This window comes from Metasolibacillus sp. FSL H7-0170 (assembly GCF_038593115.1).
GTDB classification, from domain to species: domain Bacteria; phylum Bacillota; class Bacilli; order Bacillales_A; family Planococcaceae; genus Metasolibacillus; species Metasolibacillus fluoroglycofenilyticus.
Map to the genome: position 1 here is coordinate 2,608,186 of NZ_CP151964.1, position 230,686 is coordinate 2,838,871.

Genomic DNA, 230,686 nt, shown 5'->3' on the forward strand with positions numbered 1-230,686 from the left:
CGTATCTGATATTGTTGTGTTACCAGACAAAGGTACTATTTTAGATGAGGCACAATCGAAGGTAGATAAAGTAATGATTCAATTCCGTCGTGGTTTAATTACGGAAGAAGAACGTTATGATCGCGTTATTTCTAGCTGGTCAGCTGCAAAAGATGAAATTCAATCGAAGCTGATGAAATCATTAGAGAAGACGAACCCAATCTTTATGATGTCTGACTCAGGGGCGCGTGGTAACGCATCGAACTTTACGCAGTTAGCAGGTATGCGTGGTCTAATGGCCAACCCGGCTGGTCGAATTATCGAATTACCTATCAAATCTTCATTCCGTGAAGGTTTAACGGTATTAGAATACTTCATTTCTACACATGGTGCACGTAAAGGTCTAGCCGATACAGCACTAAAAACAGCCGATTCAGGTTATTTAACTCGTCGTTTAGTAGACGTTGCACAAGATGTTATTGTACGTGAAGATGACTGTGGTACTGACCGTGGTTTATTAATCGGTGCATTAATGGAAGGCAACGAGCTAATTGAAGCGTTAGATGAGCGTGTAATTGGGCGTTATACGAAGAAAACGATTTTCCACCCAGAAACTGGGGAGGTTATTTTAGAGCGTGATGGTTTAATTACGCAAGATGTAGCGCGTGTAATTGATGATGCAGGCATCGAGCAAGTAACAATCCGTTCAGCATTTACATGTAATACGAAGCACGGTGTATGTAAAAAATGTTACGGTATGAACTTAGCTACAGGTGAAGAGGTTGAAGTAGGTGAGGCGGTAGGTATTATCGCAGCTCAATCAATCGGGGAGCCTGGTACACAGTTAACGATGCGTACATTCCATACAGGTGGGGTAGCTGGAAACGATATTACGATGGGTCTTCCTCGTATTCAAGAAATTTTCGAATCGCGTAACCCTAAAGGTCAAGCGGTTATTTCTGAAATTGCTGGGGTAGTATCAGACATCGATGAAATTCGCGAAGGCTTAAAAGAAATTACTGTACAAGGTGAAGTGGAGACGCGTAAGTATCAAGCGCCTTACAATGCTCGCCTAAAAGTACAATTAAACGATACGGTTGAGCCGGGACAATTATTAACAGACGGTTCAATTGATCCAAAGCAGTTATTAAAAGTTAAAGATGTATCTACAGTACAAGAATATTTATTAAAAGAAGTACAAAAAGTATACCGCATGCAAGGGGTAGAAATTGGAGATAAGCATATTGAAGTAATGGTTCGCCAAATGCTACGTAAAGTGCGTGTAATTGAAGCGGGTGACACAGATTTATTACCGGGCTCATTATTAGACGTACATCAATTTGCTGAAGCGAATGCAGACATTATTTTAAATGGTAAAAATCCAGCAACATGCCGTCCTGTCATTCTTGGTATTACAAAGGCTTCTCTGGAAACAGAATCATTCTTATCAGCAGCATCATTCCAAGAAACAACTCGTGTGTTAACAGATGCAGCAATTAAAGGTAAGCGTGACGAGCTTCTTGGTCTGAAGGAAAACGTAATTATCGGTAAACTTGTGCCAGCAGGTACTGGTATGCAGCGTTACCGTCAAATCCGTATTGAGCAGGATGCTGAAACGGAAGAAGAACTAACTTCAGCTGAGTAACGAGAATTCCGGTAGAGAGCTATTCTCTGCCGGAATTTTATCGATTACAACATGTTTTTAACGGGTGTTCCTCGACCTGTTGAAAGATGTTAAATAAATAGTTGACAGGTGCAAGTAGAGGATGATAATATATTTAAGGTTGATAGTTAACTGTCTAAGCTTTGGAGGATATGCAAATGTCTTATAGTAAAGTAAAGACCAGTCAAACAATCATAGGTACAAAGCAAGCAGTGAAAGCAATGCATGCTGGTCAAGTTACAGAGCTTTTTGTCGCACTCGATGCAGACAGTTGGGTAACCGATCCGGCCATTCTTCTCGCGAAAGAAATCGGTATACCAATTACTTTGGTCGAGTCAAAAAAAGAACTTGGAAAAGCTTGCGGCATTCATGTTGGAGCTGCGGTTATTGCGATTACTGCGATGTAGTTTTTGTGTAGTGTACACAAAGACTTTGTTTTTACCCTAAAAATGAACCACCTGGATGTGTGGTATTAACAAGGAATCAATGAAGGGAGGAAATATCGATGCCTACAATTAACCAATTGGTACGTAAGCCTCGTAAATCAAAAAGCACGAATTCAGACTCACCAGCGTTAAATAAAGGATACAACTCGTTCAAAAAAACTTGGACTGATGTTAAATCTCCACAAAAACGTGGTGTTTGTACTCGTGTAGGTACTATGACACCTAAAAAACCTAACTCAGCGTTACGTAAATACGCTCGTGTACGTTTAAGCAACCTTATCGAGGTTACTGCGTATATCCCGGGTGAAGGTCACAACTTACAAGAGCACAGCGTTGTTCTTATCCGTGGCGGTCGTGTAAAAGACTTACCGGGTGTTCGTTACCATATCGTACGTGGTGCTCTTGATACTGCTGGTGTAAACGGTCGTATGCAATCACGTTCTCTATACGGTGCAAAACGCCCTAAAGAAAAGAAATAATCAAAGATTTGAAAATAACTACTTATTACTTGAAAGGAGGAAAACACATGCCTCGTAAAGGTCCTGTTTCCAAACGTGACGTGTTACCAGATCCACTTTATAATTCAAAGCTAGTAACTCGTTTAATCAATAAAATGATGATTGATGGTAAAAGAGGTACTTCTCAAAAGATTTTATACGGTGCGTTTGAATTAGTAAAAGAACGTTCTGGTAATGATCCGATTGAAGTATTCGAAGCTGCATTAAACAACGTAATGCCAGTTTTAGAAGTACGCGCTCGTCGTGTAGGTGGTTCTAACTACCAAGTACCAGTAGAAGTACGCCCAGAACGTCGTACAACTTTAGGTCTTCGTTATTTAGTAAACTACGCTCGTCTTCGTGGTGAAAAAACAATGGAAGAGCGTTTAGCAAACGAAATCTTAGATGCATCAAACAATACTGGTGCTTCAGTTAAGAAACGTGAAGATATGCACAAAATGGCAGAAGCAAACAAAGCATTTGCTCACTACCGTTGGTAATCTTCTTTATGCTAGCTAATTAAACTTAAACAGTCTTAACCGAAAACGGAAGGAGAAATTTCCTATGAAACGCGAATTCTCTTTAGAGAATACACGTAATATCGGTATTATGGCTCATATTGATGCTGGTAAAACAACAACTACTGAGCGTATCCTTTATTACACTGGTAAAATCCATAAAATCGGTGAAACTCACGATGGCGGAGCTCAAATGGACTGGATGGCACAAGAGCAAGAGCGTGGTATTACAATCACATCTGCTGCTACAACAGCTCAATGGGCAGGTCACCGTATTAACATTATCGATACACCAGGACACGTAGACTTCACTGTAGAAGTAGAACGTTCTTTACGTGTACTTGACGGTGCGGTAACAGTACTAGATGCTCAATCTGGTGTTGAACCACAAACTGAAACTGTATGGCGTCAAGCGACTACTTACGGTGTACCACGTATTGTATTCATTAACAAGATGGACAAAATGGGTGCAAACTTCCTATATTCTGTAGGAACTTTACACGAGCGCTTACAAGCGAACGCACACCCAATCCAATTACCAATTGGTGCTGAAGATGATTTCAAAGGTATCATTGATTTAATTGAAATGAATGCTACTTTCTATGGTAATGACCAAGGTACTGATCTTACTGTAGGTGAAATTCCAGCTGACATGATGGCTCAAGCTGAGGAGTACCGTGAGAAATTAATCGATGCTGTTGCAAGTGTTGATGAAGATCTTATGGAAAAATACTTAGAAGGCGAAGAAATCACTGTTGCTGAATTAAAACGAGCAATCCGTAAAGCGACAATCGCGGTAGAATTCTACCCTGTACTTTGTGGTACAGCATTCAAGCATAAAGGTGTTCGTAAAATGCTTGATGCAGCTGTTGATTTCCTTCCAGCTCCAACAGATGTACCGGCTATTAATGGTACTTCAGTGGATGGTGACGAAGAAATCGTTCGTCATTCTTCAGACGACGAGCCATTCTCGGCTTTAGCGTTTAAAGTAATGACAGACCCATTCGTTGGTAAATTAACATTCTTCCGTGTGTACTCAGGTACTTTAGAATCTGGTTCATACGTACAAAACTCTACAAAAGGTAAACGTGAGCGTGTAGGTCGTATCCTTCAAATGCATGCGAATAGCCGTGAAGAAATTTCAAAAGTATTCGCTGGTGACATCGCTGCTGCTGTAGGTCTTAAAGATACAACTACTGGTGATACTCTATGTGACGAGAAAAACCTTGTTATTTTAGAATCTATGGAATTCCCAGAACCAGTTATCTCTTTATCTGTAGAGCCTAAATCAAAAGCTGACCAAGACAAAATGGGTCAAGCTCTTGCGAAATTACAAGAAGAGGATCCAACATTCCGTGCCCACACTGACCAAGAAACTGGTCAAACAATCATCTCTGGTATGGGTGAGTTGCACTTAGACATCCTTGTTGACCGTATGAAACGTGAATTCAAAGTTGAATGTAACGTTGGTGCGCCAATGGTATCTTACCGTGAAACATTCCGTGCTCAAGCACAAGTTCAAGGTAAATTCCAACGTCAATCAGGTGGTCGTGGTCAATACGGTGACGTTTGGATTGAATTCTCTCCAAACGAAGAAGGTAAAGGCTTCGAGTTCGAAAACGCTATCGTTGGTGGTGTAGTACCACGTGAATATATTCCAGCAGTAGAAGCAGGTCTTCGTGACTCGCTTGACCGTGGGGTTATTGCAGGTTACCCATTAATCGATATTAAAGCGAAATTATTCGATGGTTCTTACCATGATGTTGACTCAAGTGAGATGGCGTTTAAAATCGCTGCATCTTTAGCTCTTAAAGAAGCTGCAAAAAAATGTAGCCCAGTTCTTTTAGAGCCAATGATGAAAGTTGAAGTTGTAATTCCAGAAGAGTATCTTGGTGATATCATGGGTAACGTAACTGCTCGTCGTGGACGTGTAGAAGGTATGGACGCTCGTGGTAACTCTCAAGTAGTACGTGCAATGGTTCCGCTATCTGAAATGTTCGGATATGCAACAACTTTACGTTCTGCAACACAAGGTCGCGGTGTATTCTCAATGGTGTTCGATCACTATGAAGAAGTACCGAAATCAATTGCAGAAGAAATCATCAAAAAAAATAAAGGTGAATAATTGAAATTTCATCTTGCATAAAGTATAACTAATTTGTAAGCTATGATTGACTGGCTTAAGCTGGGCCCGGTTTAAGCCAGCACTCATAACATAAAAAAACTAAAACATAGATTATAGGAGGCTTTCTCTAATGGCTAAAGAAAAATTTGACCGTTCGAAAACGCATGCTAACATTGGTACAATCGGACACGTTGACCATGGTAAAACAACTTTAACTGCTGCTATCGCAACAGTATTATCAAAACGCTTAGGCGGAGAAGCAAAATCATACGCTGAAGTTGATAACGCTCCAGAAGAAAAAGAGCGTGGTATTACAATCAATACTTCACATATCGAGTATGAAACTGAAACACGCCACTATGCACACGTTGACTGCCCAGGACACGCTGACTACGTTAAAAACATGATCACTGGTGCTGCTCAAATGGACGGCGGTATCTTAGTAGTATCTGCTGCTGATGGTCCAATGCCACAAACTCGTGAGCACATCCTTTTATCACGTCAAGTAGGTGTTCCTTACTTAGTAGTATTCATGAACAAATGTGACATGGTAGACGACGAAGAATTATTAGAGTTAGTAGAAATGGAAATCCGTGACCTACTTTCTGAATATGACTTCCCAGGTGATGACCTACCTGTAATTAAAGGTTCTGCTCTTAAAGCTCTTGAAGGCGAGCCAGAGTGGGAAGAAAAAATCGTTGAGCTTATGAACGCTGTTGACGAGTATATCCCAACTCCAGAACGTCAAACTGACAAACCATTCATGATGCCAGTAGAGGACGTATTCTCTATTACTGGTCGTGGTACAGTAGCAACTGGCCGTGTTGAACGTGGTCAAGTTAAAGTTGGTGACGTAGTTGAAATCATCGGTATCGCTGAAGAAGCTAAATCAACAACTGTAACAGGTGTTGAAATGTTCCGTAAATTATTAGACTATGCTGAAGCTGGCGACAACATCGGTGCATTACTTCGTGGTGTAGCTCGTGAAGATATCCAACGTGGTCAAGTATTAGCTAAACCAGGTTCAATTACTCCACATACAAACTTCAAAGCTGAAGTTTATGTTTTATCAAAAGAAGAGGGTGGCCGTCATACTCCATTCTTCTCTAACTACCGTCCTCAGTTCTACTTCCGTACAACTGACGTAACAGGTATCTGTAACTTACCAGAAGGCGTAGAAATGGTTATGCCTGGCGATAACATCGAAATGACAGTAGAACTTATCGCTCCAATCGCTCTTGAAGAAGGTACTAAATTCTCTATCCGTGAGGGTGGCCGTACTGTAGGCGCTGGTGTAGTTGCTACTATCCAAAAATAATTGATTTATCTAAAACCTCAAGGGGACGCTCTTGAGGTTTTTTGTTATTGTGGCACGAATTGACCCCGCAGATGAAAATTGCTTAGGCCTGTAAGCTTGTGAATTTGTTCATCTACTGTAAAATAAAAGTGGGAGGGGGCCTAATTATGAAAATTTTTTTAATAGAGGATGATATGTCGATATTTCGCTTAATAGAAGAACGGTTGCAGCAATGGTCTTTACAAATAACAGGACCAAAGGATTTTCAAAAGGTGATGAATGATTTTACCGAGGTAAATCCGCAACTTGTCATTATTGACATTCAATTACCTGCCTATGACGGTTTTCATTGGTGTCGGGAAATTAGGGCCGTATCCAATGTCCCCATTTTATTTTTGTCCTCAAGAGATCACCCGATGGATATGGTAATGGCTATGCAGCTTGGTGCCGATGATTTTATACAAAAGCCATTCCATATGGATGTGCTTGTCGCAAAAATTCAAGCTTTGTTAAGGCGTACATATGATTATCAACAACAGGTGCAGCAAGTTGTTAGCTGGCAAGAGGCGGTTATTGATTATGAACGAGGGCTTCTTATGTACCATGATAGGCAAATTGACTTTACCAAAAATGAGTTATTTATTTTAAAATTACTTGTAGAGCGAGTGGATCGAATTGTGACACGGGAGGAATTAATGCGCAAGCTCTGGGATGATGAACGCTTTGTAAATGATAATACGTTAACAGTAAATATCAATCGTCTACGTCAAAAGCTAGAAGATGTAGGACTAACAAATGTAATCATAACGAAAAAAGGACTTGGCTATATGGCGGTATCCAAATGATTTGGTTATTTATAAAGCAACATTTAATATGGATAAGCTTTTTTATCGGGTTACTTGTTATATGGAATCTTATTTGTATGCTGGATGTTGGATTTGCGGCTGTTTCTATTGGTTATTTGAATAGCGTGGTGATTTTGCTATTTGTCTTATTTCTAATTGCTCGCTATTTTTGGGAAAGGCCTAATCTGAAAAATATCCTTCTCCATAATTCACTACATGATGTTGAAATTTATCGTTGGGATGCGTATACACGCAAGGTTATAGAATTATATAGAGAGCAGAGTCAGCAACAAATGCAGGTTGTCCAGAAAATTAAATTTGAAAAAAATGAAGAGCAGGATGAGCTACTCGCATGGGTACATGAAATTAAAGCGCCATTAACAGCAATGAAGCTAATGATTGAGCAATTGGAGGATTATAGGGCACGCAATCAATTGGAGCAGGAATGGCTCCGTCTGCATTTATTAGTAGATCGGCAACTGCATCAAACCCGTCTCCAAACATTGGCCGAGGATAATCGCTTAGAGAGAGTGCGACTGCGAACGATTGTTTTTAAGGAAATACGCGAATTTCAAACATGGTGCTTAGAGAAGGGAATTGGCTTCCAAATAGATGAACTTGAGGAGGTCGTTTTGACAGATGCAAAATGGCTAGGATTTATTATCCGTCAGGTACTGTCCAATGCAATTAAATATAGTCCGCACGATAGTGAAATTAATGTAATTGTCACAAGGGATACGCAAGAGCATATATTGCTCAAAATAAAAGATGTAGGTCCAGGTATTCGCCCTGAGGATTTGCCGCGCATTTTTAAAAAATCCTACACGGGGACAATCGGTAGGGAAACAAATATTGCGACAGGAATGGGGCTTTATTTGGCAAAGCGTGCGGCTACCTCATTAGGAATACAGCTATATGTTGACTCGATTTATGGACAAGGCACGACTGTTGTACTTAAATTTCCTATGCAAAATGAATACGTGCAAACATTCGGTATGTGACGACATTGTCACATACCATTTATTTTTGTCACGTAAAACGAACGATTTCTACTTGCGGCAACTGTAAAATGAAGATACATGAAGAATGCAGGGGGAATAGACAATGAATATTTTAACGGCTCGCAAAGTCCGTAAAACATATGGAAAACGATTGACGGCAGTTGAGGTATTAAAGGGTATAGATTTAGAAGTGAACAAAGGTGAGTTTGTTGGCATTATGGGCCCTTCAGGCTCTGGAAAAACAACATTATTGAATGTATTATGCTCTATTGACCATGTGACAGAAGGAATTGTAGAAATTAATGGGCAACTATTGCAGGAAATGAAGGAGCGTCAGCTAGCTGCCTTTAGACGTGATGCATTAGGCTTCATTTTCCAAGATTATAATTTGCTTGATACATTAACTGTCAAAGAAAATATTTTATTACCTTTAGCAATCAAAAAAACACCTCAAAAAGCAGCCGAACAACGCTTTCAAGAGTTGGTGGAGATTCTAGGTATTGAAGATATTGTGGCAAAATACCCAAATGAAATTTCTGGTGGGCAAAAGCAGCGTACTTCTGCGGCACGTGCATTAATTACAAACCCGTCGATTGTCTTTGCAGACGAGCCAACGGGGGCACTCGACTCGAAATCAGCAACAGCGCTACTAAAAAATTTGGAGCAAATTAACCAGCAGCGTCATGTGACGATTATGATGGTGACACATGATGCAGTGGCAGCAAGCTTTTGCTCGCGTGTGCTCTTTTTGAAGGATGGGGCACTTTATACAGAGCTTTATAAAGGAGATAAAACCCGTCAGGAGTTTTTCCAACAAATTTTAAGCACGCAGAGCGTTCTAGGCGGTGATGGCTATGACGATTAATCGTCTAATCAAACGCTCGATGCTGAAAAATATGCGTCATTATTTTTTATATTTCTTTTCGTTAATTTTTAGTGTGACACTATATTTTTCTTTCGTGACATTGCAGTTTAACGAAGAAGTGTTAAAGCAAGCGTCGAATAGTCCAACAGCGTCTGCAGGCTTTAAAGCGGCATCTTATTTACTTTACTTTATTGTGTTGTTTTTTGTACTTTATGCCAATCATCTATTTACGAAAAGGCGCAGTAAAGAAATTGGGATGTACCAGCTTATCGGGATGACGAAGGGGCTTATCTTTCGCTTAATAGCTATTGAAAATATTGTATTATTTAGTGGTGCTGTGTTAATTGGAATTGTTACAGGTCTTTTAAGCTCTCGATTATTTACAATGATTTTAATGAAGGTTTTAGGACAAGAATCGTTAGTACAATTGACATTTAACGCTAAAGCGATTACGCAAACTATAGTGCTTTTCAGTATCATGCTAATTGTTATTTTAGTACAACTAAGTTGGATGATACGACGGGTTTCGCTGTTATCACTTTTTACAGCATCCAATCAAACAGAGGAGCGTGTAAAACGCTTTAGTATATGGCAAATGTTAGTTGGGGCGCTTGGGCTTGTCTTAATTGGCTACGGCTATTATGAATCAACACAATTGTTTAATAGCAATCAAGCGGATCGAATATTTATTAATATGTTGCTTATTTTAGCGCTAACAATCGGTGGGGCATTTTTAGTGTTCCGTTACTCGGTGGCATTTATTTTTAATTTACGTAGATTATCTAAAAATGGCCATCTAACGGCGACAGATGTATTAGCAGTTACACCGATTATGCATCGCATGAAGGGAAATGCTAAATCATTAACGCTGATTACTGTATTAACAGCTGTGTCGCTCGCAATTTCAACACTTGCTTATATAGCCTATTATTCTGGCGAGCAAGCGGTAGCGACAACGGTGCCCGCGGATTATGTGTTAACAACAGAGAAGGGCCCGACGTTTTTAGCGTTGCTAGACCAGCATAATATTGACTACAAGGAAGTCACATACGAGGATCTTTATGTGCAATTTGATGTTGCGGGCCTGTTAAAAAATCCTGCTGATGCACAAGAGCTATTTTATTCAGAGAGCTCTACAAAAAGGGTGTTATCCCAATCTACTTATGAGCAATTAAAGGGAAAAGTAGAGCTACAAAAAGATGAAGCTATAATAACAAATATGACAGGCTATGTAACGAAGCTCTACGGCTTTAACAAACAAGGAGAAATCAATGTTACAGTAGAGTCTTTGGGCAATCGATTAGAGGACACATTAAAGATTGTTGATGTAAAGGAAGAAAGCGCCATTGTTAATGATGGAAGTGCTGGAGTCATCTATGCAGTGCTCGTCGTATCTGATGAAAAATATGAACAATATAAAGAGTTTTATGGCAAAAGAGATCGTGTACCTCAAACGCTCGTATTTTTAGAAAATAAAAGTGACGTAGCAATGGCTGAAGAGCTCTATATGCAGTCTGGGGCGGATATTCGGAAAATTATTACTAATGAAGGAGAAAAATCGATTATTCTTAAACAAAATTCCTATAAGCAGGAATGGCAAGACTATATGAATTTTTCTGGTATGACAATTTTTATTGCTGCTTTCCTCGGATTGGCATTTTTATTAACGACAGGTAGCATTCTATACTTTAAGCAAATCGCTGAGGCGGATGATGAACAGGCAAGCTATACAACTTTAAGAAAAATTGGTTTTTCCGAGCAGGATATTTTAAGGGGAGTTATTTGGAAGCAAGTGTTTAACTTCGGAGTACCTTTATCAATTGGCTTACTGCATAGCTATTTTGCGGTCAAGTCAGGGTGGTTTCTATTCGGTACAGAGATGCTTATACCGATGCTTATTATGATGGGACTCTATATACTTATGTACATCGTATTTATGCTGCTGTCGATTCGATATTATAAAAAGGTAATTAAGAACAGTTTATAAAGGGCTATTAAATAGGAAGAGATTGAAAATATAAGAAAGGGGCGTCCGAAAAAATGTGCGAAGCACTGCTTTTCAGACGCTCTTTTTGAATGAATATGCAAAGTAAAATAGCAGGCAGCTTATAGGATAAGCATTTATTACCCAAAAAGTGTTTGTTTATAAAAAAGCATACATAAACGGAATAATCACAGTAAAACGAGCTACAATTATTACTTGCAATGATGGGAAATATTTTATATACTAAAAAACGGCTTATAAATATAGCGAAATAAATAATGAGTTAGTAAGACATTCGATTTTTTTTATAAAACTACTTGCTTATTGCAATAGTATTGTATATAATATTGAATGTTGGTCTTTGACTGCGATGAAGCGAGAGGTTGCCGACACACCCGGCCGCTTTGCCATGGCGGTGTGTGGGAGAATTTTCGTGGAGAATGTCTAGAAAATAGGCGAGAAGGAGGGAAAGTAATGGCAAAACAAAAAATTCGTATTCGTTTAAAAGCGTATGATCACCGTATTCTTGATCAGTCTGCTGAGAAAATTGTTGAAACTGCTAAACGTTCAGGTGCAAGCGTATCGGGTCCGATTCCGCTACCAACGGAAAGATCTGTGTATACAATTCTTCGTGCGGTTCACAAGTACAAAGATTCTCGTGAGCAATTCGAAATGCGTACGCATAAACGTCTAATCGATATCGTTAACCCAACACCACAAACTGTTGATGCGTTAATGAAGCTTGATTTACCATCTGGCGTTGATATTGAAATCAAACTTTAATGGTAAAACACAATAGAACTTTTAAAATTTACAGGAGGTGTGACAAATGGCTAAAGGAATCTTAGGTAGAAAAATCGGTATGACTCAAGTTTTCGCTGAGAACGGTGATTTAATCCCAGTAACAGTAATCGAAGCTACTCCAAACGTAGTTCTTCAAAAGAAAACAGTTGAAACTGATGGCTACGAAGCAGTTCAAATTGGTTTTGAAGATAAGCGCGTTAAGCTTTCAAACAAACCAGAACAAGGTCACGTAGCAAAAGCAAATACGGCTCCTAAGCGCTTCATTCGTGAATTCCGTAACGTAAGTGTGGAAGAGTACGAAGTTGGTCAAGAAGTCAAAGTAGAAATTTTCGCAGAAGGCGATGTAATTGATGTAACAGGTGTTTCGAAAGGTAAAGGTTTCCAAGGTGCAATTAAGCGTCACGGACAATCTCGTGGTCCTATGAGCCACGGTTCTCGTTATCACCGTCGCGTTGGTTCTATGGGTCCTGTTGCTCCGAACCGCGTATTCAAGCAAAAGAAATTACCTGGTCAAATGGGTGGCAACGTTGTAACAATCCAAAACCTTGAAATTATTAAGGTGGATGCAGAGCGTAACCTATTATTAGTTAAAGGTAATGTTCCTGGTTCTAGAAAATCATTAGTAACAGTTAAATCTGCTATTAAATCTAAATAATTTCAAAGAGAAAGGAGGAAACAGGAATGGCAAAAGTATCTGTACTTAGTCAAACAGGCGCTTCAGTTGGCGAAATCGAATTAAACGATGCGATTTTCGGAATCGAGCCAAACGAAGCTGTATTATTCGACGCAGTAATCGCACAACGCGCTTCTCTACGTCAAGGTAATCACAAAGTAAAAAACCGTTCTGAAGTTGCTGGTGGTGGTCGCAAGCCATGGCGTCAAAAAGGAACTGGTCGTGCTCGTCAAGGTTCGATCCGCTCTCCACAATGGCGCGGTGGTGGTATCGTATTCGGTCCAACTCCACGAAGCTATTCATATAAATTACCGAAGAAAGTTCGTCGCTTAGCTCTTAAATCAGCTTTATCAGCTAAAGTCGTAGAACAAAACTTCTTAGTGCTTGATGCATTAACTTTAAATGCACCAAAAACTAAAGATTTCGCTGCTATTTTAAAAGCATTAGAAATCAATTCAAAAGCATTATTCGTTACTGCTGAGTTAGATGAAAACGTAGCATTATCTGCTCGTAACATCCCAGGTGTAACTGTTTTAACAGCTAACGGAATCAACGTTCTTGATCTTGTAGGTCATGACAAAGTTGTATTCACAAAAGCTGCAGTAGAAAAAGTCGAGGAGGTGCTTGGATAATGGAAGCACGTGATATCATTAAACGTCCGGTCATTACTGAGCGTTCTTCTGAATTAATGGCAGAGAAAAAGTATACTTTCGAAGTAGACACTCGCGCTAACAAAACACAAGTTAAAGACGCTGTTGAAGAAATCTTTGGTGTTGAAGTTGATAAAGTAAACATCATGAACTACAAAGGTAAATTCAAGCGCGTTGGTAAATACAGCGGCTACACTAACAAACGTCGTAAGGCAATTGTTAAATTAACTGCTGATTCAAAAGAAATCGAATTATTTTAATAGATAGCTTAATCTGAGCAATTATAGAAGGAGGGAACACAAATGGCGATTAAAAAGTATAAACCAACCTCAAATGGTCGTCGTAACATGACGTCATCTGACTTTGCGGCAATTACTACTAATAAACCTGAAAAGTCTTTATTAGCTCCTAAAACACGCAAAGCTGGTCGTAATAACCAAGGTAAAATTACTGTTCGTCATCACGGTGGTGGTCATAAGAAGCAATACCGCGTAATCGATTTTAAACGTGTTAAAGATGGCATTCCAGGCCGCGTTGCTACAATCGAGTATGATCCAAACCGTTCTGCGAATATCGCATTAATCAACTATGCTGACGGTGAAAAACGTTATATTTTAGCTCCAAAAGGTCTTGAAGTAGGTCAAACGATCGTTTCTGGTCCAGAGGCAGATATTAAAGTAGGTAACGCGTTACCATTAGCAAACATTCCAATGGGTACAACAATCCATAACATCGAGTTAAAACCTGGTAAAGGTGGACAATTAGTACGTTCTGCTGGTACTTCAGCACAAGTACTTGGACGTGAAGGTAAATACGTAATCGTTCGTCTTCAATCTGGTGAAGTTCGCTTAGTATTAGCTACTTGTCGTGCAACAATCGGTCAAGTTGGTAACGAGCAACACGAACTTATCCACATTGGTAAAGCAGGTCGTTCTCGTTGGTTAGGTAAACGCCCAGTGGTTCGTGGTTCTGTAATGAACCCTAACGATCACCCACACGGTGGTGGTGAAGGACGTTCTCCAATCGGACGTAAATCTCCAATGACACCATGGGGTAAACCAGCTCTTGGTTATAAAACACGTAAGAAGAAAAACAAATCTTCTAAATTTATCATTCGTGGACGTAAAAAATAAAGTGATTGTACTACGGTTCGCTAGAAGAGCCGTGGTGGGATCACGGAGGGAGGTTCCTAAATGGGTCGCAGCTTGAAAAAAGGACCTTTTGTCGATGAACACCTTATGAAAAAGGTTGAAGCGCAAGAGGCTTCTGAGAAAAAACAAGTAATTAAAACTTGGTCTCGCCGTTCTACTATCTTCCCGAACTTTATCGGACAAACAATCGCTGTATATGATGGACGTAAACACGTTCCTGTATATGTGACAGAAGATATGGTAGGTCACAAATTAGGCGAGTTCGCACCGACACGTACTTACAAAGGTCACGGTGCAGACGATAAGAAAACAAGACGCTAATTTTGAGAGGAGGTAAATCCTAATGACACAAGCTAAAGCTATCGCTCGTACAGTTCGTATCGCTCCTCGTAAAGTACGTCTAGTAGTAGACTTAATCCGAGGCAAGCAAATCGGTGAAGCAGTTGCAATTTTACGTCATACTCCAAAAGCGGCGTCTCCAGTCGTTGAGAAAGTATTAAAATCTGCAGTTGCTAACGCTGAACATAACTATGAGTTAGATGTAAACAACTTAGTTGTATCTGAAATCTTTGTTGATGAAGGTCCAACATTAAAACGTTTCCGTCCACGTGCTCAAGGACGTGCAAGCGCAATTAATAAACGCACAAGCCACATTACAGTTGTGGTATCAGAGAAGAAGGAGGGTTAATCCGTGGGTCAAAAAGTACATCCAATAGGACTACGAGTTGGTATTATTCGTGATTGGGAATCAAAATGGTTCGCTGAGAAAGACTATGCTGCTCTTTTACACGAAGATATCAAAGTTCGTAAATATATCGAATCTACATTAAAAGATGCATCTGTATCTAAAGTAGAAATCGAGCGCGCTGCAAATCGCGTAAACATCACAATTCACACTGCGAAACCAGGTATGGTAATCGGTAAAGGCGGTACGGAAGTTGAAAACTTACGTAAACACTTAAGCGATACAACTGGCAAGCGTGTTCACATTAATATCGTGGAAATCAAACGTGCTGATCTTGATGCTCGTTTAGTAGCAGAAAACATCGCTCGTCAACTTGAGAACCGCGTATCATTCCGTCGTGCTCAAAAACAAGCAATCCAACGTACAATTCGCGCTGGTGCAAAAGGTATTAAAACACAAGTATCTGGTCGTTTAGGTGGCGCTGATATTGCGCGTGCTGAACACTATAGTGAAGGAACTGTTCCACTTCATACGCTACGTGCTGACATCGATTATGCACATGCAGAAGCTGATACAACTTACGGTAAATTAGGCGTTAAAGTTTGGATCTACCGTGGTGAAGTCCTTCCTACTAAAAAGAACTCTGTGGAAGGAGGCAAATAATAATGTTATTACCAAAACGCGTTAAATATCGTCGTGAACACCGTGGTAAAATGCGTGGTGAGGCGAAAGGCGGTAAAGAAGTAACATTTGGTGAATGGGGCTTACAAGCTACAACAGCATCATGGATTACAAACCGTCAAATTGAATCTGCTCGTATCGCAATGACACGTTACATGAAACGTGGCGGTAAAGTTTGGATCAAAATTTTCCCACATAAACCTTATACGAAGAAGCCTCTAGAAGTCCGCATGGGTTCTGGTAAAGGTTCTCCTGAAGGTTGGGTAGCAGTAGTAAAACCAGGAAAAATTATGTTTGAAATCGCGGGTGTATCTGAAGAGATTGCACGTGAAGCGCTTCGTTTAGCATCACATAAGCTTCCTGTTAAATGTAAAATCGTAAAACGTCAAGAAACTGGTGGTGAATCTAATGAAAGCTAATGAAATCCGTGACCTTGCCACTTCTGAAATCGAATTAAAAGTGAAATCACTGAAAGAAGAGCTTTTCAACCTTCGCTTCCAATTGGCGACTGGTCAATTAGAAAACACAGCTCGCATCCGCGAAGTTCGTAAAGCGATTGCGCGCATGAAAACTGTGATTCGTGAAAGAGAAATCAGTGCACAATAATACGAATAAAGGAGGTTTTCTGGCATGACTGAGCGTAACCAACGCAAAGTTTACACAGGCCGTGTTGTTTCAGATAAAATGGACAAAACTGTTACAGTATTAGTTGAAACATACAAAAAGCACAAGCTTTATGGCAAACGTGTAAAATATTCTAAAAAGTTCAAAGCTCATGATGAGCAAAACACTGCGAAAATCGGTGATATCGTACGTATCATGGAAACTCGCCCGCTATCAGCTACTAAACATTTCCGTCTAGTGGAAGTTGTAGAAAAAGCGGTTATTATCTAATAACTATTTCGGAAAATACCTATTCCGAAGGGAGGTAACCTAAGTGATCCAACAAGAAAGTCGTATGAAAGTTGCTGACAACTCAGGTGCACGTGAAGTTTTAACTATTAAAGTGCTTGGTGGTTCTGGACGTAAAACTGCTAACATCGGCGATATCGTCGTATGTACAGTTAAGAAAGCAACACCAGGTGGCGTTGTCAAGAAAGGTGACGTTGTTAAGGCTGTTATCGTTCGCACAAAATCTGGCGTTCGTCGTAAAGATGGTACTTACATTAAATTTGATGAAAATGCTTGCGTTATTATCAGAGATGATAAGTCACCACGCGGAACTCGTATTTTCGGACCTGTTGCACGTGAACTACGTGACAGCAACTTCATGAAAATCGTTTCTCTAGCTCCAGAAGTTCTTTAATTTTCATGACAGTACCAATCAAGGAGGTGCGACACACAATGCATGTTAAAAAGGGCGACAAGGTAAAAGTTATTACTGGTAAAGATAAAGGCAAAGAAGGCGTTATTTTAGCTGCTTTCCCAAAACAAGACCGTGTTCTTGTTGAAGGCGTTAATATCGTTAAAAAGCATATCAAACCTAACCAGTTAAACCCACAAGGTGGTATTGTATCTCAAGAAGCTGCAATCCACGTATCGAACGTAATGCTAATCGATCCAAAATCTGGCGAGCCGACTCGTGTAGGTTACAAAATCGAAAATGGTAAAAAAGTTCGTGTTGCAAAAAAATCAGGTGTAGTAATCGACTAACAAGTAAAACGAGAAAGGAGGTACGAACATGAGCCGCCTAAAAGAAAAATTTGTAAATGAAGTTTCACCTGCTCTAGTGAGCAAGTTTGAATATAAATCAGTAATGCAAGTGCCAAAAGTAGAGAAAATCGTTATTAACATGGGTGTTGGTGACGCTGTACAAAACTCTAAAGCACTAGATGCTGCTGTAGAAGAATTAGCAACTATCACTGGTCAAAAGCCAGTTGTAACGAAAGCGAAAAAATCGATTGCAGGTTTCCGTTTACGTGAAGGTATGCCTATCGGTGCTAAAGTTACATTACGCGGTGAGCGTATGTATGAATTCTTGGATAAATTAATTTCTATCGCACTACCACGTGTACGTGACTTCCGCGGTGTTTCTAAAAAAGCATTCGACGGTCGCGGTAACTACACATTAGGTGTGAAAGAACAATTGATTTTCCCAGAAATCGATTACGATAAAGTTTCGAAGGTACGCGGTATGGACATCGTGATCGTAACGACTGCGAATTCTGATGAAGAAGCTCGCGAGTTATTGACACAATTCGGTATGCCGTTCCAAAAGTAATTAAACAAGGAGGGCGAAAACGTGGCTAAAAAATCAATGATCGTTAAACAACAACGTAAGCAAAAGTTTAAAGTACAAGAATATACACGTTGTGAACGCTGTGGTCGTCCACATTCTGTATATCGCAAATTTAAGCTTTGCCGTATTTGTTTCCGTGAACTTGCATATAAGGGACAAATTCCTGGCGTTAAAAAAGCCAGCTGGTAATCCCCTAATTTTGGGAAGGAGGTAAATTTTCATGACAATGACTGATCCGATTGCAGATATGCTTACTCGTATTCGTAATGCGAACATGGTTCGTCACGAGAAATTAGAAGTTCCTGCTTCTAACTTAAAGAAAGAAATCGCTGAAATCTTAAAGCGTGAAGGTTTCGTACGTGACGTTGAGTATGTTGAAGATAACAAGCAAGGAATCATCCGTATCTTCTTAAAATACGGTAAAGATAATGAGCGTGTAATTACTGGTTTAAAACGTATTTCTAAACCTGGTCTACGTGTATACGCTAAAACAAACGAAGTACCTAAAGTATTAAACGGTCTTGGTATCGCTTTAGTATCAACTTCACAAGGTTTATTAACTGATAAAGAAGCTCGCGCTAAACAAGTTGGCGGAGAAATCTTAGCATACGTTTGGTAATTAGTAACAAAAGAATGGAGGTGCAACTTACATGTCTCGCGTAGGTAAAAAACTTATCGAGGTACCTGCTAACGTAACTGTCACTGTCACTGATGACAACACAGTAACTGTTAAAGGTCCAAAAGGTGAATTAGTTAATCAATTTAATCAAGATATGAAAATCGAGCAAGAAGGCAACATCATCACTGTTGTTCGTCCATCTGAATCGAAAGAACACCGTACAAACCACGGTACAACTCGTGCGTTATTAGCTAACATGGTAACGGGTGTTTCTGAAGGTTTCTCTCGTACTCTAGAACTTATCGGGGTAGGTTACCGTGCTCAATTGCAAGGTAACAAACTTGTACTTAACGTAGGTTACTCTCATCCAGTAGAGTTTACACCTGAACAAGGTTTAGAGATTGAAGTTCCTTCAAACACGAAAATTATCGTTAAAGGTATTAACAAAGAACGCGTTGGTGCATTAGCATCTAACATCCGTGACGTTCGTCCTCCAGAGCCATATAAAGGCAAAGGAATTCGTTATGAAGGCGAATATGTTCGTCGTAAAGAAGGTAAAACAGGTAAATAATGCTAAAAACAAGCATTAGAAAGGAGTGACCTCTGTGATTACGAAACAAGATAAAAATCAGGTTCGTAAAAAACGTCATGCACGTGTACGTTCAAAAATTACGGGTACTGCTGAGCGTCCACGCTTAAACGTATTCCGTTCTAACAAGAACATTTACGCACAATTAATCGATGACGTTGCTGGTGTAACTTTAGTATCTGCCAATACACAAGAAAAAGCTTTCGAGGGTAGCGGATCTAACGTTGAAGCAGCAGCTAAAATCGGTGAAGCAATCGCAAAACGCGCTGCGGAAAAAAATATTACTGCTGTTGTATTTGACCGTGGTGGTTACTTATATCATGGACGTGTGAAAGCTTTAGCAGAAGCTGCACGTGAAAACGGCTTAGAATTTTAATAAGAAGGAGGGACATACTTCATGAGTCGCATTGACGCAAACAAATTAGAGCAACTTGAAGAACGCGTAGTTACAATTAACCGTGTAGCGAAAGTTGTTAAAGGTGGACGTCGCTTCCGCTTCACAGCACTTGTTGTTGTTGGAGATAAGAACGGCCATGTAGGTTTCGGTACTGGTAAAGCACAAGAGGTGCCAGACGCAATCCGTAAAGCTGTTGAAGACGCGAAGAAAAACTTAGTCGAAGTACCACGCGTAGGTGGAACTACTCCACACTTAGTGCAAGGTCGCTTTGGCGCAGGTAAAGTATTAATTAAACCTGCTGCTCCAGGTACAGGGGTTATCGCTGGTGGTCCAGTACGTGCTGTATTAGAGTTAGCTGGTATTACTGATATTCTTTCAAAATCTCTAGGTTCAAACACACCAATTAACATGGTGCGTGCAACTATTGCAGGTTTAACTGAATTAAAGCAAGCTGAGGATGTTGCAAAACTTCGCGGTAAATCAGTGGAAGAATTATTAGGATAAGGGGGGAATTATAATGGCTAAATTACAAATTACCCTTTCTAAATCTGTGATTGGTACAAAACCAGCACAACGTAAAACAATCGAGGCTCTTGGATTACGCAAAACTAATCAAACTGTTGAACACGCTGATAACGAAGCTGTTCGCGGTATGCTTACAAAAGTAGCTCACTTAGTTACTGTAAAAGAAATCTAATTTCATATCATTGAACAAGGAGGTGCCACTCATAATGAAACTTCATGAGTTGAAACCAGCAGAAGGATCACGTAAAGTACGTAACCGAGTTGGTCGTGGTATCGGTTCTGGTAACGGTAAAACTGCAGGTAAAGGTCACAAAGGTCAAAACGCTCGTTCTGGCGGCGGCGTTCGCCCAGGATTTGAGGGTGGTCAAAACCCACTATTCCGTCGTTTACCTAAACGAGGCTTTACAAATATTAACCGTAAAGAATACGCTATCGTTAACCTTGATGCATTAAACCGTTTTGAAGATGGTGCAGAGGTAACTACTGCATTATTAGTAGAAACTGGTATTGTGAGTAATGAAAAAGCTGGTATTAAAGTTTTAGGTAACGGAACTTTAACAAAAAAGCTTACAGTAAAAGCTCATAAATTCTCAGCTTCTGCGAAAGAAGCTATTGAGAATGCTGGCGGAACAACTGAGGTGATTTAATGTTTCAAACGATCTCTAACTTTATGCGCGTTCGAGATATACGAAATAAAATCATCTTTACATTATTAATGCTCATCGTTTTCCGTATCGGGACATTTATTCCCGTACCAAACGTCGACGCAAATGTATTGAAAGCTGCTGATGAATTTAATATTATTGGCTTCTTAAATACTTTCGGTGGTGGTGCCTTGGCAAACTTCTCTATCTTTGCGATGGGGATTATGCCATACATTACTGCTTCAATTATTGTGCAGTTATTGCAAATGGATGTTGTACCTAAATTTGCAGAATGGGCTAAACAAGGTGAAGTTGGTCGCCGTAAGTTAGCACAATTCACACGATACTTTACAATCATTTTAGCGCTAATCCAATCATTTGCTATGTCATTTGGCTTTAACCAGCTTTATGGCGGCTCATTGATTACAGACACTAGCGTTGGTTCGTATTTAACTATCGCAATTGTGCTTACAGCAGGTACTGCCTTCCTATTATGGCTGTCTGAGCAAATTACAGCAAATGGTGTAGGTAATGGTATTTCCATTATTATCTTTGCTGGTATCGTTGCAGCAATTCCAACTGCAGTTAACCAAGTTTATGCACAACAAATCGAAGGTGCAGGCGAGCAACTATTCATTCGAATTGTCATTCTTGCCTTGTTAGTACTAGTTCTTCTTGCAGTTATTGTTGGAGTAATTTACGTTAACCAAGCGTTGCGTAAAATTCCAATTCAATATGCAAAGCGAGTAACTGGTCGTGCGCCTCAAGCAGGTGGTCAACAAACGCACTTACCGTTAAAGGTAAATGCTGCAGGGGTTATTCCGGTAATCTTTGCGATGGCGTTTATTGTAACACCGCAAACTTTGGCGACATTCTTCGGTGAAAATAGTGTTACAAGATTTATTACAAGTATGTTTGATTATAAGCAAACGACTGGATTAATAGGTCTAACTCTTTATATCGCTTTAATCATTGCCTTCACATATTTCTATGCGTTCGTTCAAGTGAACCCAGAAAATGTGGCAGACAATTTAAAGAAACAAGGTGCATACATTCCGGGCATTCGTCCAGGTAATGATACGCAGGCTTATTTAACAAAAGTTCTTTATCGTTTAACTTTCGTTGGCGCTATCTTCCTATGTGTCATCTCTGTTATGCCTATTTTATTCACTACATTTATGAACTTACCTGCTTCTGCTCAAATCGGTGGAACAAGTATGATTATCGTAGTTGGTGTAGCACTTGAAACAATGAAGCAATTAGAGTCACAACTAGTGAAACGTCATTATAAAGGCTTTATGAAATAATGTTGGTTTTAGGGAACGATTTCGTTTCCTTAACCAGCTAGACACAGTAGCTTTTAGGGGGAAACTTCGTATGAATATCGTTTTAATGGGCCTGCCGGGTGCTGGTAAAGGTACACAGGCAGACAAAATTGTTGAGAAGTACGCAATCCCTCATATTTCTACAGGCGATATGTTCCGTGCAGCTATTAAGGACGGTACTGAGCTTGGCTTACAGGCTAAATCGTTTATGGATCAAGGTGCATTAGTACCTGATGAAGTAACAATCGGTATCGTACGTGAGCGATTATCACAACCAGACTGCGAAAAAGGATTCTTATTAGATGGATTCCCGCGTACAGTTCCTCAGGCCGAGGCGTTAAATGGCATTCTTGAAAGCCTAGGTCGTGCAATCGAACATACGATTAATATCCAAGTTGATAAAGATGAATTAATAGCACGTTTAAGTGGACGTCGTATTTGTAAGAGCTGTGGCGCTTCTTATCATTTAGTTTTCAACCCTCCAGCGGTAGAAGGCAAATGTGATAAAGATGGTGGCGAGCTTTATACACGTGCAGATGATAATCCAGAAACGGTAACAAATCGTTTGGAAGTAAATATGAACCAAGCGCAGCCTTTACTTGACTTTTACCAAGCTAAAGGTGTTTTAACGAATATTGATGGACAGCAAGATATTAACAAAGTATTTGCTGATCTTGATGCTCTATTACAGAGCGGCCGCAGCTGATACCCGACCCAGGCGCAAGTTAACTGCTTTCGCGGGAGGCATGCGGAGGCAACAACGAAACATAATTTTTGAGAGTTGCAAAAGCATATTGTACCCAATTAATACGAGAGAGGGGAGCACGATTTTGTGTGATGATCCGATTATTGTATAGAGGGTTTCGTGGAAGCATCTGTGTAACGGGTATGAATCTCTCATCCAAGACATTCCGGCTATCGTGTTAACATAAGGAATACAGCTTCCTAAACCGGGATCTGTTCAATTCCATGGATTGTGTGAAGCGAAACCAGACGAGCGTCTTTCGAACATCTCTCATACAATCCAAGCATATGTTGAGACGAGTTGCTTCTAAATAACGGAAGAAAACAGTTATAATGATTACCGGATTAGGTAGTCAGAAATTGCATATAGAAGGGAGACGAGAGTTAATGGCGAAAGATGATGTAATTGAAGTCGAAGGGACAGTTGTTGAGACTTTGCCAAACGCGATGTTTAAGGTAGAATTAGAAAATGGGCATGTAGTGCTTGCGCATGTTTCTGGAAAGATTCGTATGCACTTTATCCGCATTCTACCGGGAGATAAGGTTACTATTGAGTTATCTCCATATGATTTAACTCGCGGTCGTATCACATACCGTTTTAAATAATCTTTTGCACTCCGGACTATTAAGGAGGTTAGGTTAGATGAAAGTGAGACCATCTGTGAAACCGATCTGCGAAAAGTGTAAAGTAATTCGCCGACGCGGTAAAGTAATGGTAATCTGTGAAAATCCTAAACACAAACAAAAACAAGGATAATAAATAAGGAGGTGCACACGTAAATGGCACGTATTGCTGGTGTTGATATTCCTCGCGACAAACGCGTTGTAATTTCATTAACTTACATTTTCGGTATTGGTAAAACAACTTCACAAAAAGTATTAGCAGCTGCAGGTATTGACGAAAATATCCGCGTTCGCGACTTAACTGAAGATCAATTAAACCTAATCCGTGAACAATTAGACTCACTTAAAGTGGAAGGTGACTTACGTCGTGAAGTTTCACTTAATATTAAACGTCTGATGGAAATCGGTTGTAACCGTGGTATCCGTCACCGTCGTGGTCTACCTGTTCGTGGTCAAAATACGAAGAACAACGCACGTACGCGTAAAGGTCCTCGTAAAACTGTAGCGAATAAGAAAAAATAATTAAGTAAAGGAGGTTCCTTCTTAACATGGCTCGTAAACAACAAACTCGTAAACGTCGTGTGAAAAAGAATATCGAATCTGGTATTGCACACATCCGTTCTACATTCAACAATACAATCGTAACGATTACAGATATGCAAGGTAACGCTGTATCATGGTCAAGTGCTGGTGCTCTTGGTTTCCGTGGTTCACGTAAATCTACTCCATTTGCTGCGCAAATGGCTGCAGAAACAGCTGCAAAAGCATCCCTTGAACATGGTCTGAAAACGTTGGAAGTAACTGTTAAAGGTCCTGGTGCAGGTCGTGAAGCTGCAATTCGTGCACTTCAAGCTGCTGGTTTAGAAGTAACTGCTATTAAAGACGTTACTCCAGTTCCACATAACGGTTGCCGTCCGCCAAAACGTCGTCGCGTGTAATGGGTGCAGCTTAAAGAGCGTAGTTCTTTAAGTACATCATTTCTTTGTGCAAATGTCTTGTGCAACTTATTAGTAAAGTCAATCAAGAATAACAACTATGATGGTATGAACCTATACATTGATGTTTTGAAGGAGGGTAAATTGAATGATCGAAATTGAAAAACCAAAGATTGAGACAGTGGAGATCAGCGAAGATGTCAAATATGGCAAGTTTGTTGTAGAACCGCTAGAACGCGGATATGGAAACACTTTGGGAAATTCTTTACGTCGTATCCTTCTGTCTTCATTACCAGGAGCTGCTGTAACGTCAATACAAATTGACGGCGTATTACACGAATTCTCTACTGTAGAAGGCGTTGTAGAAGATGTTGCTTCAATTATCTTAAACGTGAAAAAGTTAGCTTTAAAAATCTACTCTGACGAAGAAAAAGTCATTGAGATTGATGTAAAAGGTGATGGCACAGTAACTGCTGCTGACATCACACATGACAGTGACGTTGAAATTTTAAATCCAGATCTATATATTGCAACAATCGCTAAAAACGGTCATTTACGTATGCGTATGTATGCGCAACGTGGTCGTGGCTACACTCCTGCTGATCAAAACAAACGTGAGGATCTTCCTATCGGCGTGATCCCGATCGACTCTATTTACACTCCAGTTTCACGCGTCAATTTCCAAGTGGAAAACACTCGTGTTGGGCAAAACTCTGATTACGATAAGTTATCACTTGATGTATGGACAGATGGAAGCATCGGTCCAAAAGAGGCGATTTCACTTGGAGCGAAAATTTTAACAGAGCATTTAAACATTTTCGTAGGCATGACGAATGAAGCGCAAACTGCTGAAATCATGGTCGAAAAAGAAGAAGACCAAAAAGAGAAAGTTTTAGAGATGACTATCGAAGAACTAGATCTTTCTGTTCGTTCTTACAACTGTTTAAAGCGTGCAGGCATCAATACGGTGCTTGAATTAGCGAATAAATCAGAAGACGATATGATGAAAGTGCGCAACCTTGGTCGCAAGTCTTTAGAAGAGGTTAAAGCGAAGTTAGAAGAGCTTGGTTTAGGATTACGTAAAGAAGACTAAGCGAATTTGAAATATACAGCAAGATCAGATATTTTTTAAAGGAGGGAAACATCCATGGGTTACAGAAAACTTGGTCGTACAAGTTCTCAACGTAAAGCGATGTTACGTGACTTAGCTACTGACTTAATCATCAACGAGCGCATCGAAACTACTGAAGCTCGCGCGAAGGAAGTTCGTAAAGCTGTTGAAAAAATGATTACTTTAGGTAAGCGCGGTGATTTACATGCTCGTCGTCAAGCGGCTGCATTTATCCGTCGTGAGCTAGTAACGGCAACTGACGAAGAAGGTAACGAAACAACTTCATTCGCACTACAAAAATTGTTCGATGATGTTGCACCACGCTACGCAGAGCGTCAAGGTGGTTACACTCGTATCCTAAAAGTAGGTCCTCGTCGTGGAGACGGCGCACCTGTAGTTGTAATTGAATTAGTTTAATTTAATTCAGCGATTCAGTCAATAACACAGTTGTTTTAGAGGGGATGCCTAGTTCACCTATGAACGCTGGCACTCCCTTTCTGTAAATAATTAATTACATATTTGTGTGTAATTAAAATGATTTATACGACAAATAATTAAGCTGAGCGTTATGATGAGCGGAACACTATGTTGTTGGCGTCTCGTCTAGCTCTCCGCACCTCATTCATTCAGAGTACGGAAATGAGCAGCCGTATTCTCCTTAATGTAGTGATAAGCGCATTTCTCTGAATGAGGTGCGCGCTTTTTTATTGTATGGGATATTGGTTTACATCACCAACTTTACCATATGCACATACATAAACATAAAGTACGTTTAGGCATTTCCTGCTTGTTAACGTGCTTTATTTTTATATATGTGGGAAAGGTAGCATAATTTTTGCAAACAGTGTAATTTTAATAGTGGAGTGGAGAAAGAGAGGGGTAGCAGAGCCATGACAGAAATTTTATCTTTTCACAATGTGACATTCTCCTATACACCTGAGGATGAAACAGCGCGCAAAGCTGTGCAAAATATTTCATTTACCGTGCAGCAAGGTGAGTGGATTGCCATTGTGGGCCATAATGGCTCAGGCAAATCGACAATAGCGAAGCTAATGAATGGCTTACTATTTCCTGCTGAAGGGGAAGTACGCGTTTTACTTAATGCTTTAACAGAGGAAAACCTGTGGGATGTACGTTCAAAAATGGGTATGGTATTTCAAAATCCTGATAATCAATTTGTTGGTGCAACAGTACAAGATGATGTTGCATTTTCCTTAGAAAATAACGGTGTGCCCTATGAAGAGATGGTAGCACGCGTAAAAGATGCATTAAAGCAAGTAAAGATGGATCAGTTTTATAACCATGAACCACATCACTTATCTGGTGGACAAAAGCAGCGAGTTGCCATTGCAGGCGCTTTAGCAATCCACCCGAAAGTTTTAATATTAGACGAGGCTACATCGATGCTAGACCCACAAGGGCGTGATGAGGTGTTAAGTACCGTTCAAGCCTTGCGTGAAAAAATCGGACTTACCGTTATTTCGATTACACACGATTTAGAGGAAGCGATGCTAGCAGACCGTATTATTTTTATGAATGATGGTAAAAAATACGCAGAAGGTACACCGAGCGAAATTTTTTCATTAGGTGAGCAATTAATTACATTTGGCTTAGATTTACCTTTTGCGATGAAGATGACAAAGCTCCTGCAGCAACAAGGTGTAAAGCTGTTAGGACAACATATGACAGAAGAAGAGCTGGTGAATGATTTATGGACATCAAACTTCAACAAGTAAGTTATGCTTATGGAAAAGATACACCCTTTGAGAAATATGCGCTATTTGATGTGGATTTGACGATTACTCACGGGACCTATCAAGCAATTATCGGACATACAGGCTCAGGGAAATCAACAATCTTACAGCATTTTAATGGATTATTAAAGCCATCTACGGGTGAGGTGCATATCGGTGAGCGCGTAATTGAAGCAGGCAAAAAGGCAAAGGAATTAAAGCCTATACGCCAAAAAGTAGGCATTGTCTTTCAATTTCCAGAGCATCAACTATTTGAAGAAACAGTATTAAAAGATATTATGTTTGGTCCGATGAATTTTGGCGTTTCGGAAGAAGAGGCAGAACGACGTGCACGTGAGCTAATTACACTTGTTGGATTACCTGATGAAGTGTTAGAAAAGTCGCCTTTTGATTTATCAGGAGGACAAATGCGTCGTGTGGCAATTGCAGGTGTTTTAGCGATGCAGCCAGAGGTTATCGTCTTAGATGAACCGACAGCAGGCTTAGACCCACGTGGTCAAAAAGAAATTATGGACATGTTTTACCAGTTGCATAAGCAGCAAGGGTTAACGACAATTCTTGTAACACATAGTATGGAGGATGCTGCACGCTACGCTGATCAAGTTGCCATTATGCATGAAGGGCGCTGTGTGCTAACTGGGCAGCCGAGGGAGATTTTTGCAGACGTGGAGACATTAGCGAAATATCGCTTAGAGCCACCACGTATCATTCGTTTCCAGCATCGAGTTGAAAAGCTTATAGGTGAAATTTTGCCGAAAATATGCTTAACAGAGGAAGAGTTAGCGATTGAATTAGCACAGGTTGTAAAGAAGGGGCGTGACCAACAATGATGGAGAAAATGATTTTTGGGCGCTATATTCCTGGAAATTCCTTCGTACATAAGCTTGACCCGCGTGCTAAGCTCATTTTCGTATTTGCCTTTATCATTGTTGTCTTTTTAGCAAACAATATAATCACTTACGGGTTACTTCTTGCATTTACGTTGTTCATTGTATTGATTTCCCGCATTCGACTCTATTTTTTAATTAATGGTTTGAAGCCAATTATCTTTTTAATGGTATTTACGTTTTTACTGCATACGCTATTTACGCGTGAGGGAGCAGTTGTATTAGATTTGGGCTTTTTAAAAATTTATGAGCAAGGCTTGAGACAAGGTATTTTTATTTCAATCCGCTTTTTAGTGCTTGTTTTTATGACATCCATTTTAACATTAACGACATCGCCGATTTCAATTACGGACGGTTTGGAAGTGCTATTGAATCCATTAAAGAAATTAAAAGCGCCTGTACATGAGCTCGCACTCATGATGTCAATATCATTACGCTTTATCCCAACTCTAATGGATGAAACAGATAAAATTATGAAAGCTCAAATGGCACGAGGCTCAGATTTAAGCGCTGGTCCATTAAAAAACCGTTTAAAGGCAGTTGTTCCATTGCTTGTTCCACTTTTTGTGAGTGCCTTTAAGCGTGCCGAGGATTTAGCGACAGCGATGGAGGTGCGTGGCTATCGTGGTGGCGAGGGGAGAACACGTTATCGTCAATTGAAATGGGATTACCGCGATACAATTTGCTTAGTGTCCCTTGTCATACTGACGGCATTGCTTGTATTTTGCCGAAACTAGAGGTGATACCTTATGAGATTAAAAGCAATTATTAGCTATGATGGCACACAATTTGCTGGCTATCAAGTGCAGCCAGGCGAGCGCACAGTGCAGCTAGAACTAGAGAAAGTATTGATGAAAATGCATAAAGGTGAGCGTGTGCATGTGACGGCAAGTGGGCGTACAGATGCGCGTGTTCATGCGACAGGGCAAGTCATTCATTTTGATACAACGCTGACGATTCCTACTGATAATTATCAAAAGGCATTAAATGTTCAACTGCCAAGCGATATTCGAGTTTTAGGTGTTGAACAAGTAGCAGACGACTTTCATGCGCGCTATAGTGCGACAGGCAAGCGTTATCGTTACATTTGGGATTGCAGTAAAGTCCAAAGCCCATTTCGCCGTTTTTATACAGTTGAAACGAAGGGCATTAAGCCAAATATAGAGCTCATGCGTGAGGCTGCACAGTCAATTGTCGGCACACATGATTTTACTTGCTTTTGCGCGGCGAATACAAGCGTTGTAGATAAAGTACGCACCGTCTATTCACTAAATTTAGAATGGGTTGGTGACGAGCTACATATGACGATCGCAGGAAATGGTTTCCTATACAATATGGTGCGCATCATTGCAGGAACACTCTGGGAGGTCGGAACGGGTCGCCGCGATGTTTGTGCAGTGGCACAGGCAATCGAGGTACAGGACCGCAGTAAGGCAGGAAAGACAGCACCGGCACATGGACTTTACTTGGAGGAAGTTTTTTACGCAATAAACGCATAGTAATTTATCCCGCATTAACTGGCAGTAAGCCTCCCACTTCAAGACTTAAGTAAGGATGCCCGTAAAAGCCCGATTGCTTCAACTAACAATCAGTGGGGGATGAGGAAAACCTTCACTGATTGAAGTTTCATTTTATCAATTATTTGGATTTTTCGTCTTTAACAACATCACCGTGTGTTCAATAAAAATTCTTGACTTATAACGCAATACGTTATATGATGATGTATGGTATTTTCATTACCACCACAAATAAGCCCCGAAACTTATAGTGTTTAATAATGAAAAATAACGGTAATCGAATCGATTAGGAGGATATATACATGCGTACAACATTCATGGCTAAAGGTCACGAAGTAGAGCGTAAATGGTTAGTAGTTGACGCAGAAGGCCAAACTCTTGGACGTTTAGCTTCTGAAGTAGCTTCTATTTTACGCGGTAAACATAAACCAACTTTCACACCACACGTTGACACAGGTGATCATGTAATCATCATCAACGCTGATAAAATTGAGTTAACAGGTAATAAATTAGAAGGTAAAATCTACTACCGTCACACTCAATTTACTGGTGGTTTAAAACAACGTACAGCTGGCGAAATGAAAGAAAAATACCCAACTCAAATGATTGAGTTAGCGGTTAAAGGGATGCTTCCTAAAAACTCTTTAGGTCGTCAAATGTTCAGCAAACTTAATGTTTATGCTGGCCCAGAGCACCCACATGCAGCGCAAAAACCAGAAGCTTATGAGCTTCGTGGATAATATACTACATTAATAGGAGGAATAACCTTGGCACAAGTTCAATACATCGGCACAGGTCGCCGTAAAAGCTCAGTAGCACGCGTACGTTTAGTACCAGGCGAAGGCAAAATCGTAATCAATAACCGTGATGTTGCTGATTACCTACCATATGAAACTTTACTTTTAATTATCAACCAACCACTTGAAGCTACTGAAACAAAAGGTAGCTATGATGTTCACGTAAACGTAAACGGTGGTGGTTTCACTGGTCAAGCTGGTGCAATCCGTCACGGTATCGCACGCGCTTTATTACAAGTTGACCCAGATTTCCGTCCAGCACTTAAATCTGCTGGTTTATTAACACGTGATGCACGTATGAAAGAGCGTAAAAAACCAGGTTTACGCGGCGCTCGTCGTTCACCACAGTTCTCAAAACGTTAATATCGTTGTTATATCAACGTTTACAGCGTTTTTCAAAGTCCTCTCTCAACACACCGAGAGAGGATTTTTTTAATTTTGATACTGTTTTGATACTACAAGGATTTTTTATTTTGAGGTGTCGTGTTCATAAAGTCCATAAAACGATTTTGCACATCTGTTTTTGTTTCTTGTGTGATATGTGTGTAAATGTTCATTGTTGTTTCGATTCGTGCATGTCCTAACCGATCTTGTACTTCCTTCATGTTTGCACCACTTGCAAAGAGCATAGATGCGTGTGTATGACGTAGACCATGGAACTTTATATATTTAAGTTTATATCGCTTACAGAGCGCTTGGAGCGTTTCTGTAGGGTATGCAGTTCGGTGAGGTCTAAAGCCATCGCGAATAAAAATAAAATGATGCTCTAAACTATCAATCACACCTGCCGCTAATTTAGCTCTCTTATTTGCTGTAATCAGTTTTAATAACAGATCATACGTTGTATCGTCCAAAGGTAATTTGCGTATAGATTTAGCTGTTTTAGGACTTAATAGTTGATAGTTCTTAGCAGTCTTATCCCAATACATCGTATGGCGTATATTAATCTCCTTAGTTTCGTGGAGGACGTCACATTCCTGTAAAGCTAAAATTTCCCCTTTACGAGCCCCTACAAATAATCCGATACGAAACATAACATAATTGTGAAGGCTTGTATGGCTCTCCGCTATCTCTAAAAATTGATAAAGTTCCTCTTTGTTCCAAAAGCCATCAAATATATCATCTTCATTTGAATTCTCATTTTTAGTTTGCGCATACACTACTAATTCAAAGGGATTTTCTAAAATTAATTTTTTTCGTCTAGCGTATTTGAAAACTAAATTTGCCTGTATGCCATAATCGCGGGCAGAGGATATTTTCTCTTCTAGCTTATCAATCCATTCTTGGCAATCCTCAGATGTAATTTCATCGATAAACCACTCACCAAAAGCAGGGTATATTTGGCTCTTGAATTTACTACGTTTACTATACATTGTTGGTGGCTTGCAGACCTTCTCCTGCTTTTTTAAAAATTCTTCAGCAATCTCCTTGAATGTGACCTTTTTAAAAACATCCTTACCTCTTTTAGCTGTTTCTTCTAAAGCTTCACAAGCCAATTTGGCCGCTCCTCTACTAGTAAATCCTCTTTTCATCACACGTTTAGACTTACCCGTTCTAGGGTCTTTAATGTAGGTTTGATAATACCAGCGTACTCCTTTTTTCGTATCATATTTATCATATCGCCCCATCTTTATTCCTCCTTTCAGGAATGTATGTTCTATCAAGAAATATTAAGATTCGGCATAGGATTTAAGTTATTTAAGTAGCGCTCAAGGCGCTGCATAGCAAATTCATATTCCACATTGAACAAATGTTGAATGTTATGAGCAGTGAGTACAGCGGGCTCAAGTGCATCTAACATAAAAGTAGGTACGCAAGCATGATACATAAAGTTACTTGCCTTGTATTCCTGATATGAACGGAACAATGGAGGCATGCGCCCTTGATGTCCAGTATGCAAAAGGATATGGCATAATTCATGACAAAAATCTTGCCATTGTTGTTGAGGTGTTAAATTCTCGTTAATCATAATGTATCCTGTGTTAACAAAGAATAATGCTTGGCTAGGATGTGGCCAACAGAACAAATGAATTCCTAGTGATTTAGCGATAGTTTTAAAATTTAGTTGCAATGGTGTCATCATGCCTATTTTTAAATATAGTGCTTTAATAAATTCTTCGGTATACGATAAAGTACGCATTTTATCAGCTCCTAAAAAACCAAAATAGAACAAGTGTTCTTTATGGTAATATAAAATATTAATATATTAAAGTCAAATTTCCTGAAATGGTATCTATATTCCAATTGAGAGAAAAGGTATAATTGCGTATATAGAGATAGAAAGGAGAGTTTTTATGAAATGGAAGCTATTTATTACTATTTTCCTGTCTAGTTTGTTACTAGTAGCATGTGGCGGTGAAAAAGAGCCTGCAAAGGAGGCCGTGAGCGCACCAGTAGTGAATGAAGAAGAAACTACAAAACCAAAGGAAAAGGAAAAAGTAGAAGAGGAAGAAGAATCCGATTTTGTTTTCTTTGATGAAGATGATCCAGTGCCTCAAAAAGGTGGAGTAATCAACGGAGATCAAATTAAAGAGCTTATTGAATATCATGCTCTAGGTGCGGATGATAAATTAGTAGAAGTGGTTTTAAATGATGGGGTAATTACAGCTACCATTGAAGTTCAAGCCATGGACGGTTTCCCTGCCACAGCACCAGCGGAAATTGCCTATTCAAGAATGGGGGATGAGTTGCTATTACATGAAGGCTGGCAGGTGTTAACTGTTAATTTTGTTGATATTGGGACTGTTAGCATGAATCGTTCTCAACAGAAAGATGAAGGATTTGGCCCATATTTCCCTACAATAGAGATTATGAAACAATTGGGAGTGGAGTAAATGGAAAAGGATGTGTACCTTGGCACATCCTTTTTATAATCTATTGATTATTTAATGTAGATGAATGAGAGGAAGTGATTTCAGTTGTGTATTCAATCAATTTTTTGAAAATATTTACATATACGTGTAAGAAAGTAGGCAGCCAGCTGACTGGTATGCCTATTTGTTTTTTTCTGCTTTAATCATTTCCCAAATCGTACGCAATTTACGCAGCTCTTCCTCGTCTGATTGAGGCAACTCCTTATACCAAACTCCAAGCTCTGGATCATTAACGAACGCCTGGAACTCCATCTCATCTTTATCCTGCTGTGTTAGCGATGGTGAATCGGTACGCCCTAAAAGGTAGTCGGTGCTGATTTCAAAGTAATCAGCAAATTTATTCAATAATTCAAAATCAGGTCTACGTTCGTCTCGCTCATACATACCTATAGTACTTTCAGCTAAGCCAAATATTCTCCCGAATTCTTTTTGTGAAATTTTTTTTCCAGTTCGTAAGGCTTTTAACCTTTTACCAAATAACTCTGTCATAGTTATCACCTGTTTCTATTTTAACACATAGCGTGTTAAAAAAGATTATTTTATTATTTTTATTGACAACACATATTGTGGTGTTTTATATTAGTGTTAACAACACGATACGTGCTGTTAGGGGGTGAGGGAAAATGAATAAAGAAAAAATAGGAATGATTCTCACCGATTTAAGAGGTGGTGAGTCTCGAGAAGAAGTTTCAAAAAAAATTGGCGTTAGTGTTAGTGCATGGCAAATGTACGAAAATGGACAACGAGTTCCGAAGGACGAAATAAAAATTAAAATTGCATCTCACTTTAAAAAAAGTGTAGAAGAAATTTTTTACACATAAACAACACGATTTGTGCTGTTTATGGGGCTGTAATCTATTTATATGCTTCTATAGCTTATGAAGCGGTAGCAACGCTAATTTATTGAGAGGTGGGAATGTTGATGCAGAAGAAAGAATCCTCACAAACTGCTGTAACAGTGAATGAGGAAGTCAATAAAATCAAAGCAACTACAATGGTATCTAGTGACGAACTAAGTACTCTTAGTAATGAACAGATAGCCTTACGTTTATATTTTTTAGTTGCTAATGGAACTAATAAACAATTTTCGGATTTTTACGATATTGGTAATCACTTTAACAATATTGCAGCAAATTTAAAATGTTAGCTTTGGTTATTTTAAAATGACACCTGCAATCATGTCTTCGAATCCAGAAGCCTTTAAGTACACGATAGTTATTAGATCATTATCAGCTAACTGCTTAAGTAGTATATCGATACGATGATGGTTATCTTCTCCAAGCATCCGACACGTTTGAATAATGTCGCTATAGAGGATATGACTACCATGTTCATAATCTGCAACTGGTTTAGGTGTTAAAGATTTTAGAATATCCAACAAATTCATTTGTATCACCTCACTTTCTAAGGTGATTATAGCACGTAATACAAGCTAATTTGATTGAGGAGGCGCATGGTCGCGCCTTTAAGGAGGGGAGAAAAATGAATGATGCCAAATTTCGGAGAATGGTAGATGAAATTGAATCGAAGGAGTTTGAATTACTTTCTCAAAAACTGTCTCTTATCGCAGAGAAAGCATATTTACAAGGTTTAGAGGATGGTAGAGCAAAAGACCGTTATCCACATGTTTTAAGAAAAGCACACCTTTGCGAAATTTTACAAATTGAAATGCCTACCGTCAACAAGTTAGTTGCTCGCAAGGATTTTCCTAAATTAATTGATATACAGGCCCGCTATCCACGCGACCAAGTATTTGATTGGATTAATCGTAATTCGAATGTAACTAATATGTTTATGCAAATTCAGCGTTCATTTGCTTAAATCTATCATATTAATTATTTCCATCAGTAGCTATGCATAGTACGCATTTATGCACAATGAGCATACCCAGAGCTTGAGAGGGGGTGAACATGTTGACCATAGATGTGGGGAAGCTCATTAAACAGTGCCGTAAAAAAATGGGCTGGTCACAAGAAGAGGCTGCTTATCGAATGCATGTAAATCAGTCTACGATTAGCCGTATTGAGAAGAATTTAATTGCCTGTGAAGTAAACTTTCTTGTGAGATTTTCCAAGCTCACTAATACCGAGGATATTGTAATAGCGGCATTATTTAGCATTGACGTAATATCACAGTCAATACCACTATTATCAATGTTTGCATTTATGAGATTTATATTCTGAGTTCGAAAGGGTGGTTTAAATGGAGAGATTAAAAGAATTGGTTGATTTATGCAAGGAACGTCGGCTGTTATTCGACGAAACTCTTTTTAATTCCTACGCACAAGAGAATCAATATAAGGAATTAACAAAAAAGATTAAGCGTTTAGCGAGTAAATACGATATTTTCACGATTAACTATTATGAAAATTCAACTGTCTACATTGGATTTAACACGATTGAACAACTTACAGTTTTTACAGGTGATGAAGTATTAAGTTCATCATATTCAGACAATCTTGAAATGGTAAGATACTCAGCAACTTTTTTTGATGGGGATTTAAAGTTATTTGTATACAAAAAAGCTGACAAAGAAGACGAGGAACATAAAAACGCCCAAGCGATTTAGCGAATCACTTGAGCAATGGACTGAATACTTTGGACGAGCGTTCAGTTAATATTATGTTCCTTCATTATAACAAAAACTAATGGAGGTATACAAGGATGAAAAATACAATTGAACAGTTTTTAGCACAGGAAGAGGAACTCTTAACGGACTTTTTATTAGATATGGAAGAGTCTGCTGGGAACAAAGCATATGGACAGGCGGTTGCCTTGTGGTCGATGCAGACAACACGTGTTGGAGCGATTCGAGATGTTTTAGCATTACTAGCTATTCCAACAGAGAATTGATTTAAAAAGGTGTGCGACACTTTGTCGCTCGCCTTTTACAAAATGAGGTGAACTTATGTTAGACATTATAGAGCGTGAAGGAAAGCGCGTATTAACAACTGCTCAAGTAGCAGAAGCTTACAACATTGAAGCAAAATCACTAATGCGAAATTTTCAGCGTAATAAAGAACACTTTGCGGAAAACATACACTACTTTGCGCTAACAGGAGAGGCATTAAAGCAATTTAAAGGCGAGCGACAAAATGACGCCAACCTTAAGTATGCATCCAATTTGTATTTATGGACTGAACAAGGAGCATTTTTATTAGCTAAATCTTTGCAATCGGAGAAGGCATGGACAGCTTATAACATGCTTGTCGGGCAGTATTACAATGTGACACAGCAGATTGCCCAAGTACAAGAACAACCGCAATTGCCATATGATCCACAACGTTTTTTAGCATTAGAGCAGCGGGTGCAGGAGATTGAGGCGAAACTTCAAGAGGCAACTTTAAAGGCGAATGAACAAAATGCTTTACGCTACGCAGTAACTCAGCGTGTCAATGCGCTCTGTGCTGTACCAGCAAGACGACCCGCTTTCTTTGCGTCCATTTACCGGGAAATAAAGCGACGCTATAAAGTGGGCTCTTACAGGGATGTGCCGCAATGTAAGCTACAAGATGCTTTGCAATTTGTCAACGCATGGAAAGGCAGTGCTGATGTATGAATTTATTAATTAACGAACCACCGTTACAGGTTTTGCCTAGCCTTGCTAAAAAAGTAGGACTGAACGAGGCGATATTTTTACAGCAATTACACTTTAGGCTACTCATTTCTACGACGGAGCGTGATGGCTATAAGTGGATTTATAAAACGCTTGCTGAATGGAACGAAGAATTTCCTTTTTGGAGCTACGATACGCTGAAGCGTATTGTTGCCAAGCTTGAAAAGGATGGCTATATCGTCACAACAAATGCCTACAACAAGCTAAAAATGGATAAAACGAAATGGTATCGAGTGAACTACTCAAAAACATTGATTTCATCGATAGGTCAAAATGCACCATTCGAGAGTGCATTTTGCCCTGATGGAAAAGTGCAAAATGCCCCAATGGAAGAGTGCAATCTGCCCTCATCTGATGAGGGCAAAATGCACCCAGCAATACCTAAAGATATTAAGAGTATTAAAAATAATAATGTCGAGCAGGCCGACACCGTGCATTCTGTTATCGAATATCTCAATGTGAAAGCAACAAAAAATTTTAATGCGAAATCGAAGGCAACAACTAGATTAATCAATGGACGTTTAGCAGAAGGCTATACCTTACAAGACTTTCACCAAGTGATTGATATTAAAGTTAGGCAGTGGTTGCACAATCCAGAAATGAACAAGTATTTGCGTCCAGCAACGCTATTTAGCCCTACTAATTTTGAAAGTTATTTGAATGAGCAAGCAACATCACCTGTTACTAAAAAGCCTGTTATCCACGTTGCAGGGCCACTTGATTTGAACTTTAACCAAGGGGAGGAATTTTAATGCAAGAAATTAACTTGAGTGCAGAACTAGTAGAAAAAAGCTTACTTGGCACAATGCTAAAAGAAAATTATTTAATTGCTGATAGCCAGTTGGAGGCTAATTACTTCACAACACAGGTGCATAAAAACATCTTTAACAGCATGCGTCAGGTAATGAGCCAACAGCAAACGGTTGATTATATCACGTTACTAACAACAAGAGAGCCTATTGAGCTAGGCGGGGCAAATTATTTAACGGAGTTGCAAAACTTCGCAAACTCCGCAAAATATGACGAGTACGAGGAAATTGTTATTCGCAACTGGAGAGAACAATCCAAACGTCAGATTGTTGAACAGGCACGTATAGAAAACTGGAGCATTGAACAGATTCAAACCAAACTAGATAGTCTTACAGCCAAGCATATCAAAATAAATACGAGCGTAAAGGCAGACTTAATGGCGATGGCTGAACGACCGTATCAGAAAGGTAAAGCAAAAAAAGGCGTTCCATCAGGTTTACGAGATTTGGACAAAATGCTAAATGGTTTCCAAAACGCTGAATTATCAATCATAGCAGCTAGACCATCAATGGGAAAAACAGATACGATGAATCATATTGCATTGAATGCTGGATGGGAAGGTTATTTGCCAATCGTATTTTCACTGGAAATGAGCAGAGATACATTGCTTGATAGATTGATAGCGACAACTGGTAATTACAATCGGCTGAAAATGCGAGATCCACATGAATATTTCTCGGACAAGCAAAAAGAAACATGGCTTTCTACAATTGGGCGTTTGAGTAATGCAAACATTGAAATTGATGATAGAGCAGGGCTAACCGTAGCACAAATACGTTCCGCAGCTCGTAGTATTATCAAAGCTAATCCAACGATGAAACCAATTATCTTAATTGATTACTTACAAATCATACGAGGTAACAATCCACGAGATATGCAGAACCAAATTATCGCCCAGATATCATGGGATTTAAAGCAAATGGCGAAGGAATTTAATTGCCCTGTTATTTGTCTATCACAGTTGAATCGCAGTGTTGAGAGTCGTCAGGACAAGCGACCAATTATGAGTGATTTGCGTGACTCGGGAAATATTGAGCAAGATGCAGATGTCATTGCGTTCCTCTATCGTGACGATTATTACGACAAGGAATCCGAAAGCCAAAATATGCTTGAATTCATCATTGCCAAACATCGCAATGGACCAACAGGAACAGTAATGGCCGCTTATGTAAAGGACACAGGGCGATTACTAAACATTGATTGGAGCAATACAAAATGAATGAAATTATCACAGTCAAGGAAATGTTGGACTATGCCATGGAATTTGACGTTAAGCGTTTGGCGCATCAAATCTTTTGGGCAGTAACAACCGATAAAATTCAATTGACAGATGATTCAGGTAGATTGCTAGAAATTCATTTTGATGCAGAGGCGATTCGTGAAATGACAGAGAAAAATCTACTAGGGCTGGGGCGCATTAAGCTCTATGTTGTGCCTAGCTTTAACCAATATGCATTCTATTATGCTAACAATATTTTAGAAGTAAGTGGACTACATCAAAGTTTATTTAATGAACGCCCAGTAAGAATTATAGAATCTCAAAGATTGCAAACAAAAGTGATGTATTTTGTGGACCTAGATGCTGAATATGCACTAATTGACTTCAAAAAAACAATTATAGAATTTCCTGTTTATTTAGGACATGCAGCACCTCAGCAATATCATTTATATCGCCTAGATAGACAAAAAGGAGGGCATAAAATTGTCTGAACAAGAACGTGAAGAAATCATAGCAATTATCATCATGCGTAAAAATTATGCCGAAGAAATGCTGCGATCTATGACAAATGAACAACTATCAAAATTGTTTGATGAGTTGTGAGCCATGCAAAATACAAATATTTTTGATTTTCTAGGTGTCGAAACCGATTTAATTTATCAGAAGATTGCAGCATTAAAAACAGGGGATGTATTTCAAGCGGACAATATTATTGTTCGGTTAGAGAAATACTACGAAATTGAAAGCGATTATGAACACGAATTATTTTACAATGCCATGAGCTGTTATCAGTACCTAAGTGACCTGTTAGTCAAAAGAGGAGGGAATAATGGTGAACAAAAAACGCAGGAAAGCAAAAGCAAAGCGCTGGCTTAAATCACGTCAAAAAGCATACGAAAGGCAGCGTTTCGCTGAAGCATTTCGACAACATTTCATTAAAAAAGGAATATTGAAAGGGTGAGTCATGTGTACTTTAGAAAATGGTTATCACTGCCATTAAAGCAAAGATTGTTGGTAATTAGCAATGCGATACATGCAGGAAAAGTATTTAAACGGTAGGTGGATTGGCTTATGAAAAAGCTCCCAGAGAATTTAATTAAACTCGATCGCTTGCGTATCGAGCGTGGTATGGGGAAATTATGCAAATGTAAGACGCAACTCTATACATTAGACACCGACAATCAACGAGTGACATGTCAAACTTGTGGTGCACCTATAGAGCCTTTTCAAGCAATGTTAAAAATGGCCGAAGTTTGGGGCAAAATTAATGCTGAATTAGAAATGACACTCCAACAAAAGAAAGAACTAGACAATTACAAACCACATTTAAAAATTATCAAGGACTTAGAAAAGCGTACAAGAAGTGGTCCAAATCAAAGTCACCCAATTTGTCCTGTGTGTGATGAGCCATTTATGTTGAGCGAATTGACGAGATTTTATGGAGCAAAATTTGTTACTGGTCAAATTGTCGAACGTATTGACAGGCAAAGAAAAGAGCGTGGGGAAAAGTGAGCATTGGAACCATTATGCGTAGGAAAAGTAGGTGAATACATGATTGTAAGGGAATGGGCGATGCCTAATAGCAAGACTTTTAAAATCAAGCCTATAAAAGAGCTAATTGAAAATGAACTTGTGAATGGGATAATAATTGACCCATTTGCAAATGAGCATTCAATTAAATCAATCATGACAGGAAATCAAAAATACATTACCAATGATATAGATGTTAATTTCGATACAGACTACCATATGGAAGCATTGGAGTTTTTGAAAATGTTCCAGGACAACTCTGTTGATATGGTTTTATATGACCCACCTTATTCACCTCGGCAAATTTCAGAGTGCTATAAAAAAGTTGGACAAGTGGTAAACATGCAAACAACACAATCTAGCTATTGGAGCAATCAAAAAAAGGAAATTGCAAGAATACTAAAACCTAACGGAAAAGTAATCACATTCGGTTGGAATAGTGGTGGCATAGGGAAAAGTAATGGCTTTGTGACAACGAAAATTATGCTTGTTGCTCATGGAGGCTGGCATAATGACACGATATGTACTGTTGAGCGGAAACTAAAGGATTAAGCACAATGACCATTATATGTAAAGGAATGGGGTGAAAATATTGAAAAAGCGAATAAAAAAGAAATTAGCAAAATGCCACATCTGTAAAAATAAAATTAACAAGATGCAAACATCTTATGGTCAGAATGGAAAGTTATATTGGTGCAAAGACTGTATGAATACTGACTATTAGTTAGTGTACATTCTGACCAAACGAGGTGAGAAGTGAGAAATGACTTTTGAACAAAGGGTAAAAAAATGGGCTGAATATAAAGGGTATAGACTCAAAGGCTATGATGGAGGGTTTGTGTTTTTTGAATCAGTAGAAAAAGGCATTTTTCCAATACCAGAAAACACGCTGCATATCATAATGAAAAATGAAGGTTACTAGATAAGTTGACCAAAGGAAGGAGAGGAATGAAATGTCCGGAGTAAAATTGGAAAATACCTTTGTGATTCGTACAGATGACGAAAATTTCAAAGAAGAAATTGCATTATTTTTATCAAATCATTGTACAAAAAATAAAGTGAACGCAGCTATCTATGACTTAAATGAGGTTGGGGCACAAAAGGTCATGCAAATAGTTTTCGAAAAATAAAAGTTCAACACAATGTCAAAAATGCGCAATAAGGGAGGGGAACAGGAATGGCACAAATACAGGGTGTTAAAAAAATAGAATCACGTACAATACGCAGTTTTAGAGTTGAATTAGAACCTAGATATACGAATGGTCATGATTTTTGCGAGTTGATTGTTGATGAAGGTAATAACAATTTTACTGCTCGCCTATATGGTGGAGAAACCTATTCATATGGTTGGAGTTCACCAGGAAACGACTTTATAAAATTTTTAATTAGAGTTTTTAGTAAAGGTTACGATTATTTGTTAAGTAAACTTGAAAATCCATCGTTCTATAATTTTATAGATACTGAAAAAACTGGTCGCAATTTACGTGTAATTATTTTAACTGCCAGGAAAGAGTCAAGGTTGACTCAAGATGAAGCCCGCGATTTATGGGACTGTATCGAGATATTAGAAGGTCATGACGATTTAACAAATAGCCATTTTTACAACATTTACTCTACTTATTTTGAAGCAGCAATTAAAAATGGTGTTATTTCAGATGAACCGTGGTTTGAGGATTTTATCGAGCGTAAAGAAGATTGGAAATGTCGAGTGTTTTGCGAAAAAGTAGCACCGATATTAGCCGAAGTATTAAAACAAGAATACGCTAAGGCTTACTGAACATTTTGACCATTTTAGAGGGAAGGATTTGTAAAAATGGAACGTCTTACTGAAAAAGATAATATTGGTGCTTTTCATTATAGGTTGAAAAGAAAACATAAGTCGAATGAATTTAACGATTATGATGCTTTTTTCGATTACCATATGGCGGTAAAAAGACTTGGTGAACTAGAAGATCTGCTTGAACCGATACCAGCAGATGAATGGCATGAGGACGATGGGGATGTGATTTGGTGGAAGTTTCCTATTGATGAACCGCCTTATCTCGGGTCGCCATTGGATAAAAAGTTTAGATTTGATTACTACACGCATTTCACAAGATTTTTAATACCGTTGGGGTATGGCGGGTAATACACATTTTGACCATTATAGGGAGGATGAACGAAATGAATATGCAATTATATCGACTAAGATTTAAAACAGCTCACAAAACGGCAGATGATGTTAAAAAAGAATATTCATTTGACCCACCAAGCCCAGAACGTTTAGGGCAAATTGCAGAGGCTTATCGTAATTTAGACGGCATAGAAGTAATTGGTGCTGCGTGGGAACATAGCCCAGAATCATACAGCCTTTACGATTGGTCAGATAATGCAGATGAAAAAATGAAAGAGTTCATTTACATGCAAGAACAAGACGAATTTTTTGGTAATTATATAGGTCAACGTGGGCGCTTTGAAACGGATTGGGTGAGAGGTGCATATGAGCCAAGCGGGGCAATGCACTTTGATAAAGCAGATTTTGAAATAGTTGAACTATTGAAGTCTGTGGAAGTAAATGATTAAGCACAATAGCCAAAATAAATAGAAGCTATGGCGACCACCATAGCTTCACATACAAAGTTTCTCTCTTGCATCGATAAAACTATTATAGCATAGGGGGAAGCTATTATGCGTATGAAAGAATTGGATGTAAATATTGACGGAATCCTTCAGGTAGATACAATGGAATTACCCAGTAATTGTGTGATAATTTTATCAAGAGGTAAGGCAAAAGTTGCAGAGCTTCCAGCATTTGCTGAGACAAAGATTGTGACACATCAAGGGCAAGTAAAAAGAGTTAAGTGGGACGAGGGGGAGGAGTTTTGATTGAGAGAACAATATATCAAATAGTAATAGGTTGTTTGCTTATAATTGTTATTAGTTTGATATTGGTTTTTGGCTTTAATTTATTTGATTATATTAATCAAGGTTTTCTAGGTTCTTTATTTGGTGCTGCAATTTCAGGTCTTTTTGCTGTATATGTGTTTAATAAAGGAAAAAAACAAAATGAAAAAGACAACACTAATAAAATAAGGGAAAATTTCAATAAAAGTTTTTTACTTATAAAAAAATGGGGAAATGTAGCTCAATCAATGATTCATGACTGTGTGTTAATAATTGATTCTAACAATTTTGACAGTATTCAACAGTTTAAATATGGTATAGAGGAATGCCTTAACAGGTTAGAGAAGATAAATGATGATTATATACCTGAACCTGTCTATGAGCCTTTTATTACTTTAAAAGCAGTAATCGAACAATATCATGCTTATCTTTCAGCCTATATTTCTAATATGGATACAATAAGAGGGCAACAGGATGTACAGGTATCTTTTAAAAGTGATTTAAGGAGGAATCAATTAATAGGGCCGCTGATTGCAAACAATGACAATTATGTTATCAAGATAAAAGGATTAATTAGAGAATTAGAAATATTTCACGAAAAAATAAATAAAGTATAGTTCTACCAGCCCTCTGGAGGACAACAATAGATAGCAGCAAACAGCTGCCGTCTTTTGTTGTCCTTTTTATTTTACCTAAAATTCAACCAAACATAAATTCCATATCAGAATAAAGGAGAGGACGCAATGCGAACGATTCAAAGCGAGATTCAGAGACATGGTTTATTAAGTAATCAAATGAACACCGAAGTTGCTCCAAAGCTAAAAGAAAAACTGAGCAAGCGAGACCTAGAAGAATTAATGGGCACAAGACGCCAAACTTATAAGCGTGTTCGTGGTGCATACCGTAGCAAATAAGGAGGATTCAAAAATGGATATTCTAAAAGATATTGATAGCAAGGCAACCAAAGAGGCAATTGAAAGTGAATTTCGCCGTTATCGCACATATCAACTAACGACACCAGATGATTTATTACCAACAATCACAGCAAAGTACACGTTAGAAATGCCTGCATTCACAAATGAAGTTAATTCTAAAGTTGAATCTGCTGCGATAAAAAATATTGAATATTATAAAGAGGTTGAGAAGTTTTTTGTGCGTTTTAATAGAGGACTGTACAAATTATCATGGAAAGAGCGCCAGCTCATATTCATGGCATATCTGAAAGAAACTCCATTTCGTGATTATGAAATATATAGAGAATTGAATGTAAGTGAGAGAACGTTTTATCGAATTAAGCCTAAAGCATTGTATACGTTAGCATTTGCACTTGGTGTTGTTAAGTACAAAGATGAAGCTGAGGTGGGGAATCAGTGAATTTCGTTCAACCGATTCGTGATTTAGAAAAAATATCAGAAGTGCGAACATATTTAGCTGATAAAAATAAACGAGATGAGCTGCTATTTTGCTTTGGAATATATACAGGTCTACGTATCAGTGATATTTTAACTGTTAAAGTACAAGATGTATACGGCAAGGATTACTTCTATGTCGTTGAGCAAAAAACAAAAAGGGCAAAACAACGAAGTAAGAAGTACACTGTACGCAAGAGAATCCCTATTGTCACCAAGCTTAAAAAGCTTATTACTAATTATTGTGAAGGTTTAAGAATGAGTGATTACTTATTCAAATCAAGACAAGGTAAGAATAGACCTATCACACGTGTGCGGGCCTATGATATATTACGCAACGCTGCCCAGCATTGTGGACTAAAAGAAATCGGTACACATACATTACGCAAAACGTTTGGTTATCTTGTGTATCATGAAAATGATAAAGATGTGGCATTACTGCAAGATATATTTAATCATAGCGCACCATACATCACGCTTAAATACATTGGTGTGAATCAAGATGCGATTGATGAAGCGTACAGCGCCTTGAATGATTTGAAGATATGAAAATGACAATTAAAAACATAAATTAATGGAGCATCTCATAAAAATTGAGGTGCTCTTATTTTATTGTTTTTAGGAAACGGAAAGTAATTTAATTCGCTTTCGTACTTTAGTGTGCGAATAACATTTACACAATAAGAACTTGTAAAGCTCATGCATAATAAGTAACTGTAAGTATTGATAATAAAGAGATATTTGTATGTATGCTACATTAACAGAATATAAGTTATGTTAATGTGGTTTATAGTGTGTATAAGGCTGTGGATAAGTATAGAAATATATGGTTATAATAAATATATGATATTGGAAAATAAATGGGTGGCAGAATTTTGGCAGAATCGTGGCAGAATTTTTCTGAATAAACGTGTTATTATGGTATTGTGTTATAAATGTAAGACACATACACGAATCATATAGCGACAGGCGATGTGGCAAGAGCTGCGTCGTCTTTTTTGTGCTCATTTTGAAAAACTTGGGTCCTTCTGGAGAATTTCAGATTGCCTGCGGGTCTCGCGAACCCCAGAAACGGGCTAGATATATACCGAAAAATAGTGTTCCTTCCGTCCAGAATTTAATAATCATCAGAAAATGAGGTGAGGATATTGGAGACTGCCAAAACAAAAGTAGATGAAAGAACGATTGTAAATACGAAGGCATTAGCTAAGATGTTCAACATGACCGAGCGAAATGTTCGTAATTTAGTTGCTGAAGATATTATAGGACGAGTTGGACATGGTCGTTACGATTTAATTGATTCGGTTAGCCGATATATTACCTTTTTAAAAATGGCATCAGATGGATTGGATGACGCAACTGTAGAAGAATCACTTGAATATGAAAAATGGCTTCACGAAAAAGCTAAACGTGAAAAAGCAGAGATTGAGTTGGCACATATCAAAAAAGAAATGCATAAGTCAGATGAGGTTGAGAAAGTACTCAATCATATGGTTATGGCATTTCGTTCGAAAATGTTGTCATTGCCTTCAAAGGTTGCTTTGCAATTGACAACAATGAATGATGCCAATCAAATAGAGGATCTTTTGGAGCGGGATGTGCATCAAGCACTCAAAGAGTTGTCTGAGTATGATCCTTCCATGTTTTTTGCTGAGGATATTGATATGGAAGAAATTGAAATTGTAGGTGAGGGCGATGGTACAGAAACAAACGATGCGTCTATTGAATAGAATCGCTTCATTGGTTGCGCCGCCACCAAAATTAACAGTTTCAGAGTGGGCTGACACACATCGAGTACTTTCAAAAGAATCATCAGCCGAGCATGGTAAATGGAATACAGACCGAGCTCCATACCAACGTGAAATTATGGATGCAGTAAATGATCATGGAACTGAAGAAATTGTTGTAATGTCTTCATCGCAGGTTGGTAAGTCGGAGATTATAAATAATATCATTGGCTATCATATTGACTACGATCCCTCATCGATGCTTTTAATGCAACCAACTTTAGATATGGCAGAAGCTTATTCTAAGGATCGTATTGCTGCAATGATTAGGGATACACCTACCTTAGCCAAAAAGGTTAATGATCCAAAAGCCAAGGACGGTAACAACACGATTTTGCAAAAGAAGTTCCCTGGTGGACATTTGACGATGGTCGGTGCAAATTCACCTGCCTCATTAGCCTCGCGTCCAGTTCGAATCATACTTGCCGATGAAGTAGACCGTTTCCCAGTTTCAGCTGGGACCGAAGGCGATCCATTAAACTTAGCTCAAAAACGTACTAAAACGTTCTGGAATTATAAATGGATAGCCGTATCCACTCCTACAATAAAAGGAGCTTCTCGTATTGAATCTGAATATGAAGAAAGCACAATGGAGCAATGGTGCGTATCCTGTCCAAGTTGTGGCATCTTTCAACCTTATAGTTGGCCACAGATTCGTTTCGAAACTGTTACGATGGAATGCGTTAGCTGTAAAGAGCAACATAATGAAATGGAATGGAAGTCTCGTTCAGGTAAATGGATTGCTCGACATCCAGAGCGTAAAAAAAGAGGATTTCATCTTAATGCCCTTGCTTCTCCTTGGGAAAAATGGTCGAAAATCATTGAGGAATTCAGGAAGGCGAAGGCGAAAGGGCTTGAAACGTTAAAAACGTGGATTAATACGACACTCGGTGAATCATTTGAGGAACGCGACGATGACCAACAACATGAAAAGTTGATTTCGAGACGAATACGGTATGAATGTGAAGTGCCGTTAAATGTACTTGTATTAACAGCAGGCGTAGACGTTCAGGACGACCGCTTAGAAGTGGAGGTTGTTGGCTGGGGCTTAAATGATGTGACGTGGGGGATTAGCTACAAGATTTTCTATGGTGATCCAGGGCAAGTAGCTGTATGGAATCAATTAGATACATTTTTACAAAAAGACTTTATTCGAAATGATGGAGTACGTTTAAGAATCTCAGCAGTTTGTGTTGACTCTGGCGGACACTATACAAGTGAAGTTTATGATTTTTGTAAGGAAAGAGAACATCGACGTGTGTTTGCCATTAAAGGTAAGGGAGGAAATGGTATACCATTTATCAACAAGCCTACCAAAGTCGGTCGCCAAAATGTTCATTTATTTACATTAGGTGTTAACGAAGGAAAAGACACGATTTATGCAAATTTAAGAAATGAATTTGAGGATAAGCCTGGTTATTGCTTTTTCCCCGTTGAACGGGAGAAAGGTTATGATGAGGCTTATTTTGTTGGTTTGACAGGTGAATATAAGAGGGTTAGATGGATAGCAGGTCAGCCTAAACATGAATGGGCAAAAAGGAGCTCTAATATTCGAAATGAGCCACTGGATTTACGAAATTACGCGATGGCAGCATTTCGAATTTTTAATCCAAATTTAGAATACCTTGCAGAAAACAATTTGACAGGTATTGTCTACGAACAAAGAGCAAGCAGAAAAAAGAAACGTAGACGAGGCGTGTTATCGAAAGGAGTGTGACAGATGGCAGCTTTCACAGTAAAAGAATGCCGAGAACGGTTGCAAATATGGCTTGCAGCAGAAGTAGCAATTGCGAGTGGACAAAGTTATGCGATTGATAATCGTCGCTTAGAGCGCGCCAATCTCGCACAGGTAAGGGAACAAATTAAGTTTTGGCAACAGGAATTGATAAAAGCAGAAGCGGCTTTAGCTGGGCGTAACAGGCGTAGAACCATTCGGGTCATGCCACGAGATTTATAAAAAGGGGGATAGTCAAAAATGAATATGATTGACCGTACAATAGCTGCTATTTCTCCATCTCGTGCTGTGAAGCGTCAAGTTGCACGTAAACAGTTAGAAATTTTAAATACTGGTTATTCCAACAGTGGTGCAAGTAAACAAAAGAAATCGATGCGCGGATGGTTATTTCGTGGCGGGTCTCCAAAAGAAGATATTGACGAAAACTTAGATACTTTAAGACAACGTTCACGTGACTTGTACATGAATACTCCGTTGGCAACAGGGGCTTTAAAAACAATTCGAACGAATGCTATAGGCTATGGACTGATTTTAAATAGCCAAATAGACCATGAATTTTTAGGATTAACAGAGCAACAAGCAGATGAATGGGAAACATTAGTAGAAAGAGAATTTGCAATGTGGGCTGAATCATTGATGAGTGATGCCATGCAAATGCACAATTTTTATGAGCTACAGCAAATTGCATTTCTATCATTCTTGGCAAGTGGTGAAACATATGCAATGCTACCATATAGACCACATAAAGAGCATTGGTATGGGCTACGCATACAATTAATTGAGAGTGACCGCATTTCAAGTCCCACAAGTGCACAGAAAAATATTATCAATGGTGTTGAGTTGGGCAAGTATGGCGAAGTAGTAGCTTATCATATTTGTAGTGTACATCCGTTGGCAGAGGATGCAGGTAAAAAAGATTGGGTACGAATAGAAAAGTTTGGAAAATTAAGCGGGCGACAAAATGTCTTGCACCTAATGGAATCAGAACGTCCAGAGCAAAGAAGAGGCGTGCCATTGCTTGCGCCAGTTATTGAAAGTCTCAAACAGTTAGATCGTTATAGTGAAGCGGAATTAACAGCTGCCCTTATTTCATCATTAATGACTGTTTTTATTGAAACAACAGATGAAGAAGATGGTTCTGGACCTGTAATCGGGGAAGGCATACCAGAGGAAGAGCAAGTGGATAAAGAGGATGAAATGAGCGTGGAGCTTGCACCTGGCTCTGTGATTGCGCTGAATCCAGGTGAAAAGGCAAATACATCGAATCCAGCACGAAATAACGCAGCATTTGACCCGTTTGTTACATCGATTATGCGACAAATCGGGGCGGCGTTAGAAATACCTTACGAAGTGCTCGTAAAGCATTTTACATCTAGTTATTCAGCTTCACGTGCGGCTTTATTAGAAGCATGGAAGATGTTTAAAATGCGTCGACAGTTCATGGCATCTCGATTTTGTCAGCCCATCTACGAAGAATGGCTAACAGAGGCCATTTTAATTGGTCGTATTCATGCACCAGGTTTTTTAGAAAATCCGTTAATAAGAAAAGCATATTCGCAAGCTGAATGGAATGGGCCATCGCAAGGGCAACTTGACCCTCTTAAAGAGGTGAATGCGGCAATCAAGCGAGTAGAAGCAGGATTTAGTACGCGAGCTCGAGAAACGGTCGAGCTAACAGGTGGGGACTACTGGCGTAACCATTCGCAACGGGTGCGCGAAGAAGAGGCAAGGCGCGCGGCTGGGCTTGATTTACCTTACTTAGAAATTATGAAAGCAATGGGAGAGGAGGTGAATGAAGAAAATGGCGAAGATTGATATTCGTGGAGCAATCATACCTGATGGTGAGCAATGGATTTATGATTGGTACGGTATTCCTGCTGTTAGCCCAAAGCGAATCATGCATCAAATCGAACGAGCTACAGCGAATCATGAGAAAGAGCTAATCGTAAATATTAATAGCCCCGGCGGCTCTGTTTATGCGGCATCTGAGATATATTCGCATATTAAAAAGTTTCCTGGTGATTCGGTGGCTGAAATCACTGGTGTATGTGCAAGTGCCGCATCTGTTATAGCAACTGCCACAAAACGTACAGTGATTGCTCCTGTAGGCGCGATAATGATACACAACGCATCAGTAGTGGCGCAAGGAGATTATCGTGAAATGGAGGCAATGAAACAACTGCTCATCCAAACAAACCAAGCAATTATGCAAACGTACATTGCTAAAACAGGAAAAACAGAAAATGAATTAAAACAAATGATGGATTCAGAAACTTGGATGAATGCACAGCAGGCATTAGAACATGGCTTTGTTGATGAAATCATGTTTGCAGAAGAAATACCAATTACAGCATCCAATACCGATGTAGCATCTAATGGCTTATTGCCTAAAGAGGTAATTGATAAAATGCGTAACCTTTTAGCAAGTGACCCAAATATTTTAGTGAAAAACAGTGCTTCGACGGGCTTACCTATTGAAAATGAACATAAGCCGGAAGCGGAAGGAGAATCAGAAATTATGGATTTAAACGAATTAAATGCAAAGTACCCTGATTTAGTAGAGCAAATTAAAAATGATGCAGCTAAAGAAGCTGTAGCAGCGGAACGCAAGCGAATTCAAGAAATCGAAAATATCGCACAGCCAGGCATGGAAGAAATCGTGAATAAAGCAAAATTTGAAACAGGTGTATCAGCTGCAGACACAGCAATGGAAATTTTAAAAGCGCAAAAAGAGCAAACACAAACGCAAATCCAAAATCGTATTGCAGATGCTGCGCCTTTAAATCAGATTGAAGCAAAAGAAGCTCCAACAAATAATAAAGATGTTGAAGTGGATAACCTAGTAAATAAACTATTTGGATAAGGGAGGGAATGAATATGCGTGTTTTAGAGTATGAAAATTTATTAGCTGGTTTTCAGGATAATGTTGTTACAGAACCAGTTACTGTAGCTGCTGAACAAGAATTATCTGTAGGGCAAGTATTTGCGTTGAATACAGAGGGTGAAGCCGTTGCCATGACTGGTGCAAGTACAGCTACAGATGTTTATGGGATTATGGCAGATGCGGTTGCGACAGCCGAAAATGAAACAAAGGCAGCTGTTTGCTACAAGCGCGGCGAATTTAACGCTCGTAAAATTATTTTGCCATCAGGTGGTAATGCAGTAGCATACAAAAAAGCATTAAGTAATATCGGAATCACATTGCGCGATACAATCGCAGCAGTGCCACAGGAGGAGGAATAATCAATGGCAGTAAATTTATTTGAAACACGTACAATGTTAAAGTTTGTGGAGCGTATGCCCCGAGTGACGACTTTCCTGCGTGATACAGTGTTTAAAGGTCGTGAAATGTCACCTACAAAAAAGATTGATGTAGATATTAGAAAAGGACAGGCTAAAGTAGCACCTTATGTAAGTGAAAAAATTGGGGGCAAAGTAGTTGAAAACAGCGGTTATCAAACAAAAACATTTGAACCTCCATTAGTTGCTCCAACTACAATTACAACAGCTGAGGACTTACAAAAACGTGCAATGGGTGAAAACATTTATTCCCAGCGTACACCAGATGAGCGAGGAGCAGCTAAACTTGTTAGCGACTTAAAGATGCTAGATGATATGATTACTCGTCGTGAGGAAGTAATGTGTGCAGAAGTAATTTTTAACGGTGAGGTTGAGGTTAAAGGTGATGGCGTTGATTACATTATTGACTTCAATCATACAAATCGTGAAGCATTATCTGGCGCAGATTTATGGAGCGCAAGTACATCAAAAAAATATGCAGATCTAAAGCGTTGGGTGCGTGCTGTACAAGATACTGGATTTGTTAATCCTGATATCACAATTATTGCTCCCGATGTAACGGATGCATTATTAGCAGACGAAGAAATCAGAAAGCTTTTAGATATCCGAAATATAAACATTGGTGAATTACGTCCTCAAAACCTAGCGAATGGTGTAACATATATCGGAAAATTAGCAGGAGTGGGGGATATTTACGAATATGCTGCATCTTACTATGATGAAGCAACTCAATCAACAAAACCAATTGTACCAAGTGGTCATGTCGCTGTAGTTTCTACAGAAGCAGAATCTCTTATGTCATATGCAGCTGTAACGATTGCTAAAGATGATGATTTAGTAACTTATGAAGCGGAACGTGTACCTGAGTCCTGGACTGAAAAGCGTCCTGCACGTAAAATTTTACAACTTAGCTCGAAGCCTTTACCAATTCCTAAAGAGGTAAACAGCTGGTACGTAGCTAAAGTGTTGTAAGGAGGGCTAAAGAGTGATTAGAGCAAAACACAATATCCGTCATGACGGCGTGACATATTTAAAAGGTGCTATTATTGAAGGTTTAACCAAAGAAGATAGTGAGCGCCTTGTAAAATTAAAAGCGGCTGAATTTGTGATTACCCCACAAGAGGAATTGCGAAAACAAAAAATCGATAACAATTCACATGAAATTCCACCTGAATTATTTGAAGAATTAAGCGCAGAGCTTGATGATTTATACAATGCCGATGAACTAAAACGCGCGGCAACAGAAGTAGGCGTGGACTTAACGGGTATTAGCCGTAAATCAGACGTCATTGCAGCTATCATTAACCAGGGGAAAGCAGACGAATTGTTAGAGGACGATCCTAATGCCGAGCTCAATGAATAAAACGTTTAAAGACTTCGTTAAGGAGGATTTGGGCGTTTTTTTTAATGCTGAGGAATTTGCAAATTTGCATGAAATTGATGGTGAAAATGTTTTGGCGATTATTGTAGATAACGACTCTACAGATAATATTGCTGGCTTTACACGCGAACAAGCCTATGCAACACAAGAAGTATTCAAGGTGCTGAAAACTATCTATGTAAAATCTGCTGAATTTTATGTGCCGAAAGTAGACAGTGAAATTACAATAGATGGTGAAAATTACTTTGTTGAAGCAACAGGCGATGAAAAGGGAGTTATTCGTATTGTTGTTTCTGCTTATGAAAGTTAGGTGAGCCTATTGGCGCTAAGTGTGGAAATAAGAAATGCACAAGATATCATTGATTTATTTGGAGCTACGCCTAGGCAGGCAAAAGTTGTGTTATGGAGAGCTATAAATCGTGCTGCTACAGCAGGAAAGACTCGTGCAAGTGTCAGCATTAGACAGAAATATGTATTAAATGCAGGTGATATAAAACGTAGTATAAAAATACGTAAGGCTTCGCTGAATAATATTAATGCGCAGATTAAAGCCAGTGGACCTGTATTACCTCTCATGAAATTCGATGTAACACCATCTTTTCCTGACGTAGCAAATGTTAGAGCAAGGGTAAAAAAACAAGGTGGTAGAAAACCAATTGGAACAGGGTTTGTGACTAGAGTTGGAAATGGCCATGTAAATGTTTTTACTCGTGTAAATAAAAGTAGATATCCTATTAAAGGACTATTTGGTCCTTCTGTTGCCCAAATGATGGGGAACGATGAAGTCTACAATGATATACATGAGCGTACACAAGATGTATTAGATAAGCGTTTAGAACATGAACTAGGTCGTCTATTGAGAGGAGAATTTTAATGCATGTACTAAGTATCCTAGATGATTTAGTAACATTCCTACAAAAAGAGATGGCAGATTATATCTTAAAAACAAAAGATGGTATTGAAAAAGCGCCTACTGTTTATGGAGGGTACTTACCACCTAAAGTTAATAAACGACGCGGAGAGGATAGTCCAGAACAAGAGGATTATCCTTTTATTATTGTCAGATATTTAGGCGATGAAGATAGGATGTTTGACAGCAACCAAGTAACGTATCGAATATTAGTCGGTACTTATAACGAGGATGAACAAAATGGATGGCGCGACACAATAGGTCTAATGATACGTGTAAAGACTAAATTGCGTGAAGAACAATACATTGGTGCGGCAAGTCTAACAGGAACTATCGAATCTGCTCTATTTGAAAATCAAATGAAACCATCTTGGCACGGTGTAATGGAAGTGACATTTGATATACCACAAATCCAACAAAAGAACAGGAGCGTGTTAAATAGTGAGTTCTATTAAAGAAAAAGTCACAAAAGCAGATGCTGAACAAGTAGGTGAAACGATTGTCGAGGCAGCGGTAAATGCAGGCAAAGTGAAAAATAAGCCTGAGAAGTTTATGTATGTTGGTCCACCAACAAAAACATTACCTAAATATGTAGTATATGAGGGTGGGTTGCCCCAGCATGTGCAAGAACATATTAAAGCATGTTCGGCATTAGGAACATTATTTATCAAACCAAGTGAATTAACCAACAAACAACTTTTGCTAGCTGATAGCAGTTCAGTTGATTCAATGCTATATAAAAAAGCAGAAGAATATTTAAGTGAGGTGAAATAATATGGCATTTCGACATGGTTCTCGTGTAACAGAAGTACCGACATCTATATCAGTACCTGTAGTTGCAACAGCTACGCTACAAGTAGTATTCGGTACTGCACCAATCAATTTAGCTAAAACAACGGAATATGTAAACGAGCCAGTGCTCGCCTATTCGTGGGAGGAGGCAGTGACAGCACTTGGGTACTCTGATGACTGGGACAGTTATACACTTTGCGAAATGATGGACGCAGCCTTCAGGCAATTTAACGTGGCACCAATTGTTTTCGTCAATGTACTTGATCCAACGGTGCACAAAAAAGCTGGAAATGAAGAAGTAACTGTCACTCGTGCAAAAGCTGTATTACAAACAACAGGTATTTTGCGAAATAGCGTAAAAGTAAAATTGGATATAGCATCAGAGCCGTTGAAGGTAGATGAAGATTATATCCTGACATTTGACGATGATGGCAAGCTAATCATTGCACTAATAACAAACGAGCAAGCCACAAACTTATATGTAGAGTACGAGGCGCTCGACCCGTCATTAGTTGACGAAGACGATATTATCGGCGGCTTTAATATTGATACAGGGTCTAACAAAGGTTTAGAGCTGTTAAATGCAGTATTCCCGAAATTCAGACTTGTTCCTGGTCAAGTGCTTGCCCCGAAGTATTCTACTATGCCGAGTGTTGCGGCAGTCATGAGGGCGAAAGCTTCTGCTGTAAACACATATTTCAGAGCGTTCGCTTGGGATGATATCGACACAACAGTAGCGAATCATTATCAAAAAGCTAATGAGTGGAAAAATCAAAATAACTATGTAGGCACAAACGAAGCACCTTGTTGGCCAATGGTAGCCCTTGGTGACAAAGTGTACCATATGTCAACACAAGCATCCTGTCTAGTGACAAAAGTTGCTAGTAATAATGGAGATTACCCACACGAATCTCCATCGAATAAAAACTTGTCGATGAATAAGATGGTACTGAAAGATGGCACTAAAGTAGATTTAGGACCAGACCAAGCAGAGCTACTCAATAGCCAAGGCATTACAACAGCCCTTAATTTCATGGGCGGTTGGGTATTATGGGGGAACTGTACAGGAGCATTTCCGACCGTTACTGATGTGAAGGATATGTTTATTCCTGTACGCATCATGCACAACTGGATTGCCAATACAATTATCCTTACGACATGGAGTAAGGTGGACAAGCCGATAACACGCGGCTTAATCGATAACATCATTGATACAATGAATAATTGGTTTAATGGGCTGCATAATGCCAATGTGATTTTAGGTGGTCGAGTAGAGTTTCGTCGTGACGATAACCCACTCACTGACTTATTATCGGGTAAAATCCGTTTACGCTATTTTGTAGCAGAGCCTGTACCTGCACAAGATATCGAAAATTTACTCGAATTTGATCCATCGTATTACAATTCATTATTTTAATTAAAGGACGGTGAAAAATAGTGTCAGCTATTATTCCAGAAAAGTTAAATGATTTTCGGGTGTATGAGCCGGGAAATCCTGATTACAAAGGCATTTCGGATATTCAGTTGCCAAGCTTAGAGCCCTTGACTGAATCTATTAATGGAGCAGGTATTTTAGGGGAGTATGAATCGCCAGCATTTGGGCACTTAGGATCGATGAAACTAACACTGAATTGGCGTGTGACTAGTAAAGAATTGCTCTCGTTTTTTAGACCTGAAGCAATGGAAATTGATTGTCGCATGGCCAATCAGGAATATTATGAACAGCTAGGTAAGCATGAGTTCACTGCAAATCGCTTATATGTGCGTGGTATACCTACTAAAAATGATTTAGGTAAAGCTCAAAAGGGCAGCCCCTACGAAGGTAGCACGGAAATTGAAGTATTACACATGAAGTTAGAATGTGATGGCGAAACATTAATTGAAGTCGATAAAATCAACTATATTTATAAAGTCGGTGGCGTCGATTATTCACAAAAATTACGCGATGCGTTAGGCATGTAGGAGGCAAAATAAGATGAGTGAAAAAAACAAAGAAGTAGTACAAGAGCAAGTGAAACAAAACGAAAAATCAAGCATTATTATTGTACCAATTAAGAGTCCTATCACTTTAGATGGGACTCTTTTAAATGAAGTGAAATTAGATTTTTCAGGCATGACAGGTGCAGATGTATTAAAGATTGATTCAGATTTACGTCAGGAAGGACACCGACTTGGTTTTGATAACTTGTTCAATCAGCAGGTGTTACTACAAATAGCTGCACGTGGATCAAAAATTTTAGCGCAAGATTTAATGCGCCTGCACACAGCAGATTATTTAGAGGTCATTTTCCAAACAAGAAATTTTTTCTTAGAGTGGTAGGGGAAGACGGTAATGCTAGGACATTAAGAAAGTTATTTTTAAATATTACAACCAATACATGGACGAGTTTGGAATATTGGTTGAACATGCCCTTTATTGAACTCATACCGTGGTTAGAACTGTTGGCAGAAGGAGCTGAAGATAGTGTCTAAAACGTTTGAAACAACCGTTGAACTGAAAGGGGCTATCGGTAGCTCCTTCACAGATGCTTTTCGTAAAGCAAATTCAGGGCTAGTTGATTTAAAAAGCGAAGCAAGAGCTGTACAACGTGAGATGGATCGCTTAGGGAATGACTTCCGCCAAGGTAAAATACATCAATCGCAATACACGGATGAAACGCAAAAATTAGGCGTAGAGCTACAAACACTAGAGAGAGAAATGCAAGATGCAGCAAGTGCTCAAAAACGTCTAGCTGCAGAAACAGCAGCTGCTAAAAGACAAATGGAAGAGCAAAACAGAGTTGCGCAGGCACGAAAACAAGCTTTTCGCGACGATATGACCGCTGGTCTGGGCAAAGCCTTTAACAAGGCTAAAACAGCTGCAACTATCGTAGGTATAGGTGCAGCAGCTACAACAGCAGCAACCGCTGTGCAATCCATAAGTGTAGCATCGGACTTTGAAGCACAATTATCAAAAGTAGCTGCTAAAGCTGATGCATCCAAAACTGAGCTAGAGGATTTAAGGCAAACGGCACTTAAATTAGGTGCTTCTACTAGTTTATCCGCTCCCGAAACAGCTTTAGCGATGGATGAATTAGCAGCAGGTGGCTTTAATGCAAACTCTATTATTGGAGCTATGCCAGGCATTATTGCAGGAGCGGAAGCGTCAGGAGAAGATTTAACACTTGTTTCCCAAACTGTTGCTGCTGCTTTAAACATCTGGGGATTGGAAGCACAAGAAGCATCTAGGGTATCAGATGTATTAGCAGAAGCGGCCAATCGTTCAGCTGCTAGTGTTGACGATATGAGCTATGCGTTTAAATATGCAGGTGCCCCAGCTGCAAGCTTGGGCTACAGTCTCGAAGAAACAGCAGCAGCGGTCGCACTTATCACTGATAAAGGTATTGATGGATCAACAGCGGGTACAGCCTTACGTGCAGGTTTTTTGAAATTAAATAATCCAGTAAAAACGCAAGAAAAATTGATGAAGAAGCTAGGTATTAACGTTAAAGATGCCGAAGGAGAAATGCTAGCCCTCAGTGGCGTTATTCGTGAATTAGATAAATCACTCGAAGGTATGAGTGATGCATCTAAAACAGCAACATTATCACAATTAGTCGGCACAGAAGCGGCTTCAGCGTTTATTTCATTGATTGCAACTGGACCAGATGAATTAGAAAAAATGACAAGAGCCCTTGAAAATTCCGAGGGTGCTGCAGCTAAGGCGGCTGCAATCATGAAAGATAATTTCGCAGGTGCCAAGGAAGAAATGAGCGGGGCATTTGAAACTGCTCAAATTACATTTGCGACACCTATTTTAGCTGTATTGCAGGACCGTATGAACGGAATCGCAGGGATTATCGAAAGCAATTTACCCCGTATTGAAGCCGCTGGAACAGCGGTAGCAAGGGTCTTAGAAGATATTACAGCACCATTTATGGCCGAGCCTGTCAAACCAGTTATTGAGCCTGATTTTGACCCCGATTATGCTGCACTTGCAATGGCAAAATACGAAGAAGATTTAGCGCGCTATGAAATGTTCAGCGGCATGAATATGAGTGACAAATTCGAATTTATGCTCGATGAATCTATTGCCAAAGCAGAAGCATGGCTTGGTGGTTCTGGTGGCGAGGCTATTGGACGTATTTTTACAGAGCTAGGTACACTAGCAGGTCGTGTTTGGATTAATGCCTTTACGACAGCTGCTAAAGGCGCTTTTAACGAAGCGATGAATGGTAACTTTGCAGGTGCATTGGCAATGGGAGGAGTTGCAAACTCGCTGACAGGTGGCTTGTTACTATCTGGCGGGCTAGCAGCAGGTAAATATGCGCTTGGTAAAGGCAAAGACATTTTGACAGGTAAAAAAGGTGGGAGCGCTAAAGCTGAAACACCTAAAAATACAACTGCTGTAGCCATGTCCACCACAGATGATACAACCAAAGCAACACGTTCTAGTAAAAATAAACCGAAAAAAGGTATTACAGGTTTATTTTCAAAAGCAACTGATTTTGGTGGTAAGGCTATATCTGGCATTTGGGGCTTTGGAAAAAAAGCAACCGAGGCAGGTGGTAAAGCCGTTTCAAGTCTGTGGGATAAGGGCAAGGGTCTATTACCAAAAGCAAAAGATTTTGGTGGCAAAGCGCTCTCAGGAGCATGGGGACTTGGTAAAAAGGCGCTTGGTCCATTAGCAGCAATCGCATCAATTGGTAGTATTTTTAGTGCTGATGATAAAATTGGAGCTACCGGAAAAGCAATCGGTGGCGCAGCTGGTGGATGGGGAGGCGCAGCTGGCGGAGCAGCTATTGGAACTGCGATTTTCCCAGGTGTAGGAACTGCTATTGGTGGATTGATAGGTGGCGCTGTAGGATCTATGGGAGGTAGTTGGTTAGGAGGAAAAGCGGCTGAGCCAATAAAAGCAATCGCAGCGCCTGCTCCTGCGCCAACATCCGATACGGCTATCGCTAAAGTTGATAATACACAAATAACTCAATCAACTACGAAATTTAACGAATCAATCAATTCAAGCACCACGGCATTTACTCAATTAACAACCGACACAGCGCAAGCAAGTGCCACAATGGTAAGCTCCATGTCTGCATTGGATGAACAAACAGGGCTTGTCACACACAATATGAGCACTTTAGTCACTTGGACAGCGCAAGCAAGCAGCTGGGTTGTGTCTTTACAAAATATCCAACCTGCTGGGCAACGTGTTGTTCAGGCACTTAATAATTTAGAACAGCGTATTAATAATTTGCAAATTGATGGTAGTACGAACAGGAGGACAGCATATGAGTAGCTATATAACGGTACAAGGTGAAACATGGGATTTAATCGCCTATCGGTTATGGGGTAGCGAATATTTGCTGCCTCTTTTACTTGAAGCAAACCAGCAATATCGTAATATCATCATTTTTGATGGTGGTATTAAATTAAAAGTGCCAGAAATCGACACAGCTATTTATACGCCTCGCCCTGCGTGGTTAGGAGAGGAGGATGAGCTGTGAGTGAGGTGTTAACTGCACAAAGAACATTTTTTAAATTGCAGTACAATCATCAGGATATATCAGCAGAGTTGGAACAATATTTGTTGGATTGGACATACACAGATAATCTCTCCAGCGAAATTGATGATTTGAGCGTTAAACTAGAAGATACTAATAAATTGTGGCAAGGTAAATGGTTCCCAAGCAAAGGGTCTATTTTAAGTCCTACGATTATTCGTAGTCACTGGGAAGACAAGGAGATCAAGACGAAGCTTGGATTGTTTGAGATTGATGATATTAAAGGCAATCGTAATACTATTACAATTAGTGCACTAGCTGTCTCAGAAAATTCTAGCTTACGCGGAGAAGAAAAGTGTAAAGCTTGGGAAAAAGCAGCTTTGAAAACTGTTATATCCGATGTGGCCAAGGTAAATAAAATGAAGCTTGTATGGCAAGCAAATGATAACCCGAAAAAGGATCGCTATGAGCAAGAAAATGAAACAGATTTGAAATTTATTTATCGACTTTGTAAAGAAACAGGATTTTGCTTAAAAATTGCTAATAACACCATTGTTGTATTGGACGAGGAAGACTATGAAAAACAAGCTCCTGTGGCTAGCATCTACCGAGTTAGCAAAGATACAGATAAGATTAAAATTATTGATTATTCATGGCAAACAAGCGCTTATGGTACTTATAAAGCCTGCCGTGTAACGCACTATGATAGCAAAAAGAAAAAGCGGATTTCTGCAACCTTTAGTGCGCCAAAAGCTAAAAAAGTTGGGCGGACGTTGGTAGTCAAAGAAGCAGTGAAATCGCAAGCAGAGGCACTGCGCTTAGCAAAAAAGAAACTACGTGAAGCAAATAAAAACGAAACAACCTTTAATTTAGAAGTGTTCACCAGCATGCACATCGACGCAGGAATGACATTTAAGCTCATGGGATTTGGCAAGCTAGATGGCAAGTACATTGTAACAAAGTGTAAAACGAAAGCAACCTCTTTATCACTTGATTTACGTCGCTGCTTGGAGGGATATTAATGAAAATAGAAGAATGTACAGTAGTAAGTGTTCATGCTGAACGTAATTCAATCAGAGTGAGCAAAGAACAATCCGATAACGTTGTATCAGCGGAGTTATTAGTGCTTGCTCACAATCCATTAAATCCAATACCAGAGCTACCTACGATTGACCAACAAGTATTATGTGTATTTAACGGAACAACAGGCTATGTACTGGGTATCATTCCTCTTGGAGGTGATTAGTTGGCGATTATAGGCAGTTTCGGCAACCTGATTTTTGAGGTATCGGAAAATAAAACACAAACATATGCTGATTTTCAGCGCACAACAAGACCGCGATGGGAGCAACATAAAGTTTATTTGCATAAGCCTGTCCCCGAATTTGAAGGACCAGGAGCAGATACAATAAGCTTTAAAATTATTTTTCGTGCTGAATTTGGCGTACATCCAGAAAAAGCAATGGCTGCATTAAGAGAGTTTGCAAGGCGTGGCAAGAAGGCGCTGTTTGTACGTGGTAATAAGCCAATTTCCGTTAATTATTGGGTCATCGATAAAATTGTAGAGCGACACAAACAAATTGATAATATGGGCAATGTATTATCAATTGAAGCCGATATAGAATTGCTAGAGTATCCAAAGCGGCCAGCTGATACTTCACAGAAAAAAACTGTTGCTGCTGTAAAAAGCAGCAATCAATCATCATCTAAAAAACGATTAGGTACGATGAAAATTACAGTAAAATCTGTCCACATTCGCAGCGGACCAGGAGTAAATTATAAAGTGTTAGGCTATGCAATGCGAAATGATGAATTAACAGTTTATAGTGAGAAAAATGGTTGGTACTCGCTAGGAGGCGGTAAATACATTACAGCAAGCGCGGCTTATTCCACATTAAAAAAGGGTTGATGTTATGTACGTAGTAGAGCCAATAAAAAAAATAAATTTTGGAGCGACGGGAGTAGATGAAATTTTACAGAACGTTGCTTTTTTAATGGGCACTACGATGATGAGCTGCCCACTTGATCGTGCTTTTGGCTGGGACAATGGCATAGATGGTCCTATACACATCACAAAAGCGAAATATATCAATCAATTAACTGAAGCGATATTAAACTTTGAGCCTCGTGTAATAGTAGAATCGATTGAATTTGAAGGAGATTACTCAAAAGGAAGGTTAGTACCGAAAGTGAAGGTGATACTCAATGACGAATCGCTTTGATTTACCTGATATTGAATTTTTTAATAAAGCACCAGAACAAATTTTAGCAGATATGCTTTTTCATATTAGTGAAAAAACAGGATTAGAATTCCGACGTGCAGACCCTCGTCGAAAATTCGTAGAGGGTTTAGCTATGTTCGTAGCACTAGAGCGGAATAAGGCGGAGCATGAATTGAAGCAAAACTTACTAGCCTATGCAGAAGATATTGCCCTGGATCATAAAGGTGTTGACCTGGCCACTACGCGGCTACCTGCAACAGCGGCATCCACTACCATACGTTTTAAACTAGAAATAGATAGGCCTGTTGCATTAGTGATACCTGCTGGTACAAGAGCGCTCGTAGCAGAGACATATTTTGCTACACAAGAAACGGCTGTAGTGCCTCTTGGTGTTAACGAAATTGACATCACTATGTATTGCGAAAGCGAAGGTGACATAGGAAATGGTTACTTGGCTGGTGAAATAACGACACTTGTAGATCCTTTGCCATACGTAAATGCAATTACAAATATTACTGAAACAAGTGGTGGAGTAGACGAGGAAAGCGACGATGCTTATGCGGAACGCATCCGATTAGCTCCCGAAAAATTCTCAGTTGCTGGACCAGAGCTTGCTTATAAATATTATGCATTAACAGCTAGTCAAGAGATTATCGATGCGGAAGTGTTTTCATCAGCACCAGGTGTCACACAAATAGTAGCTCTATTACAAAACGGGCAGTTGCCGACTGAGGAGCATTTGAACAAAATATTGGAGATTTGTTCTGCCTCTGATGTGCGCCCGTTAACCGACAATGTAATTGCAACCATCCCTGAAATCGTTGAATACACGATGGAAGTTGAATATTGGATTGCTACATCAAAATCCACACAGGCAACCGCAATTATGCAAAATGTAGAAGCTAGCTACAATGATTTCATTGTTTGGCAGAGATCAAAATTAGGCAGAGACGTAAATGGCAGCGAGCTCATTGCGCGACTAAAGGATGCAGGAGCAGCACGAATAAAAATCATAGGCGAACAATATATAGAACTTTCCAAAATCCAAATTGCTCAAGAAACCAATATGAACTTGGTTTTCAAGGGGCTTACAGATGACTAGTATTGTTGACTTATTGCCCGAATCATTAAAACATGATGATTTTATTGTTGCTGCTGCGGAAGCGTTTGAAATTGAAATCCAGGCTCTCTATGAAGAGTTTAAGCTCTACAGTTTGTTAAGTAGAGTAGATAACTTACCAGAGGTGCTGGTTGACTTTTTAGCTTATGAAAAACATGTAGACTTTTACGAGGATTTAACATTACAAGAAAAGCGTAATGTTGTTCAAGAAGCGCTTGAAATTCACCGAAAAAAAGGTACTAAATATGCTCTATTAAGAATTTTTGATTTGTTAAATTTACGAGGGAAAATAACAGAATGGTTTGAGTATGTTGGAGAAGCGTATCATTTCAAAATCGATATTCTGGAAGTGTCTGAAAAGGGGATATCTGATGAGCTCTTACTTTTGCTAGACCGTCTAGTAAATACGTACAAAAATAATCGATCTTGGTTAGAGGCTTTGACTGTTTATTTAACTTCAATTAATAAAAATATTGAAGTAGGTTGTGCATTACAAAACGGCGAAGAAATCACTGTTTATCCTTATGCCATAACAAATATTACAATGACAACACAGGTTTTTACACCGAGTACAAATAGGCAAGTTGAAATTGCAACAATTTATCCGAAGGAGGTATAAGTTTGAACGAAAAATTTTATATGATTCTCACCAATATTGGTCTAGCAAAATTTGCGAATGCACAAGTCACCGAAACAAATGTTACTTTTACACAAATCGCTGTTGGTGATAGTAATGGTGCATACTATAACCCCACAGCTAGCATGACGGCATTAGTGCATGAAGTATGGAGAGGGAATATCAATGCGATTTACATTGACGAAAATAATCCAAATTGGGTTGTTTGTGAGGGGATTATCCCTACAGATGTTGGGGGCTTCATGGTGCGAGAAATGGGATTATTTGACGATGAAAATAATCTATTAGCAGTTGGTAAAGTACCTGAAACATATAAGCCATTGTTGACCAACGGCAGTGCAAAAGATTTATATTTAAAAGCCATTTTGGAAGTTTCAAATGCTAATGCAGTAACACTAAAAATTGACCCAGCTGTAACAGTAGCAAGTCGAAAATATGTGGACGACAAGATCCAAATCGTTAGTACGAATCTTGCAAACGTGCAACAGCAACTTGCTACACACTTGGACAACTATACTCAATATTTCGTAAGAGCACGAAGCACTTTGACGCAAAGCATACCCTCAGCATCATGGACAGACCTTGTATTTAACATGTACGATAACACTCATGAAGGGATGTTTACACCTTCGAGCACTTCTACTACAATCACTATCATCGAAGATGGTGTTTATTTAATTGTAGGTAATATATCGTATCAAATATCAGCAACTCAAGGTATAGCAGGATTACGTGTATTTTTAAATAATACAGATAGCCTTGCTTCTGTGGTAAATTATTTACCGCAAGACCGTCCAGTAGATATTAATGTTACTGCTTTAGTCAGCTTAAAAGCAGGAGACACATTGAAATTACAAGCTTACCAAACATCAGGGGTAGCTTTAAATAGCGTAGTAGGCAGTAAATCGGTTCCGCAATTTACAGTCAAAAAGGTGGGGTGACTTATGATTATTAAAAATGTAAATGTTGCAAAATTGCACACAGAATTTAATGCACAAGGTATTTATCCTAACCCTGTTTTTGCACTTGAAAATGGAGATGGAGAATTTACATTTGCGGAAGGTACAGATATGACCATAGTGCAATCAATTATTGATGCACATGATCCGACACCGATTCCGCCAGCGCAGACTACTGAAGAGCGTATGGAACAGTTGGAGCAAGAAAATAAGCTATTAAAAGCGCAAAACGCAGCATTGGTAGAACAAACGGAATTTCATGAAGAGGTATTGACAGAAATCATTCTGGCGATTAACTCATGATGTTCCGTTTTTTATTACAAAAAATACTAATTAAACTATTAGGAGATGATTTTATGATGGCATTATTACTAGCACAACGAGTTATTCTTGTGAAATTAGAGTTTGAGGCGGTTCCGACAAGCTTAAAGCCGCAGGTGTATGAGCACTTGCATGATAGCGGCGTGGAGTTTTTAGCTGGTGATTATCAACCACCTACAACACCATAGTCCCATTATGTGTAGTAATTACTCTTGTGAGAAGTAGCAGATTTTTATTGAAGGAAACTCTCTCCTTTTGTCGAATCTAGTAGATAAAGGGAGGTGAAGATTTTGAATAAAGTAAGATTAATAAAAAGTGAGAGTGGAGAAGTGTTTCAACAAGAAGTAAATGAGTTTTTGGAAGAAATTTCGAGTGGACAAGTTGTAAGTGTTCAATATGCAACTACACCAACTGCAATTACAACTCATACCGAATTCGGTGTTTACTCAAGTATTGAATATTCAGCACTAATTCACTATAGAGAATAAAACAGTTAAGCATCCTCATTAAAGGGTGCTTTTTATATTTCTTCCGCAGATACATGTGGAGGGTGTTTATTACAAGAAATAGAAAAAGGAAGTGTCTTATGGAAAATAAAATTGCAATGGTAACAGGCATCACAGGTGCGGTTATCTCGTATATGTTCAATTGGGTAGGGGTTGCTGTAACAGCACTCCTATTTTTTATGCTTGCTGATTATCTCACAGGTTTAACGGCGGCATGGGTTAATAAAGAACTAAACTTCAAGGTTGGCTTTAATGGCTTTGCGAAAAAAATGTATATTTTAGTGTTGATTGGCTCGATTTATTTATTGGAGTACGTGGCGTTACATTATACTGATTTCGATATTTTCGGCGGTCATATTGGTGATGGTGCAGCCCTGGCTTATATTGCAGTGGAGGTTATTTCGATTGCTGAAAATGGTGTAAAAATGAATGCGCCAATACCAAAGTTTGTGAAAAACGTGTTAAAAATAGTTAAAGATAATGTCGGACATGAGGAGAATGTGAAATGAGTTACGTATTCAAACAAACTTTGCTCTCATTTAATAAATACCCATTGAAATCACCATTTGCTATGACGCCTCAATACATTACAGTGCATAACACCGCAAATGATGCATCTGCAGCAAATGAAGTAGCATACCATAATCGCAATGATAACGAGGTAAGCTACCATGTGGCCGTCGATGACAAGGAGATAATTCAGTGCCTGCCATTTAGCCGTAACGGCTGGCATTGCGGTGATGGACAAGGTGATGGGAATCGTAAATCCATTGGCATTGAAATTTGCTATAGTAAAAGTGGTGGAGCTCGTTATGAAGCAGCCGAGGAAAATGCTGTACAGTATATTGCGACATTATTAAAACAGTTTGGTTGGGGTGTAGAACGTATTAAAAAGCATCAAGATTGGAGCGGAAAATATTGCCCGCATCGAATTTTGGATGAAAAGCGTTGGGAAAGCTTCAAGGCACGTGTGCAAAGTGCACTGGATGCACTTAATAAGCCGCTAGAGGAGGGAAATAAAGTGGAGGTACTAACAAACACAGGTCGCGCCGAAATACGAGCACTGCTTAAGAAAGCACGTGAAAACCGCATTATCAGCAAGGAGGTACACACAGACGCAGCCATCGACAAATACGATGATATGCAACTACTAAGCTATCAAGCTGCTGTGATTAATCGTACTTATGAGCAATAAAAATAAGTTGATTTTTTTACAGTACTTATTGATTTATATGATTAAATTAATGAAGCCCTCTTATTTGATATGGAGGGCGGTTCTTTTAATATAAGATAATTAAAACATAAAAAAGGCCCCACTAGAGGGACCCTTCAATAAAAACCACAAACGTATCATCAGATACGCGTTTGAGATAACCTCAAACCAACATGTGTCAACATATCAACCTCACGTGGGGTCGATGTCATATCCTCATTATAGTATATGCAGACTATAAGTCAAGGTATACGGATAACTTTTTGTTAATACGCATTATGTCTTCGTCTTCTATACACCCTAGTTTGTCCAGTAATCTACTTTTGCATACAGTTTTCAGTTGATCCAATTTAACGACAGAATCAGCTTCTAAAAAGGTACAATTTTTTTCGTGTAAAAGATACTGGGATTTGAATTTCAAAACTTTTCGAGTCCTCCCGCCTTTCTTAATTATTTTAGTAACAACATTTGTGCTTAAGGGTGCAACTGTAACGGTAGATGTTTTTTGATTAAAAAAATCGGACGATATTATTAATACAGGGCGACTGTTGGATTGTTCATGTCCAATATTTTCACCTATATAACAATTGAAAATTTCTCCTTTAGAAACTTTAATCTCTTTTATTTGTCGTTCTTTATCAAAAAATGAGGTAGCCAAACATTCTTTTTCTTCTTTCCATTCTGCTAATTTCTGCAACTTATGACTTTTCTTTGCATCGTAAATTACCACAATAATCACCTCTTCAAGATTATGGGAATATTTTCATCCCGTATCCTTTATAATCCGGAAAATTATAAATCTTTGATTCTATCAGTAAATATTCATTACTTTTAGAGTTATTTTTAACATAGTTATGAATATGGTAAGAAATTAAATCCGCTAATTCAAGTTGTGGATAGGAAAGTTTCTTATCCTTTGTTCTTTTAGGGTTAAAATAAATTCCTTTAATATTAGAGAAAAAGGAAGGATCATGGTAGCGGTTTCCGCAGCTAATAATTTTTAAAGCTGTATCAAGAAGGGCTTGGTTTTCTTTTTTTCCTCTTGATTCTACAACAATGATTCCGTTTTTATTATCATCGTTCAACGCAAAACAATATCTTTCCAATAAAAATTCAAGACAAAGATTATATACTGGGTATGGAGTTATGTACGACCTGACATGAGCAAATTTATCAATAGAAAAACTGTAAACTGCATATTCACTCTCTTCCATTAAAGTATTTACTTCTTTCTCGAAAACTTCATTATCTATTATTTTTGGATTAAAAGGACCCGTTCTTTTTCTAATATCTCGTGAATGCAATACAACTCTTTCCTTATTATAATAACCATTTTGCCAATACTTGTTTTTCAATGTTTTAATTTCAGTAATAAAACTTTCTAGATTATCACGTGTAAATAATACCCCAGTGATTGTAAACCATTGTAATAAATCATTCTTAGGGTGAAGTAAATCTTTCAAGCTAGGTATTCCGTTTTCATCAACACTCATTATATAATCTATTTCATTATCAATGTCTTGTAAAATAGTAGGTCTTATTCTCCATGCCATATGTCTCCCTCCTGTTATTGGATATTATAACATGCAACGAAAAATAAACATTATTTATTTTTGCTTTATCTACTATATAAGACAGATTAGTGTAATAGTTAAATGGATACCAATGTTTGTTAGTTTTATATGTAGATGTAGCGGGCTCTTCTATTTCCAATAAAATACCTGTATCCAAATGGGAATGTTTGTTCTATAATTAATGCAAACAAACGTTCTTAAGAGGAGTGGGTAAAGTGCGAAATCAACTAATAAAAGCAATGCAACGTGGGCAATTAATCGATATCATGTACATGGCGAAGGACGGTAAAATCTCGAAAAGACGTGTGAAAATCATTAAAATAACTGACGATACAATGCAGGTTTATTGCTTCAATAAATGTGCAAAACGTACTTTTATAGTAGATAATACACTTGCGATTATGCCTGTTAGTAGAAGAGAGCGGGAAGTCATATGAACTACGACCAAATGCCAAATCGTGATATTTTTTGTATTGATATGAAGTCTTTTTACAGTAGTTGTATCGCGATGCAAGAGGGACTAGACCCAATTAATGACGCAATTGCTGTGGTTGGTAGTCTTACGCAACCAGGGGCTGTAGTGTTAGCAGCTTCGCCAGCGATGAAACAACGTTTTAAAATAAAAACAGGCAATCGACGCTATGAGATACCGAAACATCCTGATATTCGCTTATATGAGCCACGTATGAATTACTTTTTACAGATGTCAGTCGAAATCACAAAATTAATCATGCAATTTGTGCCACGTGAAGCCATTCATGTGTATAGTATTGATGAAAGTTTCGTGGATTTAACAGGTACTATGAGACTGTGGGGACCGCCAGAAGATACAGCAAAAACAATACAGCAATCAATATATAATCAATTTGGTATTCCGTCCTCTGTAGGCATGGGCCCGAATATGTTAATGTCAAAATTAGCGTTAGACTTAGAGGCAAAGCGTACAGGTTTTGCGAAATGGACGTTCAAGGACATACCTAAAAAGTTATGGCCAGTCCGCCCACTCTCTGAAATGTGGGGCATTGGCAGGCAAACTGAGGCAAGTCTTAATAGCATGGGCATATACAGCATTGGAGATTTAGCAAGAGCGGATTTAAAAGAGTTAGAAAAGCGGTTTGGTGTGATGGGTAATCAGTTGTACTATCATGCTTGGGGTGTTGATTTATCCACTTTTGGAGAGCCACATGCAGATATTACAAAAACAAAAAGCTTCGGTAAAGGGCAAATGCTCATGCGCGACTACCCAACACGAAAGGAAATTTCTGTCGTATTGTTGGAAATGTGCGAGGACGTAATGATGCGTATGCGACAAGCAGGTTTTGTAGGGCGTACAATAAGTTTAGGTGTGTCTTACAGCAGGAGGGTGCAGGAAAAGGGATTTTACAGGTCCAAGACATTAAAAGAGCCAACATGCGAGACGATGGACATGTATAACACTTGTGTAGAGTTGCTGGATGAATATTTCGCAGGTGAGCCCGCTCGTCAACTAGCTGTGCGAATTTCTAACTTGGAAAAAACGCAGAGTATTCAACTTGATTTATTCGACGAGCGAAAAGCCCAACGACAAGTATTAGCTCACACAATCGATGAAATTAGAGAGCGTTTTGGCCCATCATCAATATTACGTGCAGTGTCATATACAAAGAGTGGCACAGCGATTGAAAGGAATAATAAAGTCGGGGGGCATTTGGCATAAAATATGCACTCGCCTTTACATAACAAAGGCGAGTATTTTTCCCTCTATTTATCAGCTTTTTGACTTGATTTAAAACCTTCTAACCCTTTAGCAATTAATTGTCGAATAGCTTCTGTTCGATTTTTTATACGATTATTAAACTGAAAGTCATCAATCTCAGCCAATTTTTCATTAGAAATTGTAATCAAAATTTGAGTGTTTTTATCCTTATTTATAGCCACATTACCCCTCCTTTATAGGTAGTATAAGTTATATAACTTATACTTGACAATAGGAACTACTGTTCTTTATTATGGTTATATAGGTTATATAACCATTTGGGAGGGGTTTTATGTCAAAGTTGTACTTGATTCAAGAAATTGAAACTGCCGTTAAAATGGTCGCCAATATTGAATTTGATAAAGTTAAGCTAGCTTACTATTTAGATGATTTGTTATCAAATTATAAAATCGAAGCCAAGGAAATAGACATGATTCAGGATGATAATGAAGATTACATTCATATGTATTTAAGCTCTTTACAAGTTGAAAATTATTCCATGCATACAACAAAAAATTATAGATACGAGTTACAGAGGTTTGCTAGACAATTGAATAAACCACTATTAAAAGCAACAACGGTAGATATAAGACAGTACCTTGCAGCACATCAACATTTGAAGACGAGTACTATTGTTACAAAAATAGATGTACTTTCAGCGTTCTATGCATGGTTAGTAAAAGAAGAGGAGCTTCTGAAAAATCCTTGCCTAAAGATTAAAAGACCGAAGTTACCTAAAAAGGTGCGAGATGGGTTAACGATTATCGAACTGGAAAAAGTACGTGCTGCATGTGCTGATTCAAGGCAACGTGCACTAATAGAAGTATTCTATTCAACAGGCTGTAGGCTTGATGAATTAAGGAAGTTAGACATTAAAGATATTGACTGGCAGCATGAGAGCGCTATAGTACACGGCAAAGGCAATAAGGAGCGAAGAGTCTATTTAAGTGAGAAAGCACAATATTACTTGAAGAAATACTTGGACACACGTACAGATGATTGCCCAGCACTAATAGCTACTGCAAGAAGACCGATTCGTCGGTTAACGAACGAAGGAATACAATATCAAATAAGAAAAATAAAAGAAGCTTCAGGGATTGTTAAGCCCCTTCATCCACACATTATGAGACACACATTTGCTCAGTTATCACTCAATGCAGGGATGGAATTAGCAGATTTACAAGCGCTGTTAGGACATGAAAAGGCTGATACTACAGCCAGATATGCTCAAATAAGCGAGGAACGTAAGCAAACTGCTTTTAGAAAGTACCACATGCAATAATTAATTCAGCCTCTTTATTTGAACAATAAAGGGGCTTTACTATATGTACAAAAATATAACTAGAATATTAGAGTATTACAAGTATAATATAGTAAAAAGGATAAGAGGAGATAATGATAATGAAAGCATTAAATTGCCCTAACTGTGCAGCTCCATTTAATCCAAAACAAAATAACTGTGAATATTGTGGTAGCTATATTATTACATCTGAAGCAAAACAGTTAACATATAACGCAGATGATTTTCCCGCAACTCAAAAAATCTTTTTTCATGAAATTGAATTAGGTAGTGGTGAGATTCCTTTGCGATCAGGGGTAGGTAATCTATATTATAGTATTACTAAATCCGATGGCGGCCGAATTTTATTAACAAATAAACGTCTAATTTTCTGCGCTCATGCAATAAATATTAACCCTAATTTATATTGGGAGATGCAAACAAGTGATATACATAGCGTTGATATTGGAGCGAATTTCTTTATAACACAGCGAATTCATATCACAGATAAGAGCAACAAAGAAACAATGTTTGTCGTATATGGTGGGAAAGAATGGGTGAAAGAAATTAATCAAACGATGTAAGGATGAGGAATATAATTTCACCAAAACAGTATCACAGAATTTGATACTGTTTTGATACCGACAAGCGATTAAGATATATTAAAAGGTAACTATATTTAGCTGTTAAATTATGAGAAACACCTCCCCTCTCTGTATCTATATCATTAAGTGTCATCCTATATAAAGGTTGCATATAAGAGCGTAAAAAACCAGGTTTACGCGGCGCTCGTCGTTCACCACAGTTCTCAAAACGTTAATATCGTTGTTATATCAACGTTTTTCAAAACTCTCTCTCGATTGTCGAGAGAGAGTTTTTTTATGCTTTATACTAAAAAAATTTAGTAGATAATTCAAAAATGGACCTTTAGCTATTCGAGTCTTTTAATTTTCTTAGTCTTTCAAGTTAATAGAATAGGGCATGTTTGAAAAGCCATTTTGAGACACAACTCCTATAATGAATAACTGCGGGAGCGAATCTTTTGTGTGCCGAAAGCAAAACGGCAGGTACATAGGTTTTCCCTGCATCGTTTCCTGCATAAACATCTTGCTTAAACTACTGAATAGGAAATATTTCAGTTGTGATCTGCATGATTAAAATCCCATTTATCCTCGGTTAATGATTGACGCACTGCTGTTTGTACTTCAACACCATTAACAATCCTTATTAATTCCTTACCGTTCTCTGTTATAAAACTAACCTCTATTGATAATCCTCTCAAGAAGAATTCTTTCTCTGCTTTAGCGTATAATTCAAGTTTCATTGTACCGGGCATTTCGATAAATAGTCTGTTGTTTTCTAATGAAACATGAATGATTAAATCCGGGTGTTCCGTTAGTGCATAATCACCGACAAGGCGTTTTAAAACATTTACTGGAATGACTCTGGCACGCTTTAATAGAGGTTTTTCCTTAGCAAGTTCATAAGGCTCATCAAAAGCTACTTGCTCGATTGCGTATAAGACATGTTGGTCAAAATCGAAATCTTGTTCTTTATTTCTTAGTACAATAACAACAATATCATGATCGATGAAGCGTCTAAGATGTGTAACATATCCTGGCCAGCCGCCACTATGCCAAATGATTCGTCCTTTTTTCTTGATATCCTCTAAGATCCAACCAAAACCATAGCTAAGTGGTGTTTGGGTTTTTGTCACCGCTGGTGTATAAGCTTCTTTTAGTAATTCGTCATTGATTAAATTTCCGGTGTTTAGAGCACGTTCATAAAGATATAAATCCTTGACAGTTGATTGAATACCACCATCACCAAGTATTCCATCTAAATAAATAACCATTTTAGACTCTTCGAAATCATCAGCCAAAACGTACTCGCCTGCATATACATCATAGACATAACCGTATGCATAATCTTCAATTTCAATCTTTTCTTTTCTAACACCAATAGCTTGAGTGCGAGTCATTTGAAGTGGCTTAAAAATATTTTCTTGTAAAAAGTAGGGGAAACCCATGTTGGTTACACGCTCAACAATGAGCGCGAGTAAAATATAGCCCGTGTTACTATATTCAACACGCTCATTTGGTGCAAATAGACGGTGGGGTTTGTACTTGACTAAATATCTAAGTAAGTCGTCATTGTCTGCGATTTTCGTTTTATCCCAGTATTTCTCAAACAAATCTAAATAATCGGGGAGTCCGCTCGTATGGTTAAGTAGATGTCTAATCGTAATGCCTTCATAAGGTAGATTAGGTATCCATTTCTGCACGAAGTCCTCAAGATTTAGTTTGCCTTCCTGAACGAGTAGTAAAATTGCAGTTGCTGTAATTGGCTTTGAGACAGATGCAAGGTTGAATAAAGATTGTGATGTTAATGGACGTTTTGTTGACAAGTCAGCATTACCAAAAGCTCCTTCGTATAAAATCTCGCCTTTTTTAGCAACAAGGACTGTACCATTTAACAATTCCCTTTCCTTAATTTCATTGAATAAACTTTCTAAGTTAGCCTTTGTGTTAGTCATGATTGTTTTCCTCCCCATCTTGTTTTGTATATGTCTTTTCTACAATGTTACTTAGCTTTGTGATAATCCTTTTGAGTTCTTCCATTTCACTCAATTCCATTTGTGTGTAAATACGATTAATAATTTGACGATTTATTTTTTCTTCTTTTTCAAAATATCGAGTTCCCTTATCTGCCAGTTGCACAAGTATTTCACGTCTATTTTGTGAATTAATAGTCCTCACTAAATAATTTCCATCTTCAAGTTTATTAACAATCTGTCCAACAGCGCTTGATGTTATTTTCATTAGTCGAGCAATTTCTCCAATAGAAATTTTTCCGTAATCTTTAACAATATCCATTAAAATTGTTTGATTCCTAGAAAGATTATCATCTAGTAAAGATTGATATTCTTTTATGATGATTTTATTCATCGTATAATGCATGTCATTTATTTCAGTAACGAGTTCAAATAATTCATCTTTATTTTTTTTCATATTAATAACTCCTTATATTATAAAGTTTACTTTATTATAAAGTTGACTTTAATATTTGTCAAGATTAATAAAACATTTATATTTATCCGCTTTGCCGTTGAAGATATACAAATTTCCATTAAACTATGTACAAAAACGCTCACTTAATGATGTATAAAATCACTTGCCATCTAGAACTAGATGATTTTTTAAACGATAGGAATTGCCAACGGTAGTGACAACTACTGAGGTTTAGACCAACATGATATTGCCCACTCAGTCGCTCGCACATATGTTGCGGCGGTACTAGACTAGGTCTCCCTTTATCAGCGTGTCGTCTCGCCACTCGCTAAAATCAATCTAATGCATGAATATTATTTCTCCACTTATTTACTTTGTTAAATAGGGGCTGTCCTAAAGCCGTGCATAGCCGGCATTTTGGACAGTTAGCGATGATATTTCATAAGATGTTGATACATATAAACAGAAAACGCCTCTTTTAAAAATGGGATGAACATTGACTTTAGCAGTGTACTCCTTCAGTAAAAGGGAAGCGATGAAAACATTGATTTCAATACGGTGACAAAAAATGGATTTTCGGTCAACTCCACAAATGAAGCGTCCAAAATGTAGTGCTTTAGTACACTTTTTGGACGCTTCCTCACTAAGATATATTAAACTGATAAATCCAATGATAAAAACTCAGCACGTTGTTGTGTATGCTTGTCGAGCATAATTTGTTCAGGCTGGATGCCTTGTTCACGTAGTATTTCAATGTTTTGTGCAAGGAATTCATCGCTGCCAACAACGTAGAATAATCCTTCTTTGTCTGCGGCTAGATTTTTCACTTCTTCATAATAGTCTTTGCGATTATCGACGAACTGTGCGATGAATTTCTTGGCAGGTGCAGATTCAAAAATATTTGGGAATAAGAAATCCTTTGTGGAATCGATATTTAGTGAATGAATTTGATTCACATTGTCTGCACGCTCTAAATAATCAAGTACAAGTGGTCTAAAAGTAGCTAAGCCGACACCAGATGATAGCAGATAAATATTTTTATTGTCTCTTTTTAGCGGTACATTCGAATGTGTTTTAAAGATTGCTACTTCAGTGCCAATTTCAATATTTTTTAAAATCGATTTGAATTCAGAGCATTGTTCTTTAATGCGTGTTGTAATACCGATTGAATTTTCGTGCGGTAAAGTGGAGATTGACATATGGCGGATGAGCGCGCGGTTTGGCTTTTCTCCAGCATTAAATCCCTTTAGTGCGAAATGGGTGTGCGAGCCTTCTTCCCATGTAAAGCCCTCTGGAAGGTCCAGCATGTATGTTTTAACCTCAGGCGTTTCTTCAATAATCTTATTTATTTTCGTCCAGTAAATTTGCATTATATCTTCTCCTCACTTATTTGTATGTCACTATCTACTATACAATAAGTGATAACTATTCTCAATTAAATAGATTGATTATTTTAAAGAATATTTGACATTTAATTTTAATGCGTTATGATGGATTTGAAATTAAAATATGATTCTTTTTCTACTAGGGGTGCCAAATAATGGCTGAGACTTACTCTTAGAACCTGATCTCGTTAGTACGAGCGGAGGGAAGTAGATGGGAAATGAATTCGTTTAATAACGATGTATTTTGGCATATATTTGCTTACTTCATTCAAAAACGAAACCCTCCTACTAGTGTTCCTTTTAGAAAAAGAACAAATTAGGAGGTTTTTTTTATGAAATTTACTGATGAATTACGTTTAGCAACAAAGGAGAGCTGGGAGAAAAGCTTAAATCACCCATTTGTACAAGGCATTGTGAAGGGGGATTTACCTCTTGAAATTTTCAAAAATTATATTTTGCAAGATATCTATTATTTGAACCATTATGCAAAAATTCATGCGCTGGCAGCGGCACAAGCAGAGGATTTCGCGATTACCGCTTTTCTGGCAGAAAAAGCGCGCAATACCGCACAAGCTGAATTAGGGGTGCATGAAGCACATGCAAAAATATTAAATATTACTGAGGAAGATATGGAAAGCTTCAAGCCAGCACCAACCGCTTACGGCTATACATCACATTTATATCGCTCAACAATGTATGGAAATTTAGCCTATATTATTTCAGCTATGTTGCCATGCTATTGGCTATATGCTGATATTGGCAAGGCTTATGAGCACGCAAATCCAGAAACTGAAATTTATCGCAATTGGCTTGCGACATATGCGAGCGATTGGTTCCAAGAGGCAACACAGGCTCAAATTGATTTATTAAACTCACTTGTCGAGGATATGAACGAAAAAGAAAAAGAGAAGGTGAAGGAACAATTTATTATCGCAAAGGAATATGAACTAGCATTTTGGGAGATGTCCTATACATTTGAAAAATGGTTATCACAGCGTGATGAGAAAGTGAAGTCATAGGTGGAGGATATATTGCCATGCGAATAGTCTTGAAATATTTAGCATTATTATCACTAGTCTTCCTTTTAATGGGCTGTCAAACAAAGGAAGGGAATGAAAAGGTCCAACTGTTCTTAGATTGGACGCCAAATACAAATCATACAGGAATTTATGTAGCAAAGGAAAAAGGATTTTTTGAAGAAGTAGGCTTAGACGTTGAAATTATGCTGCCAGGCGAGGTACGTGCGGAGCAAATTGTAGGGTCTGGCAAGGGGCAATTCGGAATTAGCTTTCAAAATCAAGTAACGCAAGCGCGTTCAGAAGGTCTTCCTATTGTTTCAATCGCTGCCATTATTCAGAAAAACACTGGAGGCTATTATACGCCAAAGGCAAAGGGAATTAAAACGCCAAAAGACTTTGAAGGGCATATATACGGTGCATATGGCTCGGAATTAGAAAAAGCTTCTTTACAGGCTGTTATGAATAAAGAAGGTGGAGATGCTTCGAAAATTGAGACGGTACAAGTCGGCAATACAGATTATTTTGTAGCGCTAGAGCGAGACATCGATTTTGTCAGTATTTTTTATGCATGGACAGGTATTGAAGGTGAGATTCGTGATGCGGATATGCATTTTATTAAAACGACTGATTTTGCGCCAGAGTTAGATACTTACTCACCTCTTATTATTACGAACGATAAAATGATTGAAGATAATCCTGATACAGTGCAAGCCTTCATTAATGCTGTATATAAAGGCTATGAGTTTGCAATTGATAACCCGCAGAAATCGGCGGATATTTTAATTGCTGCAGAGCCCGACCTTCAGCCAGAGCTTGTGAGACGCAGTCAGGAGTGGCTATCTCCTCACTATAAAGAAGGTGCAGAGGCTTGGGGTGTTCAAGAGGCAAGTCGATGGGAAAATTTTGCGGAATTTATGGTAAAGCATCAGATTATCGGTGAAGTAGATATTCAACAAGCATTTACAAATGAATTTATCGCGAATGCAATGAAGTGAGGAAACAGCTATGAGAATAGAAAATATGTGGAAGCCGGTGCTAGCTCTTCTAATCGCAATTACTCTTTGGGAAATAGCAGTGAAGCTGTTGCAGATTGAAGTATGGGTACTACCTGCACCTTCCGTTATCGCAAAGGAAATGTTCATTGTTTTCCCCGCCATTTTCCCGCATATGCTGGCGACGATAAAGCTTGTATTCATCGGTTTTTCGTCAGCCATTGTGTTAGGTATTAGTGTCGCAACAATGTTACATATTTTGCCGACTGCACGGGAAATCGTTATGCCGTTTCTCGTTATTTCCCAAAATATCCCAACAATTGTGCTAGCGCCACTTTTAATGATTTGGTTTGGTCTAGGAGATTTCCCGAAATATTTAATTATCGCAACGACAGCCTTTTTCCCGATTGCCATTGCAACGCTTGATGGATTTAGACAAACTGAGCGTGATTTGATGCATTATATGCAAATGATGGGAGCGACGAAAAAGCAAATTTTTTTAAGGTTGCAATTACCTGATGCAATCCCAAGCATCTTCTCAGGAATAAAAATTGCTGCAACGTATAGTGTGATGACAGCCGTTGTAGCAGAATGGCTAGGTGCACAAAAAGGAATTGGTGTATTTATGACGTTATCTGCCTCCTCCTACAGAACGCCACGTGTTTTCGTTGCAATCGTTATAACAATTATTCTGAGCTTGGCATTTTTCGGACTATTTTTAGCACTTGAGAAATGGTTTACGCGCTGGAAACGAAATGAGGGAGTACAATGAGTCTGCACATTGAGCAGCTACATCATTCTTTCGGAGAAAAAAAGATACTTTCCGCTATTTCTTTCACTGCACAGGATGGCGAGTTTGTTTCTATATTAGGACCTTCTGGTAGTGGGAAAAGTACTTTGTTTCATCTTATTGGAGGCGTTTTAAAGCCTGAGCAAGGGCAAATTATGTTAAATGATTGTGATATTACGAGTGAAAGTGGAAATATGAGTTACATGCCTCAAAGTCCGTCGCTTTTTCCTTGGAGAACAGTATTGCAAAATGCAATGCTTGGTAGTGAGTTAGCGGGGAAAGCAGATGAAGCACAGGCGATTGAATTATTGCAGAAGGCCAATTTGGGAGAGATGGTGAACGCTTATCCCCATCAATTATCAGGCGGAATGAAGCAGCGTGTGGCATTTATTCGAGCGTTGCTAAGCCCGCAATCCCTTATCTGCTTAGATGAACCTTTCTCTGCATTAGATTCTTTTACGAAAAAAGAAATGCAGCAATGGTTGCTTAACATGTGGGAAGCGTATGACAAATCTATTTTATTCATTACACATGACATTGAAGAAGCCCTTTTCCTGTCGGACAAAATTATTATCTTATCAACAAACCCAGCAACTGTAAAAGCATCTATAAAAATTCCTTTTAAGCGTCCGCGGGATGAGCAATTATACTTGAGCGATGAGTTTTTAAAATGGAGGAAAAAAATCGTTGAGGTACTTAAAGGATAATTGGAGGGTGTCCAAAAAGCCGTATATAGCCGACTTTTTGGACACTGATGCTGGTGTTTTTGGGAAATTTAACTCATTGAAACAGAGAGCTTATTTTAAAACGAAAGAAACACAGGGTTTAACGATTTATCGCCTACATGAAAGAGAAGAAATGGAGATATTCCTTTCAATGTACTCACAACATAAAATTACCGTTTCAAACAGCACTTACTATTAGTTAGTAGCTGTAAAATAAAATTCACCTAGAATTTCATTTACTTTATATTGATCTGGTGCAAGCTCCTTTTCAATAAAAGAAATAATGTCTGATTGTTCAACATCGTACATCACTTCAATTTCTTTAGAAAATAGTAGCTTTTCTTTTTGTAGCAAATTAGCAAAGGATGGTCGCTGCTTCGGTTTTAGTTGTTCCGAATTTAAAACTTGCTTTAATCCATCGATGTAATAGTGAAGCGGGCGACCGCCGACAATTCGAACGCCTTTATTTTCTTCATTCATCATAATAACCGTAGGAAAGCCTCCAGCACCTAAGCTTCTAGTAAGAGCAAAATCCTCATTCAATAATTGCTGACCAACCGGTAGCTCAGCTTCATTGACAATAGCCTCTCCATTAAGCCCAAGTTTATTTATGATTTCTGTTAAAACAGATGAATCTGAAATGTTTTGATTAAATGCAAAAAGCGCTTCCCTTGCGCGGCGTAAAAATTCAAATGCCACCGCATCGTTATGCTGCTTTTGGATAATTTTAAAGACACGAGAAGGTGGGTAAGATGATTGAACAGGATTATCAACCATTAAACTGCCATCAATAGGCATTCTCGAAAATTCTCCAACCTCTCTCCAGTGACCAGCAACGTCCGCTGGTTTGTAAATACCGTTTGCAGGGTCGATTGGTCCATCATGCCATTTTTCTAGCAAGCCGCCCATAACTGTATGGAGGTTAAAATAATGACCATATTGCTCTACAAAACGACGGAGCTCAGGTTCGATTGCCCAGCAATGGGAGCAAATTGGGTCAGTTACATAATAAAGATTAATCGATTTTTGTGGTTGATTAAAATCAATCACCTCGATTTCCTCTTCACCAGCTACACCGCAGACACCTGTTTTTAAATCACACACTATATTGTTTTTCAATTCATTTTACCTCCTCTATAAGAATTGGGGCTGTCCGAAAAGTACATTTTGTTTTGCCACCGCATTGAAATAAATGTTTTCATCGCTTCACTTTTACTGAAAGCTAACACTGCTAAAGCCAATGTTCATCCCATTTTTAAAAGAGGCGCTTTCTGTTTATATGAATCAACATTTTGTGAAACATCATTGCTACTGTCCAAAATGCCGGCTATGCACGGCTTTTTGGATAGCCTCATAAATCGTTTTCAATGCAGTAGACCAGGCGACAATTTCATTAAACATAGCTTGAACAGTTGCTTCATGAAATGGTGCTAGTTTATAAGCAAAATGTATTATTTGTCTTACAATTGGATTGTAGGTCATAATTAAAATGAGCAACACCAATAGTTCTATGAATTTGTCGTTTATACAACATATTAAAGAAATTGTTTAAAAAAGGAGTGATAAAAATGACTCAAGCAAAGGCGGACCCTCGAGTTTTACGCACCCGCAAATTAATTATTGATTCTTTCATTGAGCTTTCAGGAAAAAAAGAATTTAAAGACATTACTATAAAAGATATAACAGCGGAAGCAATGATTAATCGCGCTACTTTTTATTATCATTTCGAGGATATATATGACCTATTAGAGAAGGTGCTCTCGGAAGTGCTGTTAGTTAATTTAGATTACGACTTTTATAAGAGGAATGAATTAAATGAAGAGGTTTTTGTCAATATCTTTCAAGCGATAACAAATTTCCAAAAATCATTATCGAATCGTTGCCATCGAGGTTACGAGGATACGATTGCGCGTATCATTCGAGAGCAACTTGAAATTATTTTCTACAAAATGTTAGTAAGACAACAAACAAAGAAAGAGACTGAAGCATTAAAAATTACAGCTGTTATCTTGAGCTGGGGCATTTATGGTGCATCGGTAGAATGGAGAAGAGTCGATGAAAATGTATCACCAGAAGAATTTATAAAATCAGCTATTCCGTATATACTTTCAGGGATTGATTTTGGTACTACAAACTAAAAGAACGCATATGCACGTCCATTTTTGCGTATAGTAAGTCAAAGGTGGTGTGCATATGAAGCGTTGGTTAGCGCTGATTGTTATTATGTTTAGCTGTATGATGATTGTCGTTTATGAAACAAGTGCCTCCGATAAGCGCTTTTTTTTGCCGGAGCCATTAGGTGGGGTGAAAATAGTGCTTGATGCAGGGCATGGAGGTATTGATGGTGGCGCTTCTAAAGGTGATGTTATTGAAAAGGATATTACGCTAGCTATTACTGAAAGAGTTGCTCGTCAATTGAAACGATTAGGGGCCGAGGTAGTGATGACTCGTACGACAGACGAGGATGTACTAGCTGAGCATGCACCGAACGAGCAATTCTCGACATTGCGTGAGCGTAAAAAGCAAGATATCTTTTTGCGAGAAACAATTGTTCAAGAGCAACAGCCGGATTTATTCATTACCATTCACGCTAATGCAATTCCGAACAGTAAATGGCGCGGTGCACAAGTGTTTTATCATAAGGAAGGCGATGCCAATAGTGAGCTTTTAGCAAAAACAATTCAAGAGTCTATCCGGGAGCATCTACAAAATACAGACCGAGAGGCATTATCGATTAAAGAAATTTATTTATTAAAAAAGGCGCAAGTGCCAGCAGTACTAGTGGAAACGGGCTTTTTAAGCAATGATGAGGAGAGAGCATTATTGACCGACCCGGGCTACCAAGAAAAAATGGCACTGGCCATTGCTCGCGGCATTGAGAACTATTATTTCATGGAACTCCAATAGCTATATTGCGACGAGGGGTGTGTTATACTACTAGGTGGATATAAAAATAGGGGAGTGTTTTACGAAATGAACGAACAACAAGTCAGAGAACTGTTGGGACAACTACAAGATCCTTTTTTACATAAAACATTAGCGGAAACGAATGGCATTGTAAATGTTAACATTAAAGAAGAAAAAGGCCATGTTAGTGTAAAAATCGCAATTGCGAAAACAAATACACCTGAACAAATGACGCTACAAATGAAAATTGTTGAAGTGTTAAAGGAAAATGGGGCACAATCTGTAGGTATTCGATTCGAAGAACTGTCAACTGAAGCTTTAGAGGTATTTCGCGGGCAAGCTACGGAAGCGCAGGCTCAAGATATTTTATCGCCATTATCCACTGTACAATTTATTTCTATTGCCTCTGGTAAGGGTGGTGTAGGTAAATCGACAGTGTCGGTAAATATGGCTGTAGCATTAGCGCGTCTTGGTAAAAAAGTAGGGCTGATTGATGCCGATATTTATGGCTTCAGTGTGCCAGACATGATGGGTATTGGGGAAATGCCTGTTGTTAAGGAAAACCGTATTTATCCTGTAGAACGTATGGGCGTTAAAGTGATTTCAATGGGCTTCTTCGTTGAAAATAATGCACCAATTGTATGGCGTGGTCCAATGCTTGGGAAAGTGTTAGATCAATTTTTCCGCGATGTAGAGTGGGGAGATATAGATTACCTACTATTAGATTTACCGCCAGGGACAGGGGACGTGGCGTTAGACATTCACCAGATGCTGCCGTCTTCAAAAGAAATTGTTGTAACGACACCACATCCAACAGCAGCGTTTGTCGCGGCACGAGCAGGCGCAATGGCACTGCAAACAAATCATGAAATTTTGGGTGTTATTGAGAATATGGCGTGGTATGAATCGAAAACAGGTGAAAAAGAGTTTGTCTTTGGACGTGGTGGAGGTCCGAAATTAGCAGATGAGCTACGCACGCAATTACTAGGTCAAATTCCATTAGGACAACCTGATTGGACGGAGGCAGATTTTGCTCCTTCTATTTATGCAGAGGATCATCCAACAGGACAAATTTATTTAGAAATTGCTCGTCAAATGGTCGATAAATTAAAAAAATAAGTAGAGGGCTGTCTGAAAAGGGGAATAACTTCAGACAGCCCATATTAATTTATTTTATACAAAAGGGAAGCGTGATGTACTTTGGTAGATGTTACTCCTGGCTCTTGTCTTGGTCTTTCTCTTTAGTATCTTTAGACTCCTTAGACTCACCCGAATCGGATCCACCTGAATCGGACCCTCCCGAAGAGCTGCTCGCTTCACCACTTTGCATAATTAATTGCTGCCATTTAGATTGCAGGAGAGGGTTATCAATCGTATCCATTACAATCTGTTCCATCTGTTTCCGAAGTGGGGCGCTTTTTAAAATAGTCTCAAGCTGCTTTTGCATTTCTGCTTGTCCAAAAAATGACTGTAAATCTTCCTGATAGGAGGCGTCCTTTATTAGCCCTTTTAAAATAGCCTCTTGCTGTTCCTGCATACTTTTAGCAATTGCTTCTTTAAATTTTGGATCCTGAAACGTCTTTTTCCAAAAATCTTCAGCTTCTTGGGATAATAAAGTTTGCTCTGTAGCTTGCTTTACTTCATCGCTGTCGAGTATTAGTAGCTCCCGAAACTTCGGATCCTCTAGTATTTGGCGGATTGCCTTTTTCCCGTCCTCAGTTTGAATAGAGTCAACCATAATTTTTTTCACTTCATCGTATGACAATGTAGCCGATTTTGATTCAGTACATCCAGCGAGTAAAATTAAAGAAAAAATAATAATTCCGATACGATACATCATTTATCCTTCCTTTCGTCTTAGTTCAGCAGAAAAACCTCGTTTTACGGAGCGAAAAACAAATTTTTTTATTTCATTTAACTTCTTTCGGTAATGTTTACTGCGACGAGTAACTGCATGAGTGCAGGTTTTGTACCGATAGCAAGATGACAGGTATAGAAGGTATTTCTCCTCTATAGGCGTCGATAAAAATGCCTTCGTTAGGCTTGTTTAAAGAAACTCACTTTAAGACCACCGTGTTCTGCGGTAACGACGAATCGTATGGATCTAATCTCTGTCGGATGTGACAGATTTTAAAAGGATTTCTTTGCAAGCCTGGAAAAACTGAATGCAATTACGCCACGGCATAATTAATTTAGGGCCTTAAATGTAATAAATTTTAAAAATGCCTTCGTGTTTAAGCTTTGAATAGCCAATTAAAAGTAAATGAGCGCATTATTAGTTGCGATGCTCTTTCATTTATTGTTCACATTTTTACGAATAATATGTATTGGACTTATGTGTGTATTAGCTTTTTTATGTCGTCATTGTTAAAATGAGAATGGAGAATATAAATTGGGGGACATTATGTCGTGACAATACGTAATTGGATTAAGTTTTTCCTTATGTCGCTATTAATTGGAGGCGGCGTAACAGCTATATCAAGTCTTTTTATACGTTGGGATTTTTTCCAACCATATTTAGTGGCTGGAGAATTTGGTGAGTTCATTGCTGCCCTTGCTTGGATGGTTTTATTGGGCTTCACAATGAGTGTTATTGCGCAAGCTGGCTATTTCGCTTATTTAACATTACATCAAGTAGGTGTCAATATTTTCCGTACGTTAACGCTATGGAACTGGGTACAAATGCTATTAATTCTAGTTGTCTTAATCGATTTAATCATTTTCCGTTTTGCACCGGGAGCAGAAACGGCTAAAGATTGGCTATTTTACATTGGTTTACTATTAGTTTTAGTATTCGGTGCAGTTGCAACAGCTGTTCAGAAAGTAAAAATGACTGGTAAAAAGCATATATTAATTCCTTCTGTTTTTTTCATGATTGTTATTACATCATTAGAGTGGATTATTGCATTAATGGGACGTCAGGATAATATCAACACATATGTCGCATTATTATTATTCCCATTAGTTGCAGTTAATGCATACCAACTGTTAATGCTACCTAAGTATAATGCTAAGTCTGAGGAAGATCGTAAAAATTTAGAGGAGCGCCGTAAAGCACGCAAGCAAGCTGCTCAAAATTAAACAATAGGCTGTCCCAAAAGATATTTCTTTTCGGACAACCTTTGTCGCTACTATATAGTTGCTAAAAAGCTTTTGTACCTACTGTTTCGCTTTCGGCACAGAAACAACTGTGCCTGTTGGTACAAAATAATGTTACCCGTTGCAAAAGGGCGTGTCTCAAATGACTTTTCAGACATGCCCTTTTTGCTTCTTATAACTATGCTGAGGATAGATGGGTATGAATGCACATCCTTTATTGAGGGAATCTTTTTGTTTTTAACTGATAGCCAAATACATTTTCCTCTATAGAAACGACAGGGCTTTGTTGCATAAATAAAGTGAGTTGTTCAAAGTTAATTATTGAATTTGCATGTATAGGGACGGACATAATTAAACCATCCTCAAGAGGAAGATCTTTGTGCCAAAGAGCAGTTGGTATGAGCATATTGATTCGTCGGTTAAATATAAGCTTCTTCAAATCTTCTGGAAATACATAATCCTTCGTCATAAACCACAGTGGCTCTTTCCCTAAGGACTTTTTATAAACTGTAATTTCTTCTTCTAAAATTTTTTCGTTTGTATAATCTGTACTATTATGACCGAGAAGCGCGGTCGGTATACGTTTGTCCTTGATTATTTCAATCATTGCAGGCGAGCGTTCAATCCAAGCACTGTCGAGTAGCAATAAAGGGTAAGGCGCCTTCAGATTTTCAAGCCATGTGTCAAAGCCTTCATGAGAAAAAGTGACCTCAAGCATTAAGGTTTGCCCGTAATGCCCTTTTGAAATAACGGTAGGTTCATTCGTTGCATTAAATGTGGGTAAAATAGTGGTAATTTGTTTTTGATAAAATACTAGAATCAAAAATGCTAAAGCTAGTAATAGCAATATTTTTCGCATTTCTTAACCTCCTTTATTTAAAATTATTTTTTGTGCAAAATAGTTTTCTATAAAAAAGTTATGAAAAGGTGTTGACTTTCATGAATGAAAGGTGATATTATGATTAAGTCGCTAAGAGATGACGCGACAATGCAACAAAAATGAACCTTGAAAACTGAACAAGCAAGACGTGAATGAATAAAGTTTCATTGAATAGATGAAACACAATTTTGGACATCGAATGAAGATGCCAGCAAATGTTTTAATGTATCGAAAGCGAAGCGACAGATACAAATTTGAGCTTACTCAAATTCTTTTTATGGAGAGTTTGATCCTGGCTCAGGACGAACGCTGGCGGCGTGCCTAATACATGCAAGTCGAGCGGGCGTTATTTTGGTGCTTGCACCGAAGTAACGCTAGCGGCGGACGGGTGAGTAACACGTGGGCAACCTGCCCTGTAGATGGGGATAACTCCGGGAAACCGGGGCTAATACCGAATAATACTTTGAAACCCATGTTTTAAAGTTGAAAGATGGTTCTGCTATCGCTACAGGATGGGCCCGCGGCGCATTAGCTAGTTGGTGAGGTAATGGCTCACCAAGGCAACGATGCGTAGCCGACCTGAGAGGGTGATCGGCCACACTGGGACTGAGACACGGCCCAGACTCCTACGGGAGGCAGCAGTAGGGAATCTTCCACAATGGGCGAAAGCCTGATGGAGCAACGCCGCGTGAGTGAAGAAGGTTTTCGGATCGTAAAACTCTGTTGTAAGGGAAGAACAAGTGCCGTAGTAACTGGCGGCACCTTGACGGTACCTTATTAGAAAGCCACGGCTAACTACGTGCCAGCAGCCGCGGTAATACGTAGGTGGCAAGCGTTGTCCGGAATTATTGGGCGTAAAGCGCGCGCAGGCGGTTTTTTAAGTCTGATGTGAAAGCCCCCGGCTCAACCGGGGAAGGTCATTGGAAACTGGGGAACTTGAGTGCAGAAGAGGAAAGTGGAATTCCAAGTGTAGCGGTGAAATGCGTAGAGATTTGGAGGAACACCAGTGGCGAAGGCGACTTTCTGGTCTGTAACTGACGCTGAGGCGCGAAAGCGTGGGGAGCAAACAGGATTAGATACCCTGGTAGTCCACGCCGTAAACGATGAGTGCTAAGTGTTAGGGGGTTTCCGCCCCTTAGTGCTGCAGCTAACGCATTAAGCACTCCGCCTGGGGAGTACGGTCGCAAGACTGAAACTCAAAGGAATTGACGGGGGCCCGCACAAGCGGTGGAGCATGTGGTTTAATTCGAAGCAACGCGAAGAACCTTACCAGGTCTTGACATCCCGTTGCCCACTATGGAGACATGGTTTTCCCTTCGGGGACAACGGTGACAGGTGGTGCATGGTTGTCGTCAGCTCGTGTCGTGAGATGTTGGGTTAAGTCCCGCAACGAGCGCAACCCTTGATCTTAGTTGCCATCATTCAGTTGGGCACTCTAAGGTGACTGCCGGTGACAAACCGGAGGAAGGTGGGGATGACGTCAAATCATCATGCCCCTTATGACCTGGGCTACACACGTGCTACAATGGACGGTACAACCGGTTGCCAACCCGCGAGGGGGAGCTAATCCGATAAAACCGTTCTCAGTTCGGATTGTAGGCTGCAACTCGCCTACATGAAGCCGGAATCGCTAGTAATCGCGGATCAGCATGCCGCGGTGAATACGTTCCCGGGCCTTGTACACACCGCCCGTCACACCACGAGAGTTTGTAACACCCGAAGTCGGTGAGGTAACCTTTTGGAGCCAGCCGCCGAAGGTGGGATAGATGATTGGGGTGAAGTCGTAACAAGGTAGCCGTATCGGAAGGTGCGGCTGGATCACCTCCTTTCTAAGGATATTTTCGGAATATCTCCTACGGAGATAACATTCACGGATTGCTGTTCAGTTTTGAAGGTTCATCAATGGATGAATACTTCTTATTGTGCTCCTGCGGTTACTCGTCGCAAATACGCGAGGAAGCAAATACAGGTAGCCTATTTGTTCTTTGAAAACTGGATAAAACGACATTGAAAGTAACAAGTTTTAAATAGATCAAGTAATTGATCGTGTAAGTTCTTAAATCTTATTTCTTTTATGAGATAAGTTGTAACTAACATGAAGGTTTCAAGACACGAGTAGGACAAGGAAGCGATTGAGCGATAGAAGGAGCGTACTTAAGTACGTGACTGACAGAGTGAATGAAGTTGACGCAGTCATACGATGTGTATTGAAAGCCGAAAATGAAGGTTTCGAGATACGAGCAAGCCAAGGAAGCAGATTGAGTGAATGAAGGAGCGTACCTCTGTACGTGACTGAATGAGCGAAAGTAGCTGACGCAGGATGGCGATGTATATCGAAAGCTGAAGGTTAAGTTATTAAGGGCGCACGGTGGATGCCTTGGCACTAGGAGTCGATGAAGGACGGCACTAACACCGATATGCCTCGGGGAGCTGTAAGTAAGCTTTGATCCGGGGATTTCCGAATGGGGAAACCCACTATGTTTAATAGCATAGTATCCATACGTGAATTCATAGCGTATGGAAGACAGACGCAGGGAACTGAAACATCTAAGTACCTGCAGGAAGAGAAAGAAAATTCGATTCCCTGAGTAGCGGCGAGCGAAACGGGAAAAGCCCAAACCAAAGAGCTTGCTCTTTGGGGTTGTAGGACACTCTATACGGAGTTACAAAGGAATGAAGTAGATGAAGCGACTTGGAAAGGTCCGCCAGAGCAGGTAAAAGCCCTGTAGTCGAAAGTTCATTCCCTCCAGAGTGGATCCTGAGTACGGCGGAACACGTGAAATTCCGTCGGAATCCGGGAGGACCATCTCCCAAGGCTAAATACTCCCTAGTGACCGATAGTGAACCAGTACCGTGAGGGAAAGGTGAAAAGCACCCCGGGAGGGGAGTGAAAGAGAACCTGAAACCGTGTGCCTACAAGTAGTTAGAGCCCGTTAATGGGTGATAGCGTGCCTTTTGTAGAATGAACCGGCGAGTTACGATAACGTGCAAGGTTAAGCTGAGAAAGCGGAGCCGCAGCGAAAGCGAGTCTGAATAGGGCGAAGGAGTACGTTGTCGTAGACCCGAAACCAGGTGATCTACCCATGGCCAGGGTGAAGGTAAGGTAACACTTACTGGAGGCCCGAACCCACGTACGTTGAAAAGTGCGGGGATGAGCTGTGGGTAGCGGAGAAATTCCAATCGAACCTGGAGATAGCTGGTTCTCTCCGAAATAGCTTTAGGGCTAGCCTCGTGATTGAGAATACCGGAGGTAGAGCACTGTTTGGACTAGGGGGGCATCTCGCTTTACCGAATTCAGACAAACTCCGAATGCCGGATATTTATACACGGGAGTCAGACTGCGAGTGATAAGATCCGTAGTCAAGAGGGAAACAGCCCAGACCACCAGCTAAGGTCCCAAAGTAATCGTTAAGTGGAAAAGGATGTGGCGTTGCTTAGACAACCAGGATGTTGGCTTAGAAGCAGCCATCATTTAAAGAGTGCGTAATAGCTCACTGGTCGAGTGACACTGCGCCGAAAATGTATCGGGGCTAAACGATTCACCGAAGCTGTGGATTGACATCTACGATGTCAGTGGTAGGAGAGCGTTCTAAGTGCGTTGAAGTCAGACCGGAAGGACTGGTGGAGCGCTTAGAAGTGAGAATGCCGGTATGAGTAGCGAAAGATAGGTGAGAATCCTGTCCACCGTATGACTAAGGTTTCCTGAGGAAGGCTCGTCCGCTCAGGGTTAGTCGGGACCTAAGCCGAGGCCGATAGGCGTAGGCGATGGATAACAGGTTGATATTCCTGTACTACCTCCCCACCGTTTGAGCAATGGGGGGACGCAGGAGGGTAGGGTAAGCAGAGCGTTGGTTGTCTCTGTTCAAGCAGTAAGGCGTGTGTGTAGGCAAATCCGCACACTCTAACGCCAAGCTGTGATGACGAGTCCGTATGGACGAAGTTCCTGATCTCACACTGCCAAGAAAAGCCTCTAGCGAGGTGGGAGGTACCCGTACCGCAAACCGACACAGGTAGTCGAGGAGAGAATCCTAAGGTGTGCGAGAGAACTCTCGTTAAGGAACTCGGCAAAATGACCCCGTAACTTCGGGAGAAGGGGTGCTCTTGAGCGTGCAAGCGCATGAGAGCCGCAGTGAATAGGCCCAGGCGACTGTTTAGCAAAAACACAGGTCTCTGCAAAACCGTAAGGTGACGTATAGGGGCTGACGCCTGCCCGGTGCTGGAAGGTTAAGAGGAGTGGTTAGCGCAAGCGAAGCTATGAATTGAAGCCCCAGTAAACGGCGGCCGTAACTATAACGGTCCTAAGGTAGCGAAATTCCTTGTCGGGTAAGTTCCGACCCGCACGAAAGGCGTAACGATCTGGGCACTGTCTCAACGAGAGACTCGGTGAAATTATAGTACCTGTGAAGATGCAGGTTACCCGCGACAGGACGGAAAGACCCCGTGGAGCTTTACTGTAGCTTGATATTGAATTTTGGTACAACTTGTACAGGATAGGTAGGAGCCAGAGATCTCGGAGCGCCAGCTTCGAAGGAGGCGTCGGTGGGATACTACCCTGGTTGTATTGAAATTCTAACCCGTGCCCCTTAGCGGGGTAGGAGACAGTGTCAGGCGGACAGTTTGACTGGGGCGGTCGCCTCCTAAAAGGTAACGGAGGCGCCCAAAGGTTCCCTCAGAATGGTTGGAAATCATTCGTAGAGTGTAAAGGCACAAGGGAGCTTGACTGCGAGACCTACAAGTCGAGCAGGGTCGAAAGACGGGCTTAGTGATCCGGTGGTTCCGCATGGAAGGGCCATCGCTCAACGGATAAAAGCTACCCCGGGGATAACAGGCTTATCTCCCCCAAGAGTCCACATCGACGGGGAGGTTTGGCACCTCGATGTCGGCTCATCGCATCCTGGGGCTGTAGTCGGTCCCAAGGGTTGGGCTGTTCGCCCATTAAAGCGGTACGCGAGCTGGGTTCAGAACGTCGTGAGACAGTTCGGTCCCTATCCGTCGTGGGCGTAGGAAATTTGAGAGGAGCTGTCCTTAGTACGAGAGGACCGGGATGGACATACCGCTGGTGTACCAGTTGTCGTGCCAACGGCATCGCTGGGTAGCTATGTATGGACGGGATAAGTGCTGAAAGCATCTAAGCATGAAGCCCCCCTCAAGATGAGATTTCCCATTACGCAAGTAAGTAAGATCCCTCAAAGACGATGAGGTAGATAGGTTCGAGGTGGAAGTGTGGCGACACATGGAGCTGACGAATACTAATCGATCGAGGACTTAACCACAATTAAAACTTGTTTCAATGTTCGTTTATCCAGTTTTGAAAGAACAAACACTTTCTAAAAATAAGGATTTCAAGATACAAGCTAATCGAGGAAACAAAAGAGCGCTTGAAGGAATGTACTAAAGTATATGATTGAATGAGCGAATGCAGTTGACGAAGAGTAGCGCAGTAGATTGGAAGCCGAGTAAGGAACGTCTACTAAAAGCACCACATCCTGTGGTAACGTAGACGCCAGTACATCCATGTGCAAGTGAAGTAATGATGGCAAAGAGGTCACACCCGTTCCCATACCGAACACGGAAGTTAAGCTCTTTAGCGCCGATGGTAGTTGGGGGCTTCCCCCTGTGAGAGTAGGACATTGCTTCGCGCAAAAAGTCGCTGCTGATAATTAATCAGTAGTGGCTTTTTTTATCTTGATTTAGTAGTTAGCTGAAGCGTAATTGATAGCGCAAACATATCGATAATATGAGTAAATAGTGAATTAAATCGAAAGTTTTAATTATTTGAAAAAAGCACTTGTAATAATTAAAATGATTGTTATAATAATAAATGTACTAAGTAGCTTATACAAAGTGCATAAATGAATATTAGCGTTCCGAAGTAGCTCAGTGGTAGAGCAACCGGCTGTTAACCGGTTGGTCGCAGGTTCGAGCCCTGCCTTCGGAGCCATTTTTTTTGCCTATTAATTGAAATGAAAAAATTATAGTAGCATTATTTTTAGAGGTAGAATTAACAGGTCCACTATTAGTTTTAATCCGAATTTTCCTTGATTAGCTAAACGAAGTAGATTAATCTAAAATCAGTGTTACATATCGTTGTTTACTTAGCAAAGTGTCAAACTTCAATAAAGTTTAAAATAAGTAAAACAAGCATTTAGCTCCTAACAATGAAAAAACCCTAATTTTTAATTTGAGGCTTTCACTAAAAAAGAATTTGCAAATTAGGATGAAAATTTATCGAAAAGGCTTGTACAAATCTAAAAAACATGGTATTATAATTCTTGTCTTGTTTGAGATATTTTAACTGGCCCGTTGGTCAAGTGGTTAAGACACCGCCCTTTCACGGCGGTAACACGGGTTCGAATCCCGTACGGGTCACCATTTAAAAATAAATAATTGTAACACTCATATATGGAGGATTAGCTCAGCTGGGAGAGCACCTGCCTTACAAGCAGGGGGTCGGCGGTTCGAACCCGTCATCCTCCACCATTCAAGTGTTATGTCGGTGGGGTAGCGAAGTGGCTAAACGCGGCGGACTGTAAATCCGCTCCTTAGGGTTCGGCGGTTCGAATCCGTCCCCCACCACCATCTTTGAAAATGATTGGGGTATAGCCAAGCGGTAAGGCAACGGATTTTGATTCCGTCATGCCTAGGTTCGAATCCTAGTACCCCAGCCATTTTTTTGTTTTTTCTTGAGCCATTAGCTCAGTCGGTAGAGCATCTGACTTTTAATCAGAGGGTCGAAGGTTCGAGTCCTTCATGGCTCATTATTAACAGGGGCTATTTGAAAAGATTATATCTTTTCAAATAGCCCCTGTTTTTTATATTAATATCTTCAAAACATTGCTCCTATGGTAATTATAATGGTTCTATAATATTTGGGTTCTATAATATTTGTTGGGGTGTACACACAATTTGGATAAAAAAAGACACGTACTCACCGATTTTTTTTATACTTGAATTGTTGAGAAACAAGTAAGAGAAAGGTGAGACGTGCATATGAATTTTATCATGAATATCCCTGGATTAAAAGGAGTTATTATCGAGAAGGTGGAGGAGCTTGGAGAGCGGACTTGCCTTTATGTGTCTCTCCCTAAAAAACCTCATCGCTGCCCGAACTGCGGGGAAACTACACAGAAAGTCCATGATTACCGCATGCAGAAAGTCAAGCATTTGAAGTGGTTTGAACGGTTGACTTGCCTGTTTTACAGACGGCGCCGTTATGCGTGTTCTTGCGGAAAAAGGTTCTCTGAACACGCTCCATTTGTGGAAAGGTATCAGCGCTTCACAAAGGAATGGAATCAGGTGGCACAGGTGCGCTCCGTGAAAGCCAAGACGTTTAAAGAAGCCGGTGAGGTTCTCGGCGCCTCTAGTTCCACCATCATCCGCCGCTTTCAGTCAGCCGCAAAAACGCAGATGGCAGAAGGCGTGCGCCTGCCGAAAGCGATTGCGATTGATGAATATAAAGGGGATACAGACGAAGGAAAATTCCAACTGATCATTGCGGATGCAAAAACTCGGGAGCCGCTTGATATCCTACCCAACCGGCGGAAAGAAACGATTCAGGACTATCTGCGCCAATATGGTCAGGACGTGGAGCTGGTGGTGATGGACATGAATCCAAGCTTCAAAGCAGCAGTCAAAAAAGCATTGAGTCGGCCCGTCATCATTGCAGACCGGTTCCACTATTGCCGGTACATCTACTGGGCGTTGGATGAGGTACGGCGAAAAGTGCAGAAGGAATGGCACGCATATGACCGGAAGAAGTGTAAGCGGATGCGTCATGTGCTCTATAAACGGGCATCTAAACTGACCCGAAAAGAACGCTGGTATGTGAACCGTTATTTGGGGATGTCTGAAGAATTACGGCAGGCATACGAACTGAAAGAAGCTTATTGCGAATGGTTTGACTGGGCTAAAACAGCAGAAAATGTAGTAGAAGTAAAAAGGCGGTTAGAAGTATTTTATCAGGAAGTGGAAACGAAGCAGATTCATGCGTTTTTAAAGGCCATTAAAACTTTTAGAAACTGGCAGGTAGAGATCTTGAACAGTTTTAACTTCCCTTATTCCAATGGATTTTTAGAAGGCATTAACAACAGAACAAAAGTGATGAAACGCAACGCATATGGCTTTCGGCGTTTCGATCACTTCAAAGCAAAAATCTTATTAAACATTCGGTATAAAAATATCGGGGTTCATTTGGGGTGACGTGAATTTTACCTCACCCCAACATTTGACGTTGAACCATTATAATAAGGCGTAGTTTATCTTTTAAAGAAGAATAAAAAATAATATGTTAAACTAAAGATTGATGAATATTGCTTACTTAGAAATAGAGATTGAGGTTGTAGAGGTGAAATAGTTATCGTATCGTCAAAAGATGTTGCAAAATTAGCTGGTGTGTCACAGACGACGGTTTCCCGGGTTTTGAATACACCTGAACAAGTAAAGGCCTCAACGGTTGATAAGGTGTTGAAGGCGATTGAACAATTAAATTATATTCCTAACGAACAGGCAAGATTGCTTGTGACTAGTCGAACAAATACAATTGCACTATTATCTGGTCCGCTACACAATCCTTTCTTCTCAGACACTACTGCGGCTATTGTTAATTATGCAAATAGTAAAGGTTATAAAGTCGATGTACAATTTGTACAGGATGAGGAATTAGAAAATGCCTATTCAAAAATTTTAGAGCGCAAAGTAGATGGAATCATTTTATCTTGTATATTGTATGAAGATCCGTTTTTTGAAAAGCTAAAGAAATTAAATATTCCCTTTATTACATTTAACCGTAAGCACCAATCAAATGAAAATTTTGTCGAAATTGATAATGAACAAGCAGGTTATATTGCTGCACAATCATTGCAGGCTTTAGGACATCAACATATTGCCTATATAGGGGGGCATTTAACAGTTAGTACGTACGCTAATCGTTTTAGAGGGGCACTGCGTGCTTTAGGAGAAACGTTGCCAGAAGCATATATTTATCATTCCAATACAACCCGTGCAAATATTAGTGAGGGAATTGATTATTTGCTCCAGCAGCCAAATTCCCCAACTGCTATAATAGGTGCATCTGATTCGATAGCGCTAAATGTCATTGATGAATTATTAAAGCGCGATATTCGTATCCCGGAGGATATTAGTGTTATTGGGATTGATAATGTTGAATTGGCGGCATATGAACAAATTCAATTAACGACAGTAGGACATGCGATGGAAAGAAATTTAGGATTAATCGCTATTGTTAAATTAATTGAAATGATTGAACATAAAAAAAATTCTTGTGTTCATATAACCGAATCTGTTAAACTTTTTAATAGGAAAACAGTGAAGCGATTAAACTAAGGCGAAGATTCTGTTCTTACAAATATTCTCCTGAGCCCTATCAGGAGATATTTGTAGGATATAAGTATATTTTTTTATAACAAAATGGTTACGTATTCATAACAGAATATTTAGAATAAAGAAGTTTGGGAAGGGTGTATATTTTGGAACAAAAAATGTATATCAATGGTGAATGGGTTTCTACAGCCGAGTATGCAGAGTTAAAATCACCATACACAAAGGAAGTAATAGCGAAAATACCACAAGCAACAAGAGAGCATGTATCAGCGGCTGTGGAGGCGGCTCAAAGGGCACAGCAAGCAATGAATAATCTTACTGCATTAGAAAGGGCGAATATCCTTTATGCAATTGCTAAGGCATTTGCTAGCAAGCGCTTGGAGGCAGCTACAATTATTTCCCGGGAAAGTCCGAAGCCTCTAAAATATGCGCTAAGCGAAATAGACCGCACAATTGAAACATATCGTTTCGCTGGTGATGAGGCTAAGCGTCTTATTGGGGAAATGATTCCAATGGATGCAGCGAAAACGGGGGAAAATCGTTTTGCTTATACGCTAGAGCAGCCATTAGGAATAATTGCTGCTATTACGCCCTTTAATTTTCCGCAAAATTTAGTAGCGCATAAAGTCGGACCAGCAATTGCTGCTGGGAATACGATTGTACTAAAACCTGCCTCACAGACTCCACTATCTGCGTTGTTTTTAGCAGAAATCATTGATTGTACCGATTTACCTAAAGGTGCATTTAATGTCGTGCTAGGGAGTGGTGGTATCGTTGGTGATGCACTTGTTGAGAGCGATAAGGTGAAAATGATTACATTTACGGGTAGTCCAGCAGTCGGTATTCAAATCAAAGAAAAATCGGGATTGAAACGTTTAGCACTTGAATTAGGGGCGAACTCTGGATTAATTGTTGACCGCAATATAAATATAGAGCATGTGGTGAGAAAATGCGTTACAGGTGCATTTTCTAATCAGGGGCAGGTATGTATCTCTTTACAGCGGATTTATGTAATGGAAGAGGTGTTTGCTGCATTTGTTGAGGAAATGATTGCTCAAACACAAAGCTTGAAAATAGGTTCTCCGCTCGATGAAACGACGGATGTATCTGCCATGATTCATGATAAGGAGCAGCAACGAGCAATACAGTGGATTACTGAGGCAATTGCAGAAGGTGCAAATCTTCTATACGGAGGCGAGGTGGAAGATGGTGTTTTATTACCTACAATTTTAGCGAATGTCGACAGGAAATCGAAAGTTAGCTGTCAGGAAGTGTTTGCACCGATTGTAAGCATTAATAAGATTTCTTCGATAGAGGAGGGAATCGAAGCTATTAATGATTCAGATTATGGCTTGCAGGCAGGTATTTTCACGAAGGATATTCAAACGGCCTTTACAGCATCGAAAAATCTCTCAGTAGGTGGTGTTATTATTAACGATATACCGACATATCGCGTTGATCAAATGCCGTATGGTGGCGTAAAGCAAAGTGGAACAGGCAAAGAGGGACTTAAATATGCATTACAGGAAATGACGGAAACAAAGCTTGTTATTTGGAATCAAGAAGGAGGACTATAGATGGCTGAAAAGATTACATTTGTACCTTTAAGTTACACAGGCTGGGGCTCCCTTAGCTATTTACAGCAAGAGGTGCAACGCTTAAAAGGTCAAAAAGTATTATTAGTGACAGATCCTTTCTTGCACGAAATGGGCTTAACGCAAAAAATCATTGCACTGCTTGAAGAGTTGAATTTAACTATCAATATTTATACAAAGGTTGTGCCAGAGCCCCCAGTAGCTGTAGCGGAGGAATTAGTAGCTTACGCAAGGGAACATCAAAATGATATCGTTGTCGGGCTAGGTGGGGGGAGTGCGCTCGATTTAGCTAAATTAGCTGGCGTAATTTCAGTGCATGAAGGTGATGTCAAAGATTACTTAAATTTAAGCGCTACACGTTCCATTGAACAGAAAGGGCTGCCGACAATATTAATTCCTACAACATCTGGTACTGGCTCAGAAGTCACAAATATTGCTGTTGTTTCATTAGAAAGTACGAAAGATGTCGTAACACATGACTATTTGCTGGCAGATGTAGCGATTGTTGACCCAGAGTTGACAATGTCGTTACCACCAAAAGTAACAGCGGCAACGGGAGTAGATGCTTTAACTCATGCGATTGAGGCATATGTATCGCAAAATGCTAGTGCTGTTTCTGACGCAGTAGCATTGCAGGCGATACAATTAATTAGCCAATCCATTCGTAGTGCGGTAAAGGATGGGCAAAATCAGCAGGCACGTATCGATATGAGCTATGGGAGTTATTTAGCGGGCCTAGCATTTTTCAATGCAGGTGTTGCGGGTGTACATGCACTAGCTTATCCATTGGGTGGACAATTCCATATCGCGCATGGTGACTCCAATGCGGTTTTATTGCCTTATGTAATGGGCTATATCCGTCCATCTTGTGAAAAGCGCATGAAAGACATTTATAATGCTATGGGCTTCAATAGTGGCTATTTATCGCAGGAGGAGGCATCGCATAAATGTGTACAGGAATTGCAGCGCCTTGTTGAAGATGTAGGTATCCCTTCAAGCTTGAAAGGCTTCGATATTAGTGAAAAGGCACTTACCGGCTTAACGGAGGATGCAGCAAAGCAAACTCGACTCCTAGCTCGCAGTCCGATGCCGTTAGGGAAGGATGATATTTTTGCTATTTATAAGGCAGCATATGATGCCTTCGTTTTCAAATAAATAGAATTAATCAAACAGCAAAGGGGATAGAAAAATGTGTAATAACAAAAAGTTATATGTATTAGACACTGGGACAATGAAGATGGATAAAAATTATATGATTGCCATGCATAACCCTGCGACAATTGATAATCCTAATCCACCAGCAGAGTTTGTAGAATTTCCGATTTACGCTGTATTAATTGACCATCCAGAAGGGAAAATCTTATTTGACACTGGCTGTAATCCCGATGGTATGGGGGAAGATGGGCGTTGGCCTGAAGGAATACAAAAGGCCTTCCCAACATTTGCGAGCGAAGAGTGTTATTTGATTAATCGTTTAGAGCAATTAAAAGTACGACCAGAGGATATTAAATATGTAATTGCCTCACATTTGCATTTAGACCATGCAGGCTGTTTAGAGTTGTTTACAAATGCGGAAATTATCGTGCATGATTCAGAGCTGTCGAGTGTTATGAAGCAATTTGCGATGACGCGTGATATGGGTGCATATATTTGGGGTGATGTCATGGCGTGGATTCAAAATCAATTACGCTGGCGCACAATAAAGCCGCATGAAAAAGAAGTACAGCTGGTGGAAGGAATCAAGATTATTAATTTTGGTCCGGGGCATGCGTATGGTATGCTTGGCTTACACGTTGAGCTGCCTGGTCATGGTAATGTTTTACTAGCATCCGATGCCGTTTATACGGCAGAAAGTTATGGCCCGCCAGTCAAGCCACCAGGTATTATTTATGATTCCGTGGGTTATAATTCGACAGTGGAGCGGATTCGCAAATTTGCCACTGAAAATGATGCTGAGGTTTGGTTTGGCCATGATTCAAATCAATTTAAAAATTTCGTGAAATCTACGGAAGGTTATTACGAATAATAAGGTTGTTGGGGAAGCGGATATACATCTGTCTTTCCCATTTTTTGTGCTTATGAAAAGGGCTTTTAATTGACTATTTGAAAGCTCTTTTCCTAAGCTCTATAATATTTATATAGATAAATATGTTACTGGAAAAAACAGATTATAATTGGAGGTGCTTTTTATGGGAGAGAGAGGAAGGCCCAAAGGAGCAAGTGGTGAAGAAAGTCGAGCATTATTGCTTGAGATAGCTGCGAGGGAATTTGCACAAAATGGGTATCATGAAACAAAAATAAGCTCAATTGTAAAAGGTGCGTCATTAAGTCAGCCTACTTTTTATCTGTATTTTAAAAACAAAGAAGCAATTTTTGAGGAGTTGGAGCACTTATTTCGTATGCGAATAATTGAATATACAAAGCAAAGTCGTTTACAGCCAATGCTGGAATCAACAAAAGTTAAAACGCGAATTACGTATAATTTAAAAGAGTTATTGGTATTTCTAGATAAAAATCCAGATTTAACGCGAATTGGATTTTATTTGTCCACAAAAGCGGATGAAATAAAGGCGCACATGGTTGAGCAAATTCGAGGTAATCTAGATTTTGAGGTTAATGCTGGTTATTTTAGGAAAGATGTAGATACGCTAATGGTGGCAGAGTGCTTAATCGGTATAATAGAGCGATTAACATTTACACAATTGCTAACGAAACTAAAAGAACCGGAGGAAATAGCGAACGATATTGTGGATTTATTATTGGAAGGTATGTTATCTAAAGAAAGTTAAAAAAGAAAATACATATTTTCTTTTTTTATAGTTGAATATTACTTTTGAGTAATATAATATAAAACCAGCAATGAGTTATATGTTATTTTTAATACAAATTACACAAAGGAGAGGATATTGGTGAAAGAAATATGGCGGCAAAGGATGTCGTTATTTATTATTTTGTTGTTATTTTCACATACTGTATTTGGGTGTATGCCGGTATTTGCGGAAACGAATCCTACATTAAATATTATGCTAACAATTGGTGACCAGCTATACGAGGAGGGGGATATTGCAACAGAACCTGTCACCATTCATGTCACAACAACTTCGACAGATAGCGCTACTATTCAAGTAGAGTGGTCGATCGATGAAGGGGGTTCATGGACATTATTTAATTTGGCATCACCGCATACATGGGAACAGCAAGGTGAGCATGCGATCTGGTTTCGAATTATAGGGCAGTCTACTATTTATAAGCGTTTTATTCATATTCGCCCACAACCGTTTTCATTATTCACAGCAAATCCAATTATTTATGTAAGCAAAAGTGGTGATGATAACAATAACGGTACAAGTTGGGCTGATGCTGTTAAAAGCGTGCAAGTCGCATTAGATAAGGCTAGCGCTGGCGACCAAATTTGGGTTGCTGCGGGGACTTATACCCCGACAAAACGGGCTAATATAAGTGACCCTTATACTGCTCATTTTAGAATGAAAAATGGCGTAGCAATCTACGGAGGATTTGCGGGGAATGAAGAAACATTAGCGCAGCGCAATATTGAAAGCAATGAAACGATATTCAGTGGCGCCCTTCCAAGCGGGGGAAATGCGTATCACGTATTTTACCATCCAGACGAACCCGATCTCAAATTGAATGAAACAGCGATACTTGATGGCGTCACAATTACAGCAGGTTATGCAATCCATGCCACGCAAGTTCACAACATGCACGGAGCGGGAATGTACAATAGCGGAAATAGCCCGACCCTAAGAAATATAATATTTACTACAAATATTGCATATCGCCTTGGTGGAGGAATATACAATAGCTCAAGTAATCCAGCCCTAATAAATGTAACATTTATTGAGAATAGAGCCTATTCCGGCGGCGGGATGTACAATGAATCAAGTAATCCACAGTTAACAGATGTCATGTTTAATAACAATAGAGTTTCAATGGACGGTGGTGGCCTCTATAACAATAGCAGTAATCCAACCCTAATACGCACTGCATTTACAGCTAACAATGCAACATACAATGGAGGGGGGGTCTACAATACTGGGAACAGTAATGCTACTTTGACGGATGCCTTATTTAAACAAAATAAAGCAGCTGGGGAAGGTGGCGGAATGTATAATAGTAGCAGTAACCCAACGCTAACAGATGTGGTGTTTGAGCAAAATACAACAGATTGGTCAGGCGGGGGGATGAATAATAGTAACAGTAGCCCAGCCTTAACAAATGTAACGTTTAGTGGAAATCAGGCATTTTATGGAGGAGGGATTTATAATATTGGCAGTAGCCCGACGCTAATAGATGTAAAGTTTAATGAAAATACAGCATCCCAACAAGGGGGAGGAATCTATAATAAGGATGCAAGTAATCCAACTTTAACAGATGTAGTATTTGAGGAAAATAAAGCAACTTGGTATGGGGGCGGGATGTCTAATCATGGCAGTAGCCCAGTCTTAACAGATGTAATATTTAATATGAATCAAACGACGTTAGGGGGCGGAATGTATAATGACAATAGTAACCCAACCTTAACAGGCGTTAATTTTAATGAAAATAGAGCAACAGAGAAATCTAATTCAGGTGGTATTGGAGCGGGTATGTACAACTCCGCAAGTAGTCCGTCCTTAACAGATGTCATCTTTTCTGAAAACATAGCAGACAATGGAGGTGGTGGCATATACAATGGTGGTGGTAGCGAGCCAATCATCACAAATGTTTCTTTTACTGCAAATGAAGCGAGTACAGGAGGCGGCATGTTTAATGGGGCAAATACACGTCCAACATTAATAAATGCACTATTTACTTTCAATCTAACGAAAAATAGTTTCGCGGGAAGTGCTATATATAGCTTTGATACGACAAATATCAGTTTAATGAATGCGACCGTATATGCGAATGGACCAGCAGCCATTCACGGAGGCGCCGCGCACAGCCAAATTGTTAATAGTATCATCATAGGAAATGCAAATACAGGGGCACTGACTAATTTTGGGGGCAAGGTTGTAAATAGCTTGGTCGACGTATTGGCAGGCTCAGGAATCCATAAAGGACAGTTGTTTGATGCGAGTGGTGACCCGATAAGCCTAGCAACTTATATGCCAGAAGATGTATTTGTTCATCCGGCTGATGCAAACTTGCATTTGAAAATAGGTTCACCAGCGATTGATGTAGGGGATTCTAATGTCCATACAGTTGCAACAGACCTTGCAGGGAAAAAGCGTGTTCAAGGGGCTGCCATCGATTTAGGTGTATATGAAATGCAGCCTTATTATACAGTTAGCTATGATGCCAACGAGGCAACAGAAGGAACAGTTCCTATTGATAGTGGGGCATACGAGGAAAATATGTCCGTTACAGTGCAAGATAATACAGGACATCTAAAGAAAGCTGGCCATACTTTCATAGGCTGGAATACACAAGCAGATGGAAAAGGAACCTTCTATGCTGTAAATGCAACTTTCCAAATGGGGGCAGAGGATGTTACATTATATGCCCAGTGGACAACAAATCCAACGTATCGTGTAAGCTATGATGCCAATGGTGCCACAGGAGGAAGTGTACCGCAGGATTTAGGGGAATATGAAGAAAATACCCTAGTAACAGTGCAAGAAAATAGTGGAAATTTGGTGAAAGCCGGTTATACTTTTACAGGCTGGAATACACAAGCAGATGGAAAAGGAACCGCTTATGCCGTAAATACGACCTTCCAAATGGGAGCAGGGAATATCACATTATATGCCCAGTGGACAACAAATCCAACGTATCGTGTAAGCTATGATGCCAATGGTGCCACAGGAGGAAGTGTACCGCAGGATTTAGGGGAATATGAAGAAAATACCCTAGTAACAGTGCAAGAAAATAGTGGAAATTTGGTGAAAGCCGGTTATACTTTTACAGGCTGGAATACACAAGCAGATGGAAAAGGAACTGCGTATGCCGTAAATACGACCTTCCAAATGGGAGCAGGGAATATCACATTATATGCCCAGTGGACAACAAATCCAACGTATCGTGTAAGCTATGATGCCAACGGTGCCACAGGAGGAATTGTGCCGCAGGATTTAGGGGAATATGAAGAAAATACCCTAGTAACAGTGCAAGGAAATAGCGGAAATCTAGTGAAAGCCGGTTATACTTTCATAGGCTGGAATACACAAGCAGATGGAAAAGGAACAGCCTATGCCGTAAACACAACCTTCCGAATGAAGGCAGGGAATGTTCGTTTGTATGCACAATGGAAATCGAATACATTAAATGAAGAAAAGAACCCTTCTAATCCGCCAGCATCAGGAGGCGGTAGTTCTTCTAATCCGCCATTGGATAGAGATAGCAACATAGCAATACCGATTAAAATCTTCTTTGAAACCAGTGGTGGCGAACTTTTAGAAGCAATAGAGATTAATCATAATACAAGGATTCTTGATTTACCTGTTCCAATAAAAGAGGGCTTTATGTTTGAGGGCTGGTATACAGATAAAACACTAACAGAAAGATGGGTGGGGGATACGCTAGTAACGGAAAATCTCACTCTTTACGCTAAATGGATAGAGCTAGCTAAGGAACTACCTACTGAAAAGACCTTCAAAGATATTGAGAATCATTGGGCAAAGGAAATGATTGAAGCCTTGACAGCACAAGGCATTATTCAAGGCTATGAGGACGGTACATTCCGACCGAACGAATCAGTAAGCCGTATGCATGTAGCAGCACTGCTGACAAGAGCCTTTTCATTCGAACCAGTACGACTAGCAAGTGATTTCACAGATGTTTCACCCGCCCATCCTTATTATGACGCAATTAAAGAATTGCAACAGGCAAGGATTGTCGATGGTGTAGATGGTGCTTTTTTACCTACAGAAAAAATGACACGAGCGCAGCTAGCAAAGATACTTGTTGGTGTACTCGGGTTAACACCTGAAGGGACGACTTCATTTATTGATGTCGATAGCGCACATTGGAGTGCGGGGTATATTGCAGTACTTGAGCGTGAGGGAATTGCGCTTGGAGATAATGGCGAATTTCGTCCAAACGAATCTGTCACACGCGCCCAATTTGTAGCGTTCCTATCTCGTATTTATACGGCTTCAAAAGATATAGTCCTATTAGATGATGAATCATTCGAATAGCGTGGAATAAAGTTTTTCACAATTATATTACTTTTAGATAATATAATTGGATATGATGCAGGGAAAGTAGATCCACTACTTTCCCTATATTTTTTTGTAGAAAATTGGAATGTATAAAAAATAAGGGCCTCGCTTATCTTAATCTATAATGATTAAGTGCTTTATATATAATGAATCTGCATGTTTTATTAAGATTCTAGGTGATATGTATTTATAAAATTAACGAATAATTATACATAAAAATGTCGAGTTGAGCCAACAGGCTATCTCGTTTTACAATAAGGGTATTATGGAAGGGAGATTTGAAAAACATGAATAAATCAGTAGCTATTATTGGGGTACCATCAGATTATGGACAAAGACGCCGCGGTGTGGATATGGGACCAAGCGCTATTCGTTATGCAGGGGTTGTGGAACGTTTGGAGGCGTTAGGATATACAGTGAAGGATGAAGGCGATATCCGTGTAGAAAAGGCGCCAGTAAAGCAGGAGCAAAATGAGAAATTATTAAATTTAGATGAAGTTGTAGAAGTATGCTCGAAGCTAGCGCAAAAGGTAGAAGGAGCAGTAAATGACAAACGCACTCCCCTTGTACTAGGCGGCGACCATAGCATTGCAATTGGTACATTAGCAGGGCTTGAGAAATATAAAAACTTAGGTGTGATTTGGTTTGATGCCCATGCTGATATTAATACACCAGAATCAACACCATCTGGTAATATACACGGTATGCCACTTGCGGTAAGCCTTGGTCTTGGTCATGAGCGTTTAACTTCGATTCACCATGCGGGACCGAAAGTAAAAGCGGAAAATATCATTATTATCGGTGCTCGCTCTGTAGATGAGGGTGAGCGTGAGTTAATTAAGGAAAAAAATATTAAAGTTTACACGATGCATGAAATTGACCGTCTTGGTATGACGGCAGTTATGGAAGATGCGATTCGTTATTTACAGAAGCGCGGTGTTGATGGTGTGCATTTATCATTAGACTTGGATGGTTTAGACCCATTATACACGCCAGGTGTTGGTACACCTGTAGCGGGAGGTATTACATATCGCGAGAGCCATCTTGCTATGGAAATGCTGCAAGAGTCGGAAATGATTAGTTCTGTAGAATTTGTAGAAGTTAATCCAATATTAGACGATAAAAACAAAACGGCGAATGTAGCTGTTGCGCTAATTGGCTCATTATTCGGCGAGACGTTAGTGTAAAGTACAATCAGCCATTAATTCCTCCATTATTTGACACAAGGAGCTGTCCGGAAAGTCCATTTTGTTTAGACACCGCATTGAAATAAATGTTTTCATCGCTTCCCTTTTACTGAGGGATAACACTGATAAAACCAATGTTCATCCCATTTTTAAAAGAGGCGTTTTCTGTTTATATGAATCAACATTTTGTGAAATATCATCACTACTGTCCAAAATGCCGGCTATGCACGGCTTTTTGGACAGCCCCTTTCCACTTAACTCTTCTGTAATTTGATGAACCTTATTCCACAATTCATGACATTGCTATACAGAATCTAAACAAAATTGAATTTACTACAATTTCCTGTTTAATTTTTGGTATAATAAAAAGAAAAAACTGAAACCTTTCTTAAGGTTGTTCGTATATGGTAGTAACAGCTGAGAAGGTAGAGAGGATTGGCACGATGGATGCGTTAGTGAACAAGAGAATAAGGCAAGTGCTTAAAGGTGATCAAAACGCATACGCCGATATTGTGAACCTCTATCAGCACAAGCTGTATCAAATTTGTTATCGAATGCTTGGCAACAAGCAGGAGGCAGAGGATATTGCACAAGAGGCATTTGTACGTGCGTATATTAATTTGCACTCATACGATCAAAAAAGGAAATTTTCAACGTGGATATATCGTATAGCCACGAATCTTTGCATTGACCGCATTCGTAAAAAGAAGCCGGATTATTATTTAGATGCGGAAGTAGCAGGGACGGATGGTTTAGATATGTATTCACAAATTGCAGCAGATGAGCAGCTACCAGAAGAAGCAGCGATGCAGATGGAGCTACAGGACCGCATTCAATACGAGATTAGCCGATTGCCAGACAAATATCGCTCTGTCATTGTTTTAAAATACATTGAAGAGCTATCGCTACAAGAAATTAGTGAAATTCTTGATATGCCCCTTGGCACAGTAAAGACACGTATTCATCGTGGTCGGGAAGCACTTCGCAAGCAGTTAAACAATTTGTAGGAGGAGAATTCGCATGAGAACGTGTCCTGAACATTATATTGACTATATGCATGATTATTTAGATGGCGATATTACACGTGAGCATGAACAAGAGCTGAAAAAGCATATGCAAGGCTGTGTCGATTGTCAAAAGCATATGCATGAACTAAGCGATACAGTGGCATTTGTCAAAAGTGCGACACATATTACAGCGCCTCCGCATTTTGAGGCGAATGTAATGAGTCGTTTACCGAAGCGTAAAAATGCGTTGGGCATTCAAAAATGGCTACGCAGACATCCAATTATTGTGGCGGCTGCGGTATTCTTTCTATTAATGGGGGCAACTTTAATCGCCAGCTATCCGAATGACAATCAGTTTTCTGTAACAACACAGCCAAATTTAGTTGTTGACGGTCAAACTGTTATTGTGCCAAAGGGTGAGGTTGTTAAAGGGGATGTCGTCGTAAAAAATGGCAACCTAATTATTGAAGGGGAAGTAGATGGCAATGTCACAGTAATTAACGGCAGTTATATGGCTTCTACTGCTGTCGTATCAGGGCAAATCGAAGAGATAAATGAAACATTCGATTGGCTTTGGTATAAAATAAAAAAAATGGCGAATGACTTCGTGGCGTTATTTGAATAATTCATGCAACTTTTCTTGAACTTGAACGTTCGATAAAGATAGAGTGTAGATGAAATGATAAATCATTTTGTCTACACTCATTTTTTTGCTCCAACAGCTCTTTAGAGAAAGCGGTAGCAAGGGGAAGTGTGTTATACTATTTTTGTATGCAACAGTTAGAAAAGTGGGGGATGCCACGTGCAGTTAATAATGAATCAGTTTACAGATTTAACACCTGTAAATTATATATTTGGCTTAATAGATATACTCGTTGTATGGTATGTAATTTATAAGCTGCTTGGTCTTATTCAAGGAACAAAGGCTGTGCAGCTATTAAAAGGGATATTTGTTATTGTAATTGCTAAAATCGCTACAGCTCTTTTCGGTTTAAGCACGCTAGATTATTTATTAAAACAAGTAATCGAATGGGGTTTTTTGGCGATTATCATTATTTTCCAGCCAGAAATACGCCGTGCGCTTGAACAATTAGGTAGAGGGAAGATATTCCAACGCTCGACGAACCAGCAGGATGAAGAGCAAACACGCCTAGTTGAAGCAATGAAAAAATCAGTCAGCTATATGGCAAAGCGTCGGATTGGTGCGTTAATATCGATTGAAAAAGAAACGGGTTTGACAGAATATATTGAAACAGGAACAGCGCTGAATGCAACTGTATCCTCAGAACTCTTAATTAATATTTTTATACCAAATACACCGTTACATGATGGTGCAGTAATTATGCAAAAGGATAAAATTGCTGCAGCGGCATGCTATTTACCATTGTCTGAAAGTCCGTTTATCTCAAAGGAGCTAGGTACACGACATCGCGCTGCACTAGGTTTAAGTGAAGTGACAGATGCAATAACAATTGTTGTATCAGAAGAAACAGGTGCAATAAGCATTACAGTCAACGGCAATTTACATCGCAATTTAGCGATTGAGGAATTCGAGACATTGCTACGTAAAGCATGGTTTGGTTCAGAGCAAGAAACAAATCAAGCCTCTAAGTGGACTTGGAGGGGGAAAAAGAATGGATAAATTATTTAATAGCAATTGGTTAGTTCGTCTTACTGCACTATTATTTGCTATCGCATTATTTTTCTATGTGCAATCTGAAAATAATTCAACTAGAAGCACACCTAGTGCAGAGCAGGCAGATGTTATTGAGGACGTTAAGCTGGAAGTATATTATGATGATGAAAATTTAATCGTAACTGGGCTTCCGGAAACGGTTAATGTAGGAATCGAAGGACCTATGCCTATCGTCATGCGTGAGAAATTAGCAAAAGATTATAAAGTATTTGTCGATTTAAATTCATTGTTTATTGGCGAGCATAGAGTTACAATACAGACTGAAAACTTTTCAGAGAAGTTAGAGGTAACGGTTTATCCGCAAGTCGTTAATATCAGCATTGAGGAAAAGGTTACGAAGGAGTTTCGTGTAGAGCCTGAAATGAACAGTAGACAAATTAATGAAGGCTACGTATTGAAAGGGATGACAGTGGAGCCTAACTACGTTTTTGTAACAGGTGCGAAAAGCGTAATGGATAACATTAATTACGTAAAAGCCTCGATAAAAGCGGAGGATGGTATCACAGAGTCATTTAAGCAGCAGGCAAATGTCAAAGTATTGGACCGCGATTTGAATAAGCTGGATGTCACAATACAGCCAGAGGCAGTAGATATTAATGTTGAAATTGATGAATATAATCGAGAAATTCCCCTTACACTGAAACAAGTGGGGCAATTGCCAGAAGGTGTAACAATTAATGAACTATCTTTAGGTCAGGAAAGTGTCAAAGTGTTTGGTCCACAGTCCATTGTGGATTCCATAAATGAGATTATAGCTGAACTTGATTTATCCGGATTAACTGAATCTGGAGAATACGAAGTGATAATTCAGAAACCGGAAACTCCGATGAAGCTTTCTGATGAAAAAGTTACTGTTCATGCCGATATCACTGTAGCAGAAGTCGAAAGCGAGGAAGTTACGGCTGAGAACCCTGTAACAGACGGGGATACAGGAGAAGAATAGAAAAGGGAGCTCTCACAGACTTTTGTGAAGAGAAGACCACCTCGGACACAGAGTGAATAATTACTAAATGTGCCGCAAGGATATCTCCTCTAAATTATTTAACATCTTCCAGTAAATAATTTCTGCGACGAGTAACCGCAGGGGGAAAATTCTTTTGTATCGAAAGCGTGGCGATAGGTACAGATACAGAAGTCTCTCACCTCTACAGGTGGCGAGATGAATGCCTTTATTAGGCTTATTTCAGCAGATGGCGGGAGGCACGCTGACAAAGAGGAACTCAGTCTAAGACCGCCACATACTACGGCAACGACTGAGTGACCAACACTGTGTTGGCCCAAGCTTCGGCGAATGTCACAGGTTTTGAAATGAAGTTTTCGGGCAAGCTCGAAAAATCTGGACGCAATTACGCCGAGGCCTAATTGATAAGAGTCTGGCCGAGACTTAGTTAGTTGGACGAACAATGTTGTATTGAAGGAGAGAAAAATAATGGGTAAATATTTCGGAACAGATGGCATCCGTGGGGTAGCGAATAGCGAACTGACACCAGAGCTTGCGTTTAAGCTAGGGCGGGCTGGTGGCTATGTCTTAACGAAGGATACAGAAAATCGACCGAAAGTTCTTATAGGGAGAGATACCCGCATTTCAGGCGAGATGCTTGAAGGTGCATTAGTGGCGGGGCTGTTATCAATTGGTGTGGAAGTAATGCGCCTAGGGGTTATTAGTACACCAGGTGTGGCTTACTTAACACGTGTTATGAATGCTGATGCAGGTGTTATGATTTCTGCATCACATAATCCAGTTGCAGATAATGGCATCAAATTTTTCGGTTCTGATGGTTTTAAATTATCTGATGAGCAAGAAGCAGAGATTGAAAACTTGCTTGATGCAGCGGAGGATACTTTACCACGCCCTGTTGGTGCAGACATCGGTTCTGTAAACGATTATTTTGAGGGTGGGCAAAAATATATTTCTTACTTAAAGCAAACTGTGGAAGATGAGTTTGTCAATATCCATGTTGCGTTAGACTGTGCACACGGTGCAACATCAGCTCTTGCGACACATTTATTTGCTGATTTGGAGGCTGATATTTCGACAATGGGCTCATCTCCGACCGGCTTAAATATTAATGATGGCGTAGGTTCAACACATCCGGAAAAATTGGCTGAATTTGTTGTTGAGCGTGGAGCAGATGTAGGTCTTGCATTTGATGGCGACGGGGACCGTTTAATCGCAGTGGATGAAAAGGGCCATATCGTAGACGGCGACCAAATTATGTTTATTATCGGGAAATATTTGAATGCTAAAGGTCGTTTAAAGAAGGGCACAATTGTTTCAACAGTAATGAGCAATATGGGCTTTTATAAGGCGTTACGTGAGCATATGATGGAAAGCGTGCAAACTGCAGTAGGCGACCGCTATGTTGTGGAGGAAATGCGCGCAAATGATTATAATTTCGGTGGCGAGCAATCTGGTCATATTGTATTTTTAGATTTTAATACAACTGGAGATGGCTTATTAACAGCTATCCAGCTTGTTAACATTATGAAAATGACAGGTAAGCGCCTATCTGAGCTAGCGGCTGAGATGACAATTTTCCCGCAACGCCTAGTAAATATCCGTGTAACGGATAAACATGCAGTTACTACAAATGAAAAAGTAGCAGCAGTTATTGCAGAGGTAGAAGCAGACATGAATGGGAATGGTCGTGTATTGGTGCGACCTTCAGGAACAGAGCCACTAGTTCGTGTAATGGTCGAGGCTGCGACAGAGGCCGACTGTACGACATATGTAGAAAGAATTGCAGAAGTTGTACGCGCGGAAATGGGTTTAACGGAATAGAAAAAGAAGCGTTCAAAAAGCCGGACATAGTTGGCATTTTGGACGCTTTTGCTAGTTCAAGGCGTTTACATATGATGATAAAGGGGAAGTATACAACTGTACTAAATTCAAAGGAGTGTAATGAAATGGCAAAAGTAGCAACATTGATTACGGACAAGTTTGAAGACAGTGAGTACACAAGCCCGAAAGAGGCACTCGAAGCAGCTGGGCATACAGTTATTAATATTGATAAGGAAGGCAATAAAATGGTGACAGGTAAACAAGGCGAGGCAACGGTAAAGATTGACTACGGTGTTGATGAAGTAAATCCAGCAGACTTTGATGCCCTGTTAATTCCCGGAGGCTTTTCACCAGATTTGTTACGTGATGATGAGAGGATTGTCACATTTGCAAAGCATTTTATGGATGAAATGAAGCCGGTATTTGCCATTTGTCACGGCCCCCAATTATTAATTACAGCAAAATCCTTAGAGGGACGAGATACGACAGGCTACAAATCCATAAAAGTAGATTTGGAATATGCGGGTGCAAAATTTCATGATGAGGAAGTATTCGTTTGTCAAAAGCAGCTTGTCACAAGTCGTACACCAAAGGATTTACCAGCGTTCAATCGGGAAATCGTGAACCTTTTACAAGAGAAGGGATTATAATAGAGTATCTGTAGGCGAGAGGATAGTTGTTTCGTCTACAGATTTTTTAAAATATCTTGACATTTGCCACAATAAACAGATATAAATGCATATTTCTTAAAGTGGATGATTGACGAACTGTCATATTTTTTGTATGATGAAAAAGCTTATTGCATGCGCTACGAAGGAGGAGAAAAATAGCGCACTATAAATCATAAAGGAAAATAATTATAGCGCCTGAGCTAAGGAAATAGAGCGGACATCAATCCTTAGTTGACGAGGTGGAGGTTTATCGAAATTTCGGCGGATACCTCCCGATTGACAATGCCCAGTCGTCATATTCGTTTTAAAAGCAGAAAAGCGATTTTCTGTACAAACAAGCGAATAGGCATAAAAAAGCGAGAGCAAAACTACAAAGCCTAAACGTTGGCACGCCTGTTAAACAGAACAGCTGTCCACAAAAAGGTGCTGATTTGTAGTCTATTTCGTATTGCCTTTTCTCTTCATTCAGTTTTTCGATGCAGACAGCTAGATGATGTTCTTGCCAAATGAAGAAAAAATCTCCAATCAGTGGATGCTTTTTTCCACTGATTGTTAGTTGAACCAATCGGGCTTTTACGGGCAGTTGATCGTCGACTTATCCTTTAGCGTATTTTCACTTACGTCTTGAAGTGGGTATTTTACTGCCCGTTAATGCGGGATATATTTAGATTATAAATCGTAGTTTTGTCCTCGAAACGACTTGGAGGAAACATACGATGTGTGGAATTGTTGGATATAATGGATTATTAGATGCAAAGGAAATTTTATTAAAAGGATTAGAAAAGCTAGAGTATCGTGGTTATGATTCGGCAGGTGTTGCACTTCGCAATGAAGCGGGGGTAACGGTATTTAAGGAAAAGGGGCGAATCGCAGACTTGCGTAAAGCTGTCGATGAGGATGTAGACTCAACGATTGGTATTGGTCATACACGCTGGGCGACGCACGGTGTACCAAATCGTCGTAATGCACACCCGCACCAAAGTGCATCAAGCCGTTTTACACTTGTGCATAATGGTGTTATCGAAAATTATCATTTACTGCAAAAGGCTTATTTAAAAGGCATCCAAATGCAATCAGACACAGATACAGAGGTACTAGTGCAGTTAATCGAACTCTTTGTAAAAGAAGAAGGCTTATCAACAGTCGAAGCTTTCCGTAAAACATTATCTTTAGTACACGGCTCTTATGCTTTAGCACTACTCGACAATGAAGATGCCGAGACAATCTTCGTTGCCAAAAACAAATCACCACTGCTTGTCGGTGTTGGGCAGGATTTTAATGTTGTGACTTCTGATGCGATGGCGATGTTGCAAGTAACGAATCAATTCATCGAGCTACATGATAAGGAAATCGTTATTGTTCACCGTCACCGTGTAGAAATTTCTAAATTGGATGGGCGTATTGTTGAACGTGCACCTTATACAGCCGAGTTAGATATGGGTGATATCGAAAAAGGCACATACCCACACTATATGCTCAAGGAAATGGATGAACAGCCTAGCGTTGTACGCAAAATTATCCAAGCATATGAGGTAAATGGAGAGTTAGCAATTGATGAAGCGATTTTACATGCTCTAAATGAAGCAGACCGTCTATATATTATCGCTGCAGGCACAAGCTCCCACGCCGGACTTATCGGAAAACAATATTTCGAGAAAATTGCTCATATCCCTGTTGAAGTGCATATTTCAAGTGAATTCGGCTATAATATGCCGCTACTTTCCAAAAAACCTTTATTTATCTTTATTTCACAATCAGGCGAAACAGCAGATAGCCGCCAAGTTTTAGTGAAAGTAAAGGAAATGGGTTACCCAACATTAACAATCACGAACGTACCTGGCTCGACATTATCACGTGAATCAGACTACACATTACTACTACACGCAGGCCCAGAAATTGCTGTAGCCTCTACGAAAGCATATGTAGCCCAACTCGCAGTATTAGCTGTAACCGCTTATGCTGCAGGTAAGGCACGTGGAGTCACAATGGATTTTGATTTAAAGCAGGAGCTTGCCATTGCAGCAACAGCAATCGATGCAATCGTTGACTCAAAGGAAACAATGGAGCAAATTGCTGAAGATTATTTAAAAATCGCCCGCAATGCCTTCTTTATCGGACGCGGCCTTGACTTCTGCGTCAGCCTAGAAGGAGCATTAAAGCTAAAGGAAATTTCGTACATTCAAGCAGAGGGCTTTGCAGGGGGCGAACTAAAGCATGGCACAATCGCCTTAATCGAAGAAGGTACACCTGTATTCGCACTTGTCACACAAGAAGAAGTAGCTCTCAACATTCGAGGGAATGTCAAGGAAGTTGTAGCCCGCGGCGCCAATGCCTGCATTATCGCTAGCGCGGGTCTAGAGGAAGAAGGCGACCGCCTCATCATCCCTCACGTACACCCACTACTAACACCATTAGTAAGCGTTGTACCATTACAATTCATTAGCTACTACGCAGCACTACACCGCCGCTGCGACGTCGACAAACCACGCAATCTAGCGAAAAGTGTAACGGTGGAGTAGGGTTTGGCTGGGGGTTGTTTTCGATGTTAGTTTGAAATAAAGTCACGATGTTTATAAAAAAGATGCGATGAAATAAGAAGCCAAAAATCATGGAAATGCTGATTTACCATCCTTTTTTAAATATTTTGATTAAACTTTTTTATAAAAACCACTCATGTATTCGCCAAGAAATTTTTCATTTTGATTAATCTTTGTTTAAAATGAAAAGCTTCTACTTATGGCTAAATCCGTGTTTATATAACGGTTTTAATCAATCTTTATTTTAAAGCTACAAATGGGGGCTGTCCGAAAAGTACATTTTGTTTTGCCACCGCATTGAAATCAATGTTTTCATCGCTTCACTTTTACTGAAAGCTAACACTGCTAAAGCCAATGTTCATCCCATTTTTAAAAGAGGCGCTTTCTGTTTATATGAATCAACATTTTGTGAAACATCATTGCTATTGTCCAAAATGCCGGCTATGCACGGCTTTTTGGACAACCCCTGTTTTATTCCCTTTATAGGTAAAATATAGGTAAAACGGCTGATATCTAATTCTATGACTAAATTATTGAACCATCCAAAATGATCGATAATTATAACAATCACAAGTTGCCCAGCAATCGCAGCAATAGTCGTTGCGATACCCCCAATTTTAGTAACTGCCATCAAACTCAGAAGTAAATACATAGTGCCCCAAAATGCTGCACTTAATTGCCATGTAGGTGCTTCTAGAAGTGCAAGTACGTTTCCACTACCAATTATTTCCCTTAGAATGTTGGCTTGTAGGGAAATTTCGATTAAACATTATTTCAAACCAATAGTAAAGAAAGCTAAGCAAATGATGGCCAATTACAATTATGTCAAATTATATTTGCAATTCTGAATACTTTTACTAAATTTTATGCTAACATTAAATTAATGGTCAATCTGTTTAGCAAACTATTATTTATCTCTCGTTTCTTCATAGTATCCTCTTTAATACCCTAAATGAACCTCACATTTCCTTCGCATTCGCTCCAAAGACCGTTTTGTTTGTTAAAACTTTTTTATTTTTAACCTAATTTTAACCTTCACCCTTTAATGTTTAATTTGGGGAGATTTTCTATTGTATATTCTAAGAGAATGGAATACATTCGTAAAGAAAAATAAGTAGAGTTAAAAATTTATTGGAAGTAATTAGTGAAAAATAGCATATTTTTATCATACTTTTTGTGACAATAATGCTAAATGGTTAATTTCCCCTTTTTGTTGCAACCCGAATTACAGAAACAATCACATTGATATAGTAAAGTGTTTTATATTAATGGGTCATCTACTTGTGATGTTATATTAGGTTGTAAAATACATATTATGGAGGAGAGGAAGAGAAATGTTTAAAAAAGCAAAGCATAAGCTTACAGCAGTGGTACTTATTTTAGGTATGATTTCAACCTTGTTTGTCAATCATCCAGTTGTCCTTGCATCATCGGGCAGTAGCGGTGAATCCACGAAAGCCTACATTGCAAGCTTTAATACAGGAAAAGTTGATGTAGTGGATTTGAATAGCTATACGGTAGAAAAGGCTAAAATTACAGTTGGAACTGCACCGAATAGTGCAGTGATCAACCCGAACGGCACTCAGGTCATGGTAACCAACAGGAGTTCTAACACTGTTTCGGTCATTAACCCTGAAACCGATACGGTGGTTGCCACAATACCAGTGGGTGTCAAGCCTCACGGAGTAGCCTTTACATCGGACGGTAGTAAAGCCTATGTGGCAAATTATGGTAGCGACACACTCTCGGTCATTGATACAGCAACAAATACCATTATGGGTACGATTAATGTGCTGCAATTACCAGTAGCGATGGTGGTGATTGACCAGAAGCTTTATCTTACTCAACAAGGTGCTGACAAAATAGCTGTTATAGACCTTGCAACCGATACCGTCACCGGTCAAATTACGGTTGGTGACTCACCGTATGGACTTTCAGCCAATCCCACTGGTACTAAAATATATGTAGCTAATCAAGTGTCTCGCACAGTTTCGGTAATCAATGTTGCGGACAATACGGTGGAGGCTACTATATCAGTTGGTTCGAGGCCCTCCGCAACTGAAGTTAGTCCTGATGGCGGCACAGTCTATGTTGCAAACACTGATTCCGGCACAGTTTCTGTCATTAACGCAGCTACTAATACGGTGGTGGATACCATTCGGGTAGGCACTTCACCTTATACGATTGGTGTCTCGACAGATGGAAGTAAAGCCTACTCGATTAATTTTACCAGCAGCAACTTGAGCGTAATTGATACAGCAACTAACACTGTGATTGAAACAATAGGTTTGAGCGATGGCCCCTATATGGTAGGTCCCTTCATGGCTATTACGGTCCAGCAGCAACAGGCGGCGGTACCGACGGCGAACCCTGTCGGCAGTGAGGTAGCGTCTGGCACAACGGTAGCTTTGTCTTCAAGCACTGTAGGAGCAGATGTCTACTATACGACGGATGGTAGCACTCCGACTGCAAGTAGTACACTATACAGCGCACCGATCATCGTGACGAGTGCAATGACGATCAAGGCAATTGCGGTAATGTCAGGCATGAGTGACAGCGCGGTGATGAGTGAGAGCTATATAATAAATACACTTGATGCGCCTGTCATTTCAGCGTCAGCAGTTGGGGATGGACATGCAACCATAAGTTGGAGTCCTATATCAGGGGCAACGTCTTACAGGGTGTACCAATCTACTTCATCCGGTTCCTATGGAGCAGCCGAAGCTACAGTCGATAGTACCGTATACAGTTCGAATTTTACAGGATTAACAAATGGGACTACTTATTACTTTGTAGTCAGAGCTGTTAGTGGTGGCACTGAAAGTAGTAATTCCAATGAAGTGAGTGTAACCCCAGCCCCAGCATTAGCACCAATCGGAACAGCAGCAATCGCTGGAGTAACAGCGCCAGTAACGGGTTCAACCCCAGTAACAACGCTAGCTTCTACTCCTGAATACACAGCAACGATTGCTTGGTCGCCAGCAGCAGCGACATTTGCTGCAGGCACAGCATACACGGCGACGATTACATTAACCCCGGAAGCAGGTTATACCTTAACGGGTGTACCTGAGGACTTCTTTACAATAGCCGGAGCAACAACGACCAATGCTGCAGATTCAGGTGTAATCACCGCGGAATTCCCAGAAACTGCGCGTAACATAGACAGTGGAGGTAATATAGGTGGTGGTGGGTCAGTGCCGACAAGCGGCGCACAATTGACGCTTCCGGCAGGTGAAGCAGGTGAGGTTAGCTTTGGAGATGAGGTCACGCTCTCTATTCCAGTTAATGCGACAGAAAAAGAACTAAAAGTAACAATAGATAAATTATTAGATACTCAGCAACTATTAACCGATAAAGACGTACCAGCCAGTTCTATTTTCGAAATACTGAAAAACTTCCCGGAAGACTTCACAAGGTTTGTCACATTGACCTTTAAGTTCGATCCGACAAAGGTAAACGACAACCAGAAACCGGCTGTATTCTACTATGACGAAGTGAAGAAAATCTGGATAGAGGTGACTGGCGGCAAGGTAAATGGCAATAAAATTTCAGTTGAGGTCAATCACTTTACTAAGTTCGCAGTATTTGTAGTTGGCAAAGAAGTTAATTTAGCACAAAAAATTAAACTCAATACGGTTTACAAAGGGCAGCTAAGTGGGCAAACTGATAACACTGATATGTACACATTTGTAGTGCAAGAGCCGAGCTTGATTGATTTAAAGCTGTCGCAAATGAAATCTGAACCGTTGATTACGTTATATGATGAAACGGGGGTTCATTTATCATCGGATTTATATAATGGTATATATCGTGTTGCATTAAAGCCAGGCACATATACGATTGAACTAAACAGTTATATGGAAGTTACATCACCTTATACACTTGAATTAAAAGCTACACCTGTGGAAAATACATCGGTTGGCCCCAATGATACAATTGAACTTGCACAACCTGTTGCATTTGGTCAAGAGATACAGCAAGTGACAACAACCGGTTTACGTTATAATAGTGTATATAAAGTTGAGGTTCCTGAGGATGGGGTACTAACAGTTAAAACATCACATTTAGATAGTCAAGTTGGTTTGAGTAACGCAGAAATGCACTATTTTTATTTACATGAAAAGGGCAAAGTACATGCGGTAGGATTACAAAAGGGAACGTATTATGTACGAGTTTTAGGACATGAACAGCCAAGTAGCTTTGTTATTAACTTTGAAGCAAAACCGATTGAATATGAAAGTAACGATTCGACAGTCACTGCTCAAACCTTACCAATTGCAACATTAACACATGGCTATTTACTAGGACCAGATGATACAGACATATTTAAAGTAAAAGTAGAACAAGCGGGTGAATATCGTTTTACAGTGAATAATTTAGAGCTAGAAAGCTATACAGACCTTTATGTTTATGTCGAAGATGAACAAGGTACGATTGTTTTATCTGATTTTGTGAATGCCACAAAGCAAGCGACATTAACGGAGGGGACTTACTATATTGGCATTAAGCATGGTAGCGTACAAAATGCCTATAATATCCTTTGGGAAAAAGGCTATAAAGCTATATTCAAAGATGTGAAAGTGTCACATCCATATTTTAATGATATTATGGAGCTTAACGCGTTAGGGGTAATCAAGGGCTACGAAGATAAAACATTCAAGCCAAATGAGTTTATTAAACGTCATCATGTGGCAGCGATGCTTGTACGGGCAAAGGCTCCGAACATCTCAGAAAAATTGACGATGGAATTTACGTTCAAAGATGTCTTGAAAAACCATGCAAATTTTACGAATATCCACTTACTTGCACAAAGTGGAATTATCGATCAAAATGAAATGGGCTTTAAACCAAATAACATGATTACGCGTGCTCAAATGGCGAAAATGCTTGTTCATGCATATGGTTTAACATATAACACCGATGCAGAAATGAACACTTTTAAAGATATCGAGGACTCCGCGTGGTATGCAGAATATGTAAAAATTTTAGCTTCACACGGTATTACAACAGGTTCGAATGGTTATTTTAAGCCGAATGAACCACTTCAACGCCAGCAGTTTGCAGCACTTTTAGCAAGAACATTAAAGTTGCAAGAAAACTAAAAAGTACAGTAACGAATTTAATGGAATTTTACAGATTAGATAGAAGAACATAGGGTTATGGAAGGCTTGTTCTGATCGTTGCAATTGAAAGTAAAAAAACAGCCATCGTTTCAAAGAATGGCTGTTTTTTACTGTTTATACGAGTGGACCTTTTGTATCTTCATCTACAGTCACTAAAATTTTACTGGCTTTAAACTGTTCATCATAGAGTTCAGCTCCCTCAGCTGAAACGCCCATTCCTACAAGTGCACCCGCGAGTCCACCTACACCTAATCTCCTGTCAATCCTGTTGTAATAGGTCCAGCCGCTTTGGATAGGCCCGAATCTGGCACTGTAAAGCATCGGAGATCACCGTTCCGATGCCTTACTGTTACGTCATGTCTCTGCCTAACAAATACATCGATTAGTTAGGTAATTTATTCGACCATCTTAGCGTTTACATATACTATTTCAAGAAGAATAACACCAACGGCTACCATCAAAATTGTTTTAGCTTGTTTGAAGCCTATAAATCCGAAAATTAGTAATCCGATCCCTAAAATTGCAAATGTTCCCCCGACCAAATAACCAATTAATAAGAATACGAATCCTATTACGATTAAATTCAATTCCAAATACAACGCCCCCTAATAATGTTTTAATACAGCTGGTACAATATAAAAAGGAATACACAAGGTAATTAACAAGTACACTAAAATCATATCCATATTAAAATTCAATTTAAAGTAACTGTTATTTGGCGCTTACAATGAAGATAACCATGATATATTAACTTTTATAGATACCTATGGAGATTTGTTAAGAGAATTTGATATTTCTAATGAAATGGAGTCAGATTTATGGTCTGTAATCAAGGTTTTAATGACATTTGAACCTTGTTATATTAGATATGACTATGATGTAGAAAATTTCGAGGAAAAGATTCATCCCTTACATCACATCGATGTTAACTATTCAGATATAGGTACTTTTAAATTAGGTTTTAATGATTCCATTCAAATATTAGAAAGGTTAGAATTGGATAAATTTGAAGACATACTTTTAGATGGGAAATCTAGAGCTGAAAAATTGCTACAATTTAATCTAATTATTTTTGTGAATTAGATAGATATTTTATTCAATCTATTTTATAAAAGTCAAAATCAATAAAAACCTAAACCTACACATTTTGCTCAATCTTTGTTCAAAATGTGTGGGTTTCCTTTATTATAAAATCAACGTTTGTAGACCACTTTTAATCAGTCTTTATTCCACCCCTACAGTAGGTTTGAAATAAAGTTGCGATGTTTATAAAAAAGATGCGATGTTTAAAATAAAGTCGCGACGCTTGTAAAAAATACGATGAAACAGTCCCCTTAGTTGAACTGACCCCTAAAAGTTAGACACGGTTATTTCGTTTAGGCAGCTTGGGTAAAATGAGTTCGGTACTGCACCGGACTCATTTTTAATTTTGCCTTCATACGTTTCGTGTTGTAATAGTTTATATAGTTTTCAAGTTCCTTTTTAAAATGCTCGACACTTTCAAATTCCTTTAAATAGAGAAATTCCGACTTCATGATGCCAAAGAAATTCTCCATGACAGAATTGTCGTAACAGTTGCCTTTACGCGACATACTCTGCACAATCCCTCTTGATTGAAGGGCGTGGCGATATGGTTTCATTTGATAATGCCAGCCTTGATCAGAATGCAGGAGGAGCTGATGTTCTTCTGGCAACCGCTCTAAAGCCTTTTCTACCATCTCTGAAACTAATGAATATGTAGGTCTAGAGCCAATTGTATACGTAATAATTTCGCCATTAAATAAGTCTAAAACAGGCGATAAATAAAGCTTTTCACCAAATAACTTAAACTCTGTAATATCTGTTACCCATTTCTCATTAGGCGCTTTTGCTGTAAAATGGCGATCTAAAATGTTAGGCGCAATTTTACCAACTGTCCCTTTATATGACTTATATTTTTTCATACGAACGATGCACTTTAAGCTTAGCGCTTTCATCAGGCGTTGCACTTTCTTATGATTCACTTTTTGCCCACGATTCGCTAGCTCATCACGAAGGCGACGATAGCCATAACGGCCTTCATGTTCCTTATAGATTTCTTGAATTTTGGCCTTTAACTCGGCATCTGGATCGGGACGATTCATCTTCTTTACTAAATCATAGTACGTGCTACGTGGAATTTCTGCGAACGCTACAAGCGCCTTCACCGAGTATTTATGCCTTAATTCATAGATGACTTTTACTTTGTCCTCTTTGGTGATTTTTTCTTGGCTTGAACTAAGGCGTTCAACTTTTTTAAATACTCGTTTTCCATACGTAGACGATTGATTTCTGCTTGAAGTGCTTCTGGTGAGCCTTCTACTGGTGCTTGTTTTGGCTGTTTATTTGTTTCTTTTTTCATGGATGGACGCCCCTTTCTCTTTGATTGAAGGGCATCGAATCCTTTTGTTTCAAATTGTTTTTTCCAAACACGAAGTGTAGAAGGAGTAGCTATATGAAAGATAGCTGCCGTTTCAAGTAAGGACGTACCGTTTTCAATCATATAGTTTAGTACGTCTAGTTTAAACTGTGCCGAATAATTTGTATATCGTTTTATAAATGTTTCTACGCCGTTATACTCATATTGTTTTGCCCAATTAAGAATAGCTTTGTGATCTGTTCCCATTGAGTTAGCAATTTCATGTGAACTTTCTTTGCCTTCTAAGTAGCGTAGGACTGCTTGTAATTTTTCTTCTGATGTATATTTAGCCATATAAAAACTGCTCCTCCAATTGTTAGACGTGTCTAACAATTGGGGAGCAGTTCAGTCTAAAGGGGTGTTTTATGTCTAAAAGAGCAAGAACATCTAAAATTGAAAAATGGATTAAAGAAGGTTGTGGCACTGGTGTTGGTTCGGAATATAAACCTTGGCTAAACATTCAAGACGTTATGTGCAATAATTTTAGAAAAAAACGAATGAAGAGACAGGCTTTATAGATGCGATATATGAAACAGATTCGAGCTTCAAAGATAATATTTTGTATCCAACAAACGGATTTTCCCAATACATGAATAAGGGAGAACTTTTAGGATATGTAGATTGGAAGCCTTTTGATGGCACAGTTTCACTTCCTTATACATTTGAAAAGATTCAAAGATTGTGGAGCGTAATCACTATTCAATGGAAGACGTTGCCGTGTGCTTTTTCTCTCAATTTGCATTAGTGAATATTCAACGCATTCAAGAGCATTTTGCAATTGCCGATGAAAAATTGTGTATGTAGGCGATGAGTATGGTTATACAGGTACAAATTCACCGTTTATTACAATGTATGAGGGTATTGCAAGCAGCAAAATTAAGCGTGGTGATTTAGTACTGTTTTGGACAATTGGTGGCGGTCATGAATTTATTTGTATGCTGTTCCGCTATTAACTCTAAAATAAGTGAATGGTTATTTTTTGAATAAAAAACGAGGAAAAGAGGTTTTAGAAATGGATGTGAAATCCCCGATTGGACAATTGCAAGCTCCCGAAAATGTAACGACTGAAAATATGGAAGAATGGTTAAATAAAATTGAAACATATCCAGCTCGACTAAGGAAAACTGTCGGTACATTAAACGATGAGGAATTAGAGAAAACATATCGTGAAGGTGCATGGACAGTGCGTCAGCTTGTTCATCATATTGCAGATTCACAATTAAACATGTATCAACGCCTGAAGCTAGCTTTAACCGATGACAATCCAACAATCCCAAGCTTTGATGAAGAAAAATGGACTGTTCAACCAGATACAGAGCTACCTGTAGAATGCTCACTGAAAATGTTGGAAGGCATTAATGAACGCATCGTTTGTTTAGGCAAAAGTCTAACGGGAGAGCAATTAAATCGAGTGTTTACACATCAAGTGAATGGAGAGATTCGACTTACTGCAAAATTAGCCAAATTGGCTTGGCATGGGGAGCATCATTTAGCTCATATAAAAATTGCGTTAGCAAAATAAAAAATAGCTGCCTGAAAAGATACGCTCTTTTCAGGCAGCTTTATTTTACTTTTTCTCATATAAATTTAATAACGCACTAATCGCTTGCTCTAACGTGTAGTTGTTTTGAGGTAGAAATAAGTTATTTTCCATGCCGCTCATAATTTGAGCGAGCTGCATATGATAGACGCTGTCCTTCGCCCAGCTCGAGATGTCATTATCGTCGCTGTAAAGTGTTGGCTGACCATCTGTAGAAGTTTCTTTTATATCTATATATTGATAGATTTTATGCAAAATCACAGCTGCTTCTTCGCGTGTAATCATATCATCAGGAGCAAAGGCTGTTTCTCCATCTCTCTCTAAAATACCTAGCTCATACAATGTGTCAGAGGTATCCTCAAATAATGATGGCTGTAGCATATCAAGAGTCCAATCCGCTTTCTGTAAAAGTAATGCAACAGCAAGCTTAGAAAAGTCGCTCCATTTGATATCTGCATCATAATTTTGACGAAGCTCATAAGGGAAAATTTCTGCTTTCATCGCTCTTGCCATTGTTAAATTCGTTGACATATCCTTTTCACTATAGCTATTACCTGACGGATTTATTAAATCGATATGATCCAGATAAAGGTGTACACCGTTTAGATAATTGAATATAGTGTACCCATGTCCCTCTGGTAAATCTTCAGTTGGCTCATATACTTGCTCTGTAGGATCGGATAAGTAGTTTGCCATATTCATCAGCATATTGCCACCTATACCATCAGATCCAATCGTAATGAAGTTAATTTCTGCTAGCTCCTCTGTAGAAAGTAGGGGCTTTACTTTTTCCCATGATTGTTTTGCATGTTCTGTGATGGGCAATGTGTCAGAAGGTTTATTTATAATTTCTTCCTTTATTAATTCCCCGTCTTTTTTGTAAAAATGAATTTCATTTGCTGGGTTTGCTGATTCCATACGAACAAGCTCCCCATTAACAAGTGTATAGCCCTCTGCTGTAGCCTCATATGAATCGATATACATTGTAAAAATATTTTCTTGCTCGTCATATTCGATATAATACGAATTTCCATAGATGTTGTTCCATCTATTTTCTTGCTCTGATTTTACGAATGTTTCATCTAACATTGCAGTTAATGCTTCAAATGAAATATCTGTATTATGAAAATCTATTTTAAGAGGACCGAACCATCCCCAATTACTAGTAGCAGTTAATGTGAGTGGCTGTTGGATATCAAATAACTGAATATTTGCCTGGTACTTTGCCATATTATCGTCAGATGGTACTTGGCTAAAGTGGATACCAGTGGCTTCCTCTACTTCTTTTTTCGACCCGAACGGTATTCTTTCAGTATTTGGTAATTCGTAGACCGTATTATTAATAACAGGTCGTGCTACTGCTTGATAGGATGGAGTTTCATCACTCATGATTTCTTTAGCGATTACTTGGCCCGCATCAGCGGCATATGCGAGCATATCAGGGCTGATGTGCTCGATTGTGTCATTTTCATTATGATATTCACCATGAACAGCTGGATGCGAGAAAAATAGGTTAGGGATTGCTTTTGGATGAAAAGAAGCATGATCGCTTGTCCCACCGCTGTTATATTCACGCACTTGAATATCTTTATAGTCTTCATTGTTTTTTAATAGGTCAGATAAGAAGCTTTCTTGTCCATCGGCAGAGTAAATTTTCACGGTTTTTTCCTTTTTTGCAGCTAGCATATCAAAATTTAGCATACCGATAACCCGCTCGCTATCAGCTCCTAGCTGCTCAACATAATGTCTTGAGCCAACTAAGCCATCTTCCTCCACATCAAAGGCAATGAAGCGTATTTCTGTATCAGTAGGTACGTTGTGTAATAAGCGCGCAAGCTCTAACATGACAGCGACACCTGAGGCATTATCATTGGCTGCTTGAATATCCTTTATGCCATCATAGTGTGCACCAATGATTAAAATATCCTTCGTTTTAACTGTTGTATTTGGTGAAAGTGTCCCAACAATATTAACAGCCGAATATGTGCTGAAAGCATTGTCTTCCCCTTTATCAGCCTTTTCCCAATCAAAAATTTCTGTGTCAAATGTTTGCGTTGTGACAGTAAGACCATATTTTTTAAATGCATCAATAATAAATTTTCTAGCAAGCTCTTTTTCTTCATTGTTGTGCCCTCTTGGATAACTAGATAGCACTTCAATCGTTGTCATCATTTCTTGTGTATCTACTGTATTTTCGGCTGCGCCTACTGCGGGTAGAGCGAATGAAGCGGAAAGCGCGATAGATACAGCCAATAATAAACTGAATATTTTTCTCATGCCTTGCATATCCTCCTTGTCCAATGTACGTACTATAAAATCACTTTTTTGTTTGTTGAATACTTACCATATAACCCAAATAAGGGATTGGTATATATTTTATTCTACATAAAACAAACTATTTAAACAATAATTTCATGAAAATATTTCCTAGTATATCCTTATATTGTAATAATAACTGTGTTTTGAGGATGGGATGAAGTATGAATCCATTTTTCTCTACTTGGCTACAACTTAAGCAAACAGCTCGCTATATGATTGAGAATAAATCTACAGGTTATGCGATATTTATTTTAACTGTTGGTTATATTGGTTCATTTTTCTCAAGCTTGCGTGATACCGATTTTAACATCGCACCAGTATGATTGTTAGTTGGAGGCATTGTATTAGCACCTATTATGGCCTTAGTTGAAATAGTATTACGTCATGGCTTGATTGGAGGGGGGGAGAGTATTTGATGGGGTGGCTACATATAATTAAATATTTAAAAGTATAAATCTTTTCTCAGTGCCTTATGTGATTTTAATTCCTTTTTATAGCGTTTGGTTAATGACTGCACCAGAATCTTTGATTAATCCAACATATATTGGGCCAATACCTTGGTATTTCTTACCGACTTTAATATTAACATTTCTTACAAGTATGTGGTCATTAGGAATTGTCATAGCAACGGTAGCGGAATTTGCTCCATCTTTTAAGAATGATTAATAACTAAACATCAGCAATTACTTTAATTTGTTCGTCTGTAGAAGCGGCAATTTCCTGTACTGAAGCAGCTGTCTGTTCCGATGCACTTTCGATTCCTTCACTCATCAGCTTATTATAGGATGTCATGGCGTCCATTTCTTTATTAACTACTTCTATTGATGCAGCAATTTGATTAACAGAATCAGACATTTCATTGAATTTGCTTTGTGTTAGAACTACATCATCATTTAGCTTTCTAGCAGTTTTCATCGTTCCTTCTACAGTCTCAACTGTTTTAGTAGTTTCTGAAACAATGGATGAAATGACTTCTTGTACTTGGTGAGTTGCATCCAAGTATAATACCTGTAATTAGTAGCATTAGCTTTGCGGAAATGCTTTGTAACTGTAAATTTTTCTTTTTCATTTATTTTCCCTCACAATTATCTATGTACTGTCAAAAAATATACAATAATTTGCTAATAACATGAATGGCAAATAGCATTATTTATTCATTTTTTTAATGCATCAAAAATGGAAATATTTCTATATATATTTCGACAGTAATCTCCACAATTCAATGATATAAAAAATTATATTTTATAATTAGCTTCCGAATCTGTAAAAACCCAGATACCCCAATACATTATTTAGATATGTCAGATATAGTGATTATGTTAAAATTATGAAATCTGCATTTGGGAATTGTTTTTAATCATGCACATGGATGATGAGAATAATGTATACTTATTTATGGAAATAATCTTAATTAAGCTGGTTCCTCAAAAAGCATATGACGGGATTATCATTGTAAAGGAAGCGACTCCTACGTCTGCAATGGAATAAAATGCAGAGACAAATTAAAGAGTATACTTGAACTTAAAGGAATTTGCTCTCGTTTTCGAAGGTAAGTTTAGAAAATAAGAAGGTATATAGCAGACTTTGAGAACAGATAAAAGAGGAAGATACGCTCTAAAGGAGGGAAAACCATGCTAGATATAAAAAACTACAGCACATTTGAACTAATCAAACCAATAAAAAAGGGTTGGTCGAGCGATAAAAAATATTACGTTGAAACTTTGACGAACGAAAAACTTTTGCTTCGTATAGCCGATATTGCAGAATACGATAAAAAGATAAATGAATATGAATTAATGAAATGGTTAGCTGAAAATGATGTACCTATTTCGCAGCCTGTTGAATTGGGTATTTGTGATAAAGGGAAAAGCGTTTATTCACTTTTCAAATGGTGTGACGGCGAAGATGCCGAGATTGTATTACCTAAGTTGCCAGAAGCTGAGCAGTATTTATTAGGTGTAAAGTCCGGGCAAATATTAAAGGAAATTCACAGTATACCTGCGCCAAATGAGCAAGAAGAGTGGGGAGTCCGTTTTAACCGTAAAATAGATAACAAAATCAAAATGTACCAAGATTGTGAAATTAAAATAGAAGGTGATGATAAAATCATCTCTTATATTGAGAAGAACAGACGTCTTCTGAAAGATAGGGAGCAATGCTTTCAGCATGGTGATTATCATGTCGGGAATATGATTATTTCACCAGAAGGAGAACTGAGAATAATCGATTTTAACCGCAATGATTATGGGGATCCATGGGAAGAGTTTAATCGTATTGTTTGGAGTGCCGATGTCAGTCCCCACTTTGCTACTGGGCAGCTTAACGGTTATTTTAACGGAAAACCACCTATGGAATTTTTCTTGTTGCTCGCTTTGTACATAAGTAGCAATACGCTATCATCTTTACCTTGGGCAATCCCTTTCGGCGAACATGAAGTAACCGTTATGAAAAATCAGGCAAAGGATGTTTTAACTTGGTTTGATGGCATGAATAATCCTGTCCCGACTTGGTATTTAGATGATTTTATATTAAATAGATAAAAATAGAATTTTGAATTATCTATCTGATGCCGAAGTAATGAAATATTATGGATTAGAACCTTATTAAAGCAAAACTTTAATCAAATTAAAAATAGCTTGATATAAAAGTGAAATTTAGGAAGTAGGTAAATAAATGATTCCATTAGTGTATGACCAGATTAACGGCTGGGGGAAAGATGATGAATTCTTTTTAGCGCTGTTGAAGAAAACAAACGCTAAAAAAATAGCTGATTTAGGTTGTGGAACAGGAAGATTGACAACGCATTTTGCGGAAGCCGGCTATCATATTACGGCAATTGACCCGAATGAAGAGGCAATTGAATATGCGAAAAGTAAAGAGTATTTAGGTGAAGTCACTTGGATTGTTGGCGATAGCACAAATTTACCAACCAATTCGTTTGATGCTATTACTATGACAGCAAATGTAGCGCAAGTATTTCTTACAGAGGAAAGTTGGCGAAATGTTATTTCAGACGCATATCGAGCATTAAAATCTGGAGGACATTTTATTTTTGATACGCGTAATCCATTAGCAAAAGCATGGGAACAGTGGGAAAAGGATGTTACACCTGATGTTGCAACGAATCCGCTGAATGGTGAGTCGCTTGAAATTTGGACGGAATACGAAGGGTTCATAGAAAATGTTTTTACATTTTATGAAACGGTGAAAAATGCACGTACAAATGAGGTACTTATTCATAAAAAGATGCAATTGAAATTCCGAACGCAAGAGGAAATTCATGAATCATTGCAACAAGCAGGTTTTTCTCAAATTCAAGCATATGGAGATTGGGAATTTAAACAAGCAACTGCCAAAACAAAATCATTTATTTTTCATTGTGTGAAAAAATGAACATAGAGCTACTAAAGATTTTTGGTATGAAAGGAAGTATCGTAGTTTATTATAAAAGTTGAATATTTATGTGCTTTATGGAATTAATATTCGTGCTTGGGGTGGTATAGTGTTTGTAAAAGGTTTAAATCATCTTTTATTTTCAGTGTCTAATTTAGAGAATTCTATACAGTTTTATCAAAATGCTTTTGGTGCGAAATTATTAGTTAGAGGAAGAAGCACTGCCTACTTCGACTTAAACGGTATATGGCTTGCTCTAAATGAGGAAAGAAATATTGCTCGCAATGAAATAAATCAATCGTACACACATATAGCCTTTTCAATAGAAGAAACAGAATTTGATAGGGTGTACGAAAAACTAAAGAAAATGGGTGTAAACATTTTATCAAGCCGTCCTAGAGACGATAGAGATAAAATGTCCATCTACTTTACTGATTTAGATGGTCATAAGTTTGAATTTCATACGGGAACCTTGCAGGACAGACTGAATTATTACAGACAAGAAAAGACGCATATGGAATTTTACGATTAAATATTAAGCGTAATCAATTTTATTTTGATTTTGCGATGAGAAATCGTAGGGGTACTATTTTGTGCTAAGTTCATATACAAAGGGAACATAATAGAGATTGGTAATGTTTTAAACAGGTTACGCTAGATTTTTAAAGATTTCTAGATAAGAAACAGATGATTGGCATATTAAACTGGTGCAAGTGTTCGATGATATTCACAACCTCGAAGCTCCCTATAGATACAGAGGTGTAGTGCACCTGACCTAAAAAATGAAACAAATAAAAAACACCTTTCGCTGAAAAATGGGTATTGTACCTTATCAAATCAACGTGGAGGTGTTTTCTTACTGTCTCAAAATGCCGCAAGGGCAGTTTCTTGTTTACTATAAAATATAGACTTCATCTATTCTTGTGTTGCTGCATAGGCAATGCAACGCTCTACATACTCCAGTATTTCTTCTGAAATTGGGTATAGTCCCGTTACTGAAGTTGGTAGCTTTCTTACTTCCCAAAATTGCTCCATTAGCTTCGTATCTCCTTGAAAAGTATCCTTTGATATTTCCATTAACTTGGACGCAAGCCGCAAGCCTTCTTGTGATTCAGCCTTAATATTATTTTGGATACACCAATCGATTCGGCGTAGCAATGAAATATATTGCTGTGTTGTCTTATCGTTGTTACTGATATTTGGAATTGTTTCTTGTAAAAAAGCTTTTTCATTATCTTGAAAATAGTCAATCCATTTTTTGGGGGTATTCTGCGAATTTTGAACAAGTTTAGTGACTTGCTCCCAAGATAAAGATTCTTCTAAATCAATCATATTAATTAATGATGCCGTATGAGAAATGCTTGTTTGAAGCTTCGTTAGTTGATCTTGTAGATAATTATGATGCGAAATTAAAATTTGTTTATATGTTAGTTTATCTAATAAATCACGTATATTTTCGAGCGGAAGTGAAAGTGATTTTAGAATAATAATTTTCTCTAATTCAAACAAATCTTTTTCCGAGTAGTAGCGTCGACCATTATCATCCTTAAAGCTTGGTGTGAGGAGATTAATTTGGTCATAATAACGGAGAGTGCGGATGGAGATATTTTTTTGCTTACATACCTCACCAATAGTCCAAAGTTTCATTTCATTTCCTCCTAAAAAAGCTTGCAGGTGACGTAACGTCATCTAATACACTTGAATTATACCATATAATGAAAGGGGAATAGTAAATGGAAATTAATCAAATAGACTGGAAGGAACAGGACTTTTGGGGGGTAAAAGAATTTATATTATTAATATTACTAGAATTTGTATTTGTAATAGGATGCATTAAATTCGTTGTTAAACCCGTCTATGTTTACTGGTTTGACAGCAATGAGCTATATGCAGGAACGTTAACGGGGGCAACAATTGCAGTTACTCTAATTTTAGGTATTTATTTTATTGCTCTTTGTCCTAAAAAGCTCTCTTGGAATGAAGTAGGGGTAAAATCATTTGCTATAAAGGATTGGAAAATTATCATTATATTTTCTGTTCTTTTAATGGCTGGTGCTGTAATAATCGTAGTGCTTACTAGCTTTATAGGAAACACATGGGAAAACAGTAAAACAGAAGCGTTACAGCAAAATGCAACTTTCTTTACAGTTTTAATTGCCTTACTTTCTGCGGCAGTTATTTCACCAATTTATGAGGAAATTTTTTATCGCGGTTTTTTATATCGCTGGCTACGTACACGTATAGGATTAAAAGGAGCTATTTTAATAAGCTCACTAATATTTACAATTGTTCATCTACCAACATATAACGCAATGCCCGTAAACTTCTTTAGCGGTATCATTTTTGCTTTAGCATATGAACGAACAGGCTCGATTTGGCCATCCGTTATTATTCACGGTGTAACGAATGGAATTATGGTTTTGCTAACGAGCTTAGGGTAGAAATAATTTTGAAATAGGCAAGACAATCTATCGCACAAGGAGGCTAACTAAAAATTCGATGTAGCTCGATTTTTTACATTATAAGTTAACTATTAAAATCGGAATATTTGAAAAACTGATATCCATTCACTTATAATCAAGGCAAGTGAATGAACATTATTTGAGGAAATGAGGCTTGAAAATGGACGTAAAATTCCCAATTGGACAATTGCAAGTTCCTGAAAAAGTAACATTTGAAAATGTAGCGGAATGGTTAAAGGAAATTGAAACTTATACCACTAGACTAAGAGAAACTGTCGATACATTAAGTGCTGAGGAATTAAGTAAAACTTATCGTGAAGGTGCATGGACAGTTCGCCAGCTTGTTCATCATATTGCAGACTCACAGTTAAATATGTATCAACGTTTAAAGCTTGCTTTAACAGATGAGAATCCGACAGTTCCAGCTTTTAATGAGGAGAAATGGGCTATTCAACCAGATACAGAGCTACCTATAGAAAGTTCTATTAAAATGTTGGAAGGTATTAATGCGCGAATCGTTTCTTTAGGGCAAAAACTAACTGAGGAGCAATTAACTAGAGTTTTCACACATCAAGTAAACGGACAAATAGCAGTTGCCACAAAAATCGCAAAATTAGCTTGGCATGAGGAGCATCACTTGGCTCATATCAAAATTGCTTTATCGAAATAATTACCTTAACAAAAGATGAACCGAAATCCTTTCTTTTATATAAGAACAAGGGATTTCGGCTTTTTTAACTTCTCTCAATGCAACGGAAATTTGATTTTCACTTATCCACGGAGGAAAGCTGCTAAATTTAATGATTATCACATTTTCAAAGAAATACGACTGAAACGTAGCGCTACAGCATGCTTTTCGGACGCTCAACCAATATAAAATTCGTGTTCATCATTTACGCCCAATTTAATTCCCGAATCTAAAAAGATGTCCAATGGAAAAGGAACAGATTTCTTATCGGAAAAAAGCCATCTTCTTCCGGGATTAGTAAGCAATAAATAAACTTTTGTTTTTTTATCCCCCATAAAAGATAAGAAATCAGGAGTTATTTCTGAATCATCACGTTCTACAATATTAGCCGCTATTAATCTTTCGGCAACTGCAATTTTATTTTTTACGACAAGGCTCATTTCAGAGAGCTTTTGTAGACTTTCGAAAGAAAAGGGCTGGTTGCTAGATGGATTCGTATTTAATCTCGCTATAAATTCCACAATATTGCCTGCCGGGTCTTCAAAATAAAGTGATTTTGCAAATAAATGACTAAAATCGATTTCATCTTTACCTTCTTCAGTTAAAAGAGTTGTACGCTGTTTCACCCATTCTTTTGCCTCTTTAAATTGATTTGAAGGAATATCAAAGGCAAAGTGATAGTATGGATTTCCTTCTACATCTTTATTATTAAATTCGATTGTGCTATGCCCAAATTTAACTTTAAAGCTATGCGTTGTTTCATCTACTAATGAAAATCCTAATTCTTCTTTATAAAAATATTTCATGTCATTCAGTTTATTGGTTTTTAATACTACATGTAAAATATTCATGGTTATCCTCCTCTCCATATCACTTTTATAAAATAGTACTATATTACCTATAAATGAAATACTGGACATTCGGCTGAATTACTTAGGTATTTAATTTTAAAAAAAGTTTTTTCAAAATGTGTTGACAAGGCAAATGAATATGTGTTAAATTTATTTTGAAATCGAGATAAATGATTTCGAGATAGTTAAGTTTATTCGAATCATCCTACTATTTCACTTCAGACGTGGAAAATAACGGGATGATAAAATTTTAATTATGTATCTCGAATTCGAGATAAAAAACAGGAGGAATTTTATAATGGCAAAGTGGACAGTAGACCAATCGCATTCAGCAATTGGATTTGAAGTAAAGCATATGATGGTATCAAAAGTGAAAGGGCAATTTGCTTCTTATACAGCAGATGTAGAGGCTTCAGATTTAGCTGATTTAACAACAGCAAAGATTGCGTTTACGCTAGATACAGTAAGCATTGATACAAATAATGAAGACCGTGACAATCATTTAAAATCTGCTGATTTCTTTGACGTAGAAGCGTATGCAGCGATTCAATTCAATTCTACAAGCATTACGAAAGACGGCGAAGATTATAAAGTGACTGGTGATTTAACAATCAAGGACGTAACAAAACCGGTAACATTTGAAGTAGAATATGGTGGTAAAGGCACGAACCCTTGGGGTGTAGAAGTTTATGGATTTGAAGCGGAAGCAAAAATTAACCGTGAAGAATTTGGCTTAACATGGAACGCAGCGTTAGAAACAGGTGGCGTACTTGTTGGTAAGGATATAAAAATTAAAGTGGAGCTTGAATTAAATCCAGGCGCATAAATATAAAATGAAATGAACTAAATATGATGAATAGATTTGAAAGTATAAATTCATCATATTTAGTCACAATATAGGAGTGATACGAATGGAACTAGCAGCAAAAGAACTGAAAGCAGTTACTGTTATACTTCGTGCCTCCCAAGCTATACAGGAAGTAATTAGGCAAGACGTTGCTACGTATTGCTTAAATCCAACAGAGTTTTCTGTGCTAGAGCTGCTGTATCATAAAGGTGACCAGCCCATTCAAATAATTGGAAAAAGCGTTCTAATTTCTAGCAGTAGTATTACATACGTAGTAGATAAGCTAGAACAAAAAAAATATGTTAGACGCAAAGGCTGCCCAGAAGACCGACGTGTGATATATGCAGCATTAACAACTGAAGGAAAAGCATTAATGGATGAGATTTTTCCGAAACATAAATTAAAAATTAGTACGATATTTGCGGATTTAGAAGCTATAGAGATTGATGAAACAATTGCTTTGTTAAAGCGAATAGGTTATAAAGCAAGTAACTTATAAATTTTTTTAAACAATTACCTCGATTTCGAGATAACTGTTGGGGAAATTTAAAAAGTTTTAGCATAGAGGAGAGAAATAAAAAAATGGGTTTTTTAAATAAATTATTTGGAACTGAAAAGCAGGAGGAACAAATCATGGAAAAATTAAATATTGGTATTATTTTAGGATCGACTCGTGAAGGTCGTGTAAGTCCGCAAGTAGGTGCTTGGGTGAAAGAAATTGCAGAAAAACGTGGAGATGCAAACTACACTATTATTGATATTGCAGATTATAAATTACCGTTATTAGGTGAAGCAGGTGGCGATGCATCAGGCGCGGCAGCTTGGTCTAAGGCTATTGCGCAGCAGGACGGTTTCGTATTTATCGTGCAAGAATATAACCATTCAATTACAGGCGCTCTAAAAAATGCATTAGATTATTTACGAGAAGAATGGAATAACAAAGCAGCGGGTATTGTATCCTATGGGTCTGTCGGTGGGGCTCGTGCAGCAGAGCATTTACGAGGTATTTTAGGGGAATTGTTAGTGGCGGATGTGCGAGTGCACCCTGCATTATCTCTGTTTACAGATTTTGAAAATGGTACAGATTTCAAACCGGGTGCACACCAAGGGAATTCTGTAAATGAAATGTTAGACCAAGTAATTCCTTGGGCTACTGCATTAAAAACGATTCGATAATGGAGGCGTCCGAAAAGCAGTGTAAAGCACTGCTTTTCGGATGAATCTTAAAATAATGACTGTTCAAAAAGGCAAGTAGCTTGTTTTAAAGCTAAAGTAAATAAACGTTGTATCCAAGACGATGGGTCTTAACCGCAGCACCGTAGCTCTATTTTAGGTCAGCAAATTCTGCTGAATTAAGATAGATTTACGTTTTATCATAGATAAGTTTTACTAATATCCATTTAGGAGGAGCTAGTTATGAAAAAACAAACGACAGGTATACATCATATTACAGCAATTGTAGGACATCCACAGGAAAATATTGATTTTTATGCAGGCATTCTTGGTTTGCGTCTTGTTAAACAAACAGTAAATTTTGATGACCCGGGAACATACCACTTATATTTTGGTGACGAGGGTGGAAAGCCCGGCACAATTATTACATTTTTCCCGTGGGCAGACGCATATAAAGGGCGAATTGGTGACGGTCAAGTTGGAGTCACAACATATATTGTGCCTGTAGGAGCACTAGATTTTTGGAAAACAAGATTAACGAAATTTAATATAGCTTATAAAGAAGCTACTCGATTCGGAGAAGCATTTATACAATTTGATGACCCTCATGGTTTACATCTTGAAATCGTTGAACGCGAAAGTGGTGAGAAAAATAGTTGGTCATTCGGTGGTGTAACAAAGGACGTTGCAATTAAAGGCTTTGGTGGAGCGATACTCTATTCAAGCAAGCCAAAGGAAACAGCTACAACTTTGACGGATGTAATGGGGCTAGAAATGGTTGCACAAGAAGGAGATTATACACGCTTTAAAGCAACTGCTGAAATCGGCAATATTATTGACTTAAAGATGACAACGGGTGTTCGAGGAACAATGGGAGTTGGAACCGTGCATCATATAGCTTGGCGTGCTAATGACGATAAAGACCATATTGAATGGCAGAAATATGCGATAAGTAAAGGGCAGCACGTAACGGAAGTGAAAGACCGTAACTATTTTAACGCTATTTATTTCCGAGAATCTGGCGAAATATTATTTGAAATTGCGACAGACCCGCCAGGCTTTACACATGATGAAACTGCTGAAACAATGGGCAGTAATTTAAAGTTACCCGCACAATATGAGCAATATCGCGAGCGTTTAGAAAATAAATTAATCCCCATTGAAGTGCGCCCGCTTGATTAGAATGAAATCTATAAAATAATGAAGGGGCTGTCTGAAGTGTGGACAGCCCCTTCCGATTGATACATTAAATGTCGACCAGTCGTTTGTGAAGGATATTTATTTGAATGGTGAGAGTAAGACCATTGCTCAAGCAATTATCCATTGAGCCAACTCGATAGGCCTGAATGTTATAGCAGAAGGGGTTGAGCTAAAGGAGCTGAGCAAGGGGGCTACGTTTTTAGGTCAAGGCTATTACTATAGTAAGCCATTGAAGGTAGAGGCTTTTGAACGTTTTATTGAGAAATAAAAAACGCAGAAGGCAGACGGAAAAAACAAGTGCTAACTTGCTCGCCGCCTGCCTTCTTTGTTAGAGACGAATCGAACCATATTGTCGTCTGCTCTCAAAAAGGAAATTAATAATGCCTTTATAGTATGGAATAAATACCCCATCCTCGATTAGCTTAAAAATCTCCTCCTGTGAAGCCCATTTAACAGCTTGTACTTCCTCGGGTTGTAGCGTCAATGTGCTTAAATCAACATCGTACTCAATTAAATAATAATCATCAAAGCCGCGTTCAAAATTAATCGTCAATTGTGGACGGATGTTTTCAAAGTCATAATGAATGCCAAGTTCTTCAAATAATTCGCGTGCAGCTGCCTGTTGACTTGTATCACCTGCAACAGCACTGCCACCACATGTAATATCCCAAAGATTAGACCAACCTTGCTTAAAGGGCTGACGCTGCTGGATAAGCATTTCTCCGTTCGAATTAAAAATGCAAACATGCACAACTAAGTGCAGCTCATTCACTGCCATCGCATCTCCGCGCATTATTTGTTTTCCTATTTTATTGCGATGATAATCATATAAATCCCATTTCTCCATTGCGAAGCCCCCTTTTAAAATGATTAAATAAACAATAGAATTGAAGTATATCACAACATAGGAAGTGAACGGAAATGCATTTTCATATAAGAGTTCGTGCAGGGGCAGTCATTATTAAAAATAGTCAAATATTATTAACAGAATATAATGACCCTAATAGAGGGCTTGTTTACGATTTACCTGCTGGTGGTGTTGAACCGAATGAATCTATTATAGAGGCAGTAAGACGCGAAGCTAGAGAAGAAGCTTGTATTGAAGTAGAGGTCGGTCCGTTAGCTTTTGTCTATGAATACGTCCCGCATCTTAACTTAGAAAAATTCGGTACTACGCATACATTAGTAATGATGTTCGAATGTGAATTAAAGGACGGTTCTGTTCCAAGACTTCCAACAAAAGCTGACCCTAATCAAATAGGTGTAAAATGGCTTAAGGTAACAGAGCTACAAAATGTTCGACTTTATGCGGATATAGGGAAGTATATACAGGATTACACGTTGAATAGGAGAAATATTGAGCTAATTGAGGAACATACATTAAATTTAATGTAAGAAGATGTTAAATCTAGTGTTTTCAAGAGGTAAAGGGCTGTCCCAAAAGCCGTGCATAGCCGGCATTTTGGACAGTAGCGATGATGTTTCACAAAATGTTGATTCATATAAACAGAAAATGCCTCTTTTAAAAATGGGAGGAACATTGGCTTTAGCAGTGTTATCCTTCAGTAAAAGGGAAACGATAAAAACATTTATTTCAATGCATTGAAAAAAGGTAGTTCAGTTTTAGAGTAGAAAAATAAAATTGGTGTTAAAAATACATTGAAATAACAGTTTTTTAGTGTCTAAAATAGCAACTATTTCAGACATTTTAATTGTTGTCTTTATTAGATTTATAATAACTTATACAAATAATATTCATTAACAGGCATTCCATTTATTATTAATGAATGCACTTTTTCACCTTCCAATATAAAGCCCATTTTTCTATATAAGTTGAATGCTTTTATATTATCTTTTATAACAGTAAGCTCTAATCTGGAAATTTCAACTTCTTGTGACCACTCGAAAATTCGGTTGAATAGTTTAGTTGCAATCCCTTGCCCTTGATATTCTTCGAGAATACCTAAGACTAGATACGCAGAATGCTGGTTTCTTTTTAGGTTGCCACCTAACGCTGCGATAAAACCAACAATTTTACTTTCGGCTTCAGCTACAAAGAAGATTGATTTTTTTTCAGATAGGATTCTTTCAATTGATTTTCTTTGCTGTTCAACAGTTATCTCTCGTTCTCCAGGCTCATACAACATAAATCCAGACTCATCAATTTTTTTACTTAACTCTATAAACTTTTCTGCATCAGTTATTGTAATTGGTCTAATTATCATTGCAGTTATCTCCTTTTCGTTTTTTGGTAAACAAAAAGCACATACTCGCCCTCGAAAGGGACGAATATGTGCTGTATACCCGTGGTTCCACCCAAATTCCTACTCATGCATTACATCAGTAGCTCATTGATACAGATAACGCCTGTAAACGTCGCTAGTTTCCTAACGCGGCTCCAAGGGAGTAAATCATTTTGTCCAATCAGGAAATTTTCAGCCGGTGATTCCCCTCTCTAATGATCTTCTCAAAAATGACTCATATCCTTTTCTTTGCCTTTTAAATTAGCTCTTAATTTATCTTAAAATTTCAACGATGTCAACAGCCAATTTTGATTTAATTCTTGAAAGATGAATTTATATAAAACGAGCTAATTAATATATTTATAAACAATATATCATTTTGTTTGCAAATGGGTAAATATATTGTATTATATTTATCGAGGTGGTAATGGTGGATTTTCAAAATATATCGGTTGAGGAATTGATGAAAGGCTATCAATTAGATGGATTGCAATATCGCTGTCTTCATTGTGACCTAGTGTTTTGTTTACATGAGGTGTATCCGTTTCATCATAAGTTTTTAACGGCTGAGGGGATGGTACAGGTACATATACAGCAAGAGCATGGTACGGCATTTCACGCCCTTTTGCAAATGGATAAAAAAATAAGTGGTTTGTCAGAGGTGCAGCAGGAGATGCTGAAGCTGTTTTATGAAGGCTTATCGGATAAAGAAATTACTGTAGAAAGTAGCGTTAACAATATTTCAACAGTGCGACAACATCGTTTTAAGCTACGCGAAAAGGAAAGACAGGCTAAAATCTTCCTAGCCCTAATGCAGTTACTCTCAGAACCGAATCATTATAAAATTCATAGGGGGGCGACACAGGTGGATGAGCGTTATAGTATCGAGGATAAAGAGCGTGAAAAAGTGCTACAAACTTATTTTAAACAAGGTTTAGATGGTAGTATTGAAACGATTCCTAGTAAGGAAAAGAGAAAGCTTATTATTTTACAGCATATTTTACAGCGGTTTACGATTGGCAAAGTTTATACAGAAAAAGAAGTGAATATGATTTTAAAAAGCGTCCATGAGGATTTTGTTACTTTAAGACGTTATTTGATTGAATATGGATTTATGGACCGCAATACAGACGGTTCATCTTACTGGGTGAAGGAATAGGGGAATTTAAAAAAGGTGGGAAATGTGATTATTGTACATTTCCCACCTTTTTAATTTAGAGTAATGCTATAACAAATCTTATAATATAAATTAATATAACGATGAATGCAATATATTTTAAAATAGTAAATGATATTTTTAAGATGCCACCGAAAACAAATAAAATAGCTAAAAAAATAATTAGAGAAATTAAAAAGCTCATGTGTTACCTCCCTCTGTCTATAGTGCCCTTACACTATAATACGCATTTGGAAAGTCAAAAGATTCATTGAAAGATAAGGTGTTTCGAGGATTTACAGCAATATAGCATTAAACGGGGCTTATATTTTTTTGAGCTTTATTTGCGCCCTAAGTAACAACTTGTTTTATTTTATAAGTTGTTACATTTGGCGTTATATGTTATCCTTGAAAAATAAATTGTTTGAGGGGGATTTTATGAGTTTTAAAAAAGCTAGTATTTTTTCAGCATTGTCACTTTCTTTCTTGTTAGTAGGCTGTAGTGACAAAGAAGAAACACAGAATTTTGATAGTGTAAGTGAAGCCGTGAACTATACAATTACAGGCATTGAGCCGGGGGCTGGCATATCTGAGTCCACGCATAATGTGCTTAATGAGTATGAAAATTTAACAGGTTGGGATATTGAAGAAAGCTCAACGGCAGGGATGCTTGCTCTTTTAGATGAGGCAATTAAAAATGAAAAGCCAATTGTCGTAACAGGTTGGGCCCCACATTGGAAATTCGAGGACTATGACTTGAAGTTTTTAGATGACCCGAAAAACGTTTACGGAGGCACTGAGAGCATCCATACACTCGCAAGATTGAATTTTGATAGGGATATGCCAAATGTCTATAAAATTTTAGATGCCTTCCATTGGGAATTAGATGATATGCAGGCGGTCATAGCTGAAGGTGAAAAATCATCCTTTGAGGAGGCAGCCGAAAATTGGGTAATGAGCAATGAAGAAAAAGTAAATGGCTGGTTAGAAGGGACTGAGCAAGGGAATGGGGAAGAAGTTCGGCTCGTCTCTGTTCCGTGGGAATCAGAAATGGCTTCAGCTAATGTCGTAAAAACAGTTTTAACACAGCGAGGCTACAATGTTACATTAACGGAAGTTGACCCAGCAGTTATGTTCCAAGCGGTTGCTACCAATGCTGCTGACGTGACGGTAGCACCTTGGCTACCTACAACACACCAATCTTTTTATGAAAGTCATAAAGATAATTTTATCGATTTAGGTGAAAATATGACAGGCGCGCGCTCTGGCTTGGTTGTGCCAGCATATGTGGATATTGATTCAATTGAGGACCTCGAGCCGAAATAATGGGAAAAGGGGGCGACCACTACTTACTGTGGGACGCCCTTTTTTTAATAACGCTATATTTCCTTCACTGCAACCCAAACTTCACTATAAACATTATCAGTTGAATCATCATAGCGTGTAAAGGAAATGATTGGCTCATCTAATAGCTTATAATTTGAAGACGGGAGCCACACCGCATAAATATTGGCATATGTTTGCTGTAAAGTGGAGGGAAATGGTCCGCGATTTGGGAAAATAGCCCATGTATTTTCTGTTATCGTGAGTTGCTCTAAGTCGTCATATGGATTTTCCTTTGTTGTTGCAAAGCAAATCATATGTGTTAAATCTCCCTTTTCCTCCAAATGACCTTCATCGAAATGGTAGGAAGCATTTAATACTTGATGCGGATATAAATCGCCTAATTCATGCATTTCTGTTCGTTGCTGCTCCGTAATTGTTTGGGCTAATTCAATAATGGCATTGTTTTCTCCTTCAAATTGGATTGGTACTCTTTTTGTTACGCCAACTAAATTGAACTTTTCTTTCTTTTCTATTTTAAATTCCATTGAAATACCTCCTTTAATATCAATAAAAAATGAAAACTTCGGAAATGTTTTTTGAATTTTATTTTTCACTACTTCAGAGGGCAAAAAGCCACTCCAGTCGCGAAATGCTCTTGAAAATCCATCAACGGATTGATAACCATATTTAAAGGCAAGGTCTGTCACCTTTTCACCGTTGACGAGTTCGGCATTCGCACAGGATAATCGTCTATTCTTGATATACTCAGTTAATGACATGCCTGCCATATAAGAAAACATTCTTCTAAAATGATAGTCGGATAGCCCAACAATTTGAGAAATAGTTTCTCCCGAAATACTTTCCGTCAAATGAGCCTCTATATAATCCATTAATTGATTAAATTTTTGTAGCATTTATATCCCTCCTTTGTATATTTATCATAACGAAAAAAGCCTTTTCCCACTCGATATTTTAGAAACGGAAATAATCGTTTGATATGATTAAGAAAAAGGGAGGTTACTTGATGTTTACAAACGAACAATTAAAGCAATTTATTAAAGGTAAAGTGCTTGGTGAAATGTTCCCATATGACACAGGGGATGAACATTTGATAATTAGTTATTTAAAGAGAATTAAAGCCGAGTTAGAAAAATCATTGCCAGTGTGTTGCGAAGTAGAGCCGTTACACTTTGGTAGTGGGTATGCATCATATATGCAATGGTTTGTTTATAAAACTGATATGTTGACACGTAAAGAGCGAGAAAAAGATGTAATGGAGGAGGAAAGGGAAGGGTTGATTGTCAATATTAGTATGCTTGCCCCTGTTATATTAATTGGCAAAGGGGAGAAATCGACCTGCTATGTAAGGGGAGAATGGCATAGTGGTGCGATGACAAGTTTGGCAGAACCGCAACAATTGCTGATTCCGCTACATTTAAAGGAGTTATATGAAGACTTACAACGCCTTTTTATGAAATACAATTATGGGATTTTGTACAGGGAGGATGTAGAAAAACAGCTCCCCTTTAAAGCAAATATAGCGACAATTTTTAGAGAGCCAAAAGATTATTTAGTGTGGGATGCAATTTTTTATTGGATGGACTAATATATGAAACTTATATTATAAAGGGCTCGTAAATAAACAGAGGTGAACATAATGTATCATTTAATTTTGCTGTTTGCTTTACTACAACTAGCGATTATAGCGAGATTTCTATTTTATGGATTATTTAATATGGCAGCTTTTGCATCAACTTTTCTGTTACTAGCTGTCGCTTTTGTCATCTGGTTATTTAGTAAAAGGCTTGTACATAAGGAACAAAATTATAAACCAAATAATATTGCAAATTGGTCCTTTTATGAAAAACAGACAACGGTTTTATCTGCGAAACCACTGTTTCAAGGAGATCTAAAACGCGGTTATATTAAGCGCTTTTATGAAAAGAAGTGGCAGTATATCGTAGCGGACATTTTAGGGGCAAATTGGTATTTGGCACTTGAGATTCAAATAGATGGAGATTATTATATTGTTCGTCGGAATTCTAAAAACTACTCGCTTATGCAGGAGCATTGGACGATATACAAAAATGATATAGAAATTGGCAATGCACGTACCTTAATGAATATGAAAAATACTGCAAAGTTAAAAGAGGCTATTGAATTTATATTTAAGGACAAAAATCTCACTACTTCTGCAACGACAATTTCATCGACAATTACTTTACAGGATCAGCATCATACTTTAGGAACAATGAAGCGTAATCACCTAATTAGCAATGTGCATGTAATAGATGTTCAAGAGGAGTGTTTGGAATGTATCGTTGCGCTTATTGTACATGCATATTATTTTAAAAGTAAGTAATATTTTTGGAGCTGTTAGGAAAGATAGATGATTTCTACTTTCTGACTAGCTCTTTCTTACCTCCAGTCAATAGCTTTTAAGAAAATAATTAAAGTTTTGAAAAGATTTTTTTGTGAGGGTGGGGGTACCCCCACCCTCACAAAAAAATTGCGCATGCCAAAGAGACCTCACGAATTTTCTTTTTTTCGAAAGGTCATTGTGCTATAGTTAATTTACTTTGGTTACGATTTCTGAGCTGGTAGTGCGGACTCATAATCGTACAGAATGCCTTGTGTCATTAACTGAAACGTCATTTTCAGAAACTTATTGATACAGGCGACAATCGCAACCTTATGAGGCTTTCTCTGAGGTTGCGTTTTTAATTTATCGTAATAATCTACCAGGTGATTGTTAGTCTTTTTCCGTAACGTAATCATCGTACAAATCATAAAAAATAAAATCTTTCGTAGCTTCTTATTTCCTCTTTTATTGATACGATCACGATACTGCGTGTTACCCGATTGATAACGCATAATATCAATACCTACATACGCATTTAGTTGTTTCGCATTCTGAAAGCGGCGAATATCCCCTAATTCACCGATTAATCGGCAAGCTGTTGTATCGCCAACGCCCGGAATCGAACGAAGCACTTGGTATTCTTTGCGTTCCTGTGACATCTCCACCATTTGTTTCACAAGTGTTTCCTTCTTCTCAACTAAATCCATGATACGAGCTGCGTAGTCACGAATTTGATCACAACGAATATCGGTAGCTTTAATGGCTGGATAACTATTTTGAGCAGCCTCTAGTAAACATTCTGCTTTTGCCTTAGCACGTGCGAATGATAGGTTTTTTCGTGTATTGGCTTTTAACCGATTTTTAATGACTGTTTTCGAATGCGCCAGTAACAGGGCTGGATGTGGATAGAGCTGAACAATATTTAAAAACAGGGCCGAACTTGGTGTAATGAGTGCTTCCAACTCCGGAAAACTCAAATGTAATAACGCATGCATTCGACTTTTTAATCGCGTGATTTCTTCATCAATCTCATCATAATAACGTGTAAGTCCACGCATCTGTTCATAATAATCATCCTGCACATAGGTCGGCTCACGCTCCATTTTAAAATGGGTTTTCGCTAACTCATGCGCATCACTACTATCGGTTTTATTTCGACGCATCGAAGCCATTTGTAGATTCGCTTCAAGTGGATTCATCCGACAATAGGTGTAGCCATAATCGATTAGAAACGTTTCCAATGGTTTTGAATAAACACCTGTCGCTTCAAAAACGATTTCAGGTGCTTGACCGTCACGCTCCGCTATTTCTTTCATTCGCTTATGTAATTGTTCAAAGTCCATACGTGTATGATTCAGTTCACCTTCAAATTCACATTGACGATACGGATTATAAATCGCAATGGTACTTTTTCCTTTACTCACATCTAACGCAACCACATGTTTCATCATACTTTCTCCTTTTTAGCCAATCATAGAAGTCTTCACAGTGCCTTACCGATTCCATTTTCTTCTACACGATCTCTTGGACCCAACATACTAAACTGATTCAAATAAGGGTGTGAAGTCAGTCGGTTTTTAATACGGATTCTAAAATGATCCCAGGAGCTTGTTCGACTTTCCTTCACTTCTACTATAAAAAAATAGTAGCACAAACCATGGCCTTGGTTTGTACTACTAATGTTAGTATGTTTTTATTTCAAAATTTAGCAATAAAAATCAAAAATCATTTTATACACTTTGTTATGCTATTGATGAAAGGAGGGGAAATCATCGTGAATTATGAATTCTCCTTAAATATGGTGATTGATTATATAGAGGAGCATTTGCATGAATCATTGGAAATTGAGCAAATCGCAAGACATGTTGGTTTTTCTAAATTTCATCTTCATCGGATTTTTAAAATGGTCATCGGTATGTCCATAAGTGATTATATAAGAATGCGACGGTTAGCAGCAGCATCGGCTATGCTGCTATATACAAATGAGAAAATTATTGATATTGCCTTTGCACATGATTTTGAATCACAGGAGGCTTTTACGAGAGCATTCAAAAAGCATTATCATTTGCCACCTGGTCAATACCGAAAGCTAATGTCTATAGCGCTGAAAAATAAGGAGGAATCTTATATGAATAAACCAATAAAAGGTTGGATTTTAAGTGGGGCAGACCCATTTAATTATGAGATGGGGGTTGACCGGGAGGTTGTGCATCAAGGGAAAGCATCTGGATATTTAAAATCGAAAACGGTCCTAGAAGGAGATAGCTTTGCCACGATGATGCAACAATTTAAAGCTGATAACTATTTGAATAAGCGTATTCGACTTTCGGGCTTTTTAAAAACGAAAGATGTGGGGTTATTTGCTAGTATGTGGATGAGAGTTGACAATGCTAGTGGAGATGTTGTTCAGTTCGATAATATGAGTAATCGTCCAATAAAAGGAACGACAAATTGGAGTAGGTATTCCATTGTATTAGATGTACCAAAGGACAGCTCGATTATATCATTTGGCATTATTTTATCAGGGCGTGGTCAAGTATGGGTTGATCAATTAGCATTTGAGGAAGTAGATGAAAATGTAGCATCAACGAATTTAGAAATACAAGCCGATATATTAAGCATGCCAACAAATTTATCCTTTGAGGAATAGACTAGAGTATATAATGAGAAAAGAATTGCAGTGAAAAATGCGATTTCCATTACCCAGTATTGTAATTGCAAATATGCTAATTTATCTTGATTTACAAAGCGTCTCAGAAGCAGGTCATGCACTGCTTTTGAGACGCTTCTCTTTTTTCTATTTTAACCATTGCAAAATAGAAGGGTCTTTAATTTTATTGTCTTCGCTAAGCAGAATAATTTTTGACATAATTTCTGCTGTGCGCGGGTCTTCATCAGCAAACGGAAGGAAAATTCGTCCACGATGCTGTGATTGGATTGCTAAAATTGGCATCATTGTACCACCAATTTTATGCACAGTACCGCTACCTAGATGAACGCTATAATGGGCAAGCGAGCCTTCGATAATAACATGCTGTTTTTCAACAGAAACCTTTGTTAGTTTTAACATTTGTGTTAGCTCACGGACAATGGCTGCACGCGTTTCGATTGTTGAGAAGCTAGCCTCTGGGTCTACACCACCGATATGTGCAACACTTACGACTAAGTCAACATCGCGCATTGTCTCAGAGAAAATTAAAGGTGGCACATCTTGTAGTAATAGCGGTTTGCCTGTACGGCGGTGATAAAATGCTACATATTCAATTGTTGGTGCTTCAATATCAGCTGGTGAGAACCAGTCTGCCATTGCATAAATTGTTACAATAATGTCTTGGTCATAATAAATTTTGCGTAAGCCTTCATCATAGTTAGCTGTCCAACCACGCGATTTCAACAGTGCAAGCGTTTTTTGTGGCTGAATTTGATGCCCTGCATAGCGTCCTGACACATTTTTATCCTGTTCGTCTGCATTGATAACATAAAGCTCGCGAAAAACTTGCTTAAATGGCTGGATGATTTTGTTTGCAAATACTTCATGCTGAATTTCAGACCATCTTTTTGATGCATATAAATCATATGGGTGTGCAATGCGAGCCTCTGCATCATCTGCTAGCGCTAAGTTCTTAATTAAGCCAACAGTTGCACCGCTAACAATATAAAGCTTTTTTAGCATAGGTGCTAAAACTGGATGGGCTAGTAGACCTTTTATTTCGCCAAAAGTAAAGACTGTTCCTTTCTCCATCGCCTCTTCAAAAGCTTTACGAGATCTACTTTGCTGTTCACGTAATTGTGTTCGGACATTTGTCATTTCTTGAATGATGCTATTCTTTTTCAAACGAGCTGGCACTGATTTTAACTGTTTTCCAGCTTTTCGAACGACAAAATCTACAAGTCCTTCTTCATTTGCCTGTAAGTATAGTGTAATGTCCTCCACTTCAGTCGGCTCGAAATATTTTTTAATCGCATCTAGCTCATAAATTTCCATACGCCAGACAAAGCGTGTAACATCATTGCCTAGGTTTCGCGCTAAGTTTTCAATAGCAATGCGGCACGCAAGGCTTTCACTTTCTCTACGCTGTGCGCCAAATTGCTTGCTTTCCTTTAAAAATGCTTGAATGAATTGATAGCGTTTATAGGCGTCTTTCAGTGGAAGCTTTTTGTTTAATGGTACAAGACCAATACAGCGTAGCTTATCTTTATTTCGTTTGTCAGCTACCTCATCCATTAAAGACTTTAGCTTCAAATGTCCTAAAGCGGCATCGGCAAAAAGCTGTGCCCTACGATGCGTAGCGCCTTCAGAGGCATATTTAGCACTATCGTACAGTTTATTGAAGCGCTCTTTCCCAAGCTCGTGATAGCATTCGAGCAGCCACTCTTTTGCGAATGCGCCATCACGAAGCTCATTTGCCGTAATGCTTGTATAAAGCTGAATTTGACTCATACTTTCGTCGCTCAATGTATCAGTCGTATGTGCGCGGAAATACCAGGCGGCACTTTCTAGCCCCTTCCAGCCTAAATACTCGCTCACAAGTGAAATATAGGCAGGTGTATACATCATCGCATTTAAAAGCTCAGCTTCAGTAAACTCATACGGTTGTAAAGCAGCTATTAAATCTTCTACAGTTTCACTAGAATCTGGCTTACAATTCTCTAGCATACTAGAAAAGACTTCACGCTTTGTGTAGTCATTCGACCAAATATAACCTCTCACTAGTGTTAGTCCCTTTAAAGCATTGATAATTCGGGCAAAATAAGTCACACCGACGATAGGCTTTAATGAATAATTTGCGATATGGCTTACTTCAGTTCGCATATCACCACGACTTAATTCAATATCAATAATACGCTCAGCGGTTTTTTCATATACTTCCTTTAAAAATGGATAGCTCGTAACAAGTTGCTCACGCTGCTTCTGATTGTATAAATCGGCCGCATGATAGCGGTCAGCAAGTGGATTAAACATTTTTAAATAACAAGCATCGATGGGAACCAGCCCTAAACGATGTGCGCGAGCAATTACTTCATCATTTGCATATAAAATCGGTAAGTAAGCGGCTCCATCGCCAGTTTGCTTGTTATGCTGCTCACGCAGTGTAGTGATTGCTGCATAAAGGGAGAATAGCTGAGTAAATTGCTCATCTGTATCAAGGTGACGCTCGCAAATCCTCATAAATGCTTGATAAAGCGGATATGTTTCATAATTATAAGCTGACCAATCAGATTCTAAATTAATTCGTTCAAACCATTTTTGTATCATTGATAAATTTTGGAAAATATCAACAGCCGTACTATATACAAAGTTGAACGACTCGATATGACTGTATTCTGTATTGTACAGTAAACCAACTATATTACGCACTTTACCGCCGTGTGGTAAGGTGTTTAACCAATAATTGAGACCGTTAATATTGTCGAAATTAATCCATTTCCCTAATAACATTTTCGCTTCGTCCGTTAAACCTCTATCCCAAGGTTCTTTGCCGTAATAGCTTTGTTTTACAAAAAGTTCAACTACTACACAATCTAAGACTGTTAGCCTCACATCATTCTTCCACTTTAACCATACATCTGCTAAAGGATAGCTGTGAATATGCTCTCCCTCTGTATCGAAAAGGGGGCTTACTTCTCTGCTAAGTAGTGCATCATAAGAGCCGCCATCCCATGCACGTGCTTTATATTCATAGGAGGCGTAATCCTCAAATAAATCTGACAAACGCTGCAATTTCGCTTGGAGTTTTTCTAAGTCGAATGATGTTAGTATTTGTGCTGCGTTTTTAACAGTTACTTTAAGCGGTGGAATAGCATCTTTCGAGTAGCTTGGATTAAAAATACCATAGCCTGCAGCTAAAGTTTTATGGCTGGTATCTTCAACTAATGCTGTAATTAATTCCAGCTCTTTTTCAGTAGGTTTAGCAATATTACTCGTAATAGTAGAAATTTCCTTAATACCCACATTATCTGCCTTTTTTAATTCTACTAATAACTCTAAGCCACCTAAACGTAAATCCTGTTTCGTATTTTTCACTAAACGCTGAGCACTTTCTATTATTTGTGCTGGTGGCTGTGCTACAAGAACTTTTAAAATTGCTTGTTTCGTAGCTCCTGATTTTAAGTAAAAGAGCTGCTCAATTGCCTCGATTTGTGCATTGGCTAAAGGCTCTTTTTTCTTTGCAATTAGTTGTAATGCTAAGTCACGAGTGCCGCGCTCCTGTAAGCATTCGATTAGAAATTCATCAGCAATAGGCAATTTTAATTTTTCTACGATAAAGCCTAATAAGTTTTCACGTTGATTAGGCGACAGTGTCTTACGATTGTTGTAAATTTTCATTACATAGTCGTGGTCATCCCAAGCGATTGCTAAAAGCATCAGACCATTAATAATATATTCCTTCGTTAGCGTATAGCTGGTCCAAGGGAATGGCTTACCATGCACTGTATACTCCTGTTTCTTTAACAATTCAACAATTTGCTCAAGACGCGGAATTAACGCTTTCGGATAATGCTCAAAATAATCTGGGTGAATAAAATGGTCATAAAAATGATATTTCGATTGGGTATAATATGGGAAGATATCTTGCATAGCAAGTGTCAAAATATCTAAATCATCGTGCTTCATAATAACATCTAAAATTTGATAGCGTAAAAAGATTTCGAGATTCGTCGTTTGCGCGAAGCAGAGCGCTGTTAATATTTGATGTTTTTTACCTTGTAACAAATGCTGTAGAACTGGTTGAATATTGTTCACATTGAGAGTTGCAGTGGACCAGAGTGCTGCATAGTTTTCAATAGCATCCTGCGATTTGGCGAATGCTTCGATATTAGCACCATTAGCAAGTATGTCATAGGCAATATCCAACAGCTTTTGAGTAACCTTTTTATCGTCTACATAATATTGCAGTCCAATCCATGTTTCAACTGCTCGTTGCACAGAGGAAAAGCGTAATAAATCGTTTTCTTTTACAAGCTTCATAAAATATATAAGCGTTTGAGGTGTGCCTCTGTCGGCATTTTCTAATATCGCTTGACGTGTTCCTTCTTGACGTTGCGCGGCGAGCAGCAGCTGTCCAAGCCATTCAATAATTTTCATATTATTACTGCTTATAATGCTGCGAATTAATTGATGTGTTAAAATAGCGACATTGTTTTCACCAAAAATGGCCTCATATACATATTGCACGGCTTCTGCGTCGTTCATTGCTAATAAATGAGCAAATTTCACATCGACAAAGCTTTGTGAGGCAAGGGGCTTATCCTTTTGATCAATATAAAAATTTAAAAATCCACGGTAATAGCTAGTTTGACAATTTCGTAAAATATCAACCACATTAGCTTTTTTATTCAGCGAGGCAGCAGCAATAATTGATAGGATGTGACTGGCATGTTGCTCTAAAGAATCACTATGGACAGAGCGACGATAAATACCTTGCTGAAAGGCATGTGTAGTTTGCTTGAAGCAATAAATTTGCAGCTCTTTAGCAAAGTCCTCATCATATAGCTCTGTTAACGCCTCGAAAAGCCCAGCATCAAATAATTGTTCTATTGTAGTTAGTTTATGTTCCTTAATAATATTTTCGAATGTATCCACATGCTCGTATTGATATTCATTGTCTTCCTTTTCAGCTTGTTGTTCCATTGATTGTAAAAATTGAAGCAGTTGTTCCTTCATTCAACCATCTCCTTTACCATAGACGACCTGACAGCATCGTTAATTTAATGAATGTGAAAATACTTCCATCTTGCACATGCAATGGTGCGTCTAACTTTGTCAACTCCACATCACCATGAAGTACTTTGTAAATACCGTCCTCAAATGCCGATAATGCCTCATCAATAGCAGCCTGCTCAGCCTGTTTAGCATCGCTATATTTATAGTTAAAGCCAACTTTGCCTTGTTCAAATGCAGTTTCAATATCTTCTTCCAATAAATACATAGTAAAAGTTCTTTCCTCGTTAAAGGCTTTGACATTTTGCTTGACGATTTGTGTAATCAGTTGACGCAGTGTATCTACTGAGGTTATATCAAAGGGGTGTAGCTCTAGCACAGGCTTACGTTTTCCAATCGATTTTACTTTCGCATAAATTCGCAATTTTTCCACCTCTTTATGTTCAATTATACAAAGCTGTTTTATAGATTAATAATAAATTTTGGTAAAGCTTTGCAAAATAGTGCGAAAGAAGTAATTGAAATTGTTGATATTTTCTGTTATTCTAAATATAGAACAAACGTTCCTATTTGTAAAGGTTTATTGAAGGTTTTTCATAGAGTTAATGTCCATGCTACATTAACAATGTTATTCTTAATAGAAGGACGGAGGGAATAAGCTATGGGGAAAGTAATATTAACCAATATGTGTATGATTTATAATAAAAAAAATCATAATGTATTAGTTCAAAATAGGATTAAATCGTGGAAGGGGGTTGCCTTTCCAGGTGGACATGTAGAGGAAGGTGAAAGCCTTATTGAGTCAACGATTAGAGAAATAAAGGAGGAAACAGGCTTAACAATTACTAACTTAGAGCCATGTGGTGTCATTCATTGGCATAATGATGAAATAGGTGAAAGATATTTAGTTTTTAATTATAGAACATGTGATTTTAGTGGAGAATTGCTAGCTGAAACGCATGAGGGCAATGTATTTTGGGTACATAGGGATGATTTGCTGCAGCTTCATTTCGCAGAAGGCATGGAGGAGAGGCTACCGATGTTTTTAGAAAAAAAGTATGCGGAAGGATGGTACGAAAAAGGAGAAGTGAAATGGTTTTGAATTATAAGCGTTTATTACGAAGATGGCTATACCATTAAAAAAGGACACTTCTTTCTCATAAAATATCGATATCTTATCAGAAAGAAGTGTCCTTATGTTTCAAGATTGCAACAGAAATCCAACCACTACATTTAGGAATAAATTTCTTTGGAGGTTAGTTGCTTTGTAAAACATGTCCATTTATAATATAGCAACTACCTTGAAATTTCTTACATTCACTTTTCACTTTTGCAACGGCATCTGACAGTGCATCAGCGAATTCATATTTTGTGAAGCGATTATTGACAACGGCGATGGATAATGTGCTTATTTGAAACGGGACCCGTTCACCAGAGCGATTTGTAACAGAAAACGCATCATCTGTAAAATGGTGTTGGTCATAAAAGTGAATAATTTGTTGGTCGAAATCTGAAATAATGCGTGCACACATTTCTTCGATATCGTAATCTGTGCAAATAGCTACAAAGTCATCGCCACCTATATGCCCTAAAAAACCGTTTGTTGGCAAGACGTATTGCTTCAACAAATCGGTTATAAATAACAACACCTCATCTCCTTTTTTAAAACCATATACATCGTTGTACATTTTAAAATGGTCGATGTCAAAATAGAGAATGCTATACTGTTCGTAATTCAATATTTCATTTAGTTTCTCATCTATTAATTGATTGCCAGGAAGATGGCTTAATGGGTTAAGTAAGCTAGCAAATTCTACTTGAATATCAACGAGCTTTAACAGCAATGTTCGTATGCTGACAACGCCTAAATAATTGCCGTCTTTTGTAACGATAATATCATCATATAAGTCTTCCGGGCTACGTGCCATAGCGAGTGTGCTGACATCCATAATAGGCTTATAAAAATCCACGATTAATGGTGTTGATTTTGCAATCAGTTTGCTCTCTCTCCCCATATATAAATTGTATCCGTATAAAGTGCCAATTTTTTCGTAAAAATGTGTCCTTGAAATGTATGCAATAGGTACACGTTTATCTGTAACAACTAGTCCGCGCAATGTCTGGTCTTTTGTAAAATGCTGATCGATTATTTTGTTTTTATTCGTCGGCTCAACACTCATAATTTGCTCAGCCATTTCTCCTATATAAACCATTTACAACTTCCTTTCACATTGGCTTTTTGGCTTGTAAAATTTCATGATTTGGCCTACCTAATGCATAGCCTTGTGCATAATGTACGCCAATCTCTTGAAGAAACTCTAGCTCTTCAAGCCGTTCAACTCCTTCTGCAATAATTTTAGTATCTAACTCCTGCACATACATCATAAGCATTTTAAATAATTGCTGCTGCTCTTTATGATGGTCAATAAACCGTACAAGCGAACCATCCACTTTAATAAATTCGGGCTTCAAGTAAACAAGCGTCTTTAAGCTATTATAGCCAGAGCCGACATCATCAATAGCGATGCGAAATCCTTGTGCTCGGTAATTCGAAAGCACACGTTCGAATTCAACGAAATCCGTTACGGCACTTCTTTCTGTCAATTCAAAGACAACTTGATTTGGTGAAATACCTAATGATGTCACGAGCTTAAGCGTTTCTCCGCTTTGATAGGTTTTATCAAGTAAAACAGATGGATGAATATTTATAAATAAAGTGTAATCTTCATTATCAGGCAAACGACTTTTGAACCTTTTTAATGTTAAATTGCGGCAAAAGCATTCAAAATCAAATACTCTATCTGTTTGTCCGATAAATTCAAAGAAAGCATCTGCGGAAGGGAATACGTTCGTAGAGCTTGGACGGTTTAGCGCTTCAAAGGCGAAAGTTTCTGTTGTTTGTAAATCCATAATTGGTTGGAAAAAAGTATTGATCTGATTTTCCTCCATTATTTTTGTTAGTGCAAATAATTTTTTATAATATAGTAGTTCCTCTTCACGTTTCGTATGTGTGCTTCGTATATATGAAAATAGTACTTGTTGCATGGAAAATAAATTCAAAAAAAGGCACCTCTTTAATTATTAATAGCTTTAGTGTACCTGTTATTTATTATTACTATGTGAAGCTTTTGTAAAGATTGTACTGGAATAATTATAGAATAGTTTTTCTAAAGGGGCAGCCCCATAGCCATCAAGTTAAGAAAATAGGTTTAAAAATTTGCAAAAAGCGCTATTTAATTAGTACTAACTAAGAAAGGTGGCGCTTTTTATGATGCCCTTAGACCAAGAAATGAAATTACTTTATCAAGAGCTTTTTACTCAATTTTCGGCTGATTCGATTACACAACTCGCAATGGAGACAGGTTTTATTCGAAGAAAACGGAAATTAACAGCGATGGATAGTTTATTTTTATTCGTGTTTACAACGGCACATCTGAGCGATTCATCCCTTGAAGATCTGTGTACCTATTTACAAGATCAAACGGGCAAAGTTTTATCCGCAGAAGGGTTAAATCAACGTTTTAATTGGCGGACCATTGTTTTTCTTCAAGCCATTTTTGAACGACTCCTTCAAACAAAATTACTACATTCTTTTCAAAAACTAATGAAATATTCAGCGATTTTTGAAAAGATTCGTGTGCTGGATTCCACTGCCTTTCAAATTCCAGACGCTTTTGCCAAGTGGTTTCCGGGAACAGGCTGTACATCGGTTAAATTTCAAATTGAATTTGAACTGTTAAGTGGTCAATTTACACATGCCCATTTTGAACCGGGGCGTATTCATGATGCGAAAACAGGCAATTCACTTTGTCAAACGGTCCAATCAAAAGAATTAATCCTTCGAGATTTAGGCTATTTGAATTTGGCGGAATATGAGAAGTTGACCAAACAGACGCAACGCTATTTTATTTCACGCTTACGAAATAATGCCCTTGTCTATCAAAAAAACCCTTTCCCGTCCTATTGCCTCAATGGAAAATTAAAGGTGTCAACCGTCTATACACAGCACGCCATTCAAGAATTAGCGAACACCGTGAAAAGAGGGGAAACAAAGGAATTTGAAGGATTCTATGTAGGAAAAAATAAAGTGAAAATGCCGATTCGGTTGGTGATTTGTCATTTTTCTGTTGCCCAACAAGAAAAACGAATCGCTCGCATGAAAGAAATTGAACGAGTGAGGGGCATTCGTTATCAGGAGAAAACGAAAGCGATGAGTGCTTATGGAATTTACATGACAAACTTGCCAGAGGCAATTGCGAAAGAGGATATTTACCAAATCTATTCCCTTCGCTGGCAAATCGAACTCCTGTTTAAAGTATGGAAATCGACAATGGCACTCCCCCACTGCAAACCAATGAAAATAGAGCGTTTCATCTGTTATTTTTATAGTCAATTGATTCGATTGCTTTTGTGTACGATGGTGACGTATCAAATGCGTTATTTATTATGGGTCAAATCGCGAAAGGAGTTGAGCGAGATGAAAGGAATCGAGATGTTATTTGATAAATTAGAGGCGCTTTATTTGGCGATAAAAGAAGGTGCCGCATCTGTCGTTCAAACGCTCCTCTATATTTTCAGTCAAATGGAACGGCATGGCCTGAAATCGAGGAAAAAAGGAAAACCAACTTTCCAGCAACTCATCGGCACCCTCGAATAACTATTGAATCTATACCCGTTATTCGAATGACAAAAACACACCTATAAATGTAAAAAAATACATTGTAGGTGTTTTTCGAGGTGCCCAAAGTAGAAAGACCTAACCCATTTATTTCTTCAAAATAAATGGGTTAGGTAAACTTGATGGCTATGGGGGCAGCCCAAAAAGCCGTGCATAGCCTGCATTTGGGACAGCCTCATGCTCAGGCTTTTCGAATAATGATAGGTCATAAAATAGCCTTCTCGATTCGTCTCAGCAGCTTTCTAATGAAAAGACGATCCACTCCTTATATAATAGAGGAAACTCAAACTAAAATGGACGTGAGAATTATGGAAACCATTTATATCCCTGCTGATGCTGTACGCATTATTAGTACATCTAGTAAAGGCGACCAATCGAAATGGCGTGTCGGTGACAAATGGGTCAAACAAAATACACGAGGATACGAAGGGCAAGCAGAAGTACTGGCTTCACTTGTACTGGCTCACTCTACGTTACAACAAATGGATTATGTGATGTATCATCCTTGTGAAATCATTCTCCCAGATGGCGAAAAGTCACAGGGCTGCTACTCACATGATTTCAGAGGTAAATTGCAAGAAGTAACATTGGAACGATTATTTGAAGCAAACTTCACGTCAACAGACCCAATTTTAAATGATAAATCATTATCGACTAGTGAAAAATTCGAGCAAATTATGCAGCAAGTACAGGCATTTACGGGGTTAGACGTACGTGACCAAATCGCCCAGTTACTGGCATTTGATGCACTCATTTTAAATGAAGATCGTCATACAAATAACATTCTATTTCTTTATAATCCTATCGAAAAAACATGGCAGCTTGCACCGATTTTTGATAATGGATTAAGCTTATTATCTGATGAAAAGGACTACACACCTAGTAAGCCATTAACGATTTTAAAACGTAAAGTAAAAGCAAAGCCGTTCAATTCAAGTTTTTCAAAGCAGCTTAGCCTTTATACAGGACCAGCCTTTATCAATAAGCAGACACTTTTAGAAGTTGCCGAATCAAACACTATGGATTTTGGACGTGCGAAGCAAGTACTTCTCTCACAACTTAAAGATCCTAGCTTCAAACATTTATTTGTGGAAGGAAGTGGCACACATGATTGATTATATGAAGTTTGATATCATGTGGATGGATGACGTGATTGCAACCGTCGATTTGAAGCCTTTAAATGGCGGAACGCCTTATGTTGTGAACTATATAAGTGATTTCAACAAGCAATTTTCACCGAATATGGAGGGACATATCACATTAGAAGAGCTTGAAAAGTGGCTCAAATGGCGAACGTTCCCACCAACACGTGCGAATGCTGCTGAACTACTTGAAAGTCTAGGTATGCAAGCGTACAATCGCTGGGGCATTGTGCGTAAAACGCATGGTGTCATGGCAGATGATGAAATTTGGATTCGATTTAAGGGAGAGGAATTACGTCATAAAGATGTATGCTTACGAAAAGAGCTCTATTATCCTGTTGATTAAACTAAATAGAGAGGGAGTCTTTTAGAAATGCGATGAACACTAGCTTTAGCAGTGTTACCCTGCTGTAAAGGTGGAGCGATGCAACCCTTTATTTCAATGCGGTGTCAAAATAAAATGGGCTTTTCAGACAACCTAAAAATAATTAAAAGTACAGTTGTTCAGAAAGTGCGACATTTTCTGGATAACTGTACTTTTACGATAAATTGGGCTATTTGCTTCAGCAATAGAAACAATTGGACTTAAAGTAGCATTGAAAACGATTCAATTAAATCTTTGACAATGTTCTCCCGCTCCAAGCGAAGAAAATCGTTAGAATTGGTCCAAGCAAGCAGAAGAAGGCAAATGGGAAATAATCAACGGTTGAGACGCCCAGCACATCTGTAATAAAGATGCCACAAACACTCCATGGTATGAGTGGGTTGACGACTGTGCCTGCATCCTCTATTGCGCGGGCCAAGTTTTTTGGTGAAAGACCAACTTTTTTATATTGGTCTCGGAAAGTTTCTCCCGTTAATAAAATGGCTAAATATTGCTCACCGATTAAAGTGTTGACGCCAACACCTGTAATTGCAGTACCTGTAATAACGGAGCGTGCTGTTGTGAGCGTGGATTCAATTTTAGCGAAAATACTTTGGATAATACCAAGCGTAAATAATAAACCACCCATACTTAATGCTAGCAATACTAATGTAATAGTGAAAAACATGCTAGCAATACCGCCACGACTGAGCAACGTATTAACATCCTCATTTAATGTATTGGATGTGTAGCCGTTAAATAGAATATCTAATATCGCAGCCATTGAAAGTGTGTCGTGTAGAAAGGATAGCGCGATACCAAATATAGAGCCTATCGCTAATGTCAGCAATGCGGGTATCTTTTTTATAGACAAAATAACTAGTAGTACAAGCGGTAATAATGCATACCAATGCACTAAGTTTGTTGCGAATAGTGTCGTTTGAAAAGCTTCGATATTTTCAAGAGATACCGTTGTACGCTTTGGTGATAGAAGTGCGTAAGCAATGATAGAAATAATAAATGCTGGCACAGTTGTCCATGCCATGTTTTTAATATGTTCAAATAAATCGATGCCAACAATGCTAGATGCTAAATTCGTCGTATCGGAAAGTGGTGACATTTTATCACCGAAAAATGCACCTGATACGATAGCGCCTGCTGTTAGCGCAAGTGATAAATCCATCGTACTCGCCATGCTAATAAACGCAACACCGACTGTCGCAACAGTCGTTAATGAGCTACCAATTGTGATGCCAACAATACATGTAATAACAAAGACAATAGCAAAGAAAAAGCTAGGTGTTACAGTAGAAAAACCGTAATAAATCAATGTAGGAATCGTCCCGCTAATTATCCAGCTACTAATGAGTACACCGATTAAAAAGAAAATAAAAACGGCAGCTAGACCAGATTGAGCGCTGTTTACCATTCCTTGCTGAAGCTGTTGTAACCGCACCTTTTTTAATAAGCCATATATAATTAATAAAGTGATAATGATAAGAATCGGGATATGTGGTGGTGCGCCAAATTGAATAATACTCGCACTCATAATGCCGATAATTGCTAAAACGATTATAACCGCTTCCCAAAATGAGGGAGCTACTTTCGTTTCTGTACGCAATATAAGAAGCCTCCTCTAAGATGTTTACTCTTTCACTGCAACGCGTTGAAGTGACGGAGTGTATTATAGCACAAAGCATGCGTGAAGTATAGGTGAAAACTGAATTCTTGTTTTATATAAAGTATCGAATTAAGATAGGCTTATTGGAAAGAATGAATGTGTTTTAGAAGTTGCAGTAGAGGTCTTAAAAACCTTATACTAGGAAAATTTTATCTATTATGTAGGTCCGTAATAATAAGAGGTGTAATGTGAGCTAAATCTTCTCATACGAATGCATTATTGCACAACATATAAATGGTTGGCATAATATAGAAGGTTAATACTGTGAAGGAGGAAGAAAATGAGTGTTGGTAAGAAGTTAAATATCGTATTTTTCTCAATTATTTTTTTACTTTTTATTATAGTAATATCAGGATTAATAAATATTAGTAATGTTGATAAGAAGATGGAAGAGGCGCTTGAAAATCGAGTTGTCCAAATTCGCATTGTTGATGATATACGTTTCGGCATAGCTGCGCAAGGGGCTTATGTACGTGCTATCGCATTAAAAGCTACGAAGGAAAATGAAGAGAAATTTTTTGCGAATCAGCAATTATTACAAGATAAAATGGATGAGCTATCAGGTTTATTCAAAACCGACACGATGATAAATCATCATAAAAATATGCAGGAAAAAGTGGAGCAATTTAATGCTACTGCTGAAACATTTTTAGCTACTATTAAAGCTCGTCATATTAGTAAAGCTCAAGATATTGTAAATAATGAGTTACAGACAATTAACACAGAAATTTTAAACATTGCAGATCAAATGGTGGTATATCAAGATGGAAAGTTGAATGAAATCTCAAAGCAGTCGGCAACAGCAATTACCATTGCTAAAACTACTTCGATTATTTTAGTCATTGTAGCAGTATTAATTGCTATCGGTCTTGTTATTTTCGTTAAGCGAGCTATAACAAAGCCGTTAGTAAGAATAGTTGAATCGACAAATGTAATTGCACAAGGGGATTTAACGGAAGCAGATATTCCAGTACAAACGAAGGATGAGATTGGTCAGCTTGCCACAGCCTTCAATTTAATGAAGGATAATTTGAAAGGTCTGCTTGGCAATGTACAATCCAACTCGGAGCAATTAAGTGCAGCAGCAGAGCAACTCTCGGCGAGCACAGAAGAAGTGACCGCAACAACTACGGATGTGACAAATCGTGCATCAAATACCGCTGAAATCACACGAACAGCTTCTAATGCTGCCAATGAAAGCGCAAAAGCAATGGAAGAGACGGCTGTTGGTGTACAACGCATTGCTGAAGCTGCACAGGACTTGCAGACAAGCTCTGTAGATGCAAGTGCAACAGCTACAAATGGTAGCGTCATTATTAATAAAGCGAAGCAACAAATGGAAATGATTAATAGTTCTACAACAGAAGTAAATGAGCTTGTACAAAAGCTATCGAAGCAAACAGAAGAAATTAGCCAAATGACGAAGGTCATTACAGATATTACAGAGCAAACAAATTTACTTGCATTAAATGCCGCAATTGAAGCTGCGCGCGCAGGGGAGCATGGGAAAGGCTTTGCAGTTGTAGCAGATGAAGTGCGTAAGCTTGCAGAGGAGTCAAAAAGCTCTGCCAATACAATTGTTACATTAACAACAGAAATTCAATCTGATACAGGCAGTGTTGAAGCTGCCGTAAATCATTCTCTTCTATCTGTTAAGGATGGGGTTGAAATTATCAATCAGGCGGGACAAGCATTCCACGCAATTGAGGAAGCGGTAACGAATATGACAGAGCAGATTGAAGATATTTCAGCTACTTCCGAGCAATTATCAGCAAGTGCAGAGCAGGTGTCGGCATCTGTAAATGAGATTGCCACGAATGCGATAGAGTCCGCTACTGATATTGATATGGTAGTAGCAGCTATGCAGGAGCAGGCTGCTACTATGGAAGAAGTAAGTGGTGTAGCAGTGAACTTAAGTGATAATGCGCAGGATTTGCAAGCACAAATTCAAAGATTTAAAGTGTAAGAAGATGAAGTATTCATTGAAAAGAGGCTGTCCAAAAAGCCGTGCATAGCCGGCATTTTGGACAGTAGCGATGATGTTTCTCAAAATGTTGATTCCTATAAACAGAGAACGCCTCTTTTAAAAATGGGATGAACATTGACTTTAGCAGCGTTATCCTTCAGTAAAAGGGAAGCGATGAAAACATTGATTTCAATTCGGTGTCAAAACAAAATGACTTTTCGGACAACCCCCTTTTAATATTGTGGAGGAAGCTTCAAAGATTAATTCATAGGGGAAGTCCTCTTCTATTTTGCTGTTTGAAAACGAGCTACTTCTAGCTGCAGTGTTTGGGCTAGCTTCGCTAATTGCTCAGATGCATCGGCCATCTCAGCCATTGTTGCTGATTGCTCTTCGGTGATAGCTGATATACTGAGTGTATGCTCATTTGTAGTAGCTGATTGCGCTCGTAAATCGTTAACGATGGAGGCAATAGCCTGTAGTTCAGAAAATACTTGTGCAGTATGTTTATTCGTTACATCAATCATTTGTTTTAAGTTATTGATAGACGCTTCAATGTCTTCGAAAATTATGCCTGTTTGTTGTACAGACACAATGCCTGATTCAGCAATTTCTTTGCTTTTCCCCATCATAGCAACGGCTGTTGCTATTTCTGTTTGAATTTTTCGCACCATTGCCGCAATTTCATTAGATGTATCACCTGTTTGTTCAGCTAGTTTTTTTACTTCTCCTGCAACTACGGCAAAGCCTTTGCCTGATTCTCCAGCTCTTGCAGCTTCTATCGCGGCATTTAAGGACAATAAATTCGTTTGGTCAGCAATTGATGAAATAAGTGTGCTCATCATTTCGATTTTTTGAGACTCGTCTTTTAAATTGACAATTAGCTCAGCACTTGCTTCGACTTGCCCATGAAGATGGGTTATTTCAGAAATAAAATCATGTACTTGTGAAGCACCATTTGTTGCGGCTTTTACCGTTGATAAGGAACTTTCTACAACCGTTTGTAAAGTTTCTGAAAACTTCTCCATATTTTCTGTAATATTCACTGTTAGCTTATTCAATAACTCGTTCATTTCATACTGATTTGCACTATTTTCCGTCATTTCTGTCATTGATGTTGCTACACTCGTTATAGAAGTATGTACTTCGCTGACGCTAGCGGTTAGCTGCTCTGAAGTAGCCGCAACAGTTTCGGAGCTGTAGTGAATATTGTTCATAATATGATTGAGAGAATCTATTGTTGTATTATAGGAAGTGGCCATTTCCCCAAATTCGTCTTTAGAATCAACAACTACATGTTTTGTTAAGTCGCCAGTAGATAAGACCCCTAGTTGATTGTTTATTCTGTCAATTCCTTTTGTAATATATTTATTAATTATAGTCATAGTTGCGACAATTAATAATAATAAAAGGCCACTAATTAATATTTGTTGCGTTAAAGATTTTTGTAATGGGGCGTACATTTCTGCTACTGATGCTATTAACACTACTTTCCATGGCATACCAGCAATTTTTTGATAGTGAACTATATAGGACTCTCCGTCTATTTCAGCGGTAAAGGAACCGTCCTCCTGAGTGATTTGTTCTACTGATATGGATAAATATTCCTCTATAGTTGTTGAATTTACTTTGTTTATATCAGGATGCGTTAAAAATAAGCCGTCTGAGTCTACCAAAAATGCATAGCCACTATCGCCTATTTTGACGTCAGAAACAATTTCTTGAATAGAGTTTAGTACGTAGTCGCCTGATATAACACCAATAGGCACTGAATTTCTTGTTATTTGTACAGCCGCTGTAATAAATGTTTGCTGAAGTGCTTCGTCAAAATAAGGGGTTGTCCAAACAACATCGCTAGAATTAAGCCCTAGTTGAAACCAGTCTGTTGAAGGATAATCGTAATCGGCATCTTCATAAACAGTTGTATAGACGATTTCATTTCCTTCTTTATAAGCATACGGCCCGAAATAATCATTTAAAATATTTGTATTAAACCAGATGCCCATTCCAAATGTTTCCTGATTAATTGGTAGCACTTTTTCAAAATACTTTTTTGCTTCTTCTCTTGTCATGAATTCACTTCTAGCTTCAAAGGAAGATTTGGTGCTTAGCATCATTTGCGAGTGCAGGTTTAGCTTCGTTAATACTGACTCGGCTGTTTTATCAAGTGTTAGTGACATTTCATTATGAACAGCACGCTCCATATTAGCAGAGCTATTCATATAATTAAGGGCTGCTATGATTAAAAGAAACACAACAGTAATAAAGATGATAATACTTACTTTAGAACGGATTTTAAGATTTTTGAATAGGTGATTCATGAAACATCCTCCTTTATTGTAAAAATATAGGCAAATAGCCTTCTGCATCATGTGCTAACTAGTTTAATTTTATCTATAATATAATAAGAATACTATCTTTATTCCTAACGAAATTGTAAATCAATTATAAAGAATTGTAATTTCCGATTTTTAGCAATGCTTATTTAAAGAAAACATATTAAGGTTTAAATAATATTTTTGTGAGGTGTTAATAAATGAATAAAAGCAAGCTAAATCCAAAGGTAGATGAATTTTTAAGCAATGTGACAACATGGAAAGAGGAATTTGAAGCATTGAGGGGAATGCTGTTAGATTGCGGGCTAACTGAGGATTTCAAATGGATGCATCCGTGTTATACGCAGCGCAATAAAAATGTCGTACTCATCCATGGCTTTAAAGAATATTGTGCGCTATTGCTACATAAAGGGGCATTATTGCCAGACCCAGCAGGTATTTTAGTGCAGCAAACAGAAAAGGTACAAGCAGCACGCCAAATTCGTTTTAAAAACTTACAGGAAATACAGGCACTTGAGCAGACTATAAAGGAATATATTAACGAAGCCATTAAAATTGAAGAGGCAGGCTTAAAAGTAGAAGTGAAAAAAGAAGTGGAAATCGAAATGCCTGAGGAGCTACAAAGCAAATTTGAGGAAGATGCCATCTTCCAAAAGGCTTTTGAGGCACTAACGCCAGGTAGGCAAAGAGAATACATTTATCATTTTGCCCAAGCGAAGCAATCAAAAACGAAGATAGCACGCATCGAAAAAAATATGCCGCGTATTTTAAACGGCAAAGGTTTGCGCGATTGCGTCTGCGGCTATTCCAAGCGTATGCCTACATGCGATGGCTCACATAAAAATATGGAATAAATCTGTATACTTTCGGTACAATAAAGAGGTCGTCTGAAAAATCATTTTGAGACGACCTCTTTGCGATAGGAGAGAGCTGTCACAATCTTCTTCTCAAAAAAGCTTTTCAGACGGTTTCTTTATATCGATTCATGAGCTTTTCTTTATGGCTAATCATAATTTCGGTTAAATCAATATTATACTTATCTGCCAAGATAAAAAGATTATCGAGCACGTCGCCAAGCTCCTCTTTTAAATTGTCAATTTGTTCTGTTTTAGTTAATGCCGCTTCATCTGGACGGTCACGCCCAATTTCAATTGTGCGAATAGCTCTTGAAACTTCGCCAACTTCCTCCGTTAAAAAGTTTACGCGAATAAATGGACTTAGCTGATACCAATTGCGTTCCTTATAAAATGCAGTAATCCACTGCTGGTATTCAAAAATATTCATAAACAATCCCCCTGCAATTATCCTCTCGTTATATGATAACAAAAAGATGGGAAAATGCGGTCGCAATTAATAAAATAAGTTTAAATTTTGAGCAATACTGTCCCATTGCTTTTTCTTTTGAATAGCTCTTTGAGAATCCCAAGTTGGATTAAAACTGCGATAAGTTATAAGTTGATTCTCAATCGTTCGTAAATCCCACCAGCCTAAAGCAAGACCACAAATAAATGCTGCTCCGAGAGGGGAAAGGTCCATTTTATCTGTTGTTTTAATGTTTAGTTGTAGGAAATTTGCTAAATCCTGAATAAGAAAATGATTTGAAGTCGCACCACCGTCACAGCGTAGTGCCTGAATCGTTAATGCTGATTCTTTTGTAATTAATTGTGTTACATCTCGAATTTGGTGTGCGATACTTTCAATACATGCTCTTATAATATGGGCACTTGAAGAGCTGCGACTTAGCCCATAGATAGCGGCTTTCGCTTCACTATTCCAGTACGGTGCGCCCATACCGTGAAAAGCTGGAATAATAACAACCCCCTCACTCGAAGGTGTATTTTCTAGAATCTCCATCAATTCCTTGTAATTTTTAAATAAACCTAAATTATTTTTTGCCCATGAAATGGTATCACCAGTGCTATAAATAATACCTTCTAAAGCATAATTAATTTCTGATTTAAGCTTCCAGGCTACGGTTGTTACTAGTCCATTTTGAACAGGGATGGGGCTGTTGCCAATGTTCATCAAGACAGATGTACCCGTGCCTAATGTAGCTTTTGCCATACCGACTTTAAAGCAGCCTTGAGCAAATAAAGCCCCCTGTGAATCACCAATTACACCGTAAATAGGAATAGCAAGCAGTGCTTCGGGCAAACGTAAATCATTCGTACTGCCGAATGCAGCATCTGATTCTAAAATTTTAGGCAACTTTGCATTATCCGCATTAAATAATGCGATTAATTCCGAATCCCAATCGAGTGTATGAATATTAAATAGTAGGGTACGGCTTGCATTCGTATAATCTGTAGCATGTACTTTTTTATTTGTTAAATTATAAATAATCCAACTGTCCATTGTTCCAAAATAAGGCTGCTGCATGCTCGGGTATGCTTGTAGTAACCATTGGAGTTTTGTAGCAGAGAAATAAGGATTAATCAATAAGCCCGTTTTTTCTGCAATCATATCATGATGTCCAGCTTCAATTAATTGCTGACAAAGAGGAGCTGTACGATTGCATTGCCAAACAATTGCATTTTGCACTGGCTGCCCCTCTTGATTCCATAGTAAGCAGGTTTCGCGCTGATTCGTTATTGAAATTGCCTCGACATCTCCATTTTTTAATTGCTGTTTCTCCACTAATTCATGGAAAAGCTGCAAGAGGTTCTGATAGATTTCCTCAGGATTATGCTCAAGCCATCCAGGCTGTGGATATATTTGCCGATGATCAAGCCCCAATTTATCAACAATATTTCCTTTCTTATCAACAAGAAATACTTTTGTTGAGGAAGTGCTTTGGTCGATAGTTAAAATAAATTTACCCATTTTAATCAGCCTTCTTTAAAAATGCTGTAATATCCTCTGCTAGTTGCTCGGCATTTAGCCCATAGTGATTGAATACTTCCTTCGTTTTACCTGCAATAGCAGGCTCGTCAGGGATACCATATATTTTCATTGGAACGGACTGTGATTGTACAACAACTTCTGCAACAGCGGAGCCTAAGCCGCCGTAAATTGAATGCTCCTCAAGCGTTACGATATATTTTGTTTCTTGAGCAGCCTTGATAATCGCTGCTGTATCTAATGGCTTGATTGTATGCATATTAATTACTCTACAGTGAGTATTAGACTTCGCTAGCTTTTTGCTCGTATCAAGTGCAATTTTGACGGTTTCACCACAAGCGATGATTGTTACATCGTTACCTTCTGCAAGTTGAATAGACTTACCTATTTCAAAATCGAAATTATCAGAGTCGTACACATCGGCTACCGGATTACGTCCAATTCGCATATAGGCCCCCTGCTCATAGTTTGTCAAAGCTTCAATCATTTTCTTTGTTTCGTGACGGTCAGCAGGTACGACTACCGTTAAATCGGGAATCGCTCGAGTCACTGCAAAATCCTGTACAGAGTGGTGTGACATACCTAGTGCACCGTAACTAATACCACCGCTAATACCGATTAGCTTTACATTTGTTTGAGAGTAGGCAACATCGACTTTAATTTGTTCAATGCTCCGCATACTTAAAAAACAGGCGGGGGAAGTAACGAAAGGCTTTTTACCGCTGTGCGCTAGACCAGCCGCAATACCAACAATATTCTGCTCTGCGATGCCAACCTCAACAAACTGCTGGGGATAAGTTTCGGCAAAGGGTCCCATTGCAGCAGAGCCTCTGGAATCACTTGCTAATACATAAATAGAAGAATCTTTTTTAGCCAATTCTAAAAGTGTGTCACATACAACTTGTCTATTAGGAATTGTATTCATTAGCTACTAGCTCCTTTCGATAGCTGTCGATTTGTTGTTGCAGTTCTGCTACGGCTGACTGCAGCTGCTCCTCTGTTGGTACTTTATGATGCCAGCCCACTTGGTTTTCAGCGAAGCTAACTCCTTTACCTTTAACAGTTTTCGCTAAAATTAATGTTGGTTTATCGCTTGTTGAATCAATGGCTTCAAAAGTTGCGACGAGCTCCTCCATGCAGTTTCCGTCAATTTCTATCACATTCCAACCAAAGGCTGCCCATTTCTCGTTAAGGGGATCAGAGGAAAGGACATCTGATGTACTGCCTGAAATTTGCAGCCCATTCATATCTACTATGCCAACTAAATTCCCTAGCTTATAATGCGCCCCAGCCATGGCAGCTTCCCATATAGAGCCCTCAGCCTGTTCACCGTCACCCATTAAACAGTAAACTTTGTAGCCTATTTGCTCACGTCTGCTTGCTAATGCCATACCTACACTGATGGATAGCCCATGCCCTAAAGCACCTGTGTTCATTTCGATTCCTGGTACTTTATTGTTTGGATGACCTATTAATCTAGAACCAAATTGGGAAAATGTTTCTAATTCTTCTTTCGGGAAATAACCCAAATCAGCTAAAATGCACCAAAGTGATTCGACAGAATGCCCTTTACTTGCAATAAAACGGTCACGGTTTTCTAGCTTACTATTTTCTGGTGAATGCTTCATTATTTTATAATAGAGTGCAGTTAAAATATCCGTATTGCTTAAAGAGCCCCCAGTATGACCTGCTTGCGCTCTCGTAATCATTTGCATAAGGTCTATTCGAATTTGAGCAGCTTTTATTTTTAAATTAATAATATCCATGCTTAAAATTCTCCTCTCAACCATGCTTTAATATAATCTTCACTAGGTGTTGCTGGATCTGGAGTTAATCCATCAATATATTTACACGCTTCATAAAGAGCTGCCCCAACGCTTGCATGTATACCAACGATATGATGAATATATGGTCCGGTTACAAGTTTTTCCTCCCATAATGGCCAATTATCAACTTCAACCCATACCCAAGAGCCTCGCGTATAAGGACCTGAAATGCCACGGGCATTACCAAAGAATAAAGAGTATTCCCCGTGATCGCCATCAAAACGAGCTAATGTCATTTCGCCACCTTTAATTTCACCTTCATGTGTGCCCGGTGCATGTGAATCAAATAAGAAATGTTTTTGCAATCTAGGTTCTTCCTCTACACTTAAAGAAACGGGGAAGTTTCCACAGTGGAAAAGTAATTCACCATTATCATTTTCAGGATGGCGTATTGTTAAATCTGCAAAGAAGGTAGGACGTTCATTAAGCGCTGCTGCTTGAAGCATAACTGAAGAAATTGCGCCATGAATATCCGTTTCACAAGTTACAGGAATTTGTTCATCTGTCAAAATGGCATTTGCCAAGCAAGGCATAATACCGATTGCATCTTGTAAAGATGACCAGCATTGTATAGCGATTGCAGAACATTTATTTTTCTCCGCTAAATTTTTCATAGCTACTTTTAAAGCGCCAATTTTTCGGATATGCTCCTCCTCGACATCGATAGCAGTAAGGTGCTTCTGAACATAGGCGATAGCGTCTAATAATTCTGGAGGATTTTGAGCTTCAACTTTATTTGTTTGGCGTTTGATTTCTTCTAGGGTAATAGGATGTAATTCAACGCCGAATTTTTCTAATAATTCACCTTCATTACAAATAACAGACCAGAAATCTGTAGGACGTGGTCCAATTTGTAAAATGCGTAACGAACGGAATTGCTTCACCACATTAGCCGCACCGATAAAAGTACGGAAGCCACGTTCAAAAACAATATCCTCGACAGAGCTATTGACAATATAAGAGAATGGGACATTGAAGCGACGAAGTATTTTACCTGTTGCAAAAAGTCCGCATTGTGTATCGCGTAGGCGCATGCCGTTTTCTAATGGTGCTTCGTCGCGCGGTCCCCAGAGTAATACAGGTTTATTCAGCTTTTTTGCAACCCGTGCAACGCTATCCTCTGTTCCAAAATTACAATGAGGGAAAAATAGTGCATCAACCTTCTTCTCTGTAAAGCGTTCAACAATCTTTTCTTCGCAATCTAAATCGCCATATAAAAGCCCCTCTTTATTTATTCCTTCTAAATCAACTATTTCAATGTTTAAATTAAAGGAATGAATTTTATTTAAAATTAACTCCTTATACCTTTGAGCGTCTTCAGCACTAAAGACATTTCTACGTGTAGGTGCATAACCTAGAACTACTTTCTCCATACATGTCAACCCCCTCGACATAATTTAATGGTTCAACACTGTGAAATTGGGTGTGTTGAACCAATTTAATTTTGATTCTATCATTATCGGAATAATTAGACAATAAAAATAGTTTAGCGATTAACTAAAAAATAACTAAAATAAAACTAAAATAATTAGTAAAAAACACTTTTAAAATTCAGATTATTATGTTAATTTATTAAAGAGAATAAATAATTGGGTGATAAAATGATGAAAATAGAAGATATTGCAAAATTAGCGAATGTATCAAAATCAGCTGTTTCTTTGGCTTTGAATGGTAAAAAAGGTATTAGTGAAAAGACGAGAGATAAAATTTTACGAATTGCAGATGAAAATGGTTATATGCATAAAAGTAGTACTAGTGAAAAAATGAAATTTAGTAAACTAACAGTACGATTTTTAGTTGTAACAGATACATCATTTATGCAAGAACAGTATGAGAAAAAACCTTTTTTTAGTGAATTAATTCAAAGTGTGCAGGAGCAATGTGCTCAATTTGGGTGTGAACTTACTCTTTCAACAATGGATTTGAAAAGTTTATTAGAAAATAAATTTGAATACACAGCAGCAGACCAAGATGGAGTTATTTTACTAGGTACAAATCTTACAAAAGAGCAGATTTTATTAATTAAAAATCAGTTTAGAAAATTAGTAGTGTTAGATTCATTGGTACCTGAATTAGAGGTTGATTTTGTTGTTATGAATAATCGCATGGGGATTTTCCAAGCAGTCCAACATTTAGTTGATTTAGGGCATAAAAACGTGGGTTATATCAAATCTGAGGAACGTATTCCAAATTTAGATGAACGACAAGAAAGCTTCAAACAAGCAGTTGAACGTTATGGTTTGGATAATAGCTTTGTCAAATATCAATTGACTTCAAATCATATCGGTATAAACCGCTCCTTTCAAAAGTGGATAGAGAAAATTCAACAAGAAGGTAATGCACCAACTGCTTTGCTTTGTGAAAATGATTATTTAGCTATTAGTACTATAAAATCATTGATAGATATGGGTATACGTGTACCGGAGCAAGTTTCGGTGATTGGCTTCGATAATATCAATGAATCTGTTGTTATTACGCCAGAGCTGACAACTATTCATGTGGATAAGCAACAAATGGCAGCAATGGCTGTAAGAAGGCTCAACTCTTTAATTCGTGAAGAAGAAATGAGTATAAAAGTAATGGTTGATACAAAATTAATTTTTAGAAAATCAACAATAGGAATGGAATGATTTATTGCAAATAGCGACATTTTGGGGGTGGCAGTATTGGAATTAGTCATGTCGAATATTAAAAAATCTTTTGATGAAGTGAAAGTATTAAAACATGCTCAAATTCATGTAAGACCGTCAGAGGTACATGCGCTTATGGGGGAAAATGGGGCTGGAAAATCGACATTAATGAAAATTTTAACAGGTGTCTATACAAAGGATGAAGGAGAAATTCGAATTAATGGCGAGGTGGCTCAAATTCATTCGATTAAAGACAGCGAGAAATCTAAAATTGCCTTTATACATCAAGAATTAAATGTGCTGAATGAAATGAGCATTGTGGACAATATGTTTTTAGGTAGAGAAATTACCAATCGTTGGGGCTTTGTTGATAAGAAAAAAATGGAGAAGCTTGCAACTGAAAAATTGCAAATGCTTGGGTTAGAAGTAAACCCGAGTATAAGTATCAAATCTATCTCTGTCGGCAAACGTCAGTTAGTAGAAATTGCTAAAGCATTATTATTAGATGCAGAGCTGATTATTATGGACGAGCCGACAGCAGCTTTAACAGAGAAAGAAATTCGATTGCTTTTCCAAGTAATCAGACAGCTTAAATCACAAGGGAAGTCCTTTATTTATATATCGCATCGCATGGAAGAGATTTTTGAAATATGTGATGCCATCACAGTAATGCGAGATGGCACATTTATAGGGGAAAAAAAGAAAGCGGATACAAGCTTTGATGAAATCGTTAAAATGATGGTCGGCTATGACTTAAGCGAACGTTTCCCACGACTTGAGCGCGAGCCGGGAGAAGTTTTGTTAGAAACAAAAGATTTAACGTTGGAGGGGAGATTTGAAAATGTTAGCTTCCAAGTGCGGGCAGGTGAAATATTAGGTTTTTCTGGGCTAATGGGTGCTGGACGTACAGATGTAATGCACGCCATTTTTGGAAGCTGCCCTGCTGCCAAAGGGAAAATTTATATTAGGGGTAAAGAGGAAAAAATTAATTCACCCAAAACAGCAAAAAGCTTGGGGATAGGCTTTATTACTGAGGATCGAAAAAATGAAGGAATTATATTGAATTTCAGCGTGAGTGAAAATTTAATGTTATCTGCATTAAAGGATTTTACGACATCAAATTTTATTAGCGATAAGAAAAGGCTATCCGAAATGGAGAAGTACAAAAAGAAGCTCAATATAAAAATGGCTTCTCCGAATAGTAAAATTGCTAATTTATCAGGAGGAAATCAACAAAAGGTAGTTATTGCAAAGTGGTTGCATACGAATCCTTCCATTCTTATTTTAGATGAGCCGACACGAGGTGTAGATATTGGTGCTAAAAAGGAGATTTATGAAATTATCAACGATTTAAAAGCCGCTGGTGTTGCCATTATTTTAGTGTCAAGTGAGCTACCCGAGGTTTTAGGTATGTGTGACCGTATTGCTGTAATGAGAGAAAAGAGATTAGTAAAAATTTTTGAACGGGATGAAGCGAATCAAGAAAATATTATGGATTTTGCAACGAGAGGGTGAGGAAGAATGGCTAAAGCTAGAGCGATTTATGATAAATACGGGACGGTAATTGTTTTACTACTGCTAGTAATAATTATTTCAGTAATGAATCCTAAATTTTTAACTACATATAACATTTTGAATATATTTAGACAAGTTTCAATCAATGGTTTGATTGCATTAGGTATGACCTTTGTTATTTTGACAGGGGGAATTGATTTATCAGTCGGTGCTATTTTAGGTTTATCTGGCATGGTATTAGGTTTATTAATTTTAGGTGGAACACCTGATGTTATAGCGATTATCATTGTTATCCTTTTAGGTGCGGGATTGGGGTTATTCAATGGTTTTCTTGTAGCAAAAATAAAGCTTCAAGCCTTCATTGTTACGTTAGCTACGATGACGATGTTCCAAGGGATTACTCTTATTATTTCAGATGGAATTCCAGCAATGGGTGTAACGACAAATGCAAAATTTTTAGACTTTATTAGTCAAGGAAAGCTTCTAGGGCTACCCTTGCCGATGATTATTTTTCTAGTTGCATTTATCGTTTTATATATTTTAATTGAAAAAACAGTATATGGACGCGGTGTTTATGCAGTTGGGGGGAATGAGGAGGTAGCGAGGCTATCCTCGATTTCCACAATTAAGACAAAAACGCTAGTATATGTGATTAGCGGTGCGATGGCAGCTTTAGCAGGGGTTATTTTAACATCGCGCTTAAGCTCTGCACAACCAACTGCGGGTGCTGGGTATGAATTAGATGCAATTGCAGCTGTTGTAATTGGTGGCACAAGCTTAGCGGGTGGTAGAGGTAGAATTTTTGGAACATTAATTGGGGTACTCATTATTGGTGTGCTAAATAATGGTTTAAATATTATTGGCGTTTCATCATTCTATCAGCAAGTTATAAAGGGGCTAGTTATACTTATTGCGGTTATTTTAGACCGCAAAAGTTCTAGATAAATTAAACTTTAGGGGGAAATGTTTATGAAAAAATTGTACTCTTTATTCATGGTAGCGGTATTAATGGTCTTTTTAGTAGCGTGTAACAGTGAAGGCTCTTCTGGAGAAGGAGATAAAAAACTTGCTTTGTTAATGGCTGATTTAGGGAATCCATTTTTCCATGTTTTACGTGATGCCGTAAAAGAACAGGCTGAGTCATTAGGCTATGAAGTAATTGTCTATGATGGTCAAAATGATGCATCGAAGCAACCATCTCAAGTAGAGGATGCTTTACAAAAAGGTGTCTCAGCGATTGTCATTAATCCTGGTGATGAGGACTCTACGGCAAATGCTTTAAAAGAAGCCATTGCACAAGGGATTCCAGTTGTTACAGTTGATCGTAAAGTAAATATAGATGGAATTTTATCGTATTTAGTAACGGATAATACGAAGGGCGGCGAATTAACGGGTGAATGGTTAGCTAATAAACTACCTGAAGGTGGAAATGTAGTGCATATTGAAGGGGTGATGGGAACAGCTCCTCAACGCGAACGTGGCGGTGGTTTTTTAAGCGTTATTGATCCAGCTCAAAACTCAGATAGTAAGTTTACTATTTTAGATACGGTAGTTGGTGATTTTTCAATGGCTCCAGCAGAAGCGGCAATGTCAGATTTATTAGCAAAGCATGATGATATTGATGCGGTATTTGCCCAAAATGATACGATGGCTGTAGGTGTAGTGCGTGCAATTGAAACGGCTGGTCGAGATAAGGATGGCATTATCGTTATCGGGTTTGATGGCGCACAAGAAGCGTATGATTTAATCGAGGAAGGAAAAATGTCTGTAACAGCCGTACAAGACTTTAAATTTATCGGTAAAGAAGCTGTTAATTATGTAGATGCTTTCTTAAAGGATGGAACAAAGCCTGAACCAGAAATGCTAGTAGATGTTTATATGTCAGATTCAAAATAATTCATCAAAGTGTCAGTAAAGTTTTTAGTAAACTAGCTGGCACTTTTTTATCCTAGAGGTGACTTTTCATGAAAGAGGTAGTAATCGGAATTGATTTAGGTACAAGTGCTGTAAAAATCATCATGATGAATAAGAATGGAGATATTGTTGGGCAAACAATAAAAGCATATGAACTTATAGAATTGCAGGATGGCTATGTAGAGCAAAATCCTGATGATTGGGTAAAGCAGACGATAGAGGGCTTGCATGAGCTTTTACAGAAAGATGAAAACATAAAAGTAGAGGGTATTTCATTTTCAGGTCAAATGCATGGGCTAGTCATGCTTGATAAGCGCTTAAAGCCTATTCGAAATGCGATTTTATGGAATGATACGCGCACGACAAAGCAATGTAGAGAGTTAGAAGAATTGTTAGGAGAAAGCTTATATAGTATTACTAAAAATGACGCACTAGAAGGGTTTACTCTCCCAAAATTATTATGGATTAAAGAGCATGAGCCTCTAAATTATGAACAACTACATGTATTTGTATTACCAAAAGATTACTTGCGCTTACAATTGACTGGGAGCTTACATATGGAATACTCCGATGCAGCAGGGACACTTTTGCTTAATATGGATACACTGGAGTGGAGTAAGGAAATATGTGAGCGTATAGGGCTTTCTATAACGATTTGTCCACCATTAATAGAATCCAATGCCTTAGCAGGATTCTTATTACCACAATATCGAGAAATATTTAGACAGGATAAGGAGATTCCTGTTTATGCAGGAGGTGCGGATAATGCGTGTGGTGCTTTAGGTGCTGGAATTGTAGATTCGTCAGCGGCATTAATTAGTATCGGTACATCAGGTGTTGTGTTAACATTGGGGACTAAATTGAGTTATGCAGGGAATTTTATACACTCGTTTGCACATGTGAAAAAAGATGCGCATTATATGATGGGGGTAACGCTTGCTGCGGGGGAAAGTTTAAGATGGTATCGTGAAAACTTTGCTGCACAGCAAAGTTTCGATGAATTGCTTGATGAAATGAAGCAAGTACCTATAGGGTCTAGTGGTTTATTATTTACACCCTATTTATTTGGTGAGCGTACACCCTATGGAGATTCTACAGTAAGAGCAAGCTTTATCGGAATGAAAAATACGCATACGAAAGCACATTTCACCCGAGCGGTGGTGGAAGGGGTTACTTTTTCATTAAAGCAATGTTTTGATTTAGTCATGCAGCATAGGACGGAAATCCAGCATATTGTATGTATTGGTGGTGCAGCAAAAAACGAGCATTGGCTACAAATAATAGCTGATATATTTGGTATGCCTATCTATACTTTAGCTAAGGAGCAAGGGCCAGCATTGGGTGCGGCTATGCTAGCCTCAGTGGGGATAAAGTGGGTAGCCTCGTATAATGAGGCGGCTTCTAACTATGTGAAAAAGACAAAAGTGTATAATCCCAATATAGAAAATCATGAATTATATATGAAGTATTTTGAATGCTATAAAATGGTTTATGAACAAACGAAAATATTGAATGAAATGCAGAAGCGTGTGGAATTTACAGAATGAGCGGTGATAATATGAGTATAGCAGTAGTAGGTAGCATTAATATTGATTTAGTATACAAAGTACCTCATATCGTAAAGCCGGGACAAACGATTCATAGTACAGATGTGGCAGTGTATTTTGGAGGAAAAGGAGCTAATCAAGCTACAACAATAAGCAAGCTCGGTGAAGAAGTGCTAATGATAGGAAATGTCGGGCAAGATGATTATGGTAAGCAAGCGATTCAAAACTTAGAGACTGCTAAAGTAAATACACAATACATTACTCAAAATGGTGTAACAGGCCAAGCTTTAATACAAGTGGCTGCCAGTAGTGAAAATAGCATTGTACTATATGCTGGAGCTAATTACCATTTAACTCCTGAGCAAATGACTAAGGGTATTTTTAATGATTGTGAAATGATTGTAATGCAGTTAGAAATCCCTCTAGAGGTCATTGAGCATGTTGCGGAAATTGGTCGAAGCTTAGGGAAAAGAATTATTTTGAATCCTGCTCCAGCACAGCAATTAAGTGATAATCTAATTGCAAATATAGATATATTAATACCGAATGAAAATGAACTAGCGACTTTGGCTGATATGGATATAGAGAGTTTAGATGCGGTTGAAAAAGCAGTAGAAAAGCTTAAAGCAAGGGGAGCTAAATGTGTGATTGTTACACTAGGTGAAGAAGGCTGCTATTACTGTAGTGACGATGAAAAGGGCTTTGTCCATGCAGATAAAGTGCAAGCCGTTGATACAACGGGAGCTGGTGATTCATTTGTAGGAGCAATCACAGTAGCGCTTCACAGAAAGTATGCTTTAAGAGAGGCTATTGAGTTTGCAACAAAGGTAGCGGCATATGTCGTAACTAGAGAAGGGGCACAGCCGGATTTCAATGATTTTATTACGTCTTAATTAACTGCTAGACCTTTACTTCAATACTTGAAACGAATGAAGAGATAATAGTCTGTAAAAAGCTGATTCATGGGGCTGCGTGTCTCATTTGATTGAAAATCATCGAATGTATAATAAAAATCCACGCCTCTAGAGGTTGTAAAAAACCGCTTCTTTAATAGGCGTGGATTATTTGTTAATCAATATAGTAATGATTTGTCGGTCGACCGACGCTACCATAACGGATTTCGACTTGGATAAGCTGCTGCTTCTCCATAAAATCGAGATAGCGTCTAGCGGTTACGCGAGCAACGCCAATAGCGGAGGCGACTTTATCAGCAGAAGCTCCTTCTAGCTCTGTTTTTAAATATTGCAACACCTTAAACAATGTTGCCTTGTTTAAGCCCTTAGGTAAACTTTCTAAATTGTCTAGCTTGCTAGTAGGCTCTGCCACCGTAGCTGACTCATTGCGCATGAAGGAATCTAGTTGCTGCTGTGTCAGCCCTTCAGAGGAGTTGGCAGCACGTTTGAATTGGCGGTAGTTTTTTAATGTTTGTTCCATGCGTTCAAAGGTAAACGGCTTCATAATATAATCGAACACACCGAGATGTAATATCGACTGAATAGTCGGTACATCATTTGCTGCTGTGACGGATATGACATCGACTTTAATATTTTGCTGTCGTATTTGTCGCAATGTTTCGATGCCATCTAAGCTTGGCATAAAAATATCCATAAAGACGAGCGCGGGCTTTAGTTCCCTTATTTTTTCTAATCCTTCGATACCATTTGCAGCCATGCCGATAACTTGGAAATTCTCGACTCGCTCGATAAATTGCCGATTTACCTCTCGTACCATTGGGTCATCCTCTATAAGTAAAACATTGATTATATCCATTTATTGTTCACCTTCCATTTCAAACGAAATAATAAAGCTTGTTGCTATATTAGGTGTACTCGTCACCTCAATAGAACCATGCCCCTTTTTAATAATTTCTGCAATAAGGTGCAGCCCGATGCCATGATTATCGGTCTTTTTTGTAGAAAAACCATTTTCAAATATGCGCTGCCGCACCTCTTCTGACATTCCAATGCCATTGTCACTTACCATAATAGCTAATAAACCATCATGCTCAGCAATTGATAGCAAAATATGCTTTTCTGCGCGCTCTACTTGCTGTAAAGCGTCGAAGGCATTTTCGATTAAGTTTCCAATTAATACAACAAAATCATGATGGTCTAAAAATGGTGGGAAACGTGTTAAACTACTTTCCTCATCAATTTCGACAACGATATCTAGTTCTTTACCACGGCTAATTTTACTTAAAAGCAGACCAGAAATATGCTCGTGTAAAAAGCGTTCCTGTAAAAATTGCGTCATCGAAGTTTCATTTTCCTGTGTGACCTTTAAATATTCAAGCGCTTGGCTCGTATTACCGAGCTGTAACAGACCAGCAATTGTATGTAGTTTATTTTTATGCTCATGTGTTTGAACACGCAAGGCTTGTACAAATGCTTTAACACCTGTTAGCTCCTCAGCAAGCTTCCGTACCTCTGTTAAATCCTTGAAAATAGCAACAGCACCAACAATTTTCCCCTCCACTTGGATAGGAATACGGTTGCTTAAAATACTATGCTTATTAATATAAAGCTCCTGATTATAAATAGGCTGCCCCATTTGAACGATTTCCGGTAGGCGAGTATCTGGTAATACATCATATATTTTTTTTCCGATATATTCATTAGGGTCGTCGTATTTACCTAGAATACTGCCTGCTTTGGCGTTAAATATTGTAATCGTCATCTCGTTATCAACCGCGATAATACCATCTTGTATGGCATTAAATGTTTCTTGGCGTTCAACATATAATTTAGCAATTTCCTCGGGCTCGAGATTAAACATACGCTTTTTAATATGACCTGCTAAAATAGACGCGCCCCACATGCTAAATAACATCGACAATAAAATAGTAATGATGATTTCCGTAGCGTTGTCCGAGAAAATTTTATATAGTGTAGGCATTGCATAAGCGACAATGACTACCCCTACTTGCTTTTTATGCTCATTTAAAATGGGCACGAAGGCGCGAATCATAATACCAATGTCGCCCTTTGCTTTCGAAATATAGTAATGCTCGCTAAAGGCAGGATTTAAGTCCTCAGATTCACTCTTTTTCCCGAGCTCGCTTGAAGCAGGGTGGGAGTATTTGATACGATTCATATCCATTACTACGATATATTCCGCCATATTAATAACGCGCACTTCTTCAACTGTATGATTAATTAGCTTAATTGCATCTGGGCCCCCTTTTTCAAGCTGCTGTACAATATCAGGCATATTTGAAACTGTACGGGCAATGAGCATCGCACGCTGATTATAATCCTTTTCTTGCTCATTCAATAAATTGCTAATCACAAAAATACCTGCAATTAAAAAGGAGAAGGAAATAATAAAAAAGGTCATTAAAACAATTTTTTGATGCATAGTTAAATTGCGCATAGCCTCTCCTCCTTTTTTTCTTCATTGCGACAAGGTATACTATGTAAAAAATCTTATTGGAGATTCGTTCTAATGAAATATTTTATTACAATAGCACTTGCTTTATTAATTATACTAGCAAGTATTATCGGATATCGACAAAATATATTTAATATTGTAACGCTTCCTTATGATGATGAGCAGATTGGCTTGCAGGAGCAAATAATTATTCATTTTAGCCATGTTGTGGCTGAAAACACGCCGAAAGGGCTTGCTGCGGCTAAATTTGCTGAGCTTGTAAAGGAAAAGACAAATGGGCGTGTTTTAGTACAAGTGTATCCCAATGGTATTTTATACAATGATGAAACAGAGCTGCAGGCACTCCAAAAAAACGAGGTGCAAATGATTGCACCAACCTTCTCTAAAATGACAGATTTATTACCTAGATGGCAAGTGCTGGATTTACCATTTGTTTTTGAAAATGAGCAGCAAATTAAGTCTTTGTATGAAAAAAGTGAGTTAAAAACTATGTTGCTAGATGAATTAGAGCAGAAGAAAATTAAAGGTTTAGACTTTTGGCATAATGGCTTTAAGCAAATTGCAGCCAATGAGCAATTAATTCGTGAGACGGGTGACTTTACTAGTTTACGTATACGCATAATGGCAAGTGATTTACTGCGTCATCAATTTCAATTGCTAGATGCTGTACCAATTACGACAAGCTTTGGAAATGTTTATTATGAAATTGAAAGAAAGGGTGTAGAAGCTCAGGAAAATACGATTTCCAACATTTATTCGAAAGGTTTTCATACGTATGAGAAAAATATTACGCTCTCTAATCATGGTATTTTAGGTTATGCTGTATTAATGAATGAATCCTTTTGGGATAGCTTAGACGGGGAAATTCAGCAGCATATTATGGATGCGTTAAACGAGATGCGCAATTGGCAGTTTGATGTGAGTGTCGAAATTAATAATGATAGCTTGCGGGAGCTAGAATCCCTTCCAGAAGTAAGTATCTATTCTTTAACAGCTGAGGAGAAGACAGAGTGGAAGGAGAGGCTCGCTCCTATTTATTATTATTACGAGAAAGAAATAGATGTAACCTATTATAAATTACTGCTTGAGCACATAGAAAACAATTGAACGAAATGACCAAAACTATACTTTTTGACCAAAAGTATAGTTTTTTGTTTTGTATTATAACAAAAAAGAATTACCTAGGATGTTTATATAACAGAGGAAACGCTGATATATCGGTAATCTTCCTTATTTTTAGAATATTTGAACATAATAAACGTTAAGTTTTTTAAATTCAAAATCTTTTTTTTCGCAACCTTTGCCTATAACATTATGAAAAAAGAAAGCGATTACTTAGCGAAGGGGAGCGGAGAAATAAAATGAAATGGCTTAAAAATTTAACGGTACAAGTAATTCTTGCAATTATTTTAGGAATTATTGTTGGGGCAATTTGGCCAGAGTTCGGTGCAAGCTTAAAGATTTTAGCAGACATGTTTATCAAGCTAATTAAAATGTTAATTGCGCCAATTATTTTCTTGACTGTTGTCATTGGTATTGGCGGCATGGGAGATATGAAAAAGGTGGGACGCATTGGCGGAAAGGCATTGATTTACTTCGAAATCGTCTCAACAATTGCCCTTGCAATCGGTATTGCTGTTGCTTACTTTATTAATGCGGGTGCAGGTATCGATACGTCAAAGGCGGCAAATGCAGATATTTCAAAGTATACATCTGCGGCACAGGAATCGGACCAAGGGATTATGATGTTTTTATATAATATAATTCCTGAGAACGTAATTGGCGCAATTGCCAATGGGCAATTACTGCCAACGTTATTTGCGGCAATATTATTCGGGGTTGCGGCTGCAGCGCTTGGTGAAAAATCACGTCCTGTTATCACATTTTTTGAGCAGGTGTCAGAAATATTTTTCAAAATTGTTGGCATCGTTATGCGTATTTCTCCAGTCGGTGCGTTCGGTGCGATGGCTTATACAATCGGGGCATTCGGTATTAGCTCATTAAAATCGTTAGGTTTACTAATGGTAGCTGTGTACTTAACGATGTTCTTATTCGTTGTATTTGTTTTAGGGTCAATTGCATACTATTACCGCTTTAGCATATTTAAGTTTATTGCGTATTTAAAAGAAGAGATTTTTTTAGTAATCGGTACATCATCTTCCGAATCAGCACTTCCATCTATGATGAATAAATTAGAGCGTTTAGGCTGTTCGAAGCAAGTAGTTGGATTAGTTGTGCCAACAGGTTATTCTTTCAATTTAGATGGTACATCCATTTACTTATCAATGGCGGCATTATTTATTGCGCAAGCCTACGGTGTTGATTTAACTTGGGTACAAGTGGTTACTTTATTAGGAATTTTAATGATTACATCTAAAGGGGCGGCAGGCGTAACGGGCTCAGGCTTTATTACACTAGCTGCAACATTAGCGGCATTCCCAATGATTCCAGTAGAAGGAATTGCTTTATTAATTGGTGTCGATCGTTTTATGTCAGAGGCGCGTGCTGTAACAAATTTAATTGGAAATGGTGTAGCATGTGTCGCTGTTTCAAAATCTGAAAATGAGTTTGAAGGAACAGAAGAGGCAGAAGCTATCGTAGTGAATAGTGGTCGATTAAGTAAGGCGAACGCATAGGTTATTAGAGCTGATAGAAATGCAAGTAGACATTTGCATTTCTATCAGCTTATTTTTTATGATTTGAAAACAATGAGTAATGTCGATAGTAAGTAATAAGGCCTTTGGTAATATTTTCATAGTAGTGTTATTTTCCTACTAAATGGTGGCGTTTTTGTTAATGTTGTATTAGTATGATTTAAAATGACTAATAGATGTGTTATCATTAAACAATAAGTATAGAGGAGAAGGGGAATTTTATGAAAATACTTGTTGTTGATGATTCTGCATTTTCTCAAAAAGTAACTATAAAAACATTAAAATCAATATATCCAGAGGCTGTTTACGAGACTGCAGATGATGGTGTTGAATGTATAGAAAAATATGGGACTTTTTTACCTAATTTGGTATTTATGGATTTATTAATGCCGAATATGACTGGACAGGAAGCAATTGTACAGCTTATTGGAAAATTCCCAGATGCTAGAATTATTGTACTTTCAGCTGATGTGCAATTAACAGTTCGTGAAGAAGCGATAGCTGCTGGAGCGTTAGCGTTTATTAATAAACCGATAAATGCTGACAAGCTTGTGGACATCAAGCCATTGATAGAAGGGTGAGATCCATGCTTACAACTACACAAGAAGATGTATTAAAAGAAATGTACAATGTGTTTGTCGGTGAAGCAGCTAGCTTATTATCAGAAATTCTCCAAAAAAGAATTTACCTATCTGTTCCAGAAGTGGAATTGATAGTAATTAACGACTTAAATGACGAAGATAGAGAAAATTTAATCCCCATTTTAAATGGTACAATTTTGTCTACTTCATTGAAATTTGGTAACGTTTTCTCTGGTAGAGCTGAATTTATTTTTCCGACGGAGCAAATTAAATATGTGACTGCACTTTGTTTAGGTGAGGAATATATAATGGAAACTGAAGAATCCTCTTTTAGCGATGAGGATTTTGATGTAGTTAAGGAAATTGGCAATATTATATTGAATGCAATAATGGGAGGCATGGGAAGCCTTCTTGAAATGAAGTTAGATTACGATGTGCCACAAGTTGTTTTGCATGAACAAGGGGAATTTAGCAAAACATTCTTCAACACACAGGAAAGTAACATATTATTACTATATGTTAATTTCAGCGTAGACGAATCCGAAGTAATCGGCCTCATTTTAATTAAATTCTCATTAGAGTCTATAGAGTTTTTAATACAAAAAGTGGATGAGATTAGTAGGGACGTAGATGAATAATTTATATTTGACTATTATTAATCAGTTGGACAACGGGATAATTTTGCTAGATGAGCAATTGAATATTCAACTATGGAATAACTGGTTAGAAAAGTTTACAGGTCAAGATGAGCAAGATGTCAAAGGATTAAAGGTGACACAGGTTATTCCACGATTAAATAAAAGTTTATATATTTCAATGTTCGAAAAAGCACTTCTGAATAAGCAAAAAAACTTTTGCTCAGCCGCAATGCATGAGTATTTTGTTGATTGTGAGCATGAAAATACAAAAAAGCTGCGTCAAAATATGTTAGTAAGGCATATTGAATTGGACAATCAAGTATATGTAATGCTAGAAATTCATGATGTGACAAATCATTATGAGCGCATTCGTAAGCTAAATAAATCATTACAAAATTCAATTGGCTTTACAAAGAGCTTAGAACGTTTTGCTTTTTACGATAGCTTAACGAATTTGCCAAATCGAAAATTTATTGTTGATCGAATCGAAAGTTTAACTAAGCAGGAAGATGCAAGGTTCACATTATTTTTCTTAGATTTGAATGGCTTTAAATCAGTCAATGATAGCTTTGGGCATACGCAAGGGGACCAACTATTACAAATGGTGGCAGAGCGATGTCAACAATTAACGGATGAACAATCTGTTTTTGCGCGCCTTGGTGGCGATGAATTCGTACTATTAGTCGAAAATCTTTCATCCGCCGAGCAACATGATAAGCAAATCGAAAAAATCCATGAGCTATTACTAGAGCCCTTTATTATTGAGGACCAGTCTATTTCCATCACAACAAGTATTGGCTATGCATGTTTCCCACAAGACGGTGTGACAGTAAAGCAGTTATTAAACATAGCTGATCGTCAAATGTATTTACACAAACAAAAAATGAATAATGAATAATTAAAGAGGGCTGCTCGAAAAGATATATCTTTTCGAGCAGCCCTCATTGCTATATTAAGTGTCGCTCAAAATTGTAGAAGGGGGCCATCCAGAAAGCCGTGCAAAGCCGGCATTTTGGACAGTAGCGATGATGTTTCGCAAAATGTTGATTGCTATAAACAGAGAACGCCTCTTTTAAAAATGGGATGAACATTGGCTTTAGCAGCGTTATCCTTCAGTAAAAGAGAAGCGATGAAAACATTTATTTCAATACGATGTCAAAACAGAATGGACTTTTCGGACAACTCCTTATGTCCGGCGCTTGAAGCCTTCCCTTTTGTATAAAGGCGCGGTGCATTAAGGAAATCTATACGAAAGGAGTTGAAAGATGTATAATTTATATATCTTTTAGGGGGTGGAGTAATTGCGAGGTTCAATTGAAAACAAGCGCGTAGAAATTTCAACAGAAGAAGCACAAGAGCTCTTGAAAAAAGGAAAGGTTGCTCACGTTGCAACTGTAGATGAGGAAGGCTATCCGTATGTCATTCCTTTTGTTTATGTATATGAAGGTGGCGATAAGCTCTATTTGCATATTGGCAATATTCATGAAAGCCATTTCTGGGATAATTTAAAGAGCAATAATAAAGTGAGCATCGAAGTGAGTGAAATGGGCGAATTACAGCCTGGTAAAAAGTACGCATGCCAGTCTGCTTTAGTGTACACAAGTGTTGTCCTATTTGGTACTGCTACTCGCATTGAGGAGGAGGCTGAAAAAGCATTGTTCTTTGACCGATTAATGGCGAAATACGGTAAGCCACAATGGACATTTGAACGTGAAGGTTATCCAATTTTACCGAAAATTGAACTTTTTGAAATTTCTATTGAAAAGCTAACAGGAAAAGAAAATAAGGGAATGTTCCATTAAAATAAAGGGCTATAGGATTGTCTGAAAAGTGTGCGGAAGCACCGCTTTTCAGACAATTTTTTTTGAAATAATCAATATTCAGGAAATATGTACTATTTTTTTAATGCATCGAAGATACCTAAGTCTTGATGAAAAGCTCCAGCCTCTTTATTGATTTCCTTCCACTAAATCAGAGAAGATATTAATAATTTAACTAAAAACCACATCTTTTAGGGGACGGATATTTGCTCATTAAAAGCATTTCCTCTATAATATTTAAACAAACAACTCGTTTAAAAAGATAAGTTGTTACTTTTATAGAGTTAATTCGGTAAATGATTGCGTTTTTATGATGAAATGTGGGTATAAATAAATGCAATTAGCTATTTTATGAAGGAGTGTGATTGGATGCTTTCTATTCAAAATCTGACCAAAACGTACCGTGGCGGCAAAAAAGCCGTTGATAATTTAACAATCAATATCGAAAAAGGCGAATTTATCGCATTTATCGGAACAAGTGGGAGTGGAAAAACAACCGCATTACGAATGATTAATCGTATGGTGGAGCCGACAAGCGGGAAAATTTTATTGGATGGGACGGACTTATCGAAAATAAATCCTGTTCAGCTCCGCAGACAAATCGGTTATGTTATTCAACAAATTGGGTTAATGCCCCACATGACGATACGCGATAATATAACACTTGTTCCAAGACTTTTGAAATGGGACAAGGAAAAGAAAGATAATGTAGCAGAGCGTTTAATTGAGCTTGTTAATTTACCTACCTCTTATTTAGACATGTATCCTGCGCAGTTATCGGGCGGGCAGCAGCAACGAATAGGTGTTGTACGTGCACTAGCGGCTAATCAAGATATTATTCTAATGGACGAGCCATTTGGTGCACTCGACCCAATAACGCGCGACACATTGCAGGATTTAATGAAGGACCTACAAATTCGCCTCGGCAAAACCGTGATTTTTGTTACGCATGATATGGATGAAGCAATCAAATTAGCAGACCGTATTTGTATTATGCACGATGGGAAAGTTGTGCAATTTGATACCCCAGATAATATTTTAGCTAATCCTGCAAATGATTTTGTGCGTGACTTTATAGGTTCGCATCGTCTCATTCAAAGTAAACCAAGTGTAAAAACTGTAGATGAGGTAATGATTAATCCCATTTCTATTACAATTGAAAAAAGCTTAGATGAAGCACTACGTTTAATGGTATCAAAGCGGGTGGATACTTTATTTGTAACAGATGCTAATAAGCACCTCATCGGTTACTTGAATGTGGAAAGCTTTACGAGCCCGCAGCGTAATCGCCAAAGCATTGATGAAGTAATGCAACGGGAAGTCGCTTATGTAAAAACAGGCACAAAACTGCAGGATTCAGTACGCCGTATTTTGAAGCGGAATCTCCAAAATATCCCTGTGGTAGACGAGGATAAGCGGTTAATTGGTCTTATTACTCGTGCCAATATAGTTGATACAATATATGACACAATTTGGGGTGATGAGAAGGAAGAGAACGCGCTACTTGTAAATAAGATAACGACTGAGGAGGAATCTATATGATTGATTTCTTCACACAAAATACGGGTGACATTGTACTAAAAACATGGGAGCATTTTTATATTTCAATTATCGCCTTATTTTTAGGAGCGATTGTTGCGATTCCACTTGGTGTAGTACTCTCCAAAACGACACGTTTAGCAAAAATCGTATTAGCCATTACGAGTGTTTTTCAAACATTGCCTTCACTTGCTATTTTAGCAATTATGATTCCTTTTTTAGGCGTTGGTAAAGTACCAGCTATCGTTGCGCTATTTATTTATACACTATTACCAATTTTAAATAATACGTTTATCGGCATGAAATCTGTTAATGGCGATGTAAAAAAAGCCGGCATTAGTATGGGAATGACACAAGTGCAGTCTATTTGGATGATTGAACTCCCTTTAGCAATCCCCGTTATTATGGCGGGCATTCGGTTATCCGCAGTATATGTTATCGCATGGGCAACATTAGCCTCTTACATAGGCGCAGGTGGCTTAGGGGATTTTGTATTTAATGGCTTGAATTTATATCAAACTGATTTAATTATTGGCGGGGCTGTACTCGTTACGATTTTAGCATTATTAACAGATTTTATTTTGTCAAAGGTGGAAATTTGGGTTACACCAAGAGGATTAAAAGTAGAGAAATGAGGCGTAAGATGATGAAAAAAACGATAACAGTTTTCGGTAGTATATTACTTGCGCTGACAATTTTAACTGGGTGTTCTTTGTCAGGTGGACAAAAGAATAGCATAGAAAAAATAAAAGTAGCGACAATGGTTACTACTGAATCACAAATTATGGGTCATATGCTTAAGGAAATGATTGAGCATTACACAGATGAAGAAGTAGAATTAATTAATAATCTTGGCTCAAGCACTGTGGCACATCAAGCGATGGTAAATGGTGATGCGAATGTTTCAGCTGCTCGTTATACAGGAACTGATTTGACAGGCGCACTACAGGCAGAGCCTATTAAAGACCCAAAAGAAGCAATGAAATATGTACAAAAAGCATTTGCTGAGCAATTTAATCAAAAGTTTTTTGATACGTATGGCTTTGAAAATACCTATGCATTTATGGTTTCTCAGGAAACAGCAGAGAAGTATAACTTAAATAAAGTGAGTGATTTAGCTGCAATTGCTAAGGATATTGAGGCGGGTGTCGATACATCGTGGCTAAACCGTGAAGGTGATGGCTTTAAGGCATTTGTACAAGAATATGGCTTTGAATTTAAGCGTACATATCCGATGCAAATTGGCTTAGTGTATGATGCGGTGCAGGCTGGTGAAGTAGAAGTTGTGCTAGGCTATACAACAGATGGTAGAATTGCCTCCTACAATTTAAAGGTGCTAGAGGACGATTTGCATTTCTTCCCCCCATATGAAACGAGCGCACTCGCTACGAATGAAATATTGGCAGCAAAACCTGAGCTAGAGGCTGTTATTAATCGACTAGTTGGCAAAATTTCAACAGCACAAATGCAGGAGCTCAATTATTTATGTGATAATAATTTATTGGAGCCTGCTGTAGTAGCGAAAAACTTCTTAATGGAAAATAATTATTTTAGTGAAGAGGGAGGTGAGGAGTAATGCAGGATTTATCGCAATTAAGCACCTTTGAGCAGTTCATTTACTATTTTCAGGAAAACGGCTTTTATGTGCTAGGACAGTTCATGACGCATTTTTTAATTTCAGTATATGGCGTTTTACTTGCGACACTTTTTGGCATCCCTATTGGTATTTTCATTGCGAAAAACATGAGGCTAGCAGGGCCTATTATTACAGTAGCAAACATTATTCAAACGATTCCAGCTCTTGCGCTAATGGCTATGATTATGCTTGTGCTTGGATTAGGTAAGACGACCGTAATTGTTACGGTGTTTTTATATTCATTGCTACCGATTATTAAAAATACTTACACAGGCATTACGACAATTGACAAAAGCTTAACAGATGCAGGGCGAGGAATGGGCATGACGCGTCAGCAAGTACTATATATGATTGAGCTGCCACTAGCTCTATCAATTATTATTACAGGTATCCGTATTGCCCTCGTCATCGCTATAGGTATTACAGCAATTGGAGCCTTTATTGGTGCAGGTGGACTGGGCGATATTATTATTCGCGGAACAAACGCAACAGATGGAACAGCTATTATTTTAGCAGGCGCAATTCCAACAGCATTAATGGCTATCATTGTTGACGTTGGTCTCGGCTGGCTAGAACGTCGTCTTGACCCAATGAAGCGTCAAGAAAGGCTGAAAAAGGCTTATTAAATAACAACATGGAATAAACCTAAAACTATATGATAAATATGAAGCCCGACACTATCTCGCAATTAGATAGTGTCGGGCTTCAAGTGTATTCATCATTAGATGATTTGCTTTTCGTAACATAAAAAAACAATGGATAATGCAATACCTAATATTAAAGTGAAACTTTAATCAGTGGGGGTTTTCCTCATCCTCCACTGATTGTTTGTTGAACCAATCGGGCTTTTACGGACAGTTGATTGCCCACTTATCCTTTAGCATATTTTCACTCAAATCTTAAAGTAGGTGTCTTACTGCCTGTTAATGCGGGATAAATGTCCAATTATCATTAACGATTCCTAGAACGAAAAAACACCAAGCATCTACATAGTTGTCACTCCCTTATTTTTGATTATTTCTTAATTGATACGGATGAATATTGAAGAAAAAAACACAGTGAATAAAGCAGGAGAAATTGTGCCAACTGTAACGATGGAAAAAAGAATGATATGATGAAGGAAAGAGTGTGTTTCAAATATCCAACACGCTTGTGAAGTGAGTATAGATATCGAATATTAATATGGAGGGGTACTTCAAATGCAACATATTCAAGTGGAGCAGTTATTACAAGACAAGGTTAAACATGCAGGTAAAGTGGGAGCAGGCACTGGCTATGATGTAATGAATATTCAGTTAAGAGCTGGTGAATCAGTAGCGGAGCATTCAGCGCCTGGAGAAGTATTAATTGTGTGCCGAAAAGGGCGTGTAAAATTTCATGTTGAAGGGCAAGAAACGGAGCTTGATGCGAACGCATTACTAATGCTTGAGCCGAGCGAAAAGCATAGCCTTGAAGCGGTAGAGGATTGCGAGATTATCGTTGTGCGATTGAAGAAATAGTAAAGTCACAAGGCTATTCAGAAAGACAAAGTAGCTCTGACATAACAGGAAATTCAAAAAATCTGGACGATACGCGCAATTGATTTGTTTTAGAGCCTTTCAATTATTATTGTGTGATTCAGCTAGTCGTTAAACATATAAATGAAGGAGGGGAAAATATGAACACCTCAATTATTTTTGATATGGATGGTACGTTATTTCAAACAAATTTGATTTTGGAGCCTGCTTTAGAAGCTACCTTTGAAATATTGCGTTCAAATGGGAAATGGGTAGGTACAACACCTATTGAAAAATACCGTGATATTATGGGAGTGCCTTTGCCGGTTGTCTGGGCAACTTTATGTCCAAAACATAGCGCAGCCCAGCATATAGAAAGCAATCACCTATTTCAAGAGGCGTTAATTGAGCAAATAAAAAAAGGTAGAGGCGCTTTATACATGGGGGTGGAAGAAACATTAAAGCAATTAGCGGGGAGCTACCCATTATATATAGCAAGTAATGGGCAAACAGCTTATTTACAAGCTATTGTAGAGCAATATCAGCTAAAGAGATTTATTCAGGGGGTTTATAGTATTGATTTGATTGCCTCTGGAAATAAAGCGGAATTAGTGCAACTAGTCAAAGTGGAAAATAATATTGAGACAGGGTATGTTGTAGGAGACCGCTCATCGGATATCCATGCGGCACTTGATAATCAATTAAAGTCTATCGGCGTTCGCTTCGATTTTGCACAAGAAAGCGAATTAGAGCGAGCAGATTATATTGTCAATGATTTTAATGATATTTTACATATTATTAAAGAGTAGGATGAAAAGATTCCATCAGGTTTACATTGAGAAATGAAATCCTAAATTAACAGAATAGTGATGCAATTATGTTATAATATTTGCATTATAGTTCTAATCAGTTTCGGACTAGATAAATTGACTTACATAATAAGGAGTGTTATTTATGACAGCTTTACAGCAACAACTAGCAGATTTATTAAAGCAATATGAAGAGGAAACGATTCAGCTTCGTCGTCATTTCCATGAAAATCCCGAGCTCTCTTTTGAAGAGGTAGAAACGCCGAAAACGATTGCTGCATTTCATCGAGCACTAGGTCATGAAGTGCGTGAGGGAGTTGGTGGCAATGGAGTTGTTGCAAAGCTAGTAGGTGGCAAACCTGGGAAAACAGTTGCATTGCGCGCGGATTTTGACGCTTTAGCAATTACGGAGGAGACGGGTCTACCTTTCCAGTCCAAAGTAAAAGGGCGTATGCATGCATGTGGTCATGATGGGCATACAGCTTCACTATTAATCTTAGCGAAAGCCTTCAATCAAATGAAGGATGATTTAGAGGGGACAATCGTGTTCATTCATCAGCATGCGGAGGAGCTTGCCCCGGGTGGAGCGATTGCAATGATTGAGGATGGCTGTTTAGAAGGTGTAGACGTGATTTTTGGTACGCATTTATGGGCACCAGCTGAGCTTGGCAAAGTGCAAACTGCAGTAGGTCCATTAATGGCTGCAGCAGATGGTGTTTATATTACGATTAAAGGAAAGGGTGGTCATGGTTCAAACCCAAGTGACACGAAGGATTCGATTGTTCTTGCAGCACAGTTTATTACGAATTTACAGCAGCTTGTTGCACGTCGCGTCAATCCATTACGTCCAGCTGTTGTGTCGATTGGACATATTGAAGCATTAAACCCTTTCAATGTTATCGCTGACCAAGTATATATGAAGGGTACTGTGCGTACTTTCCATGAAGAGGAGCGTGCTTTGTTAGAACATGAAATCGAAGAGCTGTTAAAGGCGACATGTTATTTAACAAAGGCAAACTATGAGTATGAGTATGTTCGAGGCTATCCACCTGTAGTGAACCATGAGGCAGAGACAGAACATGTGATGGCGTCAGCAGAAAAAGTTGCAGAGGTGGAAGCTGTTGAAATCGTAGACCCGAATATGGGGGGAGAGGATTTCGCATATTTCTTAGAGAAAATCCCGGGAGCATTCTTCTTCACAGGGGCAAAAAACCCTGAATGGGAGGAAGTATATCCACACCATCATCCTAAGTTCGATATCGATGAACGCTCATTACGAATTGCAGCAAATGTTTTAGGGCAGGCAACATTAGACTATTTCGCGAAAAAATAATTAGCATGAATAAGGCGCATGAAACCCAAATCATAACTTGGTTTCATGCGCTTTTTACAACTTTAAGTCTGTGTTGAATTAAGTTTCACGTATTTTTAAAGTAAGGTGCTTTTTTCAATACTGCACAAAGTGGAATCGCGATAGCTAAACCTAAAGCATTTTGTAGTAAATCACCAGGGATGGATGCTAGAGGTGCAATCCAGTTGCTATATAAAATAACTTCACCGATATAATAAATTGCCAGCATTACAGGAACAGAAGCAACCGCTGCGACGATGTTCATAATCATGCTTGTTCCTTTTTTTCCACTCATATACGCAATTTTTCCTACAATAAAACCTTGGAAAAAGCGCGCTACAATTGTAATTGGGGCCCAAATCAGCCAGCCACCGAAAATATCAAAAAGCCCCATACCAAAAGCGCCAGCAATCGCTCCTTTTTTTGGTCCAAACAAAATGGCAATGGTAAAGAGCATTGCTGTACCTAAGTGAACAAGCCCCCCTTTCGCCATAATAGGCAGCTTAATATTAATAAAAGTTGCAATGAAAACAAGGGCAATCAGAATAGCTGTAATAACCAAATCAAATGTTTTACTTTGTTGTTTTTGTATATTGTGTGCTTGTTGCATTGTCATTCTCCTTACTATTATTGAAATTATCAATTACTTTAGCAAATATCTGATTGTTATAAAAGTACCAATTCTGTTTAAAATGTAGTGGTCAGTTTGTGACTAAAACAATTGTCCAGTATAGCTATGGTTTGTTAAGATGAACATATTAGAATTTGATTGGTGGATGATAGGGATGAAAAAGGTAGCTGTTATACAAGATATGTCCTCTTTTGGTAAATGCTCTTTAACTGCTGCGTTGCCAGTTTTATCGGTGATGGGTGTACAAGTTTGTCCACTGCCAACAGCAATTTTGACAGCGCAAACAGAGTTTCCAAGCTTTTTTTGTGAGGATTTGACTTCAAAAATGGGGCATTTTACAGAAGAATGGAGAAAAATGAATGAAAGCTTTGATGGTGTTTTAACAGGCTTTGTTATGGGAGAAGAGCAAATTCAGCATATTTTTGAATTTCTAGATACTTTTCAGCGTGAGGAAACAATTGTGCTTGTTGACCCAGTCATGGGTGACCAAGGTGAGGGCTATCCATTGTTCACAGGTCGCTTATTAGAACGTATGAAGGAGCTTGTCAAACGAGCAGATATTATCACACCAAATATAACGGAATGCTGTATGCTAACAGGGTTGTCGTATGAAAAGTTACATAGTTATTCGACGATGGATGATTATTTGCTAGCATTGCAAGAGGCAGCGCATCAATTGGCTACAGAAACAAATGCCAAAGTAGTGTTGACCGGCATTGTACCTCCTACAGAAAAGCCGATGATTGGCAATTTGCTCGTTGCAGATGGAACCGTTGTTTTCAACCAACAACCTTTTAATGGTACAGGTTATTCTGGTACAGGTGATTTATTTGCAGCTACTGTTATGGGAGGCGTTTTACGAGGACATAGTCTGTCTGAGGCGATTGAGCTAGCAGCGCAATTTTTGACAGCAGCTATTGGAGAAACATATGCGCAGCAAATTCCACGTAATATGGGTGTTCATTTTGAAAAGTATTTGAAAATGCTTATTTAGATAGGGGGCTTTACAAATAATGAAAAATATTTTTGCGTTCGAAAGTATTGAGGAAATACAGTCATACTCTGCTGATATAGAGCAGTTGAATGAAAAACTAAATGCCTATCAAGCACTTTTGGAAAAAGAATTTGGCTTAGAGGATGTACCGCAGGCAATCGTTTGGACTTCAAAAGAGACTGCAACAACGATTTTTTCAAATTTCCCTGTACCTGCCTTTACGAATGAGGTGAGAATTTGTATGTCACCAAGTGTGCAGGAATGGCGTGAGCTTTATCTTACCCAACTAGAGGGGCAGCACAATGAGCGTATTGAAAAATATTATAATGAGATAACATTAGACCATGTGTTTTGTGTGTTAGCACATGAATTAACACATCATCTTGAACTATTTATAGAGGATTTTGATAGTGAACGCGAAAATAGCATTTGGTTTGAGGAAGGCATGTGTGAATATTTGTCGCAAAAGCTGACATTATCGGCTGAGCAGTATAAAGAATTAGTCGCTATTGAGAGTGAATTGATTAAGTTATTTAAAGAGAAATATGGGCAGCATTCTTTAGACGAATTTGGCATAGGTAGTTATGAAACAACAAGCTTAGCTGCTATTATGCTGAATTATTGGCGCAGTTCTAAGGCTGTGAAATACATTGTAGAGGATTGTCATAATGGAGATATACGAAAGGTTTTTGAGCAATATCATGCGTGGGATAAAGCAGGACGAAAGGTTCCGTTAACTACGTATTTTTGGGTAGAAGCATTTTAATTTCTATAATTTTATTATACCATAAATCTCCATATATTAATAGACTAGTATATTTTCAAAAATGCTTTAGCTTTATTAATAGGGAGGGGTGTAGGATGAATATAGGTTTGCGAAATGATGAAGTCATACTCGTTCCTTATGAGGAAATATGGCGAACAGAATTTGAGAAAACAAGAGAAGAATTAGTAGCACTGACCAATTTAAAGAGCCATCAGATTGAGCATATTGGCAGTACGTCAATTGAAGGGATACGAGCAAAGCCAATCATTGACCTTTTAGTTGGCGTAGGTGGTTTGGCATATCTAGAAAAGCCATTTTTCAAAGTTTTAATGCAGGCAGGCTTTTATAGATTGCGTGTAGAGCGACCCGACGAAATTGTATGTGCGAAGTTTATGGATGATACATTTCAAATAAAGACACATTTTATTCATATTGTCCAATATGAGGGAGAGAAATGGCAGGAGCTCTTATTTTTTAGAAATTATTTAAGAGCAAATGAAGAGGCAAAAAAGCATTATGAAGAGCTAAAGCAATCTTTTTTTGTAACGGGTTTACAAGGCATTGCAGCTTACACGGATTATAAAGAGGATTTTGTAAGGTCTATTTTAGCCAAGAGAGGCGAGGAAAGCTGAATGGAATTAACAATATTTAACGGAGAGACAGAAGACTTAGTTCAGTTGCTAACTGGAAATGAATGGACCTATCATGCAGATTTAGAGGTTGATGCGAACGCAGTGAGAAAAGCTATTAAAAAGGGCTATTATGCAGACGGACGTGAAACATTTTGGATTATTGAAGCTGGAGAGAAAATGGGTATTCTTATTATTAATGATATTAATGATACAATTCCGTTATTCGATATTCGTTTGGCTGCAAAAGCGCGCGGTAAAGGGCTTGGTGTGAAAGCGTTAAAATGGTTACAAAACTACCTATTCGGTGAAAAAAGTAAAATCCGCATCGAAGGTTATACACGAGCGGATAATATTGCAATGCGAAAAAGCTTCACAAAAGCGGGCTTTGTGAAGGAAGGCTATTTACGCAATGCTTGGGAAAATGCGGATGGTACAATCTCAGATACAGTTTTATATGGGGCAATCTATGAGGACTGGAAAGCAGGGCTAGTAACTCCTACTAAAATGAATGAAGTGCCATATTAAGGGACTCCAAGTCATAGTGCTATAATTTTCTATGTATATTGATTAACCAAAATCATCCTATATTCAATTGATATAATTCGTGATGAAGTTTGAATATATCTTTAAGTCTTCTCCGTTATTCGATTGGTAGGGTAGCACAAAGAAACTAGTATGTAAAATTAGAGTGCCCTTTGAAAAGGCCATTTTGAAAAAAAGCTAGGCAATTTGTTGAAGCTGCTGTCTGTATTTTGCAGGCGGCAGCTTCTTTAAGTTCCATCGCCCAAGATAATGATTGTAGTACGTCATATAACTTTTAATTTCTCGTTTGAATATCATCTGTATACGTAAATGATTTCTCGCTAATTGCTCGTGCATTTTAATTACATCTTAGCTGTTTCTGTTTTTCTTTGGTAAATAATTTTTTGTCAATTCTTATCCGCTCCAACAACCTTTTCTCATTCATAAAGAAAAATACCCTATACGACAGCCTTTTTCAAAGTGTCTATCGTATAGGGTATATTTTAAACCAGTGAATGATAAGTGTTGGGCAAGACGCAACAACTTGAAGGGACATTTCTATGCGGTTAGCGAAATTAACTTGCGATTTAAAATACGGTTGAAAAAAATAAAATAAAAATAAATGTCGAAATTGTTTATTTTTTGTTCAACACGTAATGATAAGGTTAGCTCAATACGCTATATAGCATATGCTACTATTTTACAGCATGAACTAGGCGTAAAGCTATCGACATAGGGATTCCCAAGAAAGCCTATGCTCCGTAATATATCGAAATGAAAATAGGTAGATTATCCTGAAGTCGATAAAAAGCGAGGAAAAAGGAGGGGATTTTAGGGATGAACCGAAAACGCAGTAAAAGCAAATTGGTATTATCACTTTGGCTAGTAATAATGCTTATTTTGCAAACGTTGACATTCGCTGTTCCTACATATGCAGAAAGTGAGACAAGCCCTGCGGAAAAGTATGAGGAAGAGCAATTAGTTGTTACTAACATGTTAACGGACAATGAAACTGGTCAATTGGTAACGGAAGACACAGCAAAAGTCATCCTACCAATGTCTGTGGGATTACCTACAGATAAAACAGCGCTGTTTATGGAGGCGAATGCACCCTTTCCATTGGAAGTGAAGCAGGAAAATGCTGTTATTAACCCAAATGGTATTATTCAAGGTAGACAGCAATTTGTGCTCAAGTCAGAAGGGCTCAACGTACCGGTAAATGGTGATGACTCAAATCCTACAAACGCCGATCCTATGAAATACATCCAAAAAGGTGACTGGATTGAGCTAACGAGAGAGGATTACTTTAAGGAAGTGTTGTTGCCAACAGCTACTAAAGTACTGAATGCACAAACTGAATCAGGTATGAGGCAGCTAGGTACCGCATACTTCACTCCGAATAGTATTAAGATTGAATTTAATGGTGATGATAATTTTTTCAACGGTGTTGGACGAAATATTGTTTTCAGCCTTGAAACGACTGCTGATGCTGATGTAACTGGAATGGCGTATGGTGAGACAAAGCCAATCGACATTTTTGGGGCAGTTTATCAGCTAAAAAATCCAGATGTTACAGCAACGTACAGCATTACACTAAGCTCACCTGGGATGGTCAGATGGGATCAGTACAGCTATCGTGGAATTCAGCCTTCACAATTTGTTGAGGGAGCAATTACTTGGCAATCAACTATGTCTGCTTTTGATCAGTTTGATAACACAATCAAGCTACCGTTAGACGGGAAGACGTTTTATACGAATCCGGCATCTTATAATACCAATTTTGGAAATGCCCGTGGTATTTATGTACCGGACTCATTCAAAGTAAATGGCATTCATGTAACTCCGAGCATAGATGCGGATGGGGTGCTTACCTACATCTTCCCATCAGGAACAGGTGTAGATCCAGTAATCGAGTATAAGACATGGATTCCTAAAGAAAGTTACTATTATGAGTATAGGAATCCGCCAGGCAATCTTGGTCGTAGCTATCGGGATATGCAAGGTAGGGTAGAACTAAAACAAGATGATGAGAAGTTGGTAGAGGCAGCTCAAGAGATTTCTTTTGCTCCCGATTGGATTCAAGCTGCTGCCTCGTATGACCATCCTAATGGAACAATCATCTGGACAATTAATGTCAACAGCAAGTATAACAAAAAAGGCTTGAATGATTTTACAATTACCAATGTACTGCCTGATGGATTGGAGTTTGACTCAGCAACATGGCAGACATGGGTAGATGGTGTTCCATCTGCTAAAACATCAATTACACCCGATTCGAATGGTGTTTACTCCTTTGGAAATATTGATGGCAGAGTGGAATTAGTGATAAAGAGCAATGTAATTGATGGCTCCAGTTTTAGAATCGACCCACGTGCCAACTGGAATTTGGATACACCAAATGCCATTCAGAACAATGATGTGGTGAGTGGTTTAAGACCTGCCGCAGTAACTGATGAGGCAATCGTTACTATTGGTGCACATACATTTACAAAAAACGGCACTGTTTTACAGGAAGATTTTAATCTTGGCGGGGTGACATGGACAGTTAACTTAAAGCCACAATATGCTTTGCCGGATGCAGTAGTGTATGATGTGCTCGTACATGGTGGAGATTTAAATATCTTAAATAATGCTGTCGATGCCACTAACGAGGTAGATGCAGCAACAATTACAAAAATAAAAGCAAATATCAATGCGGCACAACTTTGGAAGCAATATCATCCAGGTAGCCTAACGAGTGCAAACGGTCTAAATGTGAAGGCTATTCCATTGACAGTGGATGGTGAAGTGGTAGCGGATTTAATTAAAGTGACAGGTTATACTTCGGACCAGAATGCTTCCTTCAGTTTCCGAGCACTTGAAACAAATCCAGACGTACTCTTTAGACAAAATATTAATACAGATAAAGCAGAATGGAATCGTGCCTTATTATTTGATGGCGAGGCTGTTATGAGCGCACAAAATTCTGTGAATCTTCATGTGACGATGTTAAATAAAGAAATGCTCTTTGCTTCAAAGCCATTAAAGATAGATGGTACACCTGAAAATGTCACACCAAATAACATAGCTAGTTATATAAGAGATGACAATAATGAAGCATGGACGATTTCTGCTTATGATCAAACGACAAAAACGGTTACCTTCCGTTTAAGTGTTAACATGCCAGGCTATAATACTGGTGAAATGGCGAAAGACGGCGGCAACCGGGTGGCTAGTCATATTAAACTAGTAGATACATTACCTGAAGGGTGGGAGTTCGTACCGTTTTCTGAGGAGAAAGAATTCGAGCTTTGGGAAGGTTCCTCAAGCAATGGTGCATATGCTAGTGGACGTGTAGATTTAAGGAACGATGCGAAGAAAATCATTGAGCCAGGCACTTCTGCTCATGTTGTAAGTTTCTCAAAGAGTGGAAATATAGGAACATTCAGTTTCTCTAAATTGGAAAGTCCTTATATAATTTTAGTAAAGGCAAGACCATCCAATGCGGCATTAGCACAATATTTAGAGGAATACACGGAAAATGGTACAACGCAGCAAGTACTATATAACAAAGCTGATTTCCATATAACATGGGGTGGAGAAGAAAAAGTAGTGACTGAGCAACGTAAGGTGATTGTACCCGTTCGAGCACTAAGTAAATCAGTTAATAAGCCGTTTCCAGGTGTACTGGAATGGACAGTAGACTATACACCGCCATTCAATATGGAACAAGGTATATACTTGCAAGATACTATAGGTGCAGGTATGAAGCTACGTTATGATGAAAGCGGCAACGCTATATTGACTGCACCTAGTATGTCAGTATATCCTGCGAAGCTAACGGCTAGCGGTACTTTAGAGCGAGAGGGTGCGGCGTTAGATCTTAGTGTACCGAACGCTGAAGTCCAAGTGGAGGCGGCACCAGGAGCAGATGGCACTACAGTTATCAAGTTTTATTTGAGTAATCCAAATCAACTTTATCAATTTGTGTATCAAACAGAAGTTGACCAATCTCAAGAGCCAAAAGCTGGAGACAAAATGGGGAATAAAATAAAGCTGATGGGCGATGATAAGTTGCAAGCTATCAGTGCAGAAAGTGAAACTACACTGGACAGTTCGGACGTAGCAGGCAGCTCCACTTCCAATGCACTATTACCACTAATCAAGGTAGACCCAGATGGTAATCCACTAGGTGATGTATGCTTTGAGTTGTATAAGAAGGGCGATGGAACGAAGGCTGCAGATGGGAAAACAACTAGCAATGGAAAACTTAATCTATTGTTCCCTGAACCAGGGTACTACGAATTGGTAGAAACTTGTTATGATGAGGATGCCTACCTGCCAAATACAAAGGTTTATCAAGTATACGTAGGAAATACGCCAGGAAAGCCTATTTGGGTGGATGGTATAAAAGTAACTTCTGATAATCCATTAGTCGTTCCAACTCCTGCTGCAGGTGGATTAAAAATTGATAACACTGTAACAGGTAATGGAGGAGACCAAAACAAAGAGTTTAGTTATACAATTGTTTTTGATGGAGAAGACAAGGATGCGGAATATCAATATGTTAAGGATGGGGCAAAAGCTACAATAAAAAGTGGTGAAACTATTCTTCTGAAGCATGGTGAGGAAATCACATTCCCTAGATTGATTGAAGGTCTTTCTTACACGATTATACAACAAAACTATACAAATGATGGTTATATGACAAACCCTGAAACCCGAGTGTATACTGGCGAAATCAAAAAGGATACAGTGATTGAGCTAGCGTATGTCAACAACCGAACAATACTAGGGCATCTATTAATCGACAACACAGTGACTGGTAGTGGCGATAGAAATAAGGAATTTGAATACACTATTAACTTCGCTGGAGCAGGTGAAGACGGGACGTATTCTTATACGAAGTCTAACGGTGCGACAGGAACAATCGAGTCAGGTCAAAAAATCGTACTGAAACATGGTGAGTTTATTACTTTTAGTAATCTACCTGTAGGACTTATCTACACAGTTCAACAGACAGATTACACAAGTGAGGACTATGAAACTACGCCAGAAGACTTCACATTTACAGGTGAGATTGGAGAGTCGCAAACAGCCGAAGCGAAGTTTATCAATCATAAAGATGCTGGTGGGGGCTTGTTAATTAGCAATACAGTAACAGGTAATGGTAGCGATGCGAATAAGGACTTTGAGTATACGGTTATCTTTACTGGAGCGGGTGCAGATAGAACATATTCTTATACGAAGTCTGACGGCACTACAGGAAATATTAAATCTGGTGATACATTCGCACTTAAGCATAATCAGACGATTCTTATTGAAAATATTTTAAAGAATACAGGATATATTGTAGCAGAAACTGACTATACAGAAGAAGGTTATAAAACAACCCCAACAAGCAGAGAGCATACTGGTACTATCGAGGCAGGCATTATTGCAGAAGCGCCATTTGAAAACGCTCGCTATCTTCCAGGTACACTTGCCTTAGAACCAAAAATTCAAAAGGTACGTGGAGATGGTAAAACACCAACTGAGTTGACAGCCACTTTAACAGGGGAGGATGGCACCCCTGTAAAGGGCGAGGAAATTGTCTTTTTCGTTGACGGTAAAGAAGTGGGAAGAGGTATTACTGATGAGCATGGAAAAGTGACGATTTCATACACGCCACCGAAATTGACGGAGGTTACACCAAAGGAGCATAAAGTCATTGCGAAGACGGATGCTACTAGTCCATCAGGTGTACCATACAATGAGGATGATGCAATTGTTATCACAATGCCAGCAGCACTTACTGGTGTTCTACGCAATAATGAAACAAGAGAAATCATTCCTAATGTAGAGATTGTAGTGAGGAATGTTAAAACGGGTGAGGAAGAAACAATCACTACGGATTCAGAGGGAAGGTACTATCACCCTGTTCAACGAGATGAAGAGTATACAATTACTTACATCCGAATGATGAATATTGGTGGAGTACAAACGCCTATTCCATTTACACAAAAAGCGTTCATCGAAGATACTGATACTACAACTGAGGGTGACTTAATTCCAGCAGAAATTGCTGCTGTAGGTATCGTACTCTTCAAGAAATCAAATGGTGACACAGCATTACTGAATGAAGTATTTGCTGGCAACTTGAACATTTATTTGAAAGATGCAACTGGCAATTATGTTTTAGAAAACGGTGCACCTAAAGCATTTCCATTAGCTGAAAATGGTTCCTTTTTAGCAGAAGGTTTAACTATAGGTAATTATACAATGGAAGTGCGTTATCAATTTGAACCAGGTAAAGAGTTAGTGCTTGTGAAAGATAAAGTGCTTAACTTAGCAAATATTGATGAGCTTAATATTTCGGAAGAATTAGTTGACCCATATGGCACTGTTTATGATGAAACGACAGGTGATGTAAACACTGGCGTAAAAATCGAAGGTGCTACAGTCACATTGTACTATGCGGATACAACAAGAAATATTACGAAGGGCATTACGCCAAACACAAAAGTGGTATTGCCTGCAATTCCAGGCTTTGCGCCAAATGATAACGCGAGCCCAGAGCAATATAGCGATATATTTGGTTTTTATGCATACATGGTATTCCCAGAAGCAGATTACTATTTAGTTGTAACAAAAGAAGGCTATGAAACATATACAAGCCCAATTATTTCTGTTGAGTGGGATATTGTAAGGCACGATGTACCAATGAAGCCAATTAGTTCAGGTGGCAATCCTGGAGGCAACCCAGATTCAGGAACGAATCCGAGCAACCCGGGGGGCAGCCCAAATCCAGAAACGAATCCGAGTAACCCGGGAGGCAGCCCAAATCCAGGAACGAATCCGAGCAACCCGGGGGGCAGCCCAAATCCAGAAACGAATCCGAGTAACCCGGGAGGCAACTCAGATTCAGAAACGAATCCGGAAAATCCGGGGGATAACCCAGATTTAGGAATGAATCCTGAAAATCCAGAAGAACTTGAAAGCGATCCAAGTTCAGAAGGCAATTGGGAAGAGCCTAAAAATAATCCAGATTCAGAAGCTAAGACAGAACAACCTAGAGGCAACACTGAATCTCATAACCAAAACGGCGAGATTAATAACAATGGAGCGAATAAGAATAGTAAACTAGATAATGTTCCAAAAACAGGGGATGATAGTATGTCATCAATGTTCTATATAGCTTTGGCGCTGCTATCCCTTATCATGCTGGTTTTACTATTATTCGGAAACAGGAAGAAAAAGCATATTCAGTAATGAGAAGGGCGGTAAGAAAATGAGTAAAACTAAAAAAATTCTTATCGCCTTTTTTACAGCGATGCTTATTTATTCTTTAGGCACGCTTGCCAAAAATTACTTGCAGAATTACACTGAAAATCAACAAATAAAGGAACTGGCAGAAATACGTTATAAAGAGGATAGGGTAACTGTACCTGTTACTACCAAAGTACAGGTGCCTATCATGCTTCCTGAATTTCAGGAGCTTTACAAGCGAAATTCGGATATTATTGGGTGGTTAAAAGTAGATGACACGCGCATTGATTACCCAATCATGCAGCATCAGCAGGATGTAGAGTACTATCTTAATCATGGTTTTGATAAAGAGGAAAACATAAACGGGCTACCTTTTTTGGATAAATATAGTGATATAGATGAATCAAATATTTTGCTTATTCATGGACATCATATGAAAAGTGGCTCGATGTTTGCGGATTTAGAAAAGTATAAAAAGGAAAGTTACTACAAGGAACACGCAACATTTCACTTTAGTACACTTTATCAACAGGAAGAGTATGAAATAGTTGCAGTTGTTTTATCGAAGGTGTACAGGCAAACAGATGATGTTTTTAAGTATTATCAGATTGCGGATATAAAAACGTCTAACGAATTTGATTCGTATATCGGAAATATTAAACAGCTTGCACTTTATGACACAGGAGTGACTGCACAATATGGAGACAAGCTAATTATTCTGTCAACATGTGAATACTCAACTGAAAATGGACGATTAGCAGTGGTCGCTCGAAAAAAATAATATTATATTCCAGGCGTGTTGATTAGCCTTTATTTTACAAAGAAAACCTAGAAATTCGTTGATTTCCGTTGCGGGGGACGCTTTTCTCGGGGTGCGGCTTCAACTAATCTATTTCGGCATTCGCCGAAATAAATGGATTTTCAGCTCGAGGCCAACACGATGTTGGTCATGGAGGCGTTGCCGCAGGACGCGGCGACTTTAGCCTCCCTACCTTTAATCCTGATGGAGTCGCTCCCTCCACTCCAATCAACGAGTGTATGCCTATGAAAAAAGCATTTTCCCTATAAAATACGCTAATTAATATACATTATTTACATAATCAACACACCTGATTATATTCCACATATGTTAATTAACTAAAGTCTTTCATTTCTAAAAGAAGATATTTTTATAATACAAAACCTGTGTTTTATCCAATTCAATCATAAAAGTCGATTTGTCGTGCGTTTTTAGGACAAATCGACTTTTTCAGTCTAAAATGAATGAAGTGCTATATTAGAGAATGCCAAGCTCTAGTAGTATAATATTATATTAATAAAAAATAGGGGATGAGACGATGCAAATTTTACATACTACACCTACTGTTGATGAGTTTTTAACATTGCGGAAGCTAGCGGGAATGGGACCACGTGACCGAGAGCATGTGCAAGCGGGTTTAAATAATAGCTGTTTTTCTGTTATTCTTCGTAAGGATGATGGTGAATTGATAGGTATGGGGCGAGTTATTGGAGATGGAGGTACAGCCTATGTAGTTGTAGATATCGCCGTTCATCCAGACGAACAAGGAAAAGGGCTTGGGAAGATGATTATGACGGAAATTAAGCATTATTTAGATACTGAAATTAGCAAGCAGGCCTTTGTTTCATTAATTGCAGATGTACCGGCGCATAAGCTTTATGAAAAGTTTGGTTTTGTGGAAACAGCGCCAAAATCAATTGCAATGGCTTATATACGTAAATAATCATGTGGTTATCTGAAAAGGAGGGAAGCCTCTGCGAATACTCATCGCAGAAAAATGGCTGATACATCCCCTTTCGACAACCATTTGCTATTCTATTAAGAATGCTGACCTTAAAATAAAGCTGATTGATTATGAAGTAGAGTGAGAGAATTCATATTTCCGTTTAGTTACGATAAAAAGTGAAATGACCTCGACCGTTTTTCTTCACGATATATAATGCTTCATCTGCTTGTTGTAATAAGGATTTTAAGGAATCTGCTTCATTCACAAGCGTTAAACCAATACTGAAGCTTAAATTGATTATATAGTTATCATTTTCTACAGTAAGAGCGCTTAAATCTCTATGCAATGTTTCAGCAAAACCTTCAAGTCGTTTTTGTTTTTATTTGAACAAATGAGTAAAAATTCGTCCCCGCCATAGCGAGCAACAATAGCTTTTTTTGCAATGCGAATGTTTTTAACCTAGAGTCAATCATTCCTAAAGGCATTTAATCACCTACGTAAATGGTATTTCCTATATTATACTGTAAAACAAATCGGTGGAATGTATTTTCGATATAAATATTGTTAAAATAAATATAAACTTTTTAGAGGAGGAAAATAGGATGGAAACTTTTGCACCGTATTTGGAGAAAATCGAAGATGCACAGCAGCGCCATCGAGTGGAGGAAGTATTATCATGGGTAGCAACGACATTTCCGAATCTAGGGAAGAAAATTGCTTGGAATCAGCCGATGTTTACAGACCATGATACATTTATTCTTGGCTTCAGTATTGCAAAGCACCATATGGCAATTAGCCCTGAAAAAGAGGGCATTATTCAATTTTCAGATGCCATTAAAGAGGCGGGCTACACACATACAGACAATTTATGGCGCATTAAGTGGGAGCAACCGGTAGATTATGTGCTATTAGAAAAAATAATTGATTACAATATTGCAGATAAAGCGGATTGCGCTACATTTTGGAGAAAATAATAAGAAAAGAAGAATGGTGTCTTTATGACACTGTTCTTTTTTAATTCAAAAGACTCATATAATTTAACTAAAATAGGGAAAATAGCTGGTCGTAAAGTCTGGTAAGTGATAGGCTAATTATTGGAGGGATATCTGAATTATTTTCAGCTTCAAACTCGAAGCTCACAATATTGAGGTACATATAAGCACAGTGGTGAAATGTCAACCTAAAAAAACACCGAAATTGGAAATTCTTTAGCTCATGAACACCTTAAAAGCATTTTTTAGGCACACTTAAATAAACCTCACATTTTTTAAGTTTTAAAAGTTAAAAAATGGAAGTTGTGTGGTGGCTAAAGAAAAGCGAGAAAGTGTTTCTCAATCCCTCCTTTCTTCTTTCGGTATGTACAGCTGTTTCGTGCGTAGTAGCGAATGCACGAGCCGTACAAGTTTTCTAGCGGTTAAGACGAGAGCGCGTTTGTGTTGGTGCTTGGTTACTTCATGATATTTCTTTTGATAAAAGGCTTTATACTCGGTGTCATGTTTACGAATGGCGTCTGATGCTTGCACAAGATAATAGCGTAGATACTTATTCCCGGTTCGCATCCGGCTGGTGTCTTCTGCTTCGAATTCACCTGATTGATATTGCGACCAGACTAAACCTGCGTATTTCGCTAAAGCATGGTGATCATCAAAACGATCTATATCTCCAATCTCAGCGATTAAGCCCGCTGCGTACACGGGACCGATGCCTTTTACCGATGTTAATGTTTGTGGAATGCCTTTCATCATGCGTTCAATCTCTTTATCTAAACGTTTCACTTGGCTTTCCATGTGCTGAATCGTACTCAAAATAACAGATAAGGATAGATTGACCGGATCGGCCATCACTTTATCTAAACGGTACGAATTCCTTGCGAGCTTTTGTAGATATTTTGCAATCTCCTCTGGCTCCGCAAAACGATTTTTGCCTTTCTCTTGAAGGAACTCAACGAGTTCTTCTAATGGCATTTCGGCAATGATGCCTGGATCTAGTTCTTCAATAACAGCGACACTTGTCGCACCAAATGTATCAGAGAATGGATTATCTTGACGTAAGCCACTAAATTTTAAGTACAGTTGATTTAACATGTAGGTTTTATTACGGGCTATTTCATGGGTTAAATGGAATCGTGTACGTGTTAAACGACGCAAAGCATCGTAAATTAACGTTTCTTGCATTGCATGTGGCAATCGTCCAAAGCGTAGATGATCCGCAATAACCCAGGCGTCTATTTTGTCGTTCTTCGGTAATGTATCGTACCCCTTTTTAAAACGAGCTACTTTACGGGCATTGAGCATATAAATAGCCGTTTGAATATGTGGTAATACTTTTTTGCATTGCGCTTTTAAGTAATGGGCAAGGTGCCAACTGTATTGATCTGTGGCCTCCATCCCTATTTTCAATTGATTTGTTTGATTCTTTTCCGCTGTTCGTACAATCTTTTGAATCAAGGTGTCCGCACCTTCGATATCATTTTGAACAGAAAAATCAGTGAGTGAGTGTCCCTCACCATGCATGAAATGGACATGATGGGAGCGCAAGCTCACGTCAATACCGACCAGCATTTGTGACATGCCAATCACCTCCTAATGGGGAATTAATCAAGATATACTCAGACCTGGGTGCCCAGTCGAATCATCGATGTCTGCCTCGTTATTAGCAATCCAAACGGGAAGACCATAAATGAGCGCTACACTCTCTTCACACAGTTGGTCGCAGCCAGTGGTTAGACCTTCAATAATGAACGATGGGTAGCAGGCTTATTAAGCAGTACGTATTTACGTCTGCAAGGGGTGAAAGCTATTTCCTGCGAATACCTTGTCCGTTCCATTGTCGCATGGACACCTGTCTTGAGTGAACTATTTTCAAGGAATAAAAAAGGACGAAGTACTGAAATGGAGCCTCCTCCATCCTTCGCCTTCACCATATGAAGTTCGTAAAAATGAGCATGTTAAATAAACAGGTAAGCACCTGTGAGCAATAATCTAATGGAATTTATAAATAATGAAAAAGATGATTTCCTTTTGGCTCCCTCGGTAAAGCAGGGGTCAAACAGGTAAAACATAAAACATGAGTGAGGGAGCCAATCGGCGACCACTTCCTATAGGAAATCCAACAGATCCTCCAGTTGTCCGGATCAACTGGAAATTCTATCGGAAAGAGCTCTTAATACTAATATACGAGGTAAGCACCTGTGAGCAATAATCTAATGGAATTTATAAATAATGAAAAAGATGATTTCCTTTTGGCTCCCTCGGTAAAGCAGGGGTCAAACAGGTAAAACATAAAACATGAGTGAGGGAGCCAATCGGCGACCACTTCCTATAGGAAATCCAACAGATCCTCCAGTTGTCCGGATCAACTGGAAATTCTATCGGAAAGAGCTCTTAATACTAATATACGAGGGGTGATGCTATGTTAGGGACTATTCAAAAAAAGATAACATTCTATTTTTCTATTATTGTGCTAATTTTAGCTATAGTAATTTCGTGGACGGTGCATAAGTCCTCTATGCAATTAATTGAGCAATCTTTAAGCAATGTGGCAATGACCATTGCTCAGCAGTCATTAGGTCAAATGGATATTGAAAAATATGAACGGGAAATTAAAGTGGGGGCAGCAGAACAGGATTTAGTCTATTACTATGAGTTACGAGAAGAATTTAATCATTATCGCCTATCTACTGGTCTAGAATATTTATACACAATGGGGCGTCAACAGACAAATGGGGGATATGATTATTTTTATGTAGTAGATGGCTTACCAGTAGGAGATGAAAACGAATCTTGGCTAGGTGAAAAAGAAGAGAGTCCAGAAATAATTCCACAGCTTGAGCAAGCTTTTAATACGGGAGAAATACAAGTAGAAATGACGAATGAAGAAAATTATGGTGCGCTCGTTTCCGCGTATGTTCCAATTAAATCAAATTCAGGTGAAATCATTGGTGTTGTGGGAGCAGATTTAGATGCCACAACCGTTTATTCAGAAATGGAGAAGCAAAAAAAGAGCTTAATTCTTTTTGCTATTGTTGCACTCTTAATAAGCATAGCGATTATTTCCGTATTAAGCACTTATCTTGTATCGCCACTAAAAAAACTTTTGATGCAAGTACATAAAGTGGGGGAGGGCGATTTGTCTACAACCTTTTCCACAAATCGCTCGGATGAAATCGGAGTATTGACAGGAGCATTTCAAAAATCAACGGATAGCTTGAAGCAAGTAATTCAAGGTATTTCCCAGCACTCTTCAGCACTTGTTAAAATGTCGAACGAGCAATTAAGTAGCACAGAGGAAATTAAACAAGGAAATGATATAGTGGCGAAAACGATGATTGAATTAGCATCAGGCTCGGAGGAGAAGGCGGTAGCTACTGTGAAAATAGCCGAGACGATGCAAGATTTTGCAAGGCAAATTGAGCAAACGAGTTATCAAGGAAATGCTTTAAATAAGAAATCAGAAAGTATTATGGCTTTAACAAATGAAGGGCTTGGGCAAATTACTGAGACCGAGCAATATGTTTCCCTTTTATATAAAGGTGTAGAGAAATCAGTACAGCAAGTAAAGATGTTAGACCATCATGCTAAAGATATTTCCAGCTTAGTACTTGTCATTGAGGGAATTGCAGAACAAACGAATTTATTAGCTTTAAATGCGGCCATTGAAGCAGCACGTGCTGGTGAGCATGGAAAAGGCTTTGCCATTGTCGCAGATGAAGTGCGCAAATTGGCGGAGGAAGTGAAAAAATCGGTCGGTGACATCGTCGGTATTGTTGGGGGAATTCAGCAGGAATCAAGCGAAGTTGCAAAAGAGTTAGAGTTAGGCTATGAGCAGGCAAGTAAAGGCACAACGACTTTGAGAGAAACAGGGGAAATCTTTACGAATATACATTTAGCAGTAAAGCAAATGCAGCTGCAAATACAGGATATTACAGTAGAATTAGAGCGAATTTCGGAGCGCGGCAATAGCGTCCACGATGCTATTGGCAATGTGGCAGCTGTCACAGAGGAAGCCCAAGCTGGCATTGAGGATACATCAAATCTCGTACAAAAATCAACAGCCGCAATGCAAGAGATAGTTCACAACTCTAAGGAGCTAACGAAAATCGCAGCACAGTTAAATGAATTAACTGAGAGATTTAAGGTGGAGTAACCTTTGATGAAACATCACCTAAAGCGTCCCAAAAGCAGGTAATCTCTGCCTTGGGGACGCTCTCATATATTAACAGAAAGAAAAGTGTCATTTTAAAAGGTTGTAAACACTGATTTTAAAGCCTTTTAATTCAATCTTAAACTTACACCTTCAGTTGTTTAAATCAATTTCATACTGAAGTGCAGTTCCTCTTGTGCAAACATATAATTAAATGCAGATGAATTATTTAAAGCTCTCTCGAATTGAATATCCATTACTAATATGTTTGCTCTGAGCAATGCTTCAAATTGCTGGAGCATTTCTTGCTGCTCAGATGAACAGGCAATTGTTAAATAAATATATTGTTCAATTGGATAGTTTAGCTTTTTGCGTTGGTCTTGAATATAACGAATAAAGTCGCGAACATATCCTTCGGCAATTAAATCCTTCGTCAAATGTGTATAGAGCAACACTTGTAACGTGCCATCTTCTGCTAAAACATAGTCATCTTTGACAACGGACTCGATTAAAAGATGCGATTGCTCCAATTTAACTGCTTCGTCAGCAAGTTGAACCGTTAAATGTCCATTACATAGTAAACTATTTTTTTCTTCGACTGGCATTGTTTCTACATAGGACTTCACTGCATTGACCTGCATGCCAAATGCAGCACCGGCTGTTTTAAAATTCAGCTTCAAGGTTTTTTCCACGAATGCTTCTGTAGAATATAGCCATTGCACTTTTTTAATATTAAGCTCATCTTGAATGATGGTGTTATACTTACTTAGATTTTCTGGCGAGCAAATGATGATTTCAGCTAAAGGTTGTTTTACCTTTAAGTTTTTGGCATTGCGGATACTGCGTCCTAGTTCAACGATTTGAACGATAGTAGCCATTTCCCTTTCAAGCACTACATTGATATAGGCTTCTGTGACAGCTGGATAGTCCTGTAAATGCACACTTGCATTGTTGTGCATTTGCATATAAATATGCTCTGCGATAAATGGCGTGAAAGGTGCGAGCAGTTTACACACTTCACTTAACACCGTGTGCAATGTATTGAAAGCAGCTCTTTTATCGTCAGAAAAACCAGAAGCCCAAAAGCGTTGGCGCGACCTGCGTACATACCAATTACTCACGTCGTCCATCAATTTAGCTATTTCCCGACAACCTTGCGTAAATTGATAATCATCCATAGATATCGTAACTTTTGCAATTGTCGTATGCAGTCGGGACATAATCCATTCATCTAATAATGTCGGTGTACCTTTTTGTGAGGCATCAAATATAAACTGGTCAATACTTGTATAAAGCTGATAAAAGTTAAACGTATTTTCTAGCGTATCTAATAGTTTAGATTTTGCCTCCTGCACAATTTTTGTAGAAAAGCGCTTTGGATTCCACGGTGAGCTATCTACTAATAATGCCCAGCGTAATGCATCTGCACCATAAATGTTCATTAGGTCTATCGGGTCTAGTGCATTGCCTTTGCTTTTCGACATTTTTTGTCCATGCTCATCTAATACATGCCCTAATGAAAGAACATTTTTATATGGTGCTTGCCCTTTGTACAGTGCAGATACAGCAAGTAAGCTATAGAAAAAGCCGCGTGTTTGGTCGATGCCCTCTATTACGACATCCGCAGGGAATTGCTGCTGGAACTCCTCTTGCTCAAAAGGATAATGATGTTGCGCAAAAGGCATCGAGCCACTATCGAACCATACATCAATAACCTCTGGTGTACGTTGCATTGTTTCATGGCATTTTGGACAATGACAAAGAACATTGTCGATATACGGCTTATGCAAATCTTCAGGCAACGGCTGTTGTGCTAGTTTTTCTAATGCTGCAACACTTTCAGGCGCTTCCTCATGCCCGCATGCTGTACAAATCCAAACGTTTAAAGGTGTGCCCCAATAACGATTGCGGCTAATATTCCAGTCCACTACATTTTCGAGAAATTTACCGAAGCGACCCTCTTTAATATGGTCAGGATACCAAGTCACTGTTGCATTGTTAGCAAGCAATTGCTCTTTTAGTGCAGACATTTGAATGAACCAGCTATCTGTTGCGTAATAGAGCAACGGCGAATCACAGCGCCAGCAATGCGGATAGCTATGGTCGTATTTTTCTTTATGGAATAATAACTCCTTAGCAGCTAACAGCTTGATTATGTCGACATCACAATCTTTGACAAAGCGACCTGCTAAATCTGTTATTTCGTTTGTATAGCAGCCTTGTAAGTCCACTATATTGATAAAGGATAAGTCATTTAGCTTCACTGTTTGGTAATCATCCTCACCATGCGCTGGAGCGATATGCACAACACCTGTACCGCTCGTTTCTGTTACATAATCAGCCATTACAACAATATGCTCATGCTCAACGGAAACATAGTCAAAGGGTGGTTTGTAGGCTACACCTTCGAATTCAGTCCCTTTATGTTCGCTTACAATCGTTGCATTTTCGCCTAGTACAGTGAGTGCAAGTGATTTTGCTACGATGAAAATATCTCCATCAAGCCGTGCCTTCACATATGTTAAAGAAGGATTCATTGCAAGCGCAACATTGGCTGGCAATGTCCAAGGAGTTGTCGTCCAACCTAAAAAAATTTCATTTGAATCAACACATTGAAATTTAACGGTTGCAGATAAATCTTTCACATCTTTATAGCCTTGTGCAACCTCATGGGAGCTCAAGGATGTTTGACAGCTAGGGCAGTATGGCGATACACGATGTCCTTTATAAAGTAAATTATCTTTATGAACTTTGCTCAGTATATGCCAAACGCTTTCGATATAGCGATTATCTAATGTCACATAAGGTTCATTCATATCAACCCAATAACCTAATTGCTCTGTAAAGGAGCGCCAAATTTTCTCATACGTAAAGACACTCTCTCTACATTTTTGTACAAACGGTTCGATACCATATGCTTCGATTTCTTGCTTGCCTGAAATAGCGAGCTGCTTTTCTACACCCAATTCTACAGGGAGACCATGTGTGTCCCAACCTGCTTTACGCTCGACTAAAAAACCTTGCATTGTTTTATAGCGCGCGACTACATCTTTTACTGTGCGACCTAGTGCATGCCCTACATGTGGTAGTCCATTGGCTGTAGGGGGTCCTTCGTAAAATACGAAGGAATCGCGATTTTTGCGGTTTTCGATAGACTTTTCAAAAACATGTTCAGCTTGCCAATGGAGGCGAATTCTTTCTTCTCTTTGCTGCAATGTTCCTTTTCCCATTTCAATTCCTCCTATACCTATTTTTGTATAAAAGGCATACAAAAAACTCGTCCCTAAGTAAAGGGACGAGTTAACTCGCGATACCACCTTAATTCTATTGAACAATCCAATAGCACTTAGCAACGTACAATCATACGTGTTCTTTTTAACGGTAGACACCCGGGCTTGCTTACTCATTTCAGCGTGCCTTCTCAGAGAGGATTTTCATGTAACAATTGAACACTGACTTTCATCAAGGCGTCAGCTTTCTGTAGAACAATACGAAACATTACTCTTTCTCGTCAACGAATTTGTATGCTTTTATTACGTGTTACTTTAATGGATTTTTAAAAAAATGTCAAATCACTTTCTTTAAAAGAAATATCTAAAAATACTTGAGATAATGAAGAATGTTAACATTCCAAGGAAAAAAATAATAATGTTTTTTGCCATATTTCGTATTCCCTTCTATAAGTGCTGAAATCAGGTGTAGATAAGCTGCATTGATAATGGCAATAAACGCATATCAACACTGCGAATATAGAAAGTACGATAAAATTATAATGTAATATCATATGTGGTCTTTAATGTAGCATAAAAATCTCCTCTATTTCTACTAATTATTTGTTACTATTTCTGAGTTCCTCCAAATACTATTTTTATAAGTGCCATACAGAGGTTATAAAGTACAGCAAATGGGAAACGCTAGTAATGGAGGTGATGACAATGGAGAAAAAGCACGAAAATAAAAAAGCACAGCGAGAGGAATTCGGGCAAGACTTAAGCCCTGATGATTTAGATACCCGCAATAAAGAGGATATGACAAAGGAGCAAATAAAAAACACAGCAGTACCCAACAATAAATTGCCCAAGCCTAACTAAATACAATTGGGCTTTTCCCCATATCTTCCTTTATTAACTTCTTCATCTCAAGCTCCAACCGCCAGCCCTATGTTTTCAAACTTTCAAAGAAAACAATTTAAAGAGCACCAACAAAAGCGCCCAATAAGCCGGCTAATTGCACGGCTTGTTGGGCGCCAATTCAAGACTTGGAGAGCTCGATAAAGCCTTCTCCAAACACATCTCGTACATCATGAATGGCGATAAATGCATCTTTGTCAGCTTCTTTTACGATGTTTTTCAGCTTAATAATTTCCTGTCTGCTAATAATAATATAGAGCACTTCCTTTTGCTCTTTTGTGTAATAACCGTGCCCAGATAGGACGGTTACACCACGATTCATTTTATAAGTGACTTTATCCGCTATTGCATGGGGATTTTTGGAGATAATCGTTACTGCTTTTTTCGTGTTAGTTCCCTCAATCACAAATTCCATCACCTTTGTCCCGATATAGAGCATCATAATTGTCATCATAAGTGCTTCAGCACCGATAATAAAGTAAGAAGAGAATGCGACAATTAAATCAAAAAATAACAGCCCATAGCTAATATTCCAGCCTAAAAATTTATTCGTTATTCTCGCTAAAATAGTTGTACCAGCCGTTGTCCCACCAACACGAATAATTAAACCAATTCCGACACCTACAAATACGCCACCGAATATCGCGTTGATAATAATTTCATCGGATTGAATTGTCCATGACTCTGTAAGATGTAAAAATAGCGAAATAAACGTAACAGCGATAACTGTATAAATCGTTGTTTGTCTGCTCAGAAATTTGTATCCAACAAGCAATAAAATCCCATTAAGTACAAAGCTGACGATACTAGGAGACCATTGAAATAAATAATACAGGATAATCGTAACACCTGTTACGCCACCTTCCCCTAATTCGTTTGGAATGACAAATAAATTGATTGCAAGCGCAAATAGAAACGCTCCGAACATCATAATTAAAATATCAATTACTAATTTTTTCATTTTTGCACCACCGTTTGCGGGTATAATTTTTCTTTCTTACATACTATAACAATTTTTCGAAAGTATCACTCAAGTAATTGTAGAGGGAGGAAGCAATAATCACCATCATGCACAACTTTTCCTTGTTTAATTGCAAGCGGCTGTTTAAAAATTGGTCCATCAATAACAGTTGTATGAAATTCCCCACCTTCTCCACAAGGGTCAATGCCGCGTTCCTTTAATTCTTGTACATACTCATATGTTAAAACTTTCCCTAAATCATTCTCTTGCATACCGAGAGATATATTAACTGTTGTAATAATTGTTTTAAAGCCTAAGTCAATAAAGCGTTCGACTACTTCTGAATGGTCGGTTTCCCATAAAGGCATTCCAAGCTTTAAGCCTGCGATATTTGCGACTTTTTCGTGCCAACAGCCATGCTCAGGCATATCAAGGTCGCCAGTTACAAGGGCTTCCGCTCCTAAAGTTTTCATTTTTTTCAGCATGTCAATAAAGATTGCCTCATATTGTGTCCAGCTTGCAGCAGCAAAATGAATCGGTAAGCCGATTGCTTCCGCCTGTGCTTTTATGAAATCAACCGTCATCGCGTGTGAGCGAGAGCGAGTGCCATCTTCCTCAAGCACGATGATTAAGCCTATCGCTTGTCCTGTTTTCATAGCCTCATACAAAGCTAATGTACTATCTTTTCCCCCACTAAAAGAGGCGACAAACTTCTGTCCTTCAGCCCCTGTTTTCCACTTTTTTGTGTTTGCCATAGTATGTATCCCCTTTGTTTTGTCTATATGGTTATTTTAGCATGATTGCCGTGTGTTTATTGGCATTTGCTGTTATCTCGGGTTCAATTTCCACTAATTTTTTCAACAATACGGAAACCCCGACAGTCTAATCTATCGGGGTTTCACTCGGTACTGTATCCTTTTAGCTAATGTCAGTATAGCATTTGTTACTCGTTTTTTAAAGTAGGCTTCTTTCGTCCTTAATTCAAAGGAGACATTCTCTATTCACCAAGCATCGCCTTCAGTGTACGCTTTTGCCATCCTAATTTGAAATAAGCATATTGCAGGATGAAATGGACGCAGAATGTAATAGGGTAGGCAATCCATATGCCATTCAATTCAAACACTGTGTAATGCGATAAATAGAATGCTACAGGCACTTCCACTAACCAAATTGTTAGTACGAGGAAAATCGTCGGCCATAAGACGACACCTGTTGCGCGCATCGTTGCGGAAACCGTTTGGGTATGACCGAATATTAAATAGCTCCAAAATGTAATCATTAAATAGTTTTTCGCAATATCGACCGTATCCGTTGAAGTGATAAAGAGTGATAAAATTGGCTCTGCAAATATATAGGTTAGTAAAATTACAGCTCCACCTAAAATATAGTTAATTTTCACACTAATACTGCGGATTTTTTTTATCATTTCAGTAGAGCTCGCACCTAATGCTTGAGCAACGAAAACTGATGTAGCAATGGCGATACTCATAGCTGGGACTTGGGCATAGCCTGCTATTTGATTGACAACACCATAGGCTGCAGTTGCACTTGAGCCGTAGGCATTCACGAAGCCGATAACGGCAATTTCAGCAACTGAAATAGCAACCATGCTAATACTTGCTGGAATTGCTAGCTTAAACAGTGAAATTAAAATATCCTTTTTCAATTTAAAATGCTGTAAAACAGACTTATCTAAACGTAAAATATGATTCTTTTTATGCAAATAAGCAAGTAGCAAAATCATCGTTACTAAATTTGATAGTACTGCGGCATATGCAGCACCATTCAAGCCGAAAGCAGGTAAACCAAACCAGCCAAAAATAAGTGGTGGCAGGAAGGCAATGTTAAATACAACGCTCGTTACTAAAAAGACAAAGGGCGTTTTGGAGTCGCCAACACCACGAATAAATGTTGTATAGGTCATATACCAAAACATAATTGGCAGTGTAAAGAATAAAATTTTCGCATAGCTAACACTCATATCTAAAATATTTGCAGGTGTTTGCATAAAGCGCAAAATCCATTCGATGAAAAAGGCGCCAAAAAGAGCTACTGCAATTGACAAAATCGTTGTAAAGGCTAGTGTAACGCCGACAACCTCTTTCATTTTTTCATGATTGCCCGCACCGAATGTTTGCCCAACTAAAATAGAGCTACCTGAGCCGATGCCGATGGCGAAGGCCATTAAAAAGAAGAAAAATGGAAAGAAGGCTGCAATTGCCGCTAATGCATCATCACCTAAATTGCGTCCAACGATAAACATTGCAGCGACCTGACCTAGTGATTGCAGCACATTCGCTAGCATGACAGGAATTAAGAATTTTAAAAATGCTTTTCTAAGCTGTTGGTCATCTTGTAATAATTGTTCGTTCATTTCAATATCCTCATAAGGCATTAATAGCCCATTTCTTTTAAAATACGCGACAGCGTTCGTAAACGCTCGCCAATAAGCTCCCCATCATCACTTAAAGCTTGATTGAAAAGCTTAATATCTTCATTAATTTGTTCATTTTCTGTGCATACTTCTACGGTCATCGCGTCACCTTGAAGGCCTACACGCTTAATAACTGGGTTGGTCTCATCGTATAAATTTTCATAGCGATAAGCATCTTTAAAATGGAGCTGAGCCTCACAAACTAAAATAGCGAGGTCGAGCACGCGGTGTAAAGGCAATTCCTCTGATTGACGTGACCATTTGCCACCTGTGTGACGCCATACCTTTGCTGAAATATCCACTTTCCCGCGGTCATTCCATTGTGCTAAACCGAGTGATAAGCCTTGCGCATCCGTTTTATAGGCTGTACGTCCATCGATATTTGCATAGTTTTCAGCAACAAGAACAGGTTTATGTTTTAAATGTGTAGGAATTTTCATTGTTATTACTTCCTTTCGGTTTTTATTTAGTAATTTACTAAATTACTTGCTTAGTAAAAGTAACATTAGCTAAATGAAAAGTCAATCAATTATAATTAGAACTCTAAAATCAAATAACTAATCTAGGTTCGGTTGAGTTTTCTGCGACATGCAATGGTGATAAATGTAGTTTTATACTGAAATCCTGTCGCTGCAAAATTGACTATGGAACTCTTGCCACTAATGGGCGTCACTATTCGTAAGTAAAGGGAGGAGATGGAAGGGATGATAGGGCTTTTAAATATAGGAAGTCTCTTACTTGGTTTAGCTGCTTGGCTACTTCCGTTTGGTGTATTGTTACGACCTCAAACGAATCCAGCCATATGGATAATTTTTAGTTTTGTTGCGTGTGCCATAGCTATTGCTTTTCAAATTTTCTATACACAGCATGTAGTACAGGTAGAGGATTGGGCTGCCTTAATGGATACGATGGATGCAGTCGCTTTTGCGACGAAGGCATTGTTAATTGTAACGATTGTATTGAATATATGTGTATGGTTAGTGCAACGTAGGAGAATAATTGCTTAGAATTATCGACTAATATTGGGCCTGTCCAAAAAGCCGTGCATAGCCGGCATTTTGGACAGTAGCGATGATGTTTCGTAAAATGTTGATTCATATAAAGTGAACCTTCAATCAGTGGGGGCTTCGCACACCCCCACTGATTGGTAGTTTCACCATTCGGGTTTTTACAGGCTGTTTGATCCCCCACTTAAACATCTTGTTTTTATCTGCTGTTTTGAAGTGGGGGTATTACAGCCTGCTCCTGCGGTTACTCGTCGCAAACAAATTTGTTAATACGGGATAAGCAGAGAACGCCTCTTTTAAAAATGGAATGAACATGGGCTTTAGCAGCGTTATCCTTCAGTAAAAGGAAAGCGATGAAAACATTGATTTCAATGTGGTAGCAAAACAAAATGGACTTTTCGGACAACTCCTTTTGAAGTATTATGAGGAAGGCTTAGGAACAATTTTACTTACAACAGATGCTAAAACTTGCTGAAATAGCATGCCGAATACAACAGGCATTGCTACTTTAGCTGGGAAGTAAGTTGTTGCAATCACGACACCTAAAGAAATATTGCGCATGCCGCCTGTAAAGACGAAGGTCGTTATTTGCTCACTGTTTTTTAAAAAATAACGCCCGATAAGCAGTGTGAAAATATAGCCACATATAGCGATAATTAGCACCAAGCTTATCACAAGAGCTAGTTCCATATTGATATTTTTTAAATAAGGGGCAATCGTGCTGCTATTAATCATAATTACTGCAAATAAAGCGAGCTTAGTAAAAGGTGCTAATTTACCTGATATTTTTCGCGGAATTTGTCCTTTTGATAGCTCGTTTACTATAATACCGAGCACTGTCGGAAGCACAATCATAAAGGATAGGCTCGTCATTAATGATGATAACTGGAGCTCCACTTTTTCTCCCGATACGGCGAATAATAAGAATGGCATAATAATAGGTGCAAGCAATGTATCAATAAGAACAATTGATAAGCCTAAAGGGACATTGCCTTTGCAAATAGTAATCCAAATCATGCTTGTGACACCTGTGGGCACTGCGACAGACAATACAAAGCCAATAATTAACAAATGGTCATTAAATAGAATCGAAGATAAAAAATAAGCCCATAAAGGCATCAAAATATGTAAAAAAGCAATGGCTGTTAGGATGACAACAGGGTGTTTTATGAAAATGGTGAAATCTTTATATTTCATTCGTAAACTACCTGCAAACGTCATAAAAGCAAAAAGCCAAACAACAAGAAAAAGTAGATGATGTAAAATATTTTCAAGCAATACACCAATTACTAGGCTAAGTGGTGTTAAAATAGCGATATAGCGTTGAAGAAATATATTTAATTTTTCTAGCACAAATAAGACCTTCTTTAAATTTAGATTTATCCCGCATCAACTGCCCGTAAAAACCCTACTGATTGAATATTCACTTTATTGTAGCATAGTTGTTTTTAAGATGAAAATAGAGGTGAAGCATATGCAGATTGAAATCATTGAAGGTGTACCATATAAGTATTTAAAGCAATTACAGACGCTTCATGCCCATGTTTTTGAAGGAGCAGCGTTGCCGTTAGCGAAATTGGAAGGTAAGGAAGGATTATTGTGTTTATTTATGATGGAAGATGCCCAAATGATTGGCTTTAAACTCGGTTATATCCATCCGGACCGAGTCTTTTATAGCTGGTTAGGTGGTGTGCATGAAGGTCAGCGAGGACGTGGTATTGCTAGTAAATTAATGATACGACAGCATGAGGAAGTACAAAAACGCGGCTTTCAAAAAGTTCGTACATATGGGCGCAATAATCGCAAGGCGATGCTGATAACAAATATTAAGCACGATTTTAATATTATCTCGACGTTTGTTGACGCAAAAGGCAGACATAAAATTATTTTTGAAAAGTCGCTATTCTAGCAAGGAAATGTCTGAAAAGCAGTGCTTTAGCCCACTTTATGGATGCCTCCACTATTTTTGAAGAAAACCTAAAAATTGTATTGACATTTTGTTTTTTCATGTTAAATTAATTCTATAAGATTAGTTGGTTTTTAAAAATCGAATCTAAAAATGCTTTTGCAGCAAAGCAAAAGCGCAACATATTGCAGTAGCTCACTAGACAAACTAGAGGCCACTCTTTAGGAAAGAAGTATTTCTTTTCTATGGAGTGGCCTTTTTGCTTCAAGATGAAAAAGCATTTGGAGTGGCTAGGTGTGAAAGTAGCTATTTTCAGAGAATATCAATAAATAGTTAGAAAAGGAGAATGTTTTCATGAGAACCCGTCTAATAATACTTTTTTCCACTTTCCTTTTATTAGCTGCTTGTGCTAGTAAGGAGGCAGCAACAGGGGGGAAAGTTGAAATTTTAAATACTTCATATGATCCAACACGCGAATTGTATGAGGAATTTAATAAGGAGTTTGCTGCATATTGGCAGGTGGAGAAAGGGCAAGAAGTGGTGATTAAACAATCGCATGGCGGCTCGGGAAGCCAAGCACGTTCCGTTATTGATGGATTGGATGCGGATGTAGTAACGCTTGCTTTAGCCTACGATGTCGATGCGATTGCGGAGCAACAATTGATTGCTGAGGGCTGGCTTAATCGCTTAGAGCATAACTCTGCACCGTATACATCTACAATTGTATTTTTAGTACGGGAGGGTAATCCAAAAGGTATTAAGGATTGGGATGATTTAGCAAAGGCTGATGTTTCAGTTATTACACCTAATCCGAAGGCATCTGGCGGAGCTCGTTGGAATTACTTAGCTGCTTGGGGATATGCTCTAGAAAATTTCGAAGGCAATAATGCGAAAGCGAAAGATTTTGTTTCTAGTATTTATAAAAATGTAGAAGTACTTGACTCTGGTGCACGAGGCTCGACAACAACATTTGTAGAGAAGGGTATTGGAGACGTATTAATTACTTGGGAAAATGAAGCACTCCTCGCATTAAACGAGTTGAAAAAGGCTGAATTTGAAATTGTAGCGCCCTCTATTAGCATTTTAGCAGAGCCGTCTGTAGCTGTAGTGGATAAGAATGTGGATAGAAAAGGGACACGAGAGATTGCTGAAGCTTATTTGAAGTTTTTGTATACAGATATTGGGCAAGAAATCGCAGCTAAGAACTATTATCGTCCAAGAACAGAGGAAATCGCTGAAAAGTATGATAGTCAATTCCCTAGCATCAAATTATTCACGATTGACGAAAAATTTGGTAGCTGGAAAGAGGCGCAAGAAACTCATTTCAGCGATGGCGGCGTTTTTGATTCCATTTATGAGTAATTTGCAGCCTATATCATTACGTTTGCACAACAGGAAGATTTCTAGAAGGTGGTTTAGATAATGAGAAAAAGGAAAAATGTATTGCCAGGCTTCGGCTTATCAATGGGTATTACAATGCTGTATTTAAGCTTATTTATTTTAATCCCATTATCTATGATATTTATCGAATCATCTAAACTTGGCTTAGTAGATTTTTGGAAAGTTGTGACGAGTGAGCGCGTTGTTCATGCCTATAAAGTGTCGTTTATTACAGCCTTTGTGGCAGCTCTTTTTAACGGTGTATTTGGCTTATTGATTGCATGGGTGCTCGTTCGCTACAGCTTCCCCGGAAAACGATTAATCGATGGGCTTATTGATTTGCCCTTTGCTTTGCCGACAGCGGTTGCAGGTATTACATTAACTACTTTATATGCGCAGGATGGCTGGATTGGTCAATGGTTTAGTGCTATAGGGGTTAAAATATCGTTTACCCCTATTGGCATTACATTGGCGCTTATATTCATCGGCTTACCGTTCGTTGTTCGAATGGTTCAGCCTGTGCTTGAAAGCTTTGAGCGTGAGGTCGAGGAGGCTGCATCTAGCTTAGGGGCGAGGAAGGGGCAAATTTTTAGAAAAATTATCTTCCCTGAAATATTACCAGCTTTATTAGCAGGATTTTCTCTTGCATTTGCAAGGGGGCTTGGGGAATATGGGTCTGTGGTTTTTATCGCAGGCAATATGCCGATGAAAACGGAAATTGCGCCACTGATGATTATGACGAAGCTGGAGCAGTTTGATTATGCTGGAGCGACAGCAATTGCGGTTGTCATGTTGATTATTTCGTTTATTTGTTTAGTTTTTATTAATTTACTGCAAAAGTGGAGTCAAAAGCATGTATTACAAGAGGAGTAGGAGGGAACAAAGTGAAGCATACGAAAGAGCAAAAAAGTGTGATTAGAAGAGTATTAATCACATTAATGCTTTTATATTTAGCATTGTTTCTACTTGTGCCGCTCGCATTCATTTTTGTCAAAGCATTTGAGCAGGGCGCAGCAGTTTATTTTGCAGCCATTACAGAGAGTGATGCTTTATCCGCTATTAAGTTAACATTACTTGTTGCTATCATAACGGTTCCATTGAATACGGTTTTCGGGGTGGCGGCAGCATGGTGTATTACGAAATTTCATTTTAAAGGCAAGCAGCTATTATTATCCTTAATCGAATTACCGTTTGCCATCTCACCAGTCATTGCGGGGCTTATTTTTATATTACTGTTTAGCCCGAGAAGCGCTTTAGGTTCGCTGTTAATGGATTTTGGTGTCAAAGTTATTTTTTCCGTACCGGGAATCGTTATTGTAACGATGTTTGTGACAATGCCATTTATTGCGCGGGAGCTCATTCCAATTATGCAGGCGCAAGGAAGGGCAGAGGAGGAGGCAGCTATCTCCCTTGGGGCAAGTGGCTGGAAAATGTTTATCCGTGTCACATTGCCAACGATTAAGTGGAGCTTATTGTATGGGATGATTTTATGTAGCGCAAGGGCGATTGGTGAGTTTGGCGCTGTGTCGGTCGTGTCAGGAAGAATTAGGGGAATGACAAACACGATGCCCCTACACGTAGAGATTTTATATAACGAATATCAGTTTTCTGCTGCCTTTGCTGTAGCATCGCTCATGTCGCTATTGGCTTTAGTGACGTTAATGATTAAAACGTTTATTGAATATAAGTCAGAGAAACAACAAGTAGGTGAATAGGATGTCTATTGAAATACATGGTGTAACAAAGCATTATGGCTCATTTCAAGCATTAAAAGATATTAATTTAACGATTTCAAAGGGGGAGCTCGTTGCACTTTTAGGACCATCTGGTTCAGGTAAAACAACGCTTTTACGAATGATTGCAGGGTTGGAGTCAATTGAGGAAGGAAGCATTTCATTTGATGGAACAGATTTAAGTACAGTACATGTCAATCAGCGAGATGTCGGCTTCGTCTTTCAACATTATGCGCTCTTTAAGCATATGACAGTATTTGATAATGTGGCATTTGGTTTAACGATTCGAAAGAAAAGCTTACGACCATCTAAAAAGGCGGTCGAGCAAAAGGTGCATGAGCTTTTAGAGCTAGTGAAGCTAAGTGGCTTTGCACAGCGCTATCCGTCACAGCTATCAGGTGGGCAACGTCAACGTGTTGCACTAGCGAGAGCATTAGCGGTAGAGCCAAAAATGCTACTACTAGATGAGCCATTTGGGGCGCTTGATGCGAAGGTTCGAAAGGAATTGCGTCGCTGGTTGCGTAAATTGCATAATGAAATGCATATTACAAGTGTATTTGTAACACATGACCAAGAAGAAGCGCTTGATGTTGCAGACCGCATTGTCATTATGAATAAGGGGAAGATTGAGCAGGTAGGAACACCTTCCGAAGTTTATGATAAGCCAGTAAGCCCGTTTGTATATGATTTTTTAGGCAATGTCAATTTATTTCACGGTCGATTGCAGCAAGGGAAATTAAAATTTGGAAGCGTTCAGCTTGATGCGTCAGACTACTTCGATAAAGACGATACCGATGCAGTAGGCTATGTGCGACCACATCATTTAAAGGTGGAGCGCGTAAGGCTAAGTGAGGATGAAATCGCAGCAAAAATTACCTTTATGCATTCAATTGGACCAACTTGGCATATTGAGATGAAACGCGAGGATAGCGATGCCTATGTTGAAGTGGAGCTGAGTAAAGAAGAATTTCTACAACTAGATTTAAAAGTTGGAGAAATTGTCTATGTCAGCCCAAAGGAAATGAAAGTATTTATCCCGGAAGATTTCATCATTTAAGGAGGGGGCAGCTTGTTAACATATAGTAAATGGGAAAACCCCAATATTGAGTTTGCAATTGATGAGCAATATAAAGGTGCTTTAGAGGTCATTAAGTGGAGCTATGGGGAGTATGGAAAAGAGATTGTCTATGCGTGTAGCTTTGGTATTGAGGGGATTGTTCTCATTGATTTAATTGCTAAGGTACAACCAGATGCGCAAATTGTCTTTTTAGACACAGATGTACATTTTAAGGAAACATATGAAACGATTGAGCGTGTACGTGAGAAATATCCAAAGCTTCATATCGTACTAAAAAAACCTGCGCTCACATTGGAGCACCAAGCACAGCAGTTTGGTGATAAGCTGTGGGAAACGAATCCAAACCAGTGCTGTAATATTCGAAAACTAGAGCCATTAAACGAGGTACTATCAGGTGCGAAAGCATGGATTTCTGGCTTGCGCCGTGAGCAGTCTGAAACACGCAAAAATGTCGAGTTTATCAATAAGGATAATAGATTTAAGTCGGTAAAAATTTGCCCGCTCATTCATTGGACGTGGAAGGATGTGTGGCGCTATGTATCAAAGCATGAGCTTACCTATAATGTGTTGCACGACCAAGGCTATCCAAGTATCGGCTGTTCGCATTGTACAAAGCCAGCCTTTACGTTAGACGATTTACGTTCGGGCAGATGGCAGGGGCAAGGGAAAACTGAATGTGGGCTTCATAGCCAGTGAGATGTAGTCATTTTAATGAAAAGGAGAAGCGCAAATGAAGGAACTTACTCACCTCGACCAATTGGAGGCAGAAGCAATTTATATTATTAGAGAAGTGGCAGCAGAATGTGAAAATCCTGTTATGCTCTATTCAATTGGAAAGGATAGCTCTGTCATGCTGCATTTAGCAATGAAGGCTTTCTATCCTGAAAAGCCACCATTTCCATTTATGCATATCGATACGACATGGAAGTTTAAAGAAATGATAGAGTTTCGTGACCGCCGAGCAAAGGAATTAGGCATTGAAATGATTGTTCATTCGAATGAGGAGGGGCTTGCACAAAACATTAATCCATTCGACCACGGCTCAGCCTATACGGATATTATGAAAACACAGGCTTTAAAGGAAGGCTTAAATAAATATGGCTTCACCGCTGCCTTTGGCGGAGGCAGGCGTGACGAAGAAAAGTCTCGTGCGAAGGAGCGTATCTTTTCATTCCGCAATAAAAACCATGCATGGGACCCTAAAAATCAACGCCCTGAAATGTGGAAGCAATTTAATACAAGAATTCATAAAGGTGAAAGCATACGCGTTTTTCCTATTTCCAATTGGACAGAGAAGGATATTTGGCAATATATTCATCGAGAAAATATTGATATTGTACCGCTCTATTTTGCAAAGGAAAGACCCGTTATTTACCGTGAGGGCAATTATGTCATGGTAGATGATGAGCGCATGCGTTTACAGCCAGATGAGGAAGTGTTCATGAAAAAGGTTCGCTTTCGTACATTGGGCTGTTACCCGCTAACAGGTGGGGTCGAATCAAATGCAGTGACTTTGGATGAAATTATAGAGGAAACATTAGGGGCAGTTACATCTGAACGTACAACACGCGTTATCGACCAAGAGGCTGTTGGGAGTATGGAGAGACGTAAGCGGGAGGGGTATTTCTAGATGAAAAGTTTATTGAGATTTATTACATGCGGCAGTGTCGATGACGGTAAATCGACGTTAATTGGTCATATGCTGTATGACGCAAAGTTATTATTCGCTGACCAAGAAAGAGCATTAGAGTTAGATAGTAGGCTAGGAAGTCGCGGGGGGGAAATTGATTATTCCCTTCTATTAGATGGGCTTTTAGCAGAGAGGGAGCAAGGAATTACAATTGATGTGGCCTATCGTTATTTTACGACGGCTCATCGCTCCTTTATCGTTGCTGATACACCGGGGCATGAGGAGTATACACGTAATATGGCTGTAGGTGCTTCATTTGCAGACCTCGCTATTATTTTGGTAGATGCAACGAAGGGTGTCGTTACACAGACGAAGCGCCATGCGCGTATATGTGCACTAATGGGTGTAAAAAATCTGGTGCTGGCTGTAAACAAGATGGATTTAGTTAACTTTAATGAAGTGCGATTTACTAAAATTAAAAGTGACTTTTTACAACTTATCGAAGAATTTCGTCTTGAAAGTGTGCAGGTAATCCCAGTTTCAGCAACGAATGGAGATAATATTACGAAAAAATCCGCAAATACGCCATGGTACGACGGATTGGCGTTACTACCATATTTAGAGGAGGTAGATACACAACAGGAGGAGCAGCAAAATTATTTTGTTATGCCTGTTCAGCGTGTAAGTAGACCGAATCACACATTCCGCGGCTTTCAGGGGCAAATTGAGGCAGGGACAATTGCCGTAGGTGATGAAATAACAACTTTACCTAGTAATGAAAAGGTGAAGGTTAAAAGTATTTTAGTAACGGACCGTGAAGTGCAAACTGCATATGCAGGGCAACCTGTTACGATTCAACTGCATAGAGAGGTAGATGTTTCGCGCGGCTGTGTACTAACGACAGACCGACAAATAGCGGTCGCTGATTTATTCACTGCCCAAATTTTATGGATGGATGATACGGAGCTTGCAGCAGGGAAAAACTATTTAATTAAAGTAGGAACAAAAATTATTCCGAGCACAATCGTAGCGATTCATCACAAAGTGGATATTAATACAGGACAGCATATAGCGGCGAATAAAATAACGAAAAACGAGCTAGCAACCTGCGATATTGCATTAACAGAAAAGGTTGTCTTTGATTCATTTGATAGAAATGAGGCATTAGGTAACTTTATTTTAATTGACCGAATTACGAATATGACTGCGGCATGTGGTGTAATTAAGGAAATTGCCTTACGAGAGAAGCATATTTTTGGGCAGCAAACAGATGTGACACGAGAGGTACGTGCTGAGCAAAAAGGGCAAAAGCCACTGACATTATGGTTTACAGGTCTTTCCGGTTCCGGCAAGTCGACACTTGCAAACGAGGTGGAAAAGCGCCTTGTAGCATTTGGTCACCACACGATGCTACTCGATGGCGATAATGTGCGATTAGGATTAAACAAAGATTTGGGCTTTGATGAGGTTGGACGTATTGAAAATATTCGTCGCATTGCTGAAGTGGCGAAGCTGATGAACGATGCGGGGTTAATTACATTAACGTCGTTTATTTCACCTTTTGAGCAGGAACGTCGAAAAGCGCAGCAAATAATAGGGCAATCCTATATCGAAATATACATTAGCACGCCTCTAGACGTATGCGAAAAACGTGATGTCAAAGGGCTTTATCAAAAAGCACGTGCACAGGAAATCACTAATTTTACTGGGATTTCAAGCCCGTACGAGGAACCAAAAAATCCTCATATTAAAATTGATACGAGCAATATTTCCTTAGAGGAAGCAACTGATTATATTGTGAAGGAAGTATTGAAGGTGCTAGCTTAACTTCATTCAGCAATGTTAAAGCGTAAGAAAGCTTGGCTTCTTACGCTTTAGTTGCAATATGAAAGGGATTTTTTAGCTGCTCCTTATTATAATGCAAAGGCTCGTTAGTTGTGGAATCTAGCACTTTACCACCGCTATACTTCACGATTGCTTCACCTGCAGCAGTATCCCATTCCATTGAGTAGCTAAGGCGTGGATAGACGTCTACTCGGCCTTCAGCGACAAGGCACATTTTAATGGAGCTACCAGATGTAACAAGCTCAATATTGTGGTGCAGCTCCTGCATTTTTTGAATATAGTCCTCCGTATCACTTGAAAAATGGGAGCGGCTAACAGCGATAGCAAAGATTTCTCTATTTGTAGCAATAGGTAGCTTTTGAGAAAGGGTAAGTAAAATATTTTCCGTATCAATTTTCTGGAGATTTTGCGTGCAATTTATTAATTTATAAGAACCAATTACGCTAGATGCAAAATACATTGTATCTTGTACAGGGCAATAAATAATGCCGAGCACAGGAGTGCCATTTTCAATAAGTCCAATATTGACGGTAAATTCCCCGTTGCGTTTAATAAATTCTTTTGTACCATCGAGTGGGTCGACTAGCCATGCAGTATGCCACTTGCTGCGCTGCGCATAATCTACTATTTCCCCTTCCTCACTAATAACGGGAATGCGAGGGTAGCAGCGCATAAGTTCCGTTTCAATTAAATGATGTGACCTTTTATCGGCGATTGTTAAAGGAGATTCATCGCCTTTAAATTCGACATTTACTGTTTCGGTGTTATACACCTTTAAAATTTCTTGACCTGCTTTAAATGCGATGTGAATAGGCTCTAAAATTCGTATAACAGTTTCCATTAAATACGCTCCAATCTATGACGTTTTAAGCTGGCACAATTCTTCAATAAATATCTTTACATTTCTTTTTTTCTTCATTGAGGGGCTATAAATATAAGAAAATGTTCGCCAAAAAGGAGTGTTTTCAAGTTGTACTACATGAATCTCACCCATTTTCAAATCTCGCTCAATGACGCTTTTCGATAGCAAGGAAAGACCTAAATTATTGATAACCGTTTCCTTTATTCCTTGTATGCTGCTGATGGAGAGTAAGGTTTTAACCTTCAGCTCATTTGTCTGCAAAAAATGCTTTAAATATTCACCAGTTCCAGAGCCGATTTCACGTGTAATCCAATCCTCATTTTGAAGATCAGCAATTGTTACTTTTTCCTTTGCTGCTAATGGATGTTGCACAGAGGACACAATAACTAATTCATCATCTTTAAAAGGCTCTACGATTATTTCTTTTTCATTCGTTTTGCCTTCTACTAAGCCAATATCGACTTGAAAAAGCTTAGCATATTGAACAATTTCATCCGTGTTGCCAATAATAATTTGAAAGGAAAGCTCTGGATATTTCTCTTTTAATTCAACAAGCAATGGAGGCAGAATGTATTCACCAATAGTAAAGCTTGCGCCAATTTTCAAATGACCTTGCACTGCATGGTGATAATCTAACATCTCCTGTTTTGTTTGCTCATAAAGCTGTATCATCTGTTTTGCGCGCTCTAGCAATATTTCTCCAGTAGGCGTAATGCAAAGTAGCTTAGGTGAACGTTGAAAAAGCTGTGTTTGAAATTCTTTTTCTAGATTTTTAATATGTAGGCTGACCGTTGGCTGTGACATACATAATGTATCTGCTGTTTTCGTAAAATTTTTAATTTCACATAATTTAATAAAAGTATGTAGCTCCTCAATATTCATCAAACTCCCCTCCTCTTCCACTCAATCATTTTTGCTAATAGCGATGATTATTAATTGTTATTTTACCAATCAATGACCATATAGTAAAGTAAACTTATTGGAATTGTTTATTTTAAAAATGTAGTTTGCTCATTGATATTATTGGTATTGAGTAATGTTATGGAGGGGAATGGAGTGGGAAAAGTTTATATTGTTGGTGCAGGCCCTGGAGATGTGGAGCTTATCACATTAAAGGGGCTTCGTTGTATAAAAGAAGCGGATGTTATTTTATATGACCGCTTAATAAATCATGAGCTACTGAGCTATGCAAAGCCAAGTGCGCAGTTGATTTTTTGCGGTAAGTTGCCAAATCGTCATGCGATGATACAGGAGCATATTAACCATTCGCTTGTGCAGTATGCAAAGCAAGACAAGATTGTCACGCGTTTAAAGGGGGGAGATCCCTTTGTATTTGGGCGGGGTGCGGAGGAGGCAGAGGTGCTAGCAGCGCATCAAATTCCATATGAAATTGTTCCAGGCATTACATCAGGTATTGCAGCGCCAGCCTATGCAGGTATTCCTGTGACACATCGAGATTTTGGTTCCAGCTTCGCTATTGTAACGGGGCATATGAGAGAAGGGAAGGATGATTCAATAAAATGGGAAAGCCTTGCTAACGGAGTAGATACATTAGCTATTTATATGGGAGTAGGTAATTTACCGTATATTTGCGGGCAGCTATTAAAATATGGACGTCCTGCTACAACACCTGTTGCACTCGTTCATATGGGAACTTTCGAGGAACAGCAAACCGTTACAGGGACACTTGAAACGATTGAGGAAATCGCGCTGGCGAGCGAAGTGAAAAATCCTAGCATTATTATCGTAGGTGAGGTTGTCTCACTAAGGGAAAAAATTCAATGGTTTGAACAAAAAATGGAGGCGCAAGGATTATTGAAAGAAAGCGTCGTGTAAAAAGTAGGTGATACAATGCAAGCAATATTATATGTCGGTCATGGCACAAGAGTGAGGCAAGGTGTAGAAGAGGCAATTCAATTTATTAAACAAATAGAGCATGAAGTAAATGTAGATATTCAGGAGATTTCATTTTTGGAGCTAGTTGAGCCAGACATTGTGCAAGGCATAAAAAATTGCGTAGAGCGAGGTGCGACGAGGATTGCAATCGTTCCACTATTGTTATTAACAGCGCAGCACGCAAAGGAGGATATTCCGGCAGAGATAGAAAAGGCGCATTCAATGTATCCACATGTACATTTTACGATTGGTCGACCATTCGGAATTCACGACAAGCTAGTTGATACGATTTATAAACGTATTATGGAGCAGCAAAAGGAGATTTCCCAAGAGGCGGAGGTGCTTTTAATCGGACGTGGTAGCAGCGATATGGCAGTTGTGCATA

At 38.6% G+C, this 230,686-nt stretch carries 236 protein-coding genes, 6 tRNA genes, 3 rRNA genes, 5 pseudogenes, 1 riboswitch and 1 other annotated feature (2 of these 252 running past the window's edge); of the genes and pseudogenes, 201 read left to right on the forward strand and 49 right to left on the reverse strand.

Annotation, left to right across the window (positions count from 1 at the left end; all coding sequences use genetic code 11):
- The 45 genes from rpoC to rpsI all read left to right on the forward strand — a co-directional run.
- A protein-coding gene (gene rpoC, locus MHH70_RS12110; protein WP_342471592.1) for a DNA-directed RNA polymerase subunit beta' crosses the window boundary here: on the forward strand, nucleotides 1-1,624 show its 3' end. Its footprint begins 2,063 nt before the window's first position; 1,624 of the gene's 3,687 nt are visible here — the last part of the coding sequence; its start codon lies off the left edge, out of view; the stop codon is at nucleotides 1,622-1,624.
- 176 nt (nucleotides 1,625-1,800) lie between these two features.
- Complete coding sequence (locus MHH70_RS12115; protein ID WP_066168843.1) at nucleotides 1,801-2,049, forward strand: ribosomal L7Ae/L30e/S12e/Gadd45 family protein; 249 nt, start codon at nucleotides 1,801-1,803, stop codon at nucleotides 2,047-2,049.
- Between the two features lie 98 nt (nucleotides 2,050-2,147).
- Entirely contained in the window at nucleotides 2,148-2,567 is a 420-nt protein-coding gene (rpsL, locus tag MHH70_RS12120) for a 30S ribosomal protein S12 (protein ID WP_066168846.1), read from the forward strand.
- 47 nt (nucleotides 2,568-2,614) lie between these two features.
- Nucleotides 2,615-3,085 carry a 30S ribosomal protein S7 gene (gene rpsG / locus MHH70_RS12125; protein ID WP_066168849.1) on the forward strand — a complete coding sequence of 157 codons (471 nt, stop codon included), beginning with the start codon at nucleotides 2,615-2,617 and terminating at the stop codon, nucleotides 3,083-3,085.
- A 64-nt stretch (nucleotides 3,086-3,149) separates the two neighbouring features.
- Nucleotides 3,150-5,228: an elongation factor G gene (gene fusA / locus MHH70_RS12130; RefSeq protein ID WP_066168852.1), complete on the forward strand. Its 2,079-nt coding sequence runs from the start codon at nucleotides 3,150-3,152 to the stop codon at nucleotides 5,226-5,228.
- 130 nt (nucleotides 5,229-5,358) lie between these two features.
- The gene (tuf, locus tag MHH70_RS12135) at nucleotides 5,359-6,546 is read left to right on the forward strand and encodes an elongation factor Tu (protein WP_066168855.1); all 1,188 of its coding nucleotides are present in this window, start codon (nucleotides 5,359-5,361) and stop codon (nucleotides 6,544-6,546) included.
- A 146-nt stretch (nucleotides 6,547-6,692) separates the two neighbouring features.
- Nucleotides 6,693-7,370: a response regulator transcription factor gene (locus tag MHH70_RS12140; RefSeq protein ID WP_342471594.1), complete on the forward strand. Its 678-nt coding sequence runs from the start codon at nucleotides 6,693-6,695 to the stop codon at nucleotides 7,368-7,370.
- Nucleotides 7,367-8,371, forward strand: a complete 1,005-nt coding sequence (locus tag MHH70_RS12145) for a sensor histidine kinase (protein ID WP_342471595.1) — start codon at nucleotides 7,367-7,369, stop codon at nucleotides 8,369-8,371. Before MHH70_RS12140 ends, MHH70_RS12145 begins: the two co-directional genes overlap by 4 nt.
- 103 nt (nucleotides 8,372-8,474) lie before the next feature.
- Nucleotides 8,475-9,236: an ABC transporter ATP-binding protein gene (locus MHH70_RS12150; protein WP_066168864.1), complete on the forward strand. Its 762-nt coding sequence runs from the start codon at nucleotides 8,475-8,477 to the stop codon at nucleotides 9,234-9,236.
- Nucleotides 9,226-11,223 (forward strand): FtsX-like permease family protein, encoded by a 1,998-nt coding sequence (locus MHH70_RS12155; RefSeq protein WP_342471596.1) that lies wholly within the window; start codon nucleotides 9,226-9,228, stop codon nucleotides 11,221-11,223. The genes MHH70_RS12150 and MHH70_RS12155 overlap by 11 nt, the downstream gene beginning before the upstream one ends.
- A 471-nt stretch (nucleotides 11,224-11,694) precedes the next feature.
- Complete coding sequence (gene rpsJ, locus MHH70_RS12160) at nucleotides 11,695-12,003, forward strand: 30S ribosomal protein S10 (protein ID WP_042478628.1); 309 nt, start codon at nucleotides 11,695-11,697, stop codon at nucleotides 12,001-12,003.
- 46 nt (nucleotides 12,004-12,049) lie between these two features.
- Nucleotides 12,050-12,679, forward strand: coding sequence for a 50S ribosomal protein L3 (gene rplC, locus MHH70_RS12165; RefSeq protein WP_066168869.1), 630 nt, complete (start codon nucleotides 12,050-12,052; stop codon nucleotides 12,677-12,679).
- Nucleotides 12,680-12,705: 26 nt separating this feature from the next.
- Nucleotides 12,706-13,329, forward strand: a complete 624-nt coding sequence (rplD, locus tag MHH70_RS12170) for a 50S ribosomal protein L4 (protein ID WP_066168871.1) — start codon at nucleotides 12,706-12,708, stop codon at nucleotides 13,327-13,329.
- Nucleotides 13,329-13,607 carry a 50S ribosomal protein L23 gene (gene rplW, locus MHH70_RS12175; protein ID WP_042478634.1) on the forward strand — a complete coding sequence of 93 codons (279 nt, stop codon included), beginning with the start codon at nucleotides 13,329-13,331 and terminating at the stop codon, nucleotides 13,605-13,607. The genes rplD and rplW overlap by 1 nt, the downstream gene beginning before the upstream one ends.
- A gap of 42 nt (nucleotides 13,608-13,649) precedes the next feature.
- Entirely contained in the window at nucleotides 13,650-14,480 is an 831-nt protein-coding gene (rplB, locus tag MHH70_RS12180) for a 50S ribosomal protein L2 (protein WP_066168877.1), read from the forward strand.
- 60 nt (nucleotides 14,481-14,540) lie between these two features.
- Nucleotides 14,541-14,819 carry a 30S ribosomal protein S19 gene (gene rpsS, locus MHH70_RS12185; protein WP_066168880.1) on the forward strand — a complete coding sequence of 93 codons (279 nt, stop codon included), beginning with the start codon at nucleotides 14,541-14,543 and terminating at the stop codon, nucleotides 14,817-14,819.
- Between the two features lie 22 nt (nucleotides 14,820-14,841).
- Nucleotides 14,842-15,186 (forward strand): 50S ribosomal protein L22, encoded by a 345-nt coding sequence (rplV, locus tag MHH70_RS12190; RefSeq protein WP_042478638.1) that lies wholly within the window; start codon nucleotides 14,842-14,844, stop codon nucleotides 15,184-15,186.
- Nucleotides 15,187-15,189: 3 nt separating this feature from the next.
- Nucleotides 15,190-15,846, forward strand: coding sequence for a 30S ribosomal protein S3 (gene rpsC / locus MHH70_RS12195; protein WP_066168883.1), 657 nt, complete (start codon nucleotides 15,190-15,192; stop codon nucleotides 15,844-15,846).
- A 2-nt stretch (nucleotides 15,847-15,848) separates the two neighbouring features.
- Nucleotides 15,849-16,283 (forward strand): 50S ribosomal protein L16, encoded by a 435-nt coding sequence (gene rplP / locus MHH70_RS12200; RefSeq protein ID WP_066168885.1) that lies wholly within the window; start codon nucleotides 15,849-15,851, stop codon nucleotides 16,281-16,283.
- Complete coding sequence (gene rpmC, locus MHH70_RS12205; protein WP_042478642.1) at nucleotides 16,273-16,470, forward strand: 50S ribosomal protein L29; 198 nt, start codon at nucleotides 16,273-16,275, stop codon at nucleotides 16,468-16,470. Before rplP ends, rpmC begins: the two co-directional genes overlap by 11 nt.
- A 24-nt stretch (nucleotides 16,471-16,494) precedes the next feature.
- Nucleotides 16,495-16,758 (forward strand): 30S ribosomal protein S17, encoded by a 264-nt coding sequence (rpsQ, locus tag MHH70_RS12210; protein ID WP_066168887.1) that lies wholly within the window; start codon nucleotides 16,495-16,497, stop codon nucleotides 16,756-16,758.
- 43 nt (nucleotides 16,759-16,801) lie between these two features.
- Complete coding sequence (gene rplN, locus MHH70_RS12215) at nucleotides 16,802-17,170, forward strand: 50S ribosomal protein L14 (protein ID WP_004233650.1); 369 nt, start codon at nucleotides 16,802-16,804, stop codon at nucleotides 17,168-17,170.
- Between the two features lie 38 nt (nucleotides 17,171-17,208).
- Nucleotides 17,209-17,517 carry a 50S ribosomal protein L24 gene (rplX, locus tag MHH70_RS12220; protein WP_042478647.1) on the forward strand — a complete coding sequence of 103 codons (309 nt, stop codon included), beginning with the start codon at nucleotides 17,209-17,211 and terminating at the stop codon, nucleotides 17,515-17,517.
- A 28-nt stretch (nucleotides 17,518-17,545) separates the two neighbouring features.
- On the forward strand, nucleotides 17,546-18,085 hold the full coding sequence (gene rplE / locus MHH70_RS12225; protein ID WP_042478649.1) for a 50S ribosomal protein L5: 540 nt from the start codon (nucleotides 17,546-17,548) through the stop codon (nucleotides 18,083-18,085).
- 21 nt (nucleotides 18,086-18,106) lie between these two features.
- A complete protein-coding gene (locus MHH70_RS12230; protein WP_004233656.1) occupies nucleotides 18,107-18,292 on the forward strand; it encodes a type Z 30S ribosomal protein S14 in 186 nt (61 codons plus the stop codon).
- Between the two features lie 31 nt (nucleotides 18,293-18,323).
- Nucleotides 18,324-18,722 (forward strand): 30S ribosomal protein S8, encoded by a 399-nt coding sequence (rpsH, locus tag MHH70_RS12235; protein WP_042478650.1) that lies wholly within the window; start codon nucleotides 18,324-18,326, stop codon nucleotides 18,720-18,722.
- Between the two features lie 31 nt (nucleotides 18,723-18,753).
- Nucleotides 18,754-19,293: a 50S ribosomal protein L6 gene (gene rplF / locus MHH70_RS12240; protein WP_066168890.1), complete on the forward strand. Its 540-nt coding sequence runs from the start codon at nucleotides 18,754-18,756 to the stop codon at nucleotides 19,291-19,293.
- A 34-nt stretch (nucleotides 19,294-19,327) separates the two neighbouring features.
- Nucleotides 19,328-19,687, forward strand: a complete 360-nt coding sequence (gene rplR / locus MHH70_RS12245; RefSeq protein WP_066168893.1) for a 50S ribosomal protein L18 — start codon at nucleotides 19,328-19,330, stop codon at nucleotides 19,685-19,687.
- A gap of 21 nt (nucleotides 19,688-19,708) precedes the next feature.
- Nucleotides 19,709-20,212 (forward strand): 30S ribosomal protein S5, encoded by a 504-nt coding sequence (gene rpsE, locus MHH70_RS12250; RefSeq protein WP_066168896.1) that lies wholly within the window; start codon nucleotides 19,709-19,711, stop codon nucleotides 20,210-20,212.
- 10 nt (nucleotides 20,213-20,222) lie between these two features.
- Nucleotides 20,223-20,405, forward strand: coding sequence for a 50S ribosomal protein L30 (rpmD, locus tag MHH70_RS12255; protein WP_201261960.1), 183 nt, complete (start codon nucleotides 20,223-20,225; stop codon nucleotides 20,403-20,405).
- Between the two features lie 34 nt (nucleotides 20,406-20,439).
- A complete protein-coding gene (rplO, locus tag MHH70_RS12260) occupies nucleotides 20,440-20,880 on the forward strand; it encodes a 50S ribosomal protein L15 (protein ID WP_066168902.1) in 441 nt (146 codons plus the stop codon).
- Nucleotides 20,880-22,184, forward strand: a complete 1,305-nt coding sequence (gene secY / locus MHH70_RS12265) for a preprotein translocase subunit SecY (RefSeq protein WP_066168906.1) — start codon at nucleotides 20,880-20,882, stop codon at nucleotides 22,182-22,184. Before rplO ends, secY begins: the two co-directional genes overlap by 1 nt.
- Nucleotides 22,185-22,254: 70 nt before the next feature.
- Entirely contained in the window at nucleotides 22,255-22,908 is a 654-nt protein-coding gene (locus MHH70_RS12270; protein WP_107943490.1) for an adenylate kinase, read from the forward strand.
- Between the two features lie 425 nt (nucleotides 22,909-23,333).
- Nucleotides 23,334-23,552, forward strand: a complete 219-nt coding sequence (gene infA, locus MHH70_RS12275) for a translation initiation factor IF-1 (protein WP_042478660.1) — start codon at nucleotides 23,334-23,336, stop codon at nucleotides 23,550-23,552.
- Nucleotides 23,553-23,589: 37 nt separating this feature from the next.
- Nucleotides 23,590-23,703 carry a 50S ribosomal protein L36 gene (rpmJ, locus tag MHH70_RS12280; protein WP_000868344.1) on the forward strand — a complete coding sequence of 38 codons (114 nt, stop codon included), beginning with the start codon at nucleotides 23,590-23,592 and terminating at the stop codon, nucleotides 23,701-23,703.
- Nucleotides 23,704-23,726: 23 nt separating this feature from the next.
- Entirely contained in the window at nucleotides 23,727-24,092 is a 366-nt protein-coding gene (gene rpsM / locus MHH70_RS12285; RefSeq protein ID WP_066168912.1) for a 30S ribosomal protein S13, read from the forward strand.
- 26 nt (nucleotides 24,093-24,118) lie between these two features.
- Complete coding sequence (rpsK, locus tag MHH70_RS12290) at nucleotides 24,119-24,508, forward strand: 30S ribosomal protein S11 (RefSeq protein ID WP_036151912.1); 390 nt, start codon at nucleotides 24,119-24,121, stop codon at nucleotides 24,506-24,508.
- Nucleotides 24,509-24,653: 145 nt separating this feature from the next.
- Nucleotides 24,654-25,598, forward strand: coding sequence for a DNA-directed RNA polymerase subunit alpha (locus tag MHH70_RS12295; protein ID WP_066168916.1), 945 nt, complete (start codon nucleotides 24,654-24,656; stop codon nucleotides 25,596-25,598).
- Nucleotides 25,599-25,652: 54 nt separating this feature from the next.
- Nucleotides 25,653-26,033 (forward strand): 50S ribosomal protein L17, encoded by a 381-nt coding sequence (gene rplQ, locus MHH70_RS12300; protein WP_066168918.1) that lies wholly within the window; start codon nucleotides 25,653-25,655, stop codon nucleotides 26,031-26,033.
- A gap of 473 nt (nucleotides 26,034-26,506) precedes the next feature.
- Nucleotides 26,507-27,352, forward strand: a complete 846-nt coding sequence (locus tag MHH70_RS12305) for an energy-coupling factor ABC transporter ATP-binding protein (RefSeq protein WP_066168921.1) — start codon at nucleotides 26,507-26,509, stop codon at nucleotides 27,350-27,352.
- Nucleotides 27,328-28,200, forward strand: a complete 873-nt coding sequence (locus MHH70_RS12310; protein ID WP_066168924.1) for an energy-coupling factor ABC transporter ATP-binding protein — start codon at nucleotides 27,328-27,330, stop codon at nucleotides 28,198-28,200. The genes MHH70_RS12305 and MHH70_RS12310 overlap by 25 nt, the downstream gene beginning before the upstream one ends.
- Nucleotides 28,197-28,994: an energy-coupling factor transporter transmembrane protein EcfT gene (locus MHH70_RS12315; RefSeq protein ID WP_066168926.1), complete on the forward strand. Its 798-nt coding sequence runs from the start codon at nucleotides 28,197-28,199 to the stop codon at nucleotides 28,992-28,994. Before MHH70_RS12310 ends, MHH70_RS12315 begins: the two co-directional genes overlap by 4 nt.
- Nucleotides 28,995-29,006: 12 nt before the next feature.
- Complete coding sequence (gene truA, locus MHH70_RS12320) at nucleotides 29,007-29,756, forward strand: tRNA pseudouridine(38-40) synthase TruA (RefSeq protein WP_342471597.1); 750 nt, start codon at nucleotides 29,007-29,009, stop codon at nucleotides 29,754-29,756.
- A gap of 320 nt (nucleotides 29,757-30,076) precedes the next feature.
- Nucleotides 30,077-30,514 carry a 50S ribosomal protein L13 gene (gene rplM / locus MHH70_RS12325; RefSeq protein ID WP_066168931.1) on the forward strand — a complete coding sequence of 146 codons (438 nt, stop codon included), beginning with the start codon at nucleotides 30,077-30,079 and terminating at the stop codon, nucleotides 30,512-30,514.
- Between the two features lie 27 nt (nucleotides 30,515-30,541).
- Complete coding sequence (gene rpsI, locus MHH70_RS12330) at nucleotides 30,542-30,934, forward strand: 30S ribosomal protein S9 (RefSeq protein ID WP_042478678.1); 393 nt, start codon at nucleotides 30,542-30,544, stop codon at nucleotides 30,932-30,934.
- Nucleotides 30,935-31,026: 92 nt separating this feature from the next.
- On the opposite strand, the gene MHH70_RS12335 is transcribed toward rpsI, so the two are convergent.
- Nucleotides 31,027-32,199, reverse strand: a complete 1,173-nt coding sequence (locus tag MHH70_RS12335) for a tyrosine-type recombinase/integrase (protein ID WP_342471598.1) — start codon at nucleotides 32,197-32,199, stop codon at nucleotides 31,027-31,029.
- 32 nt (nucleotides 32,200-32,231) lie between these two features.
- Nucleotides 32,232-32,711: an ImmA/IrrE family metallo-endopeptidase gene (locus MHH70_RS12340; protein ID WP_342471599.1), complete on the reverse strand. Its 480-nt coding sequence runs from the start codon at nucleotides 32,709-32,711 to the stop codon at nucleotides 32,232-32,234.
- Between the two features lie 154 nt (nucleotides 32,712-32,865).
- Between MHH70_RS12340 and MHH70_RS12345 the strand changes: the two genes are divergently transcribed.
- Nucleotides 32,866-33,405: a hypothetical protein gene (locus MHH70_RS12345; RefSeq protein ID WP_342471600.1), complete on the forward strand. Its 540-nt coding sequence runs from the start codon at nucleotides 32,866-32,868 to the stop codon at nucleotides 33,403-33,405.
- Between the two features lie 159 nt (nucleotides 33,406-33,564).
- Here MHH70_RS12345 and MHH70_RS12350 read toward each other — a convergent pair whose 3' ends face one another.
- Nucleotides 33,565-33,933: a helix-turn-helix transcriptional regulator gene (locus MHH70_RS12350; protein WP_342471601.1), complete on the reverse strand. Its 369-nt coding sequence runs from the start codon at nucleotides 33,931-33,933 to the stop codon at nucleotides 33,565-33,567.
- Nucleotides 33,934-34,067: 134 nt separating this feature from the next.
- Between MHH70_RS12350 and MHH70_RS12355 the strand changes: the two genes are divergently transcribed.
- Together MHH70_RS12355 and MHH70_RS12360 are read left to right on the forward strand one after the other, a co-directional pair.
- A complete protein-coding gene (locus MHH70_RS12355; protein WP_342471602.1) occupies nucleotides 34,068-34,265 on the forward strand; it encodes a helix-turn-helix transcriptional regulator in 198 nt (65 codons plus the stop codon).
- A 101-nt stretch (nucleotides 34,266-34,366) separates the two neighbouring features.
- Nucleotides 34,367-34,591 carry a hypothetical protein gene (locus MHH70_RS12360; RefSeq protein WP_342471603.1) on the forward strand — a complete coding sequence of 75 codons (225 nt, stop codon included), beginning with the start codon at nucleotides 34,367-34,369 and terminating at the stop codon, nucleotides 34,589-34,591.
- Nucleotides 34,592-34,597: 6 nt separating this feature from the next.
- On the opposite strand, the gene MHH70_RS12365 is transcribed toward MHH70_RS12360, so the two are convergent.
- A complete protein-coding gene (locus MHH70_RS12365; RefSeq protein WP_342471604.1) occupies nucleotides 34,598-34,831 on the reverse strand; it encodes a hypothetical protein in 234 nt (77 codons plus the stop codon).
- A gap of 95 nt (nucleotides 34,832-34,926) precedes the next feature.
- On the opposite strand from MHH70_RS12365, the gene MHH70_RS12370 reads away from it, so the two are divergent.
- The 50 genes and pseudogenes from MHH70_RS12370 to MHH70_RS12615 all read left to right on the forward strand — a co-directional run.
- Complete coding sequence (locus tag MHH70_RS12370) at nucleotides 34,927-35,265, forward strand: hypothetical protein (RefSeq protein ID WP_342471605.1); 339 nt, start codon at nucleotides 34,927-34,929, stop codon at nucleotides 35,263-35,265.
- 89 nt (nucleotides 35,266-35,354) lie between these two features.
- Nucleotides 35,355-35,627 carry a helix-turn-helix transcriptional regulator gene (locus tag MHH70_RS12375; protein WP_342471606.1) on the forward strand — a complete coding sequence of 91 codons (273 nt, stop codon included), beginning with the start codon at nucleotides 35,355-35,357 and terminating at the stop codon, nucleotides 35,625-35,627.
- A 19-nt stretch (nucleotides 35,628-35,646) separates the two neighbouring features.
- Nucleotides 35,647-36,012, forward strand: coding sequence for a hypothetical protein (locus MHH70_RS12380; protein WP_342471607.1), 366 nt, complete (start codon nucleotides 35,647-35,649; stop codon nucleotides 36,010-36,012).
- A 95-nt stretch (nucleotides 36,013-36,107) separates the two neighbouring features.
- Nucleotides 36,108-36,296 (forward strand): hypothetical protein, encoded by a 189-nt coding sequence (locus tag MHH70_RS12385; protein ID WP_342471608.1) that lies wholly within the window; start codon nucleotides 36,108-36,110, stop codon nucleotides 36,294-36,296.
- A gap of 55 nt (nucleotides 36,297-36,351) precedes the next feature.
- Nucleotides 36,352-37,002, forward strand: coding sequence for an ORF6N domain-containing protein (locus MHH70_RS12390; RefSeq protein ID WP_342471609.1), 651 nt, complete (start codon nucleotides 36,352-36,354; stop codon nucleotides 37,000-37,002).
- Complete coding sequence (locus MHH70_RS12395; protein ID WP_342471610.1) at nucleotides 36,999-37,811, forward strand: conserved phage C-terminal domain-containing protein; 813 nt, start codon at nucleotides 36,999-37,001, stop codon at nucleotides 37,809-37,811. Before MHH70_RS12390 ends, MHH70_RS12395 begins: the two co-directional genes overlap by 4 nt.
- The gene (locus MHH70_RS12400; protein ID WP_342471611.1) at nucleotides 37,811-39,088 is read left to right on the forward strand and encodes a replicative DNA helicase; all 1,278 of its coding nucleotides are present in this window, start codon (nucleotides 37,811-37,813) and stop codon (nucleotides 39,086-39,088) included. The genes MHH70_RS12395 and MHH70_RS12400 overlap by 1 nt, the downstream gene beginning before the upstream one ends.
- Nucleotides 39,085-39,579: a hypothetical protein gene (locus MHH70_RS12405; protein WP_342471612.1), complete on the forward strand. Its 495-nt coding sequence runs from the start codon at nucleotides 39,085-39,087 to the stop codon at nucleotides 39,577-39,579. Before MHH70_RS12400 ends, MHH70_RS12405 begins: the two co-directional genes overlap by 4 nt.
- A gap of 115 nt (nucleotides 39,580-39,694) precedes the next feature.
- Nucleotides 39,695-39,964 carry a hypothetical protein gene (locus tag MHH70_RS12410; protein ID WP_342471613.1) on the forward strand — a complete coding sequence of 90 codons (270 nt, stop codon included), beginning with the start codon at nucleotides 39,695-39,697 and terminating at the stop codon, nucleotides 39,962-39,964.
- 195 nt (nucleotides 39,965-40,159) lie between these two features.
- A complete protein-coding gene (locus MHH70_RS12415) occupies nucleotides 40,160-40,600 on the forward strand; it encodes a hypothetical protein (RefSeq protein ID WP_342471614.1) in 441 nt (146 codons plus the stop codon).
- A gap of 3 nt (nucleotides 40,601-40,603) precedes the next feature.
- The gene (locus MHH70_RS12420; RefSeq protein WP_342471615.1) at nucleotides 40,604-41,170 is read left to right on the forward strand and encodes a hypothetical protein; all 567 of its coding nucleotides are present in this window, start codon (nucleotides 40,604-40,606) and stop codon (nucleotides 41,168-41,170) included.
- Between the two features lie 211 nt (nucleotides 41,171-41,381).
- A complete protein-coding gene (locus tag MHH70_RS12425) occupies nucleotides 41,382-41,540 on the forward strand; it encodes a hypothetical protein (RefSeq protein WP_319837036.1) in 159 nt (52 codons plus the stop codon).
- Between the two features lie 31 nt (nucleotides 41,541-41,571).
- Nucleotides 41,572-41,748, forward strand: a complete 177-nt coding sequence (locus MHH70_RS12430; RefSeq protein WP_342471616.1) for a hypothetical protein — start codon at nucleotides 41,572-41,574, stop codon at nucleotides 41,746-41,748.
- A 47-nt stretch (nucleotides 41,749-41,795) separates the two neighbouring features.
- A complete protein-coding gene (locus tag MHH70_RS12435) occupies nucleotides 41,796-42,395 on the forward strand; it encodes a hypothetical protein (protein WP_342471617.1) in 600 nt (199 codons plus the stop codon).
- A gap of 36 nt (nucleotides 42,396-42,431) precedes the next feature.
- The gene (locus tag MHH70_RS12440) at nucleotides 42,432-42,746 is read left to right on the forward strand and encodes a hypothetical protein (protein ID WP_342471618.1); all 315 of its coding nucleotides are present in this window, start codon (nucleotides 42,432-42,434) and stop codon (nucleotides 42,744-42,746) included.
- A gap of 35 nt (nucleotides 42,747-42,781) precedes the next feature.
- Nucleotides 42,782-43,180, forward strand: a complete 399-nt coding sequence (locus MHH70_RS12445; protein ID WP_342471619.1) for a hypothetical protein — start codon at nucleotides 42,782-42,784, stop codon at nucleotides 43,178-43,180.
- Nucleotides 43,181-43,285: 105 nt separating this feature from the next.
- The gene (locus MHH70_RS12450) at nucleotides 43,286-43,483 is read left to right on the forward strand and encodes an XtrA/YqaO family protein (protein WP_342471620.1); all 198 of its coding nucleotides are present in this window, start codon (nucleotides 43,286-43,288) and stop codon (nucleotides 43,481-43,483) included.
- Entirely contained in the window at nucleotides 43,480-44,118 is a 639-nt protein-coding gene (locus MHH70_RS12455; protein WP_342471621.1) for a hypothetical protein, read from the forward strand. The genes MHH70_RS12450 and MHH70_RS12455 overlap by 4 nt, the downstream gene beginning before the upstream one ends.
- A gap of 126 nt (nucleotides 44,119-44,244) precedes the next feature.
- Nucleotides 44,245-44,415 (forward strand): hypothetical protein, encoded by a 171-nt coding sequence (locus MHH70_RS12460; protein ID WP_342471623.1) that lies wholly within the window; start codon nucleotides 44,245-44,247, stop codon nucleotides 44,413-44,415.
- 13 nt (nucleotides 44,416-44,428) lie between these two features.
- Nucleotides 44,429-44,875 carry an ArpU family phage packaging/lysis transcriptional regulator gene (locus tag MHH70_RS12465; protein WP_342471624.1) on the forward strand — a complete coding sequence of 149 codons (447 nt, stop codon included), beginning with the start codon at nucleotides 44,429-44,431 and terminating at the stop codon, nucleotides 44,873-44,875.
- The gene (locus MHH70_RS12470; protein ID WP_342471625.1) at nucleotides 44,872-45,459 is read left to right on the forward strand and encodes a tyrosine-type recombinase/integrase; all 588 of its coding nucleotides are present in this window, start codon (nucleotides 44,872-44,874) and stop codon (nucleotides 45,457-45,459) included. The genes MHH70_RS12465 and MHH70_RS12470 overlap by 4 nt, the downstream gene beginning before the upstream one ends.
- Before the next feature lie 599 nt (nucleotides 45,460-46,058).
- On the forward strand, nucleotides 46,059-46,640 hold the full coding sequence (locus tag MHH70_RS12475) for a hypothetical protein (RefSeq protein ID WP_342471626.1): 582 nt from the start codon (nucleotides 46,059-46,061) through the stop codon (nucleotides 46,638-46,640).
- Nucleotides 46,606-48,414 carry a phage terminase large subunit family protein gene (locus MHH70_RS12480; RefSeq protein ID WP_342471627.1) on the forward strand — a complete coding sequence of 603 codons (1,809 nt, stop codon included), beginning with the start codon at nucleotides 46,606-46,608 and terminating at the stop codon, nucleotides 48,412-48,414. The genes MHH70_RS12475 and MHH70_RS12480 overlap by 35 nt, the downstream gene beginning before the upstream one ends.
- 3 nt (nucleotides 48,415-48,417) lie before the next feature.
- The gene (locus MHH70_RS12485) at nucleotides 48,418-48,654 is read left to right on the forward strand and encodes a DUF6148 family protein (RefSeq protein ID WP_342471628.1); all 237 of its coding nucleotides are present in this window, start codon (nucleotides 48,418-48,420) and stop codon (nucleotides 48,652-48,654) included.
- A gap of 18 nt (nucleotides 48,655-48,672) precedes the next feature.
- The gene (locus MHH70_RS12490; protein WP_342471629.1) at nucleotides 48,673-50,247 is read left to right on the forward strand and encodes a phage portal protein; all 1,575 of its coding nucleotides are present in this window, start codon (nucleotides 48,673-48,675) and stop codon (nucleotides 50,245-50,247) included.
- Nucleotides 50,234-51,295 carry a head maturation protease, ClpP-related gene (locus MHH70_RS12495; RefSeq protein ID WP_342471630.1) on the forward strand — a complete coding sequence of 354 codons (1,062 nt, stop codon included), beginning with the start codon at nucleotides 50,234-50,236 and terminating at the stop codon, nucleotides 51,293-51,295. Before MHH70_RS12490 ends, MHH70_RS12495 begins: the two co-directional genes overlap by 14 nt.
- A 14-nt stretch (nucleotides 51,296-51,309) precedes the next feature.
- Nucleotides 51,310-51,675, forward strand: coding sequence for a head decoration protein (locus tag MHH70_RS12500; protein WP_342471631.1), 366 nt, complete (start codon nucleotides 51,310-51,312; stop codon nucleotides 51,673-51,675).
- A gap of 3 nt (nucleotides 51,676-51,678) precedes the next feature.
- Complete coding sequence (locus tag MHH70_RS12505) at nucleotides 51,679-52,704, forward strand: major capsid protein (RefSeq protein WP_342471632.1); 1,026 nt, start codon at nucleotides 51,679-51,681, stop codon at nucleotides 52,702-52,704.
- Nucleotides 52,705-52,717: 13 nt separating this feature from the next.
- Nucleotides 52,718-53,095, forward strand: a complete 378-nt coding sequence (locus MHH70_RS12510; protein ID WP_342471633.1) for a hypothetical protein — start codon at nucleotides 52,718-52,720, stop codon at nucleotides 53,093-53,095.
- Nucleotides 53,096-53,123: 28 nt separating this feature from the next.
- On the forward strand, nucleotides 53,124-53,423 hold the full coding sequence (locus MHH70_RS12515) for a hypothetical protein (protein ID WP_342471634.1): 300 nt from the start codon (nucleotides 53,124-53,126) through the stop codon (nucleotides 53,421-53,423).
- A gap of 9 nt (nucleotides 53,424-53,432) precedes the next feature.
- Entirely contained in the window at nucleotides 53,433-53,987 is a 555-nt protein-coding gene (locus MHH70_RS12520; RefSeq protein WP_342471635.1) for a phage tail protein, read from the forward strand.
- Entirely contained in the window at nucleotides 53,987-54,478 is a 492-nt protein-coding gene (locus MHH70_RS12525; protein ID WP_342471636.1) for a hypothetical protein, read from the forward strand. The genes MHH70_RS12520 and MHH70_RS12525 overlap by 1 nt, the downstream gene beginning before the upstream one ends.
- On the forward strand, nucleotides 54,465-54,797 hold the full coding sequence (locus MHH70_RS12530; RefSeq protein ID WP_342471637.1) for a hypothetical protein: 333 nt from the start codon (nucleotides 54,465-54,467) through the stop codon (nucleotides 54,795-54,797). The genes MHH70_RS12525 and MHH70_RS12530 overlap by 14 nt, the downstream gene beginning before the upstream one ends.
- Before the next feature lies 1 nt (nucleotide 54,798).
- Nucleotides 54,799-56,232, forward strand: a complete 1,434-nt coding sequence (locus MHH70_RS12535) for a phage tail sheath family protein (RefSeq protein WP_342471638.1) — start codon at nucleotides 54,799-54,801, stop codon at nucleotides 56,230-56,232.
- 20 nt (nucleotides 56,233-56,252) lie between these two features.
- Complete coding sequence (locus MHH70_RS12540) at nucleotides 56,253-56,777, forward strand: phage major tail tube protein (RefSeq protein WP_342471639.1); 525 nt, start codon at nucleotides 56,253-56,255, stop codon at nucleotides 56,775-56,777.
- Nucleotides 56,778-56,790: 13 nt separating this feature from the next.
- Entirely contained in the window at nucleotides 56,791-57,135 is a 345-nt protein-coding gene (locus tag MHH70_RS12545) for a hypothetical protein (protein ID WP_342471640.1), read from the forward strand.
- A gap of 144 nt (nucleotides 57,136-57,279) precedes the next feature.
- Nucleotides 57,280-60,093 (forward strand): phage tail tape measure protein, encoded by a 2,814-nt coding sequence (locus MHH70_RS12550; RefSeq protein ID WP_342471641.1) that lies wholly within the window; start codon nucleotides 57,280-57,282, stop codon nucleotides 60,091-60,093.
- Nucleotides 60,086-60,301: a hypothetical protein gene (locus MHH70_RS12555; RefSeq protein WP_342471642.1), complete on the forward strand. Its 216-nt coding sequence runs from the start codon at nucleotides 60,086-60,088 to the stop codon at nucleotides 60,299-60,301. Before MHH70_RS12550 ends, MHH70_RS12555 begins: the two co-directional genes overlap by 8 nt.
- The gene (locus MHH70_RS12560) at nucleotides 60,298-61,320 is read left to right on the forward strand and encodes a contractile injection system protein, VgrG/Pvc8 family (protein ID WP_342471643.1); all 1,023 of its coding nucleotides are present in this window, start codon (nucleotides 60,298-60,300) and stop codon (nucleotides 61,318-61,320) included. Before MHH70_RS12555 ends, MHH70_RS12560 begins: the two co-directional genes overlap by 4 nt.
- Nucleotides 61,320-61,544: a hypothetical protein gene (locus MHH70_RS12565; protein WP_342471644.1), complete on the forward strand. Its 225-nt coding sequence runs from the start codon at nucleotides 61,320-61,322 to the stop codon at nucleotides 61,542-61,544. The genes MHH70_RS12560 and MHH70_RS12565 overlap by 1 nt, the downstream gene beginning before the upstream one ends.
- Nucleotides 61,545-62,207 (forward strand): phage tail protein, encoded by a 663-nt coding sequence (locus tag MHH70_RS12570; protein WP_342471645.1) that lies wholly within the window; start codon nucleotides 61,545-61,547, stop codon nucleotides 62,205-62,207.
- 4 nt (nucleotides 62,208-62,211) lie between these two features.
- Nucleotides 62,212-62,520 (forward strand): hypothetical protein, encoded by a 309-nt coding sequence (locus tag MHH70_RS12575; RefSeq protein ID WP_342471646.1) that lies wholly within the window; start codon nucleotides 62,212-62,214, stop codon nucleotides 62,518-62,520.
- On the forward strand, nucleotides 62,504-63,622 hold the full coding sequence (locus tag MHH70_RS12580) for a baseplate J/gp47 family protein (protein ID WP_342471647.1): 1,119 nt from the start codon (nucleotides 62,504-62,506) through the stop codon (nucleotides 63,620-63,622). Before MHH70_RS12575 ends, MHH70_RS12580 begins: the two co-directional genes overlap by 17 nt.
- The gene (locus tag MHH70_RS12585; protein ID WP_342471648.1) at nucleotides 63,615-64,259 is read left to right on the forward strand and encodes a phage tail protein I; all 645 of its coding nucleotides are present in this window, start codon (nucleotides 63,615-63,617) and stop codon (nucleotides 64,257-64,259) included. Before MHH70_RS12580 ends, MHH70_RS12585 begins: the two co-directional genes overlap by 8 nt.
- Nucleotides 64,260-64,261: 2 nt before the next feature.
- Nucleotides 64,262-65,218 (forward strand): phage tail protein, encoded by a 957-nt coding sequence (locus MHH70_RS12590; RefSeq protein ID WP_342471649.1) that lies wholly within the window; start codon nucleotides 64,262-64,264, stop codon nucleotides 65,216-65,218.
- A 3-nt stretch (nucleotides 65,219-65,221) separates the two neighbouring features.
- Nucleotides 65,222-65,539, forward strand: coding sequence for a hypothetical protein (locus MHH70_RS12595; RefSeq protein WP_342471650.1), 318 nt, complete (start codon nucleotides 65,222-65,224; stop codon nucleotides 65,537-65,539).
- A gap of 53 nt (nucleotides 65,540-65,592) precedes the next feature.
- Nucleotides 65,593-65,745: a hypothetical protein gene (locus tag MHH70_RS12600; protein WP_342471651.1), complete on the forward strand. Its 153-nt coding sequence runs from the start codon at nucleotides 65,593-65,595 to the stop codon at nucleotides 65,743-65,745.
- A gap of 102 nt (nucleotides 65,746-65,847) precedes the next feature.
- Complete coding sequence (locus MHH70_RS12605; protein WP_342471652.1) at nucleotides 65,848-66,045, forward strand: sporulation protein Cse60; 198 nt, start codon at nucleotides 65,848-65,850, stop codon at nucleotides 66,043-66,045.
- Nucleotides 66,046-66,143: 98 nt separating this feature from the next.
- Nucleotides 66,144-66,572 (forward strand): phage holin family protein, encoded by a 429-nt coding sequence (locus MHH70_RS12610; RefSeq protein WP_342471653.1) that lies wholly within the window; start codon nucleotides 66,144-66,146, stop codon nucleotides 66,570-66,572.
- Nucleotides 66,569-67,057: pseudogene (locus MHH70_RS12615) on the forward strand (N-acetylmuramoyl-L-alanine amidase family protein); the annotation flags it as partial. The gene MHH70_RS12610 and the pseudogene MHH70_RS12615, both read left to right, overlap by 4 nt.
- A gap of 454 nt (nucleotides 67,058-67,511) precedes the next feature.
- Here MHH70_RS12615 and MHH70_RS12620 read toward each other — a convergent pair.
- Complete coding sequence (locus tag MHH70_RS12620) at nucleotides 67,512-68,006, reverse strand: type II toxin-antitoxin system PemK/MazF family toxin (RefSeq protein WP_342471654.1); 495 nt, start codon at nucleotides 68,004-68,006, stop codon at nucleotides 67,512-67,514.
- 19 nt (nucleotides 68,007-68,025) lie between these two features.
- Nucleotides 68,026-68,829, reverse strand: coding sequence for a DUF3800 domain-containing protein (locus MHH70_RS12625; protein WP_342471655.1), 804 nt, complete (start codon nucleotides 68,827-68,829; stop codon nucleotides 68,026-68,028).
- Between the two features lie 236 nt (nucleotides 68,830-69,065).
- Here MHH70_RS12625 and MHH70_RS12630 point away from each other — a divergent pair, with 236 nt between their 5' ends.
- Nucleotides 69,066-69,287, forward strand: a complete 222-nt coding sequence (locus MHH70_RS12630; protein WP_342471656.1) for a transcriptional regulator — start codon at nucleotides 69,066-69,068, stop codon at nucleotides 69,285-69,287.
- Nucleotides 69,284-70,546, forward strand: a complete 1,263-nt coding sequence (locus MHH70_RS12635) for a UV damage repair protein UvrX (RefSeq protein ID WP_342471657.1) — start codon at nucleotides 69,284-69,286, stop codon at nucleotides 70,544-70,546. Before MHH70_RS12630 ends, MHH70_RS12635 begins: the two co-directional genes overlap by 4 nt.
- Nucleotides 70,547-70,590: 44 nt before the next feature.
- On the opposite strand, the gene MHH70_RS12640 is transcribed toward MHH70_RS12635, so the two are convergent.
- Entirely contained in the window at nucleotides 70,591-70,767 is a 177-nt protein-coding gene (locus tag MHH70_RS12640) for a hypothetical protein (protein WP_342471658.1), read from the reverse strand.
- A 110-nt stretch (nucleotides 70,768-70,877) separates the two neighbouring features.
- On the opposite strand from MHH70_RS12640, the gene MHH70_RS12645 reads away from it, so the two are divergent.
- Nucleotides 70,878-71,867, forward strand: a complete 990-nt coding sequence (locus tag MHH70_RS12645) for a tyrosine-type recombinase/integrase (protein ID WP_342471659.1) — start codon at nucleotides 70,878-70,880, stop codon at nucleotides 71,865-71,867.
- 119 nt (nucleotides 71,868-71,986) lie between these two features.
- Complete coding sequence (locus tag MHH70_RS12650) at nucleotides 71,987-72,448, forward strand: PH domain-containing protein (protein ID WP_342471660.1); 462 nt, start codon at nucleotides 71,987-71,989, stop codon at nucleotides 72,446-72,448.
- Nucleotides 72,449-72,999: 551 nt separating this feature from the next.
- On the opposite strand, the gene MHH70_RS12655 is transcribed toward MHH70_RS12650, so the two are convergent.
- The 3 genes from MHH70_RS12655 to MHH70_RS12665 form a co-directional block, all read right to left on the reverse strand.
- Nucleotides 73,000-74,400 carry a serine hydrolase domain-containing protein gene (locus tag MHH70_RS12655; protein WP_342471661.1) on the reverse strand — a complete coding sequence of 467 codons (1,401 nt, stop codon included), beginning with the start codon at nucleotides 74,398-74,400 and terminating at the stop codon, nucleotides 73,000-73,002.
- Nucleotides 74,393-74,875, reverse strand: coding sequence for a MarR family transcriptional regulator (locus MHH70_RS12660; RefSeq protein WP_342471662.1), 483 nt, complete (start codon nucleotides 74,873-74,875; stop codon nucleotides 74,393-74,395). The genes MHH70_RS12655 and MHH70_RS12660 overlap by 8 nt, the downstream gene beginning before the upstream one ends.
- A 653-nt stretch (nucleotides 74,876-75,528) precedes the next feature.
- A complete protein-coding gene (locus tag MHH70_RS12665; protein ID WP_342471663.1) occupies nucleotides 75,529-76,245 on the reverse strand; it encodes a dihydropteridine reductase in 717 nt (238 codons plus the stop codon).
- 146 nt (nucleotides 76,246-76,391) lie between these two features.
- Nucleotides 76,392-76,483: riboswitch (TPP riboswitch) on the forward strand.
- Between the two features lie 109 nt (nucleotides 76,484-76,592).
- Between MHH70_RS12665 and tenA the strand changes: the two genes are divergently transcribed.
- Genes tenA through MHH70_RS12685 form a run of 4 tightly spaced genes read left to right on the forward strand, consistent with a single transcriptional unit; the run spans nucleotide 76,593 to nucleotide 79,768 of the window.
- Complete coding sequence (gene tenA / locus MHH70_RS12670; protein ID WP_066167480.1) at nucleotides 76,593-77,279, forward strand: thiaminase II; 687 nt, start codon at nucleotides 76,593-76,595, stop codon at nucleotides 77,277-77,279.
- 17 nt (nucleotides 77,280-77,296) lie between these two features.
- Nucleotides 77,297-78,274, forward strand: a complete 978-nt coding sequence (locus MHH70_RS12675) for an ABC transporter substrate-binding protein (protein ID WP_342471664.1) — start codon at nucleotides 77,297-77,299, stop codon at nucleotides 78,272-78,274.
- Between the two features lie 10 nt (nucleotides 78,275-78,284).
- Nucleotides 78,285-79,043: an ABC transporter permease gene (locus MHH70_RS12680; protein ID WP_107943484.1), complete on the forward strand. Its 759-nt coding sequence runs from the start codon at nucleotides 78,285-78,287 to the stop codon at nucleotides 79,041-79,043.
- Nucleotides 79,040-79,768, forward strand: coding sequence for an ABC transporter ATP-binding protein (locus MHH70_RS12685; protein ID WP_342471665.1), 729 nt, complete (start codon nucleotides 79,040-79,042; stop codon nucleotides 79,766-79,768). The genes MHH70_RS12680 and MHH70_RS12685 overlap by 4 nt, the downstream gene beginning before the upstream one ends.
- Before the next feature lie 213 nt (nucleotides 79,769-79,981).
- Here MHH70_RS12685 and MHH70_RS12690 read toward each other — a convergent pair whose 3' ends face one another.
- A complete protein-coding gene (locus MHH70_RS12690) occupies nucleotides 79,982-80,905 on the reverse strand; it encodes a DsbA family protein (protein ID WP_342471666.1) in 924 nt (307 codons plus the stop codon).
- Between the two features lie 449 nt (nucleotides 80,906-81,354).
- Between MHH70_RS12690 and MHH70_RS12695 the strand changes: the two genes are divergently transcribed.
- From MHH70_RS12695 to MHH70_RS12705, 3 genes are all read left to right on the forward strand, one after another.
- The gene (locus MHH70_RS12695) at nucleotides 81,355-81,924 is read left to right on the forward strand and encodes a TetR/AcrR family transcriptional regulator (RefSeq protein WP_342471667.1); all 570 of its coding nucleotides are present in this window, start codon (nucleotides 81,355-81,357) and stop codon (nucleotides 81,922-81,924) included.
- A 55-nt stretch (nucleotides 81,925-81,979) separates the two neighbouring features.
- Nucleotides 81,980-82,693, forward strand: coding sequence for an N-acetylmuramoyl-L-alanine amidase (locus MHH70_RS12700; protein ID WP_066167462.1), 714 nt, complete (start codon nucleotides 81,980-81,982; stop codon nucleotides 82,691-82,693).
- Between the two features lie 66 nt (nucleotides 82,694-82,759).
- On the forward strand, nucleotides 82,760-83,812 hold the full coding sequence (locus MHH70_RS12705) for an Mrp/NBP35 family ATP-binding protein (protein ID WP_107943479.1): 1,053 nt from the start codon (nucleotides 82,760-82,762) through the stop codon (nucleotides 83,810-83,812).
- 91 nt (nucleotides 83,813-83,903) lie between these two features.
- On the opposite strand, the gene gerD is transcribed toward MHH70_RS12705, so the two are convergent.
- Nucleotides 83,904-84,533, reverse strand: a complete 630-nt coding sequence (gerD, locus tag MHH70_RS12710) for a spore germination lipoprotein GerD (RefSeq protein WP_342471668.1) — start codon at nucleotides 84,531-84,533, stop codon at nucleotides 83,904-83,906.
- 569 nt (nucleotides 84,534-85,102) lie between these two features.
- Here gerD and MHH70_RS12715 point away from each other — a divergent pair.
- The gene (locus MHH70_RS12715; RefSeq protein ID WP_066167454.1) at nucleotides 85,103-85,774 is read left to right on the forward strand and encodes a KinB-signaling pathway activation protein; all 672 of its coding nucleotides are present in this window, start codon (nucleotides 85,103-85,105) and stop codon (nucleotides 85,772-85,774) included.
- A gap of 232 nt (nucleotides 85,775-86,006) precedes the next feature.
- Here the strand turns inward: MHH70_RS12715 and MHH70_RS12720 are convergent, their stop codons facing one another.
- Nucleotides 86,007-86,651, reverse strand: coding sequence for a hypothetical protein (locus MHH70_RS12720; protein ID WP_342471669.1), 645 nt, complete (start codon nucleotides 86,649-86,651; stop codon nucleotides 86,007-86,009).
- A 295-nt stretch (nucleotides 86,652-86,946) separates the two neighbouring features.
- On the opposite strand from MHH70_RS12720, the gene MHH70_RS12725 reads away from it, so the two are divergent.
- The 24 genes from MHH70_RS12725 to glmS all read left to right on the forward strand — a co-directional run bounded on the left by MHH70_RS12725 (nucleotide 86,947) and on the right by glmS (nucleotide 114,628).
- Nucleotides 86,947-88,501: ribosomal RNA gene (locus MHH70_RS12725) — 16S ribosomal RNA — on the forward strand.
- 516 nt (nucleotides 88,502-89,017) lie between these two features.
- Nucleotides 89,018-91,945, forward strand: a 23S ribosomal RNA gene (locus MHH70_RS12730).
- 250 nt (nucleotides 91,946-92,195) lie between these two features.
- Nucleotides 92,196-92,311, forward strand: a 5S ribosomal RNA gene (gene rrf / locus MHH70_RS12735).
- Together the 16S, 23S and 5S rRNA genes with 6 tRNA genes alongside form the textbook arrangement of a ribosomal RNA operon.
- Before the next feature lie 227 nt (nucleotides 92,312-92,538).
- Nucleotides 92,539-92,613, forward strand: a tRNA-Asn gene (locus MHH70_RS12740).
- A gap of 356 nt (nucleotides 92,614-92,969) precedes the next feature.
- Nucleotides 92,970-93,044 (forward strand) — tRNA-Glu (locus tag MHH70_RS12745).
- A 32-nt stretch (nucleotides 93,045-93,076) separates the two neighbouring features.
- Nucleotides 93,077-93,152: transfer RNA gene (locus MHH70_RS12750), tRNA-Val, on the forward strand.
- 15 nt (nucleotides 93,153-93,167) lie between these two features.
- Nucleotides 93,168-93,251: transfer RNA gene (locus MHH70_RS12755), tRNA-Tyr, on the forward strand.
- 14 nt (nucleotides 93,252-93,265) lie between these two features.
- A tRNA-Gln gene (locus MHH70_RS12760) sits at nucleotides 93,266-93,340 on the forward strand.
- A 17-nt stretch (nucleotides 93,341-93,357) separates the two neighbouring features.
- Nucleotides 93,358-93,430, forward strand: a tRNA-Lys gene (locus tag MHH70_RS12765).
- 226 nt (nucleotides 93,431-93,656) lie between these two features.
- Entirely contained in the window at nucleotides 93,657-94,871 is a 1,215-nt protein-coding gene (locus MHH70_RS12770; protein ID WP_342471670.1) for an ISL3 family transposase, read from the forward strand.
- Nucleotides 94,872-95,027: 156 nt separating this feature from the next.
- Nucleotides 95,028-96,014 (forward strand): LacI family DNA-binding transcriptional regulator, encoded by a 987-nt coding sequence (locus MHH70_RS12775; RefSeq protein WP_342473199.1) that lies wholly within the window; start codon nucleotides 95,028-95,030, stop codon nucleotides 96,012-96,014.
- A 143-nt stretch (nucleotides 96,015-96,157) separates the two neighbouring features.
- Complete coding sequence (locus MHH70_RS12780; protein ID WP_342471671.1) at nucleotides 96,158-97,588, forward strand: aldehyde dehydrogenase family protein; 1,431 nt, start codon at nucleotides 96,158-96,160, stop codon at nucleotides 97,586-97,588.
- Nucleotides 97,589-98,761 carry an iron-containing alcohol dehydrogenase gene (locus MHH70_RS12785; RefSeq protein ID WP_342471672.1) on the forward strand — a complete coding sequence of 391 codons (1,173 nt, stop codon included), beginning with the start codon at nucleotides 97,589-97,591 and terminating at the stop codon, nucleotides 98,759-98,761.
- Between the two features lie 34 nt (nucleotides 98,762-98,795).
- Nucleotides 98,796-99,632, forward strand: coding sequence for an N-acyl homoserine lactonase family protein (locus tag MHH70_RS12790; RefSeq protein ID WP_066165223.1), 837 nt, complete (start codon nucleotides 98,796-98,798; stop codon nucleotides 99,630-99,632).
- A gap of 163 nt (nucleotides 99,633-99,795) precedes the next feature.
- Nucleotides 99,796-100,395, forward strand: a complete 600-nt coding sequence (locus MHH70_RS12795) for a helix-turn-helix domain-containing protein (RefSeq protein ID WP_342471673.1) — start codon at nucleotides 99,796-99,798, stop codon at nucleotides 100,393-100,395.
- Between the two features lie 120 nt (nucleotides 100,396-100,515).
- On the forward strand, nucleotides 100,516-104,742 hold the full coding sequence (locus tag MHH70_RS12800) for an InlB B-repeat-containing protein (protein WP_342471674.1): 4,227 nt from the start codon (nucleotides 100,516-100,518) through the stop codon (nucleotides 104,740-104,742).
- Between the two features lie 311 nt (nucleotides 104,743-105,053).
- Nucleotides 105,054-105,953: an arginase gene (gene rocF, locus MHH70_RS12805; RefSeq protein WP_342471675.1), complete on the forward strand. Its 900-nt coding sequence runs from the start codon at nucleotides 105,054-105,056 to the stop codon at nucleotides 105,951-105,953.
- 443 nt (nucleotides 105,954-106,396) lie between these two features.
- Nucleotides 106,397-106,960: an RNA polymerase sigma factor SigW gene (gene sigW / locus MHH70_RS12810; protein WP_066165449.1), complete on the forward strand. Its 564-nt coding sequence runs from the start codon at nucleotides 106,397-106,399 to the stop codon at nucleotides 106,958-106,960.
- Between the two features lie 13 nt (nucleotides 106,961-106,973).
- Entirely contained in the window at nucleotides 106,974-107,585 is a 612-nt protein-coding gene (locus MHH70_RS12815) for an anti-sigma factor (RefSeq protein ID WP_107943829.1), read from the forward strand.
- A 189-nt stretch (nucleotides 107,586-107,774) separates the two neighbouring features.
- On the forward strand, nucleotides 107,775-108,602 hold the full coding sequence (gene cdaA, locus MHH70_RS12820; protein ID WP_066165453.1) for a diadenylate cyclase CdaA: 828 nt from the start codon (nucleotides 107,775-107,777) through the stop codon (nucleotides 108,600-108,602).
- Complete coding sequence (locus MHH70_RS12825; RefSeq protein WP_342471676.1) at nucleotides 108,595-109,599, forward strand: CdaR family protein; 1,005 nt, start codon at nucleotides 108,595-108,597, stop codon at nucleotides 109,597-109,599. Before cdaA ends, MHH70_RS12825 begins: the two co-directional genes overlap by 8 nt.
- 486 nt (nucleotides 109,600-110,085) lie before the next feature.
- Nucleotides 110,086-111,438, forward strand: coding sequence for a phosphoglucosamine mutase (gene glmM, locus MHH70_RS12830; RefSeq protein ID WP_107943828.1), 1,353 nt, complete (start codon nucleotides 110,086-110,088; stop codon nucleotides 111,436-111,438).
- 125 nt (nucleotides 111,439-111,563) lie between these two features.
- Nucleotides 111,564-112,088 (forward strand): type 1 glutamine amidotransferase domain-containing protein, encoded by a 525-nt coding sequence (locus MHH70_RS12835; protein ID WP_066165260.1) that lies wholly within the window; start codon nucleotides 111,564-111,566, stop codon nucleotides 112,086-112,088.
- A 737-nt stretch (nucleotides 112,089-112,825) separates the two neighbouring features.
- Complete coding sequence (gene glmS / locus MHH70_RS12840; protein WP_342471677.1) at nucleotides 112,826-114,628, forward strand: glutamine--fructose-6-phosphate transaminase (isomerizing); 1,803 nt, start codon at nucleotides 112,826-112,828, stop codon at nucleotides 114,626-114,628.
- Nucleotides 114,629-115,148: 520 nt separating this feature from the next.
- On the opposite strand, the pseudogene MHH70_RS12845 reads toward glmS, so the two are convergent.
- Nucleotides 115,149-115,367: pseudogene (locus tag MHH70_RS12845) on the reverse strand (DMT family transporter); the annotation flags it as partial.
- Between the two features lie 613 nt (nucleotides 115,368-115,980).
- Between MHH70_RS12845 and MHH70_RS12850 the strand changes: the two are divergent.
- Complete coding sequence (locus tag MHH70_RS12850) at nucleotides 115,981-119,748, forward strand: S-layer homology domain-containing protein (RefSeq protein ID WP_342471678.1); 3,768 nt, start codon at nucleotides 115,981-115,983, stop codon at nucleotides 119,746-119,748.
- 416 nt (nucleotides 119,749-120,164) lie between these two features.
- On the opposite strand, the gene MHH70_RS12855 is transcribed toward MHH70_RS12850, so the two are convergent.
- Nucleotides 120,165-120,362, reverse strand: coding sequence for a hypothetical protein (locus MHH70_RS12855; protein WP_107943823.1), 198 nt, complete (start codon nucleotides 120,360-120,362; stop codon nucleotides 120,165-120,167).
- Between the two features lie 181 nt (nucleotides 120,363-120,543).
- Here MHH70_RS12855 and MHH70_RS12860 point away from each other — a divergent pair, with 181 nt between their 5' ends.
- Nucleotides 120,544-120,852 carry a hypothetical protein gene (locus MHH70_RS12860; RefSeq protein WP_342471679.1) on the forward strand — a complete coding sequence of 103 codons (309 nt, stop codon included), beginning with the start codon at nucleotides 120,544-120,546 and terminating at the stop codon, nucleotides 120,850-120,852.
- A gap of 293 nt (nucleotides 120,853-121,145) precedes the next feature.
- On the opposite strand, the gene MHH70_RS12865 is transcribed toward MHH70_RS12860, so the two are convergent.
- Nucleotides 121,146-122,500, reverse strand: a protein-coding gene (locus MHH70_RS12865) for an IS3 family transposase (protein WP_342471680.1) whose coding sequence is annotated in 2 segments (ribosomal slippage) — nucleotides 121,146-122,047 and nucleotides 122,047-122,500 — 1,356 coding nt in all. Because the reading frame shifts where the segments join, the coding sequence is not laid out codon by codon here.
- A 71-nt stretch (nucleotides 122,501-122,571) separates the two neighbouring features.
- On the opposite strand from MHH70_RS12865, the pseudogene MHH70_RS12870 reads away from it, so the two are divergent.
- From MHH70_RS12870 to MHH70_RS12880, 3 genes and pseudogenes are all read left to right on the forward strand, one after another.
- Nucleotides 122,572-122,676: pseudogene (locus tag MHH70_RS12870) on the forward strand (transposase); the annotation flags it as partial.
- A gap of 324 nt (nucleotides 122,677-123,000) precedes the next feature.
- A complete protein-coding gene (locus tag MHH70_RS12875; RefSeq protein ID WP_161956429.1) occupies nucleotides 123,001-123,159 on the forward strand; it encodes a 3-oxoacyl-[acyl-carrier-protein] synthase III C-terminal domain-containing protein in 159 nt (52 codons plus the stop codon).
- A gap of 59 nt (nucleotides 123,160-123,218) precedes the next feature.
- Nucleotides 123,219-123,728, forward strand: coding sequence for a YfiT family bacillithiol transferase (locus tag MHH70_RS12880; protein ID WP_107943464.1), 510 nt, complete (start codon nucleotides 123,219-123,221; stop codon nucleotides 123,726-123,728).
- A gap of 45 nt (nucleotides 123,729-123,773) precedes the next feature.
- Here MHH70_RS12880 and MHH70_RS12885 read toward each other — a convergent pair whose 3' ends face one another.
- The gene (locus MHH70_RS12885) at nucleotides 123,774-126,023 is read right to left on the reverse strand and encodes a M28 family peptidase (RefSeq protein ID WP_342471681.1); all 2,250 of its coding nucleotides are present in this window, start codon (nucleotides 126,021-126,023) and stop codon (nucleotides 123,774-123,776) included.
- Between the two features lie 203 nt (nucleotides 126,024-126,226).
- Between MHH70_RS12885 and MHH70_RS12890 the strand changes: the two genes are divergently transcribed.
- Nucleotides 126,227-126,388, forward strand: coding sequence for a hypothetical protein (locus MHH70_RS12890; RefSeq protein ID WP_161956425.1), 162 nt, complete (start codon nucleotides 126,227-126,229; stop codon nucleotides 126,386-126,388).
- Nucleotides 126,389-126,734: 346 nt separating this feature from the next.
- Here the strand turns inward: MHH70_RS12890 and MHH70_RS12895 are convergent, their stop codons facing one another.
- Entirely contained in the window at nucleotides 126,735-127,064 is a 330-nt protein-coding gene (locus MHH70_RS12895; RefSeq protein WP_235616077.1) for a hypothetical protein, read from the reverse strand.
- Nucleotides 127,065-127,696: 632 nt separating this feature from the next.
- Between MHH70_RS12895 and MHH70_RS12900 the strand changes: the two genes are divergently transcribed.
- The 3 genes from MHH70_RS12900 (at nucleotide 127,697) to fosM (ending at nucleotide 129,990) form a co-directional block, all read left to right on the forward strand.
- Nucleotides 127,697-128,605 carry a phosphotransferase family protein gene (locus MHH70_RS12900; RefSeq protein ID WP_342471682.1) on the forward strand — a complete coding sequence of 303 codons (909 nt, stop codon included), beginning with the start codon at nucleotides 127,697-127,699 and terminating at the stop codon, nucleotides 128,603-128,605.
- A 133-nt stretch (nucleotides 128,606-128,738) separates the two neighbouring features.
- Nucleotides 128,739-129,458, forward strand: a complete 720-nt coding sequence (locus tag MHH70_RS12905; RefSeq protein ID WP_066165271.1) for a class I SAM-dependent methyltransferase — start codon at nucleotides 128,739-128,741, stop codon at nucleotides 129,456-129,458.
- A gap of 109 nt (nucleotides 129,459-129,567) precedes the next feature.
- Nucleotides 129,568-129,990, forward strand: a complete 423-nt coding sequence (gene fosM, locus MHH70_RS12910; RefSeq protein ID WP_107943461.1) for a FosM family fosfomycin resistance protein — start codon at nucleotides 129,568-129,570, stop codon at nucleotides 129,988-129,990.
- 383 nt (nucleotides 129,991-130,373) lie between these two features.
- Here the strand turns inward: fosM and MHH70_RS12915 are convergent, their stop codons facing one another.
- Nucleotides 130,374-131,105 carry a MerR family transcriptional regulator gene (locus tag MHH70_RS12915; RefSeq protein WP_342471683.1) on the reverse strand — a complete coding sequence of 244 codons (732 nt, stop codon included), beginning with the start codon at nucleotides 131,103-131,105 and terminating at the stop codon, nucleotides 130,374-130,376.
- An 86-nt stretch (nucleotides 131,106-131,191) separates the two neighbouring features.
- Here MHH70_RS12915 and MHH70_RS12920 point away from each other — a divergent pair, with 86 nt between their 5' ends.
- Complete coding sequence (locus MHH70_RS12920; protein ID WP_342471684.1) at nucleotides 131,192-131,899, forward strand: type II CAAX endopeptidase family protein; 708 nt, start codon at nucleotides 131,192-131,194, stop codon at nucleotides 131,897-131,899.
- A 181-nt stretch (nucleotides 131,900-132,080) separates the two neighbouring features.
- A complete protein-coding gene (locus MHH70_RS12925; RefSeq protein ID WP_107943458.1) occupies nucleotides 132,081-132,590 on the forward strand; it encodes a YfiT family bacillithiol transferase in 510 nt (169 codons plus the stop codon).
- Nucleotides 132,591-132,784: 194 nt separating this feature from the next.
- Here the strand turns inward: MHH70_RS12925 and MHH70_RS12930 are convergent, their stop codons facing one another.
- Nucleotides 132,785-133,459 (reverse strand): VOC family protein, encoded by a 675-nt coding sequence (locus tag MHH70_RS12930; RefSeq protein WP_107943457.1) that lies wholly within the window; start codon nucleotides 133,457-133,459, stop codon nucleotides 132,785-132,787.
- Between the two features lie 298 nt (nucleotides 133,460-133,757).
- On the opposite strand from MHH70_RS12930, the gene MHH70_RS12935 reads away from it, so the two are divergent.
- The 4 genes from MHH70_RS12935 (at nucleotide 133,758) to MHH70_RS12950 (ending at nucleotide 136,661) form a co-directional block, all read left to right on the forward strand.
- Nucleotides 133,758-134,285: a YceI family protein gene (locus MHH70_RS12935; protein WP_107943456.1), complete on the forward strand. Its 528-nt coding sequence runs from the start codon at nucleotides 133,758-133,760 to the stop codon at nucleotides 134,283-134,285.
- A gap of 85 nt (nucleotides 134,286-134,370) precedes the next feature.
- Nucleotides 134,371-134,805: a MarR family transcriptional regulator gene (locus tag MHH70_RS12940; protein ID WP_107943455.1), complete on the forward strand. Its 435-nt coding sequence runs from the start codon at nucleotides 134,371-134,373 to the stop codon at nucleotides 134,803-134,805.
- Nucleotides 134,806-134,888: 83 nt separating this feature from the next.
- Nucleotides 134,889-135,482, forward strand: coding sequence for an NADPH-dependent FMN reductase (locus MHH70_RS12945; RefSeq protein WP_066165292.1), 594 nt, complete (start codon nucleotides 134,889-134,891; stop codon nucleotides 135,480-135,482).
- A gap of 240 nt (nucleotides 135,483-135,722) precedes the next feature.
- Complete coding sequence (locus MHH70_RS12950; protein WP_107943453.1) at nucleotides 135,723-136,661, forward strand: ring-cleaving dioxygenase; 939 nt, start codon at nucleotides 135,723-135,725, stop codon at nucleotides 136,659-136,661.
- Between the two features lie 346 nt (nucleotides 136,662-137,007).
- On the opposite strand, the gene MHH70_RS12955 is transcribed toward MHH70_RS12950, so the two are convergent.
- A complete protein-coding gene (locus tag MHH70_RS12955; RefSeq protein ID WP_066165297.1) occupies nucleotides 137,008-137,526 on the reverse strand; it encodes an NUDIX domain-containing protein in 519 nt (172 codons plus the stop codon).
- 74 nt (nucleotides 137,527-137,600) lie between these two features.
- On the opposite strand from MHH70_RS12955, the gene MHH70_RS12960 reads away from it, so the two are divergent.
- Nucleotides 137,601-138,074 carry an NUDIX domain-containing protein gene (locus MHH70_RS12960; protein ID WP_107943452.1) on the forward strand — a complete coding sequence of 158 codons (474 nt, stop codon included), beginning with the start codon at nucleotides 137,601-137,603 and terminating at the stop codon, nucleotides 138,072-138,074.
- 335 nt (nucleotides 138,075-138,409) lie between these two features.
- Here the strand turns inward: MHH70_RS12960 and MHH70_RS12965 are convergent, their stop codons facing one another.
- A complete protein-coding gene (locus MHH70_RS12965) occupies nucleotides 138,410-138,904 on the reverse strand; it encodes a GNAT family N-acetyltransferase (protein WP_107943451.1) in 495 nt (164 codons plus the stop codon).
- Nucleotides 138,905-139,349: 445 nt separating this feature from the next.
- On the opposite strand from MHH70_RS12965, the gene MHH70_RS12970 reads away from it, so the two are divergent.
- Nucleotides 139,350-140,081, forward strand: a complete 732-nt coding sequence (locus tag MHH70_RS12970; RefSeq protein WP_342471685.1) for a DUF2087 domain-containing protein — start codon at nucleotides 139,350-139,352, stop codon at nucleotides 140,079-140,081.
- A 435-nt stretch (nucleotides 140,082-140,516) separates the two neighbouring features.
- Nucleotides 140,517-141,404 (forward strand): glycine betaine ABC transporter substrate-binding protein, encoded by an 888-nt coding sequence (locus MHH70_RS12975; RefSeq protein WP_342471686.1) that lies wholly within the window; start codon nucleotides 140,517-140,519, stop codon nucleotides 141,402-141,404.
- Nucleotides 141,405-141,457: 53 nt separating this feature from the next.
- On the opposite strand, the gene MHH70_RS12980 is transcribed toward MHH70_RS12975, so the two are convergent.
- Nucleotides 141,458-142,318, reverse strand: coding sequence for an AraC family transcriptional regulator (locus MHH70_RS12980; protein WP_107943448.1), 861 nt, complete (start codon nucleotides 142,316-142,318; stop codon nucleotides 141,458-141,460).
- A gap of 110 nt (nucleotides 142,319-142,428) precedes the next feature.
- Between MHH70_RS12980 and MHH70_RS12985 the strand changes: the two genes are divergently transcribed.
- Complete coding sequence (locus MHH70_RS12985) at nucleotides 142,429-143,010, forward strand: hypothetical protein (RefSeq protein WP_342471687.1); 582 nt, start codon at nucleotides 142,429-142,431, stop codon at nucleotides 143,008-143,010.
- A 51-nt stretch (nucleotides 143,011-143,061) separates the two neighbouring features.
- Nucleotides 143,062-143,766 (forward strand): hypothetical protein, encoded by a 705-nt coding sequence (locus MHH70_RS12990; protein ID WP_342471688.1) that lies wholly within the window; start codon nucleotides 143,062-143,064, stop codon nucleotides 143,764-143,766.
- A gap of 221 nt (nucleotides 143,767-143,987) precedes the next feature.
- Here MHH70_RS12990 and MHH70_RS12995 read toward each other — a convergent pair whose 3' ends face one another.
- Nucleotides 143,988-145,214, reverse strand: a complete 1,227-nt coding sequence (locus MHH70_RS12995) for an IS110 family transposase (protein WP_342473200.1) — start codon at nucleotides 145,212-145,214, stop codon at nucleotides 143,988-143,990.
- A gap of 326 nt (nucleotides 145,215-145,540) precedes the next feature.
- Between MHH70_RS12995 and MHH70_RS13000 the strand changes: the two genes are divergently transcribed.
- Entirely contained in the window at nucleotides 145,541-146,416 is an 876-nt protein-coding gene (locus tag MHH70_RS13000) for an AraC family transcriptional regulator (protein ID WP_066165319.1), read from the forward strand.
- A 147-nt stretch (nucleotides 146,417-146,563) separates the two neighbouring features.
- On the opposite strand, the gene MHH70_RS13005 is transcribed toward MHH70_RS13000, so the two are convergent.
- Nucleotides 146,564-151,432, reverse strand: a complete 4,869-nt coding sequence (locus MHH70_RS13005; RefSeq protein ID WP_342471689.1) for a DUF4132 domain-containing protein — start codon at nucleotides 151,430-151,432, stop codon at nucleotides 146,564-146,566.
- Nucleotides 151,433-151,445: 13 nt separating this feature from the next.
- On the reverse strand, nucleotides 151,446-151,853 hold the full coding sequence (locus MHH70_RS13010; RefSeq protein ID WP_342471690.1) for a hypothetical protein: 408 nt from the start codon (nucleotides 151,851-151,853) through the stop codon (nucleotides 151,446-151,448).
- A gap of 237 nt (nucleotides 151,854-152,090) precedes the next feature.
- Between MHH70_RS13010 and MHH70_RS13015 the strand changes: the two genes are divergently transcribed.
- Nucleotides 152,091-152,531: an 8-oxo-dGTP diphosphatase gene (locus MHH70_RS13015; RefSeq protein ID WP_107943444.1), complete on the forward strand. Its 441-nt coding sequence runs from the start codon at nucleotides 152,091-152,093 to the stop codon at nucleotides 152,529-152,531.
- A 154-nt stretch (nucleotides 152,532-152,685) separates the two neighbouring features.
- Here the strand turns inward: MHH70_RS13015 and MHH70_RS13020 are convergent, their stop codons facing one another.
- Nucleotides 152,686-153,642: a GGDEF domain-containing protein gene (locus MHH70_RS13020; RefSeq protein ID WP_342471691.1), complete on the reverse strand. Its 957-nt coding sequence runs from the start codon at nucleotides 153,640-153,642 to the stop codon at nucleotides 152,686-152,688.
- A 13-nt stretch (nucleotides 153,643-153,655) separates the two neighbouring features.
- Nucleotides 153,656-154,489 carry an EAL domain-containing protein gene (locus tag MHH70_RS13025; protein ID WP_235616076.1) on the reverse strand — a complete coding sequence of 278 codons (834 nt, stop codon included), beginning with the start codon at nucleotides 154,487-154,489 and terminating at the stop codon, nucleotides 153,656-153,658.
- Between the two features lie 208 nt (nucleotides 154,490-154,697).
- Between MHH70_RS13025 and MHH70_RS13030 the strand changes: the two genes are divergently transcribed.
- From MHH70_RS13030 to MHH70_RS13040, 3 genes are all read left to right on the forward strand, one after another.
- On the forward strand, nucleotides 154,698-156,086 hold the full coding sequence (locus MHH70_RS13030) for an IS4 family transposase (protein WP_342471692.1): 1,389 nt from the start codon (nucleotides 154,698-154,700) through the stop codon (nucleotides 156,084-156,086).
- 329 nt (nucleotides 156,087-156,415) lie between these two features.
- A complete protein-coding gene (locus MHH70_RS13035) occupies nucleotides 156,416-157,222 on the forward strand; it encodes a hypothetical protein (RefSeq protein ID WP_342471693.1) in 807 nt (268 codons plus the stop codon).
- Entirely contained in the window at nucleotides 157,215-157,595 is a 381-nt protein-coding gene (locus tag MHH70_RS13040) for a hypothetical protein (RefSeq protein ID WP_066165334.1), read from the forward strand. Before MHH70_RS13035 ends, MHH70_RS13040 begins: the two co-directional genes overlap by 8 nt.
- Nucleotides 157,596-157,860: 265 nt before the next feature.
- Here MHH70_RS13040 and nhaC read toward each other — a convergent pair whose 3' ends face one another.
- The gene (gene nhaC, locus MHH70_RS13045) at nucleotides 157,861-159,237 is read right to left on the reverse strand and encodes a Na+/H+ antiporter NhaC (RefSeq protein ID WP_342473201.1); all 1,377 of its coding nucleotides are present in this window, start codon (nucleotides 159,235-159,237) and stop codon (nucleotides 157,861-157,863) included.
- A 337-nt stretch (nucleotides 159,238-159,574) separates the two neighbouring features.
- Here nhaC and MHH70_RS13050 point away from each other — a divergent pair, with 337 nt between their 5' ends.
- The gene (locus MHH70_RS13050; protein WP_342471694.1) at nucleotides 159,575-161,260 is read left to right on the forward strand and encodes a methyl-accepting chemotaxis protein; all 1,686 of its coding nucleotides are present in this window, start codon (nucleotides 159,575-159,577) and stop codon (nucleotides 161,258-161,260) included.
- Between the two features lie 284 nt (nucleotides 161,261-161,544).
- On the opposite strand, the gene MHH70_RS13055 is transcribed toward MHH70_RS13050, so the two are convergent.
- Nucleotides 161,545-163,578 carry a methyl-accepting chemotaxis protein gene (locus MHH70_RS13055; protein WP_342471695.1) on the reverse strand — a complete coding sequence of 678 codons (2,034 nt, stop codon included), beginning with the start codon at nucleotides 163,576-163,578 and terminating at the stop codon, nucleotides 161,545-161,547.
- Nucleotides 163,579-163,793: 215 nt separating this feature from the next.
- On the opposite strand from MHH70_RS13055, the gene MHH70_RS13060 reads away from it, so the two are divergent.
- Nucleotides 163,794-164,447, forward strand: a complete 654-nt coding sequence (locus MHH70_RS13060; RefSeq protein ID WP_342471696.1) for a DUF1801 domain-containing protein — start codon at nucleotides 163,794-163,796, stop codon at nucleotides 164,445-164,447.
- 106 nt (nucleotides 164,448-164,553) lie between these two features.
- Here MHH70_RS13060 and MHH70_RS13065 read toward each other — a convergent pair whose 3' ends face one another.
- The 5 genes from MHH70_RS13065 to MHH70_RS13085 form a co-directional block, all read right to left on the reverse strand.
- Entirely contained in the window at nucleotides 164,554-164,877 is a 324-nt protein-coding gene (locus MHH70_RS13065; protein ID WP_342471697.1) for a MazG-like family protein, read from the reverse strand.
- A 66-nt stretch (nucleotides 164,878-164,943) separates the two neighbouring features.
- The gene (gene glpK / locus MHH70_RS13070) at nucleotides 164,944-166,416 is read right to left on the reverse strand and encodes a glycerol kinase GlpK (protein ID WP_107943439.1); all 1,473 of its coding nucleotides are present in this window, start codon (nucleotides 166,414-166,416) and stop codon (nucleotides 164,944-164,946) included.
- 1 nt (nucleotide 166,417) lies between these two features.
- Nucleotides 166,418-167,359, reverse strand: coding sequence for a transketolase C-terminal domain-containing protein (locus MHH70_RS13075; RefSeq protein WP_066165360.1), 942 nt, complete (start codon nucleotides 167,357-167,359; stop codon nucleotides 166,418-166,420).
- Nucleotides 167,343-168,200, reverse strand: a complete 858-nt coding sequence (locus MHH70_RS13080) for a transketolase (RefSeq protein ID WP_342471698.1) — start codon at nucleotides 168,198-168,200, stop codon at nucleotides 167,343-167,345. The genes MHH70_RS13075 and MHH70_RS13080 overlap by 17 nt, the downstream gene beginning before the upstream one ends.
- Before the next feature lie 2 nt (nucleotides 168,201-168,202).
- Nucleotides 168,203-169,633 carry an L-fucose/L-arabinose isomerase family protein gene (locus MHH70_RS13085; RefSeq protein WP_066165366.1) on the reverse strand — a complete coding sequence of 477 codons (1,431 nt, stop codon included), beginning with the start codon at nucleotides 169,631-169,633 and terminating at the stop codon, nucleotides 168,203-168,205.
- Between the two features lie 216 nt (nucleotides 169,634-169,849).
- On the opposite strand from MHH70_RS13085, the gene MHH70_RS13090 reads away from it, so the two are divergent.
- From MHH70_RS13090 to rbsK, 6 genes are all read left to right on the forward strand, one after another.
- Nucleotides 169,850-170,890 carry a LacI family DNA-binding transcriptional regulator gene (locus MHH70_RS13090; protein ID WP_342471699.1) on the forward strand — a complete coding sequence of 347 codons (1,041 nt, stop codon included), beginning with the start codon at nucleotides 169,850-169,852 and terminating at the stop codon, nucleotides 170,888-170,890.
- 36 nt (nucleotides 170,891-170,926) lie between these two features.
- Nucleotides 170,927-172,405 (forward strand): sugar ABC transporter ATP-binding protein, encoded by a 1,479-nt coding sequence (locus MHH70_RS13095; RefSeq protein WP_342471700.1) that lies wholly within the window; start codon nucleotides 170,927-170,929, stop codon nucleotides 172,403-172,405.
- Between the two features lie 6 nt (nucleotides 172,406-172,411).
- Entirely contained in the window at nucleotides 172,412-173,350 is a 939-nt protein-coding gene (gene rbsC, locus MHH70_RS13100; protein WP_066165370.1) for a ribose ABC transporter permease, read from the forward strand.
- Between the two features lie 24 nt (nucleotides 173,351-173,374).
- Nucleotides 173,375-174,301: a sugar ABC transporter substrate-binding protein gene (locus MHH70_RS13105; RefSeq protein ID WP_161956420.1), complete on the forward strand. Its 927-nt coding sequence runs from the start codon at nucleotides 173,375-173,377 to the stop codon at nucleotides 174,299-174,301.
- A gap of 68 nt (nucleotides 174,302-174,369) precedes the next feature.
- Nucleotides 174,370-175,866, forward strand: a complete 1,497-nt coding sequence (gene xylB, locus MHH70_RS13110) for a xylulokinase (RefSeq protein ID WP_342471701.1) — start codon at nucleotides 174,370-174,372, stop codon at nucleotides 175,864-175,866.
- An 11-nt stretch (nucleotides 175,867-175,877) separates the two neighbouring features.
- On the forward strand, nucleotides 175,878-176,759 hold the full coding sequence (gene rbsK / locus MHH70_RS13115) for a ribokinase (RefSeq protein WP_342471702.1): 882 nt from the start codon (nucleotides 175,878-175,880) through the stop codon (nucleotides 176,757-176,759).
- Nucleotides 176,760-176,934: 175 nt separating this feature from the next.
- Here the strand turns inward: rbsK and MHH70_RS13120 are convergent, their stop codons facing one another.
- Nucleotides 176,935-177,636, reverse strand: coding sequence for a response regulator (locus tag MHH70_RS13120; RefSeq protein WP_342471703.1), 702 nt, complete (start codon nucleotides 177,634-177,636; stop codon nucleotides 176,935-176,937).
- Complete coding sequence (locus MHH70_RS13125) at nucleotides 177,637-179,238, reverse strand: sensor histidine kinase (RefSeq protein ID WP_342471704.1); 1,602 nt, start codon at nucleotides 179,236-179,238, stop codon at nucleotides 177,637-177,639.
- A gap of 72 nt (nucleotides 179,239-179,310) precedes the next feature.
- Here MHH70_RS13125 and MHH70_RS13130 point away from each other — a divergent pair, with 72 nt between their 5' ends.
- The 13 genes from MHH70_RS13130 to MHH70_RS13190 all read left to right on the forward strand — a co-directional run bounded on the left by MHH70_RS13130 (nucleotide 179,311) and on the right by MHH70_RS13190 (nucleotide 191,762).
- Nucleotides 179,311-180,363, forward strand: coding sequence for a DctP family TRAP transporter solute-binding subunit (locus tag MHH70_RS13130; protein WP_066165384.1), 1,053 nt, complete (start codon nucleotides 179,311-179,313; stop codon nucleotides 180,361-180,363).
- A gap of 254 nt (nucleotides 180,364-180,617) precedes the next feature.
- Nucleotides 180,618-181,892 carry a dicarboxylate/amino acid:cation symporter gene (locus tag MHH70_RS13135; RefSeq protein WP_066165386.1) on the forward strand — a complete coding sequence of 425 codons (1,275 nt, stop codon included), beginning with the start codon at nucleotides 180,618-180,620 and terminating at the stop codon, nucleotides 181,890-181,892.
- 239 nt (nucleotides 181,893-182,131) lie between these two features.
- The gene (locus MHH70_RS13140; RefSeq protein ID WP_342471705.1) at nucleotides 182,132-182,491 is read left to right on the forward strand and encodes a response regulator; all 360 of its coding nucleotides are present in this window, start codon (nucleotides 182,132-182,134) and stop codon (nucleotides 182,489-182,491) included.
- A gap of 5 nt (nucleotides 182,492-182,496) precedes the next feature.
- The gene (locus tag MHH70_RS13145; protein WP_066165392.1) at nucleotides 182,497-183,129 is read left to right on the forward strand and encodes a hypothetical protein; all 633 of its coding nucleotides are present in this window, start codon (nucleotides 182,497-182,499) and stop codon (nucleotides 183,127-183,129) included.
- The gene (locus tag MHH70_RS13150; RefSeq protein ID WP_342471706.1) at nucleotides 183,122-184,027 is read left to right on the forward strand and encodes a sensor domain-containing diguanylate cyclase; all 906 of its coding nucleotides are present in this window, start codon (nucleotides 183,122-183,124) and stop codon (nucleotides 184,025-184,027) included. The genes MHH70_RS13145 and MHH70_RS13150 overlap by 8 nt, the downstream gene beginning before the upstream one ends.
- A gap of 403 nt (nucleotides 184,028-184,430) precedes the next feature.
- Nucleotides 184,431-184,931 carry a pyridoxamine 5'-phosphate oxidase family protein gene (locus MHH70_RS13155; RefSeq protein WP_066165401.1) on the forward strand — a complete coding sequence of 167 codons (501 nt, stop codon included), beginning with the start codon at nucleotides 184,431-184,433 and terminating at the stop codon, nucleotides 184,929-184,931.
- 387 nt (nucleotides 184,932-185,318) lie between these two features.
- Nucleotides 185,319-186,491 carry an ABC transporter ATP-binding protein gene (locus MHH70_RS13160; RefSeq protein WP_342471707.1) on the forward strand — a complete coding sequence of 391 codons (1,173 nt, stop codon included), beginning with the start codon at nucleotides 185,319-185,321 and terminating at the stop codon, nucleotides 186,489-186,491.
- The gene (locus tag MHH70_RS13165; RefSeq protein ID WP_066165406.1) at nucleotides 186,488-187,123 is read left to right on the forward strand and encodes an ABC transporter permease; all 636 of its coding nucleotides are present in this window, start codon (nucleotides 186,488-186,490) and stop codon (nucleotides 187,121-187,123) included. Before MHH70_RS13160 ends, MHH70_RS13165 begins: the two co-directional genes overlap by 4 nt.
- 11 nt (nucleotides 187,124-187,134) lie before the next feature.
- Nucleotides 187,135-188,064 (forward strand): osmoprotectant ABC transporter substrate-binding protein, encoded by a 930-nt coding sequence (locus MHH70_RS13170; RefSeq protein ID WP_342473202.1) that lies wholly within the window; start codon nucleotides 187,135-187,137, stop codon nucleotides 188,062-188,064.
- Nucleotides 188,064-188,750: an ABC transporter permease gene (locus tag MHH70_RS13175; protein WP_342471708.1), complete on the forward strand. Its 687-nt coding sequence runs from the start codon at nucleotides 188,064-188,066 to the stop codon at nucleotides 188,748-188,750. Before MHH70_RS13170 ends, MHH70_RS13175 begins: the two co-directional genes overlap by 1 nt.
- A gap of 573 nt (nucleotides 188,751-189,323) precedes the next feature.
- On the forward strand, nucleotides 189,324-189,623 hold the full coding sequence (locus MHH70_RS13180; protein WP_342471709.1) for a cupin domain-containing protein: 300 nt from the start codon (nucleotides 189,324-189,326) through the stop codon (nucleotides 189,621-189,623).
- 158 nt (nucleotides 189,624-189,781) lie between these two features.
- Nucleotides 189,782-190,429, forward strand: coding sequence for an HAD hydrolase-like protein (locus MHH70_RS13185; RefSeq protein WP_066165416.1), 648 nt, complete (start codon nucleotides 189,782-189,784; stop codon nucleotides 190,427-190,429).
- Nucleotides 190,430-190,574: 145 nt separating this feature from the next.
- A complete protein-coding gene (locus tag MHH70_RS13190; protein ID WP_066165418.1) occupies nucleotides 190,575-191,762 on the forward strand; it encodes an amidohydrolase in 1,188 nt (395 codons plus the stop codon).
- An 85-nt stretch (nucleotides 191,763-191,847) separates the two neighbouring features.
- Here the strand turns inward: MHH70_RS13190 and MHH70_RS13195 are convergent, their stop codons facing one another.
- Nucleotides 191,848-192,390 carry an ECF transporter S component gene (locus MHH70_RS13195; RefSeq protein ID WP_342471710.1) on the reverse strand — a complete coding sequence of 181 codons (543 nt, stop codon included), beginning with the start codon at nucleotides 192,388-192,390 and terminating at the stop codon, nucleotides 191,848-191,850.
- Between the two features lie 175 nt (nucleotides 192,391-192,565).
- Here MHH70_RS13195 and MHH70_RS13200 point away from each other — a divergent pair, with 175 nt between their 5' ends.
- The 4 genes from MHH70_RS13200 to MHH70_RS13215 all read left to right on the forward strand — a co-directional run bounded on the left by MHH70_RS13200 (nucleotide 192,566) and on the right by MHH70_RS13215 (nucleotide 195,328).
- Complete coding sequence (locus MHH70_RS13200; RefSeq protein WP_342471711.1) at nucleotides 192,566-193,405, forward strand: pyridoxamine kinase; 840 nt, start codon at nucleotides 192,566-192,568, stop codon at nucleotides 193,403-193,405.
- Nucleotides 193,406-193,424: 19 nt separating this feature from the next.
- Nucleotides 193,425-194,171, forward strand: coding sequence for a hypothetical protein (locus tag MHH70_RS13205; protein WP_342471712.1), 747 nt, complete (start codon nucleotides 193,425-193,427; stop codon nucleotides 194,169-194,171).
- A 95-nt stretch (nucleotides 194,172-194,266) separates the two neighbouring features.
- Entirely contained in the window at nucleotides 194,267-194,803 is a 537-nt protein-coding gene (locus tag MHH70_RS13210) for a GrpB family protein (RefSeq protein WP_342471713.1), read from the forward strand.
- The gene (locus tag MHH70_RS13215; RefSeq protein ID WP_342471714.1) at nucleotides 194,804-195,328 is read left to right on the forward strand and encodes a GNAT family protein; all 525 of its coding nucleotides are present in this window, start codon (nucleotides 194,804-194,806) and stop codon (nucleotides 195,326-195,328) included.
- 195 nt (nucleotides 195,329-195,523) lie between these two features.
- On the opposite strand, the pseudogene MHH70_RS13220 reads toward MHH70_RS13215, so the two are convergent.
- Nucleotides 195,524-195,634 (reverse strand): annotated as a pseudogene (locus MHH70_RS13220) (IS3 family transposase); the annotation flags it as partial.
- Nucleotides 195,635-196,162: 528 nt separating this feature from the next.
- On the opposite strand from MHH70_RS13220, the gene MHH70_RS13225 reads away from it, so the two are divergent.
- From MHH70_RS13225 to MHH70_RS13235, 3 genes are all read left to right on the forward strand, one after another.
- Nucleotides 196,163-202,555, forward strand: coding sequence for a SpaA isopeptide-forming pilin-related protein (locus tag MHH70_RS13225; RefSeq protein WP_342471715.1), 6,393 nt, complete (start codon nucleotides 196,163-196,165; stop codon nucleotides 202,553-202,555).
- A gap of 19 nt (nucleotides 202,556-202,574) precedes the next feature.
- A complete protein-coding gene (gene srtB / locus MHH70_RS13230; RefSeq protein ID WP_342471716.1) occupies nucleotides 202,575-203,333 on the forward strand; it encodes a class B sortase in 759 nt (252 codons plus the stop codon).
- 556 nt (nucleotides 203,334-203,889) lie between these two features.
- Nucleotides 203,890-204,294 (forward strand): GNAT family N-acetyltransferase, encoded by a 405-nt coding sequence (locus tag MHH70_RS13235; RefSeq protein WP_066165441.1) that lies wholly within the window; start codon nucleotides 203,890-203,892, stop codon nucleotides 204,292-204,294.
- A gap of 163 nt (nucleotides 204,295-204,457) precedes the next feature.
- Here the strand turns inward: MHH70_RS13235 and MHH70_RS13240 are convergent.
- Nucleotides 204,458-204,658, reverse strand: a pseudogene (locus MHH70_RS13240) (diguanylate cyclase); the annotation flags it as partial.
- A gap of 241 nt (nucleotides 204,659-204,899) precedes the next feature.
- Between MHH70_RS13240 and MHH70_RS13245 the strand changes: the two are divergent.
- The gene (locus MHH70_RS13245; protein ID WP_066169442.1) at nucleotides 204,900-205,271 is read left to right on the forward strand and encodes an iron chaperone; all 372 of its coding nucleotides are present in this window, start codon (nucleotides 204,900-204,902) and stop codon (nucleotides 205,269-205,271) included.
- Nucleotides 205,272-205,628: 357 nt separating this feature from the next.
- On the opposite strand, the gene MHH70_RS13250 is transcribed toward MHH70_RS13245, so the two are convergent.
- Nucleotides 205,629-206,867, reverse strand: a complete 1,239-nt coding sequence (locus tag MHH70_RS13250; RefSeq protein ID WP_342471717.1) for an IS110 family transposase — start codon at nucleotides 206,865-206,867, stop codon at nucleotides 205,629-205,631.
- Between the two features lie 841 nt (nucleotides 206,868-207,708).
- Here MHH70_RS13250 and MHH70_RS13255 point away from each other — a divergent pair.
- A complete protein-coding gene (locus MHH70_RS13255; RefSeq protein WP_342471718.1) occupies nucleotides 207,709-209,442 on the forward strand; it encodes a methyl-accepting chemotaxis protein in 1,734 nt (577 codons plus the stop codon).
- 158 nt (nucleotides 209,443-209,600) lie between these two features.
- On the opposite strand, the gene ileS is transcribed toward MHH70_RS13255, so the two are convergent.
- Nucleotides 209,601-212,669: an isoleucine--tRNA ligase gene (gene ileS / locus MHH70_RS13260; RefSeq protein WP_342471719.1), complete on the reverse strand. Its 3,069-nt coding sequence runs from the start codon at nucleotides 212,667-212,669 to the stop codon at nucleotides 209,601-209,603.
- Between the two features lie 58 nt (nucleotides 212,670-212,727).
- Nucleotides 212,728-212,963 (reverse strand) — a binding site (T-box leader).
- A gap of 411 nt (nucleotides 212,964-213,374) precedes the next feature.
- Between ileS and MHH70_RS13265 the strand changes: the two genes are divergently transcribed.
- Entirely contained in the window at nucleotides 213,375-213,530 is a 156-nt protein-coding gene (locus MHH70_RS13265; protein ID WP_342471720.1) for a hypothetical protein, read from the forward strand.
- Between the two features lie 160 nt (nucleotides 213,531-213,690).
- On the opposite strand, the gene MHH70_RS13270 is transcribed toward MHH70_RS13265, so the two are convergent.
- The 4 genes from MHH70_RS13270 to MHH70_RS13285 form a co-directional block, all read right to left on the reverse strand.
- A complete protein-coding gene (locus MHH70_RS13270; RefSeq protein WP_066169434.1) occupies nucleotides 213,691-214,530 on the reverse strand; it encodes a YitT family protein in 840 nt (279 codons plus the stop codon).
- A gap of 65 nt (nucleotides 214,531-214,595) precedes the next feature.
- A complete protein-coding gene (locus MHH70_RS13275) occupies nucleotides 214,596-215,285 on the reverse strand; it encodes a diphthine--ammonia ligase (protein ID WP_107943419.1) in 690 nt (229 codons plus the stop codon).
- Between the two features lie 242 nt (nucleotides 215,286-215,527).
- Nucleotides 215,528-216,904, reverse strand: coding sequence for an MATE family efflux transporter (locus MHH70_RS13280; RefSeq protein ID WP_342471721.1), 1,377 nt, complete (start codon nucleotides 216,902-216,904; stop codon nucleotides 215,528-215,530).
- A 20-nt stretch (nucleotides 216,905-216,924) separates the two neighbouring features.
- Complete coding sequence (locus MHH70_RS13285) at nucleotides 216,925-217,404, reverse strand: DUF6530 family protein (protein WP_066169428.1); 480 nt, start codon at nucleotides 217,402-217,404, stop codon at nucleotides 216,925-216,927.
- Nucleotides 217,405-217,668: 264 nt separating this feature from the next.
- Between MHH70_RS13285 and MHH70_RS13290 the strand changes: the two genes are divergently transcribed.
- Complete coding sequence (locus MHH70_RS13290; RefSeq protein ID WP_107943417.1) at nucleotides 217,669-217,971, forward strand: hypothetical protein; 303 nt, start codon at nucleotides 217,669-217,671, stop codon at nucleotides 217,969-217,971.
- 420 nt (nucleotides 217,972-218,391) lie between these two features.
- On the opposite strand, the gene MHH70_RS13295 is transcribed toward MHH70_RS13290, so the two are convergent.
- On the reverse strand, nucleotides 218,392-219,324 hold the full coding sequence (locus MHH70_RS13295) for a bile acid:sodium symporter family protein (protein ID WP_066169424.1): 933 nt from the start codon (nucleotides 219,322-219,324) through the stop codon (nucleotides 218,392-218,394).
- Between the two features lie 121 nt (nucleotides 219,325-219,445).
- Between MHH70_RS13295 and MHH70_RS13300 the strand changes: the two genes are divergently transcribed.
- The 8 genes from MHH70_RS13300 (at nucleotide 219,446) to cysC (ending at nucleotide 227,525) form a co-directional block, all read left to right on the forward strand.
- Nucleotides 219,446-219,880 carry a GNAT family N-acetyltransferase gene (locus tag MHH70_RS13300; protein WP_342471722.1) on the forward strand — a complete coding sequence of 145 codons (435 nt, stop codon included), beginning with the start codon at nucleotides 219,446-219,448 and terminating at the stop codon, nucleotides 219,878-219,880.
- A 351-nt stretch (nucleotides 219,881-220,231) separates the two neighbouring features.
- Nucleotides 220,232-221,239, forward strand: coding sequence for a sulfate ABC transporter substrate-binding protein (locus MHH70_RS13305; RefSeq protein ID WP_107943414.1), 1,008 nt, complete (start codon nucleotides 220,232-220,234; stop codon nucleotides 221,237-221,239).
- 60 nt (nucleotides 221,240-221,299) lie between these two features.
- Complete coding sequence (cysT, locus tag MHH70_RS13310; RefSeq protein WP_066169418.1) at nucleotides 221,300-222,130, forward strand: sulfate ABC transporter permease subunit CysT; 831 nt, start codon at nucleotides 221,300-221,302, stop codon at nucleotides 222,128-222,130.
- Between the two features lie 11 nt (nucleotides 222,131-222,141).
- The gene (gene cysW, locus MHH70_RS13315; protein WP_342471723.1) at nucleotides 222,142-222,972 is read left to right on the forward strand and encodes a sulfate ABC transporter permease subunit CysW; all 831 of its coding nucleotides are present in this window, start codon (nucleotides 222,142-222,144) and stop codon (nucleotides 222,970-222,972) included.
- A gap of 1 nt (nucleotide 222,973) precedes the next feature.
- A complete protein-coding gene (locus MHH70_RS13320; RefSeq protein ID WP_066169414.1) occupies nucleotides 222,974-224,047 on the forward strand; it encodes a sulfate/molybdate ABC transporter ATP-binding protein in 1,074 nt (357 codons plus the stop codon).
- A gap of 12 nt (nucleotides 224,048-224,059) precedes the next feature.
- Entirely contained in the window at nucleotides 224,060-224,764 is a 705-nt protein-coding gene (locus MHH70_RS13325) for a phosphoadenylyl-sulfate reductase (RefSeq protein WP_342471724.1), read from the forward strand.
- 34 nt (nucleotides 224,765-224,798) lie between these two features.
- A complete protein-coding gene (cysD, locus tag MHH70_RS13330) occupies nucleotides 224,799-225,698 on the forward strand; it encodes a sulfate adenylyltransferase subunit CysD (protein ID WP_342471725.1) in 900 nt (299 codons plus the stop codon).
- The gene (cysC, locus tag MHH70_RS13335; RefSeq protein ID WP_342471726.1) at nucleotides 225,699-227,525 is read left to right on the forward strand and encodes an adenylyl-sulfate kinase; all 1,827 of its coding nucleotides are present in this window, start codon (nucleotides 225,699-225,701) and stop codon (nucleotides 227,523-227,525) included.
- 40 nt (nucleotides 227,526-227,565) lie between these two features.
- Here cysC and cysQ read toward each other — a convergent pair whose 3' ends face one another.
- Nucleotides 227,566-228,384: a 3'(2'),5'-bisphosphate nucleotidase CysQ gene (gene cysQ, locus MHH70_RS13340; protein WP_342471727.1), complete on the reverse strand. Its 819-nt coding sequence runs from the start codon at nucleotides 228,382-228,384 to the stop codon at nucleotides 227,566-227,568.
- A 15-nt stretch (nucleotides 228,385-228,399) separates the two neighbouring features.
- Nucleotides 228,400-229,287 (reverse strand): LysR substrate-binding domain-containing protein, encoded by an 888-nt coding sequence (locus MHH70_RS13345; protein WP_342471728.1) that lies wholly within the window; start codon nucleotides 229,285-229,287, stop codon nucleotides 228,400-228,402.
- A gap of 174 nt (nucleotides 229,288-229,461) precedes the next feature.
- On the opposite strand from MHH70_RS13345, the gene cobA reads away from it, so the two are divergent.
- Both cobA and MHH70_RS13355 read left to right on the forward strand, forming a co-directional pair.
- A complete protein-coding gene (cobA, locus tag MHH70_RS13350; RefSeq protein WP_342471729.1) occupies nucleotides 229,462-230,241 on the forward strand; it encodes a uroporphyrinogen-III C-methyltransferase in 780 nt (259 codons plus the stop codon).
- A gap of 15 nt (nucleotides 230,242-230,256) precedes the next feature.
- Nucleotides 230,257-230,686 carry the 5' portion of a sirohydrochlorin chelatase gene (locus tag MHH70_RS13355; RefSeq protein WP_066169400.1) on the forward strand. The gene runs 305 nt beyond the window's last position, so only the first 430 of its 735 coding nucleotides appear in the window; the start codon lies at nucleotides 230,257-230,259; its stop codon lies off the right edge, out of view.

Coding starts and splice junctions, on each gene's coding strand:
- MHH70_RS13290 (WP_107943417.1), top strand. CDS start 217,669: ATGATAGGGCTTTTAAATATAGGAAGTCTCTTACTTGGTTTAGCTGCT.
- MHH70_RS12795 (WP_342471673.1), top strand. CDS start 99,796: ATGGGAGAGAGAGGAAGGCCCAAAGGAGCAAGTGGTGAAGAAAGTCGA.
- MHH70_RS12850 (WP_342471678.1), top strand. CDS start 115,981: ATGTTTAAAAAAGCAAAGCATAAGCTTACAGCAGTGGTACTTATTTTA.
- rbsK (WP_342471702.1), top strand. CDS start 175,878: ATGAGTATAGCAGTAGTAGGTAGCATTAATATTGATTTAGTATACAAA.
- glmM (WP_107943828.1), top strand. CDS start 110,086: ATGGGTAAATATTTCGGAACAGATGGCATCCGTGGGGTAGCGAATAGC.
- MHH70_RS12410 (WP_342471613.1), top strand. CDS start 39,695: ATGCAAAATACAAATATTTTTGATTTTCTAGGTGTCGAAACCGATTTA.
- rplM (WP_066168931.1), top strand. CDS start 30,077: ATGCGTACAACATTCATGGCTAAAGGTCACGAAGTAGAGCGTAAATGG.
- MHH70_RS13245 (WP_066169442.1), top strand. CDS start 204,900: ATGGAAACTTTTGCACCGTATTTGGAGAAAATCGAAGATGCACAGCAG.
- MHH70_RS13005 (WP_342471689.1), bottom strand. CDS start 151,432: ATGAAGGAACAACTGCTTCAATTTTTACAATCAATGGAACAACAAGCT.
- rplE (WP_042478649.1), top strand. CDS start 17,546: ATGAGCCGCCTAAAAGAAAAATTTGTAAATGAAGTTTCACCTGCTCTA.
- MHH70_RS13125 (WP_342471704.1), bottom strand. CDS start 179,238: ATGCGCAATTTAACTATGCATCAAAAAATTGTTTTAATGACCTTTTTT.
- cysT (WP_066169418.1), top strand. CDS start 221,300: ATGAGAAAAAGGAAAAATGTATTGCCAGGCTTCGGCTTATCAATGGGT.
- MHH70_RS12545 (WP_342471640.1), top strand. CDS start 56,791: ATGAGTGAAAAAAACAAAGAAGTAGTACAAGAGCAAGTGAAACAAAAC.
- MHH70_RS12450 (WP_342471620.1), top strand. CDS start 43,286: ATGCGTATGAAAGAATTGGATGTAAATATTGACGGAATCCTTCAGGTA.
- MHH70_RS13285 (WP_066169428.1), bottom strand. CDS start 217,404: ATGAAAATTCCTACACATTTAAAACATAAACCTGTTCTTGTTGCTGAA.
- rplB (WP_066168877.1), top strand. CDS start 13,650: ATGGCGATTAAAAAGTATAAACCAACCTCAAATGGTCGTCGTAACATG.
- MHH70_RS12610 (WP_342471653.1), top strand. CDS start 66,144: ATGGAAAATAAAATTGCAATGGTAACAGGCATCACAGGTGCGGTTATC.
- rplF (WP_066168890.1), top strand. CDS start 18,754: ATGTCTCGCGTAGGTAAAAAACTTATCGAGGTACCTGCTAACGTAACT.
- MHH70_RS12930 (WP_107943457.1), bottom strand. CDS start 133,459: ATGAATATTTTACATGTAGTATTAAAAACCAATAAACTGAATGACATG.
- MHH70_RS12880 (WP_107943464.1), top strand. CDS start 123,219: ATGGATGTGAAATCCCCGATTGGACAATTGCAAGCTCCCGAAAATGTA.
- MHH70_RS12335 (WP_342471598.1), bottom strand. CDS start 32,199: ATGGGGCGATATGATAAATATGATACGAAAAAAGGAGTACGCTGGTAT.
- rplX (WP_042478647.1), top strand. CDS start 17,209: ATGCATGTTAAAAAGGGCGACAAGGTAAAAGTTATTACTGGTAAAGAT.
- MHH70_RS13225 (WP_342471715.1), top strand. CDS start 196,163: ATGAACCGAAAACGCAGTAAAAGCAAATTGGTATTATCACTTTGGCTA.
- MHH70_RS13200 (WP_342471711.1), top strand. CDS start 192,566: ATGAAAAAGGTAGCTGTTATACAAGATATGTCCTCTTTTGGTAAATGC.
- MHH70_RS12665 (WP_342471663.1), bottom strand. CDS start 76,245: ATGCAAATTTACTGGACGAAAATAAATAAGATTATTGAAGAAACGCCT.
- MHH70_RS12970 (WP_342471685.1), top strand. CDS start 139,350: ATGGTGGATTTTCAAAATATATCGGTTGAGGAATTGATGAAAGGCTAT.
- MHH70_RS12435 (WP_342471617.1), top strand. CDS start 41,796: ATGGCACAAATACAGGGTGTTAAAAAAATAGAATCACGTACAATACGC.
- MHH70_RS13265 (WP_342471720.1), top strand. CDS start 213,375: ATGGAGAAAAAGCACGAAAATAAAAAAGCACAGCGAGAGGAATTCGGG.
- MHH70_RS13050 (WP_342471694.1), top strand. CDS start 159,575: ATGAGTGTTGGTAAGAAGTTAAATATCGTATTTTTCTCAATTATTTTT.
- MHH70_RS13235 (WP_066165441.1), top strand. CDS start 203,890: ATGCAAATTTTACATACTACACCTACTGTTGATGAGTTTTTAACATTG.
- MHH70_RS13280 (WP_342471721.1), bottom strand. CDS start 216,904: ATGAACGAACAATTATTACAAGATGACCAACAGCTTAGAAAAGCATTT.
- MHH70_RS12925 (WP_107943458.1), top strand. CDS start 132,081: ATGGACGTAAAATTCCCAATTGGACAATTGCAAGTTCCTGAAAAAGTA.
- MHH70_RS12915 (WP_342471683.1), bottom strand. CDS start 131,105: ATGAAACTTTGGACTATTGGTGAGGTATGTAAGCAAAAAAATATCTCC.
- MHH70_RS12400 (WP_342471611.1), top strand. CDS start 37,811: ATGCAAGAAATTAACTTGAGTGCAGAACTAGTAGAAAAAAGCTTACTT.
- MHH70_RS13250 (WP_342471717.1), bottom strand. CDS start 206,867: ATGTCACAAATGCTGGTCGGTATTGACGTGAGCTTGCGCTCCCATCAT.
- MHH70_RS12385 (WP_342471608.1), top strand. CDS start 36,108: ATGAAAAATACAATTGAACAGTTTTTAGCACAGGAAGAGGAACTCTTA.
- MHH70_RS12270 (WP_107943490.1), top strand. CDS start 22,255: ATGAATATCGTTTTAATGGGCCTGCCGGGTGCTGGTAAAGGTACACAG.
- MHH70_RS12945 (WP_066165292.1), top strand. CDS start 134,889: ATGGGTTTTTTAAATAAATTATTTGGAACTGAAAAGCAGGAGGAACAA.
- MHH70_RS13075 (WP_066165360.1), bottom strand. CDS start 167,359: ATGAATACAATTCCTAATAGACAAGTTGTATGTGACACACTTTTAGAA.
- MHH70_RS13210 (WP_342471713.1), top strand. CDS start 194,267: ATGAATATAGGTTTGCGAAATGATGAAGTCATACTCGTTCCTTATGAG.
- MHH70_RS13135 (WP_066165386.1), top strand. CDS start 180,618: ATGAAATGGCTTAAAAATTTAACGGTACAAGTAATTCTTGCAATTATT.
- MHH70_RS13140 (WP_342471705.1), top strand. CDS start 182,132: ATGAAAATACTTGTTGTTGATGATTCTGCATTTTCTCAAAAAGTAACT.
- MHH70_RS12145 (WP_342471595.1), top strand. CDS start 7,367: ATGATTTGGTTATTTATAAAGCAACATTTAATATGGATAAGCTTTTTT.
- MHH70_RS12535 (WP_342471638.1), top strand. CDS start 54,799: ATGGCATTTCGACATGGTTCTCGTGTAACAGAAGTACCGACATCTATA.
- rplD (WP_066168871.1), top strand. CDS start 12,706: ATGGCAAAAGTATCTGTACTTAGTCAAACAGGCGCTTCAGTTGGCGAA.
- MHH70_RS13105 (WP_161956420.1), top strand. CDS start 173,375: ATGAAAAAATTGTACTCTTTATTCATGGTAGCGGTATTAATGGTCTTT.
- MHH70_RS13030 (WP_342471692.1), top strand. CDS start 154,698: ATGATGCCCTTAGACCAAGAAATGAAATTACTTTATCAAGAGCTTTTT.
- MHH70_RS12565 (WP_342471644.1), top strand. CDS start 61,320: ATGAAAATAGAAGAATGTACAGTAGTAAGTGTTCATGCTGAACGTAAT.
- MHH70_RS12705 (WP_107943479.1), top strand. CDS start 82,760: ATGAACGAACAACAAGTCAGAGAACTGTTGGGACAACTACAAGATCCT.
- rplW (WP_042478634.1), top strand. CDS start 13,329: ATGGAAGCACGTGATATCATTAAACGTCCGGTCATTACTGAGCGTTCT.
- rpsJ (WP_042478628.1), top strand. CDS start 11,695: ATGGCAAAACAAAAAATTCGTATTCGTTTAAAAGCGTATGATCACCGT.
- MHH70_RS12960 (WP_107943452.1), top strand. CDS start 137,601: ATGCATTTTCATATAAGAGTTCGTGCAGGGGCAGTCATTATTAAAAAT.
- rpsQ (WP_066168887.1), top strand. CDS start 16,495: ATGACTGAGCGTAACCAACGCAAAGTTTACACAGGCCGTGTTGTTTCA.
- MHH70_RS13205 (WP_342471712.1), top strand. CDS start 193,425: ATGAAAAATATTTTTGCGTTCGAAAGTATTGAGGAAATACAGTCATAC.
- MHH70_RS13190 (WP_066165418.1), top strand. CDS start 190,575: ATGACAGCTTTACAGCAACAACTAGCAGATTTATTAAAGCAATATGAA.
- MHH70_RS12150 (WP_066168864.1), top strand. CDS start 8,475: ATGAATATTTTAACGGCTCGCAAAGTCCGTAAAACATATGGAAAACGA.
- rpsS (WP_066168880.1), top strand. CDS start 14,541: ATGGGTCGCAGCTTGAAAAAAGGACCTTTTGTCGATGAACACCTTATG.
- MHH70_RS13060 (WP_342471696.1), top strand. CDS start 163,794: ATGAATAAAAGCAAGCTAAATCCAAAGGTAGATGAATTTTTAAGCAAT.
- MHH70_RS12405 (WP_342471612.1), top strand. CDS start 39,085: ATGAATGAAATTATCACAGTCAAGGAAATGTTGGACTATGCCATGGAA.
- MHH70_RS12440 (WP_342471618.1), top strand. CDS start 42,432: ATGGAACGTCTTACTGAAAAAGATAATATTGGTGCTTTTCATTATAGG.
- fusA (WP_066168852.1), top strand. CDS start 3,150: ATGAAACGCGAATTCTCTTTAGAGAATACACGTAATATCGGTATTATG.
- MHH70_RS12975 (WP_342471686.1), top strand. CDS start 140,517: ATGAGTTTTAAAAAAGCTAGTATTTTTTCAGCATTGTCACTTTCTTTC.
- rocF (WP_342471675.1), top strand. CDS start 105,054: ATGAATAAATCAGTAGCTATTATTGGGGTACCATCAGATTATGGACAA.
- MHH70_RS13195 (WP_342471710.1), bottom strand. CDS start 192,390: ATGCAACAAGCACACAATATACAAAAACAACAAAGTAAAACATTTGAT.
- secY (WP_066168906.1), top strand. CDS start 20,880: ATGTTTCAAACGATCTCTAACTTTATGCGCGTTCGAGATATACGAAAT.
- MHH70_RS12900 (WP_342471682.1), top strand. CDS start 127,697: ATGCTAGATATAAAAAACTACAGCACATTTGAACTAATCAAACCAATA.
- MHH70_RS12660 (WP_342471662.1), bottom strand. CDS start 74,875: ATGAAAAAAAATAAAGATGAATTATTTGAACTCGTTACTGAAATAAAT.
- MHH70_RS13255 (WP_342471718.1), top strand. CDS start 207,709: ATGTTAGGGACTATTCAAAAAAAGATAACATTCTATTTTTCTATTATT.
- truA (WP_342471597.1), top strand. CDS start 29,007: ATGAGATTAAAAGCAATTATTAGCTATGATGGCACACAATTTGCTGGC.
- MHH70_RS12115 (WP_066168843.1), top strand. CDS start 1,801: ATGTCTTATAGTAAAGTAAAGACCAGTCAAACAATCATAGGTACAAAG.
- glpK (WP_107943439.1), bottom strand. CDS start 166,416: ATGGGTAAATTTATTTTAACTATCGACCAAAGCACTTCCTCAACAAAA.
- cysQ (WP_342471727.1), bottom strand. CDS start 228,384: ATGGAAACTGTTATACGAATTTTAGAGCCTATTCACATCGCATTTAAA.
- rplP (WP_066168885.1), top strand. CDS start 15,849: ATGTTATTACCAAAACGCGTTAAATATCGTCGTGAACACCGTGGTAAA.
- MHH70_RS13300 (WP_342471722.1), top strand. CDS start 219,446: ATGCAGATTGAAATCATTGAAGGTGTACCATATAAGTATTTAAAGCAA.
- ileS (WP_342471719.1), bottom strand. CDS start 212,669: ATGGGAAAAGGAACATTGCAGCAAAGAGAAGAAAGAATTCGCCTCCAT.
- MHH70_RS12490 (WP_342471629.1), top strand. CDS start 48,673: ATGAATATGATTGACCGTACAATAGCTGCTATTTCTCCATCTCGTGCT.
- infA (WP_042478660.1), top strand. CDS start 23,334: ATGGCGAAAGATGATGTAATTGAAGTCGAAGGGACAGTTGTTGAGACT.
- MHH70_RS13015 (WP_107943444.1), top strand. CDS start 152,091: ATGGGGAAAGTAATATTAACCAATATGTGTATGATTTATAATAAAAAA.
- rpsE (WP_066168896.1), top strand. CDS start 19,709: ATGAGTCGCATTGACGCAAACAAATTAGAGCAACTTGAAGAACGCGTA.
- rplC (WP_066168869.1), top strand. CDS start 12,050: ATGGCTAAAGGAATCTTAGGTAGAAAAATCGGTATGACTCAAGTTTTC.
- rpmC (WP_042478642.1), top strand. CDS start 16,273: ATGAAAGCTAATGAAATCCGTGACCTTGCCACTTCTGAAATCGAATTA.
- MHH70_RS12480 (WP_342471627.1), top strand. CDS start 46,606: ATGGTACAGAAACAAACGATGCGTCTATTGAATAGAATCGCTTCATTG.
- MHH70_RS13080 (WP_342471698.1), bottom strand. CDS start 168,200: ATGGATATTATTAATTTAAAAATAAAAGCTGCTCAAATTCGAATAGAC.
- tuf (WP_066168855.1), top strand. CDS start 5,359: ATGGCTAAAGAAAAATTTGACCGTTCGAAAACGCATGCTAACATTGGT.
- MHH70_RS12430 (WP_342471616.1), top strand. CDS start 41,572: ATGTCCGGAGTAAAATTGGAAAATACCTTTGTGATTCGTACAGATGAC.
- cdaA (WP_066165453.1), top strand. CDS start 107,775: ATGAATCAGTTTACAGATTTAACACCTGTAAATTATATATTTGGCTTA.
- MHH70_RS12355 (WP_342471602.1), top strand. CDS start 34,068: ATGAATAAAGAAAAAATAGGAATGATTCTCACCGATTTAAGAGGTGGT.
- MHH70_RS12680 (WP_107943484.1), top strand. CDS start 78,285: ATGAGAATAGAAAATATGTGGAAGCCGGTGCTAGCTCTTCTAATCGCA.
- MHH70_RS12720 (WP_342471669.1), bottom strand. CDS start 86,651: ATGCGAAAAATATTGCTATTACTAGCTTTAGCATTTTTGATTCTAGTA.
- MHH70_RS12340 (WP_342471599.1), bottom strand. CDS start 32,711: ATGCGTACTTTATCGTATACCGAAGAATTTATTAAAGCACTATATTTA.
- MHH70_RS12500 (WP_342471631.1), top strand. CDS start 51,310: ATGCGTGTTTTAGAGTATGAAAATTTATTAGCTGGTTTTCAGGATAAT.
- MHH70_RS12460 (WP_342471623.1), top strand. CDS start 44,245: ATGCGAACGATTCAAAGCGAGATTCAGAGACATGGTTTATTAAGTAAT.
- sigW (WP_066165449.1), top strand. CDS start 106,397: ATGGATGCGTTAGTGAACAAGAGAATAAGGCAAGTGCTTAAAGGTGAT.
- MHH70_RS12785 (WP_342471672.1), top strand. CDS start 97,589: ATGGCTGAAAAGATTACATTTGTACCTTTAAGTTACACAGGCTGGGGC.
- rpsM (WP_066168912.1), top strand. CDS start 23,727: ATGGCACGTATTGCTGGTGTTGATATTCCTCGCGACAAACGCGTTGTA.
- MHH70_RS12675 (WP_342471664.1), top strand. CDS start 77,297: ATGCGAATAGTCTTGAAATATTTAGCATTATTATCACTAGTCTTCCTT.
- MHH70_RS12310 (WP_066168924.1), top strand. CDS start 27,328: ATGGACATCAAACTTCAACAAGTAAGTTATGCTTATGGAAAAGATACA.
- MHH70_RS13345 (WP_342471728.1), bottom strand. CDS start 229,287: ATGAATATTGAGGAGCTACATACTTTTATTAAATTATGTGAAATTAAA.
- MHH70_RS12955 (WP_066165297.1), bottom strand. CDS start 137,526: ATGGAGAAATGGGATTTATATGATTATCATCGCAATAAAATAGGAAAA.
- MHH70_RS13320 (WP_066169414.1), top strand. CDS start 222,974: ATGTCTATTGAAATACATGGTGTAACAAAGCATTATGGCTCATTTCAA.
- MHH70_RS12375 (WP_342471606.1), top strand. CDS start 35,355: ATGTTGACCATAGATGTGGGGAAGCTCATTAAACAGTGCCGTAAAAAA.
- MHH70_RS12395 (WP_342471610.1), top strand. CDS start 36,999: ATGAATTTATTAATTAACGAACCACCGTTACAGGTTTTGCCTAGCCTT.
- MHH70_RS12390 (WP_342471609.1), top strand. CDS start 36,352: ATGTTAGACATTATAGAGCGTGAAGGAAAGCGCGTATTAACAACTGCT.
- MHH70_RS12950 (WP_107943453.1), top strand. CDS start 135,723: ATGAAAAAACAAACGACAGGTATACATCATATTACAGCAATTGTAGGA.
- MHH70_RS12635 (WP_342471657.1), top strand. CDS start 69,284: ATGAACTACGACCAAATGCCAAATCGTGATATTTTTTGTATTGATATG.
- MHH70_RS12575 (WP_342471646.1), top strand. CDS start 62,212: ATGTACGTAGTAGAGCCAATAAAAAAAATAAATTTTGGAGCGACGGGA.
- MHH70_RS13150 (WP_342471706.1), top strand. CDS start 183,122: ATGAATAATTTATATTTGACTATTATTAATCAGTTGGACAACGGGATA.
- MHH70_RS12625 (WP_342471655.1), bottom strand. CDS start 68,829: ATGGCATGGAGAATAAGACCTACTATTTTACAAGACATTGATAATGAA.
- MHH70_RS12595 (WP_342471650.1), top strand. CDS start 65,222: ATGATTATTAAAAATGTAAATGTTGCAAAATTGCACACAGAATTTAAT.
- xylB (WP_342471701.1), top strand. CDS start 174,370: ATGAAAGAGGTAGTAATCGGAATTGATTTAGGTACAAGTGCTGTAAAA.
- MHH70_RS12995 (WP_342473200.1), bottom strand. CDS start 145,214: ATGAAACATGTGGTTGCGTTAGATGTGAGTAAAGGAAAAAGTACCATT.
- MHH70_RS12445 (WP_342471619.1), top strand. CDS start 42,782: ATGAATATGCAATTATATCGACTAAGATTTAAAACAGCTCACAAAACG.
- MHH70_RS12935 (WP_107943456.1), top strand. CDS start 133,758: ATGGCAAAGTGGACAGTAGACCAATCGCATTCAGCAATTGGATTTGAA.
- MHH70_RS13305 (WP_107943414.1), top strand. CDS start 220,232: ATGAGAACCCGTCTAATAATACTTTTTTCCACTTTCCTTTTATTAGCT.
- MHH70_RS12890 (WP_161956425.1), top strand. CDS start 126,227: ATGAATCCATTTTTCTCTACTTGGCTACAACTTAAGCAAACAGCTCGC.
- MHH70_RS13170 (WP_342473202.1), top strand. CDS start 187,135: ATGAAAAAAACGATAACAGTTTTCGGTAGTATATTACTTGCGCTGACA.
- MHH70_RS12350 (WP_342471601.1), bottom strand. CDS start 33,933: ATGACAGAGTTATTTGGTAAAAGGTTAAAAGCCTTACGAACTGGAAAA.
- MHH70_RS13175 (WP_342471708.1), top strand. CDS start 188,064: ATGCAGGATTTATCGCAATTAAGCACCTTTGAGCAGTTCATTTACTAT.
- gerD (WP_342471668.1), bottom strand. CDS start 84,533: ATGATGTATCGTATCGGAATTATTATTTTTTCTTTAATTTTACTCGCT.
- rplO (WP_066168902.1), top strand. CDS start 20,440: ATGAAACTTCATGAGTTGAAACCAGCAGAAGGATCACGTAAAGTACGT.
- MHH70_RS12380 (WP_342471607.1), top strand. CDS start 35,647: ATGGAGAGATTAAAAGAATTGGTTGATTTATGCAAGGAACGTCGGCTG.
- MHH70_RS12835 (WP_066165260.1), top strand. CDS start 111,564: ATGGCAAAAGTAGCAACATTGATTACGGACAAGTTTGAAGACAGTGAG.
- MHH70_RS12600 (WP_342471651.1), top strand. CDS start 65,593: ATGATGGCATTATTACTAGCACAACGAGTTATTCTTGTGAAATTAGAG.
- MHH70_RS13160 (WP_342471707.1), top strand. CDS start 185,319: ATGCTTTCTATTCAAAATCTGACCAAAACGTACCGTGGCGGCAAAAAA.
- MHH70_RS12505 (WP_342471632.1), top strand. CDS start 51,679: ATGGCAGTAAATTTATTTGAAACACGTACAATGTTAAAGTTTGTGGAG.
- MHH70_RS12555 (WP_342471642.1), top strand. CDS start 60,086: ATGAGTAGCTATATAACGGTACAAGGTGAAACATGGGATTTAATCGCC.
- cysC (WP_342471726.1), top strand. CDS start 225,699: ATGAAAAGTTTATTGAGATTTATTACATGCGGCAGTGTCGATGACGGT.
- rplQ (WP_066168918.1), top strand. CDS start 25,653: ATGGGTTACAGAAAACTTGGTCGTACAAGTTCTCAACGTAAAGCGATG.
- MHH70_RS12940 (WP_107943455.1), top strand. CDS start 134,371: ATGGAACTAGCAGCAAAAGAACTGAAAGCAGTTACTGTTATACTTCGT.
- rpsG (WP_066168849.1), top strand. CDS start 2,615: ATGCCTCGTAAAGGTCCTGTTTCCAAACGTGACGTGTTACCAGATCCA.
- MHH70_RS12700 (WP_066167462.1), top strand. CDS start 81,980: ATGAAGCGTTGGTTAGCGCTGATTGTTATTATGTTTAGCTGTATGATG.
- rbsC (WP_066165370.1), top strand. CDS start 172,412: ATGGCTAAAGCTAGAGCGATTTATGATAAATACGGGACGGTAATTGTT.
- MHH70_RS13120 (WP_342471703.1), bottom strand. CDS start 177,636: ATGGATATAATCAATGTTTTACTTATAGAGGATGACCCAATGGTACGA.
- MHH70_RS13130 (WP_066165384.1), top strand. CDS start 179,311: ATGAAATATTTTATTACAATAGCACTTGCTTTATTAATTATACTAGCA.
- rpsK (WP_036151912.1), top strand. CDS start 24,119: ATGGCTCGTAAACAACAAACTCGTAAACGTCGTGTGAAAAAGAATATC.
- MHH70_RS12965 (WP_107943451.1), bottom strand. CDS start 138,904: ATGATAATTAGACCAATTACAATAACTGATGCAGAAAAGTTTATAGAG.
- MHH70_RS12790 (WP_066165223.1), top strand. CDS start 98,796: ATGTGTAATAACAAAAAGTTATATGTATTAGACACTGGGACAATGAAG.
- MHH70_RS12425 (WP_319837036.1), top strand. CDS start 41,382: ATGACTTTTGAACAAAGGGTAAAAAAATGGGCTGAATATAAAGGGTAT.
- MHH70_RS12685 (WP_342471665.1), top strand. CDS start 79,040: ATGAGTCTGCACATTGAGCAGCTACATCATTCTTTCGGAGAAAAAAAG.
- MHH70_RS13065 (WP_342471697.1), bottom strand. CDS start 164,877: ATGAATATTTTTGAATACCAGCAGTGGATTACTGCATTTTATAAGGAA.
- MHH70_RS13270 (WP_066169434.1), bottom strand. CDS start 214,530: ATGAAAAAATTAGTAATTGATATTTTAATTATGATGTTCGGAGCGTTT.
- MHH70_RS12655 (WP_342471661.1), bottom strand. CDS start 74,400: ATGACTAACACAAAGGCTAACTTAGAAAGTTTATTCAATGAAATTAAG.
- tenA (WP_066167480.1), top strand. CDS start 76,593: ATGAAATTTACTGATGAATTACGTTTAGCAACAAAGGAGAGCTGGGAG.
- MHH70_RS12695 (WP_342471667.1), top strand. CDS start 81,355: ATGACTCAAGCAAAGGCGGACCCTCGAGTTTTACGCACCCGCAAATTA.
- MHH70_RS12905 (WP_066165271.1), top strand. CDS start 128,739: ATGATTCCATTAGTGTATGACCAGATTAACGGCTGGGGGAAAGATGAT.
- MHH70_RS13145 (WP_066165392.1), top strand. CDS start 182,497: ATGCTTACAACTACACAAGAAGATGTATTAAAAGAAATGTACAATGTG.
- srtB (WP_342471716.1), top strand. CDS start 202,575: ATGAGTAAAACTAAAAAAATTCTTATCGCCTTTTTTACAGCGATGCTT.
- MHH70_RS12140 (WP_342471594.1), top strand. CDS start 6,693: ATGAAAATTTTTTTAATAGAGGATGATATGTCGATATTTCGCTTAATA.
- MHH70_RS13215 (WP_342471714.1), top strand. CDS start 194,804: ATGGAATTAACAATATTTAACGGAGAGACAGAAGACTTAGTTCAGTTG.
- MHH70_RS12645 (WP_342471659.1), top strand. CDS start 70,878: ATGTCAAAGTTGTACTTGATTCAAGAAATTGAAACTGCCGTTAAAATG.
- MHH70_RS12885 (WP_342471681.1), bottom strand. CDS start 126,023: ATGAGAAAAATATTCAGTTTATTATTGGCTGTATCTATCGCGCTTTCC.
- MHH70_RS12495 (WP_342471630.1), top strand. CDS start 50,234: ATGGCGAAGATTGATATTCGTGGAGCAATCATACCTGATGGTGAGCAA.
- MHH70_RS12990 (WP_342471688.1), top strand. CDS start 143,062: ATGTATCATTTAATTTTGCTGTTTGCTTTACTACAACTAGCGATTATA.
- MHH70_RS12485 (WP_342471628.1), top strand. CDS start 48,418: ATGGCAGCTTTCACAGTAAAAGAATGCCGAGAACGGTTGCAAATATGG.
- rpsL (WP_066168846.1), top strand. CDS start 2,148: ATGCCTACAATTAACCAATTGGTACGTAAGCCTCGTAAATCAAAAAGC.
- MHH70_RS12815 (WP_107943829.1), top strand. CDS start 106,974: ATGAGAACGTGTCCTGAACATTATATTGACTATATGCATGATTATTTA.
- MHH70_RS12315 (WP_066168926.1), top strand. CDS start 28,197: ATGATGGAGAAAATGATTTTTGGGCGCTATATTCCTGGAAATTCCTTC.
- MHH70_RS13185 (WP_066165416.1), top strand. CDS start 189,782: ATGAACACCTCAATTATTTTTGATATGGATGGTACGTTATTTCAAACA.
- MHH70_RS12465 (WP_342471624.1), top strand. CDS start 44,429: ATGGATATTCTAAAAGATATTGATAGCAAGGCAACCAAAGAGGCAATT.
- MHH70_RS13085 (WP_066165366.1), bottom strand. CDS start 169,633: ATGGAGAAAGTAGTTCTAGGTTATGCACCTACACGTAGAAATGTCTTT.
- MHH70_RS13275 (WP_107943419.1), bottom strand. CDS start 215,285: ATGGCAAACACAAAAAAGTGGAAAACAGGGGCTGAAGGACAGAAGTTT.
- glmS (WP_342471677.1), top strand. CDS start 112,826: ATGTGTGGAATTGTTGGATATAATGGATTATTAGATGCAAAGGAAATT.
- MHH70_RS12585 (WP_342471648.1), top strand. CDS start 63,615: ATGACTAGTATTGTTGACTTATTGCCCGAATCATTAAAACATGATGAT.
- MHH70_RS12345 (WP_342471600.1), top strand. CDS start 32,866: ATGAAATGGAAGCTATTTATTACTATTTTCCTGTCTAGTTTGTTACTA.
- cysD (WP_342471725.1), top strand. CDS start 224,799: ATGAAGGAACTTACTCACCTCGACCAATTGGAGGCAGAAGCAATTTAT.
- MHH70_RS12415 (WP_342471614.1), top strand. CDS start 40,160: ATGAAAAAGCTCCCAGAGAATTTAATTAAACTCGATCGCTTGCGTATC.
- MHH70_RS13180 (WP_342471709.1), top strand. CDS start 189,324: ATGCAACATATTCAAGTGGAGCAGTTATTACAAGACAAGGTTAAACAT.
- MHH70_RS12580 (WP_342471647.1), top strand. CDS start 62,504: ATGACGAATCGCTTTGATTTACCTGATATTGAATTTTTTAATAAAGCA.
- MHH70_RS13165 (WP_066165406.1), top strand. CDS start 186,488: ATGATTGATTTCTTCACACAAAATACGGGTGACATTGTACTAAAAACA.
- MHH70_RS13040 (WP_066165334.1), top strand. CDS start 157,215: ATGATTGATTATATGAAGTTTGATATCATGTGGATGGATGACGTGATT.
- rplV (WP_042478638.1), top strand. CDS start 14,842: ATGACACAAGCTAAAGCTATCGCTCGTACAGTTCGTATCGCTCCTCGT.
- MHH70_RS12295 (WP_066168916.1), top strand. CDS start 24,654: ATGATCGAAATTGAAAAACCAAAGATTGAGACAGTGGAGATCAGCGAA.
- MHH70_RS12985 (WP_342471687.1), top strand. CDS start 142,429: ATGTTTACAAACGAACAATTAAAGCAATTTATTAAAGGTAAAGTGCTT.
- MHH70_RS12650 (WP_342471660.1), top strand. CDS start 71,987: ATGAAAGCATTAAATTGCCCTAACTGTGCAGCTCCATTTAATCCAAAA.
- MHH70_RS12825 (WP_342471676.1), top strand. CDS start 108,595: ATGGATAAATTATTTAATAGCAATTGGTTAGTTCGTCTTACTGCACTA.
- MHH70_RS12305 (WP_066168921.1), top strand. CDS start 26,507: ATGACAGAAATTTTATCTTTTCACAATGTGACATTCTCCTATACACCT.
- MHH70_RS12365 (WP_342471604.1), bottom strand. CDS start 34,831: ATGAATTTGTTGGATATTCTAAAATCTTTAACACCTAAACCAGTTGCA.
- MHH70_RS12525 (WP_342471636.1), top strand. CDS start 53,987: ATGCATGTACTAAGTATCCTAGATGATTTAGTAACATTCCTACAAAAA.
- MHH70_RS13035 (WP_342471693.1), top strand. CDS start 156,416: ATGGAAACCATTTATATCCCTGCTGATGCTGTACGCATTATTAGTACA.
- MHH70_RS12360 (WP_342471603.1), top strand. CDS start 34,367: ATGCAGAAGAAAGAATCCTCACAAACTGCTGTAACAGTGAATGAGGAA.
- MHH70_RS12980 (WP_107943448.1), bottom strand. CDS start 142,318: ATGCTACAAAAATTTAATCAATTAATGGATTATATAGAGGCTCATTTG.
- MHH70_RS12920 (WP_342471684.1), top strand. CDS start 131,192: ATGGAAATTAATCAAATAGACTGGAAGGAACAGGACTTTTGGGGGGTA.
- rpsH (WP_042478650.1), top strand. CDS start 18,324: ATGACAATGACTGATCCGATTGCAGATATGCTTACTCGTATTCGTAAT.
- rpmJ (WP_000868344.1), top strand. CDS start 23,590: ATGAAAGTGAGACCATCTGTGAAACCGATCTGCGAAAAGTGTAAAGTA.
- MHH70_RS12370 (WP_342471605.1), top strand. CDS start 34,927: ATGAATGATGCCAAATTTCGGAGAATGGTAGATGAAATTGAATCGAAG.
- MHH70_RS13020 (WP_342471691.1), bottom strand. CDS start 153,642: ATGGTTTATATAGGAGAAATGGCTGAGCAAATTATGAGTGTTGAGCCG.
- MHH70_RS13055 (WP_342471695.1), bottom strand. CDS start 163,578: ATGAATCACCTATTCAAAAATCTTAAAATCCGTTCTAAAGTAAGTATT.
- MHH70_RS12155 (WP_342471596.1), top strand. CDS start 9,226: ATGACGATTAATCGTCTAATCAAACGCTCGATGCTGAAAAATATGCGT.